This window comes from Rhodococcus sp. IEGM 1330 (assembly GCF_033142445.1).
Classification (GTDB): domain Bacteria; phylum Actinomycetota; class Actinomycetes; order Mycobacteriales; family Mycobacteriaceae; genus Rhodococcoides.
Window position 1 is genome coordinate 57672 of the sequence record NZ_JAWLSB010000005.1, and the last position, 168661, is coordinate 226332.

Genomic DNA, 168661 nt, shown 5'->3' on the forward strand with positions numbered 1-168661 from the left:
CGATCTGGTCACCGTCGACGGTGATGCAGTGACCGACGCCGTGATCGAGGCCGCAGCGGGGCACTGGGCGGTGTGGCTGTCGAAGGAAGACCAGTTCACCCTCACCGCGACAGGCGCAGTGATCGAGGAGGACAGCATCGACTGGGACACCGAGGGCGACCCGGAAGCGACACCCGACGAGGGGTTGCACCACCACAAGGACATCACTGCCGCCGAGGTGTGGGTGCCGGAGTACTTCACCGCCGACCCCGACGGCGCCGGTGTGAAGCCGGGGCCGATCCTCGCAGCCGCGCTGGCCGAACCCGCCGCCGATGTCGACCCCGCCGACGCCGAGGCAGTCGCTCGGGCGGCCGAGCAGAAGCGTCTCGCCGCCGAGGCAGCAGCGAAGGAAGCAGAGCGGGCAGCCCGTCGACGGACCAAGGCGCTCAACGTCGCATCGCCCGCAGCGACTGTGGTCCGCAAGGAGTTCGTGTCGAAGTTCCTCACTCGCAAGACCCTGCCGAAGGGTGCCGCGAAGTGGATCACGGACACCCTGGTCGACGAGCCGGGACTGCTCACCCAGAACAAGGCGTCGCAGTACCTCGCGGAGCTGCTCGGAGTGACCGTGGCCGAGCCGACGACCACCCTCTACGGCGACTGGAAAGAGCGGGCCGCACGTGATGCGCTGGCACCGGTGATCGACAAGGCGAGCGACTCACGTGCGCAGGTGATCGCGCTCGCGCAGATCCTCGCCGCCTACGAAGCGCGGATGAGCGGGACCGGTAAGGACTGGTGGAAGCGAGTGGGAGGCTCCAACCAGGACAACTACCTGGGACTGTTGGCCGAGCAGGGCTACGAGCTGACTCCGGTCGAGCAGGTCGCAGCCGGGGCGATGACACCGGAACAGGCGTACGACGCGCTCAGGGAGGAGAGCGTCACCGACTAGGACCGGCATCGGTGGCGGGTACCTCTACGGTGCCCGCCACCGGTGGCCTCGTCCCCGGCCCGGGTCGAGGGGGCCTGCGGCGGCCCCTCAAGCTCCCCCGCTCGGCGCACCACCACCGGCGCCCGCTCACCTCGACGCAGGCGGCTCACGGCAAATCAGTGTGCGGCGTTGTACGCCTCTTCGATGTCGACCGGGATCCGGCCACGTTCGCTGATCTTATGGCCCTGGTCGAACGCCCACTGCCGGATCGCGCGCGTCTGCTCCGGATCACGCTTGACCGATCCGCCGCCCGCTGTCGCGGTCGACGCGGCAGCGGGGGAGGGTTTACGCTTGCGGCCACCGACCCGCGTCGCATGCCCGACGTAGTAGTCGAGCTTCTTGTGAAACTCGTTCGCGTTCTTCGCTTTCAGGTCGATCACGTACTCGACGCCGTTGATCGCGAACTCGATCGTCTCGCCGGACTCGTCGTCGATGACCGACCCGTCGATATCGTCCACCAATTGGGTTGTCACTCGTTTGGCCACAGCCGCAAAAACCTTTCATCGACACATTCGCAATGCGCAACCGCATTCGTCTTCTCGAGGATAACCAGCGTCGATATCCGCATTCTTCATCGACACGGTAATTCGAGCCGCAATCGGGCCGAATCCGATTTCCCGGAAACGGACATACAGGCTGTGAGAAAGTAATGCCGCCGGGCCACAGGTGAGCTATTGAAGCAACCACAGGCGGTGCAGTGCAACAGTATTCGGTCGCGCGAACGCGTCCGCACGTCCCCTTCGGGGCCGCCCCATAGGGGTCACCATTTTGGTCGTACGAGTCGCCCGAGTCTGACATGCCGGGGACCCCGACCAGTCAACCCACGCTCCGCATGCTCCGCTCTTCGGGGTTGACAGGCCACCCTCGTCATGTCGATCGGGGACGTCTCATCCGAACCTTTGGAAGGTGTCCCTGACATGAACAACTGCGAACTGCTCAACGATCACCAGATCATCACCGGCCTCATCGGCGCAGCCGCGAATGCCCCCGCTGGGGATCCGCGCGCGGCCCGGTGGGCCACCGAAGCGCTCGCGCTCGCCAGGGCAGTAGGGCTGCCCATCCTCATCGAGGAGGCCGAGGGAGTGCTCGGACGGATCGCGCACGACACCACTTGCGGGTGGTCGGCTTGGTGGAACTCAAATCGAATGAGCGCATAGTAGCAACAGTAACGCGCAACTATAAAACGCGCAAGAGTTCCAGGTCGTGATGGATCGAGGAAGATAGGACTGTCTGGAAAGGTCGACAGGGAGTTGGGACAGTGCCGCGAAGCGGAGTTCGTGGGTTTCGCGCTGACCGGTTACGTGAGCTACGGGTACGTGCGGGGTTCAGTGCTGACGACCTTGCGGCGAAAGTGGGTGCAACGAGGCAGGCGGTATCGACCTGGGAGACGGGGCGCTCGACGCCACCGCCCGCGACGCTTGGTCGAATTGCGAAAGCCCTGCGCATATCTGTCGCGGCCTTGGTTCCGATTCCTGAGGCGCAGCTCAAGTTGTCCGACCTCAGAGTTCATGCAGCGTTGTCGCAAGGTGACGCTGCTCAGCAAATCGGGGTGTCGACTACCGTTCTCGCTGACATTGAACGTGGAAGAAAGCCCGAGACAGAGGAACGTGTCGAGTTGCTTGCCCGCGTGTACGGTGTGACTACTCAAACTGTGGCCGCTGCGTGGCGGAGGACCCGGGATGCCCGCTCGACACGCGCGCAGGCATTGTAAAAAACGCAACTTATAAACGTACCCTCGGTTCAGCCCGATCGGTCGCAGTCAGTCCACTCCGGTCCTTGTAGGTCCGTGCGAATCTGCGAACAGTTTCATTCTCCCTCAAGCTCGGTCAGTGTCACGAGCGCGGCTGTGGTGTGCTGATCGAGTGACACTAGAACGCCGTCCAAGTGCATCGGTTTCCACCCGCCGTCGAGCGCTTTGAATCGGAGAACTCCGCTAGTTCGTTCGCGTGCCAGTGCGTTGGACATCTGCTTCGCAGTTGGTAGGTCGTCGGGATGAATTGCCGGTACCGGTTGATTGGGAAGGTGCTCCCAGCAGATGTTCGGCGCAGGTTCAGAGTTGTACCAACGCAACAAGTTCAGCGTTCTAAGGTTCACGAGTGCGCGAAATTCGCCTTCTCTCGTAGACGCTTCCAGAACGCGGTGCTCGAGGATTGTGGGTGGGGGAGCAGTACTGATCTCGCCGGCGGCGCCGATGTCATGAGTTATCCCGCGAAGGATGACTTCCGCACCTGCAGTACTGTTCTCGCGAATCATTCGGCAAGAGAAGTGTGCTGCACGAAGTTCCCCGTCGTCTCTGCGTACGGTCCAGACTGCCTGGTGAATCGTTCCTGGTGCAGAGTGCACGATCTTGGCCATTGCCTCACTCTCGTCGCGATTCGTTACGAGTCGAGTGAAGGCACCTGCGAGGGCGCGCTGAGTTTCGCGCTCGGCTTGCGGCACGCTATAGAGGTCCAGTAGGTCGTCGCTACCACTTGCAGTACTCCTGGTGAGGTTGAATTGCCACGCCCCGGCGGCGTCCCGCAGAGGTGGAGTCTCGTCGTGGCGTCCGAGCCACAGCCACACGCCGTGGATGCGGCCGGCGAAAGTCCGAAGCGGTTCTGCAAGTACGCGTCGGTGGCCATCGCGAGACTGTCCGTCGAGGGCGGACTCGCCAGAGAGCACCTGGGCTGTCGCAGCCAGAGCATCGTCGCGGCTCGACGCGCTACGAAAGAGTTTCTGGAGTGGGACGAAATTTTTCGGCGATGACCCAAGCCCGATAATCGACGGTTCTGCTTCACCGAAAGTCTCTATAAGGATCCAATTGTTCGACATCGTTGACCGACCCCCGCAGGTCTCGTTAGTGGATTGTCTGTGGCGGCGGCGGGTCAGTGCCTTCGCAGCACCTGCATTGCAGGAAGGATCTGAGTGTAATGAGGGCCGAGCATTCGTGCGGTCATGTGTACGAGGCGGGCGTCCTGCCCGATTGTGACTTGCGACTTGCCCTTCCACGCTCCCGCGATGATCTTTCGAGCAGCATCTTCGGGTGCGGTTCGGGCTATACGGCTGTCGAAGAGCTCGGCAGTGCGGCCCTGGTCGACGCTTGGTGCCGACCGTGCTGTCCTGGCGATCGACGTCTTCAGCCCGCCGGGGATGACACACGTCGCGCGCGCGGTTCGTGATGACAGCCGCAACTCCTGGTTCAACGCCTCGGTGAAGCCTCGAACGGCAAATTTGGAAGAGTTGTATGCCGAGTAGCCCGGTGCGGACACAACCCCGAATGCAGATGAGACGTTTACAATTCGACCTCTGCGCGACTTCAGGATGTCTGGCAGAAATGCGCGAGAGCTATTCACCACACTCTCGAAGTTGGTTGCCATTACGAGATCGAAGTCCTTTGGGGGAGTGTCCACGACATCGCCGCTGTAGAGAACGCCTGCGACGTTGAAGACCGCATCAAGGTCACCGAGTTCATTACGAGAAGATGCGGCCCACGAGTTGATCTCGGCGCGGTTGGCAACGTCGACATGGGTCGCTCGTGCGATCTCGGTCGTCGCAACACATCGGGACTGTGTGTCCATCAGTGCGTCGTAGTTGTTGTCCGCGAGAGCAAGTGACCAGTTCTGGTTTGCGAGCTGCAAGGCGATTTCGCGGCCCACTCCCGAACCTGCGCCTGTAACCGCTGCTTTCCATTCCCCTGACATGTGACCGCGCCTCCCGCATCTCGCTACCCTCGGTAACTAGGCACCGTAACGAACTGCGGGCGGCCGCGCTAGCAACCAGATGGTCTGTACTCCAGATTGTATCCAGTCGCCGGATGCGATTTGTCCGGAGGCGCTCAAACGTGCGGTGAACCATATGCGTGAATGCGACTCGGGACCGTAAGTGTTGGCAACGCACTCTGCACGACGGTCGGTGTCGAGCAACGTCTGAAAGCAAATCCGGTGTTGCCGCGGTAAATTGGACACTCGGCACTATCGTTGCCGAACCGCCAGCTCAGCACATTTTGATGCTGCAGCCGTGTCGATGATCTGCGCTGCCCGTTTGGTGGCGGTCGAACCGAAGATCCCGCCCGCCGTCGCACAGTGGATCGCGAGCGCAGGGGAATCCTTCCGCTCCGAAGGAACCCACAAGACGTACGCATCCGCATGGAAGTGGTTTTGTAGGTGTGGAGCCTAGGTATCAGACACTGAACGGTGGTGTACGTGGCTACGAACAATCTTCGATGCCGTCAGAGCGGGCTATCGCCCCACTTCGCTCGCCTTCCGATGCAAGTGGTGCGGTCCGTCGAGGTCTAGGTGTACCTGAGCGCCGAGCTCGCGCAGCTTACGGACTTGGGGTGCTCCATCGTGTGGCGACAGGCTCCAACGTGTCAAGCTTCGGTCCTCAGTCGTTCGCCGCCTACATCAGTCCTGCGTGTGGCCAGGCACGATGTGCGCGTCCAGCACTGAGCGCGAGCTGGAACCCTCCCGCGAAAGTCAAAGTCTAATAATTTTTGAGGTTCGCTGGGTGTTGCCGGTTTCGCTGACTGAGCCTGCACAGGCTATGTCCTCTGCGGTTCGCGGGACTAACGTCAAAGTTCAACAAACTTTGAACTTGAGTGTACATTTATGTCAGAGTCAAACTCGAAGGAAATTTGACTTTCGTTGTACTATCGACGCCACGCCATGTCGAAACGTCAAAGTCCAGTGCGTTTTGGCTTTCGTTGGAACTTGAATGAGAGGCCATGAAGACACCTGCACCTCCACCAGCGTTCGCTGACCTGTTCTCAACGCTGCGCGGAGACATGGACCGGTTCATGACAGTCATGATGTCGGGGGAGGATCTCGATGACCGCGACTACCTGGATTGGGACAAGCTCCGCTACAAGACCCCGCCGGACGGCATGACCCACGAAGAATGGTGGTTTGCCCTCAAAATGAGGCGCAGGTCGATGCTTCGTCCAGTGCCCCTCAAGCGAATCGATGACTTGTCCTTGAGCTATGCACTGCCCGACGAACTGCTGCGGGCACTCGACGAGGTCTCCCAACGTGCCAGCGGTCAGATCGCACTACCCGACGAGGTGATGAATAAGACAACCCGTGACAGGTATGTCATTCAGTCGCTGGTTGAGGAAGCGATCAGTTCCAGTCAGTTGGAGGGTGCCTCGACCTCCCGAAAAGAAGCAAAACGGATGCTCGCTTACGGGGAGCCTCCAAAAAACCGGAGCCAGCAGATGATTCTTAACAACTATTGGGCAATGCAGCGCGTGCGGGAGATTCAGCATGAGCCGTTCACCCCAGAGCGGATATGCGAAATTCACCGCATAGTGACTGACAAGACTCTGGACAACCCCGAAAGCGCTGGAAGAATCCAAAACAATCCTGATCCGAATGATCGGGTCAAGATATTCGATGAAGAAGAGAACGTATTACATCGACCACCGCCGGTGGAGGAATTGCCAGCTAGAATTCAGGCACTATGCGATTTTGCCAATGGCGATTCCAAGACGGATCCTTACATCCCGCCGGTTGTGAGGGCTCTAGTAATCCACTTCATGATGGGATATGACCACTACTTCGAGGACGGAAACGGCCGGACCGCCAGGGCGTTGTTCTATTGGAGCATGCTCAAGCAGGGTTACTGGTTGACCGAACATCTAGCGATTTCAAGGATTCTCAAGCAGGCGCCATCGAAATACGCCAGGTCCTTCCTCTACACCGAGCAGGATGAGGGGGACTTAACGTACTTTCTGATCTACCACTTGCAAGTGATACAACGTGCGCTGGGGGAGCTTGACGAGTACTTGAATCGAAAAACGTTAGAATTGCAGCGAGCTCGCACATTGCTGGCTCGCGGCCCTGGCGGGTTCAATCACAGGCAAGCAGCCCTGCTTCAATCGGCAACCAGAGATCCGTCGAATTATTATACGGCGGAGTCGCACATGAACTACCATTCGGTGTCTAAGCAAACAGCAAGGAATGACTTGTATGACCTGGAGCAGCGGGGATTGCTGCATCGAACCAAGATTAGTCGGCAATTTGCCTGGGTTCCAGAAGAGGAATTGCTGAAGATACTTGAAGCCGAGTCGGTTTAAATGGTAGATAGGGGTGTGCATCTTCGAGGCCATGATGGAAGTCGAGGAGGTGGAACCCCAAACTTGCTCGCATCCCTTGCGTCTTGGCTCAGACTCGCACTGGTGCATGAAGTTTCATCTGGCGTCGGCGGGAGCAAGTCCGCACCGAATCTGGCCTCGTTGTGACGAACTCGGGCGGCACGGCCGCAGCATTTGGATTCAGCTACCAATACCTCGCGACCGCGACGTTCGTCCTGAACTGGCTCAACAGTGACGCTTGTATCGACGTCACCACAGCCGTCCTGGAAGTGGAGCCGCCGACCGGAGGCACCGACCCAGACGGCCCGGACGATGACATCGTGGACTTCGCACTTCATGTTGGGGGCGTCGAGCGGTTCCGTGTGCAGGTCAAAGCGTCCAAAGATCCGAGCGCTCGGACTTTGGCTCCCGCCGAGGCGCAGCGAGTGTTCGATCGTCTCAACGCGATCAGGCATGACGGGGAATCCGTGCTGCTGACCAATCGTCACCTCGGTCCCACAATGACTTCGGCATGCTCTGCACCGACAAAGAACGAACTCGGACTCCTCTTTTTCTGGCCTGGTGGTGCAGCCAGCAGTGGCCCCCGTGGCAGGCAGATCACGGTGTCGCACAACCGGGAGCTTGAGGCGTACTTCGAGAAATTGATCAGGAAAGTACGGCAGGACAAGGACCTGAGCCAGGGCGTTGTGTCGAGTCGAATGGTCGGTACGGTCCTCAGACACCTAATTTTCGACGCCGCAGCCGGGAACCGCGATCGGCAGATCTCCGGAAGAGAAATTCTCGACACGCTCACAATCCCCGACGCACGCATCGCGCACGCCGCAGGAGCCTTCGATTGGGGCAACGCGGAGTCTCAAGTACCGAACGTTCGCTCGTCGGTGCCTCGCCTCGACCTACTCGACAAAGTGGGAGCAGCCTTGGAGGTCGCCGATCGAACGCCTCCACTGGCGGTCCTTACCGGGCACACTGGCGTCGGCAAATCAACAATCGCCAGCGACTATTGCCACCTCAATCACAACCGGTACGAGACTGTTCTATGGCTCGACGCCCGCGACGAAGGGTTGTTACGAGCGCAGATCCGTGACTGGGCCGAAAGACTCACAGGACGTAGAGTAGACCCCTCGGCAAATCCCGCGGGCTTGATGGCGGCCGCACTTGCGTCGCATCGCGGCCCGTGGTTGCTCGTGTTCGACGGCGCGCTCGGACGGGGCCACATCGAGTCATTCATCCCCACAATTGGGCACGGATCAATCTTGGTCACAACGACGAACAGCACCGGATGGTGGCCAACTGCACGCATCTACGAGGTGACCTCATTCACGAGCGTTCAAGCCATTGAATGCTTCGCCGCCTACGCCGATATCCCGCCCCGGGAGATACCCGCAGTGGCAGGCGCCATCAATACGATCGTTGAGCGGCTTGGCAAGATACCTCTGGCCGTGAGTATGGCTGGGTTGTACTTCCGGAACGCTCAGAGCGATCTCGCAGAGCTCGTACCGAGCTATTTCCGCACGTTGGAGGCCCTCGACGACACTATTGCGATTCCGCCGGGCTTCGACCGTACCGCGTTCGCCGCCGTGTCGACGGCAGTGGAGCGCATCGGCGCTGGGACCGGCTCCCGTTACGTACGGAATGCTCGAATATTGGTCATGACGGCCTCGTTCGTTGCGCCGGAAATGATTCCGTTGAACCTGCTGATACCGGCCACCTCGGATCCCGTTCGAATCGACATGGCGGATCTGCCTCAACCCGCACGTGCTGACCCAGCGGTGTCCCGCGCGATCGTCACACTCCTCCGGACCCAAACGATTGCACACCGGACCGTCGGCGACGCCTCGTCAGGAGGAAACGATCTGAGTTCGGATTGCATTCAGATACACCCTTTGATTCACGAGATCGTCCGCACCAAGTACATAGCCGACGCGCCCGAGGGTGCGCTTATGAATGCAACGACCGCGTTGCTCGGCCACCTTATTCCCTGGCTTGGCGTGATGAGAACGTCGAGTTCGTTTCTGGCGCTCGAGCAGCTGCGAGTACACGCTGAGGCAGTCCTCTCGTACATCGAAGAGCTTGAACCTCTGAGCTACGTGGCAGCGCAACAGCGGAAGGTCTACCTCACGGCAAAGGCCGGAGTCATGGGGGAGGTAGCAGCCTGCTACGCCAACACCGCCCGGATGAGAAAGTCCAGCGAGCTACTACAGAAGCTGGTCGTCCTCTACCTCGGCGAGTTCCCGGGCGAGGAATGGGCGCAAGTCTTCGCTATGAAACACGCGGCGGACATGCTCAGCGATCTGTCATCTGCTTCCGTAGAGCCGCACAACCTGCACCAAGTTGCAGAAAAGACTTTGCCGATGATGCTGCATCTGGAGCAGCGGGGTACCGACAGCACGAAGGAGATGGTGTACTCGAACGTCCATCTAGCTCTTCAGTCCGTGACTCGCGAGCACCAATATCGGTCGTACACGGGGTTGGATCGGCTAGCGTCCGGATTTGGTGAGATCGCCGATCGGGACCCGAAGAAGGAGTCGCGGCCCGAGTGGTTGATGCGTCGGAACAATGGATTCATGGCTGCAGGAAACTACCAGGCAGTCTTGGATTCGCTGGACAGTCTACGTTCGGCCATCGGACTGGTGAATGACATGGTGACCTTGGACGCTCTGGAAGTGACCGCACTAATCAAGACTGGCCGACTGGACCGAGCATTCGAAAAGCTTGAGGTCTTCTTGGCCTTCGAGTTGGTTGCGAATCATGTCGCGCTGAGTTATCGAGACGGCCTCGGGAAAATTGCCGGCGCGTTGCGGCATGTCGAGAGCCCGGATGATCAGGAGCGGGCCGAGGAATACCTGATGCGAACGGTGGGTCGTTTCACGGCGGTCGAGCGAGAAATTCAAGCAGCCCAATCAGACCAATAACGCGCGATGCGCACATGCAAAAATCGGGTCTGGCGTGGTGGGTCAGGATGTGGGATTGCGAGCCTTGCGCTCAGATTTCGCTTACTCCTCAGGTCGGTGGTTCAACTCTTTCACTGGCGTACACCTCGATTGACGATAGTCCTCGTCGGTAGTCGGCTGTCGCGGACCGATGTCCTCAAGGATCTCGAGTCCTTTGCCCGTTGACGGGCCTTTCGCATCGACAGGCTCACACATCTCGGTTTTCGGCATGACGCAATGCTTCGATCAGCAGGAGCCTGCAGAACAGCCAACCGGTAATGAAACCTGCAGTTAACCCGGCGATTATGAGCGCGCCGACGAAAGCGGATGAACCCGATTGAGTGAACCCTCCCGGATTTGAGTATTGGCCCTGCGTACTGGCCGCAGAACCGGCCGAACCAGCCGGGGTCATGTTCGGATTCAAGTCCGCTGAAATCTGCTTCGTCAGGCTGCTGAAACCTTCTGCAATCGAGCGAAATTGGGTCAGGCCAATACCGATGATGATCGTAGTCAGCCAGTCGCTAACCTTTTCCAGATTTGTGTTTGCGAGGATCCGGGCGCGAATGCTGTCCGAGCGCTGTAAGTTCTGCGCATCCGACTGCTCGACACGCGGTATCCCGAAGATGAAACCTACGAGGCCTCCTGTGAGTTGAGCTGCGCAGTAAATAATGCTCATTACCGAGAATGCTGATCCCGCTGAGGAGTACAACGCGCAGAATACCAACCCAACCGAGAGGGAGAACGCGGTCCATGCGAGCAGTGCTGCGCTCATCGCCCCCACTGTCCCCGTGTACGGCGGGAGCACAGTCGACCAGAACCCTTTCCAGATACCGAGTGGCTTCGGACGACTCGACGGCCTAAAGGGCAGCGACGGTTCAGCCTTTTGGGCTTCGACCAGTGGACGGTCAGCGGGCTTCCGTCGAGGGCGTGGTGAGGGCGGACGGTGTAGGCCGGACCCAGGGAAGAACACCTGAGAATTCGTTTTCCTCATTTGGAGACCCTCCAGGGTGGAAATATGGCCCGATTCCCTAGCTCAATCAGAAAATGGTAGGACTCGGTGAGCATCCTCGAAGCCGAACGGGAAAATTGCGTTGCCGAACAGTTTTCAAGGGGGTAGCAAGAGTATTCTTTAGTGTATTTAGATAACTAATAGGATTCGGTATTCTACTAGCCCAGTCTCGTTGGGCGGATCCCTCCCTGGTCTCGATTGGCGACAGGCGGGTCAACTACCGAGGTGGGAGTGCGGAGAGATTTCGAGAGAAGGTCGGAAACACGGCAGGTCACTGTGACGGGTACTCCACCTGCAGCAAGGGCGAGGACCAAGCGGTATGGGTGAGGTCCTTAGCTTGCCGCGCGTGTATCGATGGAACACGGCTTGGTCAGGACGGTCTTGGGATGTTGATGAGCAGCGAGTCGTCGCTTCGCTCAAACGATGACTCCCCGGCCGTTGAGGTAACGAGGCACACATGACCATTGAGCGGAAAGACCCCGCCGCGCCGGTGTTTACGGCGGAAGTTCTTCCACTTCTTCCAAACGGAGGGGTCGGAAGTCATCACGGCGTCGACGGCCGTGACCCACCCAGGCTGCCGACATGCCATCGTTAAGGCAGCGGTGACGTCACCCGACACACCCGTTTCGGGTTTCTCTGCCGCCCACCCAGCTTCCTGACGGGTGTAGAACTCGTTCAACGCCTCGCATGAGTGCCCGATCAGAATGCTGGTGTTTTCGTCCGCTGAGTCCAGAATGCTGAGGCGAGACAGAAGGTAGGCACCGAGGGTGTCGGCTTCAGCCAAAGTACGGGCCCGCGCCGAGTGCATCTCGGCACGTCTGCGTGCATAGTGATGAAATGCCGACGGGTCCGTAAGGATGTCCGTTGTCATCAGCAGGTCCGTGAGGGACACCACCCATGTCGGCCGATTGACCCTGCCTGCGACTGTTAGGCCGCCAGAAGCAAACGGGTCGATCCGCTCGAAGGTCACAATGATCGCGGTGCCGCCGGCGACGTCAGGGAGCAACTCGACCGCCCGCCCGTTCTCCGTGGGTGCGAACGTGCGGCCGCGTTGATCGAGGATGTAGCTGAGAGCGCGATCGGTTTGGTCGAGCGCCTTGCTCAGGATGGTCTTGATTTTCGTGTCGACCCGGCTCGGGGCGCCCCGTCGCCCCGGTTCCGTCAGTGCGATCGCCTTCGCCTCGACGACCAGCGGCCACTCGGTGCAGACGAGGGAATCGATTTCACCGTGCGTACCAGCGGCTAGGTTGTAATGCTGCGTCGAGTACACGTTCGCCTGACCGAAAACCGTCCGAAGCGCGGAGGTAACAAGGCGTTCGTGCGCGTCCTGACGGTGCTTGAAGTATTTCTTTGGGTCATAGTTTTTGCGTGTTGTTTCCGCGGCGAGGCGGCGATGAATACCGGCTGATAACGCCCACGGGTCCGGAACGAGGTAGGTGAGATTGCCTAGTCTGATGCAGGGGTGCGTGCGTACCCGGTTCAGGTCACTGGGTGCCCGGAAAGCCGGTTGGCAGCCGTATTCGGTGGAGAAGAAATCCAACATCGCGGTGATTTGCTCTGCGTCGATTCCTGTACTCGCGGCGACGTCGGCGGGTTTCCACAGCGTGATTGCGTCGAACGCGTGACGCATCACCTGCTCCCCGTCACGATTGATCCCGCCGGCGTTCAGGGCTTCGGCCATTGCGTTAATCCCCGCCAAGTACATCTCGCCTATCGATCGGGTGTGCAATCGCGTACACCGGATCACATCCGCCGGATCGAAGCCGAGTGCGTTCATGTAATAATCTCGGTGTCTCCCAAATACCTCTGAGTCCACGCGTTCGAGATGAACTGCGTAGCCGGGCATCCGGTCTGTCTGGTACTCCAACTGCATTTGCTGCAGGAGAAGCTCGCGCTCCGTGTCGGAGTCGGCCTTTTCGATGGTTTGTGCAATCAAGCGCAGCTGCTCGGCTTCGAAGATGTCACTGATCAGTTGCGTCACGCGGTGCATGACGTCAGTTGGAGTGCCCGCGTCGCCAGTGTTAGTCATGGACAGTGCGACTCCGACTAGGTACTCGACTTTTGCCGCCCACGTCGACGTCGTGTTGCCGTCGGCGACGCTCTGCGTGCCTGTTGACCTGACCGTCATGGCAGGTACAACCACCGCATTAATGAGCTGGGTGATGTCTCGACCGACCATCAACCCGCGAAGTTCCTCGATCATGGCGGTCGAGTCAGTTGCCTGTTCGGATAACGCTCCTACTAGTTCGTTGAGGATTGCGTCGCGTTCGGGTCCAGGGGGCAGCGACGTTTGCACTGTCTCGGACCCGGAAGAGCTGGCGGTGACCTCGAATAGTGCATCGATGTTGAGGGAGCGGTTCTCTGGGAATCCACCGAGCCTGGCCATAGCATGATCGTAGGTGTTGCATGTGACAAACAGTCTTGTCGCCGCGGTCGTTGTGTATGCGCGTGCCGGTGCAATGTGGCAAGAATCTGAGCCTTACCTCCAGGTCGGCGAGTCTGCATCCGGCTTGGCCGTCCAACTTGGTTCTACTGCGTACCTATGTGGCAACCTGAGTGCGCAGTTCGCGGATCGGATTGTGTTCATCGGTGGGACAGCCCTGGCTCGAACGCATTTGGTCGACGGTCGTCTCAGTGAGGACATCGACCTGATCGCTGTCGGTTCGAGTCTGTGGTGAGGGCGTCGACCAGTCGCCCGGATGGCCGATTTCAACTATTGCACTACGAATGAGCTCGTCGTTGCTGCTGGAGCAAGAACACCCACAGGTCAGATGCTTAGGACGACTTGCGGGTCGCTGATGCCGACCGACAGGTGTCCGGCTCGCAGCTTGAATGGCCATCACTAGGTTCGGTTGACGGGCCTGTGTGTGGGCTTGGCTAGCGGCGTGTCTATTTCTACAGATTGGCAACGACGTCTAGTCCTTGGTCCCGCGCACAGACGCGGACCAGCGACTGCGCCATTCCGCGTTCAATGGCGGCGACCAGCTGCGGTCGCAGTTCGGCGGCGGGGACGATGTGGTGCACCGATCCGACGTTCTGTGCGCGCTGGATGTTGTGGATGGCCTCGAATTCGGCTGCCACTTCACCTAGTTTGGCGTTGCGGGCGTTTGCTCGCACGGTCGCGAGCTCGACGCGCAGGGCCGAGCGGGTGGCGTCGTCTTCGGCTGCGTTCAGTCGTGCTTCGAGTTCCTTGACCTCGGAGTCGGCTGCGGTGCGGGCGTTGACGTCGCGGGTGAACACCACTGCTGCTGCCGGTGCACCGCCGAGTACGGAGGCGAAGGATCCCTCGACGGCGAGGACTTCCATGTTGTCGTTGAGCGCTCCGGAGAACACCACGAACGCGCCGCCGTGGTAGCGCGAGACGACACAGAACACGACCGGTCCGTCGAAGTTGACGATGGCGCGGCCGATCTCGGCTCCGTATTCGAGCTGGATGTTGCGCAGCGATTCCGGTGATCCGTCGAAGCCGGAGAGGTTGGCCAGCACCACGATCGGCCGGCTTCCGCTGGCGGCGTTGATAGCGCGTGCCGTCTTCTTCGACGAGTTCGGGAACAGGGTGCCCGAGGTCCACTGATCGGGGCCGTCGGAGGGGAACCAGCCCTTACGGGGGATGGCCCGTGACTCGATACCGATGACGGACACCGGGATTCCGGCGAGGTGAGCGTCGAACACCACGGAGGTGTCGGCGTCGGCCATGTCGGCCCAACGCTCGAGCACCGAGTGATCCTGGTCCACCACGGCGCGCATCACGGTGCGAATGTCGAACGGCTTCTTGCGATCGGGGTTGGTGACCGAGGAGAAGATGTCGCCGACGGTGGTGAAGTCGCTCGACGGGTGCACGTGCGGGTAGGTACGCACGTCCCGCTCGGTCGGGTCTGCGGTGGCTGCGCGACGCGGGAAGCGTTCTCCCGGAGCGGCATACGCGTGATCGTAGTGCGCGAACAGGATGTCGCACGCGGCCCGCAGGTTCGGTGCCCAGTACTGCGCCTGGCCGTTGGGGCCCATGACGCGGTCGTAGCCGCCGATACCGAAGTTGTCCTCGGCCGAGACACCACCGGAGTAGTCCAGCGACTGCTTTCCGGTGAGCACCATCGCACTGTCGGGGGTCATCACCAGGATGCCCTTGGTGTGGGTGAGCATCGTGGCTTCGGCGTTCCAGTACGGCTGAGCGCCGACGTTGATGCCCGCGACGACGATGTTGATCTCACCGCCGGCCTGGGTGAAGGTGATGATGCGACGCAGGCCGCGCGAGACCCAGTCCATGTTCTCGGTACCCGATTCCATGGAAATCGTTGCACCGGAGGACAATGCGAACCACTCGACGGGCGCACCGAGTTGCTCGGCGAGATCGATCGCCGCGACGATCCGCGAGCACTCGGCCTCGGCGACCGTGCCCAGTGCCTTGGTCGGGTCGCCGAACAGTGCGACGCGAGTGATGCCCTCGGGGTACTTGGCGGTCGGTGTGGTCGCCACGCCGACGATGACGCCCGCAGTGTTGCGGCCGTAGGGACGATCGACGGGCGCGAGAACGCCGTCGGCGTCGAAGTCGTACTCGGTGAACGTGCCACCGTTGCTGCTCAGCAACGGAATGAGCTCGTACGGGTACACGGTGCCGCGGGCTTGGGACCGCTGCACCTTCTGGGTGTACTCGTCGAGTGGACGCATCGGCTCGGTCGGCGGCGGGGTCACCTTGGCCACGATGCCTGCACCGGATCGGTACGACAGACGCAACGCGACCTCTCGCGGTGTTGCGCCGGGTGTTTCGGCCAGGCGAGCGATGAGAGTGATCTCCTCGAGGCCTGCCCCGATCGTCAGCGGCGCGATGTGCCGGGCAATGGTGGCGATGCGGTCGGCAGGCACGTTCAGTACCGGCCAGACGTAGAGCACGACGCGATTGGCGTCGAGGCGCTTCTTGCCACGCCCGGCCTGGGCCCGGCGGATGCCGTCGAGGCAGGCCGCGACGGTCCGTTCGATCTCGGGAACGGCGACGATGTTTCCGGCGTCGTCCAACTGTGTTGTGACACCGCGGATCTCGGCGAGTGCGACGAGTCGCTCGTCGGACGGGTTGGCCTTCGACGTCAGGTGGAACAGGTACGTTCCTGCACTGGCGGGCAGCCGAACTCCATCGAAGTTCTTCAGTCGCCACAGGTCGAGTCGTTGACCGGTCAGCGGGTGCATGTCCCGGATGGTCAGGTCTTCGACAAGATCCCCATCCCGATCCGGTCTCAGGGTGATCTGGCGCGGCGATCCGGAACCGAACACTGTGACGGTGATCCGACGCCATAGTCCCGCATACGCTTTTTGTCCTACGAGTTGCCGAATTTCCGCGCTGAGTTCGTCCCCGCTCAGCGGTGCATCGGGCCACGAAAGATAGACATCGACGACCCGATGTTCCGGTGTGAGCTCCGCGACGGCCTTGATAGATGACAGAGCAGAAGGCAACGTGGATCGGTCGGTGCGTGTTGCAATGACATGTACCTCGATTGCATTGAGCACGAACGCCCCGGTGACGAACCTCCAATTGTCGTGATCGAAAGTGTCGACGTGTTGGAAGTGGTGAATCCCGTAGGTCTGACGGGTAACGGCTTCGAGCAGTGCATCGAGATCCACGTCGTCGTCGAGAAGATCGATGAGAGGTTCATCCACATCGACGATTTGCTTCATGCGGGCGGAGTAGTCGGCGGCGTCGGGGTTCTCGGCGAGGTACTGCAAGCTGCCGCGGACTCCGTCGTAGATCTTCTCTCGTGCGGTGCGGATCTGCGGTTCGTCGAACAGTCGGAAGCGTAGGTTGCGGGCGACGTCGCCGATGACGGGGTAGCGGGCCTGGGTGGCACCGATGAGTCGTTCGAGTACCTCGGCCATGGCCGGGGTGGCGTCGGGTTGTTCCGCGCTGTCGCTGAGCCAGTGTCCGAGCAGGGCGGCGATGACCGGAACCTGGTTCTCCATGCGCTGGAGGGCGAGGAAGACGCGGTAGACGGCTTCTTCGAGCTCGGGTGTGCGACCTTCGTCGATGGCGGCGTCGTAGTGCGCCAGAGCGCGAGTGAGCTTGCCCCGGAACGATTCCGGCAGTCCCTGCACATCTGCGTCGAGCGACTGCATGAACGAGTGGAAGTGCTCGCGAGGGGAGTGGACGCGCTCGTCGTTGCTCTCTTCGTCCATCGTCGGCCGGTTGCGCGAGAGTTCGCAGATATCGGCGAATGTGTTGAGCAACGATAGTTCGGCACTCACCAGCTCCGAGTCGTTCCGCGGCACGTCGGCACGCAGAGTCTCGTAGGTGGACAACAGGTTTCGAGCACGGGCTCCGCTGACATCGAAACCGGTGATGAGGGCTGCGAGTTCGTCGAGGCGGTCCAGGGCGCGGCGCTGCGGCGAGCGCTGCGCGGCGTCGTCGACACCGCGGAACTGCACGCGCGGTGCCTGCTCGGAGACCTTCTGCTCACCGGCCTGATCGACGCGCAGCAGGGCTGCTCCCGCATCGACCTGTCCGTTGACCGAGGCCAGTACCTCACGCACGGTGCCCGCGTACGGGGACCGGACGGCAGTTTCCATCTTCATCGACTCGAGGACGACGAGGGTCTGACCTGCTTCGACCTCGTCACCGACGGCGACCGGTACGGCGACGACGACGGCGGGAGCAGGCGCGCGGACCAGACCGGCCTCGTCCTGGGAGATCTGGTGGCTGATGCCGTCGACCTCGACGAGGAAGTGGGCGGCTCCGGCGACGGTGACGACCTGGTAGCGGTGGTCACCGATGATCAGTCGGCTCTCGTAGGCGCCGAGGCGTTCGACGTCGACCTGCAATTCCCCGATGGCATCTCCGTCGATGCTGTAGCGGTGCGTGCCGGTCTGGCCTACTTCGATCTTGTAGGCCTGGCCCTGGTAGTTCAGTTCGACGGTGCGGCCGATGGCATGGGTGGCGCGCGGGCGACCGCCGCGAGCGGAGTTGAGGAACGCGGTGCGCTCGCGGCCTTCCTCGGCGTCGTAGGCGTCGATGGCCGCGGCGATGATGGCGATGTCGGCAACGGCCGTCGGGCCGACCTGCGAGCCGGCCTCGGTGCGGTCGAGCCAGCCGGTGTCGGCGGAGGCGGAGATGACTTCCTCGCGGTCGAGCAGGCTCAGCAGGAACGACTTGGTGGTGGTGCCGCCGTCGATGACGACGGTGGTCTCACGCAGCGCGTTGCGCAACCTCGCCAGAGCTTCGCTGCGGTCGCGGCCCCAGGCGATGACCTTGGCGACCATCGAGTCGTAGTCGGGTGGGATGACGTCGCCCTGGGCGATGCCGGTGTCGACGCGGATGCCGGTGCCGAGCGGGAACTTGAGCAGTTCGACTGTGCCCGGTGCGGGCGCGAAGCCGTTGTCGGCGTCCTCGGCGTTGAGGCGGGCCTCGACGGCGTGACCGAATTCGGTGGGGCACTCGCCGGGCAGTGCTTGACCGTCGGCGACGAGGATTTGCAGCTTCACGAGGTCGATGCCGGTGGTGTATTCGGTGATGGGGTGCTCGACCTGAAGTCGGGTGTTGACCTCGAGGAACGTGAAGATCTTCTGCTCGGGCTGGTACAGGTACTCGACGGTGCCTGCGCCCTGGTAGCCCGCAGCTTTGACGAGCTCGGCGGAGGCCGTGCGCAGCTGGTCGGCCTGTTCCTGGGTCAGCAGCGGTGAGCTGGACTCTTCGATGACCTTCTGGTTGCGGCGCTGGATCGAGCAGTCGCGCACGCCCGGGGCCCAGACGTTGCCGTGGCTGTCGGCGATGACCTGAACCTCGACGTGGCGGGCATCGGTGACCAGGCGCTCCAGGAACACGACCGGGTCGCCGAACGAGCGCTCGGCCTCGCCCTGGGTGCGCTCGAGGGAGAGTTCGAGTTCGTCCTCGTGGAAGACCTTGCGGATACCGCGGCCACCGCCGCCCGAGCGGGCCTTGATGATCAGCGGGTAGCCGATCGCCGCTGCGTGACGACGGGCGTCCGCGCGGGTCTCGACCGGTCCACCGGACCACGGTGCGACCGGGACGCCGACCTTTTCGGCGAGGATCTTGGCCTGCACCTTGTCGCCGAGCAGACGCATCGCGTCGGCGGACGGGCCGATGAAGGTGATGTTCAGTCGGGCGACGAGGTCCGCGAACGTCGGGTCCTCGGCGACGAAGCCCCACCCGACCCACACCGCGTCGGCACCGGACTCGACCAGCGCGGCCTCGAGAACGCTGTAGTCGAGGTACGCCGAGCCGGTGGCGGGCTTACGCAGCGTGACGGCCTCGTCGGCCTGGCGGACGAACATGGCCCGCTTCTCCGCCTCGGTGTGCAGCGCTACGGTGCGGATGCCGTAATCGTGTTCGGCGTTGAGCTCTCGGACGGCTCGGATCAGCCGTACTGCTGCCTCGCCTCGGTTGACTACTGCAATCCGCTTGAACAACGTATCTCTCCTGTCTGCTAAGTCCATCCACGATTTCGGAGGCACGGCGGGCGCGGAAGCTGTGCTCTCACAACGTCTGCACTCTCGGCGGTCGATATCTTGCTCAGCGCCGGTGGATAGGCCCGTCCAGGTCGGACAGTGCGCGACCGGACGCGGCGTGACGTTCGGCGAGCACCTGCGCCACGATGGAAATAGCTGTCTCCTCGGGTGAGTGAGCTCCTAGATCCAGGCCGACGGGGGAGTGAAGCTGTTTGAGCTGCCGGTCGGTGATCCCGACCTGCCGCAGACGGGCAGTCCGGTCCATGTGAGTGCGACGCGAACCGAGCGCGCCGATGAACCCGATCTCGTCGAGCTTGAGTAGGGCAGCCAACGCCGGAACGTCGAATTTCGAGTCGTGTGTCATGACGCATGTTGCTGTGCGGATATCGATTCTGCCAGCCGCATGTTCACGCTCGATATATCGATGGGGCCAGTCCACGACCACCTCGTCTGCCTCGGGAAACCTTGCTGGAGTGGCAAAGAGCGAACGTGCGTCGACAACAGTCACTCGGTAGCCGAGTTGGCTACCCGTCACACTCATTGCACGCACGTAGTCGTTTGCCCCCACCAGCAGCATGCGCGGCGGCGGTGTGTACGTGTGAACGAAGGTCCGAGGAGCTGCTGCAGACGTCGCACCGAACATGCCCCCGTGCCCTGCGTCGAACCACGGCGTGAGCTCGCTGTCGGCGCGATGGGCTCGATCCGTCATGTCGGCGTCCGTGACCAATTGCCGTTCGGGTGCCGCGGTCACTGTTGTCAGGAGAGTGATGGACTGACCGGCGTTGCGGTAGTCGATCATTCGCGCGATCATTTCTCGGTGCTGATGATCGAGGCGCTCGATGAAGACCTCGACTTGGCCGCCGCACGTGAGCCCGATTTCGATGGAGTCTGCGTCAGCATAGGAAAAGCGTTCGGTCGCTGACATTCCCAGTTTGATCACGGTCAGCGCGGTGTCGATGACAACAGCTTCCACGCATCCTGCCGACAGTGATCCGATTGGCCGACCGTCTGCGGTGACCAGCATGGTCGCCCCTACCTCGCGAGGCCCGGCGCCCGTGGTGGACACCACCCGGGCCATCGCGATCGGGCCTGTTTCGATCAATGCGGCAATGTCTTCGAGAAGTGTGAACACGGCCTGATCCCTGCTCTCTCTATCGGGGGCTTCGCGTGATGTGCGAGCTATCGGCGAACTGGCACCACTTCGCGGTCGGGTGCTTGTTCTCGCTTCTTCGGCGTCTGCTGATGCGCGTAGAGCAAGCGAAGTATCCGCTCTGGTGTCATCGGGAGCGCGGGGACAGACGTCACCCCGAGTGCATTCCGGACGGCATTTGCCAGTGCGGCACCGACTCCGGCGTTACCCCCTTCGCCCACCCCTCGTACCCCGAGGGGGTTACCTGGAGCTGGTGAATCCTCGAATACGTGCACTTCGATGTCCGGCACGCTGAGGGCTCTGGGCAGTTGATAGTCCCCGAGCGAGGTGTCCAGAGGTATCCCTTCCGGGGAATATCGCATCTCCTCGAACAATGCGCCGCCGATTCCTTGGACGGCACCGCCGCGTAGCTGCCCGACAACCGCTTCTGGGCTCACGACCCTGCCTGCCTCGAACGTCAATGCGTAGCGCAGCACGTCGACGACCCCGGTTGCGGGGGCGACCTCTACCAGGGCGAAGTGTGCGCCGTAGGGGTAGGTCATCGTCGCTGCGGAGTAAGTCGAGCGGCCGATCAACCCGGGTTCGATGCCGGTGGCCACGAATGCAGGGGTAGTGCTTGCCATTGACACGGATCCCAGGTCGACGCGTTGTCGGGGGTTGCTGACGGATACGACGTATCCATCAGCGACGACAAGGTCGGAGGTGTCCAGTTTCAGGATCGTCGCGCCCACCGCAATTGCCCGCTCGATCACCTGGTCGCAGGCGTAGGCGACTGCCGAACCACCGACTACGGTGGAGCGGCTGGCGAAAGTGCCTGCGCCGTCGTGAAGGATGTCGGTGTCCGACAGCACTACTGATACTTGGGAGATGTCTGCGCCGAGTCGATCGGCGGCGATCTGAGCCATGGCAGTTTCGATTCCTTGGCCTACCGAGGTGCCGCCCATCGCGACCCGGATGGCACCGGTGGTGTCGATTTCGACCACGGCACTGTCATGGCCCAGACCCGCCTTCTCGAGAATCATGGCCATCCCTGCGCCGACGAGCCGCCCGTCACGTCGGGCGGTCTCGGCATCGAGTTGCCACTGGCGATAGTTGGTCCGCTGCACCGCCGCATCGAGGTGCGCAGCATGGTCCGTGCCATCGAGAAGCATGGGTGCGCCGAATATCCGCATGGGGCGTTCCATGGGGAGCTCGGTATGGTCGAGCAAATTCATCGATCTCAGATCGACCGGGTCGATTTGGAGATGGGCCGCGGCCAGGTCGAGTGCGTGTTCGCGTGCGTAGTTGTTCTGGAATCGGCCGGGCGCGCGGTAGGTCCCGACAGGGGTCTTGTTCGTGAGCACCACGTGAACGGTGCTGCGGAAAGCAGGCACCCGGTATGGGCCGGCGAACATGCCCGATGTCAGAGCAGCTACGACCGCTCCGTGTGTTCGGATCCACGCTCCGGAGTCCAGCCATGCGGTATCGCGGATGGCGAGGATGTGGCCGGAGTCGTCGAAGGCAAGATCGACATCGTGTTCTTGCTCCCGGGCGTGGTTGGCGGCGATGAGGTGCTCGCGGCGATCTTCGACCCAACGGACGTTGGCTCTGAGTGTTTTTGCCGCCCAGGCCACGAGGAGGTCTTCTGGGTAGAGCTCGCCTCTGATTCCGAAACTTCCCCCGACATCGCTTTCGGTCATGTGGATCGAGTGTTCGGTCAGGCCGAGGAACCGAGCGATGATGCGGCGGTTCCAGTACGGCACTTTGCTGGCGCCCCAGATGGTCAGTTTTCGTGACCGCGTGTTCCATGATGCGGTCAGTCCACGGCATTCCAGGGGGATGCCGGATTGCCGGCCGCACGTGACGGTGGTGGAGATGACGTGCGCAGCGTCGCCGAATGCGCCTTCGACGTCCCCGTATTCGGATTCGATGGTGCCTACTCTCGCCGCGGCGTTGTTGAGCGACGGGACATGTTCCCCGTCGGCGCTACGGGCGTCGAGTAGGACTGGGATGGCTTCGTATTCGACGACGATTTCGGCTGCGGCATCTTCGGCGACATATTGGCTATCTGCGATGACGGCGACGACCGGTTCGCCGACGTACCGGACGAATTCTCGCGCTAGTGGGTATTGGAGATAGGGCGTGAAGTCGATGCCGGGGGTCGGTTGCCGGGCCGGGATGGCCAGTTCGGAGTTCAGGTCGCTCCATACGAGTACCGCTGCGACCCCAGGCAATGACCGCGCCGCTGAGCAGTCGATACGGGTGATGCGCCCGTGTGGAATGGGTGAGCGGACGATGCGCATCCACAACAGATCGCGCAGCTGAACGTCAGTGTGAAATCGGCCTTCGCCTCGTAGGAGGCGGTGGTTCTCCAGGCGCGGGACTGCGTCGCCGATTCTGGTCATGCGGACTCGTCGGTGTGGAGAGTTCGTTGGTTGTCGATGTAGTCGCAGAGTGCTGCCACGATCGGCTCGTAACCCGTGCACCTGCAGAGGTTTCCGTTGATGGCGCGGCGGACTACCGCGTCGGAAATCGGGTCTGTTTCGTCACGGTGGCGCGCAGCGAGCCAGGCACCGACCATGAGCATTCCTGGAGTGCAGTAGCCGCATTGCAGAGCGCCTGCGCGTGAGAATGCTTGCTGAAGGTCGGTCAGTACCTGTTCGTCCGGTGAGTTCAGACCCTCGGTAGTGGTGATGTCGACTTTGGACATCTCGGCGGCGAGCGCTGTGCAACTGCGGATGGGCTCTCCGTCTGCAAGGACGGTGCAGCTTCCGCACATTCCCTCGCTGCATCCCTCGGGGATAGCGCGAGCACCGACCTCTGCGAGCGCGTCGATGAGCAGTGTTCGATCCTCGGCTTCGATTTGGTGGGGTGTGTCGTTGACGCTCAGATCTATCAGCATGTTGTCGATCGCCTTTCGTACAGGTCGTGCAAGTGGCGAGGAGCTAATGGCGGCCGGCGTGCGCCAATCGTGTGATCAGCCGTTCGGCTATCGCGTCGTGTGACCATGCGGAGGCCACATGTCGTGGCCCGTACGGATCCCCGGGGTGATGGGATGCGTGAGTCGGGAGTCGACCGCGTATTCCGACGACGGTGTAGAGGATGTCTGTCTCGAAACCCGATACGACGCCCACTACGACGTCCGCTGGAACGTTGGACTGCCGGGCGTATTCGTCGAGGGCGGCCACGCCATCAGGTGGCGTATGTCGCACGGCCGTGATGACTTCCGCGTCACCGACGTTCCTCGTCGTGAAGAACTCGTTCAAATCACGCGTTCGGATTTTTCCGTCGGCGTCGACTGTCTCGCACGAGGTTGTTCCGACTAGCAGAGCGATGAGGAGTTCGGATGTCGACGAAGCAAGTGCGACTGTTCCCCCGACGGTGGCGCGGTGGCGAATCGCGGGGCTGGCGGTCATCGCCAATGCCGACTGTAGGTACCGAGCGTGTGGCCTCTGCGCGACTACCGCTTCGAGGGTGGACAGCGTGCAGAGTGCACCGATGGTGAGCGCTGCGTCTTCCCAATGCGCCGTGTCCATACCCCGAGCGGTTTTGAGATCCACGATGAGCGGTGATGTCACGGCCCGACGGGTCAATTCCGGAATGAGCGTCTGTCCTCCCGACAGAATTCGGGCTCCGGGGTTGTGGCCGAGCATCTGAGCGGCCTCTATTGCGCTGCGCGCCCTGACGTATCGGAAGGGCGCAGGTCTCATGGTGTGTCGACTGTCGGTACGAGCAGTGTCGTGTGTCCCAGTTGGCGCATCAAGTCAGCAAGGTCGAAGTGGGCCGAGCGGCGGACGACTTTGTCGCCGCGAAAATAGTCGATGCCGATGGCGGTGAAGTCTGCTCGTCTGCCGCTCGGGGGTAGTCCCCGAAAGGGCCCGAGTTGGGTTCCCAGGCAACGCAACCGAGTGACGACGACATCGCCTTCTGCGATCTGTTCTTCGATTCGATCGTCCATGTCCGGAAATGCGGTCCGGAAAGCGTTGACCCATTGACGCACACCGTCAGGACCGTGCAGATCGAATTGTGGCCAGTAGAAGTCGGGGGCGAAGATGTCGTCGGCCACCGATAGGTCGTTGTGGGTGATCATGTCGCGGAAGAGCCGGGCGATACTTGCTTTTCGTGCGTCGTTGAGGGTCTCGATGTTCGAGGTGGTCATGGATGCTCCTTCTTTGTCGATGGCTGCTGTGGGGCCGGCGGAAGATCTGTTACGCCGACTGCGAGACGACGTGTGAGATGTCGTGCGTGAATTCGGCGCGGATCGCGGTATTGCCTATGACGGAGGTGAATTCGACGAACCTCCACTCGCCGCCGTCCATCGGAACCTTGTCGACCGTCTCGAATCGAACGGCAGCGGGAAACCTCAGACCGGCATCGTCGGGTGCCGTGTGGGCCGATGGGTCGTCGGCGTTGTCGCACGGTGTGATCACCGTCCGCATCATCCACAAGGTATTGCTGTCGCTGCGCGAGAGCCCGTCGAGTGCGTAGAACAGCACTTGTGCGAGTTGCAGGGTACAGACGAATGCTTCGACGAAGGGGAGCCTGCAGCCGAGGCTGTGTTCGAGACCGTCCACTTCGGGCCAGTCGCCGGACAATTCGATAGTCCCGGTGGCCTCGAGCGCGTCGATGTCGGCGGTGACGTCGCTGATGGTGTGCGATACGCGCCGAAAGCCTTCGTTCCAGTACGAAGAGTCGGTCTGCGGATCGACAGTAAGGGGTTGTCCCAGGTCGTGGCGAATCTGATCGATACGGAGTCCGGAGACGACGAGTGTGACTCGCAGTGACCCCACTTCGCACCGGAAACGGCTGTGCCCGTGGACGGTCTGCAGCTGCAGTGTTCCCGATACAGCGATGTTGTCCAGTGTTTCCTGTGGCTTGTCGCCTCCTACCACCGCAACGCGTACGACGCTCAACTCGGACAGTGGTTGCGGTGAGACCTGGGTGAGCAACGTCGCGCAGGAGCGCATCGCGACGACCATCGCGTCGACAGTGCTGACGTGTGGTGGTTGCACACCGCTCTTCTTGACGGACCAATTGGGAGGCAGTCCAACGTCGATTGTTGCCGCGATTCGGGATGTGAGCGTGTCGATGTCGTGGCTGGTGGTGATCGTGTGAGTGGTGTACGTCGCTCGCTTGTAGCCGTTGGAGAAGAACCGTCCTGATGGATCTCCGAGGTGGTCGGAAATGTCGGACAGTACGAGCTTGTTGGTCGGTTGGGTGATCGAGGTAGTGCTCATACCGCCGCCTTCTGAGCGTTGACGTACGCGGCAGCCAGGTCGGAGACCGATCTGATGTCGGGGATTCGTGCGCTGCCGTCATGGAATGGGTCGGACCCGAATTTTGCTTCGAGCTTGATGAGAAGCCGAGCGATGGCGAGCGAGTTGAGTCCCGTTTCGGGAAGCGACATTTCGGGGTTGATGTCGGTGTCGAGTTCGTCGGTGTCGATCATCGTTTCGATAATCTTCATGACTTCGACTTCTGCAGCACGTTGTGTCAGCATGTGATTCCTCCGTCGATTACGAGGGTTTGTCCTGTGATGAACGTCCCGGGTTCGCTGGTGAGATAGTTGATTGCGCCGACCACATCGTCGGTTGTGCCGAGGCGCCCGAGTGGCGTGCGGTTTCGGATTTGCGTGCGGTGATCGTCGGTGACTACCGCTGTGAGATCGCTGTCGAAATAGCCGGGTACGACGCTGTTGATTCGTATTCCGAACGGACCGAATTCTCTGGCCAGTGGCCGGACGAGTCCGTCGATTCCGGCCTTGGCCGAGGCGTAGGAGGCCACTCCGCGGTATCCGCGGATCGTGTTGATCGAGGAGACATTGACGATCTGGCCGGCGATACCGTTGCCGACCATGGACCGGGCAGCGGCCTGGATGAACACCATGGGGGCGATGTAATTGGTCGCCACCACTGTCTCCAGTGACTCTTGAGGCTCTGAGATGAACAGACCTTGTGTGATCGATCCGATGTTGTTGATCAACAGGTGGGGTTGGGCTGCGGTGATGATGTCGGCCATCTCGGCCCGAGAGGTGGGTGACGCAGCGTCGACGGAGTGCCATTCGATATCGAACCGAGCTCGTAGCTCGTCCAACGCGCTGGTGGGTTTGCGGCTGCACGTCACGACTCGGAATCCACGCTCGGCGAAGTGTTCGACGATCTTCAGCCCGAGGCCGCGAGATCCGCCGGTGACGATCGCGGTGCCTTGTTCGCTCACAACGACCTCAGCTTCTTGAACCGTTCCGATACGTAGCGTCCGTCGATGAACTCGATCAGCATGGGGACTTTGAACGGTTCGAGTGTCGAGTTGCAGTGATGCAGGATGCGTTGTTCGAGCTCGGGGCCGCCGGTTCCTGCCTCGGCTTGTACGGATGCGACGACGACGTGGCCCATGATGGGGCTCGGTCGCCCGCACACGATGACCTCCCGGACATCGTCTACTTCCAGGATCGCGGATTCGACCTCTGCGGGATACACCTTTTCGCCACCGACATTGATGATGTCGCTGTCTCTGCCGAGGATTCGTACATAGTCGCCGTCGACCTCGACTTTGTCCTGGGTGTTGAAATAACCGTGCTCGTCGAAGGGGTTGGGGGCGTTGAGGTATCCGAGCATCGCGGTGTCCGCGCGGACCCAGAGCACATCGTCGCGAATGTCGTACTCGAACCCGTCGGTTCCCAGCTTCATCCACAGCGACCCGTCGTCCTTGGATCGTGTGGGGATGATGCCCAGTTCGGAGAGTCCGTAGGTCTGTTTCAGTGTGATGTCAGGCAGTAGTTCTGTTACGCGTGAGAGTGTGCTGACCGGCATCGGTTCGGTGCCGTATGTGATGAGCTTGAGTGAGGAAAGGTCATACCGTTCTACCGCCCCGGCTACTACGGACATCGTGAGGAAGGTCGGGGTTACTGGCAACGTGTCGACTCTTCGGCTTTGCACAGTGGAGAAGACATCGTCCGGTGTTCGTTCTCCGCTGATCGTGACTACCGATCCGCCCAGCGACAAGGTGTGCAAAATCGTGTTGACTCCGCCGATATGATCGAGTTGCATGAAGGCCAAGGTTCGGCGTACCCGTCTGCGATCACCGTATCGTGCAACGAGTTTCGACAGATCGAGAACAGATGCTTTGCTCCGTCCGGTCGTACCTGAGCTGAAGAGAACCAATCCCGCGTGGTGGGCGGTGCGCAGTTGCTCGTAGAAGGTGTGTGGCGAATCCGTGGACCCCGACAGATGTGTGATGTCGGACGTTCCGAGGTCGTGCAGGGTGCTGAGCTGCGCGACTTCGGTGAAGTTCTGCAGCTTCTCGGCAGGGGTATCGGGGCTGAACGGAACGATCACCGCGCCGAGATCGTAGAGGCTGATGAACGCGCCACACAGGTCGGCCGAGTAGCGCCCTCTCAGTCCGACGACACTGGTGTCGGTTACACCCTCTTTTCGATAGAACTCGCTCCAGCGATCCACTGTGTCGGCAAGATCGTTGTAGGTGAACACTGTGTCATCGATGACAAGTGCGTCTGCATTGCCATTGCTGCGCAACATCTTTGCAAAGTTCACTTGTGATCCTCAAGGATTGGTGAACGGGATGGGCACCGGTTCGTCGAGCCGGGCAATTGTTCACGTGCGTGAACACCGTTGAACGATAACGGGATTGATCCCGTGGCGCGCAATAGTTAGTGACGAACGCCACAATTGTCTGCCGACGGGTGGCGAATTCGTACGGGAGCGTGCAAGCTGAGACTGTTCACAGGCGTGAACAGTCTCAGGTTGCTGATACTCGCGACCTATCCGAATTCAAGGAAAGGTGTTGTCGTGCAGAATATTCGATTGTCGATCTCGGGCACGTACTCCGCAGGTAAAACGTCGACGGCGCTGGCGCTGTCTCATTTGACCGGAATTCCCAAGACACTGGCACTGACGATTCGTGAGATCATGCCGGCCGCGGTGCCCGGTAAAGCCTTGTCGGAGGTGACCCCCGCCGAGTACTTGCAACTGGCGATGCGCCGTCACACCGGCCGGGCCGCCGCCGAGGCTGCACTCTCGGCGACCAGCGGTGGCTTCATATCGGACGGATCGTCTCTGCAGGAGTGGATTTACGGCGCAGCCCGAGTTCACTATGGGATGGATCCCAGTGCCACCACCGGACTCGACCCGGTCGAGGAGTCGGACCTATCAGACGAGATGCGCTTCTTCGGTGCCGTGGTCGAACAGTTCGGAGTGGCAATGCGCCAGCATGTCGCTGTCTCCTTCGATGCCTTCGTGCACCTGGAGAACGAACGCGCAATCGCCGCCGATGGTCATCGGCCGATGAACGAAGGGTTCCGTCGATTCTGCGATGACATGTTGATTTCGACGGTGCAGGATCTGGGGATTGTGGCCCACCGAGTTTCGGGAACCATGCAATCGCGTCTCGAGCAGATCGTGTCCATGTTCGAGTTGCCCACCGTGATGAGTGTGGACGAGGCTATTGCGGCCGCTGGCATCGACTACTCTGCTATCGACAAGCGATTGGAGACCGAGCGGTCGCGCGCGACGGTGCCCGTATTGACTCCTTAGGTGCCCATTCGGCGAGCCTTGCTCGGGGTCTACCCGAACATGTTGGCAAGTTTGATCTCGGCAGCGATCGATTCGGCGCTCGGTGCTACCGGCATCCAGGCGCACTCTCGCTCGAGCAAAGCAGCGCGGGGTTCATGTGCGAGCATGCGGACAAGATCCACTGCGCGTTCGGTGAGGTCGCTGCGATCGGATCGGACCCAGGACACCCATTGCGTTCCGAAGATCGCTGAGGTGATGATGAAAGCAGAGCGTTCGGCGTCGCTATCTGTCGATCCCACAGCTATGAAACGTTCGCCGAGGAAGGTGATCAACTTGGTGAATGGCTGTGGGGCGGAGGCGATGCGTTGCCTGTGATGTGCGTGCAGCGAGACCGCGGCTTTGAAGGTGAAGTCGAATTGAAAGCATCGCAGGAGCCGAATGATGAATGCGTGCAGTTGGTCGTGTGGGTCGTCATAGTCTGATTGGACTTTGGCGTACAGCACGCGCAAGCGATGGTCGTAGATGTAGGACACAGCGCCCGCGACCTCTTCTTTGGTCGCGAAGTGGAAATAGACTGCGCCTTTGGTCATTCCCGATCGCCGAGCTATGTCGTTAAGGGTCACGTCGGAATAGTCTCTGTCCGAGAATTCTTTAGCGGCACCAACTAGCAATCCCGAACGTGTGAGTTCGGATTTGGTGGGCTTGTCTGCCCGGTGCGCGGACTTGTCGTTTCGTGTAACCACTGTCAAAGCTTACGGCGGTCAGCTGGGTGGGCGAGATCTTGATGGGTCGGTCTGTGGTCACTCACCTGCATACACCTCGGCAATCGACGTCAACACTCCGGGAAACCGCGATTCGAGGTCTTCAAGCCGCAGGGTTGTCCACTTTCTCCGGCCCTCCTCTCGTTGGTGGATCACGCCAGATTCGCGCAGGACTCGAAAATGGTGGGTCAAGGTCGACGGAGCAACATCCACCTCGAAGGTGCCACACGGACGCTCGACATCCTCCAGGAGGGTGAGAACGATTCTCATCCTCGTGTCATCGGCCAGTGCGTGCAGCACCTCGAGTAGGTCCAATTCGTCCGCGGGTGGATGGTGCATCGATGTGCGCTGCCGGGTCCGCATGGCTTGGTTGCCTTCCATTCGAATTCGAGTTCAATGACTGTTCGACATTCATAGTACTTGGCTGTACGCTACCAAACAGTTCGATATACGACGAACATAGAAGGAGTCATCGTGGTCACGTCTCACAGTAAATCTCCGTCCGATCCCCCTCCACCTCTGACAGTCCAAGAATCTGCCGCTACTGCGCCTCCCAGTGTTGCGGCCGCAACCGGCAGTCACCCTCTCCGATGGGTGATGCTTCCTGTGGTGCTGGTCGCGATGTTCATGGCGCAGTTCGACTTGTACGTCGTCAATGTTGCGCTACCGGTTCTACAACGAGACTTGAGCGCGTCCGAGGCCAGCCTGGAATTGATCGTGGGGGGCTACGCATTCACGTACGCCGCAGGCCTGATCACAGGCGGGCGAATCGGTGATCATTTCGGTCACCGGCCCGTGTTCCTGACCGGCATGTTGCTGTTCGGAATAGCCTCGCTACTGTGCGGCCTGGCACAGTCCTCGACGCAACTGGTCGTATTCCGCCTTATTCAGGGTGTCACAGCTGCAGTGCTGGTTCCGCAGGTCTTGGCGCTGATCACGCGTACGTTCCCGCCGGCCGAGCGAGGCAAGGCACTTTCGTGGTTCGGGGTGACAATGGGAGTGGGAGCTGTAGCCGGGCAAGTCCTGGGTGGTGTGCTGCTGAACTTCGACATCCTCGGCTTGGACTGGCGTGTCATATTTCTGGTCAATGTTCCGATCGCCTTGGCGACTGTGGCTTTCGGCCTGCGAACCTTGCCGCGGCACGAACGTACAACTGCAGCGTCGTTCGACGTGCTCGGCGCAGTCGGCATAACTGCTGCGCTCTCGCTGATCCTGATTCCGCTTGTTCTCGGCCGCAGCGAAGGCTGGGCTCCGTGGACATGGATATGTCTTGTTCTTTCTGTGCCGGTGCTTCTGCTGACCCTGAACAAGGAGCGGAACATGGAGCGCCGTGGGGGTCGGCCGATCATCCCGTTGTCGCTCTTTACTGAGAAGGCATTCAACCTGGGGCTCGGAACCTCGATTGCTCTGTTTGCAGCGTTCTTCAGTGTGGTGTTCACCCTGACGCTGGTTATGCAGAACGGGCTCGGGCTTTCTCCGTTGATGGCCGGATTGACATTTGCGCCCCTCGGAGTGGCGTTCGCCGTCGCCTCGATTGTGGCGAAGAAGCAGATCGTCAAGCGGGGGCCTTCGGTGATCGCGTTCGGCACGGGAGTCGTGATCCTTGGACTCACCAGCCTCATTGTACTGCTCTATGTCGCAGGCAATGGACTCTCTGCCCCGATGCTAGTTGTTCCGATGATTCTGATCGGATTCGGCAACGGAACTGCAGTGCCCGCACTGATTGGCGCTGTGCTCGCTAAAATCAGCGCACAACACGCCGGTGCCGCAGCCGGAGTGCTCACGACGGCGCAACAGTTCTCCAGCGCCATCGGCATTGCGGCAATCGGAACGGTGTTCTTTTCGGTGCTCGGATCTGCAGACGGTGCAAGTGTAGGCAGTTATGCGACGGCACTCGCAGCGGCCGCGATTTGCAGCGTGGTCCTGGCTGTGCTCGGTTTCATCTTGACCTCACAGCTCGTGAAGACTACTCGTTCGGAGACTTAGCCCCCGACTTGAACGGTCAACGGTCAACGGTCTGTAGCGCTCAGCGCCGCAGACCGTTGACCGTTTTTGGTCTTTCGATGTGTCGCAATACACAAAAATCCACATACCGGCTGGCAGGTTTCAGGGTACAGTCACTACATGGCCATAGCGGGCTCGGGCCGCACCTCGTCGAGATCGACCAGAAAGCTGGGGGGTACGCCGAAATAGTTCGCCAACGCAACAACTAGCTGGACCCGTGGATTGTCGGATATGCCATTGCGGAGCTCTGACAAGTACCCAAGGCTGAGCGTCGCCGAAGACTGAGCGTTGAAACTCTTAAGGAATCGTCTTGCGCTCAGAGGCTTCCCGTTGGCGTCCGTGTGGGTATCGAAGAGTTCGTTCAACCGCTCAGCCAGTGTCGCCTGCATCATCACACCTTTCGAAAAACCCGGGCAGAGGCGCGAGTAAGTGCGCCCAGGCCATCACGCCGCGCGAACGCAGTCGCTACTGCACATGTCAACAACTTTATTTGTCTCAGGGAGTTGAGTCAACGCAGTGGGGGTATGAAGTGCACGACGTCAGATCGGATCGACATATTTGCCGCCTCCTCAGGCGAGCAGAGCAAACCTTGACCGGCCACCATGAAGCAGCCCTCCGCCGCTACAACCTCAGTATGACTCAATATACAGTTCTTTTGACGTTGTCGGACGTGCCTGATATGTCGGGAGCGCAGCTGGCGCGGTCATGTGGGGTGACCCAGCAGAGCATGGCCGGCGTGCTCAATGGCCTGCACCGAAAGCGCTTGATTGCCCGGCAGCAGTCAGACACTCACGGCAGAGTCGTCCTGAGCAACATCACAACCGAAGGGAGCCTTGTTCTCGGCCGCGCCCTGATCGACGTGGAGCGGGTTGAACGGACCCTGGCTGGGAGCTTCACTCCAGAAGAACACGCTGCCTTTTGTGACTTTCTAATCCGAACTTCTGCAGTCTTCACTGGTGATGCACTCGATTGACGAACCAGACGACCCTCATGCGACGGCGCGCCACACGGCGTCCGCGGTGAGGTCCATGGCGCACTCCTTGACGTCGAAAGTGAATCGGCACAGTCCACAGAACTGGTTGAAGATCGGAGAGGGCGGCGAATTTCAGGCCCCCGACAACGACTGCCGGTCACCGGCTCTCGAGTCCGGATTCAGCTGCTTAGACAGCGGCGTTGCGCCCTACATACGTTCGCGCCAAACAAGCATGACACTACGGACGAAGCTCCTATGTGGTCAGCCGCCTCTGGATCGCGTCGACGAGTTTGCGCTGCAGACGGAATGTCCTTGTCGGGATGGGCCGCTGGATTCCCGCCCCAGCGAGGTAATCCTGCAATGACGTCGGTGGTGTACCAGTCACGACGGTGCCGCTCATTGCTGCTCTGCGCCAACCGACGATCGCTTCGGCAATGTCGTGTCCCATCGCGCCGTAATGTTCGGCAATCCCTTCGAGTAGCGCAAGGTCGGAGTAGGTGATGACGGTGGGCGTATACAGGCATCGAGTGCGTGCCAGGTCGCCGAACACCTCCTCGGTTCGCCACACCAGGTCGCTTTCGGTGGTTCCGAGGTTGGGTACACCGCTGACCGGCACCACCACGATCGGGACGAACACAGAGTTGTCGGTTGCCCCGAATGCGTTCCGTCGCCTGATTTGACGGATGGTTTTCGCGATTTGATCGCATTTTTTGACCAACGATTGTTGGGCGTCCACGGCGTAGTCGTCAATGGTGCCCAGGCCCTGTGCAAGAGCGAAGTTCAGCGGGTGGTTCGTTGCATCGAGTGTCATGAATCCTCGCGGGCCCAAGGGGATTACGAAGTCGCACACAGATGGTGGGCTTCCAACGCTCTCGGTCCACGCGGATTGGAGTTCGTTTTCGCGTATCAGTCGTGTCATCGCTGGGCTTTGGTCGACGATCCGCGTCAGAACCTCGGCGACGGCTTCCTCGAACACGTCGTTCATCGCGAGGCTGAATGATTCGGCCGCGGAGCCGGGATCCGGGCGCCCCAAACTGGAGAAGGTCTGCCAGTAGAGCTGGGACCCGAAGAATCTGTCGAGTGCCCATTGGTAGCGGAGAAGAAGTGCGCTCCCGTCGCTCATGAGTACGAAGGGGTGTTCCGTCATGGCGTACCGCTGGTTCGCGACCTCACCCCGTCGGCGGTCGCGAGCAAGTCGGCGTTGGTATCGCTCGAGCGGCTGGGTCATGTTGGCGAACATGAAGTCCACTGCTGCCTGAGGGGCACCTGCGGACAGCAGGCCGGCGCGCGTGAACTCGTACTCACCGTCGGCGGCGTGTTCGATGACGATGTGTCCCAGCGCAAGCACATCAAGTAGTTCGACTCCGTTGGCTGAGTTGAACGTGTCGGCAGGTGTCGCCCCGAGGCGTGGGTCGGTCACACGGTCAGGCCAGACAGTGAACCACGTCCGCTGTGTGTCAGCTTGAAGTATTTCTCTTTTTTGGGGGAGGTTGCTGTGGAATGTGGCGATCTCGTCGAGCATCAGCTCGCGGAGCGTCGTCTGCGTTTGCTCGAGGTCGAGGCTGTAGGCCATCTCTGCGATTCGGTCCACGGCATCGGGGTCCATGGTGCCGTCCTGGCTGTATTCGGTGCGCATGTGTTCGGTGTTCACCGACAGGATCAGGCGTACGAACTCGACCGGTGGCACTGCGCCGGCTGACGGGTTGTCGGTCGAGGATTCGAGTACTTCCCTGAGTAACTGGGTCATGGATCGTGGTGGTATTAGCCGGCCGTTCGTATCCAACCGACCGAGGAGCTGTTGGACCCATGGTTCGTCGATTGCCGCGAGGATAGTTCCTTCGACCCGAGTTTCGGACCACGTCGTTGATGCGGCGATGTCGAGTCGCGACTGGATGATGGCGAGTGAGCGCACAGTTTCCTGGCCGTCATAGTTCGACAGCAGCGTTTGCCTCTCGGTTTCCGTGAGAGCTGTGAGGCCGGCATCGGCCGACACCAGTGGAGTGAGTTGTTTCGCAAGCTCCTCCTCTAGACGCCGCCGTTCGTATGGCGATGCAAGAGCTTCACGGCTGGCTGACGCGTTAGAGCCGTCTGGTGGGGCAGGGCGCTTTTTGGGTGGGCGGTTCTGGCTTCTGCGTCCGTTGCCTTTTGCCACGAGGCCCTCCCTTGTGTACCACTGACCGACTCCGACTGGCCCCCATCCGCATGACTTGCACGGGAGCGTGGGAGAAGGTTAGGCGACTGCACCGACACAGTCGTTCACCATCGGCAGAAGCGGACACGTCACTCAGAACCGGACTGCCTTCGGTGTCACGAGCGTGTCACAAGTTGGTACCTACGACGGTGGATTTGGGTGGTGCTGCCTGGACTATTCAGCCAGCTCAGGACAACTGTGGTGGTTCCATCCGGACGTATCTGGTTGTCTCACAACATACTTGTAAGCGAGCGGTCAACGGTTCAATCCCGTTAGGAGGCTCCACTGCTCCGATCCCGCTGCTGGGGTCGGAGTTTTCTGTGCTTCACCGCCGCATCGAATCGGCTCCCCGGTTTGGAATATCCGACGCCGATCGGAGTCAGGTATCCGAAACGGAGGAGCTGATTCGCGGCCGTGGACGACATTATCGTCCGGCGAGGGGCGCGGATCCGAATCAACGTGAGTGATATCAGTATCGGTTATGTCGGCTTGGAGCCTACGTATCCGACACTCTTGGAGGTGACTGTGACTAAAAGCGATGTTCGACGCCGTCAGGCCGGTCTACCTCCGGAGTTTGCGCGGCTTCCGATGCGGATGGTGCGAGCCGCGACGGCCGCCGATGTCTACGCGCACCCGCGCGCCGAGCTTGCGAGGCTGACGGACTTGGGTCTACTGCATCGAGTGGCGACGGGCTTCTACGTGGCAGTGCCCGACGATCAGGTTGGAACGGACTGGATACCTCTCCTGGAGGGAGCCGCGGCGGGTATCGCGGTTGCTGCCTATGGCCGCGATGACGCTGTGGTGATGGGTGTCAGTGCAGCCCGATTGCACGGTGTGATTCCGCGCGCGTTGGCAACGGCTGTGGTTGCTGTGCCGAAGCGACACGATCCGATTCGGTTGGCGGACCGGCAGGCGCTGGTTCGGTTTGTCGTGCGCGACACGGCACGTCTGGATGCGGAGCGGATCGATACCGAGTTGGGCGCGGTGTTGGTGACGACGGCGGAGCAGACGGTATTGGATTTGGTGAAGCGCCCGGGACTCGGCGATGCCGAGGGTGAGGTGTGGCCGACGGTCGAGCAGCTGTATCGACGTTGTGACCAAGGTGTATCGAGCGAGATCGCTGAGGCTCAGAAGATGCGAACGATGTTGACGCGGCTGCAGGCTCGGTTGAGGGAGAAGTGTTGAACCCCAATGAGTTGGCCTCGGTTGCCGCGCATTTCGGTGTTGCGCGTGCTCAGGTCGAGCGGGATCACCTGATCTCGCACCTGCTCGGCTAGCTGAGTGCGCATTTCGCGGATCGGATTGTGTTCATCGCCGGCACAACCTTGTGTCGAACGTATTTGGTCGATGGTCGGCTCAGTGAGGACGTCGACCTGACCGCTGTCGTTTCGAAGTCTGAGGTGGCCTGCCCCCATGCACATTTCGATTGAACGGATGGCTCCGGTGGTCCTCGATCCACAACTAAGCGCGCAGCATGCGACATTGTTCGACGGCTCCGCCCATCATCCGGTGTACGAGTGATCGGTACCCGTCATTCCGGCTGCTCGGATGCGATCGGGGTTTGCTGATCCGGGCCGGCCTCGAGGTGGTCGACGAGTGCCAATCCTGATTCAGCCCAGTCGATTTCGGACCTGCAGCGTGCGATCATGCCCGCGTAGGTGTGCGCTTTGTAAGCGATGATTCGATCGTGCTCTTCGACCGGCCGGTTCTGCAGCCGGCGCGCGATCATCGAATCGGTGCGCGATTCGATATCGGTCTTGATCGTGCTCAGCTGCGCGACCTGCTCCGTGTAGTAGTCGATGTGGGACCGGAGGATTCGTCGAGCGCACTCGGGATCGGCCCATTCGAAGTATGCGGCCTGCATGTGGAACGCATCGCGCACGGGCATGTGGTCGAGTGGTGTGTTCATCCAGGACCGGAACGCATCGATCCCGTCTTCGGTGATGCGGTACTGAGTCTTGGTGCTCCGCGGGCCCCAGCGAACCTGCTCACCGGCCACGAAACCGTCGGATTCCATTCGTCGTAGCTCCGGGTAGATCTGCGAGTCCGGTGCGTGCCACACGTGTCCGACCGAACCGGAGAAGCGTTTGGCTGCGTCGTAACCGGTGACGGGGCCTGCAGTCAGAAGCGCGAGCAACGCGTACCGCAGACTCATCGGTTCACGTCCTTGCTCGACACTTGTCGAATACTACTGCGGCGGCTATCGTGTGACTCACAACACTAACTCACTATGTCCATAGTTAGTTGGACGCGATTCGCGAACGGGGACTGCACATGACCGATCTGGGCCCGGGCGGGGCTACCGCCAAGAACATGCAATTTCCTCTCGACGCCTGGTACGTCGCGGCGTGGGATCACGAAGTGACCTCGGCTGCGCTGACCGCACGGACCATCGCTGGTAAGTCGATGGTGCTCTATCGCACGGATGAGGGCCGCCCCGTTGCTCTCGCCGATGCGTGCTGGCACCGGCTCGCTCCTCTGTCGATGGGAAAGCGTGTGGGCTCCGACCAGGTGCAGTGTCCTTATCACGGGTTGCGATACAACTCGGCCGGACGCTGCACCAGTATGCCGTCGCAAGATACGATCAACCCGTCGGCGATGGTGGCGTCGTTCCCGGTCGAACAGCGCTACCGTTTTCTCTGGGTGTGGCCGGGTGATCCGACGCTCGCGGACCCGTCGCTCATCGCGGACATGTCGCAGATGGATTCTCCTGACTGGGCAGGTGATGGCCGCACCATCGATGTGCAGGCCAATTGGCTTCTGGTGCTGGATAATTTGATGGATCTCACGCACGAGGAGTTCGTGCATTCGTCGTCCATCGGCCAGGACGAGCTGAGCGAAGCAGGCTTCGACGTCACCCACGACGAGCGGACGGTGACAGTGTCCCGATGGATGCGCGGAATCGACCCGCCGCCGTTCTGGCGCAAGAATATGCGCGACCGATTCCCCGGCTTCGAGGGCAAGGTGGATCGCTGGCAGATCATCCATTACGAAGCGCCGGGCACGATCTGCATCGACGTCGGTGTTGCCGAAGCGGGTACCGGTGCGCCGGAGGGTGACCGTAGCCGCGGAGTCAATGGCTACGTCATGAACACGATGTCCCCGGTGGATGAGCGCAGCGCACTGTACTTCTGGGCGTTCATGCGCAACTACTGTCTGGACAGTCAACTGATCACCACGCAGTTGCGGGAGGGCGTTCACGGGGTCTTCGGTGAGGACGAGGCAATGCTGACGGCTCAGCAAAAGGCCATCGATGCCAACCCGGATCACGAGTTCTACAATCTGAACATCGACGCCGGGGGAATGTGGGTTCGGCGGATCGTACAACGTATGATCGAGACCGAACGGGCACCGAGTCGGGGATTCGACGCTTTCGCCGCCGGAACGGGCCGCTGACATGACCGACAGCGCGGTCTCCTGGGGGCTCGGCACCGTCGCCTCCGTCACGCCTGTCGCAGACGGGGTCGTGGCCGTCGACATCTATATCGACACGCAGACTCGGCATGCGACGCCGGGAGCACACGTGGACGTGCGGGTCGACGACGGCACGGTGCGCTCGTACTCTGTCGTCTCCTCGGGGGAGGGTGGTCGCAGTATCACTGTGGCCGTTCGCTTGTCGCCGACCTCGCGGGGTGGATCTCGGTTCATGCACGCCCTGGTGCCGGGTGACCGACTGGAGATCAGTGCTCCGATCCAGAACTTCCCGCTTCGGGTCGGTGCGCCGCGATACCTTCTACTTGCTGGCGGCATCGGCATCACCGCGATCGCAGCTATGGCGACGACACTGCGCCGCGTGGGTGCCGAGTACCGACTTCTGCACGTGGGTCGAAGCCGCGCCGCGATGCCCTTTGTCTCCGAACTCATTGCGGCACATGGTGATCGACTGAGCTTGCACGTCGACGCCGAGGGAACCGGTTTGAACATCTCGGACCTGGTGGACTCGGTGGAACCGACGACCGAGCTCTATATGTGTGGGCCTGTACGGATGATGGATGCAGTCCGGCGTGCCTGGACCGGCCGTGACCTGCCCCCAGCCGACCTGCGCTACGAAACGTTCGGCAACAGTGGGTGGTTCGACGTCGAACCGTTTCGCGTCGTGGTTCCGCGGCTCGGGATCGAGACCACGGTCGGCGTCGGCGAGTCGATGCTCGACGCCCTCGAACGTGCAGGCGCAGACATGATGTACGACTGCCGCAAAGGTGAGTGTGGTCTCTGTCAGGTCGACATCATCCACGTCGATGGAAAGGTCGACCATCGCGACGTGTTCTTCAGCGAATCGCAGAAACGGACGTGCACCAAGGTGTGTACGTGCGTCTCTCGCGTCGCGAATGCCGGCGACACCGGAATCCTTGCTCTCGACATCCCGTGACGTGCCGTGATGGTTCTACGGTTTCGAGAAGTCGACGGTTGCTCGCCACTGGCTCACCCGTACCTGAATAATGCGGGGCGACTCGGCAGCGATCACCCGTCGCTCTCCGATCGAGGCGAGTCCGAATCGGCGGTGTTGCCGACGATTCCGCTCAATCCCGGGTAAGCGAATCCCTCGGTTTGCTCGAGACGCTGCGAAAGCCCGCTTGCAGCGTGAACCAGTGCGGGAAGGTGTTGAAGCAAGTCTTCTCGCAGGGTGTAGCTGACGATGCCGATGGCAGCCTGTACCGATTCGTTCACCTGTACGGGCACTGCAATAGAGGTTGAGCCCCAATGATATTCCTGGTGGCTCGCCGCGTAACCCCGCTGCCGGATCTGGGTGAGCTGGCGGGAAAGTACACGCCGGTCGGTGATGGTCTCCGGCGAAAAGCGTGGCAGCGGCAGCGCCAGCATGGCCTCGATGAAAAATTCGTCGCTGAAGGCCAGCAGTGCCTTGCCTACACCGGTTGCATGCAAGGGGATTCGGGCGCCGATACGGCTTTCCACCGGCACCGACTCTTCCGATGTCAGCTTTTCGACGTATATCGCGTCGGTTCCGTCGCGTACAGCTAGCTGTACGGTCTCGCGGCACTCGTATTGCAGGTTCAGTAAAAACGGCATGGCAGTCTCGCGAAGGCGCCCGTGGACCGGGGTGAGGAGACCCATCTCCCAAAGCTTGACCCCGAGTCCGTACTTACCCGCGTTGTCTCGGTTCAGATATCGAGCGTCTTCTAGTTCGCCCGCTAGCCGGTACACCGTGGCCACAGGGAGTCCCGCCCTGCGCGCGAGTTGGCTGAGGGTCATGTGCGGATGTTCGACGTCGAATGCAGCCAATACTGCCAGCGCTCTGGCTGTTACGGACTTCGCGCTGCTCTTGTACGGTTCGGCAGTCATCGGTGCTCGCTGTTCGTGCGGGACAGCGCTTGCTCGGATTCAGGTTTCGAATGGCGGCTGTCGGAAGCGGTGTCGAGAATTCCTGCGAGGGTGCGTGCCACGCTCTGCAATTCGCGCACCAGCGCCTCGGTACCGACCTGAGGTCTCGTGCTGCCGGCGGACGGATGAATGTCTACCGACAGGCTCATCGGCGGACGGTCGGCCGCGTGCAGCGGAACAGCGTATTCGACGGTGCCGTCCGATCTGACCATGCGTACCCAGCCTCTCCGATGCGCAATGCCGAGGGCTGCCTCCAGGTCGGTGAGCTGCATGCGAGTAATCGGCAGTGCGTTCCGCACCGAGGGGGCAATCGAAGTCAAGATTGCCTGGCCGGCCGCGCAGGCGTGCAGCGGAAGCGTCAGTCCCGGGCCGCCGGCGGCGGTGCTGCCACCGTGCGCCAACACTTCTTCGACGCACAGTGCGTTCTGGTTGTTGTGAACGAAGACCCGCACAACGCCGCCGGAGTGCGCGGCCAGACTGCGCAGCAGGGGCCGCGTACCCATCCCGATCACATCATGGGTCGGTGCCAGGATGCCGAGCTCCCAAATCTTCGGCCCGATGCTGTACAAACCGTCGCTACTGCGCTCGACTGCGGTTATCGCTTCCAGTCGGTCGAGTAGCCGGAAGGTGGTAGCCACTGGAAGGCCTGTGCGCCGGGAGATTTGAGACAACGTCATGCGGCGATGGTTGATGTCGAAGGACATCAACACGGCGAAGGCACGTTCGGTCACCGACTTTCCGGGTGCGCTCTCTGGTGGCAGCATTTTCGGTCCTCCTGGCTGTGCGGTGCCCCTGGGCTCCCAGTGCACTGTAGATCCTTTTTCGCTCTGTGAAAAGGAACCGAGTCTTTCGCAGGCCACACGACATTAGGTCGCAGAATCTGGAGTTTCTTTTCATTGAATGAAAAAGATACTGGTGGCCTAGGTCACAGTGTGTCCACACTGTGACCTACGTTCCGGGCAGTGAGCCCCTTGCATGGAGGAGAAGTCATGACGACTACCGAGAGTGAGCGGGACTCGATTCCCGCGTCGCAGCAGTCTGCGCCGGACACGCGCCGCTTCCCGGACCCCTACGAGATCGAGACGCCGGAGGGAGCTGAGGGTTGGGAGGACATGTTCGCGTACCACAACCGCTTCTTGGAGCCGCGGCGGGCAGAAGACTCCGTCAAAACGTGGTTCCGCAACTCGCTGCATTTCCCGGAGGTCTCGTACCCCTTCGATCAGTTGACGATCGACGGCGCATTCACCGGCACCGGAGTGACCAATACTCGCGTGTTCGCACTGCCGCCGGCCAAGGGCCTGGATGTGCGGATCATCAACGGCTACACCTACATGTCCACTCTGCCGAGCCCGGATCCCGAGGAGCAAGCCCGCCGGGCCGAGGAATTCGGTCCGCGCGCCGGGTACTACTTCCAGAATTGGGATGTGCTCTACGCCGAGTGGGAGGGCCGCGTCACCGCCGCAATCCGGGGGGTTCATGCGCTCGAGGTTCCAGCGATGTCGGAGTTCGAGCCGATCGAGCGGGTCCTCGAGGACCGTGGTCCGACACAGGGCAATCAGCTGTTGATGGCCTACCACCGTCTGCTCGAGTACGGCGACCAGATCTGGACTCTGCATTCGGAATTTCTCAACCTGGGCTACGCCGCCTACCTACAGTTTCTGACCCTGTGCAAGGAGCACTTCCCTGAGATCGACGACCAAACGATTTCGAGAATGGTCAGCGGTATCGACGTACTGCTGTTTCGTCCGGACGAGGAGTTGCGGTCGCTGGCGCGCAAGGCAGTGGAACTCGGTGTCGCAGACATCGTTCGCGCAGCCACGTCGGAGTCGGATCTGACCGAAGGGCTCGGTGGCACAGACGGCGGACGGGCGTGGCTTGCGGCGCTGGAGGAGAGCAAGGACCCGTGGTTCTACTTCTCGTACGGGTCGGGGATGTATCACTCGCACCGCAGTTGGATCGACGACCTGAGCCTGCCGATTCAGTCGATCGGCGACTATATCGATCGATTGCACAAAGGCGAGGATCTGGTTCGTCCGATCGAAAGGCTTCAGGCCGAGCGTGATTCGGTGGTCGACCACTATCGAGCGTTGCTCGACGAGGAGGATCTGCACGGATTCGACGAGGCGTTGGGGCTGTCGAGGACAGTCTTTCCCTACGTTGAGAATCACAACTTCTACGTCGAACACTGGTTCATGACCAACTTCTGGAACAAGACCCGCGAGTTCAGTCGGCTCCTGGTGAAGTGGGGCTTCTGGGATGACGTGGAGGACGTTTTCTTTCTCCGCCGGGCCGAGGTCGAAGAAGCGATCGCGGATCTGCAGATGGCGTGGGGTGCCGGCGGCAACCCGCAGGGCGGGGCGCATTGGCCGCAGATCATCAAGCGGCGCAGGGAGATATACGCCGCGCTGGATGCCTGGAGCCCGCCTCCTGCACTGGGTCCGGTTCCCGAGCAGGTCAACGAACCGTTGACCATCATGCTGTGGGGCATCACTCCGGAAACTGTCGAGCGCTGGCTCTCCGCCCAGGACGGCGGTGCAAGCACGAACTCGCTCTCCGGTTTCGCAGGTTCGCCGGGCGTCGCCGAGGGCCTGGCTCGCGTAGTGCTCCGCCCGGACCAACTCGACACCGTGAAGGAGGGCGAAATCCTCGTAGCACCTATCACGAGCCCGAGTTGGACTCCGGTGTTCGGCCGGATCAGAGGTGCTGTCAGCGATATCGGCGGCATCATGTGCCACGCCGCGATCGTCTCACGTGAATACGAACTGCCTGCGGTCGTCGGCACCGGGTTCGGCACCTCGAGAATCAAGACCGGCCAGCTTATTCGGGTCGACGGCAACACCGGCACTGTCACCATCCTCGATGATGCACCCGACGCATCCTGACCGTCGACGCACACCATCACACGAGTACTCGGGAAGGAAAAACCGTGGGTAAGTACATCAAGAAATTCGACGAGGTGAAGTCCGTCGACCGTCCTTCGGTTGGAGGTAAGTGCGCCAGTCTCGGCGAGATGGTCCAGGCCGGTCTTCCGGTCCCCGACGGATTCGCCGTCACCGTCGACGCTTACGAGGACTTTCGAGACAACTCGGATCTGCGGGCCGAACTGCGCAACCTGGTGTTCGGCGTCGATCGGGAGAATTCGGCTTCTCTGCAGGACGCTCACGATCGAGCGGTTTCTCTGGTGCTCGGGCGTGAGCTCCCGGCCGCGATCGAGAGCGAGATCCGCGAGGCGTACCTCGCACTGGCAAAGGACGCAGCGGGCCGCCGCGGCATAGACGACGCCGATCGTGTCCCGGTGGCTGTGAGGTCTTCGTCCGTCGACGAGGACGGCGACGCAGCCAGTTTCGCCGGCCAACAGGAGACGTATCTCTGGGTGGTCGGAGAAGACGATGTCGTCGCGAAAGTCCGCGAGTGCTGGGCCAGCCTGTACACACCTCAAGCCATCGCGTATCGCGCCGGAATGTCCGAGACGGACGCCACCGAAGCGTCCAAGATCTCTGTTGCAGTGCAACTGATGGCTGATGCAGACGTCGCCGGGGTGACCTTCACCGTCAGCCCTCGGACCGGGGACCGGTCCGTCATCGCGATCAACGCCAGCTGGGGCCTCGGGCAATCCGTTGTCTCCGGTGAGGTGACACCCGACGAATTCTGGTTGACGAAGATCGGGCCGACGCTGACCAACAGCAGAATCGCCACCAAGGGACACGAATATGTACCGGCTCCCGATGGCTCGGGAGTGCTTTTTCGGGAAGTCGAGGAGGCGCGTCGCGACATTCCCTGTCTGAGTGACGCCGAGGTCCTTCAACTGGCCGAGATCAGCCTGCGGGTCGAGGAACACTACGGCTGTCCGCAGGACATCGAGTGGGCGCTCGAGCGCAGCGCAGACGGCACCGGTGTCGTCATGCTGTTGCAGTCCCGCCCCGAAACCAACTGGAAGAAACGCAAGGAAGAAAAGAGTAAGCGGACGTCCACGGCGACATCCAATCTGCTCGGCTTCGTCAGCGCCGCAGCGAAAGGGCACACACGATGAGCAACGACACCACGCCGAGCTGGCAGGACATTCTCGATCTGGTGATTCAACTCGACGGTGGCAATTACGACACTGCTGCAGTCGAATTCGGAAACGTGTCCGTGCAGCTCTCGCGGACCGGCAACCTTACTACTGCACCCGCACCCGCACCGGCAACTGTGCCGTCCTCAACGGCGACAGCGCCGGCGTCCGATAGCGAGACGCATGAACAGCGGCAGGCGGGAACAATCATCCCGGCACCGATGATCGGCGTGTTCTACCGGTGCCCGTCCCCGGGTGCCCCGCCGTTCGTAGAGGTAGGCGCTCGAGTCGAACCCGACACGACGGTCGGAATCATCGAGGTCATGAAGCTGATGAACCCGGTTGTCGCCGGTGTGTCGGGCACCCTGGTCGAGGTGCTCGCGAAGGACAGTGAGCAGGTCGAGTACGGCCAGCCGATTGCCGTCGTCGATGAAAGCGGCACATCGTGACGAATACGCAACCGGTAGTTTTGGTTGCGAACAGGGGTGAGATCGCGGTACGGGTCGTCACTGCCGCCCGACGCATCGGAGCCAGCCCAGTTCTTGTGGTCAGTGTCGCTGATATCAATTCTCGTGCAGCACAATTGGCCGATCGGGTGATCGTCATAGGTCCCGCCCAGGCAGGCAAGTCCTACCTGCGGCCGGAGTATGTCGCAGAGGCCGCGAAGCATGCAGGTGCCGACGTCGTCCATCCGGGATATGGATTCCTCAGCGAGCAACCCGAACTTGCGGAACTTCTCGAGAGTGAGAACATCGCCTTCGCGGGGCCGCGGCCGGAGACGCTGCGTGCGGTAGGCGACAAGAGTAGTGCGCGCAAAGTGGCCGTTGCCGCGGGCGTACCAGTGGCTGCCGCTGCGGAAATAGACAATGTCGACAACGTGGTCCAACTGGCCGAGTCCATCGGCTACCCCTTGCTGATCAAGGCAGTACATGGCGGAGGCGGCCGTGGTATCCGGCTGGTCGATGGTCCCGAGAGCCTGAAACAATTGGCTCCGCAGGCGGCGTCGGAGGCGCAGGCGGCCTTCGGAAGCGGAGCGCTCTATCTCGAGCGCTTCTACCCGGCGGCCAGGCACGTCGAAGTGCAGGTGTTCGGCGACGGCCAGGGTGGAGCGCAAATTTTCGGCGACCGGGATTGCTCCGTGCAGCGGCGGCACCAAAAGCTGATCGAAGAATGTCCCGCCTGGGGTCTGGCGGACACCACTCGCACGGTCTTGCACGATTCGTCACGAGCCCTCGTCGAAGCACTGAGGTATCGAGGTGCCGGCACGGTCGAGTTCCTCGTCGACATCGAGTCCGGCGACGTCGTCTTTCTGGAGATGAACGCCCGCATCCAGGTCGAGCATCCCGTGACCGAGGAGGCATTCGGCATCGATCTCGTCGCGGCGCAATTGCGCCTGGCCCTCGGACAGGATCCACAGTTGCCGAACGTACCTCCCGTGCCCTCGTCGGCCGTCATCGAGTTACGGATCAACGCCGAGGATCCGAACAACGACTTCCGGCCGAGTCCGGGTGTCATCGAACATGTTTCGTGGCCAGTCGGCCCAGGGGTACGCGTGGATACCCACGTGTTCGACGGGTACGCCTTTCCACCGTTCTACGACAGTTTGATGGCGAAATTGATCGTTCGTGCGCACAACCGTGAGGCCGCAGTTGCTGCTGTTCGTGCAGCGGCTCTAGCAGTGGTCGTGGAGGGCGTCACCACGACGTTGCCCATGCACGACTTCGTGCTCGGCCACCCCGATTTCGTTCACGGCGGCGTCAGCACATCGTGGTTCGGCCCGGTCTGGGAACAGCATCGAGCGGAGCGAAAGGAAGAACGTCCATGACCACCTATGTCAAAGATCTCGGCCCCCGTGCCGATGCTCTGCCGAGCAGAAAGCGGACCATTCGGCTCGTCGATACCAGTCTGCGTGATGGAAATCAAAGTCTCTGGGGTGCAACTGGTTTGACTACCGGAATGGTCGAGGCCGTAGGTCCGATGCTCGACCAGGTCGGTTTCGAGGCGATCGACTTCACCAGTTCCACGAATCTGTCCATGGGTGTCAAGTGGCACAGGGAGGATCCGTGGGAACGGATCTCCCGCATGCGGGCCGTCATGCCCAATACTCCGTTGTCGGCGATCACGACCGGTATGCGCTTCATGTCCTGGGACAAAGCCTCGGAAACGGTCATGCGGATGGCGTTGCGCCTTATGGCACGTCACGGACTCCGTCGTCTGCAGATCGCGGAGCCGATGAACGATGTCGAATCCCTGCTTCGAGTCGCTCGATGGGCGAAAGAAGAAGGGATAGAACAAGTCGTGGCGGCTGTGACGTTCACGGAGAGTCCGGTACACACCGATGAGAGCTACAGCCGAAACATCAGAGCGTACAACGCCAGTCGGTACGTCGATTCCGTCTACGTCAAAGATCCTGGTGGGTTGTTGACTGTCGAACGGACCAGACAACTCATCCCGGACGTCCGAGTAGCTGCCGGTGACAAGACACTCGAACTGCACAGTCACTGCACCACCGGCGCGGCATCTCATCTCTATCTGGTTGCGGCCGAGCTCGGGGTCGACGTACTGCACACCGGCCTCGGCCCGCTGTCCAACGGCACCGCGCAACCAGGCTTGGAAAACCTGGTCGGAAACCTCGATGCACTCGGTATTCCGGTGCAGGCCGATCGCGCTGCAGCGAACGCTGCAGCCGAGGTTCTTTATGCGATTGCGCGTTCCCAGAACTTGGCCGCGGGTGCACCCGTCGAGTACGACCTCAGCCCTCACGTCCATCAGGTTCCGGGAGGAATGATGGGCACACTCAGGCGTCAGCTCGGCGAGCTACGCATGCTCGATCACTTGCCTGCCGTCATCGAAGAAGCCGGCCAGGTACGTGCTGATCTCGGTTATCCCATCATGGTCACCCCGTTCAGCCAATTCGTCGGCAGTCAGGCGCTCATGAATGTTCTTGCCGCCCAGTCGGGACAAGAGCGTTACAGCCGCATCCCCGACGAGGTCATCCGATTCGTATTGGGCCACTTCGGAACTCCTGAGGGCGAGATTGCGCCCGAGGTACTCGAGAAGGTCTCCGACTTACCCCGTGCCCGCGAGCTCGACCAACCAGTTCCTGAACCGACCCTGGAGCAACTGCACGAGGAGTATGCCCGCCGATTCGGGCGGCCGGTCTCCGAGGAGGAGCTGCTGTTACGGAGCGTTCTCCCGCAGGACCAAATCGAGGGCATGCTCGCTGCTGGGCCGGCACCTCGGTGGTCGGCCGGAGGCACCGGCAGGCGCAATGGCCCCGTCACTTCCGTGGCGGAATTCGTAGCGTCCGTGAACGAGCTTCCCCGATGGAAGTACATCGCAGTCGAGCGCGGCACCGAGCGAGTCGAGTTGCGACGCAACACAACAGGAGATTCACAGTGAACCACGACGAACTTGTCGATCGACTCGCCCGGGTTCGGGGCGTGATGTTCGACATCGACGGTTGCCTCGTCCTCTCCAATGGGCCCAGTGGGAAAGGTGGCCGCGTACTGGCCGGAGCGCGTGATGCCATCGATTTCGTTCGGCGCACACACCGCCGTATGGCTGTGTTCACGAACGGCTCCATGCAGACGCCCCACCAGATCGCCGAGTCACTGCGGTCGCTCGGTCTGGATGTGCGAGACGAGGAAGTGATCACCCCCGCGGTAGTGGCCGCCGAAACAATGCTGGTTCTACATCCAGGTAAGCCGCTGCTCGTGTTCGGTGGACATGGTGTGCAACAAGATTTTCTGTCTCGCGGACAAGATCTCGTGGATCTCGATCGCGCCTTGGCAGGAGAACCGACGGATGCCGCAGCAGTAGTCATCGGCTGGGACATCGACTTCGGGCGGGACAAGCTCCAGGTCGCGGCCGAGGCGGTCTATGCAGGTGCCGAAATCTACTGCACGTCCGACGCCCGGTCCTTCGCATCCGCGAATCGACTGAACGTAGGAGTGTCCGGTTTCATCGCAGCGGGACTGAGCCACGTGACCCAACGCCCGTACCGCGTGCTGGGCAAACCTGCCCCCGAAGCATTCGATATCTTGACGCGACGTCTGCAGGTTGCGCCCGCGGAAATGCTGATCATCGGAGACGACCTCACCCTGGAATGTGCGATGGCCCGACGAGAGGGTGCGCTCGGTGCCCTTGTCACGACGGGAACACATTCGGCAGCGGACGCCGAACTGGCTCCGCCAGAGCAGCGACCCGACTTCGTCGTCGAGCATCTCGGGCAGCTGCTGGAGTTGTTCTCCGCGGCCCCAAGCTCTCTCGATCCCATTTCTCCGGATCCCAGCTCGGACAGGCGAGGACACGATGTCAGTTTTCGATAGTTCGACGGTCGAGCGAACAGTGACCTGGCAGCCCAGCATTCGCCAGCAGCAGCAGTCCAGGTTGTGGGACTTCATGACGTGGGTGGGTGAGCACCGCCGAATCCAGCTGTCCGACTATCGGGAGGTCTGGGATTGGTCTGTTCGTGACGTGTCCGATTTCTGGGACTCGGTGCGGCAATATTTCGGCGTTGTCGGCGAGGGATTCGACGGACCTGCGTTGGCGGAGGAGCGAATGCCGGGGGCGCGGTGGTATCCGAACGCCCGGCTCAATTTCGCCGAGAACGTCCTGCGGCACGCCCAGGATCCGGCACTGGCGGACACCACCGCGCTCGTGACGGTGACCGAGGAGAATGCTGTCGCCGGCTTGACCTGGCGACAGCTCGAAGCGCGGGTGACATCGCTCGCGTATCACCTGCGACAGCTCGGGATCGAATCCGGTGACCGGGTTGCGGCAGTCCTGCCGAACGTACCCGAAGCGATCATCGGACTGTTGGCAACCGCGAGCATAGGTGCGATCTGGACCATCAGCTCGCCTGATCTATCCGTGGACGCCACGCTGGACCGGCTGCGACAACTGGAACCGAAAGTCTTGTTGGCGGTGGAGGGATACCGATTCAACGGTAAAGACTTCGACCGTCGTGAGCACCTGTCCGAGGTGCACGCGGGTCTGCCGAGCGTGCAGCACGTGATCGTGGTCGGCGACCCGGTCGCTGCGGCGCTCGACACCGCCCGAGATCTGATCACCTTCGATCGGCTGGTGCACGATTCGGCCGACGCAGACTACTGCCGTGTCGGCTTCGATCACCCGCTGTGGGTACTTTTTTCCTCGGGCACCACCGGTGCACCGAAGGGAATAGTCCACGGACACGGTGGGATCACCCTGGAAGCACTCAAGGGCACCGGTTTGAATCAGGACATGGGCCCAGGCGATCTGTACTACGTTGCTGCCAATACGTCGTGGATGGTCTGGAATACCCTGGTCAACAACCTGATGTCGGGTGCATCGGTCGTCACCTATGCCGGTTCGCCGACGTTCGGTCGTGCGGACCGCCAATTCGAGATCATCGCGCTCACCGGCGCGACCATGTTCGCCGCGGGTGCAGCATATTTGTCCGTGGTGGAGAAGTCCGGTCTTCGGCCGTCCGCGGAGTGGGACCTGTCGACGCTGCGGGCGATCTTGTCCACCGGGTCGCCACTCCCCGATTCGACGTGGCGGTGGGTCCACGACGACGTGAAACACGATGTCCACCTTGGGTCCGATTCAGGGGGCACCGACATCTGCAGTGGCTTCATAGGTTCGAATCCACTAGAACCCGTCCATCTGGGAGAACTGCAAGGCCCGTTGCTGGGGGTTGCCGTCGAGGCGTGGTCGGAGGCGGGTGAACGCGTCATCGGTCGCGTCGGTGACATGATCGTCACTCGCCCCATGCCGTCGATGCCCGTCTTCTTCTGGGGGGATTCGGACGGCTCGAAGTATCGCAACTCGTACTTCGACAAATTCCCGGATGTGTGGACACACGGAGACTGGATCACCGAGACGGTCACCGGTGCCTTCGTGGTACACGGTCGTTCCGATGCGACATTGAACCGTGGGGGAGTTCGCCTCGGAAGCGCCGACATCTACGCCGCACTCCAGTTCGTTCCGGAGGTGTTGGACTCGTTGGTCATCGGAGTCGAACTGCCGGACGGTGAGTACTTCATGCCACTGTTCATCACCCTGGTTCCAGGCGCGACTCTGTCAGAGGATCTGGACGCAAAGATCCGAACGACGATACGCGAACACACCTCGGCCCGGCACGTACCGGACCAGGTGATCGTTGCTCCGCAGATCCCTATTACCCATGCCAACAAGAAGATCGAGGTTCCACTCAAGAAGCTCTTCCTCGGGCACGATCCGGCAACTGCAGTCAACCGGGGCTCGCTTGCCAACCCAGAGGTGATCGACTGGTACATCGAATTCGCCGCCGGATGGGGTGCGGCGAACCCCGGGGTACCAGCCCGCGCACAGGGCAACACACCGTGAAATCGACGATGAAGGTAGACCGATGAGCAACAGATATGAATTCGCAATCGATTTCGACAAGGTCGACGCGATCGACATCCATACCCACGTCGAGATCGACGGCTGCGGGCATCGTGCGCTCGACGACGAACTGATGGCGGCCTCCGAGAAGTACTTCAAGTCGGGGGAGGAACGGACCCCTTCCATCGACGCGGTCGCCGACCATTACCGTGCGCGAAACATGGCGGCGGTCGTGTTCACCGTCGATGCAGGTTCGGCGAGCGGGCATTCCGCCAATTCCGTCGAGGAGATAGCCGAGGGTGCAGCGCGGAACAATGACGTGTTGATCCCATTCGGATCCGTCGATCCCTGGCAGGGCCGGCTTGCAGTCCGGCGAATTCACAGGCTGGTCGACGAATATGGGGTACGGGGATTCAAGTTCCACCCCAGTATGCAGGGATTCGAGCCCAACGATCGCCGCTTCTACCCGCTGTACGAGGCTATTACGGAGGCTCGCGTTCCAGCGCTGTTCCACACCGGTCAAACCGGGATCGGAGCGGGTCTGCCTGGTGGGCACGGCATCAAGCTTCGGTATTCCGATCCCATGCTCCTCGACGATGTGGCAGCAGACTTCCCGGATCTCACGGTCGTAATGGCTCATCCGGCTGTTCCCTGGGTGGATGCGCAGATCTCCATCGCAACCCACAAGGCGAATGTGTATATCGACCTGTCCGGGTGGTCGCCGAAGTACTTCCCCCCGCAGTTGGTCAAGGCCGCCAACAGAATGCTTCGTGACAAAGTGCTGTTCGGATCGGACTTCCCCGTCATTCAGGTCGACAGATGGATGGCGGACTTCGCGAAACTCGACGTCACACCCGAAGCCACACAAGCGATTTTCAAGAACAACGCCATGCGGGTTCTCGGTATCGATCCATAACGAAAACGAACACCTACCTGCTGCTACCTGTGGCTCGGGTCTGCGTGCACAACCCTGTGGCCGCCTTGGTCCTTTGCCCTGTACATCGCCGCGTCTGCGCTTGCCGTCAGGAATGACACAGCAACGTCGATGTCCGTGGGCAGCCGGTCCCACAGTGAGTTCGCGACGCCAAGCGACGCCGTGATCGGTGTGTCGTCGTCTATGTCGTACACCGATGCCACGATGCGGTCGGCGCATGTGCGCGCCTCGTCACGGGTCCCGAAGCCAACGACCGTGAACTCCTCCCCGCCAACGCGGGCCGCGACCGAAGGTGGCTGACAAGCCTGCTCGATTCGACTCGCGGTCCGTTGGAGGACCTGATCGCCGTAGTCGTGGCCGAAACGGTCGTTGACCGTCTTGAATCCGTCGAGATCGATTGCGATCGCCCACAGGGGCGCATCGCTCCGCCTGTCGAGACAGAGATTCTTGACGGCGGCGATCAGACCCCTTCGGTTTCGAAGTCCGGTGAGTGGGTCGAAGTAGGCACCTGCGGCATCCTGGCGAAGGTGGGATACCAGCGCCTGCGAGACTATCGACGAGGTGAACAGGATGATGAATGCTGTCCCGCCGGCCGTCAGCAATGTGGGGACGGGCCATGTTCGGCCTGCGATCCCCAAGACCACAAGCACGACGAGGACGGCGAACGCGAAAGCTTGTTGTGTGGCGAATATTCGGCCGCCGTGGAACGTCGCCGCGTAATTGCCGATTCCGGTGAAGATTGCCGCAGCGAGGATGCTGAACGGGGACGGTGTGATGCACATCAGCACCGACGCAGTTCCAATGTCGCTGCCGACGAGGTACGCCAACGATGCGCGTTTGGTTTCGATTTGGCGTTTGAACGCGACCGCGAAAATGGCGAACGCGACTCCAGCCAAGGTTGCCACGACGGCCCGCTTGGGCGTCCCGACGATCAAGTCGGGGGAGAGTAGGAGGCCGACGGCCGCCAGGGTATGCAGTGCGCCGAACGCACTCATCAGCGTCGCGTATCGCCTGAGGAATGGATGGCTGCGGTGGTACGCGAGCAGCCAGTCGTAGTCGACCGAGCTGTTCCACCACATCTTCAGTTCACCCACAGTAGGCCAGCTTTCTCGTACATCGTGTTCGTTCGCGCTGCCTCCGCCGCCTATGAACATGGTTCTTCATACTGTAAACCCGGTTTCGGACCAACCCGCAGCTGCTGTTGAGTCTGTTGGGCTTCAACCTGGGCATCGAGATGATGCAATTGGCGATTGTCGGAGTCGTACTTCCGTCGCTGGTCGTACTGGCGAATACGCGCGCGCATACGCCGACACGTGTTGTCGGCGCGGCCGTTGCAGGTGTCGCCTCGCTGGGGGGCTCGCTGATCGAATCGGGATGCCGAACATCGTTGCGGTGCAGGCCGATCGATCAGGCGCGACGGGGCCGTGGCTCATCGGAGCTCTTGCTGTCGCGGCCTCTGCGTGCCTGGTGGTTCGTCGACAAACCAGGCATCCGCTGCCCGCTGACGGACGAACCCAAAAGATCAAGGTCTTATGCTGATCGTGACCCGTCGTGCTGCGAGCCTGTAATTAAGATGGAAGCACTCATATTCTGCCGAGAAAACGCAGTTCAATGAGCGGCAATGAACCGCCTGAAAGGGCGATCGACGCTAACTGCGTGTCGGAGTGCCGCTTTGAACAATCGCAGTACCTGGCATTAGGCACCGAGAGATGCCGCCCCATGGTCGGCCTCGTTCGAGCGCGGCGGCAGAATCATAGCCCGCAGCCACCGCAGTGTCATCAACACATTTGTCCTCCGTCGTTCTCGCCTACGCCTCGGATGTCTATGTATCGGGAGGACGGTCGTCGCCGACGGCAGGTCCTGCGAGACATGGTGACTGGACAGGGCATGAACTTCGGTGTCGCACCCTGTCACATGTCGGTACCCACGAGGGGTGGATTCGGGTGGTATGCCCCGGACGATTGATAGAGGTCAGAGCCCCTGCGATGGTTCCACGCGGACGTGTCTGGTTGTTTCGCAACGTACGTGTAAGCGAGCGGTCAACGGTTCGATCCCGGTAGGAGGCTCCGCTGCTCCGACCCCGATGCCTGGGCCGGAGTCTTTCTGTCCACCCTCATCAGCAATCGGCTCCTCGCTTTGGTAGATCCGACGCCGATCCGGAGTCCGGGATTTAGATGTGAGGAGTCGATCCGCTTCGGTCGCTCGCATCGACCCCTACCGCGAAAATCGACGCCTTCTGTCGGGGTGTCGATTTCGACGGGGGCGTGAACCCGGGCGCTTGTCAGCGGGATGAGTTCTGTGTCAAGAGGCTCGGAGCCTCCGTATCCGATACTCGCGGGAGGCGACCATGATCGCGAACGACGTTCAACGCCCTCAGGCCGGCTTACGTCCGGAGTTCGCTCGCCTCCCCCAGCGAGCGCCGTCACTCACCCGATCCACCGGCTACCGGGTGTCGACTGGTTTCGTAGGAACACGCCCGCGCGATTGTGCGGGCCAAGGATCACTGCTTCGTGACGTCCTCTGGGGTCGGGGCTGCGGACACCCGGTGGAACGAGATGGTGAGTACTGGCACGATGCATACCTCCACCACAAGGGCGATGTTGAACGGAAGCGGCGGCCATCCGAAGACAAGGGACTGGACGCCTCTCACCACCGCGCCACCGAGTATTGCCACAAGCACAAGAATGACGACTTGGCGGCGTTCACGCGGGCGGCGAATTGCCCACAGCAAGGTCAATCCCAGTGTGATCCATACGCCATTGAGAAATCGATATTCGCTATCGAAGTAGTCCGATCGTTCAGACGACATGCCTGGGCCGAAGTACAGGCCGACCGCAGCACCCAGGGCTCCGGTTGCTATCGGTATCAGCGCTAGACCAATCAGTCCTACAACGACGAGCCGCCGCCGAAGATCGCCACGTGGGAGCGCCTAGGCTCCCATCTGCTCTGCCATGAACTTGCCCCTCCGATCGACCCTGGCGATCGATTGGTAGAACCACACATGAGGCGTTGTACCGTGCCTCGTCTCATACCGGTTTCGGAGCAGACTGCTACCGCGGGATGCGGCCGGTCAAGTGGGTTCGATAGATGGGTCGACGTCCGCCGCATTGTGGACTTCGAGCCATGCAATCATATCGCGCGCTTCGGATCGTCGTGCTGCGCCGAGGGGTGTTAGTCCGTCGTAGCCGATCCAGTCGATGTCGGCCCCGTGATCGAGCAGTACGGCGGCGGTGGCGACGTGGCCTCCGTGGCAGGCACCCCAGAAACTGCTGGTGATGCTCTCGTGGGTCGGATGCTCGGTTTCCAGATGCTGGTCGACTGCGGCGACGAGTCCGAGGGCGGCCGCGTCGAACAACGTGGTGGTCGCTCCGCGCTGCACCAGCCGACGCGCGGCGCTCCACTGTCCGAATGCGGTGGCGTCCGAGAGTGGTGTGCCTCCGGCTATGACTGCGCCGCGGGCATCGATGTCGGCACCCGCATCGAGAAGTGCGTCGATGGCGTCGACGTCATCGCTGCTCGCCGCCCAATGCAGGGGTGTTTCACGATGTTCCCCTGGGAAGCGGCTATTGGGGTCGGCTCCGGCCGCGATTAGGGCTCCGACGGTTGCTCCGACGTCGGGGAAGTGGCCGGGCCAGTCGGTGGCGACGTGCAACAGTGTCCGACCTTCGCGGCGCGGAATGTGTACCGACGCGAGTTCGGTGTGCTCGGCCAGCAGGCGCTGCAATGCCTCTACATCGCCCGAATGTATTGCGGCTACAGCGGATTCGTGGATCAGATTGTCGACGAGCGCGTCGAGGATCCACTGGTCGGGAGGAATCCCGGTCGTGCCGTCTGCCGTGTCGTAGAGCCGGCACTGCATTCCATACTGGAGCGGGATGTCTCCGGCGTCGTGCGATGAATGCGGGTCGGTGTCGGGTTCGATATCGTGGCCATCGACGCGCACGCTCGGGGAACCGCGAAACTGCCGAGCCTGGGCTTGATCGTTGTTGTCGATGCGGCTGAGCGTCACCGCTGCTGTGATGGCGTTGTCCTCGAGCAGTTGTCGCAGATGCGGCAAGAACAGTTCGTAGTGGGGGCAGCCGTCGAAATACAGGACTTCGATCGACGGTGGCTCGTCCATGATGGAAATATCGGCAATGAGGCCATCTCGGATGGTTACCTGGACCAGCATTTCGGGCGGCACATCAACGCTGCTCGGTGCCGCGATAGTCATCCGAGCTGTGAACACATCGCCGACGCTCGATGAACCGGTGGGCTCGATGTCCGCGACGCGCAGAGCCATCCCGCTCGCAAGGAGTCCGGCGTAATGATCGCCCGCTTGCTCGCGGGTAATGCATTCGTGGCCTGTGCCGCGTCGCTCGCCGCCCCACCGGACATCCTCGGCCAGCAACGCTGTGAAGGCCTCTCGGGTACCGGTCGCCAGCGCTGCGGCAATACTGACGCCCACCTGGTCGGCGCTGTCGGAGCTTTGTTGTGCGCTCATCCGACTCCTGTCCTGACGCCGCGCGTGCCTGATGTTCTGGTGAAGCCGTTCGGAGCAAAGTTGCCCACGGTGCGGCCGGTGTTCACGGCCTGCGACTGGAAGAGCACCGGAACATCTCTCTACCGACTATAAACCTCCGGTACCGGTCCTACGGCGGGACGGACCGCTGTGCGGGAGACGGGCTGTGCCACTTTTACGCAATCGATGAGTAGTCTCCAAGGGCGCGTCGCGGCGCAGACTTCGGTGTTACGAGCGTGTCACACGTCGGTACCTACGAGGGTGGATTCGGGTGGTACCGCCTGGACGATCGATGCTGTTCAGAGCGTCTGTGGTGGTTTCATGTGGATGTATCTGGTTGTCTCGCAACATACTTGTAAGCGAGCGGTCAACGGTTCGATCCCGTTAGGAGGCTCCTCTGCTCCGATCCCGCTGCTGGGGTCGGAGTTTTTCTCTGCCCGTACCGCCGCATCGAATCGGCTCCCCGGTTTGGAATATCCGACGCCGATCGGAGTCAGGTATCCGAAACGGAGGAGCCGATTCGAGGGCGTGGGGCGTGGATCCGTGTTTCGGTTCGGCGTCTGTTCTTCGCTTTCGGACGTTGTTTCTCGGCGCGGTCGCGATCGACTGCCTCGATGTTCGCGTTGATCGCTCGGCGAAGCTTCCTGAGGGTGAATGCGGACAGCGGCAGGCTGATACCGAGTGCGATGAGCAGCACCAACACGACCGGCACATCGAGGCTGGTCAGTGCGTCGACGGCCAGGATCACTCCCGCCGCTACGCAGACGAGCAGAAGCTGTGCGCCGTTGTAGATCAGCATATGAAGGGCGAGCTGCCCCTTCGCGGTCGCGGGTCTGCGGGTCAGTGGCATCAGCTGTCCTGTAGTCGTAGTGGTTCCTTGAAATCTCATCAAATACCAAGTCGCACAGTAATTGTCAGTTGAGTTCCATGTACTGGATCACGAAGCGTAACGGTCACGTATGCGAACGAGTTTCGGTGCCGATTTTCTTGAGGAAGTCGTTGTAGGCGTTCAGTTCGCTGTACCCGTCCTCTTCGGCTCGGCGGTCTGCGGTGGCCGATTCGTCTTTCTCGTCTCTGTTCCACCGAATGCAGAAGATGAGTACGACCAGTAGCGCGACCGGTTCACCGTAGGACCATGCCAGTGCGCCGGCGAGTTGCTGATCGGCTACCGGATCGACTCCCCAACTCGGGGGAGGGGAGGCGAACGTGGCAAGCATCGGGGTGCTGGACATCATCAGGATGACACCGAAGAACACGTGCAGCGGCATCTCGACGAAGAGATCGAACATGCGGCCCAGGTTGCTCTGCCGGATCGGGAGTGGGCCGACGGCGAGCACGGGGATGATGAACAACAGTCCGCTGGCGAAGAAGAAGATCTCCATCGACACGTGCCCGATTTCGGTGCCGGCGAGCGCGTCGAAGATCGACGACAGATACAGGCCGTAGTAACTGAAGAGGAACAGCGGGATGGTCAGACCGGGATGTAGTGCGATGCGCCCGGCGCGGCTCCGCAAACCGGTCAGGGCGGCGATCAGTACCCATCGGCCGACGCCGTGGTGGGAGGTGGCTCGCAGCAATAGTCGTCCAGGGGAGCCGACCACCAGCAGGGGTGGGACGAGCATCGACAACGTCAGATGCTGAAACATGAAAACACTGAACAGGCTGTATCCGTAGCGTTCGATCTGCAGGCCGGTCACCAGAACCAATGCCGCGCAGCCGATGAGGAAGCTGAAGCTGCGCCCGCGTGACCATGCGATACCGCGCCGGTGGATCCTGAGCAGTCCCCAGCAGTACAGCCCGGCCATCACGATGCCGGCTATGGGCAGTATCGGCAGTGGTGGCAGATCCCAGCTCAGTAGGGCCGCCAGTGTCGGGGGAGCCTGGGGAGGATCGACGGCAGCGATGTTCATCGGTGACCTGTCATTGCCTGTTCTTGCCTCGTATCACCAGGGTCAGGGCGATAGCGGCGAGCGCGATAACCGTGATGCCCACGATGGAGAGCAGCAGCATCGTGTTCTGCTTCGGTGGCCGGTCTTCGCTGGCGGACGGATTGTTCGGATCGTAGGCCTGCGCGGTGGTCGTCGCCGGGGAGCTCGGTGAGGTGCTGGATGCGGTGTCGGTCGCTGCGACCTGGACCGAAAATGTGTACGACCCCGTGATGGGGTGCCCGTCTGCTGAGGTGACGCGGTAGCCGACGGTGTACTTGCCGTTGGGCAGGCCCTCCTTGACCATGACGGACACGTCAGGGCCCTCGACCGTGGCCGATCCTTGCGCCCATTGTTCGTCGTCCGGTCCGATGAGGCTGATGGTTGCGAAGGATTCGTTGATGTCTTGGTTGAACACCAGGCCGACACCGTTTTTCGGCGCTAACTCCAGTGAGGCGTCGGCGGGTGGATCCGAGCTGACGAGTTCGCTGTGTGCTGATGCCGGAGCCGCCCCGAACAGCGCTGTACCGCAGATGATTACGGCGACCATCATCCACCGATTCACGGTCGGTTCTCTGTTCGATCGAATTCGATTGTCAGCGCCGTCATGGGACCGCCTTCGTGTCGCACGCGAATTGCAGGATGCGTACGACAGGCTATCGCAAATACTATGAAGCATAGTATTTGGGTCGAGTTCAGGTCAGCAGGACCGCACACGCAGCGGCGGAGACTGCACTGAGTATGAGGATGGCCAGTGCCGCCGGCACGACAAGTGGTAGTACTGCGGCCGCGGCATAGGTGCCTGCTCCGGGTTTGCTCGATATGAGCGCGCCCGTGTCGAGATGATGCAACCGCTCGGTGGTCGATTCGCTGATCAGACCCAACGCCCACAGGGGGCGAGCGGAATTGGCCTGCGAGACTGTCGAAAGCGCCGACCGCACGGTCTCGGCGCTGGTCGCCGCAGCGGCGACCCGATCGGCCGCAACCTCGACCAACACCCGTACCGCGGGCGGCGCCGCAGTGAAGAGTGGGACGAACGGCAACGCTGAAGCCAGGATCTCGCAGATGTTGACGATGCGATGGTGGTGTCCGCGCAAGTGGGCTCGTTCGTGGGCCAGTACTGCGCGTTGCTCGTCGGTACCGAGGTGGGCGAGCAAGCCCTCTGTGGCGACGACGTAGCCGGGGCGTCCGTCGATGCTGTAGGCCAGCGGCATCGGATGATCGAGCCACATGATCGGTTCGGGTCCGGAATCGGTGCGAGCAACGACGGCGATGACGTCGCGGTGGTAGTCACGCACCTTAGACCGCGTCCGGAGCTGGCGGCGTGCCGAGCGCATGACTCGCGCAGTCGCCGACACCGCCAGAACTGCCGACGTCACGGCGACGGCGTCGCCTATCCACGGCTGCGCTGCGTGTTGCAGCGATCCCAGGCATCGAATGGCGAGTTCGAGCAGTCCTTCGGCGGGTGCGTGGCCAGGCCAGAGCAGCACTATGACCGCGGATCCGACGAGGAAGAACACCCCAACGATGCTGCCTATCCAGGCGGTCAGTGCGAGTGTGGGACTCACGCGCCTGGTCATCGACACCAGCAAGGCCGGCATCGCGACGGCCATGATGCCCGCGGCGACGAGCAGCGTCAGTGCGGCGATCACCGATTCACGTCCGGCAGGTTCCCACGTAGAGCGTGGAGTTCGTCGTCGGTCACGGTTTTCGCGAAATGCATCAGGACCGCGGCCGAGTCGGTGCTGGTGTCGAGGATCTCGCGTAGTGCCTGCGACGTGGCTTCCGCTCGTGACTGCACCGGGGAGTACAGGTAGGCGCGTGACTGCTTGACCCGATCCACCCACCCCTTCTCGTGGAGGTGGGTCACGACTGTCAAAATGGTGGTGTAGGCGAGTTGGCGGTCTGCCAACAGTGCGCGAAGGTCGTGGACCGACTGCGGCTGATCGCATTCCCACAGAACGTTCATCACCTCTGCTTCGAGGTCGCCGAGCCTCTTCATCGCACCCGTTCTTCTTTCCTCGTGTGTCAGCTGAGATCTACCCCGCGCGCGGACAGCCATGCCTTCGGGTCGGACTTCGTCCCATCTGCCTGCCATACCTCGTAATGCAGGTGCGGTCCGGTGGACTGACCCCGATTGCCTACCGTAGCAACGAGCTCGCCGGCCTTGACGCGTTGACCGGCCGTCACCAGCGCCTGATCGATATGGCCGTAGACACCGATCGTCCCGTCGTCCTGACGGATGCGTACCCACATCCCGAACCCCTGGGCCGGACCGGACTCGATCACCTCACCGTCGGTCACCGACACGATCGGGGTGCCGATGGTATTGGCGATGTCCAGACCGTAGTGCGTGGTACCCCACCGCGCCCCGTAATTCGAGGTCAGTGTCCCCGACACCGGAACCGCTGAGAGCGGGCGACGCGCCTCGGCGTCGCGAGCGGCCCGCTCGGCTGCCCTGACCCCACCCTCGGCCAGTTGCTCGGTCAGCCTCTGCGCCATCCGGCCGACATCGAGATCGGCCAGCTGCACTATCTGCGGGGGCGCTATCACCGACGGGCTCGGCGGCAACGCGGCTCCAGCGGACTGATCGACGCCGGCTGCGCTGAGCGCAACGGTCTCCTCCGAAGCAGCGTCCGGCGATGAGGCCGCAGCAGAGAGAAATGCACCGACGGCTACCGATGCAGCTATGGCACGTCCACCCGGCTTGGGTACTCGGCGGCGATGACTCCCGCGCCGACTACGCCCCGAGGCGCTCTCGACAAACAGGGCGTCTGCGGGCGAGACGTCCGCTGCAGCAACATCGCGCGGTATCTGCTCGACCTCGATCAGGTTCCGTGGCGTCCGACGTGGGGTGACGTTCTCGGATGCCTCGCGGATGACGGCCGGGACGTACACAGTAGACGCGATCGAGGTCGGGTAGTCGGTCCTTGCCGCGTCTGCAGCGTTCCGCGCAGGATCGATCCTGGATGCGGTCACGAAGCGCGACGGTCCGAACCCGGTCCGCAGATGACGGGGCATCGCCGATGCCGATGCGCGTTCGCCGCCGCGGCCCACCGGTGCTGCGTCGTCGATCGAATCGGGTGTGCGATGTCGAGCCAAGATCACAATCCTTGGTTGCTCACGAGGCCGAGAGACTCGCGAGATAACGAAATGGTGACGGTCAGGCCACAGGTTACTACTATCGAGCATAGTTTTTCCACCCTGGCTCTGGATCTGGCCGATGCCGGTGGCGGAAGCGTCATCGGATGACTGGCGAGCGAGGTGGCGGCGCTCGACTGATCGCTGTCCCCCCAACAACGCCACCTTCGGCCGCACGTATATGACTTATCGGCAACTCGTCATGTCGCGGGTGCGATTGCTGCACTGGCCTTTTGACTGCGGCGACGATCTCGGGCAGCTGCGCCTGCCTGGTCAATTACTATGTCACGTAGTATTTGTTATGCGATCGCGGAAGGGTGGGTGGCGGTGACAGCCGACGAACGCCCGTCATCTGCAGCTCAGGGACGATGGGGCAGAGCATTCGCCGTGCTACGCAACGGGTGGCGGCAGCTGACCTCGATGCGTACAGCGCTGGTGTTGCTGTTCCTGCTCGCCGTCGCAGCGATCCCCGGTGCCCTGTTGCCAGGCCTGAATTGATGTCGTCGGTCAGCGGCCGGCCAGAGCGTCGGCGAGGTCGTGCGGGATCGGTGTCGTCAACCCGGCATCGACGCGTCCGGTGTTGCCCATCGGGTAACGCTTGGACCACGATTCAGTGGCACCCAGCACGAGCCGAATCAGCTGCCCCCATGATTCGTGCCGGTCGCGCTCCTGCAGAGCTACTTTCAACATTTCGAGGTGGTTCCGGGTATGCAGCCAAGGGTAGGGCTGCGGCAGAATATGCGCCCGTTCGAGATGGTGCCACCGCACTTCTGTCGTCGTCGACGCCGCTGCTGCGTTCGCTTCGATCACGTAAAGCCTGCGGGCAGTGCGGTTACCACTCACAGCACTACCGTCTTCCATACCTGAGATCGCTACGTGCGAGCGCGGGGTTGCAGCAGGAATCCTCGAACTCCGGTGCAGGTGCGACCGTGATGTCGAGGCCACTCGAAACCACGGGCGGCGGGATGAACCCGGGCAACGGCGTCGTGCGGGCGGCACGAATTGCGTTGGCGATCACCAGGACTTCTGCCAGCTCGTGGACGAGAACCACGGTGGTGAGGCTCAGAATTCCGGTTGCAGCCAACGGGACGAGGATGCCGATGATGGCGATCGACAGGGCGATGTTCTGGACCATGATGCGGCGGGCATGCCGGGCGTGGGCCAGAACTTGGGGTAGATGTCGCAGATCTTCGCCCATGAGAGCAACATCGGCGGTCTCGATGGCGACATCGGTTCCCATTGCGCCCATGGCGATTCCGATATCTGCGGTCGCCAAGGCGGGGGCGTCGTTGATGCCGTCGCCGACCATGGCTATCTTTCTTCCGGCCGCGATGTCGGCCAGCAGGGAGGCTTTTTCCTCGGGTAGTAGCTCGGCGTGGACGACGGTGATGCCCGCTTGTGCGGCGAGAGTCCGCGCGGTGAGCGGGTTGTCTCCGGTGAGCATTGCGGTGTCGATTCCGAGGGCGGTGAGTTGTCGGATGGCATCGGCGGCCTCGGGGCGGAGTTCGTCGCGGACGGCGATCGCGGCAATCAGAACTCCTGCGCGCTCGACGAGAACGACTGTGGCACCGGCGGTTTGCAGTCGTGCGATGTCGGAGCGGAACATGTCGGTGTCGAACCAGCTCGGTTTTCCCAGCCTGATCGTCTCCCCGTCGAGGGTGCCGGTAAGGCCGTGTCCGGGGATTGCGGCGACGTCGTCGGCTGCCGCGACGGTCGATACGGCGGCGAGGATGGCGCGGGCGAGTGGGTGCTCGCTGCGCGCTTCGAGAGCAGCCGCCGCGGCGAGCGCGTCGACCCGGCTGATGCCCGGGGCGGTGACGACGTCGACAACCTCCGGTGTTCCTGCGGTGAGGGTGCCGGTCTTGTCCAGCGCTACGACACGAATGCGGCCGAGTTCCTCCACGGCTGCACCGCCTTTGATCAATGCCCCGTTGCGACTCGCTGCGCCGATGGCGGCGACGACCGACAAGGGAACGGAGATCGCCAGCGCGCACGGTGATGCCGCGACCAGGACCACCAGTGCTCGTTCGAGCCACAGCATGGGGTCACCGAGCATCGCGCCCACGCCTGCGACGAGGACGGCGAGAATCATGATCGAGGGCACGAGGGGGCGTGCGATCCGGTCGGCGAGCCGCTGGCCGGACCCTTTGCGGTCCTGGGCCTGCTCGACGATATGGACGATACGAGCAAGAGAACTGTCGGACGCCGACGCGGTCACGGAGATCTCGATGGCCCCGCCGCCGTTGATGGCACCGGCATGGACCTCGTCGCCGACACCGGCTTCGATCGGCACGGATTCGCCGGTGATCGCGGACAGGTCCAGGTTGGTCGATCCGCGGGTGATGGTTCCGTCCGTGGCGGCCCGCTTTCCGGGCCGCAGCACCATGGTGTCTCCGATGACGATGTCGTCGGGAGAGATGATCGATTCGGTGCCGTCTCGGATGACCGACACCGTCGGCGGCACCAACGACAGGAGGGCACGAAGTCCGCGTCGAGTCTTGGTGACCGCGTATTCCTCGAGCCCTTCGGCGATGGAGAACAAGATGCCGAGCATCGCGGCCTCGGGGATCTGCCCCAACGCGATGGCTCCGACGAGGGCGATCGTCATCAGCGTTCCGACACCGATGCGGCCGTGCCGAAGGTTTCGCAGTGTCGCAGGAACGAAGGTGGCCGCGGCGAGGGCGGCGGCTACCAGTCCACCTACGGTCGCTACCGTCTCGGCACCCGATCGGCCGATTGCCCACGACACGGCGAGAAGGATCGCGGCTGCAGCAGCGAGTTGCAGTTCGCGGACCTGCCACAACCTCTGGGGTGTGTCGTCGACGGCACGACCGTCTGCGGACGGTGGTGTGGAGGTGGGTCCGCAGCACGCGTCAGCCACGGTCGACCCCGATCGGCTCGATGAACGAGGCGGAGGACAGGGGTTCGGTCAGTGCCGAGAGCAGTCGCGAGCCGCGATCGGTGAGCGAGTACATGACCAACTTCCCTGCTCGGGTCGATTCCACGGTGTCGGCTGCTTTGAGTTTGCGGAGGTGGTGCGAGACCAGTTTCTGGCTCTGCCCCACGATCCACGCGATATCGCAGCCGCACATCTGTCCGCCGGCGTTCAAGGCGAGGGCGATGGTCAATCGCGTGGGGTCGCCGAGCGCGCGCGCAGCGTCGGCGAGTCGTTCGACGTCGCTCGAGTCCGGAAGCGAGGCGCGGACACTTTCAGCGTGGGGGAGATCCATGCACAGCAGATCGCACGAGTCGAGAGGTTCGAAAGCCATGAGAAACAATCTAACAACCATGCGATCGAAACGAAAGGCATGAAGTCGACATTCATACGATTGTTAGTATGAATGTCGAACCGGCCGATCCCAGCGAGCCCACAGTCAGTTGACGCAACCCGAGAAGGACTTGAATGAGCCGCGCGTTGAAAATTTCCCTGTCGCTGGTGGCCGTGTTCGCCGCCGTGTTGGCCATCTTTCTGGTCGTGGACAGATCCGGGTCCCCGGATGCCGCGGCCACAGAGCAAGCCGCCACCGACCCGGCCTCGATCGCGGTTCGCGAGAACAGTCACCGGTTGAACTCGGTGCCCGACGGACGGGTCACGTTCGTGGAGTTCCTCGACTTCGAGTGCGAGGCATGCCGATCCGCCTACCCGGCGATCGAACAGTTACGTGACGAGTACGGCGACCGGGTCACGTTCGTCGTTCGCTATTTCCCTATCGCCTCGCACTTCAACGCCGAACGTGCCGCGCGCGCAGTCGAAGCCGCAGCCCAGCAAGGCCAGTTCGAGGCAATGTATCAGCGCATGTACGAAACCCAGGCGCAGTGGGGCGAACAGCAAACTCCGCAGGACGAGCTTTTTCGCAGCTTCGCCGTCGAACAAGGGCTCGACATGAGCGCATTCGATGCCGCCTACACCGACCCTGCGACGCTCGAGCGTATCGAGGCCGATGTTGCGGACGGGATGGCGCTCGGCGTGCAGGGCACACCGACCTTCTTCCTCAACGGCACCAAGCTCGAGCCCACCACGTACGGAGACCTCACCGATGCCCTCGACGCTGCCCTCGGCTGACCCTGAGACCGCCGATCTGGGTGGGGGTGGACCCTTCGATCGGAGCCTGCCCTGGCTGCTGCTCTTCGGCGGGTTGACCGGACTGCTCGCCGCGTTCGTCCTCACGGTGGAGAAGTTCGCTCTCGCAAGCGATCCTGCCTACGCGCCCACGTGCAGCATCAACCCTGTCCTCAACTGCGGATCGGTGATGGACACCCCGCAGGCGTCCGCGTTCGGATTCCCCAATTCCCTGCTCGGCATCGGCGGCTTCGCGGTCGTGGCAGTGATCGGCGCTGCTCTACTCGCAGGTGCGGTGTTCGCCCGATGGTTCTGGGTCGCAATGCAAGTCGGTGTCACGGTGGCAGTTGTCTTCGTGCACTGGTTGATCGTGCAGTCCCTGTACGAGATCGACGCGTTGTGTCCGTACTGCATGGCGGTGTGGGCGGTGACCGTACCGATCTTCTGGTACGTCACCCTGCGAAACCTCGACCGTGCCGGGTCGAAACCCGTTCTCAGACAATGGATCGAGTTGTCTGTACGCAACCATTCTGTTCCGCTGACCGTGTGGTTCCTCGCGGTGATCGCCCTGATCGCGCAGCGCTTCTGGTCGTACTGGTCCACACTGCTCTGAGCCGAAAGCAGACGCGTGCACCTCGGACGCGGGTCAAGGGTTCGATCCCGCTGCTGGGGTCGGAGTTTTTCTGTGCCCGCACCGCCGCTGCGGATCAGCTCCTCGCATTCGCACATCCGACGCCGATCGGAGTCGGGTATCCGAAACGGAGGAGCCGATTCGAGGCGTGAACCATATCGACGACCGCAGCGAAACTTTCGCCACGAACCCTCAGGCGCAACGCGTCCAGCCGCGACTGTTTTTTCGGATGAACCACTCGTGATGTCTTTACACTGCGACTGTTTCGGCCATCGGGGCCGGCGGCAGCGGAGGCTGGGTGCGCTGCCACGCTGATCCGTATCGCGTGTACTGCGCCGGAGCTTCGATCGGTTCCCGAAGTTCATCGGCAGCAGTGCGGACCCAGAACGGATCCTTGAGCATCTCTCGCCCGATGAGTACGACGTCAGCGCGTCCATTACGCACGATGTCTTCCGCTTGCTGTCCGGATTCGATGCGCCCGACTGCGCCGGTGCGGATGCCGACCTCCCGCCGGATGCGCTCAGCTGCTGGAACCTGGAATCCGGGAAACGAGGACACCTTGACCGGCGCTGAGCCGCCCGACGATACGTCGATGAGATCTACGCCCTGCTCTTTCATCCACCTACCGAAAACGACGTAGTCGTCGGGGGTGTTTCCTTCGTCGACATAGTCGGTCGAGGAGATGCGGACGAACAGGGGGCCGCTCCATTCGCCGCGCACCGCGTCGAGAACTTCGCGGACGATGCGGTAGCGGCCCACATGATCGCCTCCGTACTCGTCGGTGCGCTTGTTGGAGATCGGGGAGAGGAATTCGTTGAGCAGGAAGCCGTGGGCGGCGTGAACTTCGATGACGTCGAATCCCGCCTCGATCGCGCGCTTGGTGGCGGCGCGGAACGCTTCCACGATATCCGCGATGCCCTCCACGGTCAGTTCCTCGGGGACGCGGGAGTCCGGGCCCCACGCGATCGCAGAGGGAGCGACGGCAGTGCGCTCGGGTATCCCCAATTGCCTTCCGGCGTGGCCGATTTGCACACCCATTCGTCCGCCGACCAGGTGTACAGCGTCGACGATGCGTCGGAGGTTCGGGATCTGAGAGTCGTCCCATATTCCGAGGTCGCCTGGGCCGATCGGGCCGTTCGGTGCTACCGCAGCGGTCTCGGTCATGACCAGACCCGCGCCGCCGAGTGCGCGGGCTCCGTAGTGCATGACGTGGAAGTCGGTAGCGACTCCCTCGGCCGTGGCCGAATGCATGCACATCGGTGACATGGCGACACGATTCCGAAAGGTCACTCCGCGGATTTCGTACGGCTCGAGCAGTGTTGCGGACAAGGAAACTCCTGAATTGCTGGCTGACCGCCAGCGGAAAGATGATGAATCGAGGGTGTGTCGCACGTGGCCGATGGCGACAGCATCATGGTCGTTTCTCGCCGACAGCCTCGGCATCGGGACCACCAGGGCCGGTAGCTCCGATGTCGACGGCGGTAACGGTGTCAGTTCGTGGGCGTGGAGTGCGTGTGGAACGTTTTCGCCACGATCTGCCACTCACCGTTTGCCTCGAGCAGGTGAAAGAAGTCGCTGAACCGAAATCCGTCGAGATTGTCGGAGTCGACGCGCGCACTCGCGACAGTGCCGACGATGTCGACGGTCACGATTGCCGAGTTCGGGGTCGAAGGCTCGAAATCGTTATCGATTCCATCGAACAGCGCCTGGATGGGTGCGCGCGTCACTCCGGACTCACCCACAGTGAACATCGCGGCGTCGGGATGGAAAGCAGGCTGCATGATCGAGCTGTCTGCCTTGGCGCAGCTCTCGAGATACTTCGACAGCGTCTTTACAACGGCTGTGTATTCCTCGACGTAGGTCTTGTCGGTCATATTTGCTCCTCGGCTTCGTTCAGGGATCTGTAGCGCGCGCTACAGATGCTAATGTAGTGGGCGCTACAGAATTCGTCAAACGGGAGGCTGCCATGCTCGACGGGACACCGAAAGGCGCTGCGAAAGGACGTACCCGGGGCTTCGACAAGCAGCTCGCCCTCGAATCAGCGATGGACATGTTTTGGCAACACGGCTACGAGGGGACGTCCGTCAGTGAGTTGTGCGCGGGTATCGGGATCAAGCCCCCCAGTCTCTACGCGGCGTTCGGCAGCAAAGCGCAACTCTTTCTCGAGGTCCTGGAGTACTACGAGCGCACCTACTGGGATCCGGTCTGGGATGCCTTCGAGCGTGAGTCACACGTGATGAGTGCATTCACTCAACTTTTCGCGGACACGGTGAGCGTGATCACCGCGCCAGGCCCGCATCTCGGGTGTCTCGTCACGCTCTCGGCCGCCAGCTTGGTGGATCGCGACAGTGATGTAGCGCGCGCGCTCGTCGCCATCGGCGACGACGGACTGCGCCGCTTCGAAGCCAAGCTCGATTTCGGTATCCGAGACGGTCAGATCTCCCCGAAGGCCGACACACTCGCGCTCGCACACTCCGCGAGCATGATCGTCGACGGTCTTGCAATGCGTGCGCATGACCGGATGCCACCTGAGATGTTGCGACGGCTTGCGGCGGTGGGGACCGACATGATCCCCGTGTCGGACTGATGAACCCACTCCCCGCTCAATCCCGCCGCAACCTCCACGCATCGCAGACGCGTCATCGCCATCGGACTTCCCATCTCGACGAGCTGGCGTCCAGGCTCGGCCCGATCGTCGCCCTGCCTCCGGTCTCGCTGACTGCCGGCGCGGTCAGGGCTTGGTCGGCCACCATGAAGCGGGCTGGTTGGCATGGCTACTTTCGTAAATCTGTCACAGCTCACTGTGCACCTCGAACCTCGGTGTAACGACTCAGGCGGGGTCGACCGAAGCGATGGAACGGAAGTTTTGTCGAACGTGCTCGGTCCGATGGACCGGTTGTAGACCGAATTGGGCCGTGGCCCGAATATGCTCGTCTCATGGGGGATGACACATCGAATGGGACCGTTGAAATCGACTACCGCCGAATAGGTACTGGGGCACCGATGCTCCTGATCCACGGAATCGGGCACAGGCGTCAGATGTGGGATCCGGTGGTCGCGCGCCTGAACGGGGACTTCGACACGGTGTCGGTCGATCTTCCGGGCTTCGGTAACAGTCCGCCCCTGCCGAAGGGAGATACCCCGACCCCGCACCGCCTCGCTGACCATCTCGAGAAAATTCTCGACGAATTAGGTTGGCCCACTGCTCATCTCGTCGGAAATTCGCTCGGTGCCTGGGTCTCGTTGGAGCTCGCCCGGCGTGGTCGTGCGAGCTCGGTGTGCGCGCTCATGCCTGCAGGCTTGTGGCGCTCGACCGGAGGTGTGGGTCACCAGCGACGAAAAGCACTCTTCGCGATGTGGACCAACGGAACACGGTTACCGATGGCAGGTCTGCTGATCCGCAATGCGGCGCTGCGTACCCCGGTGTTGTTCGGATTGTTCGGCCGTCCGTGGCGCATTCCCGCAGCCGACGCCGTCGGTGATGCGGAGAATTTGCGCACCTGTGATTTCGCTCGGACCATGTCTGCTCTCGACGGCACCCGATTCGAGGGCGGCGCAGAGACAGCGGTCCCTGTCACGGTGTTGTTCGGTGGTCGGGATCCGCTGATCCGCGTCCGGGAAACCGACCTGGGGCTGCTTCCCGACTCGACGAGAGTCCTGTTCGAGCGGCATCTGGGCCACGTTCCTACCTGGGACGATCCGGACTTGGTGTCGAGGATCGTCAGGGAATCGACGTTGTAGTCGTTGCGCACACAGCCACATGGCATCGGTTGGATCTGACCGCACGACAGCATGATCGGTGTCGGCAAGAGGCTTGGTGATCACGTATTCGACCCTGAACGAGGGTGACTGTGACTGCGAACCATGTTCGAGTCTTCGGACCGGCTGACCTCCGGAAATTGCTCGCCTTCCAATGACGATGGTCAGTGGGCCGCGGCGTCGTGGGCCTATGCGAAGGCAGCCACGTTCGACGGTGTTTTCGGTTCTTGTAAGTCTTGGGAGGGATTGTCGTTCAGCGGTAGAGGGGTTCGAGGAATTCGTGGACGTCGGGTGCGACGTTGGAGAACGTCATGGGAACGTCCTTGCCCAACAGGCCCTGCAACAGCAGTACCGGGCGGTCGAACCCGGTAACCGGTGAACCCTGGTACGTGCGAAGCAGGTCGACGATGCCCCGGGTATCGCGGCGAGAGGTTCGACGAACATGTCGCCGAGCGCTCGACACTGCACGCGGCAGCGGAGTTGGCAAGGAATGCGTCGACGACGAGTCGACGAGGACAGCGAATGCCTAGTTGGGCGATCTGAGTTGATCGGAATACCTGCAGCACTGCACAATCGTCGTCCGCGCAGTGGTGGACGCCGCGGTAGGAAGTCGAGTTACGACTGACGTACACCAGCAACCGCATCTCGACGAGACGAGTTGTCAGATAGTCGAAGTGGCAAGAGTGCGCACGAAGAACTCCACCTGATCGTGAACGAACCTCTCGAACCACGGATCGACATACGGGGCAAAGTGCTCGCAGTCGTACTCACGAACCTCCACCCGGGCAATACGTTCCGCGCACCTGCGGCTGGCGGCAACCGGGGTGACCACATCTTGCGACCCGATTTGCATCAGCACCGGGCACGTGATGTCGCGCGCGCGACGATTCGGCGAGAACCCGGGCATCGCCAACGCGGCACGAGCGCCGACGGTGTTGTCGTCAGTGGGACCCTCGGACGCGGCGAGTATGCGTTCGAACCCCGCCGGCGCATCCGGTGACGTCAAAAACGCGGTATCGCCAGGCTCCCCACACACCGGCACATACACCGGAGCCGTCCCCCGCACACCGGCAACCACATCGGCCACCGCGACACGTGAAAGCCGCGCGCTCGCCCGAAAACCCACGGACCGCGCAGCAGCCAACCCACTCACATGCGGAACCTGCGCGACCACTGCAGCAAGCTCCCGATCCCGCGCAGCCAACTCCAGAACGTGCCCCCCGGACAACGACGTCCCCCACGCCCCCACGCGAGCCGGGTCGACGTAGTCGAGTGATCGCACGAAGCCCACTGCAGCATCCCAATCGGCGCGTTGCCCACGGATCGACAGCATGTGTCTGGGCGTCCCACCGCTGGCTCCGAAACTGCGGAAGTCGAACGCCACGGCTACCAGACCCGCCGCCGCGAATCGCTCGGCGAACGCGTGTAATCGAATCCCCTTGTGTCCACCGAAACCGTTGGCGAGAACCACAACCGGCATCCGCTCGTCCGATGCCACTGTGGGTCGATACACCCACGCCGAACACTGCTCGCGGAATGAAGTGAAGGTGGCCTCCAAGCGACTGAACGAGTTCATGTCGGTAATCAGACCCCACCGCCCTCATTCTGTCAACGCCCGTGAACAGATGGCATCACATGCCGAGTCCCGATCACTCACAGCACGCAGTCGCGACCCCCTCGCACAGCGCAACCATGTGATCGACCAATCGGTCGTTCGGCACTTCGAGCTCGCCGTCGTGGTGGGCAACTATCAACTCGATGACCGCCCCCGCCAACGCTCGCGTCACGATCCGAATGTCGATGTGCGGCAACGGCGGCGGTAGGCAGAACTCGATGATTGCCGCGATCTCTCGAACTGAACTACGTTGGCGCGCCGCCACCTCCGGGTCGGCCACGGCTGCCTCGACGAGCTTGATACGTGCAACCCGAGAATCGGATGTGAAGGCATGAAGCAATGCCGAGGCGCCGGCACGCAGCCGTGAAGACGGCGACGGGTCAGCCTCCATGATCGAATGCTGCACGACGCGCACCATGTCCTGGTGGATGCGATCGTAGACGGCACCGAACAGTCCGGCGCTACCGTCGAAGCTTTCGGCGAGGTAACGCGCTGCTACTCCACTGTGATCGGACAGCCTGCGCACGGTCGTCTTGCGGTAGCCGAGGGTGCCGAACAATTCCAAACCGGACGCCAGAAACAGCTCGCGGCGTTGCTCTCGTCGAGCGTCCGGAGACAGGCCGCTGTACGAGCGACCAGGTGCACGCGATGTCATAGCCTCAGTATCGAACTTGCACCGGTGATCACGCGACTCGACCAGTCTCCAACTTTCGAGGTGAACTCAACTTGTACATGCCGAGTGGACACCACGGCTGATTCGCAGGGAGGTGCAGCGCAAAACGCCGCCTACGTTTTCGCGCGTCGGTGGGTATCACCGGGCTGACGATCTCCCAGAACTCGTCACTGAACAGTCCACGCGCGTCATCGAAACATCGCCGCTCACACCAGCTCACATCCGGGAGACACTCTGCAGTCGGGGGAGCCCGCAGCCGCGCCACGATGGCAACACCTCTTGTTATTGCCGGCGGTTACAGACACATTTCGATCAGAGTATGTCGAAAAGCATAGAACAGGATCGAAATGACATCGCACATCGACTCGTCGAAGACCTCACGACAGGTCAGCCGACAGTGGTTGGTGCTCTCCATCGTCTGGTCTGCGGCGCGGAATTGTTGGTCGTGCTCGACAACACCATTGTGAACGTCGTCGACCACCCGCGAGATCGGGGGGACTTCGGGTGTGGCTGTGCTGGGTTCGATCATGCCGTGGTCGACGCCGTTCCGGACACCCTCATGAATCCGGACCAGAAGAACTTCGCTGGGGAAACAGTGATCAGCGTGATCGAAATCGTCACATCACCTACCCTGGCGCTGACCGATGAGCCGGCGCAGGAACTCGTGATACCGCCACGCAGGTCGGTGCATGCGTGGCGCACCTTGTTATGATTGGGGGCATAGTGATCCCGACCCGAGAGGTGTGCGATGCCGAGACGGTCGACCGCACGCAATGACATGCTGCACAGCGCCATCGCTTTGTTCAGGCAGAGAGGCGTCGAAGCTACATCGGTCGCCGACGTTCTGGAGCACGCGGGCGCTCCGCGAGGCTCCGTCTACCACCACTTTCCGCAGGGTCGGCCACAGCTGGTGGAAGAGGCAACCCGATCCGCCGGTGCGTTCATGGGTTCGATGATCTCCGCAGGATTGACAACCCTCGGTCCGATTCGGACGGTCGAGGCAATCATCTCCGGATTTCGTGACCAATTGTTGGCAACCGATTTCGCATCAGGGTGTCCGGTTGCCTCCGTCGCGATCGAAGGCCCCCAAAGTCCAGCAGCGCTGGCTGCGGCGGGGGAGTCCTTCACCTCGTGGGAGGACACGATTGCGGCGTCACTGTGGCAGCACGGTATTGCTCAGGATCGAGCCCGCGGGTTGGCGACGATGGCACTCTCGGCCGTCGAGGGGGCATTGCTGATGTGCAAGGCCCAGCGGAGCACCAGGGCGCTGGACCGCGTCGAGAAAGAACTGATGTTCCTTCTCGACGCAGTCATCGATTCGTCAGGGTAGCCGGGCTGCAGAGCTGGCCGTCACCTGACGAACTGCATCCGCGACAGGCGTTGTGCCGTCGGTGAGTTCGACGATGGTTCGGGTGAGCAACGGTTCTGCCAACGCTGCCGCGATGAAGGAAGCGACGTTGTCGCGGCGTACGTCACCGTGCTCGATGGCCAGCCCGGCGGTGACGGTGCCGTCGCCTGGCTCGTCGAGAAGTACGCCCGGCCGGACGATCAGCCAGTCCAGGTCCGTATGGGTCAGGTACACGTCGGCTGTCTTCTTGGTGCGCATGTAATGCTCGAAGCCCTCGGAGGGCTGCTCACTGCGACCGGATTCGGGGAACGCCGACACAAGGACGAACCGCTGCACGCCTGCGGTCCGCGCTGCGTCGGCTGCCTTCTCCAGTCCCTGTCCGTCGATCAGAGTCGTCTTGTCCATGCCGGTGCCGTGTGCACCCGCGCTGAAGACGATGGCGTCGTGGCCAGCGAAAGCTGTGGCGAGCGTGGCGACGTCGTTGTCGATGAGGTCACCGAAAACAGCTGTTGCGCCGGTCGATTCGACCTGTTCACGGTGATCCGGGTTGCGGATCATCCCGGAGACGGTGTCACCGCGTGCGGTGAGGATGGTGCCGAGCCTCGAGCCGATGCCGCCGGCAGCTCCGATGATGAAAGTCTTCATGGGGTGTCTCCTCGCTCAGAGTGCGTAGTCGTACTGTTCGATGTATCTGGGGGACGCTCCGAGTGCATCGGCCGCGTTGTTGGCCCAGGACGGATCCCGTAGCATCGCTCTCCCGATGAACACGGTATCGGCCGATCCGTCCTCGACGAGGGCTTCTGCCTCGTGCGCTCGCGAGATCCGTCCGACTGCGGCTACCGGCATGCCGGTGGCAGACCGTAGCTTTCGCGCATACCGAGTCTGGTAATCGACGTCGCGCGGGATCGGGACGACATCGTTGCCTCCGGAGGACGCGTCGACGAGGTCGACGCCGTGCTCGCGGGCGCGTTCGGCGAGCTCGATGGTCTGTTCGATCGTCCACGACGGTCGGTTGTCGTCGGGGTTCTCGTCTATCCAATCCGTGGTGGAGACGCGCAGCAGTACCGGCAGATCGTCGTCCCACTGTGCGCGGACCGCGTCTATCGCTTCGAGGACGATGCGCATACGGTTTTCCAACCTGCCGCCGTACTCGTCGGTGCGCTGATTGGTCAGCGGCGACAGAAACGAATGCAACAGGTAGCCGTGAGCGGCGTGCACCTCGGCCACCTCGAATCCGGCGTCGCGGGCGCGACGCGCAGCCTGACCGAAAGCATCGATCACACCGGCGATGTCCTCGATGGCCAATTCGGTGGGGACGGGGTGATCGGGAAATGCGAGAGCGCTCGGACCGACGGCTTGCCACCCGAAGGCGTCGACGTCCACCGGCAGTCCACCGACCCATGGACGATCCACTGATGCTTTGCGGCCGGCATGTGCGAGTTGAATGCCGGGAACAGAACCACCTGCTTCTATTGCGTCGACGATTCTCGCGAAGTCTGCGACGTGATCGTCGGACCAGATGCCGAGGTCGTAGGGCGAGATTCGTCCTTCAGGGACAACGCCCGTGGCCTCGACCATGACCATGCCGGCACCGCCTGCAGCCCGTGATCCGTAGTGCGCGATGTGAAAGTCCGTCGGACGACCGGCGCGATCGCCGGCGGCATCTGCACTGTAGGTGCACATCGGTGACATCCACACTCGGTTGGGAATGGTCAGTCCCCGTAGGGCTATCGGGTCGAACAGTGTCACTGCTGTAGTCCTTTTCTTCGATGCAGGTGCTTAGTACGATCAAAGCCGTACTACGTCTGCGACCGTACCATGTAATATCGGTCGGGACGAGAACAGGAGAGTGCATGCGCGAGCTGCAGCATCCGGCACCGGGTGACATCGACATCGATGCGGTCTTGACCGCGTTGGTGGATCCCATTCGACGACGCATCGTCTGTCAGTTGGCCGACGGTCATGACGACCAGGCGTGCATCGCATTCGACCTTCCGGTGAGCAAGTCGACATCGACACACCATTTCCGTGTTCTGCGCGAGGCCGGCGTCATCGAGCAGCGCTATCAGGGGACCGCAATTCTGAACTCGCTGCGGATCGATGCGTTGGACGAGCGTTTCCCGGGCCTCGTATCGGCCATCATTTCGGCTGAGCGCGCCAGGGACTCCGCACCGGCCGATCGGAATCCCGCAGTCTGACTGCGAGCGCTTCTCGGGCCTTGTGCATGCGCACAGGTTTCCGCGTTCAGACGTGTTGTGGCAGCTATCGCGACGGCGAACCTTCTCGACCACCATGAGTGGGAGATTGCGTCGGCGAAGGGATGAACACTGTGATCATGACGATCCGCTGGCTCGTTCGCATGCGATCCACGAGGCGAAAAGCCACAGTAGGGGAGGCGTTGGAGACGCGGTTTCGGGTACTTCTCGTCGATCTCGACATCCTGATGCACATGACGAACGGTCGATACCTGTCCGTTCTCGACGCTGCCCGGATTTCGTACTACGCGAGAACGGGGCTGTGGAAGCAGTTCCGTGCTCGCGGGTGGAGCCCGGTGGTGACCGCACAAACCATCACGTATCACCGGTCTCTCACCTTCCCGCAGTCGTACCGGGTGCGGACACGCCTGTTGGGCACCGATGCCAAAAATCTGTACTTCGAGCAGATCTTCCACATCGGCGAGGTCGATTACGCGACCGCGTTCGTGTCTGTTCGCTTGACGAGCAAGGGCCACGGCTCGGTGAATCCCGAGGAAATCCTGGGTCTCGACGCCGCGTTCGCCTTGCCCACAGATTTGCCGTCTTCGGTCACCTCATGGTCCGAATTTTCCCGAAATCCATACTCACAGAACGCGAGAGAATCATGGTGAAGACTGTGCCCGACGCGAATCCCGATCACCACACCCTGGCAATCATCGGCTCAGGGTTTGCCGGTCTCGGTGCGGCTATCCGGCTGGAGAAGTTGCATGGTGGCAGCGTCGTCATCTTCGAGCGGGCGTCGTCCCTGGGTGGTGTGTGGCGCGACAACGACTATCCCGGCGCGGCCTGTGACGTGCAGAGCCTGTTGTACTCGTTCTCGTTCGCACCCAGTCACAGGTGGCGACATACTTATGCGCGACAGACGGAAATTCGCGGGTATCTGGAAGACCTGGCGCGAGAACACGGATTGATTCCCCGTCTCCGAACCGACTGCGCCGTCCAATCGTTGACGTGGGACCCGGGTAATTCACGGTGGCTGCTCGAGACTGCGCGAGGTCGGTCGACCGCAGATCACGTGGTGCTCGCCACCGGTTCACTCGCAGACCCCTCGTTCCCCGCTATCGACGGACTCGACACCTTCGCCGGCCCCGTCTTCCACTCCTCGCAGTGGGACCATGACGTCGACCTCTCGGGGAAGCGCGTGGCCGTCGTGGGCACCGGCGCATCGGCCATCCAGTTCGTGCCGAAGATCCAGCCGATGGTCAAGTCGCTGAAACTGTTTCAGCGCACGGCACCGTGGGTGATGCCTCGCAACGATCGGCCGATTCCGGAGGCCACTCGAAAACGACTGCGAACGGTTCCCGGATATCAGCGTGCATCCAGAGCGGTTATCTACGCCAAACGTGAGATCAAACTGCTGGCTTTCCAGCATCCGGCTTTGATGCGTATCGGAGAAAAGGAAGGGCGAGCACATCTGGCGCATGCCGTGAGCGACCCCGCGCTGAGGGAGAAGTTGACGCCCGATTATCGGATGGGCTGCAAGCGAATTCTCCTGTCCGACGAGTACTACCCGGCGTTGGCCCAGCCGAACGTCTCCGTCGAGAACGGGGGAGTAGCAAGGGTGACACGCACGGGAGTCGTGGACGCCGAGGGCGGAGTGCACGATGTCGATGCGATCATCTTCGGTACCGGGTTCGATACGAGCCGCCTTCCGTTGACCGACAAAGTGTTCGACCACAATGGGCAGTCGATGGCCGAGAGCTGGGGCGACAGCCCACGGGCATATCTCGGCACCTCCGTCGCGGGCTTTCCGAACCTCTACCTGATGCACGGGCCGAATATCGCGCTGGGGCACACCTCGGTCATCATGATGTTCGAGTCGCAGATTCAGTACATCGGGCGGGCGATGAAGCGCGCAATCCACACCGGTGGCTCCATCGAGCCGACGCCGCAGGCTCAAGCGAAGTACTCGTCCGACATCGATGCACTGACCGATGGAACGGTGTGGACCAGCGGTGGTTGTAAGAGTTGGTATCTCGATCCTTCCGGTCGCAACAGCAACCTGTGGCCCGGCAGTGTCCTCGGATATCGCTCTCGCGCAATCCGATTCGATCCGACAGAGCACCTCGTGCGTACCTCTGGGGGACCACGATGACATCCGAGGCAATCGTTCTCCTGCACGGTCTCGGCGCTTCGGCCGCCGCCTGGGATCGGGTGGTGCCGCTCCTACCCGGCAATGTTCTCGCGCTCGACCTGGCGGGAAGCGAAACCATCGAGCACGATGCGCTTGTTGTCGCTCGTGAGATACGCGTGGCAGGTTTCGAGTCCGTGACCGTCGTAGGCCATTCACGAGGCGGCCTGGTCGCGACGGCACTGGCCGAGCAGTACCCCGCGCTCGTACGCCGACTGGTACTCGTCGCGACGACACCGACCATGTCGAGTCGTCTGACGGCGCGGGGGCTGTCGGAAAGGATCCTCAAGACACCGCTACTCGGCGACGCAGTGTGGGCGATGCTCCCCGCGAAGAAGCTGCGCACAGGGCTCGGCTCTGCGTTCGCGCCGGGCGGTCCCGTGCCGGAGTTCGCGGTAAAGGACCTGGTGAACACCGGTATTCGACGGTTCCGCACCTCGACCTCCTCGATCGACCACTACCTCGAAGAGCGGTCGCTCTCGAAACGGCTTGCTGCACTTGGCTGCTCGATCTCCGTGGCGTACGGACTCGATGATCGACGAGTGGACTCCACCGAAATGGCACTCTCTGCGAGTGATCCGAGAATCGACGCCTACCCACTGGAGCACGAAGGCCATGGTGCACCGTGGAGTTCGGCGGGTGCCATCGCCGCCGTCATCAACGAGCAGGTCGCACCGTCGGAAGCTCGCCGCCCGGTGCCTGCGCACAGCCCGCGCCTACGTCCGGTGAGGTGGACACCGCCTCGGTCCACCGACCGCGCGCGAGAGAAAGAAAGCGTAGTTCCCATGGGCCCGATCAGACGCGTCGAGCTGCCGGGCCGAGGTCCGGAGGACGTTCGGTTGGATTCGCAGGGACGAATTCTCACCGGACTCCATGACGGGAGGGTGCTTCGGGTGACCCTTGTCAACGAGACCACGTCCACTGTGGAGACTCTCGCCGATACGGGTGGCAGGCCCCTGGGCATCGCCGTTGTCGACGATACGACCATTCTCGTGTGCGACAGCGAGCGCGGCGTTCTGCGCGTCGATCTAGACAGCGGTGGCGTCGAGGTGGTGCTGGACCGCCTCGGCGACGTTCCGATCACGTTCGCGTCCAACGTCGTTCAGGCTGCATCGGGCAACATCTATTTCACCGTGTCCACGCGCAGATTCGGCTTCGACGACTTCCTGGCAGACTTGCTCGAGCATTCCGGCACCGGCCATCTGGTGAAATTGACACCTGACGGCACGGCGCGGATCGTCGTCGACGGCATTCAGTTCGCGAACGGCCTGACGGTGTCAGACAACGAAGAGTTCGCAACAGTGGTCTCGTCGGGAGACTTCGATATCACTCGGTATTCTCTCGTCGATGGCGCACCGTCGCCACGAATTCTGATCGACAACCTGCCCGCGTTTCCCGACAACGTCTCGATCGACGGCGACCTGACGTGGGTGTCTATGGCGACGCCCCGGAGCGCACTGCACGATCGGGTGGCCCGCATGCCGGGAATCCTCCGCCGGATCTCGTACTCCTTGCCGGAGGAGCTGCGGCAAGGGGAACGGACTACGTGGGTCATCGCGATAGACGGCGACGGGTCGATCGTCCATGACCTGCAGTCGCCAACGCCCGATTATGCGATGGTCACCAGCGTTGTGCGCCGCGGATCGCAACTGATCCTGGGCAGCATTTCGGAATCGGCCCTTGCCGTCGTAGACCTGCCCACCAACCCACCGGAGGTTGCTTCATGACCGCTCAGTCGCTTTCCGGACAAGTCCTCGTCATCACCGGCGCAGCAGGTGGGCTCGGCTCGGCTACCGCGATCGAGTGTTCTGCCCGCGGCGGCGTCGTCGTTCTCGTGGATGTGGACGCCGCTGGTCTGGCCCGGGTGGCCGCCACTATGCCGGGGGAGTGCGACACGCACGAGTTGGACGTTCGCGACGCCGAGGCCTGCGACCGAGTGGTCGAGGAAATTCTCACCACCCGTCGCCGGATCGATATCGTCTGGGCGAACGCCGGGGTGTCCGATTACGGCCCGATCGACCTGCTCCCCGAAGGAACGTGGCAGCGCATCATCGACATCAATCTCATCGGCGCGCACAATATCGTTCGAGCGGCATTGCCCGCCGTCATGGAGTCCGAAGGATACGTTGCCTTCACCTGTTCGTGGGCATCGTTCGCCCACCAACCCGGACATTCGGCGTACGCAGCGGCCAAGGCAGGTCTCGAGGCCTTCGCCAATTCGCTTCGACTCGAACTGAGCGGAACCGGCGTACGGGTCGGGTCCTTCCATCCGGGGTGGATCGACACGACGCTGGTCACGAAGAAACTGGACCAACCGGCGTTCGCTGCGCTGCTACGGGCTCTTCCAGGGCCGTTCGGTGCTGTCACGCACACGGACAAGATCGTCCCACACTTCGTGCGCGCACTCGAAAACCGTTCCTCTAGAATGGTCTACCCGCGTGCTGGCAGGATTCTCCTGGTCCTACGATCCGTGCTGACCACGGCACCCTTCACCGCCCGCAGTCGAGCCATCGCACCCGAAATTCGCCGACTGTCCAAGCGGGATATGACACGATCGTAGGGACGGAGGGCGATTCGATGACCGAAGACGGTGACACCACCCGGGAGCGGGAGATCGCGGCCCGGATCTCGTCGCTGATCGACGATGCCGATGTCGAGTTGGATTCAGTGGCATCGAGGTTGACGGATCTGTACCGACAGCGGATCCCGGTGTACGACTCCGTCGCGCACGAGGAAGTGCAGCGCAACACCAGGGCCGTACTCGACATCGTTCTGTGGCGCGTGCGCAGTGACTCGCCCTCGGTCGACGAAAGTGACGTCACCGACCTGCTCCGGCGCTGGTCCGATCAGACGATCCCACTCGAATTGGTTGCGCACAGTATCCAACTGGGAGCACGGGAGCTGTTCAAGATAATTCGGCACAAGGCCGTCGAGCAGAACTTGACCACAGCCGCGGTCGATGACATGCAAGACGTGATGTGGGAATGGGCGACGTCCTATTCCGCCGCAGTGAACACCGTGATGCAGGAGCGGGCCGTCACCGGTGCGATTCGACGCGCTGATCTCATTCGACAATTGGTGGAGGGATCGTACCGACCCGCGTCGCTGAACAGCGATGCGAGCGAACACGGAATCGATCTCACCCACGAGTATCGCGTCGCCTGCGTGGTCTGGGACGAAACGTCCAAGTCTTCCGATGCGCGGGCGATGTTGCGAATGCGCTGCAGTGCAGGCCTTCTCGAGGTTGTCGACGCGATCATCGACCGTCATCTGGTGGCACTGTTGCCCAATGTTCCGGATCGCCTCGAGTGCTCCGTCGCCATCGGACTCGGCGATGCCAGGACGGCCTCCGAGGCGCGATCTTCTTACGAGCAAGCGCAACGTGCACTCTCGCTTGCCGTGACGTTCGGGAGAACGGGCGTGGTGGATCTTGCGGCTCTCGGTCCGCTTCCCCTTCTTTCTTTCGCGGATGACGTGGCGGAGCAGATGGCTTCCGTGCACCTCGACCCGCTACTCGTACGCGGCGTAGCAGGACGGGAGATCATGGACACCGTCGCAACGTATCTCGACCACGACCGCCGCGTCGACGACACCGCCGCCTCGCTCTTCGTTCACCGCAACACCGTCCGCAACCGCGTCGCCCGGTTCGGTGACCTCACTGGACTGGACATCGACTCGACTGCGGATCTGGTGCTGGCCTGGTGGCTACTGACGCGGGACCGAGCGCAGCGCGCGGCTCTGCAGGACCCCGCTTTCTAGAGCGGGTACCGTCTTCTTCACCCGCGGACGCAGAATCGCGTCCCACAGACGACCGGTGAAGACCCCACGCACGGTGTCCACACCGCGAAGCGCGCCGGGTACGTACACCTTTCGGCGACGCCCGACAATCGTGTTCACGAATGCGTCCGCGCAATCACCTAGTTCTGTCACCACGTTGAACGGCCACGGCAGTTCCTCGATGCCGGCGCGCACAGCAGCAATGCTGTGCTGCGACTCGAACATCGGTGTGCGTACGAATGCAGGATGGGCGACGCCGACGCCGACGCCCTTGTGGGCGACCTCGAGACGTAGCCCGCCGCCGAACGCCTCGACACCCGTTTTGGATGCGGCATAAGCGGATTGGCCCGGAATGTTCTTCAGCGCCGCGGCGGACGAGACCAACAGGTAGTAGCCTCGCTGTGCGGTCACCGCAGGCAGGGTTGCGTGGACGGTCCGAATGACCCCGATGAGGTTGATCTCCACGATCTTGACCAACGATTCGACATCGCTGATGGCGACGGTACCGGCTTCGGCGATGCCGGCGTTGGCGACGACGACGTCGAGGCATCCGTACTCGTCCAAGACCTCTGCCACAGCCGATTCCAGAGATGCGGTGTCCGTGACATCGGCGATGACGGAGATGTGTCTTCCGTGTCGTGTCGTGTCCAAAGATCCCAGGACCGATGCGGAAATTTCGGAGCGGTCGACAAGGACGACATGTGCGCCGAGCGATGCGAGTCGACGGCCCGTTTCGAGGCCGATGCCGGACGCCCCTCCGGTGATGAGAGCGACCTTGCCTGCTACAGACTTCATGATTTTCGGACCTTTCGAGGAATCGGTCATGCGTGGTGAGTCGATTGTCGGGGTTGAGAAGGGGTGACGGAAGGTGCGGCGGTCCACTCGCGGAACCGAGATGATGTGCGCGTGCACAGACTTCGAGCTCGGAGGCATCCGCGGCGAACAGCGCCGCCGATTCGGATGCGCGTCTCACAGGTCTATGTATTATGGCGAACACCATATAAACGGGGGATTCAATGAGGGACAGCATTTCGTGACGTACATCGTGGCCGAGCCTTGTGTCGACATTTAGACAAGGCGTGCATCGAAGAGTGCCCTGTGGATTGCATGTATCAGGGCGACCGGATGTTGTACATACACCCGGACGAATGTGTGGATTGTGGCGCGTGTGAGCCGGTTTGCCCGGTGGAAGCGATCATCTTCGAGGAGGACGTACCTCCCAGGTGGGCTGGCTACGTATCCACGAATGCAGACTTATTCGACGATCTCGGTTCTCCGGGTGGCTCTGTGACGCACATCGTTCCGCAAACGGCAGGTCAATCTTTGTCAACATAGAATCTGGGTGCATTCATGATCGACGCCAATCAGTCCGCAGCCACGTGGAAGAAGAACGCGTGCATTCTCTGCGAGTGCAATTGCGGCATCGAAGTCAAGGTCGATGACGGACGACTGCTCAAGATCCGAGGGGACAAGGATCATCCCGGCTCCCAGGGGTACACCTGCGAAAAGCCGCTGCGGCTCGACAGCTATCAGAATGGTTCCCATCGTCTCGACACTCCGCTGCGTCGGCGTGCGGACGGTACGTACGAGGAGATCGACTGGGAGACGGCGCTGGACGAGATCGCAGCTCGTCTACGCTCGGTGCGCGCACAGTACGGCGGCGAGAGCATCTTCTTTTACGGAGGTGGTGGCCAGGGCAATCACCTCGGCGGCTCCTACGGTCGATCACTCTTCCACGCGGTCGGCGCGCGGTACACCTCGAATGCGCTGGCTCAGGAGAAGACGGGAGAGGGATTCGTCGACACCGAGCTCTACGGCAGTCACACCTCGGGTGACTTCGAGAACGCGGAAGTGTCGGTCTTCGTCGGCAAGAATCCGTGGCAGTCGCACGGAATGGCGCGGGCTAGGCCCACGCTCAAGGAGATTGCTCGTGACCCCGCTCGTTCGATGATCGTCATCGATCCGCGCAAGAGTGAGACTGCCCAGATGGCCGATTACCACCTGCAGGTCAAGCCCGGTACGGATGCCTGGTGCCTGGCTGCGCTCGACGCAACTCTCGTTCAGGAAGACCTGATCGCATCGCAGTGGTTGAAGGCGAATGCCGTGGGGGTAGAAGAGGTTCTGACACTGCTGCGCGAGGTCGACATTGCTGACTACGCGCGGCGCTGCGGTGTGGCCGAAGAGACCATACGCGACGCGGCCCGACGCATCGGACGAGCCGGGAGCGTCTCGACCTACGAGGACCTCGGTATTCAACAGTCGCCGAATGCCACCGTCTGCGCCTACTTGCAGAAATTGATGTGGGTACTCACCGGAAACTTCGCGAAACCTGGTGGAATGCATATGCATTCCTGGATGTTCCCGATCGCTGGAACGTGGTTCCCCGTTCCGCCGGATACGACACCACGTTTCGATGCTGCGCGGCGCGTCATCGGGTTGCGGACGATGCGAAGCGGTGCCGGTGTGATGCGTCGGATCGCGGCACGGCTCAGTGGGAACAGTGTCGGCAGCACGCTTCTGGAACGTGGCGCTCAGACGTCGTTGAAAATGTTCTTCCTCTCGTCCGGGGCGGCAGTTGCGCAACCGATCGCAAATATTCTCGGTAACCCTGCGCAATCCGGTTACACGCCCGTCACCGGAGCCCGCATCGTGTCCGGTCTCATCCCGGCGAATTCGATTGCCGACGAGATCTTGACCGATCACCCGGATCGGCTTCGAGCAATGTGGATCGACTCGTCGAACCCTCTTCACTCACTGGCTGATTCGGATCGGTTTCGCCGTGCCATGAGGAGTCTCGACCTCACGGTCGTGGTGGACGTCGCGCTCACGGAAACTGCTCGGGAGGCCGACTATGTGCTTCCGGCGTCGAGCCAGTTCGAGAAATACGAGGCATCGATGTTCACACTTCATTTTCCGCACAACACGTTTCAGCTTCGTAACCCCTTGATGCCCGCAAAGCCGGGCACGCGATCCGAACCGTTCATCTACGCCGAGCTGATCGACCGCCTCGGTTCCGTGGACAGCACGACTCTCTCGCAATTGCGTTCGGCCGCCGTCGTCGGTCGCGGCGCCTTCAGCCTGATCCTCTTCTCGACGATCGAGCAGCGTCCCGAACTCGCCGGCCTGCTGCCCTACATTCTGTACCGCACCCTGGGATCCACCTTCGCAGAGGGCGAGGAAGCGAAGGCCATGATCTGGGGAATGGCTCAGTTGGCGTGTATAGCGAACCCCGATGCTGCGCGGCGGGCCGGGTACACCGCGGAGGGTGCTGCCCAAGGCGAGCAGTTGTTCGATGCCATCGTGAGCAACGCGCAGGGAGTCACTTTCACCGTCGATCGCTACGAGGACGCGTGGAAATACATCCGTCACGCGGATGGGAAAATTCACGTGAGTATTCCCGAGTTGCTGGACGAGATTCGGCTCTTGGACAAAGAAGAGCCGTGCTATACGAGCGATGCGTACCCGTTCATTCTGTCGGCCGGAGAGCGACGCGCCTTCACCGCCAATGTCATAATCCGTAATCCTGAGTGGCGACGACGAGACAAGCAAGGATCGTTGCGTATGTGTCCTACCGATGCATCCGCGATGGGTGTGGTGACCGGTGATTCAGTGCGCTTGACGACCGAGACCGGCACCGCAACGACGGTCGTCGAGGTCAGCGAGATGATGCAGCCAGGTCACGTGTCATTGCCCAACGGTATGGGAGTGTCCTACCCGACGGAGAACGGCGACGAGGTAGTCGGAGTAGCCCTCAACTCCCTGACTTCGGTGACCCGTCGCGACAAGTTCTTCGGTAATCCGTGGCACAAGAATGTGCCCGTGCGGATCGAGCCCGTCAGAGCTGTCGACATCGTGGATACCTCGGAGAGCACAGACACTCGGATGGCGCGGAGGCTGCGCGGGGTGGACTGACCGCCCCGAGAAATTTCACGATCAGGGCTGACCACAACGGACGGGGTCGCGCTCGTCTCAGCGGGCGAGTGCGACCGTCCGCAGAAATGTCAGTGGATTCGGGCCGTTGTTGACGTACTGGTAGACGCGGTCACTGCGGAGGCGGCCGGACTCGCCGGCCGCGATGACGACCTCCATCGAGTCTGCTCGTACGGTCAGCTCACCGGTGAGCACGTGGAACAGTTCGATCGATCCGGGAGAGTCGGGGCGGCCGCCGTACTGATCGCCCGATACCAACGACCAGAGCCACATATCGGCGACTCGGATACCAGGGGTGGACACCAGTAGATGTGCGGTGCTGCCCAGTTGTGAGGTCCACACCAGTACGTGTGCGGATGCGGAGATCCGTTCGATCGCGATGTCGCCGGGTACCGAGTCTCCGACGAGCTCGGTGAAGTCGGTTCCGAGGCTTCGGGCTATGCGCGTTACCGCTACCAGACTCGGATTGGCCTGCCCGTGCTCGATCTGAGTCAGGAGTCGACGACTCACATCCGACAGGTCGGCAAGCTGCTGCACGGTCAAAGACCGACGAGATCGGAGCCCGCGGATGCGTGCTCCGATCTGCTGCAGGAACTCTCGGGTGAGTTCGCCGTCACCGGCGCCCTCGTCTTCGGGTGTGGAGCCAGTAGGTGTCACGATCTCATACGGCAAAAAGTTGGTCGATATTCTGAAAAGCTTTGAACTCGAGTGCATTTCCGGAAGGATCGAGGAAGAACATGGTCCATTGCTCGCCCGGTTCGCCGGCGAAGCGCACATAGGGTTCGATGACGAATTCGGTGCCGGCGGCCTCGAGGCGTCCGGCGAGTTCTTTGAATTCGTCCACCTCCAGCACCAAACCGAAGTGCGGTACCGGAACCTCGTGCCCATCGACCGGGTTGGTCCCAGCGACGGGCTGACGTGCCTCGGAGGACCCGTCACCCACCTGGTGGGTGACGACCTGGTGTCCGCGGACATTCCAGTCCGTCCACTTCTCGGCCGAGCGTCCACGAGAGAATCCGAGCACGTCGCCGTAGAACTCTCGGGCGGCGTCGATGTTGTGAACCGGAATCGCCAGGTGGAAGGGTGGAATGGTGGAGGCAGTGGGCATGTGCGCAGCGTAATGCTCATCAAATGAGCAGTCAAGTGCCCATGCATGACTGTGCAGGGTGCGGACTGGACATATCGAGACCCGGTTCGACCTCGGGGTCGAACCGGGTCCAGACTGCGCGAACCTCAGACGCCAGGTTGGACCCAACGCCCACTCGCAACGGATTCGGCCATGGCATCGAGTACGTGGGCGCTGCGGACGGCGTCTCGTAGTGTTGCGCCGCAGGGCTTTCCATCCCCGATGGATTTGAAGAAGCGCATGGCCTCGATGACTTTGAGGTCGTCGTAACCCATGGAGGATGCCGAACCGGGTTGGAATGCGCCGTATTCTCCGTGCGAAGGTCCGACGTAGACGGTCGATGCAGGTTGATCCTGGTATCGGTCACCCGTGCTGAGGGAGAGTTCGCCCAGCCGGCGGAAGTCCCACGACACAGCACCTTTCGTGCCGTGAATCTCGAATCCGTAAGCGTTCTGATCGCCGACGGCCACGCGACTGGCCTCCAGAACGACGCGCGCTCCGCTGTGCAGGCGGAGTTGGCTGCTGACGAAGTCCTCGTTCTCGACGGCCCCGCGTTCACCTCCGGCAGCGAGAGCGTGACCGGTGGCGGACCCGCTCGGCTTCGTTCGCTCGGGGACGAAGATGGCAGTGTCTGCTACCAGCGAGTCGATTTCGCCCAGGAGGTAGTAGACCAGATCGGCTCCGTGCGAGGCGAGATCGCCGAGTACGCCGTTACCTCCGCGGGCCCGCTCGAACCGCCAGCTCAATGCCCCGTCGGGGTGTGCCGCGTAGTCGCTGAAGAATCGGAATCTGGCATGGGTGATCGTTCCGAGTTCACCGGATTCGACGAGGGCCTTGGCTTCCTCGACCGCAGGCGCATTGCGGTAATTGAATCCGACGGCCGTCTGCACGCCCGCTTTGTCCGCCGCGAGTGCGACAGCGCGCGCATCGTCGGCGGTCAGGCCGACGGGCTTTTCGATCCAGATGTGTTTTCCCGCTTCGACCATCGCGGTCCCGATGGAGCGATGCAGGAAGTTGGGCGCGGTGATCGAGACGGCTTCGATGGTCGGGTCGGACTGGATCTCGTGCCAATCGGTGGTCGCCGCCGCGAAGCCGAACTGATCGGCAGCGTCGTCGGCTCGGCCTTCGAGCTCGTCCGCGACCATCGCCAATTCGGGGCGCAGGCCAAGGTCTGGATAGTGTTGGTTCAGGCGCGAATACGCCTGGGTATGCACCCGTCCCATCCACCCGAAACCAGCTACTCCGACACGAACAGACCGGGTGGATCGCACAACGAATCTCCTTTTCGAAAGATGTGCGGGCCGGTCCGATCGGACCGGCCCGATACAGCATGTGGGTAACGGACCCGAATTACCGCCGAAGTTCGTGGGTGAGGGTGTCGAGCTCGTCGCCGCCCGCCATTTCCTTCGTGAGGTCGTCGAGTGAGATGTCCTCGTAGCTGCAATCGAGTTTCTGACGTCCACGGTTGAGCAGGACGAAGTGATCGCCGACCATGTACGCGTGGTGGGGATTGTGGGTGATGAAGACGACGCCGAAGCCCTGTTCCTTGGCCGCGGAGATGTAGCGCAGCACCATTCCCGATTGCTTGACGCCGAGGGCTGCGGTCGGCTCGTCGAGGATCAGAACACGCGCACCGAAGAAGATGGCGCGGGCGATGGCAACACACTGACGCTGACCACCGGAGAGGGACCCGATGGGCGCATCGACGTCGGGTAGATCGATGCCCATCTTGTGCAGTTCCTCGATGGTCGTCGCGCGCATGGCGTTGGTGTCGAGCGATTTGAACACAGTGCCTTTGCTGAGCTCCTGACCGAGAAAGAAGTTGCGCCACACGGGCATCAGGCCGACAACCGCAAGGTCTTGGTAGACCGTCGCTATGCCCTGGTTCAACGCGTCCTTGGGGGAGTCGAAAGTGGTGGCCTTGCCGTCGACGAGCAGTTCTCCTTCGCTCTGTTGATGCAGGCCGGCCATGATCTTGATCAAGGTGGACTTGCCGGCTCCGTTGTCACCGAGGACTCCGGTGACTTCACCGGCACCCACGCGCAGGTTGATGCCCTGCAGAGCGATGATGTTGCCGTAGCTCTTTCCCACGTCCTTCAGTTCGATGAGGGGCGTTTTCCCTCCGCCTGCGGGTTCGGATTCGATGGGGGTGTCGGCGTGAATGGTCATGATTTACCTCTTCGCAGCGTAGGTGCGGAACGAGTTGTTGGCGATGACGGCGAACAGCAGCATCGCGCCGAGGAAGAACTTGAACCAGTCGGGGTTCCAGCCGGCGTAGACGATGCCTTGGTTGGCCATTCCGAAGATGAACGCACCGATGAATGCGCCTATGGCAGTTCCGAACCCGCCGGTGAGCAGGCACCCACCGATCACGGCGGCGATGATGTACAGGAACTCGTTGCCGACGCCTTGGCCGGACTGAACGGTGTTGAACGCGAACAGCAGGTGCATACCGACGAACCAGGCGCAGAAGCCGACGAACATGAACAGACCGATCTTGACCTTCGTCACCGGTACACCGATCGCGCGGGCCGAATCTTGATTGCCGCCGACCGCGAAGATCCAGTTGCCGATGCGCGTTTTCATCAATACCCACGTCGCGGCGAGAGTGAAGGCGATCCACCACACCACGGTGATGCGGATCGAAATCCCGAACAGCGAGAACGAGGAGGAGAACACTGCTTTGGCGGAATCGAACCCGTCCATGTCCGAGATCGACTGCGTTGCAACCTGTCCGGTCACCAACTTGGTGACGGCGAGGTTGATGCCGGTCAGCATCAGGAAGCTTGCCAGGGTGATCAGGAACGACGGAATCTTGGTCTTCATCACCAAGTACCCGTTGAGGAAACCGACTCCCAGCGCCAGCACCAACGCCAGCGCGGATCCGATCCAGACGTTGAGGTGCAGGTTGTAGGCGATCATCGATGCCATGATCGACGAGAAGGTGACCGCGACGCCGGTCGACAGGTCGAACTCGCCGCCGATCATCAACAACGACACCCCGATGGCCATGATGCCGATCGTCGAGGACGCGTAGAGCACAGTGGCGAGCGCTTCGGGGGAGCGGAACGGAGGGGCGACGATGCAGAAGAAGACAAAGATGATGATTGCGCCGAACAGGGCACCGATTTCCGGTCGAATCAGCAACCGCTGCAACGGCTTTTGCTTCTTCACTCGCTCATCGACGACGACAGTGTGTTTGGACAGATCCAGATCGGCCTGCGTGGACATGGTGTTCCTTCCCTACTGGTACGACGCCCACCGGCAGCGAAAGTCGCGTGCCGGTGAGCGTCGGGCTCAGCGAGTACCGTTCTTGGCGTACTCGGCGATGGCGTCGATATTGGACGAGTCGATGAACGCGGGCCCGGTCAGTACCGGGGTGCCGCCGCCTACGGTGTTGCCGTTGTTGATGTAAAGCCACAGCGCGTCCACTGCGAGGTAACCCTGCAGGTACGGCTGCTGATCGATCGCCCAGGCGACATCGCCGGACTTGATCGCGTCGACGAGAGCGGAGTTGGTGTCGAAGGTGACAACGGTGGCGTTGCTACCGGCGTTGGCCTTGGACTGGACCGCAGTCAAAGCGATCGGGGCTCCGAGCGCAACGATGTGATCGATCGAGGGATCCTGCTGCAACTTGGCGGTGATGGTTGCCTCGACCGAGGGCATGTCCTTGCTGTTGACGTTGAGGATCTCGGTGCTGCCACCGGTGAACCCGCTCTCGACGCCGGCACACCGTGATTCGAGCGCAACCTGCCCTTGTTCCTGGATGATGCAGAGTGTCTTCTTGGCGCCGTCCGCAGTCAGGCGAGCACCTGCGGCCTGACCAGCAATGGTCTCGTCCTGCCCGAAGTACTGCCCGACGCCCATGTCCTTCCAGGAGTCGAACCCGGAGTTGAACGCCGCCACGGGGATCCCGGCGGCTTCAGCGGCCTCTACCGAGGGAGCCATCGCGTCGGGCTTGGCCAGGGTGACCGCGATGCCGTCGACCTTGGAGTCGATCGCGCTCTGTACGAGGTTGGCCTGGTTGGGCGCTTCGGGGTCGGACGAGTACCGCAGCTCGATGTTGTCCTTGGCGGCTGCAGCTTCGGCACCCTTGCGGATCAGGTCCCAGAAGGTGTCGCCGGGTACCTCGTGGGTGATCATCGCGATCGTTGCCTTCGGGGTATCGGCCGTTCCTGCGTTGCTTCCGGAGTCGGATTCCTCGGGCGCACCGCCGGAGGACGAACACGCTGCGACCGATGCCGCCAACGCGACCCCCATCGCCATTGCGATGGTTCTGCGCCCCAGGTTCTTTGGGGGCCTATCCGCTACCGAACCCAGACGAGACGTCATTTTCCAAACATCCTCTCGATGACCAGACGACCCGCTGATGTCGGGTCGGGCGTACTGCCTTAGGAGATGTAATACCCGTCACACCGGAAAGTCAATAGTTTGTCCGGACATTAGGACTACAAAAGGTACAGACTCGGAGCGGTCAGGATGGAAACTCGATACCCAGCAGGCGTCGTAGCTCGTCGAGGGTATCGAGCGTCGAGGCAGTGTCAGCCATTGTGTGACAGGGGCTTTCGAGCTCACCGCTGGTGATTCGACGGGCAGCCTCCGCGGCCTCGTAGGCAAGTCCCGCGGGGTAGCCGCTGATGTCGTCGACGAACCGAGCGGATCTTCCGTCGCGCAAGGACACGGTGAAGTTTCCCGGTCGGTAGAAGACACCTTCCGTTGCGAGCATTCCTGAACTTCCGCACACTGCGGCGAGGTTCGGTGTGTCGGCCAGGATGGTGGTGTTGAGAACGGCGTGAGCACCTGTCGGTGAAGTGAGAATCGCGGAAATCTGACCGTTCAGCTCCGAGTTCGCCTGCTGTCCCACCGCTGTGACACCGGCCGGCCGACCCAGCGCTTTCTGGGCGAAGTAGACGACGTAGGTCCCCAGATCGAGGAGCGGTCCACCGGCGAGTGCGGGGTCGTAGATTCGATGGTCGGAGTCGAAGTGCTCGCCGTGGTCGGCTAGGACGGTTCTGATCTCACCGAGCATTCCCTGCTTAAAGATCTGGTCGATCACGTCGAACTTCGGCAGGAATGCGGACCACATCGCCTCCATTGCGAACAGTCCCCTGGATCGGGCGAGCTCGGCTATAGCGCGAGCCTGGTGGGCGTCGAGGGCGAGGGGCTTCTCCACCACGACGTGTTTACCTGCTTCGAGTGCGAGCGCCGCGTGCTCGAAGTGGAGGGTGTGCGGAGTGGCGACGTACACGACATCGACCTCGGAACTTGCAACGAGGTCGTCGTAGTTGCCGTAGACGGTCGGGATTCCCCAGTCCGCGGCAAAGGCCGAGCCCCGTTGTGCGTTTCTCGAGGCCACGGCCGAAATCTTCTGAGAGGTGTGGTGACGCAGTGCCTCTGCGAATCGAGCAGCGATCCAGCCCGGGCCCAGGATGCCCCATCGCAGTGCGGGTGCATCGATGGGCGGAGCGATGCGTGAGGGTGGAAGTAGCAATTCTGTGGTCGAAGTCATGACGGACACCCTAGTATCGCGTGTTGTACATATGTCCGGACATTCGGATGTTTTTATCAAGATGGACAGCGAGGTCCCATGAGCGTGCGCGTAGGAGTAATCGGTGCCGGAGTGATGGGTGCCGACCACATTCGGAATTTGCATTCGGTCGTGTCGGGTGCGACGGTCACGGCCGTAGCGGACGTCGATGCGACCCGCGCGGCCGGGTTGGCCGACGAGGTCGGTGCGGATGGCCTCACCGACCCGTACGGCTTGATCTCGCGGGCCGACGTCGACGCTGTCGTCGTCGCCTCCCACGACTCGACCCACGCCGATCTGGTGCTCGCCTGCATTGCGGCGCACAAGCCTGTCCTCTGCGAGAAGCCGCTCGCAGTGACCGTCGACGAATGCTCACGAGTGGTCCGAGCGCACGAGGCTGCGATATCGGGCGGGATTCCCCTGCTCACAGTGGGATTCATGCGCCGCTTCGACCCGGGATACGTCGAGTTGAAGCACACGGTGTCCTCTCGCGCACTGGGAGATCCGTTGATCGTGCATTGCTCGAGTCGAACGGTCACCTCAGGGCCGGGCGGTGACTCGGAGGCCAGTATCACCGGCTCTGCCATCCACGAACTCGATACGGTGCCGTGGTTGCTCGACTCCCCGGTGGTCGAGGTCAGCTGGCACGCCACTCGTGCGAGCACGCGGATCGGCCATCGCCGCGATCCACAGTTCATGTTGCTGCGCACCGAAGACGGCGTCCTGACGACCGTGGAAATGTTCCTCAACGCCGGCTACGGGTACGACATCCGCTGCGAGGTGATCGGCGAAGAGGGCGCAAGCCGTCTGGCGGAGCCGATTCGGACCGTGACCGATCATGCTCTGCGGCACAGCTATTCGTATGCGAAGGACTGGGTCCCTCGCTTCGCCGACGCCTATCGACTCCAGCTGTGCGAGTGGATCGATTCGATCGCCGAAGGGCGTACGTCCACGCTGGCGTCAGCGCGCGACGGCCTACAGGCGAGCGTGGTGGCGCAGGCGTTGATCACCTCGATGCACCGTGGCGGCGGCACAGTCGCGGTCGACAGGACTCTCTGACCGAGCGGTATGTCGTGGCTCGGCCGTTCAGCGATCGACCAGGGTGGTGTCGAAGTAGTACCGGGAAGCGCGGTACACGTGCGCTCCGAACTCGACGACGCGTCCCGAATCGTCGAACGCGGTGCGGTGCATGGTCAGTAGCGGTGCCTTGTACTTTTCGTCGAGCAGGGCTGCCTCCTCGCGATCGGCCGATCGGGCACCGATGCGTTGACGGGCGAGCCTGATGTGTACTCCTCGCGTACGCAGCGAGGAGTACAGGCCCTGTAATTCGAGCTCGTCCGGCTCCGGCGCGATCTCACTCGGCAGATAATTGACCATGACAGCGAGTGGCTCACCGTTGGTGCTGCGGAGCCTGCGGATGGTGACGACGTCTGTCGTGTCGGGGATGTTCAATTCCTGCGCGACGTCGTGGGTGGGCGGACCGACCTGATAGTCGAGGAGACGCGTTGTCGGATTCTGCCCGGCGCGGGCAAGGTCGTCGAACAGGCTGGTGAGCTCGACCGGGCGATGGACCGGACTCTGAACCACCTGTGTTCCGACGCCACGTTTGCGTACGAGCAGACCCTTGTCGACGAGTTCTTGGATCGCACGGCGGGTGGTGGGACGCGACAGGCTCAGTCGTTTGGCCAGCGCGAGTTCGTTCTCGAATCGTTCCCCCGGCGCGAGGACGCCCTGCAATATCGCGGATTCGATTGCTTGTGCAAGTTGAAAGTAGAGGGGAACCGGGCTCGACCGGTTGAGTTCGACGGAAAGTTGCGCCGCCTCGGTTCCAGGCGCCGCTGTGTTCGACGTGGTCACTGGTCTCTCCCGTCGGTCGGTAGGCGCGGTGAGGCGCCGGTTTGTACGAAGTCTAAGCGATGGATAACATCACTTGACCGGAAGTAAGAATGTCAGGACAAACTATTGACATTTGTATGTGAGCTCACGCACAGTGGACGCACCGAAGAACGTGTGGAAGCCCCTTACCGAAAACGAACACCTCACACCAATGGAGTCGATCGTGACCACCTCAGCCGACGCGAACACCGCGGCCTTCGACGTCCTCGCCATCGGGCGAAGCGGTGTCGATATCTATCCTCTGCAGACCGGCGTCGGTCTCGAGGAGGTCGACACCTTCGGAAAGTTCCTGGGCGGTAGCGCCGCGAACGTCACCGTCGCCGCCGCGCGTCTTGGCTGCCGCTCGGCGTTGATCTCCGGCGTCGGCAACGACCCCTTCGGTCTATACGTGGCTGCGGAGCTGGCCCGGTTGGGCGTCGACAACCGATTCGTCGTCACCGACAATCAGTTCGCGACTCCGGTCACGTTCTGCGAGATCTTCCCGCCCGACGACTTTCCGCTGTACTTCTACCGACAGCCGTCGGCACCCGACCTTCAGATCCGCCCGGAGAACATCGATGTCGACGCGGTCCGGAGCGCCCGACTGTACTGGTCGACAGTCACAGGCTTGTCCGAAGAGCCAAGCCGCAGCGCTCATTTCGCTGCATGGGAGGCTCGGGATCGAGCCCCGTTGACCGTGCTGGACCTCGACTACCGGCCGATGTTCTGGGATTCGCCCGCAGCCGCAACGGAACAGGTGCGCCGGGCCCTCGAACATGTCACCGTTGCCGTTGGAAACAAGGAGGAATGTCAGGTTGCCGTCGGCGAAACCGACCCGCACAAGGCGGCCGACGCCCTCCTCGACCTCGGAGTCTCGCTTGCCATAGTCAAGATGGGCCCGAAAGGTGTTCTCGGCAAGACCAAGACGCAGACCGTCACGGTCCCGCCGAACTTCGTCGACGTGGTCAACGGCCTCGGGGCGGGAGACAGCTTCGGCGGTTCCCTATGCCACGGCTTGCTCGCCGGTTGGCCCCTCGAGAAGATCCTGCGCTACGGCAACGCCGCCGGGGCGATCGTGGCGTCGCGCCTCGAATGTTCGACGGCCATGCCCACCGCCACCGAAGTTGCTCTACTCGCCGAACGAACCGCTACGGAGGCTGTCAATGTCTGAGACCACCTTGAGCCCCGCACCCGCGGCCGCCAGCTATGCCCAGGTCACCGAAATTCGCGCCACCGACCCGCAGGCCATCGAACGTGCGTGGGCCACGCGAGTCACCCGCCCGACCATCCGCGGCAACGGCCGTCTGATGATCGTTGCTGCCGACCATCCGGCACGCGGAGCACTGTCGGTGGGCTCGGACATGACCGCGATGAACAGCCGCACCGAACTGCTGGACCGGTTGCGCACCGCGCTCGCCAACCCCGGCGTGGACGGCGTCCTCGGTTCCTCCGACATCCTGGACGATCTCGTGCTGCTCGGTGCGCTCGAGGACAAGGTGGTCTTCTCCTCGATGAATCGCGGTGGACTGGCCGGCGCGTCGTTCGAGTTGGACGATCGAATGACCGGTGCCACAGCCGCTTCCACGGCCAAAGCGCGGATGAACGGTGCGAAGATGCTCACTCGGATCGCACTCGACGATCCGGGCACTCTGGCCACGATGACCGCGTGCGCGCAGGCAATCGACGAATTGGCCGCGGCGAACCTCATCGCCATGGTGGAGCCGTTCCTCTCGCGCCGGGTCGAAGGTCGCGTCAAGAACGATCTGAGTACGGACGCGGTCATCAAATCGATTCACATCACGCAAGGCCTCGGATCCAGCTCGGCTCACACGTGGATGAAGCTTCCCGTGGTGCCCGAGATGGAACGCGTCATGGATGCCACGACGTTCCCGACGCTGCTTCTCGGTGGCGACCCGCAGACTGCGCCGGAGGAGACGTATGCCAGTTGGGCGCGCGCGCTGGAGATTCCGGCGGTTCGGGGCTTGATCGTCGGCCGCACGTTGCTCTATCCGCCGGACGGAAACGTCGAAGCCGCAGTCGGTACCGCCGTGGACATGGTGAGGTGAAACATGAACTCCGAGTACTACATCGCTGCCGGTGCAGGTAGCGCAGACGGTTTCGACGTCGTCGTCACACCCGACAGTGCGGGGTGGACCGAATCGAGCCTGTGGACGTTCACGCTCTCCGCAGGTCAGTCGGTGGACCTGAATTCGGGTCCGGACGAGATCATGGTGCTCCCGTTGGCGGGATCGGCATCGGTGACCAGTGCCGGCACCACGTTCGAGCTCGCCGGCAGGGCCTCGGTGTTCGACGGCCCGTCCGACTTCGCCTACGTCGGGAGAGATTCGGCGTACTCGGTGGCCAGCGCAGCCGGTGGCCGATTCGCCCTGTGCGGCGCACGGGCGAAGAACGAGCTCCCGTTCCGCTACGTGCCCGCTTCGGATATTTCGGTCGAACTGCGCGGCGCGGGCAACTGCAGTCGGCAGGTCCACAATTTCGGCACCGCGGACACGTTCGAGGCCGACTCGCTCATCGCCTGCGAGGTCATCACCCCCGGCGGCAACTGGTCCTCCTACCCGGGCCACAAGCACGACGAGAACACCGCGAACGAATCGGCGCTCGAGGAGATCTACTACTTCGAGATCGCCGACGGGCCCCAGGGCGCCGCAGGTTTCGGCTACCACCGGGTCTACGGCACACCGCAGCGACCGATCGAGGTGCTCGAAGAAGTGCGAACCGGAGATGTGGTCCTCGTGCCACACGGCTACCACGGCCCGTCCGTTGCCGCCCCCGGCTATCACATGTACTACCTGAACGTCATGGCCGGACCGGGTGCCGAGCGCGCCTGGAACATCGTCGACGATCCCGAACACACGTGGATTCGCGGCAGCTGGACCGATCAGCCGGTCGACCCCCGCCTTCCCCTCCATACCGCACCGACAGGAGCATGACTGTGGTGTCCACAGCGCCGATCTCGGCGAACAAGTCCGAGAACACCGAAGGCACAGTCCGTCTCACCGTGTCGCAGGCCGTCGTGAAGTTCTTGGCGAACCAGTTCGTCGAGCGGGACGGCGTTCGCACCAAGTTCTTCGCGGGAGCCTTCGGCATCTTCGGTCACGGAAACGTCGCGGGCCTCGGCCAGGCATTGCTCCAGGCCGAGATCGACGCCGTCGAAGCCGGCACCGAACCGGAGTTGCCGTACGTGCTCGGACGCAACGAACAAGCCATGGTGCACAGCGCCGTTGCCTATGCACGACAGAAAGACCGTCTGCAGGCCTGGGCAGTCACGGCCAGCGTCGGTCCCGGCGCGACCAACATGCTGACCGGCGCGGCTCTGGCCACCATCAACCGCCTTCCCGTATTGCTGCTCCCAGCAGACACTTTCGCGACTCGGGCCAGCGCTCCGGTGCTGCAGGAGCTCGAGCTCCCGTCGAGCGGCGACGTCACGGTCAACGATGCATTCAAGCCCCTGTCGCGTTACTTCGACCGGGTGTGGCGCCCCGAGCAGCTGCCGAGCGCTCTGCTCGGTGCGATGCGCGTGCTCACCGACCCGGTCGAGACGGGTGCCGCGACGGTCGCCATCCCGCAGGACGTTCAGGCCGAGGCCTTCGATTGGCCGGAGTCACTGTTCGCCGCCCGGACGTGGCACGTCGCCCGTCCGTTGCCCGAGAAATCCGTTGTCGCTCGCGCAGCACAGGTGATCCGCAGCGCGACGAAGCCGATGATCGTCGCCGGCGGCGGAGTCATCTATTCCGGTGCAACCTCCTCGCTCGCAGCGTTCTGTGAGAAGACCGGTATCCCGGTCGGCCAAAGCCAGGCCGGAAAGGGTTCGCTCTCCTACGACCACCCGCAATCCGTCGGCGCTCTCGGATCGACCGGGACGACCGCTGCGAACGCCCTTGCCACCGAGGCCGACGTGATCATCGGAATAGGAACGCGCTACAGCGATTTCACCTCCGCATCGCGCACCGCGTTCAACAACCCGGATGTGCGTTTCGTCAACATCAACGTGGCCTCGATCGACTCGGTCAAGCAGGGCGGGATTTCCGTCGTCTCCGACGCCCGAGAAGCTCTCGATGCCCTGGCCGTCGAGCTTGCGGATTACCAGGTTCCAGCCGAATACCGCTCTCGTACGGCGGAACTGGCAGCCCAGTGGGACGCGACGGTCTCTGCGGTGTACGAGATCGAAGACCCCTCCGCGCCGCTCAACCAGAACCAGGTCATCGGCCTGGCGAATACCCTGTCGGATCCTCGGGACGTCGTCGTCTGCGCGGCGGGCTCGATGCCGGGAGATCTGCACAAGCTCTGGCGTACGCGCGACTCGAAGGGGTACCACGTCGAATACGGCTTCTCGTGCATGGGCTACGAGGTCGCAGGCGGTATCGGTGCCAAGATGGCCGAGCCCGACCGTGACGTGTTCATCATGGTCGGCGACGGCTCGTACCTCATGATGGCGACCGAACTGGTCACCGCCGTGCAGGAAGGCGTCAAGGTCATCATGATTCTGGTGCAGAACCACGGGTTCGCGTCCATCGGATCACTGTCGGAGTCGTTGGGATCCCAGCGATTCGGCACCGACTACCGGTATCGGAGTGACGACGGCCGGCTGGACGGGGGGATATTGCCTGTCGATCTCGCCGCGAACGCTGCAAGCCTCGGTGTCGACGTGATCCGAGTGAACAACGGGAACGAGTTCACCGATGCCGTCAAGGCGGCCAAGGCAAGTGACACCTCCACCGTCATCCACGTCGAGACCGATCCGCTCATCCCGGCACCGGACTCCGAATCCTGGTGGGACGTGCCGGTGAGTGCGACCTCGACGCTCGAGTCGACCCAGACCGCGTACGAAACATACGAGAAGTGGAAGAAGATCCAGCGGCCGTTCCTGCGTCCGTCTGGCAACTAGACATTCCCGAAACACCTGAAAATTCTCGAAAGGTAAGCATTATGAGCGTAATTCGCGTGGGATCTGCACCCGACTCCTGGGGTGTCTGGTTTCCCGAGGATCCGAAGCAGACCCCGTACGGCCGATTCCTCGACGAGGTTTCCGCATCGGGCTACGAGTGGATCGAGTTGGGGCCGTTCGGGTACCTGCCGACGGATCCCCAGCTGCTCTCCGACGAGCTCGCGGCCCACAACCTGAAGCTCTCGGCCGGAACGGTGTTCGAGCACCTGCATCAGGACAACGCCTGGGATGCAGTGTGGACGCAGATCGAGGACGTCGCAAAACTGACCGCGGCTGTCGGCGGTAAGCACGTTGTCGTCATTCCGGAGATGTGGCGCGACCCCAGTACCGGTGCAGTGCTCGAGGACCGCACATTGACGGTCGAGCAGTGGCGCAAGAAGACCGAGGGCATGAACGAACTCGGCAAGCGCATGTTCGAGCAGTACGGGGTCAAGGCGCAGTACCACCCGCACGCCGACAGTCACGTCGACACCGAGGAGAACGTGTACCGCTTCCTCGACGGCACGTCGAGTGAATTCGTCAATCTGTGCCTGGACACCGGCCACATCAGCTATTGCGGCGGCGACAACATCGCCATCATCGAACGTGCACCGGAACGTATCGGCTACCTGCACCTCAAGCAGGTCGACGAAGCGGTGCGTGCGAAGGTCGCAGCCGAGGATCTACCGTTCGGCGAGGCCTGCAAGCTGGGTGCAATGACGGAGCCGCCCTTGGGAATTCCCGATATGCCCCCGCTGCTGTCGACCATCGAGCGCCTCGCCGATGCGGGCAAGCTCACTGCAGACATCTTCGCGATCGTCGAGCAGGACATGTACCCATGCGAGCCGGACTATCCGCTGCCGATCGCACAGCGCACTCGTAAGTACCTGGGCTCCTGCGGGATCCCGTCCGTCCAGTTCAGCTGATACCCGCAAGGAGACTTTTGTCATGACCAACGAACTGCGCATCGCCGTCCTCGGTGTCGGCATGATGGGCGCCGATCACGTCGCGCGTATCACCAGCACTATCGCCGGTGCCCGCGTCGCCGTGATCAACGACTATTTCACCGAAAAGGCCGAGGAGCTCGCCGCCTCCATCCCTGGCGCTCGGGTGGTCGTCGACCCGATCGATGCAATCGCCGACCCCGAGGTCGACGCTGTACTGCTCGCCACCCCCGGCCCGACGCACGAGAAGCAACTCCTTGCGTGTCTGGAGCACGGGAAGCCCGTCATGTGCGAGAAGCCGCTGACCACCGATGTGGAGACTTCTCTTGCCGTCGTGAAGGCGGAGGCCGAACTGGGCAAGAAGCTCATCCAGGTGGGGTTCATGCGCCGCTTCGACAACGAGTACGCCGAACTGAAGGCACTGATCGATTCCGGTGATATCGGTCGTCCGTTGGTTGTGCATTGCGCACATCGCAATCCGGCTGTGCCGCCGCACTTCGACAGCGCGATGATCGTCAAGGACTCTCTCGTGCACGAGGTGGACGTCACCCGATTCCTGCTCGACGAGGAAATCACCTCGGTCCAGATCATCACTCCGTCCGCGAATCCTAATGCGCCTGTGGGCCTGAAGGATCCGCAGATCGCCATCTTCACCACAGAATCCGGGCGTCACGTCGACGCCGAGGTGTTCGTCACGACAGGCGTCGCGTACGAGGTCAGGACCGAGGTCGTGGCCGAACGTGGCAGTGCCATGATCGGTCTCGATGTGGGATTGGTGCGCAAGTCCGCGCCCGGAACCTGGGGTGGCACGATCACGCCGTCCTTCAAAGAGCGTTTCGGGCAGGCATACGACGCCGAAATCCAGCGGTGGGTCGATGCGGTTCGTGTCGGTGCGCAAACGGGCAATTACGTCGACGGCCCCGGTGCGTGGGACGGCTACGCCGCCGCGGCGGTCTGCGAGGCCGGTGTGAAGTCGCTCGAATCAGGTGTGCCTGTCACGGTCGACATGGTGCAGCGCTCGTCCATCCCGGGCGCGTGAGCCGGGTGAAGATCGCGCTGGATCCGACTCCGTTTCACCACAGCCATTCGCTGTTGGAGCTGCCGCGAGTAGTGGCCGAACTCGGGTACGAGTGGCTGCAGCTGACTCCACACGTGGACATGATCCCGTTCTTCAACCACCCCAAAGCGGATGACGCGCTCGTCGCGCGGTTCAGGAAGGCGTGTTCGGACGCCGGGGTTGGAATCGCCTCTGTCCTACCGGTTCTGCGCTGGTCGGGTCCGGACGAGGATGCGCGGGAAGCAGCTGTGCGGTACTGGAAGCGGGCCGTTCAGATCGCCGTCGATCTCGGTGTGAGCACGATGAACACAGAGTTCAGTGGTCGACCGGAGAAGGCCGAGGAGTCCGAGCGCGCGTTCTATCGTTCCATGGAAGAGCTTGTGCCGATCTTCGAGCGCGAGGGAATCGATGTCCTGATCGACCCGCATCCCGACGATTTCGTAGAGGATGGTCTTGCCGCGATCCGCACCATCCGCGGCGTCAACTCCAGGAACCTCGGCATGGTCATCGTGGCGTGCCACCAGTTCCATATGGGCGGTGATCTGGACGCGATCATGGAGGCCGCCGGCGACATGGTGCGGTTGGTGCACGTGGCGGACACCATGGATCACCACCGCTCCCACGGACTTCGGTACATCAGCAATCCGCCGGGCAACGCGGTACGTGTCCACCAACATCTGAAGATCGGTGACGGCGACGTCGACTGGGATCAGTTCTTCGGCGGTCTCGGCAAGCTCGGTTTCTACGACCGCGACACCGTCATGGTGTCGAGCGTGTTCGCAGAGAACGAGAACGCGCACGAGGTCTCGCGCTATCAGCTCGACACCATGAAGAAATACATTTCGAGCAACTCCTGAGCCTTCATGACTCCAAGTAGGGAAAAACAGTGACTGACAACGTTATTGCACATTGGGTTGACGGCAAGCCCTTCGGCGGCACCTCCGACCGCACCGCGCCGGTGACCAATCCGGCCACCGGTCAGGTCACCGGACAGGTGGCACTCGCGACCCTGGAGGATGCCCGCGCCGTGATCGACGCCGCTGCGACGGCGTTCCCGGCGTGGCGCGATACCTCGCTGGCAAAGCGCACGGCGGTGATGTTCAAGTTTCGTGAGCTGCTCAACGCGAAGAAGGGCGAGCTCGCCGAGATCATCACGGCCGAGCACGGCAAGGTGCTCTCCGACGCGCTCGGTGAGATCAGCCGAGGTCAGGAAGTCGTCGAATTCGCCTGCGGCATACCGCACCTGCTGAAGGGCGGCTTCACCGAGAACGCGTCGACCAAGGTCGATGTCTATTCCATCCGTCAGCCGGTCGGACCTGTCGGCATCATCTCTCCGTTCAACTTCCCGGCCATGGTTCCCATGTGGTTCTTCCCCGTCGCCATCGCCGCAGGCAATACCGTCGTGCTCAAGCCCAGCGAGAAGGATCCCACCGCATCGCTGTGGATGGCCAAACTGTGGGAAGAGGCAGGACTACCGCCCGGCGTGTTCAACGTTCTGCAGGGTGACAAGCTGGCGGTGGACGAGCTGCTCGAGAACAAGTCCATCAAAGCCATCAGTTTCGTCGGTTCGACCCCGATCGCGCAGTACGTCTACTCCACCGGCACCTCGCACGGTAAGCGAGTTCAGGCTCTCGGCGGAGCGAAGAACCACGCCATCGTCCTGCCCGACGCCGATCTGGACCTCGCTGCCGATGCGATGGTCAACGCCGGGTTCGGTTCTGCCGGTGAGCGATGCATGGCCATCTCCGCACTCGTTGCCGTCGGGAACATCGCCGACGAACTCGTCGCGAAGATCGTCGAACGCACCACACCGCTGGTCACGGGAGACGGAACCACGGGTGCCGACATGGGACCGCTGGTGACCAAGGCGCACCGCGACAAGGTCGCCTCGTACGTCGACGCCGGTGAAGCTGCCGGTGCCACCATCGTGGTCGACGGCCGCACGGTCCAGGCCGACGGCGGGGCGAGCGAAGCGACGGGAGTGCGACCGGCCGACGGGTTCTGGTTGGGGCCGACGCTGATCGACAACGTCACCACCGACATGAGCATCTACACCGACGAGATATTCGGGCCGGTCCTCTCGGTGGTCCGCGTCGACACCTACGACGAGGCACTCGAGCTGATCAACTCGAACCAGTACGGCAACGGCACCGCGATATTCACCAATGACGGTGGTGCGGCGCGGCGGTTCCAGAACGAGGTCGAGGTCGGCATGATCGGCATCAATGTTCCGATCCCGGTTCCGATGGCGTACTTCAGTTTCGGTGGTTGGAAGAACAGCCTCTTCGGTGACACTCATGCCCATGGCATGGACGGTGTCCACTTCTACACCCGCGGCAAGGCCGTCACCAGTCGGTGGCTCGATCCGAGCCACGGCGGCATCAACCTCGGCTTCCCAGAGAACGACTGAGCCCGAAGAACTGTCGAACGGAAGGCTCCGAAACCCCCGCCCCAGCTCCGTGCTCAGGCGGGGGTTTCGCGCTGCATGGGCAGCATGCGCGCTGATTCTTCCGTGGGATCACGCCAGGGTCAGTGCAGCATTCCCAGTATTCGCGCTTGGGCGTCGTCGACAGTAGCGGCAACGACGTCATAGTGGGTTGCATCGGGCACGGGCAGATAGGTCACGTCGCGCACGCCACGTGCCAGCAGTTCAGCAGCCAAGGCGGTCGTTGCTGTCGGTGGTACGACCGTGTCGGCCAGTCCTTGTTCGATCACTACCGGCCGGGTGTAACCGGTGGTCGGCACCGATAGGTACTCGCGTACAGCCGAGGCCATCGCAGAATCCGACAGCGACCGGGAAAGAAGCTGTTGCGGAGAAATACCGGTCACTTTCTCCCTCAGCGCGCCGATACAGCTGTCTTCTGCCTGCGCAACGTATGTGCGTCCCAGATCGCTGAGGTAGCCGTCTACGTCAATATCGGGCCGAGAGTCCCGGAGTCCGTAAAGGATGTAGATCAGGGTGGCCGTGACGTTGTCGAGTTGCGCGATCCGGGGTGTGGTCGGAGACAGTAGTGGCAGAAGGACCTCGAGGTTCGACGACGGTGCGAACGACACCACGCCGCGAAAGTCCGACGGTGCTCCGTAGATGCCGGCACGAGCTCCGGTGGTGAGTGCGGCCGCGCCGCCTTGAGAATGCCCGGCGGCGACCCATGTTCGCGACAATTCGGGGAGTCTGTCGGCTGCTGCGTCGACGACGTCGGTGACGGCATTCGCCGCCGAGACACTGTTCAGATAGTGGTGGATATCCGATGTTCCGAGTCCGATGTAGTCCGTCGAGACTATTGCCGTACCGCGACGGAGCAGGTTGGTGATCAGGGGCTTCGACAGTTCGACGGCCAGCGGATCCTCGGCAGCCCCGTCTTCCAGCGCCGTGCTCATGGCGCATGAATCGCCCACGCCGACGGTGCCTTTGGCCCACGACACAATCGGCCACCCGTCTGGTGGCGGCGTGCCGGAGGGGAGATACACCTGTCCGCGGGCACGCGCGGGCCGCCCATGTTCGTCGGTGGTCCAGTAGGACAGTGCATAGCCCGCAGCGGCGCCGTCGATGAGCCGCGAGATCGGTTCGATGGATGTCGACGGTGCGGCACCGGCGACGGGGGCGAACACTCCCGCCCCACCGAGCAAGGCAGCAGTTGTACACAAAATTACTGTGGATCGAATCGTCATGTCTTCCTTCGGGATCGACCGTAGAGGTTCGAATCCTCCGACCCCCGCGCGGAAATATACCGTGCTTGCGGCGACGGCATCGCAGGATCTGGCGCAATGAAGAGACCCTGCGTGGCAGGGTCTGCCGCACAGGGTCTCTTTCGCTGATTCGTCACGGTGCCGGACCGGATCGATTCTGCCGGATGCGCCGCCGGGGGTCAGTTGGGTTGGACGCTGAGGACCGGGACGGGTGACATCATCAAAAGTCGCTGAGTGATGCTGCCCAGCAGCGCTTTCCCGACGCGACTGCGCTTCTTGATTCCGATGACGAGCCGAGTCACTTCGGGGTGCGCGTCGATCTCGTCGAGTACTGCTGTTGCCGGGTCTCGATCTGCGCGGCCGGCACGGTCGATGACCCGCACCGAGACATTTTCGTTCAACCCGCTGACGTCGAGTCCGGCGAGGGTCAAGTTCACCACGATGAGGTCGGTGTGCACGGCGCTTGCCTCGTCGGCCGCCACGCGCAGGGCGTGGCGGCCCTCTTCGTTGTCGGATACTGCGACCAGTATGGCCATGTCGTGACGTCCTTTCGATGCTTACCGGTCACGAGTATTCGCGACGGAATCGGGCCTCTAGCTCTTCGAGTGATTGGCCGCGTGTCTCGGGTACCTGAGTGACGATGAAGATCAGCGCCAGGATTCCGAGCCCGACGAAGATGAAGAAGGTCGGTGCAATACCGAGCGCTTCGACAACCGGCGGAAATGCAAGCGCCACGACGGCATTGGCCATCCACAACATGAAGACGCAGACCCCGATGGCGAAGCTGCGGATCTTGAGGGGGAATATTTCGGCGAGCATGAGCCACACCAGGGGGCCGATGGTGCCCTGCATGCAGAAGACGAACAGGACGACGAAGACGAGGATGAAGTACGCCTTGGCTGTCCCGTCGGGCAGCAGTAGTGCAGATAGCCCCACCAGGAGGTGGAAGAAGGTGGTGAGCCCGAAGCCTGCGATGAGCATCGTTCGGCGGTTGACCTTGTTCATGATGAGCAAGCCGACGGTGATGCCGAGAACGCTGAACAAACCGTTGAGGGTATTGGCAATGATTGCGGCGCTGTCGGAGAAGCCTGCGTCGCTCAGGAGCTGCGTTCCGTAGTACATGACCGAGTTGATTCCGGTGAATTGCTGGAAGACACCGAGGCCGACACCGATGAATATGAGTCGTCGAATCCAGCGGACGGACAGGTCCGCGGCACCTCCCGTCTGGGAGAGCCTTTCTTCCTCGGCCAGAGCGTGTACTTCGGCCATCTCGGCCGCCGCACGTTCATCGGTACGCACCTGCTTCAGAACCGCCAAGGCTTCGTCGTCGCGACCCTGCAACACGAGCCAGCGGGGACTCTCCGGCATGCGCAGCATACCGACGAACAGGGCGATCGCGGGAAACAGAGCCACGAATAGCATGTAGCGCCATACCGATTCGTGATCGCCCCAGATATTGAAGATGATGGCGTTGATGATGAAGGCGGCGAACTGACCGCTGACGATCATGACCTCGTTGCGGGTGACCAGAGATCCGCGCCGCTCCGCAGGAGCGACCTCGGACAGGTAGACCGGGACGGTCGCTGAAGCGCCGCCGACCGCAAGACCGAGGATGAAGCGAAATACTGCGAGCACCTCCCACGACGGTGCGAGCACACACCCGATCGTGCCCAGAGCGAAGACGCCGGACAGAAGCAGGATGTTGTGTCGTCGTCCGTACTTGTCGGACAGACGCCCTCCCACCAGTGCGCCGATCGCGGCACCGAAGATGAGAATGCTGACAACGAGACCCTCGGTGAACGAGGTGAGCCCGAGATCTTCCTTCATCGGTTCGAGGGCGCCGTTGATCACCCCGGTGTCGTAGCCGAAGAGCAAGCCGCCGAACGTTGCCACAACGGCGATGACGCCGAGCCGGCGTGAGTGCGCGCCTGGAACGTCCGGCGGAAGTGAACTCCGCGATGTCGATTCAGTTGACGCCATGAAATCTCATCCTCCAATAACCCTGAGCCGCACCTGTCGAAGGAACACGATCTATGTGTATATGTCTTAACATACTTACAGCTAAATGAGAAGTGGGTCACACCTGCGGCGAGCGATGCGAGCCCCGAACGTACGGCCGCCGAGACTCTCCAGAGGTACGGTTCGGTCAGCGTTGTCCGGTTGCGGGAGGTGGGAATCAGTGGCTGCGAGAAAGCAGGACGATCGCCGGTCGGACGACGTAGGTCTGCAACCCAAGGCGCGAGCCCGCAAGCCCACGATGGACGACATTGCGGTCCGTGCGGGGGTTTCGCGGACGCTGGTTTCGTTCGTACTCGGCGGCAAAGCCGGTGCGGGGGAGAAAACGCGAGAGCGTGTTCTTCGAATCGCCGAGGAGCTCGGGTACAAACCCGACACTACCGCGCAGCTGTTGGCGCGCGGACGCAGCCGAACGATTGGAGTTCTGGTCGACGTCGAGCAGCCGTTCCAGGCTCAACTCGTGAAGCGAATCTATCCGATCGCCAAAGCAGCCGGCTACGAGGTTCTACTGTCCGCCAGCGCGCCGGGACGAGACGAAGTAGCTGCCGTCGAATCGTTGATCGGTCACCGATGCGAAGGGCTGATCCTTCTCGGCCCTAGCTCGGAACAATCGTACTTCGAGGAGTTGGAAGAGCGAGCCGTCGTGGTGGTCGTCGCAAAGCCTCTGTCTCCGAGTAACTTCGACAGTGTTCGCAGCGCTGATGGCAGCGGCGTCCGGCAATCCGTCGACCATCTGATCGAACTCGGTCACCGCGATGTGTGGCACATCGATGGGGGATCCGGTCCGGGAGCAGCGATCAGAAGCGCCGCTTATTGCAGCGCGATGAACCGGCACGACCTGGGCGATCGAATTCGCGTGATCAAGGGAGCTCACGACGAAGCGTCGGGCATTGCGGCCGGACAGCTCATGCTCGATGAAGGCACGTTGCCGACAGCGGTTCTTGCGGGCAACGATCGCTGCGCATTGGGCCTCATGGACGCGCTCGACCGGGCTGGAGTCGATGTGCCCGGCGATGTGTCCGTCGTAGGGTACGACGACAGCGACATTGCGCGCCTTTCTCGGATCGATCTGACGACCGTCCGGCAGAACGTGGACGAATTGGCCGAGAACGCTGTTGCGTTTGCGGTGACGCGGCTCGAAAACGCCTCCGCCCCAGCGTCCGAGATGATCGTCGAACCGCACCTCATCGTGCGAGGAAGCACCGGCCCTGTGCGGTCCGGGCCCCGAGTGAGGGCATTGGCGCGACGAGGTCTGCATCCGGCCTCTTGACTTCGCCGTGTGATGTAGCCCATAGTTGATGCTACTAACGCGCTTAAGTAGTCCGGCTGCCGAGCGCACTCGAACCAGGAGATCAGATGTCGAATTTCGTAGAGGCCGGCGGTACTGCAGTGAAGTCCGCTGCCGCAGCAATTGCGTTTGCCTTGATGCTGCTCGTCTTGATGGTTGGTTTCGTCGCCTCCGGAATCATCGGTGTCGCCGGGTCGATCAAAGATTGAGAACGTTGTTGTGACTGCAGTAGGCAATCAGTTGCGCTCCGAATATCGGAGGTCTCCACTGCTCCGAGTCCGCAGCGGCGGATCGGCTCCTCGCTTTCATGAATCTATCCGCGAGACTCCGTTCCGGGGCTCGTGGTCACGTCCACGCCAGCCGAGAGCGGTTGTCCCAGTAACTGTCTGGGGACTCTGCAACGTCGAGATCGCTCGCAGCGATCAGATCGCGGTCGATCGCGAGAGCGGCGATGTTCTGCTGGAGTTGAGCCACTGTGGCCGCGCCGGAAAGCACGACATCGGCCCACGGTTGCGCGAGTGCGATCGCCAGTGCGAGTGCGTCACGCCCGACCCCGGCCGAATCCGCGAGTCGGGCGAGCGCTGAATCCTCCGCCACGAGTCGGCCATTGGCCATCGCCTCTTTGACGACGACGAACCAGCCGGCCTCGTGTGCACGTGCCAGGGCGGGGCCCGAGGACGGCTCGAGGGGGTTCCACGTCGACTGGACCGAGCTGAACACCCCGATGTCCAGCGCTGCACGCACCACATCGGCTTGATGCGGCCCACTGGTACTGATACCGATTCGGGTACCACTCTCGGCTATGGCGTACAGGTCGTCGAGCAGTGCGGTGTCGCTGAGCGCTGGACTGTCCGGGGTGACGCTGTGGATGAGGTAGTGGTCTGGCGCACCGCCGAGGTCGCGCAGAGTCTGCGGCCACTGTTCGGCGAAGCGTGCAACCGAGTGCTCTTTGACCTCGTGTACTGCGGCACCCCGCTGAAAATCGGCGACGTAGGCGTATCCCCATTTGGAGCCGACCACCAGCTCTTCTCGTCGATTCGGGTTCCGAGTCGACCAGGTGCCGAGGAAGTGCTCGGCAAAACCGTAGGAGCGCGCGACATCGAAGTGCCGAACTCCGCTGTCCCATGCGGCGTCGAGTACTGCGTGGCACAGCTGTTCCAGGGCTGCCGGGTCGAAACGCCCATCCACAGCGTCCGAGTGCCCGACCGTCAGGTACTCGGGGCGTCCGAGGGCGGCAAGGCCGAGACCGAGTTGGGTCATGTCGTCAGTACTTTCGTCGTGTTCATGTCGGAAACAGCCACCATATCCGCGATCGGACAGCCCGCCCGTGATCCATACCAAATGTTGCGAGACAAAAGTTTTCGCCTGAGACTGAGAAGATGTTGGGCCACGACGCGCGGTCTCGAGCAGGCCCAGCTTGCAGATCGACTACGAAGGAGAGCACTGTTGACCGATTTCGCAGGTAAGCCACTGATAGGTGAGATTCGGCTTGCACGGGTACGCGCTGGATTGAGTTGGGCCGCTTTGGCCGAGGCCATCGACATGCCGGTGGCGTGGACGGTGTCGGCACTGTATGGCCAGCACCCACTCAACGTCGCTCACGCCGACGTGCTCGCAGACAAGCTCGGGATGCCCGAGGGCTCGTTGTTCGAGTTGACCTTGGCTCCTTATCGCGGATCACTCGACATCTCCTCGGACCCCACGGTCTATCGATTCCACGAGGCGCTGGAGGTGTACGGGCCCGCGCTCAAAGAACTGATTGCCGAGGAGTTCGGCGACGGCATCATGAGTGCCATCAACTTCACGATGAACATCGAACGCCGCCCGCACGAGGACGGAGATCGTGTCGTGGTGACCTTCGATGGGAAGTTCCTCGACTATCGATGGACCGAGTAGACCGGATCGGTGAGAGTCCGATTCCCGGTCAGCCCGAAGCGTTCGTTGCCTTGTCACCGACCAGTGCGCGTCGCATCCAGCCGTACACCCGCTCGTCGTTGAGCAAGGTGAAGTGATGCGCGTTGTTGATCGCCAGTCCGTCGTCCGGACGAAGTCCGATGTTGCGGAGCTTGTTTCGGCCACCGGCGCTGTCGGTACGGACCAGGCCGTCGCCCACGAAGATCCCGACCGGGTGTCGCGGGTTTCCGGTGACGACCGCGGACGCGTGATGATGCCGCACCCCCTCCGGAACCGAGATGTCCGCGGCAATTCCGACGTCGAATCCGTCGGCGTAGCTGGCATGTCCCTCTGCTTCGGTGATCGATCCGTGGATCAGGTCGCGGACTCCGGCGCTTCGACGCGCCAATAGGTTTGCGAACGGCCGGGTCTCGGGCGCGAGTGCCAGTGCTGCTGTGGCGACGTGAACGCCGTGTGCGAGCGGTGCACCGAGATGTGGTGTTCCCAGAGTGAATACGTCCGTCAACAGGTCCACCCATCGGCGGCCGCTCTCGGCAGCGTGGTGTGCTGCGCTGCGCGACACCAGGCCGCCCATGGAATGGCCGACCAAAGTGATTCGGTGAACCCTGACAGGCCACGCCTGCACGAGCTGTTCCAGCAGGTCCGACAGGTCGGCACCGTTGGTGGCGATGCGACGTCCGGTGTTGTAGCGCAAGAAGATCGAGGTGGTGTCGGCTTCGGAATCCAGCCGCTCCCCGTACGTGGGCCGCCCGCCGAGCCGCCACGCGGATTCGGTTTCGACGAGCCCGTGCATGAACAGCACGAGGTGCGCTCCCGCATCGGGAAACGCCGCGGCCAGAGCGCGGTACTTCGGGACTACCGGGCGTCCGTCGACGCGTATCGACATCGGGTAGGCGAGGACTCGGGCGGTCTTCTCCATGTCGTCGCCGATGAGACCGTGCAGGACCGCGATGGTCTGAGCGCCGCGAGTGGTGTGCGAGGGCGACGGCCGGGGATCGTCCTCGATCACGGCGTCGCCTCCGGTCAGCGCACCGACTGCCTTGGCTGCGCCGCTGCAGGCGGCCACGATACTGGCGTAGGTGCCCGCGGCGATCGCGTCGTGCATCAGCTGTGTCGGTAGAACGGCGGGACCGACGCCGAGCCTCACCGCAGCGAACGTCCGTCGTGCGATTGCCGAGCGAACGGCGCGAACACCGCCCGCGGCCGACGCCAATTCCCGAAAGGCGAGCTCGCCGAGTTCGCCCAGCTCCTGTGTGCGCTGAGTTTTCATCCCCACGGAACCAGTGTACGTATGTCCACTGAAACCGTCGGTCAGTCTCGCCGGCCGACCACCGGGTTCAGCTCGGAGGCCGCGAGGCCGCCTGGGTCGACGCCGGGAAGGAATTCGCGCCACGTGCCGCTGATCAGCGTCGGCGATTCCACAACACGAGCCCCGTCGGCGAAGTAAGTGGTGGCCAGCGCTCGGCGAGGCTGCGTCGTCCGGTTCGGCCCAGCGGTGTGAAAGCACAGCGCGGAATGGAACGACACGTCTCCCACTGCAAATGGCTCCGACTGCACCGCGACGTCACGCTCGACGAAGCGCTGCGCGACGGCCTCGTCGTACGACGTGCCGACCTTGTCGAACTCCAAGTCCGCAACCTCGTTCAGCACTGTGCGGCCGCGGGCGAACGACAGCGGACCCATCGGGCCGGGGATAGCCGACATCGGCATCCACGCGGTGACCGCCTGGACGGTCTGCAGCGGGAAGTGCTCCGCGTCGTGGTGCCAGGGCGTGCGTCCGCAGCCGGGCTCCTTGGACAGCGCGTTGTCGTGGTAGAGCCGAACGGCCGGTTCGTCGAGAAGCGCTGCGGCCAGACCGCCGATCCGGGGCGACAGTGCCACTGTGCGCATCAGGTCGTCATGGAGCCACATCTGCTCCAGCGCCGTGAAGCGGCCGGCGACGTCGCCGCCGTGCTCGGCCCGCAGCAGATCCTCCAGACGCTCGGCGAGGCGTCGTACCACTGCAGCCGACAGAACGGCGGGCAGCTTCACGAAGGCTTCCCGAGCGAAGGACTCGACCGCGGCCGGGTCGAGGTCGTACGGCTCGGCAAGCTCACGCTCGACCTGCTCGTCGGATGCCGCCCCGATGTCGGGTAGGCCGGGCCCGTCGACCAACTCGGTGGGTGCCTGGTCGTTGGCAGCGAGCGTGACGTACCAGTCCCACCAGTCCTGATCGTCACCGGCCCAGTCCTGGTCGATACCGCCATCGCGGTTCTGCTCGGGGAGCCGCTCGTTGGTTGCGTTGTTCAGAGCCACAGCAGGGCCGCCTCGTGAGAGAAGGTGTAGGAACCCGACGCGTCGCGACACGAGGCGAGGTAGTCGCCCAGCACCGGTGCCGCCTCCATCTCCTCCAGCGATACCGAGTCGTCGAAGGCACAGCGCTGCAGAAACCCCTCGGCGACAACGCGATCGGACGTACCGGTGGTGTACGTGACGCGCTGGTCGCGCACGTCCGCACCGGCTCTTATCAGCGCGTCGCGCACCTGCTCGGCCGTTGTGTACGGGGTCGCTTCGCGCACGCCGGCGCGGAAGGCGTCGTAGAACGCGAGGTAGTGGGAGGCCGCTGTGGCCTGAGCGACCAGACCCAGACCACCGGGGGCCAACGCGGCCACGAACCGCTCGGCCGCGGCGTCCAGCTCGGCAGGCGGAAGAGCGTAGAGCGCGTGGGTGGCCCACACGACGTCGTAGCCGGTGTGATCGTCGGGCAGGTCCTGCAGGGTCATCACCAAGTCCTCCCGAGGCGCGAACGGCGCGCCGAGCGCACCACGTGCCTCGGCCACCGAGAACGCAGACGGGTCGAGCAGGTCGTAGGCCAGCTCGGGCACGGCGGACAAGTCCGTGTAGCGGCGTAGTGCGGTGGGGAACTTGCCGCTGCCGCAGGCCACGTCGAGCAGCGACCAGCCGTCGTGCGCGTGCTCGGCGAGCAGGGCGGGCCAGTCGGCTGCCAGTGCCAGTTGGTGGTAGTCCTCGGTGGCCAGGGCGTAGAACGCCTCCATGCCCGTTCGGCCGGCCTCGCTCCAGTGTTCGAGACTGCGCTCGGCTGTGTCTCCGTTGCTCACAACACTCCTTTCGGGAAGCCAACAGCAACACCCTCATGGATGATGTCGTGGTTCACTCGATACTGATGTCCAACATAGCTCCAGTTCCGTCGAGCGACGCTGCAGCCGAGCTCCTCGACGGGTTACGCGCCCTGCGGCGTGGCACCGGGCCCCTGCCCGGTCTCGCGCCCGACTCCTACGCCCGAGGCCACGCCGCTTTCGAGCGACTGTCCGACCAGCGCAGTCTGATCGCCGAGCACTTCGCCGGCAGGCTGGCGAAGATGGGGGACGGACCGATCTCGGTGCTGTCGGTGGGGTGCGGTGACGGGTCGCTTGACGTCCGGATCGCCTCGGGTCTGGTGCAGCGGCTGTCCGGCAGGCCGGTGCGGTACGTCGGCATCGACCCCTGGCCCGGGAGCGTGGAGCTCTTCACCGCCAAGATGGCCGCGCTGATGGCCGACGAGCTCAGCGTCGAGGCGCACGTCGCGTCCTTCGACGACGCCCCGGTGAACGAGACCTTCGACGTCGTGCTGTTCGTGCACTCGATGTATTACGTCGCCGACGTGGGGGCAACCCTGCGAAGCGCTCTCGATCTGCTGCGGCCCGGTGGCGAGCTGTGGGTGGCCATCGCACCGTCGGCGGCGCTCAACGCCCTGGTCGAAGTCCTTGCCCCGCCTTTGGAGGGCCACCGGCAGTGGTTCAGCGCAGATGTCGAGAAAGCCTTTGTCGATACTGGGATCACCCTCGGAGACGAGGCCACTCTGGACGCGCTGGTCGACCTCGCCTCCGCCAGCGACGAGGTACTCGACTTCGCGGTGCAGGCCCGGCTGACTCCCGAGTTGTACGGCCCCGTGCGGGCCTATCTCGACGCGGTCTCGGTGCCGGGCACCGACGGCAGACTTCGGGTGCCGCATCCGGTCGACGTGTTCGCCGCGACCCGTCGTCGACCGGTCGAGCGAAGAGCGGGCCCGACGACGGTCGTGTAGTGGTTGGGCTGTCCGGATGCTCGGTGTCGTCCGCACCCTCGTCGTGTACGAGCAGGAGATACGCACCATATCCGCAGCCAATGAAGAGACGGCCCACCGTTGCTGCTGGACAATGACCGCATGACCCGACGACTCACCCTCAGCGGCGACGCACTCCTGAAGATGATGGACGTCGCGCATCAGCTGGGTGGTGGTCGAGACCTCGACGACATCTTGCACATCGTTGCTCGTACTGTGATCGAGGTGATCGGTTTCGACGCCGTCGCGGTCAACGTCCGCCGCGACGACGGCGATCTGGAGGTGAGGGCTGTTATCGGCCCACCCGAGGTAGAACAAATACGCGGGGGGCGCATGTCGGAACTGCAGTGGCGCGAGTTGCTCGGGTCCTGCGAACGATGGGGTGGACTGTTCTTCTCACGGGTCCTGGAACTCTCTCCCGACGTCCCGAGTGCCGACCCGTGGCGCGAGCGATTGTCCGGCCCCGACCAGCGTGGTGTTTCGTCGTCGACAGTCGACGCGTGTGAGCCCTGGCAGACGGAGTTCGCTCTGCTGGCACCGATATGGTCCGAGGGTCGAATCGATGGAACGCTACAAGGCGTGATCAGCCTCGACCTGCCTCGGAGCGGCCGTACTCCCGACGCCGAGCAGCGGATGCTGCTCCACCTCTTCGCGATTCAAGTCGGAATCGCCCTCGACCGGGTGTCCGAGGCAACCCATGCCTCCGACCGTGTCAGCCTCTACCGCTCGGCATTCGCGGAGTCGCCGCTCGCAACGGTGCTGTTGGACGCGCAGTTTCGCTTGACCGACGTCAACGACGCCTTCCTTCAGTTGGCCGACGCGGTACCCGGGGAGTTGGATCAGCGGCACCTGGACGATCTCCTCGACATCGGTTCGGCGGAGTGGGCAGCGCGACTGGGCCGACTCGAACCGGGGAAGGCGGTATCGGTGTCGAGCGAGCTCCGCCTGCACCATCCTCGCGGTATCCAATGGGACCGCTGGGTGGAAGTGACGGTCCGTCGGGTGGACAGCATGAACGACGAACCCCGGTACGTATGCACTCTCACCGATCGCACCGCCGCCCGTAACGAGATCATGGCGATCCGTCACCGAGCCGACCACGACGCGCTCACGGGTCTCAGTGCCCGACCCGTCTGGCTGTCGGATCTCGAGAATCGACTGACTCGGCGTACCGCCACGAGACCGGACGTTTTCGAGGTCGTGGGAGTCTTGTTCTGCGACCTCGATTCTTTCAAGCGGGTCAACGACATCGCGGGACATCACGCCGGTGACGAGACCCTCGTGACAATCGCTGGACTGCTGATGCAGGTGACCGAGCCCGATGATTCGGTATGTCGTTGGGGCGGTGACGAATTCGCGATAGTGACCACTCGTGAGTCGGTTGCCGCACTCACCGACCTGGCCGCCGCGATCACCTCTGCCATCGACGACATGGCAGCATCGGCTGATCCGGCGGACCCGGTTGCCGGAGTATCGATCTCGATCGGAATCGCGGCCACGCACGATACGACACGCGTCGAATCGGCCACGATGTTCACCGAACTCGCAGACAGAGCTCTCTACCGTGCCAAGAGCGACCCGCACAACCGGATACGGATCACCGAGATCTGAGATCGGCGTCTCGAGTGCTGACGACGTTCATGTCCTGTCCCCTTGCCGCGTTCGACGGCGAATCAACTCCCCGGATTCGGACAACTGCCGCCGATCGGTGTCGGACATCCCAGAGTGAGGAGCCGGGCCGATGATGCAGGCCCGCGACCGATGCGGTGTTCGGAGGGCTCAGATACGCACCGCATGCCCGGTGGTCGACGAACTGCTCAATATCGGTCGGTGCAGCGAACCCGATGTGACGCTGTGCAAGGACGTGGCGCTGGACCGGCTACTCGGTCCTGATCGTCGATCTGACAAATGAATATTCGATCTGCTTCAATTTTTGATGTCCGATACTCGCGAGACACTTGCGGCGCAAGCCGATTTCCGAGAAGTACGTGTCGCTGAACCGAAAGTCTGACTCATCCAGTGGACGGAGGAGCTCGCCCTCCTCGATAGTGGTCCTATGGACACGTTGAATCCCGATGTACCGGATGACGTCTTCGCGGACGTGCTGAAGCAGATCTCCCACTTCGTGCGATCGCGTGTCGTGCCGCGTGAACTCGAGATCATGAACACCGATTCGATTCCCGACGATCTGCGGAAAAAGTCCGCCGAGATGGGACTGTTCGGCTACGCGATCCCGCAGGAGTGGGGCGGGCTCGGTCTCAATCTGATCCAGGACGTCGAGTTCGCGATGGAACTCGGCTACACCTCGTTGTCGCTGCGATCGATGTTCGGCACCAACAACGGGATCGCCGGGCAGGTGCTGGTCGGTTTCGGTACCGAGGAGCAGAAGGCGAAATGGTTGCCGGGCATGGCAACCGGCGACATCGTCGCCTCGTTTGCGCTGACCGAGGACGGGGCCGGATCCAATCCGGCGGGCCTGAGAACCACTGCGACGGTCGACGGCACCGGGTGGGTCATCAACGGCAGCAAGCGATACATCACCAACGCGCCGATTGCGAACATGTTCGTCGTCTTCGCCAAACTGGACCCGAAACCGCAGAGCGGCAACGGCATCGCGGTATTCCTGGTTCCTGCCGACACCGCCGGGATCGAGGTGGGCGTGAAGGACGCGAAGATGGGCCAACAGGGGTCCGGCACCGCTGATGTGACGTTCACCGACGTGCGGATCGAGGCCGACGCCTTGGTCGGCGGCAATGGCGATATCGGGTACAAGGCGGCGATGACGTCTCTGGCGCGGGGACGGGTGCACATTGCCGCGCTGGCCGTCGGTCAGGCGCAGCGCGCGCTGGACGAGTCGGTGTCCTATGCCGCGGCGTCCACGCAGGGCGGAGAACCGATCGGGAATTTCCAGTTGGTGCAGGCGATGATTGCCGATCAGCAGGTCGGTGTGATGGCGGGGCGGGCGATGGTGCGTGAGGCTGCGCGGGCGTGGGTGCAGGAGACCGATCGGCGTATCGCGCCGTCTGCTGTGAAGCTGTTCTGCACCGAGATGGTCGGCAAGGTCGCCGATCTGGCGGTACAGATCCACGGCGGTGCCGGGTACATGCGGGATGTCCCGGTCGAACGAATCTATCGCGATGTGCGGCTGCTTCGGTTGTACGAGGGCACCAGCGAAATTCAGCGACTGATCGTCGGAGGCGGCTTGATCCGCGCCGAACAGAAGCGGACCTCGTGAGCATCGCCGCCAGTCAAGCGGATCGCGGAGCGCACGAGTTGGGCTGCGACGCAGTGGAATCCACGTCGCAGCTCATCACGTCACTCGGCGTACGCGGGTGCCACGTCGAGGGACCAGGTCACGCCGAATCGGTCGGTGAGCATCCCGAAGCCTGGGCTCCACGATGACGCGGCGAAGGGTTCGATGATCTTTCCCCCGGTGCAGAGAGCGTCCCAGTAGCCCTGTACCTCGTCGATGGTTCGGCCGCGGACCGAGACGAAGAAGGGCTGATCGGTGACGGTGGTGCCGTTCTCGCGGTAGGTGTGGCCGGCGACATCGGTCGAATCGGCGGTCTGGCCGGGAATGTCGTAGGCCATGATGCGAAAGCCGTCCTGGTTCTCCACCTGACCGAAAACGACGTTGTCGGCCCCAGGAAGGTCTCTGGGCATCCCGAAATCGCCGTAGGTCGAGATTGCCGTCTGTCCACCGAATACCGATGCATAGAACTCCAGGGCCGCTCGGGCGTCACCGCGAAAGTTCAAGTGGGTGGTGGTGAGGATGCTCATCGTGTACTCCTACTGCTGTCGACGTGCGGGGTCGTTCCCCGGTGATTCGACTGTCGCAGCCATATAGGTCAGTTTTTGTCCTCTACTCCGCCTACCATCGAAAAGATGATGGCGACCACGTCCCGATTACTGACCCTGTTGTCGTTGCTGCAGACCACTCGGGACTGGCCGGGCAGCGTGCTCGCCGAGCGCTTGGGGGTCAGCCCACGCACGGTTCGACGCGACGTCGATCGCCTCCGCGAGTTGGGGTACAACATCGCGGCGTCGATGGGCCCCGAGGGCGGCTACCGCCTCGACGCAGGAAACCAGTTGCCGCCGTTGCTCTTCGATGACGACCAGGTGGTAGCGCTCACTGTGGCGCTGCGATCGGTCGGCGCGGCATTGGAAGAACCGGCAGTGCGTGCCCTGTCCACGGTCCGGCAGGTGCTGCCCTCCCGGCTGAGGCATCGCGTGGATGCACTCGAATTCACGTCGATCTCTCACCCACCGGGCGGTACCGATCCGGCGCCGGTGTCGACGGACGTGCTCGTTGCGTTGTCTGCCGCGGTCCGGTCTCGCGTAGTCCTCAGATTCGAGTACGGGAGCGACGCTGAGGCGCGACCTCCCCGCACAGTGGAACCGCACCACCTCGTCACCTCGCTCGGACGGTGGTACCTGGTCGCGTGGAGTCGCGATCGCGATGCTTGGCGTGTCTTCCGTGCCGATCGCATCACCCTACGAACGCCCAACGGCCCACTGTTCGAGCCGCGACCGATCCCGGGCGGCGATGCAGCGGCATTCGTGTCGGCCCGGTTCAAGGGTTCCGATTCAGCAAACCGATGGCCGTGCGTCGGTAACGTGATTCTGCACCGATCGGCCCGCGAGGTTCTGCCGTTCGCGGGCGGGGGTGTGGTCGAGGATCTGGGCCCACACCGCTGTGGTCTGACGGACGGGTCGTGGTCCTGGATAGCTCTCGCAGGATCTCTCAACCGCTACGACACCGACGTCGATGTGGTCGGACCTGCAGAGTTGAGAGACGCTTTTGCTTTACTTGCACAACGAAACTCGGCTTCGGCAGGCGTGCTGAGGTAGTGGTCGACGTTATGATTCAGGTACCGCAGAAGGTCTGAAAGCCGGCACTGAAGTTCTCGGGCGCAGGCAGGGCATAGTCCGACCGGTCCTCGCGTCGGTCGTACGGCGACGTGACGACGTCGAGCAGGCGTTCGAAGGGTACGAGATCGCCGTTCGTCGCAGCCTGGAGCGCAGCGTCGACCAGGTGGTTACGGGGAATGTACGCCGGGTTCACCCGGTCCATGGCGTCGGCGATCGACGAGAAATCTTGTCCCCGTGCCGAAACCGCAGTCCGCCAACGGTTCAGCCACGTCGAGGACGCGTCCGGCAGAACGAGGGAATCGAACGGTGACGAGTGCCCGCGCAGGTTGTCGGCGAGGGCGCGGAAGGCCAGGGTCCAGTCGGCGCGGTGGTCCGTGAGCAACCGGTGCAGGTCGTCGACGAGCACCGCGTCCACGGCGTCGTCTCCCAATCCGAGTTTGGCGGCCATGGCGGCAGAGTAGTGCTGCCGGTAGCGATCCCCGTACGTGTCCAGGACCCCAGTGAGAGCTGTGATCGCGAGATCAGGAGTCGAATTGACCAATGGCAGTAGTGTTTCGCCGAATCTGGCCAGATTCCAGCCGAGCACTGCGGGTTGGTTGCCGTAGGCGTAGCGTCCGCCGTGGTCGATGGAGCTGAACACCGTGGCGGGATCGTAGGCGTCCAGAAAGGCGCACGGCCCGTAGTCGATGGTCTCGCCGGAGATGGTCGTGTTGTCCGTGTTCATGACACCGTGCACGAATCCGACCGACATCCATTGTGCGACAAGGGACGCCTGAGCATCGACGACGGCCTCGAAGAATGCGAGGTAGCGATCCTCGGGTGCACGCTCGGCCAATTCAGGGTAGTGGCGGGCGATCGCGTAGTCCGCGAGGGTCTGCGCGAGTCCTTCCCGCCGGGCAGCGAACTCGAAGGTGCCCACCCGCAGATGGCTCGACGCGACTCTGGCAAGCACTGCCCCGGGTTGCGGACCTCCTTCTCGCACCACCTGTTCCCCGGTCGTGACGACGGCGAGAGAACGCGTGGTGGGAATGTGCAGCGCATGCATCGCCTCGCTGATCAGGTACTCGCGCAGCATGGCTGCCACCACCGCGCGTCCGTCACCACCACGTGAGAACGGCGTTGCCCCGGACCCTTTGAGATGCAGATCGACTCGACGGCCCCGATCATCGCGAAGCTCGCCGAGCAGCAGTGCTCGGCCGTCGCCCAGCAGTGGCTGGAAGCTGCCGAACTGATGACCCGCGTAGGCCATCGCCACCGTGTCGGTCTCGGCCGGAGGAATGGATCCGGACAGCACGCCTGCCCCCTCGGCGGTGGCCAAGGATGCCGGGTCGAGCGCGAGTGACCGGGCCAGGCCGTCGTTGAGAATCAGCACGCGAGGGTCTGGTGCGTAGGCACCCTGCCACGGCATCGTGACGCCGGGAACCTGGTCGGCCAAGGTCGACTCGAACCCGAATGCGGGCAGGCTCGTGGTCGAAACGCCCGGTCCGAAAGATTCGCTCATGGTTCAGGGGTACCACGAATGGCGGCACCCAATCCCCTGGGGCACTGCAGACCGATGCCGATCAGGGGCGCGAGACTGCCCTGACGCTGGAGTCCTGCTTGCCCTCGAAAGTCTCGCTCCCGCCTGACTTGGCGGATGCCATGCGTTCCAGTTTCAACGAGCACCGTGCCCCCTGACAGAATGAACCCGTCGCCACGGGACTCGGGGTCGGCTCGGTGCACGAGCGTCGAGTCGTGGTGACGTCACCCTCGTACCCGAAGGCCCACATCCACATGCACCTGCTTCGACGATGGTGGTCGTTTCCCGCCGATTTCGCCTGGTCGGCCGCCTACCATCGGACGAGTCCGTTGCTGAGCCACGTCCACGTCGCAGTGGGCATCTGGTGCGGGTTCTTCGCGGCTCTGTGCGTCGCCGCTGCTCATACTCCTGCAGGCTTCGACTCCGGTTCTGCCGAGAAGGCCGGCTATGCGATCGCCGTGGCGAACACGCTGGTCGGAGTCGCGTGGGTCCGCGGACCGTTTCCTACCGAGAAGGTGTCTCGGTTGTTCGTCGTCCATATCGAGGTGGCGATCGCAGCCGTGTTGTTCCTGTTGGCCGATCCGTTCGTCGCGCTCCCTGGGGCAGCAGCCCTCGGGATCATCGGCAGCTACATCGCGGCCTTTCACAGTCCGAAGATGTTCGTGGCTCATCAGACCTGGTCCGTTGCAGTGACCGGAGCCCTGTTGTTCAGAGCTGTCATGGAGCCGTCGGCCGATGTGGTGCTGGCATACGCGTACCTGATTCTCCTGACCTTGATCTTGTTCTCTGCGCCGGTACTGACCCAGTCGCTTCTGTTGTTGTTGCGCAGCGACGCGGCCACTGCCTTCTACGATCCGCTGACCGGGCTGAGGAACAGGCGAGGGCTGGACGCAGCGATCACTCAGCGGGGCGACGACCCGGACGTGCACGGCAGCACAGCGGCTGTGCTCGTCGTGGATCTGGATGGGTTCAAGCTGGTGAACGACCGGTTCGGGCACGCACACGGTGACGTCGTACTTCGACTGACAGCCGAGGCGATCGACGCGGCATTCCCGCCGCCCGCCATCACCGCGCGTACCGGCGGCGAAGAATTCGCGATCCTCACCTACGTCGACACAGTCGCGGCGATCGAACAGGTCACCGATCTACAGACACGACTGGCAGCAGACTCGGAGGTGGGCGTCACAGTCAGCGTCGGCGGCGCTCACCTCGAGGCCACGTCCGTTGATCGTGACTTCCGCGGAGCCTGGAGCCGAGCGGACGTTGCCATGTACGCCGCGAAGCGCGCGGGCGGAAACTCGGTGTCGTTCGACGTGTGAACGTTGGAGGAGTCAGTTCTTCGGAAGTCCATGACATGCTCGATGAATGCCCATTCCCGGATGGCAGGACCAACCGAAAGATCGTGAGTACAACCCGAAGCTGCGCGATCTGGAGATTCCGATTCCGCGATGGTGGCCGGGTCGGATGAACATCGAGATCGTCGGCGGCGACCTCGAGACCGCCGCGGAATTCTTGCCGACTCACAGGTGAACAGACGAGAACGACTTGCGTAATGAACCTCGACACCCGGTTGGCGACCTCGATGCCCGATGCGTCGCCGCGCAGCAGATCCGCTGCGGCCCATGGTCGGAAGGTTCCGAGTCGTTCGCGATAACCGTGAATTCGCGGGTTTCGGATGTCGGTTCAGGACTTCTGGACCGGAAGGTGCCAAACAGCTTTTGTTGGGGCACAATGCTCCTCGAACGGCACAACTCGACGACGGGGACGAGATATGCGAATCTTTCTGCGAACCACCGGTACTGCCGCAGCGGCGGCCCTTCTGCTTCTCGTGTCGCCCGCCTCAGCGCTGGCTGCCGAACCCGGGGACGTCACTTACTCGTTCACTGCTGTCGGTTCGAGTGTCGAGAACACGGTCACGAACAACTCGGGCAGCATTGTCAACTGCACGACCTCGCTCGCGCCGGCACCCGACGGAGTCCTTCCCCCGGTAGGTGAAGTGATCGGAAACGGCCAGTCCCTGTACACAGCCGGGGAGGTGCAGGCAGGTGCCACCACTCAGGTGGTCTCAGATGTGCCTGCAGGCACGTACGTCGTCTTGGCCTCATGTGGTCTGACCGAGGGTGACTCGACGACGGCGTGGATCTCGGACTATCCCGGTCTCGAGGAGTTCTTGGCGCAGATCCCCTGGACGTCGTACACGGTGGAACAGGCCTCCACCATCGTCACCGTTCGGTAGGTACCGGGCAGATCCCCAACATACGTCGCGGACGGCACTGCAGCACAGAAGGATTCGACATGGCCGCAACCTTGGAACAAGCCTCCTATGTCTTTCGTGAGTGGCACAAGCGCATCGAAGAACGCGACGCGCCCGCTCTGTCAGAGCTCTACGCGGCAGATGCAGTTCTCGAAAGCCCCCTTGTGCCAGTGCTGTTCGATCTGAGATCCGGAATAGTCGAGGGAAGAATTGCACTCGACAGCTTCCTGCAGGAAACCACGCGAAAACGATTCGACGAGAACGCATCGCTGCCGCACAGCGCGGACATCTTCACATTCGACGGGCACCGCCTGGTCTGGGAACACCCACGCCAAACGACGAACGGCGACAAACTCGATCTCGTCGAGATCGTGGAACTGGACGGCCCTCTCATCTCGCGGCACCGAATCTACTGGGATTGGCACGGCATTGCGCACATCGACCCGTCCGACCGGTCGCGAGTCCTTCAGCGGGATCGGGTCTAGGAACGTCCACAAGCCCTCATCGCGACACATCGACGACTACCGCGCCGCATCCATCTGTCAGTTCTGGGGTGAGGTGAACGGGCGACAGTGTTGTCAGTGGGTGACGGCCTTCTGTCGGCAGGCCACCCGGGCCGCAATGGCCGAAGCGAGATCAGCGATCTCCTCAGCGAGAGCATCGCGACTCCTGGCATCGGTTTCATGCAGGAAAGTTGTCGATCCCACTGTCGCACCGCAGTATTCGACAATACCCCGCTCGATTTGCGTTCGGAAAGCGGCATCGATGCCGTGACGCTCGAAGCTGTCGGCGTCGTCGCCGGCAAGGGAAACCAGGTGGACGGTGAGTCGATCCAGCTTCTTGACGAAGCCGCTGTCGGGAGTGATGTCGTATGCCCATCCGCTGACGAAGACGCGATCGATCCACCCTTTGAGCAATGCAGGCATGGACCACCAGTACATCGGGAAGACCAGAATCAGGTGATCGGCGCGGTCGATTCGTTCCTGTTCGGAAAGCACGTCTGCGGGTGTGGTTCCGTTGCCCCGGAACAGATTCAGGTCGGCACCGGCAAATCGTGGATCGAAGTTCTCCGCCGCGAGATCGGCCGTCTCGACGCTGCCGCCTGCGGTGCGGATCGCCTCCGTTACGGATCGAGCGACGTGGTGGGTCAGTGAGTCGGGATCGGAATGGGAGACTACGACGAGTGCGGTCATGGCTGGTTCCTTCGGTTCGGCGAAGCGGCTATGTACCAACAGTAGGTTACTATTCGTATATAGCGCAAGGAGGTTCCCGATGGCCCGGACACGACTGTCTCGCTCAGACCGATACGACCAGTTGGTGGAGGTCTCCTGGGCTCTCGTGCGAGCGGAAGGCGCCGACGCTCTGACGCTCGGCCGACTCGCCGAACATGCCGGCGTCGCAAAACCCGTGGTGTACAGCCACTTCGCTTCGCGTGCAGAACTCCTGGCCGCACTGTTCACAGAATTCGACGACCGACAAACGGTCATGCTAGAGGAATCTCTCCATGCCGCGCCCACCTCGTTGAACGGACGCGCACACGCCATCGCCAACTCGTACGTGGGCTGCGCGTTGGCGCAGGGGCGTGAGCTGACGGGTGTGCTGGCGGCATTGGAGGGCTCGCCCGAACTCGAACAGGTCAAGCGAACGGCCGAACGGGCGTACTCCGATCGATGCCGGTCGATACTCGAGCCGTCCAGCGGCTCCGGCGGGATCTCGGCATCGTCGATCACCGCGATCTTCGGTGCAGCGGAAGCGCTCTCGCAGGCGGCGGTATCCGGAGTGCTGGGACCCGAGGAGGCGACCGAAGAATTGACCGAGCTGATCATCGCTGTCGTCGGTAGGGACTGATCGGTAGTCGACCGGCGGGTACACCGTCAGCCGGAGGTTCGCGGCTTCATGATGGGGAATCGGTTGCGCAACGCATCGAGCTGGCGATACAACTCGTAGAGGGCTTTCTTCTGTGCCTGCGATTCTTCGCTGTGCCACACATGGCTGCGGGAATCGCCGACCCGCAACGCCTTGCGCGCGAGCTGCTCGGACTCTTCGACGCGCCTCGACGCGGACGCGATCTCGACGTTCAGCATGTCGGCGAACACCCGCGCCTGAGCTGCGTCCGAATTCTCTGCCATAAGCGTCCAATCTCGATCTCGCGGCTCGACCGTTGATGGTTCGAGTACCGATGATCAGGATAACCAACCGTAAAAAGACCGCCTGACAGGCTTGTGAGTCCGAAGATGTTGTCCTGGCACCTGGACTACTACGCGGTGTAGTCGGCAGTAAGCTCCCGTCCATGTCGATGACCACGGATGGATTCGCGCTCCTGCGCGGTGCCTCCGTGGGCGCGCTGTCGGCGCTGGTCACCGCCGCAGCGCACGCATTCGGTGGTGGGATGCCTCCATCCGGCGCGGCGATGGTGCTGTTGGCCGTCGTATCCGCGGCGATCGGCTACGCGACTGCCGCGGCACCGACACCGGTGGCACCGCGCGCACAGCTGCTGATGATCCTGACCGCCGCACAGTCGGTCGGCCACCTACTGCTCACGGTTGTCGACGGTCATCATCACGGTCCGCTGATCACCCAGCAGATGTTCGCGGCCCACGCGGTTGCCATCCTGGTCGGCGCTCTGGCCATCCGCGGAGCCGAGCACGGCATCCGGCGCGCGGTCACCTCGCTCCGCGAGGCACTGCCGATGCTGGTAGCGCTCGTCGTCGACGACAATCGCATCGCCCCACCGCTCCCGGTGTATCGGATCCCGGGATCACCACGACTTCTCGATCTTTCGGGCTGCGGAAACCGCGGACCGCCTGTTCGAACTGCCTGAGCACAGCCCGAACGTCTCACCCGCACTGCTCTGCGGGTGCCGAGTCGTGGGTTGTGTCCGCATTCGATCCCGCACATCGCACGATCCGCGCTGCTTCGAGCACGCTCGATCGACTGCGCGATGCCCTTTCGCGCATATTCGCGCGCCAATCCGTGCCTTTCGTGAAACGAGTAACTCTTGTCCACACCGGAATTGGAACGCGTCGCCGACGCTTCCCCTCCCACCCGTCCGAACAGTCCGCGCAGCTGGCGTCCGCTGATCCTGCGGCTGCACTTCTATGCCGGCATCCTGGTTGCGCCGTTCATCCTGATCGCCACCATCAGCGGCGGCCTCTACGCCGTCGCACCGACCATCGAGCAACTCGTCTACCGCGACTATCTCCACGTGGATGCGACCGGCCCGGCCGTCCCCGTCGCACAACAGATTCGGGTAGCGCAGGCCGAACGACCCGATCTGACCGTCGCCGCCGTCCGCCCCGCAGCCGAAGCCGGCGACACCACTCGAGTGCTGTTCACCGACCCGAGCCTCGGCGAATCCGAGCGGCTGGCCGTCTTCGTCGACCCCGCCACCGCGACGTCCGTGGGCGAGCTGGCGGTCTACGGGTCGTCCAGTGCCCTGCCGTTGCGTACCTGGATATCCGAGCTGCACCGGCACTTGCATCTGGGGGAGCCCGGACGCATCTACAGCGAACTCGCCGCATCGTGGCTGTGGGTGATCGCGCTCGGCGGGCTCTACCTGTGGGTCGAGCGCTACCGTCGCAACCGCGACAAAGCCAGGCTGTTGACCTTCGATCGGAAATCCAAGGGCCGCAACCGGTCTCTCAATTGGCATGGTGTGGCGGGCATCTGGATCGCTGTCGGTCTGGTCTTCCTCTCCGCCACCGGATTGACGTGGTCCACCTACGCGGGGGAGAACGTCACCGAGCTGCGTTCGGCATTGAGCTGGACCACTCCCGCCGTCAGCAAGACCATCGGATCTTCCGACGCGGCATCGACCGATCATTCCGGTCACGGTGGGCATTCGATGGACATGTCGGATGACGCGTCGATGACCGACGACAACGTCGGACGCATCGACTCGGTGCTGGAGACCGCCCGAGCGAACGGCATCGGCGGTGCCGTGGAAGCGTCCATTCCAGCGTCGTCCGACACGGCGTTCGTCGTTGCCGAAACGCGTCAACCCTGGGTGATGTCGAACAACTCCATCTCGATCGACGGCAGTACCGGCGCAGTGGTCGATACCGTGTTCTTCTCCGACTGGCCCCTCGCAGCAAAGCTGTCGGCTTGGGGTATTCAGCTGCACATGGGCACGCTGTTCGGCGTAGCCAATCAGCTGGCGCTGCTCGCTCTCGCGGGCGCGTTGGTATCGATCATCGTTCGTGGCTACATGATGTGGTGGAAACGCCGCCCCACCAGGGCAACCGGCCTCACGTCAGGGCGGCCGCCTCGGCGCGGCGGCATTCGCAGAATCTCACCGATCTCCGTCGCCGTACTGGCGGTCGTCGCCGTCGCTGTCGGCTGGTTCGTTCCGCTCCTCGGGCTGAGCCTGGTGACGTTTCTCGGAGTCGACGCGGTGCTCGGTCGGGCTCGGAACGACGTGATTCGGATTGCGTTTCTTTCGAGCGGGATACCCGGAGATCATGCCCGAGGGTGACTCCGTGTTCGTATTGGCGGCGAGATTGCGTCGAGCATTGGACGGCGCATCGTTGCGGGCCGGAAGGCTGCAGGTGCCCGCACACGCAGTGGAGAATCTGGCCGGGCGAACCGTCGTCGCGCATCGGACGCACGGCAAACATCTGCTCACCGATTTCGACGACGACACGACGCTGGACACGCATCTGCGGATGAGCGGATCGTGGACGGTGGTGCGGGCCGGTCGGTCGATTCCGCAGCGCGTCCGACCCGACGTGCGGGTCCGGCTTGCCGCGGTCGACGGGCCCACCGCCTACGGAATTCTGCTGCCGGTCGTCGACTACGGATACACGCGGGACATGAATGCGCTGATCGCGCATCTCGGACCGGACCCGCTGCATCCGATTTTCGACGCCGAGCGCGCAATTGCCAACATCGCCGCCCAGGGAAGTCGGCCGATCATCGCGACGTTGCTGGACCAGAGGGTGGTCGCCGGTCCGGGAAATCTGTGGGCCAACGAGCTCTGCTTTCTGCGCGGGCTGTGGCCGTGGACACCGTCGAATGGTGTCGACGCGCAACGATTGGTCGCGTTGCTCGCGCGAGCGATGCGTCATTCGGCCACAGTTCCGGGTGCGATGCAGGTGACCACCGGAGATACTCGCCGGGGCCGTGCGCACTGGGTCGCCGGTCGGGCCGGAAAGCCGTGTCTGCGGTGTGGAACGTCGATTCGGGTGGTCGCAGAAGTGGACGGTGACCCGGACAGGCGTCGAACATGGTGGTGTCCGAGCTGTCAACCAGAGCACTAGCGACGGACGGTCGATCGCTGTTGTCTCAACGACATAACCGCCCGCGGATATCGCGTGTTGCCTGCCGATACCACTGACAGCCATTCCTCGCGAGCAGCGAATCGAAACCCCGTCGGGTCGTCAGAAGGTCGAGTTCGTCGGGTGATCGGTCTCCACCAGATCACGAGCCACACGGTGCAGAGGGAGATTCTGTTGCTGTGACAGCTTGGCCAACAGGTCGAACGCTTGGACCGCGTCGAGGTCGTAGCGCTCCATGATCATGCCCTTGGCCTGGCCGATGATGTCTCGACTGGCCAGACCGGTCCGGAACTGCTCGTTGTCGCGGGCGCTGAGCATCGCGATGGCGGCATGCGCTGCGAGGGCTTCACCGATCTCGACCGCGTCGGTGTCGAAGGCCCCCTGCACGTCGCTGTAGAAAATCAACGCACCGAGGTCATCGGCATTGCTGTACAGCTGAAACGCCGCCAAGGACTTGAATCCCTCTTTCACGGCCAGGACCGCGAACTCCGGCCATCTCGGTTCCGCTGTGAGGTCGTGCGATACCACGACGTCGAAGTGGCGAACCTCGGTGGGAATCGGGCCCTCGTCGAGCTCGTACTGAAGCCGACACAGCTTCTCCGCAAGGGGGTCGGTGGACGCTACGACGGTGCGCACGCCTTTGCGCACCGTGGTGACACATCCCACGGTTGCGCCCGGGATGAGCCGGATCGCTGTGCGCAGAATTTCGCTCACCGTCTCCGGCATCGACCGACGGGTGTCGCGCAGGGAGCGCGCGAATTCGGCGAGCGACGATGCGGGGGAAGATCCGGGAAGCTGTACACCGGTCGACGGTTGCGACATTCAGAGAGTCCTCTCGCACAAGACCTCTGCCGCCTTTCGCCGGAGAGATCCACGAACACGCCTTCTGCTGGACGCCCGTATCGGCCGACAATGTCGACTCAGTGCACTTTATACGTTGTCATCTGGAGGTTGTACCTAGAACCGAAGTGCATCGGCAGCGGCACCGGAGAACACAGAGAGGGCCGTCGACCCGGAGATCGACGGCCCTCGCGAGAGCGACCTACTTGAAGGTGTCCTTGATGTTCTCGCCGACCTTCTTCACGCCTGCCGAACCCTGGTCCTTCTTGCCCTCGGCCTCGAGGTCCTTGTTGTTCGTGGCGTCGCCCACAACTTCCTTGGCCTTGCCGATGGCGTCTTCTGCTGCGTTCTTGGCCTTGTCGATGAAGCTCATGTGAGTTCCCTTTCTCGTTTCGTGCGGTCTCAGCAGTTGGTCGAAGCTCGAACCGGAAAGCGCACATCGAATCGTTGAGATCTGGGTCACACCCAATACGTGCTCGGGCGACGTTTCCAGCAGCGGCGTGGCGGATACATTCGATCGATGATGGTCGGCAAAGTGGACAGCTTTCAGCGCAGGCACCCGTCGGCGGGTTTCCCGCTCGCGGTCCTGTACAAGTTTCTCGACGACCGAGGTGGATATCTCGCGGCTCTCATCGCGTACTACTCGTTCCTCTCGTTGTTTCCGTTGCTGCTGCTCTTCACCACCGTGCTGGGAATCGTGCTGGCCGGCGACCCGGAACTGCAGACCCGCATCATCGATTCGGCAATGAGCCAGATCCCGGTCATCGGTGATCAACTCGGTCAGCCGGATCGACTCAGCGGCGGGACAACCGCCATCGTCATCGGCGTGGTGGGGTCGCTGTACGGCGGACTCGGAGTGTCACTGGCCGCGCAGTACGCGATGAACACCGCATGGTCCGTCCCGCGAAACGAACAACCGGATCCGATCAAGGGTCGGCTGCGTGGGCTGGTGCTGCTCAGTACGGTCGGCACCGCCATCATCGGCCTGACCGTTCTCAACGGCGTCGCGTCCTCGGGCGTGTTCGGCTTTGCCGGCGGTGCACTGGCACTCGTCGGAGCGGTCGTCGTCAACGCAGTGGTCTTCATCGCTGCGTTCCGAATCGGGACCGCTCGCACCCTGACTGTGCGCGAGGTTCTGCCCGGTGCTGCGATCGCCGCGGTGATCTGGCAGGCGCTGCAATCGTTCGGCGGCATCTACATTCGCTATGTCGTCGGCAGTGCCAGCGCCAGCAACGGGATCTTCGCGATCGTCCTCGGCCTGCTCGGTTTTCTCTACGTCTCATCGGTGCTGATCGTGCTGTGTATCGAAATCAACGCCGTACGCGTCGACCACCTGCATCCCCGGGCGCTGTTGACGCCGTTCACCGACAACGTCGAACTCACCGAGGGTGACAAGAACTCCTACACCGGCCAGGCAGAAGCGCAGCGCAACAAGGGATTTCAGGACATCACCGTCACATACGACGAGCCGGATTCGGTGACGGAGGAGGACTCGTCGAGTAAGTGAGCTGAACTGGGGGTCGGCCGGTTCGCTGGTTGATCGGGGTGTGGTGAGAACCAGCAGCAGCAAGCGGGCGATCGCGTAACCCCCGTCACGAACCGGTCAACCGGTCGGTGGAAAAAGAATCCTGGTTTGTTTCGGCGAAAGCGCATGCGCAAGCGCTTGTATGCGCCTTAGGCTCCTGCAATCGAGCGACGCGACCGCGTGGCTAGGGGACAAGGGAGTCCACATGTTCAATCACCGTCGGAAGTCCGCGCTGACGATCGGGACCGTGCTCATGGCCGGTTCGCTCGTCTTCGGCCTGACCGCCTGCAGCAGCTCGGACTCGGACAGCGTCAAGGTCGGGCTCATCACCAAGACGGATTCCAATCCGTACTTCGTGAAGCTGCGCGAGGCAGCGCAGGCGCAGGCGGATTCCAGCGGAGCCGAGTTGGTGGCTCTGGCCGGCGCATTCGACGGTGACAACGAGGGACAGGTCGCGGCGATCGAGAACCTGGTGGGGCAGGGCGTGAAGGGAATTCTGATCACCCCGAACTCGTCCACCGGAGTCCTGGACGCGATCAAGAAGGCACGTGACGCCGGCGTCGTCGTCATCGCCCTCGACACCGCAACCGACCCGGAGGACGCGGTCGACGCCACGTTCGCCACCGACAACAAGGCTGCCGGAGTGAGCCAGGGTGCCTGGGTCAAGGGCACGCTCGGAACCACCGCACCCGAGGTCATCATGCTCGACGGCACCGCGGGCGGCACGGTCGACACCTTCCGTCACGACGGCTTCCTCGAAGGCATGGGCCTGACCGACAGTTCGCCGGAGATCGTCGGTCAGGAGAACACCAACGGCGATCAGACCAAGGCACAGACCGCCATGGAGAACCTGCTGCAGCGCGCGCCGGGCGTGAACGCGCTCTACACGATCAACGAGCCCGCAGCAGCGGGTGCGTACCAGGCGATTCAGTCCGCAGGCCGCGCCGATCAGATCACCATCGGCTCGATCGACGGCAGCTGCACCGGCATCGCGAACGTCAAGTCCGGCGTCATCGGCGCGACGGTGTTGCAGTTCCCGGCGAAGATGGCCGAGCAGGGCGTCGATGCAGTGGTGAAGTTCGCCGAGGACGGCACCAAGCCCAGCGGGTTCAACGACACCGGCTCGCAGTTGGTCACCGACAAGCCCGTCGACGGAATCGATTCGCAGGACACCGCATGGGGCGAAGAGAATTGCTGGGGCTGATCTCGGGTTCGAAGGTCGACCGTCGAATACGAGGGCTGATCCATGAGTACTGATACCGCCGCCGAGCCCAAGGCTCCGAGCCGATTCAACGTGGGAACCATCCTGCGGGAACCACTGCTCGGGCCGATGGCCGCGCTCCTCATCGCCGTCATCGTCTTCAGCTCGATCTCGAGCTCGTTTCTCAACCCGCAGAACGTTTCTCTGATCCTGCAGCAGTCGGTGGTCGTCGGCATCCTGGCCGTCGGCCAGACGCTGATCATCCTCACCTCCGGTATCGATCTGTCGATCGGCGCGGTGGCGGTGATGGGTTCCATCGTGATGGCGCAGTCGGCCGGCGCGAACGGTCCGGTGGTCGCGTTGGGTTCGACGCTGGCCGTCTGCGTTGCGTTCGGTGCGATCAACGGCGGATTGGTGACGGTTCTGCGACTGCCACCGTTCATCGTCACACTCGGCACGTTCACCGCGATCCAGGCGGCCACCAGGTTGCTGGCCGGCTCCGAGACCTACCAGGTGCCGAGCGGACCGCTGACGCTGTTGGGTACCTCGTTCAAGATCGGCAGCTTCTCCACGACCTACGGCGTGGTGGTGATGCTGCTGGTGTACGTCGTGATGTGGTACGCGCTGTCCCAAACCTCCTGGGGCAGGCACATTTACGCGGTCGGTGGTAGCCCGCAGGCCTCGGATCGCTCCGGCATCAAGTCCGGTCGCGTGCTGTTCTCGGTGTACATCGTCACGGGAGTCATCGCGGCGATCGCGGCGTGGGCAGCGCTCGGACGGATCCCCAATGCCGATCCGAACGCGTATCAGAATGCCAACCTCGAATCGATCACCGCGGTGGTCATCGGTGGAACCAGTCTGTTCGGTGGACGCGGCACCGTCATCGGCACTTTGGTCGGAACACTGATCGTCGGTGTTCTGCGCAATGGACTCACCCAGGCAGGCGTCGACAGTCTGTACCAGAACATCGCGACCGGCATTCTCGTCATCGTCGCGGTGGCCGTCGATCAATTCGCACGTAGGAGGTCACAGTGAGTGCCACTCTCGCTCTGGAAGCGCGTGGTCTCGTCAAGACCTACGGCAGCGTGACGGCCATCAACGGTGCAGATTTCGAGTTGCGGGCCGGTGAGGTGCTGGCGGTGATCGGCGACAACGGTGCCGGAAAGTCCAGTCTCATCAAAGCTTTGGCCGGTGCCGTCATTCCGGATTCGGGTGAGATCCTGATGAACGGCTCGCCGGTGTCGTTCAAGAACACGCGCGACGCACGGGCGGCCGGCATCGAGACGGTCTATCAGGACCTGGCCGTCATTCCGGCGCTCGACATCGCCTCGAACGTGTATCTCGGCCGTGAGATCAAGCGTAAAGGCATCAGTGGCAGCCTGTTTCGCCGCCTCGACATGCCGCGTATGCGCGAGGAATCCTCGAAGCACCTGCAGGACCTCAAGATCGGCATCAAGTCGGTCAACCAGGCGGTCGAGACGCTCTCCGGTGGTCAACGTCAGGGCGTGGCCGTAGCGCGGGCAGCGGCGTTCGGGCGAGGTGTGATCATCATGGACGAGCCGACGGCCGCACTGGGTGTGCGGGAGTCGGGCATGGTGATCGATCTGATTCGCACGATCCGCGACCGAGGCATTCCGGTGGTGCTCATCAGCCACGACATGCCGCACGTGTTCGAGGTCGCCGACCGGATTCACATCCACCGTCTCGGCAAGCGGGCGGGCGTCGTGGATCCGAAGAACCGCACCATGTCCGAGGTGGTCGCGCTCATGACCGGCGCGGAGGAGCCGACCGACGATGAACGTGCCGGGCTCTGAATCGACAAGTCCGGTCGGTGTTTTCGTCGGTCTGGCGACACTCGACGTCATCCATCGAGTGTCGGCAGCGCCGGCACCCAACCAGAAGATCACCTCGAGCGCGCAGTTCGTCGCGGCGGGAGGTCCTGCTGCCAACGCGGCAGTGACGTTCGCCGCGCTGGGCGGGGCGGCTGTGCTCGTCACCGCGCTCGGAGACGATCCGGTGGCAGCGCTGGTCAAGGCCGACCTGGAGGCCTTCGGAGTGCGGGTGATCGACGCGGCCGAGGGCTCCAGCAGGTCCGTGCCCGTCTCGGCGGTGACGGTGATCGAATCGACCGGCGACCGATCGGTCGTCTCGGCCGACGCCGTCAACTCCGACGCCTCGCCGCCGGAGGATCTCGAGGCCGTCGTTGCCGGTGCCGACGTCGTTCTGGTCGACGGGCACCACCCCCTGATCGCCTGCGCCGCCGCGGAACATGCGGCGGCGCGGGTTACCACATTGGTCGTCGACGCCGGTCGCTGGAAGCCGGTGATGAGCGAGCTGATCCCGCACGCCACGGACGTGGTGTGCTCGGCGGACTTTCGCGCTCCCGGCACCTCGGACACGACTACGACTGCCGCGGCACTCGTTGCATCCGGTGTGCGTACCGTCGTCACCACCCACGGCGGCGAGCCCGTCGAATGGTGGTCCGAGGGATCGTCGGGATCGGTCGACGTGAAGCCGGTCGCAGTTGTCGATACTCTGGGTGCCGGGGATGCGTTCCACGGCGCGTATGCCTACTACTCCACGCAGCCAGGCTCCCTTGCTGAGCGCATCGACAGGTCGGCTCACGTTGCCGCACTGCGCTGCTCGATGATCGGCCCCAGAGCGTGGCTACACGAACTTTCCAACCGCGGACTCGAAAGCGACAACGGTGAGCATTGACCAGGACGTACAGGAAGCCAGTCTCTCCGAACTCGTGGAGCTGGCTCGAAAGCTGGCCGTGTCCGGTGAGCGGCGCATACTCGGCCTGACCGGTGCGCCGGGTGCCGGAAAGTCCACTGTGGCACAGCAACTCGTAGATGCGCTCGGGCCGGAACTCGCGGTACTGGTTCCGATGGACGGATTCCACCTCGCCAACGAGGTGTTGATCGAGCTGGGCCGGCTCGATCGCAAGGGTGCCCACGACACGTTCGACGACGGTGGTTACGCGCGGTTGATCGCGGCCGTTCACGATCAGCAGCCCGGTGGTCCCCTCGTGTATGCGCCGAGATTTCGCCGAGAGATCGAGGAGTCGATCGGTTCCTCGATCCCGGTCCCGTCGACTGTCCCGCTCGTCATCACCGAGGGCAACTACCTGCTGATGGAGTCCGACGCGTGGCCGGCGGCGCGGGCGATGATCGACGAAGTCTGGTTTCTGGCTCCACACACGAGGGTTCGGCACGAGCGGCTGGTGGCCAGGCACGAGGCCTACGGAAAGTCGCACGAGGACGCGGAGTTCTGGGCCCTGGGATCGGACGAACGCAACGCGGAATTGATCGGGTCGACTGCGCGCCGCGCCGATCGAATCCTGCGGCTGACATGACGATTCCACAGAGCCACGAGACACGACAGCGCTGGGCCGACTGATATGCCCACGATGGACGATGTCGCCCGTCTGGCAGGGGTATCGGTATCGACTGTCTCACACGTGCTCAACGGAACCCGCAACGTCAATCCCGCCACCCGGCAACGCGTCGACGCGGCGATTCTCGAGATCGGCTATCGGCGCAACGTCGTCGCTCGATCGCTCGCGGCAGGTCGGACTCACACCGTGGGACTGTCCATTGCCGCGCTGACCAACCCGTACTTCGGCAGCCTGGTCCATGCCGTCGAGGAGCGGTTGTCCGAGGCCGGTTACGTCTTGATCCTCGGTGATTCGCACGACGAGCCGCGGTCCGAGCGCAGGGTGACGGACTCATTGCTGGACCGTCAGGTCGACGGCATGATTCTCGCGCCTGCAGCGGGCTCGGAATTCTCCACGATTCCCGAGATCGTGCGTAGCGGAACGCCTCTGGTGCTGATCGACCGGATGCTCGACGTCCCGTGTGATCAGGTGGGCCCGGAGAACGACGTGTCGGCGTACGAACTCACGACCCACCTGCTCGACGCCGGACATCGACGCATCGCGATCGTCCGCGGCATCGAAGGGATCTCTTCTACGACAGAGCGATTCGACGGCTATACCCGTGCACTGGCAGATCGAGGAATCGAACTCGATCCTCGATTGGTTCTCGACGGTCGGTCCAGCGTCGAGGTGGCCGAATCTCGGGTGCGTGGGCTGATGTCGGGTCCGGATCGGCCGACGGCTCTGGTGTCGATGAACAATTCGATGACCATCGGATCGCTGAAAGCCGTTCGTGGCCTGGGCTTGTCGATTCCCGTCGACCTCGCCTTCGTCTGCTACGACGACTTCGAGTGGTCGGATCTGTTCGAGCCCCGGCTCACAGCGGCGGCTCAGGACGTGCAGACGATCGGCCGAACCGCAGCCGACCTGGTTCTTCGGCGGATCGAGGGGCACGAGGACGCGCCCCGCTCGATCCGCGTACCGACCACCTTCACCCACCGAAATTCCTGCGGCTGCAGTGCACCTCGAGCCGACATGCCGCCCGCACCCGAAAGATAGGACAGCTCATGCCGATTGCCAGTCCGGACCAGTACGCCGCCATGCTGGATCGCGCCAAGGAGGGCGGGTTCGCCTACCCGTCGATCAACGTCACCGGCTCGCAGACACTCAACGCAGTTCTGCAGGGATTCGCCGAAGCCGAGAGTGACGGGATCATCCAGGTATCGGTCGGTACCGCGCTCTATCTGTCCGGTAATGCGGTGCAGAACCGCTTCGCCGGCTCGAAGGCGCTCGCGCAGTATGCCCACGAAGTGGCTCAACACTATTCGATCTCGGTGGCACTGCACACCGATCACTGCCCCGCCGAGAATCTGGACGACTGGGTGCGGCCCCTGCTCGCCGACGCGATCGAACGACGCGGCCGCGGATCGGCACCGCTGTACCAATCGCACATGTGGGACGGGTCGGCTGTGCCGCTGGACGAAAATCTGCGGATCGCGCGCGAGTTGCTCGATCTGTCAGTGCAGGCCGACACCATTCTGGAGATCGAAGTGGGAGTGATCGGCGGCGAGGAGGACGGGGTGTCGCACGAGATCAACGAACAGCTGTACTCGACGGTCGACGACGCGCGCGCCACGATCGCTGCGCTCGGTGCGGGGGAGCGCGGTCGCTACATGACGGCCTTGACTTTCGGCAACGTCCACGGCGTCTACAACCCCGACTCGGTGCATCTACGACCCGAGATCCTCGACGAGATCCAGTCCGTCCTCGGAGCCGAGACCGGTAAGGACAAGCCGTTCGATCTGGTGTTCCACGGCGGATCGGGATCGAGTGCCGCCGACATCGCCTCCGCCGTCGCGAGCGGGGTGATCAAGATGAACATCGATACCGACACCCAATACGCCTTCACCCGGTCCATCGCAGGGCACATGTTGAGCAAGTACGACCAGGTTCTCAAGGTCGACGGCGAGTACGGCAACAAGAAGGCCTACGACCCCCGATCGTGGGGCAAGCCGGCCGAGACGGCGATGGCAGCGAGAGTGGTCGAGGCGACACAGATGCTGGGCTCGGCAGGGCGCACGATGCGCTGAGAACCTATTTCGTCGAGTGTGTCGACATCTGCGTGCCGGTTCCGTCCCAGGGGCGAATGCGGCAAGAATGGCCGCATCGAACGTCAGGAGACACCATGGCCAAGTACCTCATGCTCAAGCACTACCGCGGCGCTCCGGAGCCGATCGACAACGTCCCGATGGACCGGTGGACCCCGGCGGAGGTGCGCGACCACATCCAGTTCATGCAGGATTTCGCCGCCGAGCTCGAAGCCACCGGCGAGTTCGTCGACGCCCAGGCCCTGGCCCCCGAGGGGACCTGGGTCAGCTCCGGCGGTGAGGGCAAGCCACCGGTCACCGACGGTCCGTTCGCCGAGACCAAGGATCTCATCGCAGGCTGGATGATCATCGACGTCGAGAGCTACGAGCGGGCGCTCGAGCTCGCCGGACAGCTGTCGGCCGCGCCGGGAGCAGGCGGCAAACCGATTCACGAATGGCTCGAGTTGCGTCCGTTCATGGAGGCTCCTCCCACCATCGCCGACTGACGATCGCCATGAACCCCCACGTGCTGCGGGCACTGACACCCGCGGTGATCGGCGTCCTCGTCCACCGCGGAGCAGACTTCGCGTCGGCCGAGGACGCCGCGGCGGAGGCGCTGCTCGAGGCGACCTTCACGTGGGTCGCCGAAGCGCCGACCGATCCGAAGGGTTGGCTGGTGACCGTCGCGTGGCGAAAGTTTCTGGACGCGCAACGCTCCGAAAAGGCGCGACGAGCCCGTGAGGTTCGAGTCGCTGCCCAACCTGATCCCGGCAGTGTGGGCGGCGTCGACGACACGTTGCAGTTGTTCTTCCTGTGCGCGCATCCCTCGCTCGGTCCGGCGGCAGCGGTGGCACTGACGCTGCGTGCCGTCGGGGGATTGACGACGCGGCAGATCGCGCAGGCGTATCTGGTGCCGGAGAAGACCATGGCGCAACGCATCAGCCGAGCCAAACGCACGGTGCGCGACGTGCGTTTGGACGCCCCCGGTGATGTGGGGACGGTGCGACGGGTGCTGTATCTCGTCTTCAACGAGGGGTACACCGGGGACATCGATCTGGCGGCCGAGGCGATTCGGTTGACCCGGCAGTTGGCCAGGCTGTCCGACGGCGAGGAAACGGCCGGACTGTTGGCGCTGATGCTGCTGCACCACGCACGGCGTTCGGCCAGGACGGGGCCCGACGGTCACGTCATCCCTCTCGCTGAACAAGACCGATCTCGTTGGGACACAACGCTGATAGCGGAGGGAGTGCGGATTCTGCAGGCCGCGCTCGCCCAGGATCGGTTGGGTGAGTTCCAGGCGCAGGCGGCCATTGCCGCCCTGCACGCCGATGCGAGCTGTGTGGAGGAGACCGACTGGCCGCAGATCGTCGAGTGGTACGACGAGTTGCTCGCTCTCACGGACAGTTCCGTGGTGCGACTCAATCGAGCGGTGGCGATCGGGGAGGCCGACGGTCCGACGGCGGGGCTTGCGGCGCTGGGCGAGGTCGATTCGGCCGTCCCGCGGCACACAGCGGCGGCCGCGTACCTGTACGAGAAGGCCGGTGATCTGCAGCGTGCCGCCGAGTTGTACGCGCAGGCGGCGGAGCAGGCGTCGTCGATTCCCGAGCGGCACCATCTGACGCTGCAGGCCGCGCGGATCCGGGCCATCTGAGCCATCCCGGCAGCAGGCGAACGGACCGATCGGTTTCGTAATCTGATCGTTAGCGGTAGAAAACGGAATTCGTGCAATCCTCGTATGGTGCTGATGTTGCCTGTGGGACAGAAGAAAAAGAGGCGAACTCGATCCGCTGCGGTCGTGACGGCCGCCGCAGTGGCGTCGATGCTGATGACCGGAACGTCTGTGCAGGCGCTGCCGGGCAACTCCGGATCGGCCGACGCGGCGGTGGGAGCCGTCGGGATACATCAGGTGTCTGCCACTCGCGCTGTGCTGAACGTGTTCTCCCCGTCCATGAATCGCGTGATTTCCAACGAGGTGTTGCACTCACCGCAGGGCGGGCCTGCGCCGAGCCTGATCTTGCTCAACGGCGCACTCGGCAACGAGGACGGTGTCGGCTGGCTCAACAACTCCGGCGTCGAGGAGTTCTTCCTGGACAAGAACGTCACGGTCGTCGCACCGATCGGTGGCCGCTTCAGCTTCTACACGGACTGGCAGACTCCGGATCCGGTGCTGGGCAAGAACATGTGGCAGACCTACCTCACCCGCGAGCTACCCGCAGCCGTCGACGCCGCCTATGGATCCAACGGTCGACGCGGCGTGGCAGGACTGTCGATGAGCGGTGGTCCTGCACTCGATCTGGCGATTCAGGCCCCGGACGTGTTCGACGCGGCCGCGTCGTTCAGTGGTTGCCCGGCACCCTCCAACCCGCTTGCCACCGCCGGTATTTCGGCGATGATCGCCGGCGGACTGAACAATCCGTTCAACATGTGGGGGCTGCCGGGAAGCCAGGGGTGGCGCGACCACGACCCCTCGCTCAACGTCGAGCGCTTGCGCGGAACCGCCGTGTACGTCAGTTCGTCGCGTGGACTCCCCGGGCCTGTGGACCGCATTCCCGAGGGCGCGATCCCGCCGTTCGGAGGAATGGCGGTCGAAGCGATGGTCAACCACTGCACATCGATTTTCGTCGACGCTCTGCGCCGAGCCGATGTGCCGGCAACGGTCTCCATGCGCGAGGAGGGCGCACACACGTGGCCGTTGTTCGAGGATCAGTTGCGCGAAGCCTGGTTCATCACGCTGGCACCGGCTCTCGGAACCAGCTGATTGCCCCGAGACTTTCGCGGGTACGCGTCGATGGATACCACCGACGAAGGGAAGATCCGGACATGGCGAAAGACGACTTGCACAAGGGCGACAAGGTCGAATGGCAGACCCACGGAACGACGACCGAAGGAACGGTGGTGGAGAAGATCACCTCCGAGACCGAAGCGGCAGGTCGAACGGTGAAGGCCTCGAAGGACGAACCGCAATACCGAGTCGAGAGCGACAAGTCCGGCAAAGACGCGGTGCACAAACCCGACGCGCTGGACAAGAAGGACTGACGGCAGACGGAAACTGCGATGCGCCCCGAGTCATGGACTCGGGGCGCATCGTGAATCTCATGCCTGGGGGACCGATCGTTCTGCGCCCCAACTCCGTTCGATGTAACCCCGGATTCGGTCGATGTCCTCGTCCGGAATCCTCTCCGGCTCGCCGTGCTCGAGCGGGTCGGTGTGGAAGATGTAGAGCCGCGATGCGAACTGATCGAACGGCAGCGAACCCTCGCCTGCGCGTTCGCCGTTGCCCGCCGTTCCCACCACGACGCCGTCGCCCCAGTCCTGCCCGCTGTCGTTGTTGGGATTGAAGAAGTACACCCGCATGACGCCGTCGGGATCGGTGGTCACCCGCAGGATCGTGATGGCGTGCCATCCCACATACCGTGCCGCACTGTCGGTTACGGCCACACCGGCTGGTTGCGGGTGAATCAACGGTTGGTGCCCGTTGTACTCCGGGTGGTACGCCGCGTAGAACTGCCGCAGAAATGCGTCCAGATCGACAAGATTGCCGGTCGCGACGTCGACGTCGATGTGGAATTCGCGCGCCGACCACCACCCGTGGAACTCCGGGTTGACCCAGCGATGCGGATCTCCGGGACGATCGGCGCACCGCCTGACCATCTCTGCGTAGATGCGGTCCAGGTGGGGAACCAGAAGTAGCGACGCGGGGTCGAGGTCCACCGGATCGGAAGTGGCGACGCCACTGACGCTTTCGGTCGACGAGATCGACTGCCCCTCGAAGTGCATGACGATTTCCTCGTCACGCGCCGCCCACACCACCATCTGCAAGAGGTAGTCGGGATCGTTGTACGCCCACATCGACAGCGCGCGTGCCGACTGGCACGTCGGGTTGTCGCCCTGGCCCACACCGAGCGGTTGGCCGAGCATCGCGAGCAATCCACCCAGTAGGCGCGACTCCGGTGCCGGAACCGGGCCGAACGTGGTGATCAGTCGTTCCCGCACCGCAGGGGCGAGCTTCAACGAAATCTGCCGCCACAGTGACGGCACGATCGGCGGCTGATGCAGAATCCCGCGATCGAGCAGCAGCGCCAAACCGTAGAGACACTGCGCGGTTTCGGGGTACACCGTCTCCTCGATGAGGCGATGGACCAGTTCGGGGTACCGGGTGAGGCAGGTACGACCGGTGTCGGACAGACCCAGTGCCTCGGGAAGAACGTACGAATAGTGATCGACGAGGTACTGCGTCAGCGTCGCGTGGTACGGCGAGACCAGTCCGGTGTCGTGCATCGCTCGCGCGAATCCGCGGGCCTCGAACTGCAGCGCCTCGACGTCCATCGCCTCGAGCCGCGACCGGTACACGTCCACACCCGGATCTTCCCGGCACGCGTCGGTGGTGCCGAACAGGGCCGTGATCAACCGATCCAAGCCCTGCCCGGAGTTGCCGAGGTCGACGGTCGGGTCGTCGCGATAGATCGCGATGCGGGTGACCATGTCCTTGATGGTGTCCACCTGAATCGGGCGCTGCCGCAGGATCCGCCAGATTTCCTCGACCAACTCGTCGAGCACACTGTCGTAGCCGATCTGGCCGGCCACGTACCCGAAAAGATCACGGATCAGGTGCGCGGTCCGACCCAGGCGAACTCGCTCCGACTCGGACGGGGGTGTGAACAGAACGTCGAGATTGACCGCGAGAACCTGAGAAAGGAACCGACGGGCATCCTCGGCGGTGACCGCAGCATGCTCGTACTCGCCCGCAACGATCGCGACCATCCGCAGTTCGCTGGTCGCCTCGAGCACGAAGGTGTCGTCGTTGCCGCTGCGCAGGCTGGGCCCCACGAACCCTGGAACGAGAATGTCCGGGTGCGCCCAGTCGGTGCCCGCGAACAGCCCCGCATTCTCGAGCATCTCGGCGCGTTCGCGAATTGCACCGCAACCGCCGGGCTGCAACAAGACTCGGTGCAAGCCATCCAGAACTCGTCGCACCTTGGTGTTCTTGCTGAACTCGGGTGCATCGGCCAAGGCCTCGGCGGCGTGGTCGAGTTGAGCGAGCCGCGACGCCAAGGCCTTGTCCACCGGTGCGGGCTCGTCGACACCCGCCGGTTCGTTCATCGTCTGGACTGTGGGCTCGTGGTCGTTGCCGAGTTGCTGCTTCACACGTAGAAGTCCAGTTCTTCCTGATGCTTCAGCAAGTCACGCATGACGTAGGAATCCTCGCCGAAGAAGTACAGCAGTCCCCAGTGGGTGCCGAACGCTGTTCTCTTGGTGACGGTTTCCTCGACCGGTGCCGACAGGTCGTTGGTCTCGTAGTAGTCGTGTCCGGTCGTCTCCTCCGGGATCTGGAGATGGCTGACGACACGGCGTCGCGGGTAGACGCCGAAACATCCGGCGACACCGGTAGCGTCGACAACTTCCTTCGGGAAGAAGGCGTCGATCTCCTCCTCGGTGGTCTTCGGGTCGAACGCCAACGCCAGGCCCTGGTAGGCATTGAATCCGTAGGCCCGCTCGAGGAGCTCGAACACCTTGAAACCCGGTGGGCGATAAGCCACTTCACCGAAGTACATCTCGCCGTCGCTGGTGACGAAGTACTCGGGGTGAATGAATCCGAACTCGATGTCGAAGGTCTTGATCAGCTTCTCGATCTGCACCGTGATCTGCTCGCGGTACTTCTCCAGTTCCGGTGTCGCAGGAACGAACACCGAGTATCCGAGCGTGACGTACTCGGAGATGTTGAGGAACTTGATCTTGCCGTTGTGGATCCACGCCTCGACGGCGAACTCCCACCCGTCCAGGTGCGATTCCATCAACACCGGGAATTCCTCGTCCGGGATGGAGTCGACCTCGTCGGGTGTGCGAATGACGCGATGGCCCAGGCATCCTGCCTTGTCGAACGCCTTGAGGTGAATGGGGTCGTTCGGATCGCCGTCGAGCTTGAGCAGGGTCTGATTGACCCGGCGAAGGAATCGAATGACGTCCTCGCGGTCGTGCGCTTCCTCGAAGATGCCGACGCGAATGCCGCCCAACTGGGCTCGACGCTTCATCAACGCCTTGTCGCGCAGCAACATGGCTTGACCGAACAGGCGAGGGTTGCCCAGCAACACGGAGTTGATGGCACCGGCCCACTCGACAGTCTCCTCGTAGAGCGGTATCGCGACGTCGACACCCTTTGCCTGCAGTGTCTCTGCGATTTCCAGTGAGCGATCGTTGAGTCGCTCGAAGTTCCACGGGAGGTACGGAATGTCGTGCTCGGTGCAATACGCCTCGGCCCACTCGGGGGCGACGACGACGTAGCGTCGATCGAACTTGTCCAGCGCCTCCACTGCGGCCAAGCTCCAGCCCAGCAGGGCCACGAAACCTTTGTTCGGGTCTTTCTCCAGCCTGTCTGGCTGAGCCATGAAGTTCCTTCCCCTAGATGATTCATCGGTCGAGGTCCTTCGCTCCACCGTACAGAGGGAGGCAGGCGCAATCTCGACGGGTGTTGACCTGGCAATCCGACTAAGCCGTGACCAAATCTGTATCCACACCGCCCATAGGTGGTTCGAGCCTGATCTACGGTCGTCCGGTGAATGCACGACAGTCCGAATGGCAGGTGCCCGCACTGTGGTGGCGCCGCGGCGGCGGCGCATTCCTTTGTCGACGGACGGAATTCGGGTGACGATGCGACCCCGTTGGGTGCGGCCGTGACCCTCACGGTTGTCACCGATCAGCCCGAGCACAAGAAGCGGGTTCCTTTCGTGGAGTCGGTCATCGGTCGATTCGGCGCAGGGTTTGCTGCAGAGATGCGCACCGACGCGCGGCGATGGGACTCGATGCTCTCACGTCGATCGGGACCGACGCTGCGCTCGGCCACCTGTGGTCGATCTCGCAGTCGCTGCGCTTTCCCGCCCTCCGTGCCAGGGCCGACAACCTCATTCACCGGATCGCGGGCGAGCTGAATCTGACTCACCTCGAACTGGCTGATCGTGTGGTGCCGAACTTGGGGCTCGACGAGGCCGGAACGACGATATTCGATTACGGGGACCGAGCGTTTGTCGTCACGTTCGATCACGTATTGAGAATTGTCGTCGAAGGCAGTGATGGCAAACCCCGCGACCGAGTACCGCGGCCTGGTCGCAGCGATTCCGACGGCGCGCGCGAGGAATACCGTCGGTACACCGATTTGAGGAAGGACACCGACGGTGTGCGTACTGAACTCATTTCTCGTTTCGAGAAGGCAATGGTGAACCAGCGACGCTGGACACTGTCGCAGGTTCGGGCACATCTGATCGGGCACCCGCTGAGCTGGCACCTGTGTAGTCGTCCGGTGTGGTCGACCACGGACGGACGCTACTTCCGATTCTCCGAACTGGGTGGCCCTATCGGCTCCGACGGTCGAGATATCGATGTCCGGGACGGCGATCTCGTCGTAGTGGCACACCCGGCAGTGATGGGAGACGCACTCGGCAGCTGGGAATTCATGCCGGAGCAGCCCTTCGCGCAGGTCCGACGCGCGGTCTTCCGTGCCGATGTCGCCTCCGAGATGGCCGCGCTCGAGGGCCGCAAGACGACTACCGAGCAGCTGCTCGCGCTGAGTAAACGAGGATGGAAGCGCGAGGATCCGCAGGACAAGGGTGCACAAGTCGCACTGAACAAGCCTATCGACGAGCGAACGACGGCGGTGATCATGGCGTTCCCCGGCTTCGACGTGTCGAGTCCGAAGTTGTGGGCCGAGCAGAAGATCGTCCATGTCTTTCACACTGGAATCGAGTTGACGCCGATAGCGGCATCCGAGCTGCTGCGTGACTTGTCGACTATCGATACCGAGTTCATCCGGGGCGACGAACCCGACCTTCAGGGTGAGCCGTGACCTTTCGTACGATCGAGATCGATCAGCGCCCGCAAAGGGCATCGGGGACGATCGGGGAGAATCAGTACATTCGCCGCTACACGGAAAAGAGGAGCGCGACATGACGGTCGACAAAACCGGTGCCGAGGTCGAGATCGCACAGCAATCGGATCGTTTCACCATTTCCGTCGAAGGCACTCGCGCAGGTTTCACCGAATTCGTCGACGACGAGCAGGGCAGGCGCATCTTCTTTCACACCGAGGTCGACGCGGCCTACGGTGGGCGCGGTCTGGCCACGGTGCTGGTGCAGCGGGCGCTCGATTCCACCCGGGATCAGGACAAGCGGATCGTCCCGATCTGTGAGCTGGTGGCCGCCTTCCTGGGCAAGCACTCGGAATTCGACGACATCATCGAGCAGCCAACCGACGAGATCAGGCAGTGGCTGGCCGATCGTCTGGGCTGACGGCGGGAATACCGTCGAACACCGTCGGGTTGAGGTCGGTATAGTAGTTGCAGAGTCAACTACATTGCCGAAAGGGACGCCCATGCCTGCAGTGACGGTCGACAACATCCTCGCGTTGCCCCGAATCCCCATGCCCGACGCCACCGCCGTCCCTCGGCCGGTCCGGTCCGTCACGACGGCACCGACGGGATACGAGGGCGAGGGCTTTCCGGTCCGCAGAGCGTTCGCCGGATTGGACATGTCGTCCCTCGACCCGTTCATCCACATGGATCAGATGGGCGAGGTGAATTACGCGCCCGGTGAGCCGAAGGGGACGCCGTGGCATCCGCACCGCGGGTTCGAGACGGTGACCTACATGATCGACGGAATCATGGAGCACAAGGACTCTCACGGCGGCGGCGGAATCATCAGCGGTGGCGACACCCAGTGGATGACGGCGGGCGGTGGCATTCTGCACATCGAAGCCCCGCCCGAGCATCTGGTGATGTCCGGCGGGCTGTTCCACGGTGTTCAGCTCTGGGTCAATCTGCCGCGTGAGAACAAGATGGCGCACCCGCGTTATCAGGACATCACCGGCAGCAAGGTGGCGTTGGCGTCGAGCCCCGACGGTGGTGCATTGGTCCGCGTCATTGCGGGCGAGATCGCAGGAATGCAGGGACCGGGTTCGACCTACACCCCGATAGCGCTCTCGCACAGCACGATCGCACCGGGCGCGGCGCTGACGCTGCCGTGGAATCGTGACTTCAACGCACTCGTCTACGTTCTCGCGGGCGAGGGCACGGTGGGCGCGGAGAAGCGTCCGATCAGGATGGGGCAGACGGCACTGTTCGGCCGTGGCGACACGATCGAGATGTCCGGGTCTGCGGTGGGGGAGTCGCTCGAGGTCTTCGTTCTGGGCGGTAAACCGATTCGGGAACCCGTCGCGATGGCAGGCCCGTTCGTCATGAACACCAAGTCCGAAGTGCTGCAGGCGTTCGAGGACTACCAGGCCGGTCGGCTCGGCGTACCCGTCGAATGATCTCGCCGGCCGTGCAACGATCTTCTGCATGAGTGACGCAGAGCCCCGTATTCGTAGAACACGGCTGTATCGCCGATTGGTCACCCGCGCGGACGGCCCGCTCGAGCCCGCGCGGGCGGCGAGGAGGCTTTCTGCCTACGTCTACGGAAACATACTGGTCCTCGCGGCGGTCGCAGCGTCGACGCCCAGCTCGATCGAGCAAGGAACGGCTGCTGTTCTGGTTCTGGCCACTGCGGTGACGACTTTTCTGGCGCATGTGTTCGCGGATTTCGTCGCAAGCAGTCAGATTCCCGAATCACACGGTGATGCGACCGACGAGCAACGCACCTTCAAGGCCGTCGAGGAACTTCGCGACGCCGTGCCCATCCTGAGCTCCGGCACCGTCCCCGCGCTGATGCTTGCCCTCGGCTGGTTGTCGGTGCTCCCGGGGCAGTGGTCGGAACTGTTGGCCGGCGGCGTGATCGTAGTACGTATCGCGACGATTCAGCTGGTCACAGAGCGAATTCGCGGCAACCCGTTGACCTTTCGCGCAATTCTGGGCGGGCTGGCCACCGCTGCGATTGCCGCGCTCATCGTGCTGGCGAAGGTTTTTCTGGGTCACTGACCGCGGAACTCCTCGTACAGCTCCGGCAGGAAGCCGGCGAGGTGGTTCATCTCCTGCCCGCAGTGCAGCATCAGATCGCGGGCGAGATCGATCCCGAGCACGAAGTCCGTCGGGTCCACCGACGCCCCGCGGCGGACGGCGCGCGCGGCCTGCTGCACGTCCGGTATGTGCAGCCCGCGCAGGTTCAGATAGAAACGGCTGCGCATTTCGGCACCGCCGTCGACCGGCCGGACCTGATGTGCCAGCCAGCCCAGGTCGACCGGTGCGATGGAGCTGCCCACTCGGCCGAAGACGATCGTCTGATCTGCGGGGACATCGAATCCGTGCGCAATCGGATCGCGAAAAGCGATGCCCAGCTGCTGCAGCTTCGGCCCGACGTACTCGTCCACGAATGTCGTGTTGCCGACGTACTTGGCCTTGTCGGGAACGTCGAGTGCCGTTCGATCCTCGGCGAGGGCTGCGTAGAGGTGGGCATCGGGATGCCACAGCTTGTAGCGCGCGGCCTCGGTGGAATGCCACCCGAACCACCAGTCCCACATCGCTGCGGTCACGCGCGGCATCACCGTGCGAACGGCCACGAACGTCACTCCGTCTGCTCGTCGACCGTATCCGGTTTCGATCGTGGAGTAGCCGGTGGGCGCGAGATCGGTTGTGATCGAATCGAATCCGGGAACCGAATCGGGCGCGAGGGCAGGGCCCGCATAGGTGTCCGTGACGACGGCCGGTGCGGGCGTCGTTCGCTGTGCCATGTATCGGGCGTACGGCAGCTCTCGATCGGCGTCGCGATAGCCCTGATAGCGCTCGTCGCCCGAACCGGTCGCCGGGGCAGCTACCGCCTTGGCTGCCGGGCCCACGACCGCGACGGTGGCCGCGGCGGCTGCTCCGATCAAGATCCGGCGTCGCGTCGGTCCCCGGCTCATGCTCCCACCATACTCAACATATGTTGAGACTAGGTCGCGGAATCGGCGTATGTCAACGGCCTGGCATTAGACTGCGCGGTATGAGTCCGGCACACCCCAAGGACGATGAGTCGAGAGTGCGTCGGCGCGACGAGATCGCCACCGCCGCGATCGAGGTGCTCGCCACCCAAGGGCTTCGCGGCTTGACACACCGGGCGGTGGACGCCGCAGCAGGTCTCGGCCCTGGGTCGGTCAACTACCACGCGCCCACCCGGAGTCGGCTGCTTCACCTGGCTCTCGGCCAACTGTTCGTCCGCGACTTCGAGGTGGCCGGAGCGACGTTCGGTAGTCTCGTCGACGTCAAACCGCTCAACGTCGATGTCGTGGTGTCCCGCATCATCGATTTCATCGACGCCATGACGTCCGGGGATGCCGTCAAACGGGTGATCGCTCGCCACATCATGCTCGGCGAGGCGCAGCACGACGACGAAATCCGCGAGTTGTTCGACAGTCAGCGAGCAGCATTCGTGACCTACACCCAGTGGATCGTCGCCTCGCTGGACTCCGAGGATCCACCGTCCGACGCCGAAACCCTCGTGGTGATGATCGAAGGTCTGGTGCAGCGGCAAGTGCTGATCGGATCACGACTGTCCCCGAGCTTCATCGAGCATATGTTGCGCACGATCGTCGTGGCCTCGCCGCTGGTCGAGGACTGACCGGGGGCGGTTCATTCACCCCAGCAGCGTGCGACGCTCAGTGTGGGTGAAGGTGAAGATCGTCGCGCCGAAGCTGATCAGGGCGGTGAGGAGCAGTACCTGCGGGCCGGTGATGACGACGCCGATGAAGGCACCTATCGCACCTCCCAGTGCGAAGGATCCGAGAAGGGCTACGTAGCAGAGCCAGTCGTAGCGCGTTCCGCCGCCGAACATGTGCCGCTCGATCCCCTGGCCGAGTTTGACCATGGTGCCGGTGACATAGCTCAGGGGAATGTAAGTCTCTTCCTTCTTCGTGAACGCGGTGTTCAGTGCTCCGAGTGCGAAGGCCACCAACAGAATCGGGTAGAAGTTCACGCTGGCCGACGACCATCCGGAGATGGCGATGTCGATAGCTCCCGCTCCGGCGAGCGCGATCGTGGTCAGGACCGTTGCTCCGTGGGGATGGTTCGACCAGTAGCGTCGCCGGCAGATCGACGAGATCACCACGCCGGCCAGAAAAGAGCCCATGAGCGAGAGAGCCGCGATCGGTGAGGCACCCGGGGTGACCTCCTTGCCCTCGGGGTGCCCGAAGTGTCCGACGACAGCGCGTTCGGTGTTGCCGGTCATGAAGGTCACGAAGTAGCCGGCGGAATGCAAGAACGCCACTGCACCCACCATCCCTGCCAGTCCGGACAATATCCAGGACAGACGAGCTTCGGCACCGACGGCTGTCTCGCGGCTGATCGTCAATGGGGAAGTCATGACTCGATTCTCCGGACTACGGGCGAACCGGCAAATCTTTGAGTTGTCGGTCACATAACCGACGGCGATCCAGCATTCGCCACCATTCCGCGATGCATCACCCTGTTTCCCACGACTCCGCTGTGATCGGCTCGATGCATCACACATCGGTTGTCCCACATCACAACATCGTCCGAGGCCCACGCATGTCGCCGCACATTGGTCTCGCGAGTGGAGTGCTCGAACAGGTGTCGCACAGTCTCGTGTGCCTCGTCGGTGGACATTCCGCTGATTGCGACGCACCGCGCGGGAGCCGACAGCGCCAGCGCGGTGCGCCCGGACACGGGATGTACTGCGAACAAGGGATGTTCGGCAGAAGAATCGGTGTCGGACGCCACCCCGGTCACTCGGTGCGTCACCGAGCGGCCGGCCAGGTGCGCTTTTCGGTCTGCGGACAGGTTCTCGTACGCCGCGTACTGGTCAGTGAACAGAGTGCTCCCGCCGGCCTCGGGTACCTCTACCGCTCGCAATGCGGTGTACGCGGGCGGATTCGGCACGTACGTGGTGTCCACGTGGAACGTCGATTTCGGCGGCGTGGTTCGGCCGACGTTGCTGATGACGTTCAGGTCGGGAAAGCCCGGCACAGGTGTCTCGCCCTCGGTGAACATCATGTCGCCGAACCGCCGGAGAAATGCCAGGAAGCCTGCGTCGTCCAGGGGCTGTTTCCGCAGAATCAGCACGCCGTGTTCGGCCAACAGCGTTCGCAGTTCTTCGGTCGCGGTGGAGTTCAGGTCCAGCCCGTCGATCTCGATTCCCAGCGTCACGAGGACATCTCCTTCACCGACAGTTCGTCCAGTGATCGTGCGAACAGTTCGTCGACGGCGATGCCCGCCGCCGAGGCCATCACCGCGAGCACGCTCGATGGCGAGTACGAGCAGTACAGACCGGCCTCGAGGAACCACGGCTGCCCGTCGGGGTCGATCCGGAAGTCGAAGAGACCGTAGTGTCGGCAGCCGAGGGACCGATAGCACGATCGTGCTGCGGCCCAGACCTTCTCGGTGATCGGATCCGATACGTCCACCATCCACGCCTTGGTCTGCTCCTTCGCGACCAGATACAGATCCCCGTCCGAGGTGCGATTCAACTTGTCGGCGCTGGTACGAATCGACTCGACGGCATACTCCTCGAGTGGAAGGCAGATCAGCTCACCGGCCCGTGCGATGATGCCGCAGCGGACCTCGCGGCCGAGTGGGATGTACGACTCGACCAGTGCCGCAGACGAGTACGTCAAAGCCTCGCTCACTGCGGTTGCCAGACGGTCGGATTCGTGAACGAGTGTGACGCCCATCGAGTTGTCCGAGTCCACGGGCTTGACGACCACGGGAAGATCGACGTCGATGTCGTCGCCGCAGCGCACCACGACACCGGCGGGGACGGCGACCCCGGCCGCTGCGACGACGGCTCGGGCGCGAGCCTTGTCCGCCGTCATCGCCATCACGTCCGGACCGTTTCCCACGTACGGCACGCCCAACAGATCGAACAGGCTGCGGTATGTCGTCATGCCGGGCAGGCAGAACATCTGCGGCACCATGACGTCGAAGTGCCACGACGACATGACCTCCACTGCCTGTGTCAACGACATCTGCTGCGCCGCAGCCACACTGGCAGCGTCGATGCGGCCGGGGAAGCTCCAGAGCCCGCCGGGGGAGACGAACGCCACCTCGAACCGGTAGTCGGGATCCCCACCGAGCGCGTCGAGGAATCCGCCCGCGTACACCCGCGACAGATCGCAATGGAACTCGTCCACCGATGATCCGACCAATACCAGGACCGACAGGGCCATCAGTCGCCTCCGTTCTCCACGAGCTTGCCGATGTTGAAGTCGATGCGAGACCAGCCGCGTCGCGCCAGCAGATTGCGCACCAGCAGCGACGGAATCTGGAGGTGGTGCACCAGCAGGTACGGCAAGGGATCCCAGCCTGTCAGGATGGCGTCCTTGCCGCGGAAGATACTGCACAGGCGTGTCTTTCGGTTGCCCTCGGTGAGCAGACGCCACACCTCGTGGTAGATCCAGTAGGTCGGGCGAGCCGAGGAGAGCGGCACTGTCTCGGGGTGGCCGTCCTCGAGGTACGCGGCAGCCAGGTCGGGATGGTCGTAGAACATCGTGATGGCCGAATGGGTGCGGGGGTTGCATTCGATGGCATAGATGTGGCCGTCGGCTGCATCCTCGATGAAGTCGAACGACAGCTGGCCGGTGACGTCAAGCGAAGAGACGAAAGTTTCCACCCAGCGCAGGATTTCGGGTTTGTCGACCATCTCGTAGTTGACCTGGAACGCCGACGATTCGCAGCAGCCGTACACCTGCAACCGTCCTGCGCGGACGGTGCCGTGGGTGCAATACTCCTGCCCGGCGACGAACTGCTGCAGGATCCACGGATCGTCCTCGGAGATCTCGAGAGCGCGCGCGAATCGCACGTTTTCGGCAGGCGTGTCGCGGGTCAACCGCGTCAGGTCCATTCGGCCGACCGGGTTGTAGGAGATGCGTTTGAGGATGTACTCGCGGCCCGGCGGGAAGTCGAACTCCTCGATCTGCCTCACGTCGGTGATGCGCCGCCAATCGGGAACGCGCAGGCCGAGCGCTGCAGCGCGTTCGGAGAATCGGGACTTGTCGTCGAGCATGCGAACCGTGTCACCGTCGCCGTGAACCACCTCGCAGTGTGGATCGAGGAGTGCCCGTGCGTCGGCATCGTGAATGCTCGCAGCGGGACTTGCGACGGGGACGAAGACGTCGACGCCTTCGCGGAGCACCACATCCAGAAGTGCTCGGGCGTAGCCGGATTCGGTCGGCTCGGGTATGCAGTGAAATCGGTCGACTGCCCGGGAGAACCGATGGCCGGTGAAACGGTACTTGGCCGATTCCACGAGGACGACGCGATGCCCGGCGAGATGGAACGACCGCGCGAGCTGCAGGGCCTTGGTCATCTTTCCGCCGCTGATCAGGACCGTCTTGGGTGAACCGGTTCGGCGAGTGGCGGGCCGGCCGCCGCGTACGGCGGCCACCCCCGCCGCCACGAGATCGACGGGAAGGGTGGCCGCGAGGCCGACAAGCGCGGCAACCGTACGAATCATGTTCGACGGATCAGCGTCACGCCGTCGCGCAGAGGAAGCAGTACCTGCTCCACGCGGGGGTCGTTCGCCACGTAGTCGTTGAATTCGGCCACGGCCCGGCCGTTCTCGGTGGGCTGTTCGCTGTACGGCTCGCCCTGCAACAGAGTGTTGTCGACGGCGATCACGGCGTCGTCGGCCAGCAGCTCGCTACCGAGCAGATGCTCCACGTACGCGCGGTATCCGGTCTTGTCGGCGTCGATGAAGACCAGATCGAACTTTCCGTCCAGCCTGCGGAGGGTGTCCAGTGCCGGCCCCACCTCCACCGTGATGGACGAGCCCGCAGGTGATTCCGCGAAGCAGGACTGCGCGAACTCGGCCACGTACGGATCCACCTCGCACGCGACCACTTCGCCGCCTGCGGGCAGAGCCTCGGCCATTGCCAGAGCCGAGTAGCCGGTGAACATACCGATCTCGAGTACCCGCTTCGCCCCGGTCATGTGCACGAGAAACGCAAGGAAGCGTCCCTCCACGTGGCCGGAGAGCATCTCCATCTCCAGGGGCCCCGAGCCGGAGACGACGTCACGTGATCTCCAGTCCTCGGTGCGGGTCCGCGACGCCAGTGTCGCCAGCGCTACGGATTGGGAGGTGGTGCAGGTGTCGAGATAGGGGTCGAGTCCCGCAGCGAGATCGCGGGCTCGATGAACACGGGTGGTCAGCTCGTCGGTGACCCCGGCACCGGCGTCGAGCAGATCGGCTATCTCGCTCAGCTCACGCGCCAGAATGGTCGTCGGGGTCACCGGTCGCGGGGCCTTCGTCACGGCGTCGGCGCGGTGAACATGTCGAGGCCCTCGCCCGCTCGGGGGAAGTCCAGGCAGATCTTCTTGTGCAGCGTCAGGACGTCGGCCAGCTCGGCTGCGTCGAGGTCGTTGAGGAAGCGGCACGTACCGATGGGATCGGGCACCGCGGCCCGCAGGATGCCGTCGCGGGTCTTGAGGATCGATGCCGTTGCCTCGGAGAGTAATTCGGGTGTCAGGTACGGGCTGTCCAGTGCCAGACCGATGCTGGACATCACGCCCAGTACGCGGTCGCGGTCGGCCGTGGACAGATGTCCGCGTTGCTCGGCGACGGTCGTCGAAAGCGCCATGTCGATGTTGATCGCGTGGCCGTGGAAGAACGGTGCAGGCGGGGTCAGCTCGAGGGTCGGGCTCCACGTGTGGCCGAAGGCGATCACGCGATCGAGATCGATCTCGTGCAGATTGGGGGCCTCGAGTTCGAGCATCGTCGCGATCGCCGAGTAGGTCAGTCTGTCTGCGACCGAACGTAATTCCGCTGTTCCGTCGAGATGGCCGAATCGGGTTCGCAGCAGTTCGGGACCGTACTGTTCGAGCATCTCGAAGATTTCCAGATTGCCGACGACGGAGATCTTGATCAGCTCGGCCATGCCGTTGCGCACCTGATCCGCGGGCAGCGTGCCGAGGAACGAGAAGTCCAGCAGCACCTTCTGCGACGCGTGGTAGGCACCGAGGCGGTTCTTGTGCTTTCCGTAGTTGACGGCCACCTTGATGGACACACTCGCGTCGATCAGGCCGATCAGCGTGGTCGGAATGCGAATGTACGGGGTGTTGCGGCGATAGCTGGCGCATGCGAAACCTGCTACGTCCGTGGTCAGGCCGCCGCCCACCACAAGCACCGGCTCGGTGCGGACCAGACCGAAGGCATCGAACTCTCCCACGATGCGCTCGAACGTCTCCAGCGACTTCGCGGTCTCCGCAATGTGAACCGGAACCACCGTCAGTGCGATCTCGTGGTGATCGAAATACGCGCTGATCCGGTCGCCGTAGATTTCGTGCACCGATTCGTCGACGACCATCAGCGCGCGACCGTACGGCCGGTAGCTGTCGGCCAATTCGGTGTTCTCGATTGCGAACACTCCGTCGACATAGATCAGGTCGTACTCGATGCGCTCGTATCCCTCGACGCGAAACGACCTGTCCCCGGCAACGACCTGGGCCTGAAGATTGCTCACTGGTTACTCCTGGAGGATTGGATGGAAGGTCAGACTGAGAGCAGAGCTCGGACGCGCTCGGGATCGAGTGCGTCGACGGTCTCGGTGGCCGAGCCGAATTCGGTGCCTGCGGTGTTTTCGTTGGGGAATGCCACACAGGTGATGCCCGCGGCGACGGCGGCCTCGACACCGCCTGCGTTGTCTTCGATTGCCACACTGTCGGACGCGTTCTCTCCCAGCGTCTTCAAGGCGTATTCGTATGAGGCGGGATCGGGCTTTCCGGGCTCGACCGAGGTCGCATCGACGATGATGTCGAACGAGTCGGCCGTCAGCTCGGGACTCAGAGCGGCCAGCAGCGCGTCGATGTTCTCGCGTGAGGTCGTCGTCACGAAGCCGACTTTGAGGCCGTTCGCTTTCGCGGAGTCGATCGTGTCGGCCACACCGGGACGCGTCTTCACGTCCGATTCGCCGATCAAACGTTGAAAGATCTCCGACTTGGTGGCATGGACCGCAGCGGCGTCGACGTCGGTGCCTGTATCCGACGCATACTCACTGATCCGGTCGGCACCACCGTTCGATCCGAGCATGTCCCGATAGTCGTCGCGGGACCAGTTCCAGTTCAGATCGTGAGCCGCGAAAGCCTCGTTGAACGAGCGGCGCTGCAGCTCGGACGTGTCGACGAGTGTGCTGATCGAGCCGAACAGAATTGCGGGCATGGTTGCCTTTCGGAGCGAGAGACGTTGTACCAGGAAATGTCTCGTGCCTGCGATGGGGTGAGTTGGTTCGGGGGGTATGCCCCATCGGCACCGAACGGGAAACCTTCGAAAATTTCTACGGTGTGGGGGCCTGTCGATCACGGTGGACGGGTGCGGCCAGAACCGTCGGTGTGGAGCGTCCACGCAGGGTCACCGAATCGCCGGTTTCCCAGTGCTTTCTCTCGTCCTCGGACGCGTGATCGAGCACGATCGACGAGGTGAGCACATCGGTGTTCGGGTCTTCCTTTGCCAGATCGGTGAGTCGGGCCGCCTGATTGACGGTGTCGCCGATGACGGTGTATTCGAAGCGGGATTCGGCTCCGATGTTTCCTGCGATGACCGGCCCGTAAGTCACGCCGATGCCGATCTCGACACCGCTGTCGGTGGCCAGGGCGGTGGCCAGAGTGCGCGCGGTCCGCAGTGCCGCGGTGGCCGGGTCCGGGTGATCGACCGGAGCGCCGAAGATCAACAGCGCGGCATCACCCTCGAACTTGTTGACGAAGCCGCCGTGTCGTTCGCCGTGCTCCACCACTACCGCGAAGAATCGATTGAGCAGATCGACCACTGTCTCCGCGGACTCTCGCTCGGCCATCGCCGTCGAACCCACGAGATCGATGAACAGCACCGCCACCGTCCGGTTCTCACCACCGAGGCGTGGTGCGCTCGCGAGCGCTCGCTGCGCCACATCCTGACCTACGTGGCGTCCGAACAGCGAGCGGAGGCGCTCGCGCTCGTCGAGGCCGACCACCATCTTGTTGAACCCGTTCTGCAGTCGGCCGATCTCGGAGGCGTCGTAGACGTCGACGCGGGTGCCGGTCGCACCGCCCTCGACGCGTTGCATGGCCGTGCTGACTTGCTGCAGCGGATCGGACACCGATCGGCCGACCAGGAACATCCCGCCGAACCCGACAACGAGGGCGATCGCGGACAACGAGACCATCGCGGGGGACAGGTCGACGTCCGGGGGGATGACGGTGTCGATCAGCCTCCCGAGTCCGATGAGCCCCAGACCCAGGATGGGAATGGCAGTGCTCAGTACCCAGATGAGGACGACCCGCAATTTCACACCGAGAGCGACCGTATCGGTGACCTCACTGACCTCCATCACTGCTGCCGTGATCGGCCGAAGAGTTCGTTCGGCAACCAGATAACCCAGTGAGCAGGTCGCCAAGCCGCCGAAGCTGACGGCGATGGCCACGATGATCGACAGAGCGGCACCTGCCGACGCATTGACCGCCACGAACACTGCGACGCCGAGAGCCCACAGCAGAACGTGGACGCCGAGTTGGCGAAGGGGCAGTCGGACGATGGCGATCGCGGTCTCGTCCGAAGGGGTGCCGCCGGTGTGCAGCCACCGCACCAACGGTGCGGCCACCCGAAGTCCGAGCGCGATGCCGATACCGATTGCGACCGGCAAGTACACGAAGAACGCCAGGTAGTTGCGGTCGGACAGGATCTCCTCCGAGCCGACCGGCAGCGGCAGGATGAAGCGGACCAACACGAACACGATGACCGCCCCGATGGCGTTGGCCGACACCATTCCCGCCGCGTAGAGGCGCATCGGGGTGCGGGCAAAGGCGGACCGCAGAGCTGCGATCACCGGTGGTTCTTCGTTCTCTGCACGCTCGAACTCTAGGTGCCGGGCGAAAAGAATCTGCGCGATTCTGCCCGAGCGACTATCTGTGTCGCCAAGTACCTGGTAATCTTCGTAACAGTAATCCGCACCACTTCGACGTTGGAAGGAAATACGGCGATGACCAGCACGCTCTCCAGGAACGACGTACTCGAGCCCGAGGACGTTTCCGCTCGTTTGCTCGATTCCGCTGCCCAGCTGTCGTACGACCCGTCCGAGGAGGTCGACTGGGAGGCCGATCTCGACCCCTCCCTTTACGGACTGAACCCGGAGTGGAGCACGCTCTACGGCACGAAGCTGTGGGACGAGATGACCGAGGAGCAGCGCATCACGCTCACTCGTCACGAGGTCTGCTCGATCATGAGCACCGGAATCTGGTTCGAGATGATCCTGCAGCAGATGGTTCTGCGCGATCAGTACTGCAAGGACTCGTCGAACTCGGACTTCCAGTTCGCTCTCACCGAGATCGCCGACGAGTGCCGTCACTCGATCATGTTCGCCCGCGCCTGCCAGAAGATGGGCATCAAGGCATACCTGCCGCGTCGATCGAGCATCGAACTCGGCCGTGGCTTCAAGGCTCTCGCGTCCGCCGAGGTCGCCTACGGCGGCATCCTCGTCGCCGAAGAGGTGCTCGACGTCATGCAGCGCGACTGGATGCGCGGCGAGAACGTGCTGCCACTCGTGCGTACCACCAGCAAGATCCACGTCGTGGAAGAGTCGCGGCACATGACGTTCGCGCGCGCTCAGATGCGTGAGGAGATCGCCGAGAAGAGCCCGGCTCGCCGTAAGGCCAGCGCGCTCGTCGTCGCGATCGCCGCCCGCATGATCGTGTCCAACATGGTCAACAAGGAGGTCTACGCAGCAGCGGGCCTCGACGTCGACCGCGCCGTGAAGGAAGCGAAGAACAACGCCCATCACCACACGATGATGCGCACCTCGAGCGAGCACTTGATGGCATTTCTTCTCGACTGCGGTTTGGTCACCAAGCCGGCCGAGATGATCTACCGTCGTCTGCACATGCTCTGACCACTCTTTTCGAGGCCGTGAAGGACATCTGAGAACCCATGCCGTTCGCGATCACGCAGAACTGTTGTAACGACGCATCCTGCCTGTCGGTGTGCCCGGTCAACTGCATTCATCCGACACCCGACGAGCCGGACTTCGGTAAGACGGAACTGCTCTACATCGATCCGCGCTCGTGCATCGACTGTGGGGCATGCGCCGACGCGTGCCCGGTGGACGCGATCACTCGCGTCTCACGATTGACGCCGGATCAGCAGATCTACGCCGACATCAACGCCGACTACTACAAGGACAAGCCCGCCGTGGCGCAGTGGGGCGCGCCTCGGTTCCCGGTGGCGACGGTCAACGGCCTGCCGCCGATCGACATCGCCATCGTCGGGACCGGACCGGCCGCCTGCTACACCGCCCAGGCGCTGCTGCGCGTGCCCGGCACCAATGTCACGTTCTACGATCGTCTGCCCACCGCTGGCGGTCTCGCCCGCTACGGCGTCGCTCCCGATCATCTCGGTACCCGACGCATCAGCGAGCACTTCCGTGGGATCTTCGTGCATCCACGGGTGACGATGAAGCTCGGTGTCGAGGTCGGCAAGGATGTGGACCACGTGGAACTGGCCCGAAAGTTCGATTCGGTCGTCTACGCCGTCGGTGCCGACAAGGACCGAGCCCTCGAGATTCCCGGTATCGACCTCGACGGATCCGTCAGCGCGCGCACCCTGGTGGGCTGGTACACCGGCCACCCGGACGTTCCCGCCGACGCGATCGATCTCACCGGCGTCGACCGCGTCACCATCATCGGAAACGGCAACGTCGCACTCGACGCGGCTCGCATTCTCACGGCCGATCCGGACCTGTTGGACGGAACCGAGATAGCCCCTCACGCGCTGGCCGAGTTGCGCCGCAATCGAGTGAACGAGGTTGTCGTCCTCGCCCGTCGTGGCCCGGAGTTCGCGGCGTTCACCAGGTCCGAATGCAAGGCGTTGGTCGATCGCGCAGGCGTCGACGTCGTCGTGGCCGGGCCGGACGGAATCGTCGACGCGATCGATCGACTGCCGCTGTCCGCTCCTGCATCCGCGTTGGCCGGTGCGCCGCGCGTCGAACTGGGTTCCGGTGCAGAAGGCCGCCGTATCGTTTTCGCGTTCGGGCGGGCACCGTCCGCCCTCCACGGCAGCGGCTCGGTGGAGTCCATCGAGGTGGGGGTGGGCGAACATGCGTTCACACTGCCGACCGAACTGGTGCTGCTCGCGATCGGATATCGCGGAACTCCGTCGCCGGGCATCCCGTTCGACGACATCACCGGCACCATCCGCAACGACGGTGGGCGCATCACCTCCGCCGACGGCACTCCGGTTCCGGGCTGCTACGTCGTCGGATGGGCCAAGCGTGGTGCCACAGGCGGCATCGGCGACAACAAGATCGACGCCGAGGAAACGGCGGAGGCTTTGCTCGCGGACGTCCCCACTCGAGGCTCGGCGCGTCCACTCGGATGGTACGGAAAAGTGAGCGCGGCGTTGGGTGACAGAGTTTCGCGAGCACGGTGACCGGTCGGTATTTTCCGGTTCTGTTCACCTTGTGTAGCAGTCTTATTCGAGTCTGAGCAATTCCGACGCGCAGCACGCCGGACGGGGTTACCGTTGAGTATGGCTGAACGGGGGGCCAAGCCCCAGGTTTCTTTTGTAAGACGGACGATGCTGCGCGCAGTCCGATCATTGTTCAATCCGCTCCGGCCAGACGACTACTTGTCGATGATCAATCCGCTGTGGACCACCCAGGAACTTCGGGGCAAGGTCGAGCGGGTGACTCCGGAGGGATCGGAGGCCGTCTCGGTCTACATTAGGCCCGGGTTCGAGTGGGCCGGTCATACACCCGGGCAATATGTGCGACTCGGTGTGCTGATCGACGGCCGCTACCACTGGCGGGCGTATTCACTCACCTCCGATCCGGATCCGGTGGACGGGTTGGTCAGTGTCAGTCCCAAGCTGGTGCCCTCGGGAACGGTCTCGCCCTATCTGGTGGGGTCCATCCGGACGGGTGACATCGTCCGGCTCAGCGAGGTGGAGGGCGAGTTCACAATTCCCAGCCCGATTCCGGACAAAATGGTCTTCATCAGCGCCGGCAGTGGCATCACACCCATCATCAGCATGTTGCGCGCGCTCGACCATCACGATCAGGTGCGCGACGTCGTCGTGGTGCACTCGGTGCACAACCGCGAGCAACTGATGTTCGCCAGCACGCTCGACGAGCTCGACGCCAAGCATGCCGGGTTGACGGTGAAATTGCGGATCACCAGCGACGAAGGCCGGATGAAGGCATCCGAATTGGACGAGTTGGTCCCTGATTGGCGTGATCGCGAAGCGTTCTGCTCCGGCCCGGGCGAACATCTGGACGATCTGCGTTCGTACTGGAAAGACCAGGGCGACTACGGCAAGTTTCATCACGAGAGTTTTCAGCCCGTCATCGGCGGCGGAGACGATACAGGTGAAGGCGGCGTCGTCAAGTTCCTGAACAGCAAGAAGGACGTCGAATGCGACGGTGGCACAACGATTCTCGCAGCAGGTGAGGATGCCGGACTGGACCTGACGTTCGGTTGTCGCATCGGCATCTGTCATACCTGTGTCGGTACCCTGAAGAAGGGGCGTTTACGTGACCTACGTAACGGGGATATCTCCGAACCTACGGGGCAAGCAGTGAGAATCTGTGTCAACACCGCTGAGGGCGACATCGAAATCGAACTCTGATCAACAGGATCGAACAGGGGAATTCTATGACGATCGACGAAACGACCAGGCACGCGACCGACACTGGGGAGCCGGTGAATCCACTGGCACACCTCAGCGACGAGACCATCGCCGAACTCGCGAAGGAGTTCGACGCCATTCACGACGAGGTTTACGCCAGCCTCGGTGACAAGGACCGCAAGTACATCACTTCGGTGATCGCCGCTCAGCGCCAACTGCTGGTCGCGGGACGAGTGCTGTTGCTCGGATCCACCAGTAAGCCCGCCTGGCTGGCCGGCACCGCCTGCCTCGGAATCGCAAAGATTCTCGAGAACATGGAGATCGGCCACAACGTCATGCACGGGCAGTGGGACTGGATGAACGATCCGGAGATCCACTCGTCGGTGTGGGATTGGGATACGGCCTCCACCGCGCAATCGTGGAAGCACTCGCACAATTACGTGCACCACACGTACACCAATATTCGCGGTGTCGACAAGGATCTCGGCTACGAGATCATGCGCATCGACCCACGTCAGAAGTGGAGCCCCGTCTACCTGGCCCAGCCGGTGTACAACCTGCTGCTGATGGCCTTCTTCGAGTGGGGCGTGGCCCTGCACGATCTCGACATCGAGGCTATCCGTCGCGGCGAGAAGCCAATCAAGGATCTCGTCGAGGATCTCAAGGGCATCGGCGTCAAAGCACGTAAGCAGTTCGTCAAGGACTACGTCGGATGGCCCCTGATCAGTGCGGGTGCGTTCGCGTTGGCACAGCTGGCGTCGGGCGGTCGTTTGCCGGAGAGCAAGAGGTCTCGTCTGGCGTCCAAGCTGCGTGGGTCGGCTCGGTTCGGCAAGAACCGTAAGACCGCAGCGTTGATGGACTCACGCCTCAGTGGTGTCGAGAGCACGTTCCTCTCGACGGTGGCCGCCAACTTCACCGCCAACATCATTCGCAACGTCTGGTCGAACGCAATCATCTTCTGCGGTCACTTCCCGGATCAGGCATACACGTTCAGCCAGAAAGAGGTGGAGAACGAGACCCGTGGCGGTTGGTACGTGCGTCAGCTGGTCGGTGCCGCCAACATCGACGGCGGACCGTTGTTCCACCTGATGAGCGGCAACCTGAGCTACCAGGTGGAACACCACCTGTACCCGGATATGCCCAGCACTCGGTACTCGGACGTCGCGCCGAAGATCAAGGACATCTGCGAGCGTTACGAATTGCCTTACAACACCGGACCGTTCTTTCAGCAGTGGGGCATGGTCCAGCGGACCATCGCACGGCTGGCGTTCCCGGGCGGCAAGATTCGGCCGAAGCCGGGCCCCTACCGTCCCGAGGAGAGCTGGCGTCGCAAGTTCGCCGAGGGTGCCACCAAGGACAGCGAGGCCGCGAAGACGCGTGGTCGCGTGCCTGCGGGTCATCCCTCGGCCGGTCCGGAGCACAACTCCGGTGGCGTCGACGTCGAGCCGCCGCCCCGCGGCAACGACTGAAGTCGCGCCGTCTCTGAACCGCCGATGAACCGCGGCCACCCGAGCAATGGGTGGCCGCGGTTTTTCGTTGTCACGGTTCTGTCGTTGCGGTGGATCAGGTCATATCGACGTCCTTGGTCTCGATCAGTCGCTTGGTGCAGACCAGACTGAGTACCGACAGCAGGGCCAGCATGACGCCTATGGAGATGCTGCCGAACGCAGCCGTGAGCGGTGCGGCGAGCATCGGCGGAATCGCTCCACCGAGAACTCCGGCGAGGTTGTAGCCCAAACCTGCTCCGGTATAACGGAACCGAGTCTGGAAGAGCTCGGGGAGTAGAGCGCCGGTAGGACCGTACGCAACGCCGAAGATCGCGAGCGTCACGCACATACCGACGACGAATGCCACGGGTGAGCCGGTGTCGAGCACAGGGAACAAGGCGATCGACCACGGCACCGCAACCATGCACGCTCCCATGATCACTCGCCGTCGGCCGACGCGATCGGAGTACGTCGCCGAGAGTGCGATCGCGACTCCGAAGATCACTGCAGCACCTATCCCGGTGACCAACACGAACGGGCGGTCGAACCCGAGGGTCTTGGTGCCGTAGCTCGTCAGGTACGCGGTCCCCATGTAGAAGAAGGCGAACAGCGACGCCAATGCGCCTGCAGCGGTGATGATTTCGCGCTTCTGGATGCGCCACGCGTCGAAGATCGGCAGCTTGGTCGGTGCCGAGTTCGCCGGAGCTTGCTCCTCGGCGAGCTTGTTGGCACGAAAGACCGGGGTCTCCTCGATGGCCAACCGCATGTAGAGGCCGATGAGTACCAGGACGGCGCTGAGCAGGAACGGGATTCGCCAACCGTAATTGAGGAACGTCTCGTTGGTGTCGCCGAGCAGCAGCCCGGTCGCGAGGAATGTCGCACTGGAGAAGATGAAGGCGGCCGACGGTCCCAGCTGGGGGAACATCGCGTAGAACCCGCGTTTGCCGGGCGGTGCGTACTCGGCCGTGAGCAGTGTCGCGCCGGCCCATTCACCGCCGACCGCGAACCCTTGCCCGAACCTGAGCAGCACCAGGATGATCGGAGCGGCCACACCGATCGTCTCGGCACCGGGCAGCAGACCGATGGCGAACGTGGACACCCCCATCAGCAGCAGCGTCGAGATCAGGGTTTTCTTCCGACCGATGCGGTCACCGAAGTGTCCGAACAGCACTGCGCCGACGGGCCTGGCGATGAACGCGACCGCGAACGTCGCGAACGAGGCCACGGTGCCTGCGGTGGAGCCGAGGGCAGGGAAGAAGATCGTCGGGAAGACCAGCGCGGCTGCGGTGCCGTAGATGAAGAAGTCGTAGAACTCGATCGTCGTGCCGATGCCGCTGGCGACAGCGACCCGGCGGACACTGGTCTTGGTCTGCACCGCAGGTGGCGTCGATGCGGACACACCCGGGTCGTCGGGTGAGACAGTGGTCATGGTTCCTCCGTTTTGTCGGGTATCGGGTAAATGCGCGATACCGAGTGCGACGAACGGTAGTGATCCGGATCACGCAACGAATACCCCCGAATGGGGGGACCGGTCGAGGGCTACTCCCAATGGGCGGTCTCGACGGCCGCTCGGTGGGTTTGTTCGAGAAAGGCCCGAAGCACGGCGTCGGGATCTTCGGCGGTGCGCACCGACCGATAGGGCAGGACGTATTCGCCGAGATCGCGATCGAAGTACGCCGGGGCAGTGACGGCCGGATGGCTGTCGTACCCCTCCGGATCGGGATACGCGTAGGCGTAGAACACGCCCTCCGCGGCACCGCCCGGCCAGAAGCCCGCGCTGGAGACCTCGTCGCTGTAGGCCTCGTGCATCACCCAGTCCGGACAGTTCGGAATTCCGCCGGGGTGCTGTGGTGCGGGGCGACCCGAGAATCGAGTGACCGCGAGATCGAAAGCGCCCCAGAAGAAGTGCACCGGACTCGACTTTCCTCGGAAGTCGGCTCGGAAGGCCGAGAACACCCGATGTGCGCTGACGAGCGATCGCCAGAACTTCTCGATCGCCGCCGCGTCGTAGGAGGCATGCGAGACGTCCTCCGCGAACGGCGTCGCGTGCGTCAACTCGACGGGCACGCCCACGATCGGAGCGTCCACGCCCAGTTGCGACAGCAGGTCGACGTACTCGGCGTAGAAGTCGGCCACGGTACGCGGTTCGAGATTCATGCTCCGTCGCTCACCGTCGGTGGTGGCGAGGATCAGCCGGTGCGAAAGGAAATCGAAGCGAATCTCGAGCCCCCGATCGCCGATCGGCATCAGCGACGTCGTCAGGCCCGACGCATCGACGTACAGCGAGACGCCCCACCAGTGATTGATCGAGGGCGACAACGCCATTCGCGTCTTTCCGACGATCTGCGTCCATAGGTGCACGGTGTCGCGAGTGTCCACCCAGCCGTCCACCTCGAGCTGAGGCCATGCGTCGTACGTAGTTGTCATGTGTCGATGATGCACGTTCGGCGGTGGTGGCGGCCATATTCGGTGGGTGCTCGGCCTCAGGCGCACCTCAGGGTTCGCCGGTACCGTCTGCGCCAGGGGCGGGGCGCCTGTGTCTGCGGTCGGTGAAGCGGAGGTGATCGTATGTCCATAGACCACAATCGAGACGTGTTCGACAGCGCGCGAGTAGCCGCTGCATACGTGGAGTACGCGGGTCCCACCGATGGGTTTCTCGACCGTGGGGAGGCAGCGGCGCTGGTCGCGGCTGCCGGGGTTGCTCGCGGGACGCCGGTACTGGATGTGGGCGTCGGCAGTGGCCGAACCACGGCGCTGCTGCGGCTGCTCAGCGACCGCTACGTCGCCATCGATTACGCACCGAACATGATCGAGGGCTTTCGGCGGAATTTCCCCGACCTGCCGGCGCATGTCGCCGATGCGCGCGATCTCGCGAACTTCACCGACGGTGAGTTCGGCTTGGTGGTGTTCAGCAACAACGGAATCGACACCGTGACACACGACGAGCGGGTTCGGGTACTCGCAGAATTTCACCGAGTTCTCGGCGAGTCCGGAGTTCTGGTCTTCTCCACTCTCAACCGCAACGGACCGTCGTTCGGGGAGACGCCGTTTCAGTTGAGCCGACCGACCCAACGGTTCACGTTCTCACCCGAGCGTGCCGTGACGGCCGTCGGCAGGAGACTGCTCGATCCCGCCGGAGTCGTTCGTAGCGTTGCCAATTGGTGGTCTGCGCGCACTCGAGTCATCGATCGCGGAACGTGGGCGGTCGCTCCGCTCGCTGCGCACGATTTCGCTCCGTTCATGCACTTCACCACTGTGGTGGACGTGCGACGTCTGGTGACCGATGCCGGGTTCACCATCTCCGAGATCTTTGCCGACGACGGTTCGATCGTGGCACCCGACGCCCTGGCGAGCTCGGCGGACAACTTCACCGTCGTCGCGCGTAAGTAGGGCGTCAGCTCAGTCGCTCGAGCGCCTCGGTCATCTTCTCCACTGTCTCCGGTGCGACTTTCGCCTCGAATCCCGCTTTCAGAAACGGGCCGGCTACCTTGGCGGCACCGTTGAATTCGACTTTCGCGTGGTAGTCGATTCGGGTCGAGCGCGGGCCTTCGGCGGTCAACGTGATGTCGTCGACGCTGGTGGCCGTCTTGTTCTCTCCTTCGAGCACGATGTGATTCGGCTCGTCGGTGACCAATGTGTAGGTCAGTTCGGTCGTGATTCCGAACAACTTCGAAATATTGTGCCACTGCGAGCCGACGGCAACCGGACCGTCGGAAATCTGTGTGCAACTCTGCGTCCCGGGATCCCACGCTGTCGCGTTGGTGAAGTCTCGGAGAAAGGCCGCGGCCTTCTCGATCTCGACTGCGGCGGTGAATGTTCTGGTGACGTCGACCATGAATCTCTCTCTTTCTGTGCGGATCAGTCTTCGAGGCGGACGCCGAGATGCTCGGCGAGGCGGCGCATGGTGTCGACTATCTGGTCCTCGGTCACCCGAGGAAAGCCTGCCATCTTCCGAAACTCCGGGTCCGTGACGCGAGACCAGTCGTAGACCTGAGTCAGCGCGGTGCGATCCTCCGAGACCGCGTCGAGCTCCCAGGACCACCGCGTACCGCGAGGCTCCATGCCCTGACGACGGGGAATCCAACCGATACGCCGGTCCTGATCGAACACGAAGACCGTGTTCTCCATGACGTACTCGCCGAGCTCCGGCTGGTACATGTCCATCGCGAAGGTGTCGCCCACCGCGCGCAGCGGCGTCGGGTCGATCGCGCCGCGCAGCATCTCGGAGCCGTCGACCGCGGCCTGAACCTCGGGATTCGTCAGGGCGGTGAACACCGAGGCCGGGGGTGCGTCGATCACGCGCCGGACGGTCAACTCGTCGGTCATGGAACACGCCTTTCAGATATTCATGCTGGCTACGGAGTTACCCCCGTCTGCGTGGAAAGAAACTCCGATCGCCGTTTTTGCCTCGCAGTGGACACAACGACGAAACACGACCGCCACGTCGCATTCGTACAGTCGCCGGGTCGGACTCCGCAAAATCCAGCTGTGGAGCAGCACCTTGTCAAGGGGTAGCCATGAGTGGAAATACCGTACGCCTGCAGGCGATCAAAGACGTCGAGGCGTATGTGCCGCCTGCGGTCAGCTTCGTCGGAGACGAGAAGCCGGGCGAAATCTTCGGTGAGAACGTCTTCAGCAAGGTCGTGATGCAGAAGCGTCTGCCCAAATCGGTCTTCAAGTCGGTGATGGCGACGATCGACAAGGGTAAGAAGCTCGACCCCATGGTCGCCGACGCTGTCGCGTCGGCGATGAAGGACTGGGCTCTCGAGAAAGGCGCTACGCACTACGCACACGTCTTCTACCCCCTCACCGGATTGACGGCGGAGAAGCACGACAGCTTCTTCGACCCGGTCGGTGACGGCAGCGCACTCGCAGAATTCGCAGGCAAGACGTTGATCCAGGGCGAGCCCGACGCCTCGAGCTTCCCCAACGGCGGCCTGCGCAACACCTTCGAGGCGCGCGGATACACCGGCTGGGACGTCACCAGCCCGGCGTACGTGCTCGAGAACCCGAACGGAAACACCCTGTGCATCCCGACGGTGTTCGTCTCGATGACCGGTGAAGCCCTCGACCACAAAACGCCGTTGCTGCGCTCGCAGCAGGCGATGGGTGTGCACGCCGAGCGCATCCTGACGCTGTTCGGCCACGAGAACATCGAGAACATCGTTTCGTTCTGCGGCCCCGAGCAGGAGTACTTCCTGGTCGACCGGCACTTCTTCCTCGCCCGACCGGATCTGCTCAATTCCGGTCGCACCCTGTTCGGCTCGAAGCCGCCCAAGGGGCAGGAATTCGACGACCACTACTTCGGTGCCATCCCCGAGCGTGTGCTCGGCTTCATGATGGACACCGAACGCGAGCTGTTCAAGCTCGGTATCCCGGCCAAGACCAGGCACAACGAGGTTGCACCCGGACAGTTCGAGATCGCCCCGATGTTCGAGCGCGGAAACATCGCGGCCGATCACCAGCAACTGCTGATGACGACGTTCAAGACCATCGCCAAGAAGCACGGCATGGAGTGCCTGTTCCATGAGAAGCCCTTCGAGGGCGTCAACGGCTCCGGCAAGCACGTCAACTTCTCGCTCGGAAACTCCGACCTGGGATCGCTGCTGGTTCCCGGCGACAACCCACACGACAATGCGCAGTTCCTCGTCTTCTGTGCCGCCGTCATCCGCGCGGTGCACAAGTACGGCGGTCTGCTGCGCGCCTCGGTGGCGTCGGCGACCAACGATCACCGCCTCGGCGCGAACGAGGCTCCGCCCGCGATCATCTCGATCTTCCTCGGCGATCAGCTCGCCGACGTGTTCGATCAGATCGCCAAGGGCGCGGCCACCTCGTCGAAGGGCAAGGGCACCATGATGATCGGTGCCGACACTCTGCCCGTGCTGCCGACCGATCCCGGCGACCGCAACCGAACCAGCCCGTTCGCCTTCACCGGCAACAGGTTCGAGTTCCGCGCCCCCGGTTCGATGCAGACCGTCAACGGCCCGATGGTCACGATCAACACGATCATGGCCGAGGCCCTCGACTACATGGCGACCAACCTCGAAGTGGCCGTCGCCGACGGCACCGATTTCGACACGGCCGTGCAGAACCTGTTGACGGAGATCATCACCGAACACGGCGCGGTGGTGTTCAACGGCGACGGCTACTCCGACAACTGGCAGGTCGAGGCCGAGTCACGCGGCCTACCGAACCTGCGTACGACGCTCGACGCGTTGCCGGAGCTGATCTCGGACTCGGCTATGGAGCTGTTCGAGAAGTACAAGGTCTTCAACCACCGAGAGATGCACTCGCGCTACGAGATCGGGCTCGAGCAGTACGCGCTGACCGTGTTCGTCGAAGCGCGTCTGACGCTCGAGATGGGGCAGACCTCCATCCTGCCCGCTGCGGTGCGCTACCAGACCGAGTTGGCGCAGAACGTCAGCGCACTCAAGGCTGCGGGCGTGGACGCGGACATGACGGCACTGCAGGCGGTGTCGGAGCCGCTCGCAGATCTGCGAGCAGCGTTGGCGACGTTGAAGGCCGCTCTCGAAGCCGACCCCGGCGGCGAGGCCCTCGCCGAGGCGACACACGCCAAGGACGAACTGCTGCCTGCGATGGCCGCCGTTCGATCTGCAGCCGACACCCTGGAAGCGATGGTGGCCGACGATCTCTGGCCGCTGCCGACGTACCAGGAGATGCTCTACATCCTCTGAGTGCGCTCCGCGCAGGAGTGAAGCCTGCGGAATGACCAGATAAGCAGTGGTGGGGGGGGGGGGGGGCGGGGGCGGCGGGCGCGGCCCCTCCGAGGGGGGGGGGGTGGGTTGGGTGGGGGGCGGGGGGATGAGGGGGTGTGGGAGG

The 168661-nt window shown here is 62.8% G+C and carries 157 protein-coding genes and 4 pseudogenes (1 of these 161 running past the window's edge); 82 read left to right on the plus strand and 79 right to left on the minus strand.

What is annotated here, in order from left to right:
* Positions 1 to 925, plus strand: partial view of a ParB/RepB/Spo0J family partition protein gene (locus R4P57_RS13255; protein ID WP_317803297.1) — the 3' portion only. The gene continues 785 nt to the left of window position 1, outside the view; the window shows 925 of its 1710 coding nt (coding positions 786-1710); its start codon lies beyond the left edge, outside the window; the stop codon is at positions 923 to 925.
* 155 nt (positions 926 to 1080) lie between these two features.
* On the opposite strand, the gene R4P57_RS13260 is transcribed toward R4P57_RS13255, so the two are convergent.
* Positions 1081 to 1449, minus strand: a complete 369-nt coding sequence (locus tag R4P57_RS13260) for an Lsr2 family protein (RefSeq protein ID WP_317803298.1) — start codon at positions 1447 to 1449, stop codon at positions 1081 to 1083.
* 432 nt (positions 1450 to 1881) lie between these two features.
* On the opposite strand from R4P57_RS13260, the gene R4P57_RS13265 reads away from it, so the two are divergent.
* Positions 1882 to 2121 carry a hypothetical protein gene (locus R4P57_RS13265; RefSeq protein WP_317803299.1) on the plus strand — a complete coding sequence of 80 codons (240 nt, stop codon included), beginning with the start codon at positions 1882 to 1884 and terminating at the stop codon, positions 2119 to 2121.
* A 101-nt stretch (positions 2122 to 2222) separates the two neighbouring features.
* Positions 2223 to 2675 carry a helix-turn-helix transcriptional regulator gene (locus R4P57_RS13270; protein WP_094662018.1) on the plus strand — a complete coding sequence of 151 codons (453 nt, stop codon included), beginning with the start codon at positions 2223 to 2225 and terminating at the stop codon, positions 2673 to 2675.
* 95 nt (positions 2676 to 2770) lie between these two features.
* On the opposite strand, the gene R4P57_RS13275 is transcribed toward R4P57_RS13270, so the two are convergent.
* The 3 genes and pseudogenes from R4P57_RS13275 to R4P57_RS13285 form a co-directional block, all read right to left on the minus strand.
* Complete coding sequence (locus R4P57_RS13275) at positions 2771 to 3319, minus strand: hypothetical protein (protein WP_317803664.1); 549 nt, start codon at positions 3317 to 3319, stop codon at positions 2771 to 2773.
* A gap of 228 nt (positions 3320 to 3547) precedes the next feature.
* A pseudogene (locus R4P57_RS13280) lies at positions 3548 to 3775 on the minus strand (GAF domain-containing protein); the annotation flags it as partial.
* Between the two features lie 53 nt (positions 3776 to 3828).
* Entirely contained in the window at positions 3829 to 4644 is an 816-nt protein-coding gene (locus R4P57_RS13285; protein ID WP_317803300.1) for an SDR family oxidoreductase, read from the minus strand.
* A gap of 1022 nt (positions 4645 to 5666) precedes the next feature.
* Here R4P57_RS13285 and R4P57_RS13290 point away from each other — a divergent pair.
* Entirely contained in the window at positions 5667 to 7016 is a 1350-nt protein-coding gene (locus R4P57_RS13290; RefSeq protein WP_317803301.1) for a Fic family protein, read from the plus strand.
* A 161-nt stretch (positions 7017 to 7177) separates the two neighbouring features.
* Positions 7178 to 9946 (plus strand): hypothetical protein, encoded by a 2769-nt coding sequence (locus R4P57_RS13295; protein WP_317803302.1) that lies wholly within the window; start codon positions 7178 to 7180, stop codon positions 9944 to 9946.
* Positions 9947 to 10172: 226 nt separating this feature from the next.
* On the opposite strand, the gene R4P57_RS13300 is transcribed toward R4P57_RS13295, so the two are convergent.
* Positions 10173 to 10736, minus strand: coding sequence for a hypothetical protein (locus R4P57_RS13300; protein ID WP_317803303.1), 564 nt, complete (start codon positions 10734 to 10736; stop codon positions 10173 to 10175).
* Positions 10737 to 11343: 607 nt separating this feature from the next.
* The gene (locus tag R4P57_RS13305) at positions 11344 to 13359 is read right to left on the minus strand and encodes a hypothetical protein (RefSeq protein WP_317803304.1); all 2016 of its coding nucleotides are present in this window, start codon (positions 13357 to 13359) and stop codon (positions 11344 to 11346) included.
* A gap of 166 nt (positions 13360 to 13525) precedes the next feature.
* On the opposite strand from R4P57_RS13305, the pseudogene R4P57_RS26820 reads away from it, so the two are divergent.
* Positions 13526 to 13639: pseudogene (locus tag R4P57_RS26820) on the plus strand (nucleotidyl transferase AbiEii/AbiGii toxin family protein); the annotation flags it as partial.
* Between the two features lie 229 nt (positions 13640 to 13868).
* Here the strand turns inward: R4P57_RS26820 and R4P57_RS13315 are convergent.
* The 10 genes from R4P57_RS13315 to R4P57_RS13360 all read right to left on the minus strand — a co-directional run bounded on the left by R4P57_RS13315 (position 13869) and on the right by R4P57_RS13360 (position 28097).
* A complete protein-coding gene (locus R4P57_RS13315) occupies positions 13869 to 19379 on the minus strand; it encodes a carboxyl transferase domain-containing protein (protein WP_317803305.1) in 5511 nt (1836 codons plus the stop codon).
* A gap of 103 nt (positions 19380 to 19482) precedes the next feature.
* On the minus strand, positions 19483 to 20550 hold the full coding sequence (locus R4P57_RS13320) for an XdhC/CoxI family protein (protein ID WP_317803306.1): 1068 nt from the start codon (positions 20548 to 20550) through the stop codon (positions 19483 to 19485).
* 47 nt (positions 20551 to 20597) lie between these two features.
* Positions 20598 to 22952: a xanthine dehydrogenase family protein molybdopterin-binding subunit gene (locus tag R4P57_RS13325; protein ID WP_317803307.1), complete on the minus strand. Its 2355-nt coding sequence runs from the start codon at positions 22950 to 22952 to the stop codon at positions 20598 to 20600.
* The gene (locus R4P57_RS13330) at positions 22949 to 23449 is read right to left on the minus strand and encodes a (2Fe-2S)-binding protein (RefSeq protein ID WP_317803308.1); all 501 of its coding nucleotides are present in this window, start codon (positions 23447 to 23449) and stop codon (positions 22949 to 22951) included. Before R4P57_RS13330 ends, R4P57_RS13325 begins: the two co-directional genes overlap by 4 nt.
* Positions 23450 to 23492: 43 nt before the next feature.
* Positions 23493 to 24257 carry an FAD binding domain-containing protein gene (locus tag R4P57_RS13335; protein ID WP_317803309.1) on the minus strand — a complete coding sequence of 255 codons (765 nt, stop codon included), beginning with the start codon at positions 24255 to 24257 and terminating at the stop codon, positions 23493 to 23495.
* Entirely contained in the window at positions 24254 to 24706 is a 453-nt protein-coding gene (locus R4P57_RS13340) for an ester cyclase (RefSeq protein WP_317803310.1), read from the minus strand. The genes R4P57_RS13335 and R4P57_RS13340 overlap by 4 nt, the downstream gene beginning before the upstream one ends.
* Before the next feature lie 49 nt (positions 24707 to 24755).
* Positions 24756 to 25784 (minus strand): AvrD family protein, encoded by a 1029-nt coding sequence (locus R4P57_RS13345; RefSeq protein WP_317803311.1) that lies wholly within the window; start codon positions 25782 to 25784, stop codon positions 24756 to 24758.
* Complete coding sequence (locus R4P57_RS13350; RefSeq protein WP_317803312.1) at positions 25781 to 26014, minus strand: phosphopantetheine-binding protein; 234 nt, start codon at positions 26012 to 26014, stop codon at positions 25781 to 25783. The genes R4P57_RS13345 and R4P57_RS13350 overlap by 4 nt, the downstream gene beginning before the upstream one ends.
* Positions 26015 to 26040: 26 nt before the next feature.
* Complete coding sequence (locus R4P57_RS13355; RefSeq protein ID WP_317803313.1) at positions 26041 to 26763, minus strand: SDR family NAD(P)-dependent oxidoreductase; 723 nt, start codon at positions 26761 to 26763, stop codon at positions 26041 to 26043.
* The gene (locus R4P57_RS13360) at positions 26760 to 28097 is read right to left on the minus strand and encodes a class I adenylate-forming enzyme family protein (RefSeq protein ID WP_317803314.1); all 1338 of its coding nucleotides are present in this window, start codon (positions 28095 to 28097) and stop codon (positions 26760 to 26762) included. Before R4P57_RS13360 ends, R4P57_RS13355 begins: the two co-directional genes overlap by 4 nt.
* 255 nt (positions 28098 to 28352) lie before the next feature.
* Here R4P57_RS13360 and R4P57_RS13365 point away from each other — a divergent pair, with 255 nt between their 5' ends.
* A complete protein-coding gene (locus R4P57_RS13365) occupies positions 28353 to 29096 on the plus strand; it encodes an AAA family ATPase (RefSeq protein WP_317803315.1) in 744 nt (247 codons plus the stop codon).
* Between the two features lie 29 nt (positions 29097 to 29125).
* Here R4P57_RS13365 and R4P57_RS13370 read toward each other — a convergent pair whose 3' ends face one another.
* Complete coding sequence (locus R4P57_RS13370; RefSeq protein WP_317803316.1) at positions 29126 to 29818, minus strand: TetR/AcrR family transcriptional regulator; 693 nt, start codon at positions 29816 to 29818, stop codon at positions 29126 to 29128.
* Positions 29819 to 29875: 57 nt separating this feature from the next.
* Positions 29876 to 30217 carry a helix-turn-helix domain-containing protein gene (locus R4P57_RS13375; protein WP_317803317.1) on the minus strand — a complete coding sequence of 114 codons (342 nt, stop codon included), beginning with the start codon at positions 30215 to 30217 and terminating at the stop codon, positions 29876 to 29878.
* Between the two features lie 216 nt (positions 30218 to 30433).
* Here R4P57_RS13375 and R4P57_RS13380 point away from each other — a divergent pair, with 216 nt between their 5' ends.
* Positions 30434 to 31822: an MFS transporter gene (locus R4P57_RS13380; protein ID WP_317803646.1), complete on the plus strand. Its 1389-nt coding sequence runs from the start codon at positions 30434 to 30436 to the stop codon at positions 31820 to 31822.
* Positions 31823 to 31956: 134 nt separating this feature from the next.
* Here the strand turns inward: R4P57_RS13380 and R4P57_RS13385 are convergent, their stop codons facing one another.
* Positions 31957 to 32229 (minus strand): hypothetical protein, encoded by a 273-nt coding sequence (locus tag R4P57_RS13385; RefSeq protein ID WP_317803318.1) that lies wholly within the window; start codon positions 32227 to 32229, stop codon positions 31957 to 31959.
* A 245-nt stretch (positions 32230 to 32474) separates the two neighbouring features.
* Between R4P57_RS13385 and R4P57_RS13390 the strand changes: the two genes are divergently transcribed.
* A complete protein-coding gene (locus tag R4P57_RS13390) occupies positions 32475 to 32813 on the plus strand; it encodes a MarR family winged helix-turn-helix transcriptional regulator (protein WP_317803319.1) in 339 nt (112 codons plus the stop codon).
* 253 nt (positions 32814 to 33066) lie between these two features.
* On the opposite strand, the gene R4P57_RS13395 is transcribed toward R4P57_RS13390, so the two are convergent.
* The gene (locus R4P57_RS13395) at positions 33067 to 34560 is read right to left on the minus strand and encodes a hypothetical protein (protein ID WP_317803320.1); all 1494 of its coding nucleotides are present in this window, start codon (positions 34558 to 34560) and stop codon (positions 33067 to 33069) included.
* 963 nt (positions 34561 to 35523) lie between these two features.
* Here R4P57_RS13395 and R4P57_RS13400 point away from each other — a divergent pair.
* The gene (locus tag R4P57_RS13400; protein WP_411742358.1) at positions 35524 to 36189 is read left to right on the plus strand and encodes a type IV toxin-antitoxin system AbiEi family antitoxin domain-containing protein; all 666 of its coding nucleotides are present in this window, start codon (positions 35524 to 35526) and stop codon (positions 36187 to 36189) included.
* Between the two features lie 346 nt (positions 36190 to 36535).
* Here R4P57_RS13400 and R4P57_RS13405 read toward each other — a convergent pair whose 3' ends face one another.
* A complete protein-coding gene (locus R4P57_RS13405; RefSeq protein ID WP_317803321.1) occupies positions 36536 to 37159 on the minus strand; it encodes a PadR family transcriptional regulator in 624 nt (207 codons plus the stop codon).
* Positions 37160 to 37278: 119 nt separating this feature from the next.
* Between R4P57_RS13405 and R4P57_RS13410 the strand changes: the two genes are divergently transcribed.
* A complete protein-coding gene (locus R4P57_RS13410; RefSeq protein WP_317803322.1) occupies positions 37279 to 38400 on the plus strand; it encodes an aromatic ring-hydroxylating dioxygenase subunit alpha in 1122 nt (373 codons plus the stop codon).
* A gap of 1 nt (position 38401) precedes the next feature.
* Positions 38402 to 39373 carry a PDR/VanB family oxidoreductase gene (locus tag R4P57_RS13415; RefSeq protein WP_317803323.1) on the plus strand — a complete coding sequence of 324 codons (972 nt, stop codon included), beginning with the start codon at positions 38402 to 38404 and terminating at the stop codon, positions 39371 to 39373.
* Positions 39374 to 39465: 92 nt separating this feature from the next.
* Here the strand turns inward: R4P57_RS13415 and R4P57_RS13420 are convergent, their stop codons facing one another.
* The gene (locus R4P57_RS13420) at positions 39466 to 40305 is read right to left on the minus strand and encodes an IclR family transcriptional regulator (RefSeq protein WP_317803324.1); all 840 of its coding nucleotides are present in this window, start codon (positions 40303 to 40305) and stop codon (positions 39466 to 39468) included.
* Positions 40302 to 41108 carry an IclR family transcriptional regulator gene (locus tag R4P57_RS13425; protein WP_317803325.1) on the minus strand — a complete coding sequence of 269 codons (807 nt, stop codon included), beginning with the start codon at positions 41106 to 41108 and terminating at the stop codon, positions 40302 to 40304. The genes R4P57_RS13420 and R4P57_RS13425 overlap by 4 nt, the downstream gene beginning before the upstream one ends.
* A 225-nt stretch (positions 41109 to 41333) precedes the next feature.
* Here R4P57_RS13425 and R4P57_RS13430 point away from each other — a divergent pair, with 225 nt between their 5' ends.
* From R4P57_RS13430 to couO, 8 genes are read left to right on the plus strand one after another with little or no spacing between them, the layout of a single operon-like run.
* Positions 41334 to 43226 (plus strand): PEP-utilizing enzyme, encoded by a 1893-nt coding sequence (locus tag R4P57_RS13430; protein WP_317803326.1) that lies wholly within the window; start codon positions 41334 to 41336, stop codon positions 43224 to 43226.
* Positions 43227 to 43270: 44 nt separating this feature from the next.
* Positions 43271 to 44374 (plus strand): PEP/pyruvate-binding domain-containing protein, encoded by a 1104-nt coding sequence (locus R4P57_RS13435; RefSeq protein WP_317803327.1) that lies wholly within the window; start codon positions 43271 to 43273, stop codon positions 44372 to 44374.
* The gene (locus tag R4P57_RS13440) at positions 44371 to 44844 is read left to right on the plus strand and encodes an acetyl-CoA carboxylase biotin carboxyl carrier protein (RefSeq protein ID WP_317803328.1); all 474 of its coding nucleotides are present in this window, start codon (positions 44371 to 44373) and stop codon (positions 44842 to 44844) included. The genes R4P57_RS13435 and R4P57_RS13440 overlap by 4 nt, the downstream gene beginning before the upstream one ends.
* Complete coding sequence (locus R4P57_RS13445; RefSeq protein ID WP_317803329.1) at positions 44841 to 46220, plus strand: acetyl/propionyl/methylcrotonyl-CoA carboxylase subunit alpha; 1380 nt, start codon at positions 44841 to 44843, stop codon at positions 46218 to 46220. The genes R4P57_RS13440 and R4P57_RS13445 overlap by 4 nt, the downstream gene beginning before the upstream one ends.
* A complete protein-coding gene (locus R4P57_RS13450; RefSeq protein WP_317803330.1) occupies positions 46217 to 47797 on the plus strand; it encodes a hypothetical protein in 1581 nt (526 codons plus the stop codon). Before R4P57_RS13445 ends, R4P57_RS13450 begins: the two co-directional genes overlap by 4 nt.
* Positions 47794 to 48726 carry an HAD-IIA family hydrolase gene (locus R4P57_RS13455; RefSeq protein ID WP_317803331.1) on the plus strand — a complete coding sequence of 311 codons (933 nt, stop codon included), beginning with the start codon at positions 47794 to 47796 and terminating at the stop codon, positions 48724 to 48726. Before R4P57_RS13450 ends, R4P57_RS13455 begins: the two co-directional genes overlap by 4 nt.
* Positions 48710 to 50749, plus strand: a complete 2040-nt coding sequence (locus R4P57_RS13460) for an acetoacetate--CoA ligase (protein WP_317803332.1) — start codon at positions 48710 to 48712, stop codon at positions 50747 to 50749. The genes R4P57_RS13455 and R4P57_RS13460 overlap by 17 nt, the downstream gene beginning before the upstream one ends.
* 22 nt (positions 50750 to 50771) lie before the next feature.
* Positions 50772 to 51665 (plus strand): 4-hydroxyphenyl-beta-ketoacyl-CoA hydrolase, encoded by an 894-nt coding sequence (gene couO, locus R4P57_RS13465; RefSeq protein ID WP_317803333.1) that lies wholly within the window; start codon positions 50772 to 50774, stop codon positions 51663 to 51665.
* A gap of 23 nt (positions 51666 to 51688) precedes the next feature.
* On the opposite strand, the gene R4P57_RS13470 is transcribed toward couO, so the two are convergent.
* From R4P57_RS13470 to R4P57_RS13505, 9 genes are all read right to left on the minus strand, one after another.
* The gene (locus R4P57_RS13470; protein ID WP_317803334.1) at positions 51689 to 52777 is read right to left on the minus strand and encodes a GGDEF domain-containing protein; all 1089 of its coding nucleotides are present in this window, start codon (positions 52775 to 52777) and stop codon (positions 51689 to 51691) included.
* Between the two features lie 1406 nt (positions 52778 to 54183).
* Positions 54184 to 54567, minus strand: a complete 384-nt coding sequence (locus R4P57_RS26825) for a DUF4345 domain-containing protein (RefSeq protein WP_411742366.1) — start codon at positions 54565 to 54567, stop codon at positions 54184 to 54186.
* A gap of 186 nt (positions 54568 to 54753) precedes the next feature.
* Positions 54754 to 56166, minus strand: coding sequence for an ankyrin repeat domain-containing protein (locus tag R4P57_RS13475; protein WP_317803335.1), 1413 nt, complete (start codon positions 56164 to 56166; stop codon positions 54754 to 54756).
* A gap of 511 nt (positions 56167 to 56677) precedes the next feature.
* Entirely contained in the window at positions 56678 to 57034 is a 357-nt protein-coding gene (locus R4P57_RS13480; protein ID WP_317803336.1) for a DUF4229 domain-containing protein, read from the minus strand.
* Positions 57035 to 57137: 103 nt separating this feature from the next.
* Complete coding sequence (locus tag R4P57_RS13485) at positions 57138 to 58094, minus strand: cytochrome c oxidase assembly protein (RefSeq protein ID WP_317803337.1); 957 nt, start codon at positions 58092 to 58094, stop codon at positions 57138 to 57140.
* A 10-nt stretch (positions 58095 to 58104) separates the two neighbouring features.
* Complete coding sequence (locus R4P57_RS13490; RefSeq protein ID WP_317803338.1) at positions 58105 to 58662, minus strand: copper resistance protein CopC; 558 nt, start codon at positions 58660 to 58662, stop codon at positions 58105 to 58107.
* 142 nt (positions 58663 to 58804) lie between these two features.
* A complete protein-coding gene (locus tag R4P57_RS13495) occupies positions 58805 to 59761 on the minus strand; it encodes a M56 family metallopeptidase (protein WP_317803339.1) in 957 nt (318 codons plus the stop codon).
* A complete protein-coding gene (locus R4P57_RS13500; RefSeq protein ID WP_317803340.1) occupies positions 59758 to 60111 on the minus strand; it encodes a BlaI/MecI/CopY family transcriptional regulator in 354 nt (117 codons plus the stop codon). Before R4P57_RS13500 ends, R4P57_RS13495 begins: the two co-directional genes overlap by 4 nt.
* 26 nt (positions 60112 to 60137) lie before the next feature.
* Positions 60138 to 60800 carry a M23 family metallopeptidase gene (locus tag R4P57_RS13505; protein ID WP_317803648.1) on the minus strand — a complete coding sequence of 221 codons (663 nt, stop codon included), beginning with the start codon at positions 60798 to 60800 and terminating at the stop codon, positions 60138 to 60140.
* Positions 60801 to 61532: 732 nt separating this feature from the next.
* Between R4P57_RS13505 and R4P57_RS13510 the strand changes: the two are divergent.
* A pseudogene (locus R4P57_RS13510) lies at positions 61533 to 61736 on the plus strand (hypothetical protein); the annotation flags it as partial.
* A gap of 21 nt (positions 61737 to 61757) precedes the next feature.
* Here R4P57_RS13510 and R4P57_RS13515 read toward each other — a convergent pair.
* From R4P57_RS13515 to R4P57_RS13525, 3 genes are read right to left on the minus strand one after another with little or no spacing between them, the layout of a single operon-like run.
* Positions 61758 to 62093, minus strand: a complete 336-nt coding sequence (locus tag R4P57_RS13515) for a DUF3703 domain-containing protein (RefSeq protein ID WP_317803341.1) — start codon at positions 62091 to 62093, stop codon at positions 61758 to 61760.
* 4 nt (positions 62094 to 62097) lie between these two features.
* Positions 62098 to 64131, minus strand: coding sequence for a cation-translocating P-type ATPase (locus R4P57_RS13520; RefSeq protein ID WP_317803342.1), 2034 nt, complete (start codon positions 64129 to 64131; stop codon positions 62098 to 62100).
* The gene (locus tag R4P57_RS13525; RefSeq protein ID WP_317803343.1) at positions 64124 to 64519 is read right to left on the minus strand and encodes a metalloregulator ArsR/SmtB family transcription factor; all 396 of its coding nucleotides are present in this window, start codon (positions 64517 to 64519) and stop codon (positions 64124 to 64126) included. The genes R4P57_RS13520 and R4P57_RS13525 overlap by 8 nt, the downstream gene beginning before the upstream one ends.
* Positions 64520 to 64653: 134 nt before the next feature.
* On the opposite strand from R4P57_RS13525, the gene R4P57_RS13530 reads away from it, so the two are divergent.
* Positions 64654 to 65313 (plus strand): DsbA family protein, encoded by a 660-nt coding sequence (locus R4P57_RS13530; protein ID WP_317803344.1) that lies wholly within the window; start codon positions 64654 to 64656, stop codon positions 65311 to 65313.
* Entirely contained in the window at positions 65288 to 65923 is a 636-nt protein-coding gene (locus R4P57_RS13535; protein ID WP_317803345.1) for a vitamin K epoxide reductase family protein, read from the plus strand. The genes R4P57_RS13530 and R4P57_RS13535 overlap by 26 nt, the downstream gene beginning before the upstream one ends.
* 267 nt (positions 65924 to 66190) lie before the next feature.
* On the opposite strand, the gene namA is transcribed toward R4P57_RS13535, so the two are convergent.
* Together namA and R4P57_RS13545 are read right to left on the minus strand one after the other, a co-directional pair.
* Entirely contained in the window at positions 66191 to 67270 is a 1080-nt protein-coding gene (gene namA / locus R4P57_RS13540; RefSeq protein WP_317803346.1) for an NADPH dehydrogenase NamA, read from the minus strand.
* Between the two features lie 161 nt (positions 67271 to 67431).
* On the minus strand, positions 67432 to 67815 hold the full coding sequence (locus R4P57_RS13545) for a nuclear transport factor 2 family protein (protein WP_317803347.1): 384 nt from the start codon (positions 67813 to 67815) through the stop codon (positions 67432 to 67434).
* A gap of 56 nt (positions 67816 to 67871) precedes the next feature.
* On the opposite strand from R4P57_RS13545, the gene R4P57_RS13550 reads away from it, so the two are divergent.
* The gene (locus R4P57_RS13550) at positions 67872 to 68528 is read left to right on the plus strand and encodes a TetR/AcrR family transcriptional regulator (protein ID WP_317803348.1); all 657 of its coding nucleotides are present in this window, start codon (positions 67872 to 67874) and stop codon (positions 68526 to 68528) included.
* Positions 68529 to 68944: 416 nt separating this feature from the next.
* A complete protein-coding gene (locus R4P57_RS13555) occupies positions 68945 to 69682 on the plus strand; it encodes an alpha/beta fold hydrolase (protein ID WP_317803349.1) in 738 nt (245 codons plus the stop codon).
* Positions 69683 to 69953: 271 nt separating this feature from the next.
* Here the strand turns inward: R4P57_RS13555 and R4P57_RS13560 are convergent, their stop codons facing one another.
* The 3 genes from R4P57_RS13560 to R4P57_RS13570 form a co-directional block, all read right to left on the minus strand.
* Positions 69954 to 70187, minus strand: a complete 234-nt coding sequence (locus R4P57_RS13560; RefSeq protein WP_317803350.1) for a hypothetical protein — start codon at positions 70185 to 70187, stop codon at positions 69954 to 69956.
* A gap of 174 nt (positions 70188 to 70361) precedes the next feature.
* The gene (locus R4P57_RS13565) at positions 70362 to 71276 is read right to left on the minus strand and encodes an alpha/beta hydrolase (RefSeq protein WP_317803351.1); all 915 of its coding nucleotides are present in this window, start codon (positions 71274 to 71276) and stop codon (positions 70362 to 70364) included.
* A gap of 73 nt (positions 71277 to 71349) precedes the next feature.
* Positions 71350 to 71970: a TetR/AcrR family transcriptional regulator gene (locus tag R4P57_RS13570; RefSeq protein ID WP_317803352.1), complete on the minus strand. Its 621-nt coding sequence runs from the start codon at positions 71968 to 71970 to the stop codon at positions 71350 to 71352.
* A 112-nt stretch (positions 71971 to 72082) separates the two neighbouring features.
* Between R4P57_RS13570 and R4P57_RS13575 the strand changes: the two genes are divergently transcribed.
* Both R4P57_RS13575 and R4P57_RS13580 read left to right on the plus strand, forming a co-directional pair.
* The gene (locus R4P57_RS13575) at positions 72083 to 72700 is read left to right on the plus strand and encodes a hypothetical protein (protein WP_317803353.1); all 618 of its coding nucleotides are present in this window, start codon (positions 72083 to 72085) and stop codon (positions 72698 to 72700) included.
* 36 nt (positions 72701 to 72736) lie between these two features.
* Positions 72737 to 73318 (plus strand): TetR/AcrR family transcriptional regulator, encoded by a 582-nt coding sequence (locus R4P57_RS13580; RefSeq protein ID WP_317803354.1) that lies wholly within the window; start codon positions 72737 to 72739, stop codon positions 73316 to 73318.
* On the opposite strand, the gene R4P57_RS13585 is transcribed toward R4P57_RS13580, so the two are convergent.
* A complete protein-coding gene (locus tag R4P57_RS13585) occupies positions 73310 to 73981 on the minus strand; it encodes an SDR family oxidoreductase (protein WP_317803355.1) in 672 nt (223 codons plus the stop codon). The genes R4P57_RS13580 and R4P57_RS13585 overlap by 9 nt on opposite strands.
* Positions 73982 to 73996: 15 nt before the next feature.
* Complete coding sequence (locus R4P57_RS13590) at positions 73997 to 75079, minus strand: NADH:flavin oxidoreductase/NADH oxidase (RefSeq protein WP_317803649.1); 1083 nt, start codon at positions 75077 to 75079, stop codon at positions 73997 to 73999.
* A 110-nt stretch (positions 75080 to 75189) separates the two neighbouring features.
* On the opposite strand from R4P57_RS13590, the gene R4P57_RS13595 reads away from it, so the two are divergent.
* The 6 genes from R4P57_RS13595 (at position 75190) to R4P57_RS13620 (ending at position 81481) form a co-directional block, all read left to right on the plus strand.
* On the plus strand, positions 75190 to 75534 hold the full coding sequence (locus tag R4P57_RS13595; RefSeq protein ID WP_317803356.1) for a helix-turn-helix transcriptional regulator: 345 nt from the start codon (positions 75190 to 75192) through the stop codon (positions 75532 to 75534).
* Positions 75535 to 75671: 137 nt separating this feature from the next.
* Positions 75672 to 76202: a thioesterase family protein gene (locus R4P57_RS13600; protein WP_317803357.1), complete on the plus strand. Its 531-nt coding sequence runs from the start codon at positions 75672 to 75674 to the stop codon at positions 76200 to 76202.
* Positions 76196 to 77686 carry an NAD(P)/FAD-dependent oxidoreductase gene (locus R4P57_RS13605; RefSeq protein ID WP_317803358.1) on the plus strand — a complete coding sequence of 497 codons (1491 nt, stop codon included), beginning with the start codon at positions 76196 to 76198 and terminating at the stop codon, positions 77684 to 77686. The genes R4P57_RS13600 and R4P57_RS13605 overlap by 7 nt, the downstream gene beginning before the upstream one ends.
* Positions 77683 to 79449, plus strand: a complete 1767-nt coding sequence (locus R4P57_RS13610) for an alpha/beta fold hydrolase (RefSeq protein ID WP_317803359.1) — start codon at positions 77683 to 77685, stop codon at positions 79447 to 79449. Before R4P57_RS13605 ends, R4P57_RS13610 begins: the two co-directional genes overlap by 4 nt.
* Positions 79446 to 80282 (plus strand): SDR family NAD(P)-dependent oxidoreductase, encoded by an 837-nt coding sequence (locus R4P57_RS13615; RefSeq protein ID WP_317803360.1) that lies wholly within the window; start codon positions 79446 to 79448, stop codon positions 80280 to 80282. The genes R4P57_RS13610 and R4P57_RS13615 overlap by 4 nt, the downstream gene beginning before the upstream one ends.
* Before the next feature lie 17 nt (positions 80283 to 80299).
* Positions 80300 to 81481 carry a helix-turn-helix domain-containing protein gene (locus R4P57_RS13620; protein WP_317803361.1) on the plus strand — a complete coding sequence of 394 codons (1182 nt, stop codon included), beginning with the start codon at positions 80300 to 80302 and terminating at the stop codon, positions 81479 to 81481.
* Here the strand turns inward: R4P57_RS13620 and R4P57_RS13625 are convergent.
* The gene (locus tag R4P57_RS13625) at positions 81428 to 82294 is read right to left on the minus strand and encodes a short-chain dehydrogenase/reductase (RefSeq protein ID WP_317803362.1); all 867 of its coding nucleotides are present in this window, start codon (positions 82292 to 82294) and stop codon (positions 81428 to 81430) included. The genes R4P57_RS13620 and R4P57_RS13625 overlap by 54 nt on opposite strands.
* Before the next feature lie 238 nt (positions 82295 to 82532).
* Here R4P57_RS13625 and fdxA point away from each other — a divergent pair.
* Positions 82533 to 82786 (plus strand): annotated as a pseudogene (fdxA, locus tag R4P57_RS13630) (ferredoxin); the annotation flags it as partial.
* Between the two features lie 63 nt (positions 82787 to 82849).
* Complete coding sequence (locus tag R4P57_RS13635) at positions 82850 to 85411, plus strand: molybdopterin-dependent oxidoreductase (RefSeq protein ID WP_317803363.1); 2562 nt, start codon at positions 82850 to 82852, stop codon at positions 85409 to 85411.
* A 57-nt stretch (positions 85412 to 85468) separates the two neighbouring features.
* Here R4P57_RS13635 and R4P57_RS13640 read toward each other — a convergent pair whose 3' ends face one another.
* The 7 genes from R4P57_RS13640 to R4P57_RS13670 all read right to left on the minus strand — a co-directional run bounded on the left by R4P57_RS13640 (position 85469) and on the right by R4P57_RS13670 (position 92064).
* Positions 85469 to 86086, minus strand: coding sequence for a helix-turn-helix domain-containing protein (locus R4P57_RS13640; protein WP_317803364.1), 618 nt, complete (start codon positions 86084 to 86086; stop codon positions 85469 to 85471).
* A gap of 4 nt (positions 86087 to 86090) precedes the next feature.
* Positions 86091 to 86537: a VOC family protein gene (locus R4P57_RS13645; protein ID WP_317803365.1), complete on the minus strand. Its 447-nt coding sequence runs from the start codon at positions 86535 to 86537 to the stop codon at positions 86091 to 86093.
* Between the two features lie 125 nt (positions 86538 to 86662).
* Positions 86663 to 87826: a Gfo/Idh/MocA family oxidoreductase gene (locus R4P57_RS13650; protein WP_317803366.1), complete on the minus strand. Its 1164-nt coding sequence runs from the start codon at positions 87824 to 87826 to the stop codon at positions 86663 to 86665.
* Positions 87827 to 87905: 79 nt separating this feature from the next.
* The gene (locus R4P57_RS13655; protein WP_317803367.1) at positions 87906 to 88724 is read right to left on the minus strand and encodes an ATP-binding cassette domain-containing protein; all 819 of its coding nucleotides are present in this window, start codon (positions 88722 to 88724) and stop codon (positions 87906 to 87908) included.
* Between the two features lie 3 nt (positions 88725 to 88727).
* The gene (locus R4P57_RS13660; RefSeq protein ID WP_317803368.1) at positions 88728 to 89786 is read right to left on the minus strand and encodes an ABC transporter permease; all 1059 of its coding nucleotides are present in this window, start codon (positions 89784 to 89786) and stop codon (positions 88728 to 88730) included.
* A gap of 66 nt (positions 89787 to 89852) precedes the next feature.
* Positions 89853 to 90821 (minus strand): substrate-binding domain-containing protein, encoded by a 969-nt coding sequence (locus R4P57_RS13665; RefSeq protein ID WP_411742367.1) that lies wholly within the window; start codon positions 90819 to 90821, stop codon positions 89853 to 89855.
* 208 nt (positions 90822 to 91029) lie between these two features.
* Positions 91030 to 92064, minus strand: a complete 1035-nt coding sequence (locus R4P57_RS13670) for a Gfo/Idh/MocA family oxidoreductase (RefSeq protein ID WP_317803370.1) — start codon at positions 92062 to 92064, stop codon at positions 91030 to 91032.
* 78 nt (positions 92065 to 92142) lie between these two features.
* On the opposite strand from R4P57_RS13670, the gene R4P57_RS13675 reads away from it, so the two are divergent.
* Complete coding sequence (locus tag R4P57_RS13675; RefSeq protein WP_317803371.1) at positions 92143 to 93141, plus strand: Gfo/Idh/MocA family oxidoreductase; 999 nt, start codon at positions 92143 to 92145, stop codon at positions 93139 to 93141.
* A gap of 27 nt (positions 93142 to 93168) precedes the next feature.
* Here the strand turns inward: R4P57_RS13675 and R4P57_RS13680 are convergent, their stop codons facing one another.
* A complete protein-coding gene (locus R4P57_RS13680) occupies positions 93169 to 93939 on the minus strand; it encodes a GntR family transcriptional regulator (protein WP_317803372.1) in 771 nt (256 codons plus the stop codon).
* Positions 93940 to 94129: 190 nt separating this feature from the next.
* On the opposite strand from R4P57_RS13680, the gene iolC reads away from it, so the two are divergent.
* Genes iolC through R4P57_RS13720 form a run of 8 tightly spaced genes read left to right on the plus strand, consistent with a single transcriptional unit; the run spans position 94130 to position 103313 of the window.
* Positions 94130 to 95128 carry a 5-dehydro-2-deoxygluconokinase gene (gene iolC, locus R4P57_RS13685; protein WP_317803373.1) on the plus strand — a complete coding sequence of 333 codons (999 nt, stop codon included), beginning with the start codon at positions 94130 to 94132 and terminating at the stop codon, positions 95126 to 95128.
* On the plus strand, positions 95121 to 96023 hold the full coding sequence (locus tag R4P57_RS13690) for an aldolase (RefSeq protein ID WP_317803374.1): 903 nt from the start codon (positions 95121 to 95123) through the stop codon (positions 96021 to 96023). Before iolC ends, R4P57_RS13690 begins: the two co-directional genes overlap by 8 nt.
* Before the next feature lie 3 nt (positions 96024 to 96026).
* Positions 96027 to 96908 (plus strand): 5-deoxy-glucuronate isomerase, encoded by an 882-nt coding sequence (iolB, locus tag R4P57_RS13695; protein ID WP_317803375.1) that lies wholly within the window; start codon positions 96027 to 96029, stop codon positions 96906 to 96908.
* Positions 96905 to 98863, plus strand: a complete 1959-nt coding sequence (gene iolD, locus R4P57_RS13700; protein ID WP_317803376.1) for a 3D-(3,5/4)-trihydroxycyclohexane-1,2-dione acylhydrolase (decyclizing) — start codon at positions 96905 to 96907, stop codon at positions 98861 to 98863. The genes iolB and iolD overlap by 4 nt, the downstream gene beginning before the upstream one ends.
* Positions 98864 to 98904: 41 nt before the next feature.
* The gene (locus tag R4P57_RS13705) at positions 98905 to 99828 is read left to right on the plus strand and encodes a sugar phosphate isomerase/epimerase (protein ID WP_317803377.1); all 924 of its coding nucleotides are present in this window, start codon (positions 98905 to 98907) and stop codon (positions 99826 to 99828) included.
* 22 nt (positions 99829 to 99850) lie between these two features.
* Positions 99851 to 100885: a Gfo/Idh/MocA family oxidoreductase gene (locus tag R4P57_RS13710; protein ID WP_317803378.1), complete on the plus strand. Its 1035-nt coding sequence runs from the start codon at positions 99851 to 99853 to the stop codon at positions 100883 to 100885.
* A 5-nt stretch (positions 100886 to 100890) separates the two neighbouring features.
* On the plus strand, positions 100891 to 101760 hold the full coding sequence (locus tag R4P57_RS13715) for a sugar phosphate isomerase/epimerase (protein WP_317803650.1): 870 nt from the start codon (positions 100891 to 100893) through the stop codon (positions 101758 to 101760).
* A gap of 29 nt (positions 101761 to 101789) precedes the next feature.
* Positions 101790 to 103313: a CoA-acylating methylmalonate-semialdehyde dehydrogenase gene (locus tag R4P57_RS13720; protein WP_317803379.1), complete on the plus strand. Its 1524-nt coding sequence runs from the start codon at positions 101790 to 101792 to the stop codon at positions 103311 to 103313.
* Between the two features lie 119 nt (positions 103314 to 103432).
* On the opposite strand, the gene R4P57_RS13725 is transcribed toward R4P57_RS13720, so the two are convergent.
* From R4P57_RS13725 to R4P57_RS13735, 3 genes are all read right to left on the minus strand, one after another.
* Positions 103433 to 104572: an alpha/beta hydrolase family protein gene (locus tag R4P57_RS13725; protein ID WP_317803380.1), complete on the minus strand. Its 1140-nt coding sequence runs from the start codon at positions 104570 to 104572 to the stop codon at positions 103433 to 103435.
* Positions 104573 to 104769: 197 nt separating this feature from the next.
* On the minus strand, positions 104770 to 105126 hold the full coding sequence (locus R4P57_RS13730; RefSeq protein ID WP_317803381.1) for a universal stress protein: 357 nt from the start codon (positions 105124 to 105126) through the stop codon (positions 104770 to 104772).
* 28 nt (positions 105127 to 105154) lie between these two features.
* Complete coding sequence (locus R4P57_RS13735; protein WP_317803382.1) at positions 105155 to 106570, minus strand: sugar porter family MFS transporter; 1416 nt, start codon at positions 106568 to 106570, stop codon at positions 105155 to 105157.
* 277 nt (positions 106571 to 106847) lie between these two features.
* On the opposite strand from R4P57_RS13735, the gene R4P57_RS13740 reads away from it, so the two are divergent.
* Both R4P57_RS13740 and R4P57_RS13745 read left to right on the plus strand, forming a co-directional pair.
* Complete coding sequence (locus tag R4P57_RS13740; protein WP_317803651.1) at positions 106848 to 107876, plus strand: LacI family DNA-binding transcriptional regulator; 1029 nt, start codon at positions 106848 to 106850, stop codon at positions 107874 to 107876.
* 86 nt (positions 107877 to 107962) lie between these two features.
* A complete protein-coding gene (locus tag R4P57_RS13745; RefSeq protein WP_283274629.1) occupies positions 107963 to 108103 on the plus strand; it encodes a hypothetical protein in 141 nt (46 codons plus the stop codon).
* A gap of 136 nt (positions 108104 to 108239) precedes the next feature.
* Here R4P57_RS13745 and R4P57_RS13750 read toward each other — a convergent pair whose 3' ends face one another.
* Positions 108240 to 109154 (minus strand): aldo/keto reductase, encoded by a 915-nt coding sequence (locus R4P57_RS13750; protein WP_317803383.1) that lies wholly within the window; start codon positions 109152 to 109154, stop codon positions 108240 to 108242.
* A 183-nt stretch (positions 109155 to 109337) separates the two neighbouring features.
* On the opposite strand from R4P57_RS13750, the gene cynS reads away from it, so the two are divergent.
* The gene (gene cynS, locus R4P57_RS13755) at positions 109338 to 109790 is read left to right on the plus strand and encodes a cyanase (RefSeq protein WP_411742368.1); all 453 of its coding nucleotides are present in this window, start codon (positions 109338 to 109340) and stop codon (positions 109788 to 109790) included.
* 28 nt (positions 109791 to 109818) lie between these two features.
* Here cynS and R4P57_RS13760 read toward each other — a convergent pair whose 3' ends face one another.
* From R4P57_RS13760 to R4P57_RS13770, 3 genes are read right to left on the minus strand one after another with little or no spacing between them, the layout of a single operon-like run.
* On the minus strand, positions 109819 to 111078 hold the full coding sequence (locus R4P57_RS13760; protein ID WP_317803652.1) for an alpha/beta hydrolase: 1260 nt from the start codon (positions 111076 to 111078) through the stop codon (positions 109819 to 109821).
* Positions 111079 to 111119: 41 nt separating this feature from the next.
* The gene (locus R4P57_RS13765) at positions 111120 to 112103 is read right to left on the minus strand and encodes a phytanoyl-CoA dioxygenase family protein (RefSeq protein WP_317803385.1); all 984 of its coding nucleotides are present in this window, start codon (positions 112101 to 112103) and stop codon (positions 111120 to 111122) included.
* Positions 112094 to 112906, minus strand: a complete 813-nt coding sequence (locus R4P57_RS13770) for a class I SAM-dependent methyltransferase (protein ID WP_317803386.1) — start codon at positions 112904 to 112906, stop codon at positions 112094 to 112096. The genes R4P57_RS13765 and R4P57_RS13770 overlap by 10 nt, the downstream gene beginning before the upstream one ends.
* Positions 112907 to 112953: 47 nt before the next feature.
* Between R4P57_RS13770 and R4P57_RS13775 the strand changes: the two genes are divergently transcribed.
* From R4P57_RS13775 to R4P57_RS13785, 3 genes are all read left to right on the plus strand, one after another.
* On the plus strand, positions 112954 to 113871 hold the full coding sequence (locus tag R4P57_RS13775; RefSeq protein WP_317803387.1) for a class I SAM-dependent methyltransferase: 918 nt from the start codon (positions 112954 to 112956) through the stop codon (positions 113869 to 113871).
* A 120-nt stretch (positions 113872 to 113991) separates the two neighbouring features.
* The gene (locus tag R4P57_RS13780; RefSeq protein ID WP_317803388.1) at positions 113992 to 115500 is read left to right on the plus strand and encodes a diguanylate cyclase domain-containing protein; all 1509 of its coding nucleotides are present in this window, start codon (positions 113992 to 113994) and stop codon (positions 115498 to 115500) included.
* Between the two features lie 445 nt (positions 115501 to 115945).
* Positions 115946 to 117124: an acyl-CoA dehydrogenase family protein gene (locus tag R4P57_RS13785; RefSeq protein WP_317803389.1), complete on the plus strand. Its 1179-nt coding sequence runs from the start codon at positions 115946 to 115948 to the stop codon at positions 117122 to 117124.
* An 80-nt stretch (positions 117125 to 117204) separates the two neighbouring features.
* Here R4P57_RS13785 and R4P57_RS13790 read toward each other — a convergent pair whose 3' ends face one another.
* Complete coding sequence (locus R4P57_RS13790) at positions 117205 to 117669, minus strand: VOC family protein (RefSeq protein ID WP_317803390.1); 465 nt, start codon at positions 117667 to 117669, stop codon at positions 117205 to 117207.
* A 105-nt stretch (positions 117670 to 117774) separates the two neighbouring features.
* Here R4P57_RS13790 and R4P57_RS13795 point away from each other — a divergent pair, with 105 nt between their 5' ends.
* Positions 117775 to 118740 (plus strand): helix-turn-helix transcriptional regulator, encoded by a 966-nt coding sequence (locus tag R4P57_RS13795; RefSeq protein WP_317803391.1) that lies wholly within the window; start codon positions 117775 to 117777, stop codon positions 118738 to 118740.
* Positions 118741 to 118756: 16 nt separating this feature from the next.
* Here R4P57_RS13795 and R4P57_RS13800 read toward each other — a convergent pair whose 3' ends face one another.
* Positions 118757 to 120262 carry a protein adenylyltransferase SelO gene (locus tag R4P57_RS13800; protein WP_317803392.1) on the minus strand — a complete coding sequence of 502 codons (1506 nt, stop codon included), beginning with the start codon at positions 120260 to 120262 and terminating at the stop codon, positions 118757 to 118759.
* A gap of 233 nt (positions 120263 to 120495) precedes the next feature.
* Here R4P57_RS13800 and R4P57_RS13805 point away from each other — a divergent pair, with 233 nt between their 5' ends.
* The 4 genes from R4P57_RS13805 (at position 120496) to R4P57_RS13820 (ending at position 123019) form a co-directional block, all read left to right on the plus strand.
* A complete protein-coding gene (locus tag R4P57_RS13805) occupies positions 120496 to 121599 on the plus strand; it encodes a GGDEF domain-containing protein (RefSeq protein ID WP_317803393.1) in 1104 nt (367 codons plus the stop codon).
* 46 nt (positions 121600 to 121645) lie between these two features.
* Positions 121646 to 121810: a hypothetical protein gene (locus R4P57_RS13810; RefSeq protein ID WP_317803394.1), complete on the plus strand. Its 165-nt coding sequence runs from the start codon at positions 121646 to 121648 to the stop codon at positions 121808 to 121810.
* A gap of 241 nt (positions 121811 to 122051) precedes the next feature.
* On the plus strand, positions 122052 to 122516 hold the full coding sequence (locus tag R4P57_RS13815) for a hypothetical protein (RefSeq protein ID WP_317803395.1): 465 nt from the start codon (positions 122052 to 122054) through the stop codon (positions 122514 to 122516).
* A gap of 59 nt (positions 122517 to 122575) precedes the next feature.
* On the plus strand, positions 122576 to 123019 hold the full coding sequence (locus R4P57_RS13820) for a hypothetical protein (protein ID WP_317803396.1): 444 nt from the start codon (positions 122576 to 122578) through the stop codon (positions 123017 to 123019).
* Between the two features lie 93 nt (positions 123020 to 123112).
* Here R4P57_RS13820 and R4P57_RS13825 read toward each other — a convergent pair whose 3' ends face one another.
* Positions 123113 to 123727, minus strand: coding sequence for an NAD(P)H-dependent oxidoreductase (locus R4P57_RS13825; protein ID WP_317803397.1), 615 nt, complete (start codon positions 123725 to 123727; stop codon positions 123113 to 123115).
* A 79-nt stretch (positions 123728 to 123806) separates the two neighbouring features.
* Between R4P57_RS13825 and R4P57_RS13830 the strand changes: the two genes are divergently transcribed.
* Positions 123807 to 124382, plus strand: coding sequence for a TetR/AcrR family transcriptional regulator (locus R4P57_RS13830; protein ID WP_317803398.1), 576 nt, complete (start codon positions 123807 to 123809; stop codon positions 124380 to 124382).
* A gap of 26 nt (positions 124383 to 124408) precedes the next feature.
* Here R4P57_RS13830 and R4P57_RS13835 read toward each other — a convergent pair whose 3' ends face one another.
* Positions 124409 to 124663: a hypothetical protein gene (locus tag R4P57_RS13835; RefSeq protein WP_317803399.1), complete on the minus strand. Its 255-nt coding sequence runs from the start codon at positions 124661 to 124663 to the stop codon at positions 124409 to 124411.
* A 161-nt stretch (positions 124664 to 124824) separates the two neighbouring features.
* Here R4P57_RS13835 and R4P57_RS13840 point away from each other — a divergent pair, with 161 nt between their 5' ends.
* The 3 genes from R4P57_RS13840 (at position 124825) to R4P57_RS13850 (ending at position 127792) form a co-directional block, all read left to right on the plus strand.
* Positions 124825 to 125355 carry a hypothetical protein gene (locus tag R4P57_RS13840; RefSeq protein WP_317803400.1) on the plus strand — a complete coding sequence of 177 codons (531 nt, stop codon included), beginning with the start codon at positions 124825 to 124827 and terminating at the stop codon, positions 125353 to 125355.
* 177 nt (positions 125356 to 125532) lie between these two features.
* Positions 125533 to 127008, plus strand: coding sequence for a PepSY domain-containing protein (locus R4P57_RS13845; RefSeq protein WP_317803401.1), 1476 nt, complete (start codon positions 125533 to 125535; stop codon positions 127006 to 127008).
* A complete protein-coding gene (locus R4P57_RS13850; RefSeq protein ID WP_317803402.1) occupies positions 126995 to 127792 on the plus strand; it encodes a DNA-formamidopyrimidine glycosylase family protein in 798 nt (265 codons plus the stop codon). The genes R4P57_RS13845 and R4P57_RS13850 overlap by 14 nt, the downstream gene beginning before the upstream one ends.
* Before the next feature lie 120 nt (positions 127793 to 127912).
* On the opposite strand, the gene R4P57_RS13855 is transcribed toward R4P57_RS13850, so the two are convergent.
* Together R4P57_RS13855 and R4P57_RS13860 are read right to left on the minus strand one after the other, a co-directional pair.
* Complete coding sequence (locus tag R4P57_RS13855) at positions 127913 to 128632, minus strand: GAF and ANTAR domain-containing protein (RefSeq protein ID WP_317803403.1); 720 nt, start codon at positions 128630 to 128632, stop codon at positions 127913 to 127915.
* Between the two features lie 220 nt (positions 128633 to 128852).
* The gene (locus R4P57_RS13860) at positions 128853 to 129023 is read right to left on the minus strand and encodes a CsbD family protein (protein WP_027495724.1); all 171 of its coding nucleotides are present in this window, start codon (positions 129021 to 129023) and stop codon (positions 128853 to 128855) included.
* A gap of 150 nt (positions 129024 to 129173) precedes the next feature.
* On the opposite strand from R4P57_RS13860, the gene R4P57_RS13865 reads away from it, so the two are divergent.
* The 12 genes from R4P57_RS13865 (at position 129174) to R4P57_RS13920 (ending at position 139878) form a co-directional block, all read left to right on the plus strand.
* Entirely contained in the window at positions 129174 to 130157 is a 984-nt protein-coding gene (locus R4P57_RS13865) for a YihY/virulence factor BrkB family protein (protein ID WP_317803653.1), read from the plus strand.
* A gap of 223 nt (positions 130158 to 130380) precedes the next feature.
* Positions 130381 to 131379: a substrate-binding domain-containing protein gene (locus R4P57_RS13870; protein WP_317803404.1), complete on the plus strand. Its 999-nt coding sequence runs from the start codon at positions 130381 to 130383 to the stop codon at positions 131377 to 131379.
* 42 nt (positions 131380 to 131421) lie between these two features.
* Entirely contained in the window at positions 131422 to 132411 is a 990-nt protein-coding gene (locus tag R4P57_RS13875; protein ID WP_317803405.1) for an ABC transporter permease, read from the plus strand.
* Positions 132408 to 133190, plus strand: a complete 783-nt coding sequence (locus tag R4P57_RS13880) for an ATP-binding cassette domain-containing protein (RefSeq protein WP_037194425.1) — start codon at positions 132408 to 132410, stop codon at positions 133188 to 133190. Before R4P57_RS13875 ends, R4P57_RS13880 begins: the two co-directional genes overlap by 4 nt.
* A complete protein-coding gene (locus R4P57_RS13885) occupies positions 133171 to 134094 on the plus strand; it encodes a PfkB family carbohydrate kinase (protein ID WP_317803406.1) in 924 nt (307 codons plus the stop codon). Before R4P57_RS13880 ends, R4P57_RS13885 begins: the two co-directional genes overlap by 20 nt.
* A complete protein-coding gene (locus R4P57_RS13890) occupies positions 134084 to 134734 on the plus strand; it encodes a nucleoside/nucleotide kinase family protein (RefSeq protein WP_317803407.1) in 651 nt (216 codons plus the stop codon). Before R4P57_RS13885 ends, R4P57_RS13890 begins: the two co-directional genes overlap by 11 nt.
* A 54-nt stretch (positions 134735 to 134788) precedes the next feature.
* Positions 134789 to 135814, plus strand: coding sequence for a LacI family DNA-binding transcriptional regulator (locus R4P57_RS13895; protein WP_317803408.1), 1026 nt, complete (start codon positions 134789 to 134791; stop codon positions 135812 to 135814).
* Positions 135815 to 135822: 8 nt separating this feature from the next.
* Complete coding sequence (fbaA, locus tag R4P57_RS13900) at positions 135823 to 136845, plus strand: class II fructose-bisphosphate aldolase (protein ID WP_317803409.1); 1023 nt, start codon at positions 135823 to 135825, stop codon at positions 136843 to 136845.
* A gap of 95 nt (positions 136846 to 136940) precedes the next feature.
* Positions 136941 to 137348 carry a YciI family protein gene (locus R4P57_RS13905; RefSeq protein ID WP_317803410.1) on the plus strand — a complete coding sequence of 136 codons (408 nt, stop codon included), beginning with the start codon at positions 136941 to 136943 and terminating at the stop codon, positions 137346 to 137348.
* 8 nt (positions 137349 to 137356) lie between these two features.
* Positions 137357 to 138493, plus strand: coding sequence for an RNA polymerase sigma factor (locus R4P57_RS13910; protein ID WP_317803411.1), 1137 nt, complete (start codon positions 137357 to 137359; stop codon positions 138491 to 138493).
* Between the two features lie 144 nt (positions 138494 to 138637).
* Entirely contained in the window at positions 138638 to 139600 is a 963-nt protein-coding gene (locus R4P57_RS13915) for an alpha/beta hydrolase family protein (protein WP_317803412.1), read from the plus strand.
* A gap of 62 nt (positions 139601 to 139662) precedes the next feature.
* On the plus strand, positions 139663 to 139878 hold the full coding sequence (locus R4P57_RS13920; protein ID WP_317803413.1) for a DUF2945 domain-containing protein: 216 nt from the start codon (positions 139663 to 139665) through the stop codon (positions 139876 to 139878).
* Positions 139879 to 139935: 57 nt separating this feature from the next.
* On the opposite strand, the gene R4P57_RS13925 is transcribed toward R4P57_RS13920, so the two are convergent.
* Together R4P57_RS13925 and R4P57_RS13930 are read right to left on the minus strand one after the other, a co-directional pair.
* Positions 139936 to 141942, minus strand: a complete 2007-nt coding sequence (locus R4P57_RS13925; RefSeq protein ID WP_317803414.1) for a hypothetical protein — start codon at positions 141940 to 141942, stop codon at positions 139936 to 139938.
* A gap of 41 nt (positions 141943 to 141983) precedes the next feature.
* Complete coding sequence (locus R4P57_RS13930; protein ID WP_317803415.1) at positions 141984 to 143225, minus strand: carboxylate--amine ligase; 1242 nt, start codon at positions 143223 to 143225, stop codon at positions 141984 to 141986.
* 404 nt (positions 143226 to 143629) lie between these two features.
* Here R4P57_RS13930 and R4P57_RS13935 point away from each other — a divergent pair, with 404 nt between their 5' ends.
* The 4 genes from R4P57_RS13935 to R4P57_RS13950 all read left to right on the plus strand — a co-directional run bounded on the left by R4P57_RS13935 (position 143630) and on the right by R4P57_RS13950 (position 146740).
* The gene (locus tag R4P57_RS13935; protein WP_317803416.1) at positions 143630 to 144676 is read left to right on the plus strand and encodes a DUF4132 domain-containing protein; all 1047 of its coding nucleotides are present in this window, start codon (positions 143630 to 143632) and stop codon (positions 144674 to 144676) included.
* Positions 144677 to 144776: 100 nt separating this feature from the next.
* Complete coding sequence (locus tag R4P57_RS13940) at positions 144777 to 145118, plus strand: GNAT family N-acetyltransferase (RefSeq protein WP_317803417.1); 342 nt, start codon at positions 144777 to 144779, stop codon at positions 145116 to 145118.
* Positions 145119 to 145200: 82 nt separating this feature from the next.
* Entirely contained in the window at positions 145201 to 146136 is a 936-nt protein-coding gene (locus R4P57_RS13945) for a pirin family protein (RefSeq protein ID WP_317803418.1), read from the plus strand.
* 28 nt (positions 146137 to 146164) lie between these two features.
* Entirely contained in the window at positions 146165 to 146740 is a 576-nt protein-coding gene (locus R4P57_RS13950) for a hypothetical protein (RefSeq protein ID WP_317803419.1), read from the plus strand.
* Here R4P57_RS13950 and R4P57_RS13955 read toward each other — a convergent pair.
* Positions 146734 to 147660, minus strand: coding sequence for a DAPG hydrolase family protein (locus R4P57_RS13955; RefSeq protein WP_317803420.1), 927 nt, complete (start codon positions 147658 to 147660; stop codon positions 146734 to 146736). The genes R4P57_RS13950 and R4P57_RS13955 overlap by 7 nt on opposite strands.
* An 80-nt stretch (positions 147661 to 147740) precedes the next feature.
* On the opposite strand from R4P57_RS13955, the gene R4P57_RS13960 reads away from it, so the two are divergent.
* A complete protein-coding gene (locus tag R4P57_RS13960; protein WP_317803421.1) occupies positions 147741 to 148355 on the plus strand; it encodes a hypothetical protein in 615 nt (204 codons plus the stop codon).
* Positions 148356 to 148370: 15 nt separating this feature from the next.
* On the opposite strand, the gene R4P57_RS13965 is transcribed toward R4P57_RS13960, so the two are convergent.
* The 8 genes from R4P57_RS13965 to R4P57_RS14000 form a co-directional block, all read right to left on the minus strand.
* On the minus strand, positions 148371 to 149096 hold the full coding sequence (locus R4P57_RS13965) for a YoaK family protein (protein ID WP_317803422.1): 726 nt from the start codon (positions 149094 to 149096) through the stop codon (positions 148371 to 148373).
* Between the two features lie 50 nt (positions 149097 to 149146).
* Positions 149147 to 149899: a TauD/TfdA family dioxygenase gene (locus R4P57_RS13970; protein WP_317803423.1), complete on the minus strand. Its 753-nt coding sequence runs from the start codon at positions 149897 to 149899 to the stop codon at positions 149147 to 149149.
* On the minus strand, positions 149896 to 150918 hold the full coding sequence (locus R4P57_RS13975; protein WP_317803424.1) for a D-alanine--D-alanine ligase: 1023 nt from the start codon (positions 150916 to 150918) through the stop codon (positions 149896 to 149898). The genes R4P57_RS13970 and R4P57_RS13975 overlap by 4 nt, the downstream gene beginning before the upstream one ends.
* Complete coding sequence (locus tag R4P57_RS13980; protein ID WP_317803425.1) at positions 150918 to 152204, minus strand: ATP-grasp enzyme; 1287 nt, start codon at positions 152202 to 152204, stop codon at positions 150918 to 150920. Before R4P57_RS13980 ends, R4P57_RS13975 begins: the two co-directional genes overlap by 1 nt.
* Positions 152201 to 152980 carry an O-methyltransferase gene (locus tag R4P57_RS13985; protein WP_317803426.1) on the minus strand — a complete coding sequence of 260 codons (780 nt, stop codon included), beginning with the start codon at positions 152978 to 152980 and terminating at the stop codon, positions 152201 to 152203. The genes R4P57_RS13980 and R4P57_RS13985 overlap by 4 nt, the downstream gene beginning before the upstream one ends.
* A gap of 17 nt (positions 152981 to 152997) precedes the next feature.
* Positions 152998 to 154209, minus strand: coding sequence for a sedoheptulose 7-phosphate cyclase (locus R4P57_RS13990; RefSeq protein WP_317803427.1), 1212 nt, complete (start codon positions 154207 to 154209; stop codon positions 152998 to 153000).
* A 29-nt stretch (positions 154210 to 154238) separates the two neighbouring features.
* A complete protein-coding gene (locus R4P57_RS13995) occupies positions 154239 to 154904 on the minus strand; it encodes an HAD-IA family hydrolase (RefSeq protein WP_317803428.1) in 666 nt (221 codons plus the stop codon).
* 115 nt (positions 154905 to 155019) lie between these two features.
* Positions 155020 to 156543: an adenylate/guanylate cyclase domain-containing protein gene (locus tag R4P57_RS14000; RefSeq protein WP_317803429.1), complete on the minus strand. Its 1524-nt coding sequence runs from the start codon at positions 156541 to 156543 to the stop codon at positions 155020 to 155022.
* Positions 156544 to 156696: 153 nt separating this feature from the next.
* Between R4P57_RS14000 and R4P57_RS14005 the strand changes: the two genes are divergently transcribed.
* The 4 genes from R4P57_RS14005 (at position 156697) to R4P57_RS14020 (ending at position 161803) form a co-directional block, all read left to right on the plus strand.
* Positions 156697 to 157602: an AurF N-oxygenase family protein gene (locus tag R4P57_RS14005; RefSeq protein WP_082323821.1), complete on the plus strand. Its 906-nt coding sequence runs from the start codon at positions 156697 to 156699 to the stop codon at positions 157600 to 157602.
* 38 nt (positions 157603 to 157640) lie between these two features.
* Complete coding sequence (locus R4P57_RS14010) at positions 157641 to 159137, plus strand: FAD-dependent oxidoreductase (protein ID WP_317803431.1); 1497 nt, start codon at positions 157641 to 157643, stop codon at positions 159135 to 159137.
* 99 nt (positions 159138 to 159236) lie between these two features.
* Entirely contained in the window at positions 159237 to 160334 is a 1098-nt protein-coding gene (locus R4P57_RS14015; RefSeq protein ID WP_317803432.1) for a ferredoxin reductase, read from the plus strand.
* A gap of 26 nt (positions 160335 to 160360) precedes the next feature.
* The gene (locus tag R4P57_RS14020; protein WP_317803433.1) at positions 160361 to 161803 is read left to right on the plus strand and encodes a fatty acid desaturase family protein; all 1443 of its coding nucleotides are present in this window, start codon (positions 160361 to 160363) and stop codon (positions 161801 to 161803) included.
* A gap of 94 nt (positions 161804 to 161897) precedes the next feature.
* Here R4P57_RS14020 and R4P57_RS14025 read toward each other — a convergent pair whose 3' ends face one another.
* Together R4P57_RS14025 and R4P57_RS14030 are read right to left on the minus strand one after the other, a co-directional pair.
* On the minus strand, positions 161898 to 163250 hold the full coding sequence (locus tag R4P57_RS14025) for an MFS transporter (protein ID WP_317803434.1): 1353 nt from the start codon (positions 163248 to 163250) through the stop codon (positions 161898 to 161900).
* 110 nt (positions 163251 to 163360) lie between these two features.
* Complete coding sequence (locus R4P57_RS14030; protein WP_317803435.1) at positions 163361 to 164248, minus strand: DUF5996 family protein; 888 nt, start codon at positions 164246 to 164248, stop codon at positions 163361 to 163363.
* A gap of 141 nt (positions 164249 to 164389) precedes the next feature.
* On the opposite strand from R4P57_RS14030, the gene R4P57_RS14035 reads away from it, so the two are divergent.
* Positions 164390 to 165211: a class I SAM-dependent methyltransferase gene (locus R4P57_RS14035; RefSeq protein WP_317803436.1), complete on the plus strand. Its 822-nt coding sequence runs from the start codon at positions 164390 to 164392 to the stop codon at positions 165209 to 165211.
* Positions 165212 to 165215: 4 nt separating this feature from the next.
* On the opposite strand, the gene R4P57_RS14040 is transcribed toward R4P57_RS14035, so the two are convergent.
* A complete protein-coding gene (locus R4P57_RS14040; protein ID WP_317803437.1) occupies positions 165216 to 165656 on the minus strand; it encodes an SRPBCC family protein in 441 nt (146 codons plus the stop codon).
* Positions 165657 to 165679: 23 nt separating this feature from the next.
* A complete protein-coding gene (locus R4P57_RS14045; RefSeq protein ID WP_317803438.1) occupies positions 165680 to 166147 on the minus strand; it encodes an SRPBCC domain-containing protein in 468 nt (155 codons plus the stop codon).
* 191 nt (positions 166148 to 166338) lie between these two features.
* Here R4P57_RS14045 and R4P57_RS14050 point away from each other — a divergent pair, with 191 nt between their 5' ends.
* Complete coding sequence (locus R4P57_RS14050) at positions 166339 to 168516, plus strand: glutamine synthetase III (RefSeq protein ID WP_317803439.1); 2178 nt, start codon at positions 166339 to 166341, stop codon at positions 168514 to 168516.
* Positions 168517 to 168661: the final 145 nt, after the last annotated feature.

Excerpts from the sequence above, each read along its gene's own strand:
- R4P57_RS13265 (WP_317803299.1), top strand. The coding sequence starts at position 1,882 with ATGAACAACTGCGAACTGCTCAACGATCACCAGATCATCACCGGCCTC.
- R4P57_RS13275 (WP_317803664.1), bottom strand. The coding sequence starts at position 3,319 with ATGGCCAAGATCGTGCACTCTGCACCAGGAACGATTCACCAGGCAGTC.
- R4P57_RS13285 (WP_317803300.1), bottom strand. The coding sequence starts at position 4,644 with ATGTCAGGGGAATGGAAAGCAGCGGTTACAGGCGCAGGTTCGGGAGTG.
- R4P57_RS13290 (WP_317803301.1), top strand. The coding sequence starts at position 5,667 with ATGAAGACACCTGCACCTCCACCAGCGTTCGCTGACCTGTTCTCAACG.
- R4P57_RS13300 (WP_317803303.1), bottom strand. The coding sequence starts at position 10,736 with ATGAGCGCAGCACTGCTCGCATGGACCGCGTTCTCCCTCTCGGTTGGG.
- R4P57_RS13305 (WP_317803304.1), bottom strand. The coding sequence starts at position 13,359 with ATGGCCAGGCTCGGTGGATTCCCAGAGAACCGCTCCCTCAACATCGAT.
- R4P57_RS13325 (WP_317803307.1), bottom strand. The coding sequence starts at position 22,952 with ATGACCAGAATCGGCGACGCAGTCCCGCGCCTGGAGAACCACCGCCTC.
- R4P57_RS13330 (WP_317803308.1), bottom strand. The coding sequence starts at position 23,449 with ATGCTGATAGATCTGAGCGTCAACGACACACCCCACCAAATCGAAGCC.
- R4P57_RS13335 (WP_317803309.1), bottom strand. The coding sequence starts at position 24,257 with ATGAGACCTGCGCCCTTCCGATACGTCAGGGCGCGCAGCGCAATAGAG.
- R4P57_RS13340 (WP_317803310.1), bottom strand. The coding sequence starts at position 24,706 with ATGACCACCTCGAACATCGAGACCCTCAACGACGCACGAAAAGCAAGT.
- R4P57_RS13345 (WP_317803311.1), bottom strand. The coding sequence starts at position 25,784 with ATGAGCACTACCTCGATCACCCAACCGACCAACAAGCTCGTACTGTCC.
- R4P57_RS13350 (WP_317803312.1), bottom strand. The coding sequence starts at position 26,014 with ATGAAGATTATCGAAACGATGATCGACACCGACGAACTCGACACCGAC.
- R4P57_RS13375 (WP_317803317.1), bottom strand. The coding sequence starts at position 30,217 with ATGGAAGGCAACCAAGCCATGCGGACCCGGCAGCGCACATCGATGCAC.
- R4P57_RS13380 (WP_317803646.1), top strand. The coding sequence starts at position 30,434 with ATGCTTCCTGTGGTGCTGGTCGCGATGTTCATGGCGCAGTTCGACTTG.
- R4P57_RS13385 (WP_317803318.1), bottom strand. The coding sequence starts at position 32,229 with ATGCAGGCGACACTGGCTGAGCGGTTGAACGAACTCTTCGATACCCAC.
- R4P57_RS13390 (WP_317803319.1), top strand. The coding sequence starts at position 32,475 with ATGACTCAATATACAGTTCTTTTGACGTTGTCGGACGTGCCTGATATG.
- R4P57_RS13395 (WP_317803320.1), bottom strand. The coding sequence starts at position 34,560 with ATGACCCAGTTACTCAGGGAAGTACTCGAATCCTCGACCGACAACCCG.
- R4P57_RS13405 (WP_317803321.1), bottom strand. The coding sequence starts at position 37,159 with ATGAGTCTGCGGTACGCGTTGCTCGCGCTTCTGACTGCAGGCCCCGTC.
- R4P57_RS13410 (WP_317803322.1), top strand. The coding sequence starts at position 37,279 with ATGACCGATCTGGGCCCGGGCGGGGCTACCGCCAAGAACATGCAATTT.
- R4P57_RS13415 (WP_317803323.1), top strand. The coding sequence starts at position 38,402 with ATGACCGACAGCGCGGTCTCCTGGGGGCTCGGCACCGTCGCCTCCGTC.
- R4P57_RS13420 (WP_317803324.1), bottom strand. The coding sequence starts at position 40,305 with ATGACTGCCGAACCGTACAAGAGCAGCGCGAAGTCCGTAACAGCCAGA.
- R4P57_RS13425 (WP_317803325.1), bottom strand. The coding sequence starts at position 41,108 with ATGCTGCCACCAGAGAGCGCACCCGGAAAGTCGGTGACCGAACGTGCC.
- R4P57_RS13430 (WP_317803326.1), top strand. The coding sequence starts at position 41,334 with ATGACGACTACCGAGAGTGAGCGGGACTCGATTCCCGCGTCGCAGCAG.
- R4P57_RS13440 (WP_317803328.1), top strand. The coding sequence starts at position 44,371 with ATGAGCAACGACACCACGCCGAGCTGGCAGGACATTCTCGATCTGGTG.
- R4P57_RS13450 (WP_317803330.1), top strand. The coding sequence starts at position 46,217 with ATGACCACCTATGTCAAAGATCTCGGCCCCCGTGCCGATGCTCTGCCG.
- R4P57_RS13460 (WP_317803332.1), top strand. The coding sequence starts at position 48,710 with ATGTCAGTTTTCGATAGTTCGACGGTCGAGCGAACAGTGACCTGGCAG.
- couO (WP_317803333.1), top strand. The coding sequence starts at position 50,772 with ATGAGCAACAGATATGAATTCGCAATCGATTTCGACAAGGTCGACGCG.
- R4P57_RS13475 (WP_317803335.1), bottom strand. The coding sequence starts at position 56,166 with ATGAGCGCACAACAAAGCTCCGACAGCGCCGACCAGGTGGGCGTCAGT.
- R4P57_RS13480 (WP_317803336.1), bottom strand. The coding sequence starts at position 57,034 with ATGCCACTGACCCGCAGACCCGCGACCGCGAAGGGGCAGCTCGCCCTT.
- R4P57_RS13485 (WP_317803337.1), bottom strand. The coding sequence starts at position 58,094 with ATGAACATCGCTGCCGTCGATCCTCCCCAGGCTCCCCCGACACTGGCG.
- R4P57_RS13490 (WP_317803338.1), bottom strand. The coding sequence starts at position 58,662 with ATGATGGTCGCCGTAATCATCTGCGGTACAGCGCTGTTCGGGGCGGCT.
- R4P57_RS13500 (WP_317803340.1), bottom strand. The coding sequence starts at position 60,111 with ATGAAGAGGCTCGGCGACCTCGAAGCAGAGGTGATGAACGTTCTGTGG.
- R4P57_RS13525 (WP_317803343.1), bottom strand. The coding sequence starts at position 64,519 with ATGGCTTTCGAACCTCTCGACTCGTGCGATCTGCTGTGCATGGATCTC.
- R4P57_RS13530 (WP_317803344.1), top strand. The coding sequence starts at position 64,654 with ATGAGCCGCGCGTTGAAAATTTCCCTGTCGCTGGTGGCCGTGTTCGCC.
- R4P57_RS13535 (WP_317803345.1), top strand. The coding sequence starts at position 65,288 with ATGCCCTCGACGCTGCCCTCGGCTGACCCTGAGACCGCCGATCTGGGT.
- R4P57_RS13545 (WP_317803347.1), bottom strand. The coding sequence starts at position 67,815 with ATGACCGACAAGACCTACGTCGAGGAATACACAGCCGTTGTAAAGACG.
- R4P57_RS13555 (WP_317803349.1), top strand. The coding sequence starts at position 68,945 with ATGCTCCTGATCCACGGAATCGGGCACAGGCGTCAGATGTGGGATCCG.
- R4P57_RS13565 (WP_317803351.1), bottom strand. The coding sequence starts at position 71,276 with ATGAACTCGTTCAGTCGCTTGGAGGCCACCTTCACTTCATTCCGCGAG.
- R4P57_RS13570 (WP_317803352.1), bottom strand. The coding sequence starts at position 71,970 with ATGACATCGCGTGCACCTGGTCGCTCGTACAGCGGCCTGTCTCCGGAC.
- R4P57_RS13580 (WP_317803354.1), top strand. The coding sequence starts at position 72,737 with ATGCCGAGACGGTCGACCGCACGCAATGACATGCTGCACAGCGCCATC.
- R4P57_RS13585 (WP_317803355.1), bottom strand. The coding sequence starts at position 73,981 with ATGAAGACTTTCATCATCGGAGCTGCCGGCGGCATCGGCTCGAGGCTC.
- R4P57_RS13595 (WP_317803356.1), top strand. The coding sequence starts at position 75,190 with ATGCGCGAGCTGCAGCATCCGGCACCGGGTGACATCGACATCGATGCG.
- R4P57_RS13600 (WP_317803357.1), top strand. The coding sequence starts at position 75,672 with ATGACGATCCGCTGGCTCGTTCGCATGCGATCCACGAGGCGAAAAGCC.
- R4P57_RS13605 (WP_317803358.1), top strand. The coding sequence starts at position 76,196 with ATGGTGAAGACTGTGCCCGACGCGAATCCCGATCACCACACCCTGGCA.
- R4P57_RS13610 (WP_317803359.1), top strand. The coding sequence starts at position 77,683 with ATGACATCCGAGGCAATCGTTCTCCTGCACGGTCTCGGCGCTTCGGCC.
- R4P57_RS13615 (WP_317803360.1), top strand. The coding sequence starts at position 79,446 with ATGACCGCTCAGTCGCTTTCCGGACAAGTCCTCGTCATCACCGGCGCA.
- R4P57_RS13620 (WP_317803361.1), top strand. The coding sequence starts at position 80,300 with ATGACCGAAGACGGTGACACCACCCGGGAGCGGGAGATCGCGGCCCGG.
- R4P57_RS13625 (WP_317803362.1), bottom strand. The coding sequence starts at position 82,294 with ATGAAGTCTGTAGCAGGCAAGGTCGCTCTCATCACCGGAGGGGCGTCC.
- R4P57_RS13635 (WP_317803363.1), top strand. The coding sequence starts at position 82,850 with ATGATCGACGCCAATCAGTCCGCAGCCACGTGGAAGAAGAACGCGTGC.
- R4P57_RS13645 (WP_317803365.1), bottom strand. The coding sequence starts at position 86,537 with ATGCCCACTGCCTCCACCATTCCACCCTTCCACCTGGCGATTCCGGTT.
- R4P57_RS13655 (WP_317803367.1), bottom strand. The coding sequence starts at position 88,724 with ATGACCATTCACGCCGACACCCCCATCGAATCCGAACCCGCAGGCGGA.
- R4P57_RS13660 (WP_317803368.1), bottom strand. The coding sequence starts at position 89,786 with ATGTCCACGCAGGCCGATCTGGATCTGTCCAAACACACTGTCGTCGTC.
- R4P57_RS13665 (WP_411742367.1), bottom strand. The coding sequence starts at position 90,821 with ATGGCGATGGGGGTCGCGTTGGCGGCATCGGTCGCAGCGTGTTCGTCC.
- R4P57_RS13670 (WP_317803370.1), bottom strand. The coding sequence starts at position 92,064 with ATGACTTCGACCACAGAATTGCTACTTCCACCCTCACGCATCGCTCCG.
- R4P57_RS13675 (WP_317803371.1), top strand. The coding sequence starts at position 92,143 with ATGAGCGTGCGCGTAGGAGTAATCGGTGCCGGAGTGATGGGTGCCGAC.
- iolC (WP_317803373.1), top strand. The coding sequence starts at position 94,130 with ATGGAGTCGATCGTGACCACCTCAGCCGACGCGAACACCGCGGCCTTC.
- R4P57_RS13690 (WP_317803374.1), top strand. The coding sequence starts at position 95,121 with ATGTCTGAGACCACCTTGAGCCCCGCACCCGCGGCCGCCAGCTATGCC.
- iolB (WP_317803375.1), top strand. The coding sequence starts at position 96,027 with ATGAACTCCGAGTACTACATCGCTGCCGGTGCAGGTAGCGCAGACGGT.
- iolD (WP_317803376.1), top strand. The coding sequence starts at position 96,905 with ATGACTGTGGTGTCCACAGCGCCGATCTCGGCGAACAAGTCCGAGAAC.
- R4P57_RS13705 (WP_317803377.1), top strand. The coding sequence starts at position 98,905 with ATGAGCGTAATTCGCGTGGGATCTGCACCCGACTCCTGGGGTGTCTGG.
- R4P57_RS13710 (WP_317803378.1), top strand. The coding sequence starts at position 99,851 with ATGACCAACGAACTGCGCATCGCCGTCCTCGGTGTCGGCATGATGGGC.
- R4P57_RS13725 (WP_317803380.1), bottom strand. The coding sequence starts at position 104,572 with ATGACGATTCGATCCACAGTAATTTTGTGTACAACTGCTGCCTTGCTC.
- R4P57_RS13730 (WP_317803381.1), bottom strand. The coding sequence starts at position 105,126 with ATGGCCATACTGGTCGCAGTATCCGACAACGAAGAGGGCCGCCACGCC.
- R4P57_RS13735 (WP_317803382.1), bottom strand. The coding sequence starts at position 106,570 with ATGGCGTCAACTGAATCGACATCGCGGAGTTCACTTCCGCCGGACGTT.
- R4P57_RS13740 (WP_317803651.1), top strand. The coding sequence starts at position 106,848 with ATGGACGACATTGCGGTCCGTGCGGGGGTTTCGCGGACGCTGGTTTCG.
- R4P57_RS13745 (WP_283274629.1), top strand. The coding sequence starts at position 107,963 with ATGTCGAATTTCGTAGAGGCCGGCGGTACTGCAGTGAAGTCCGCTGCC.
- R4P57_RS13750 (WP_317803383.1), bottom strand. The coding sequence starts at position 109,154 with ATGACCCAACTCGGTCTCGGCCTTGCCGCCCTCGGACGCCCCGAGTAC.
- R4P57_RS13760 (WP_317803652.1), bottom strand. The coding sequence starts at position 111,078 with ATGAAAACTCAGCGCACACAGGAGCTGGGCGAACTCGGCGAGCTCGCC.
- R4P57_RS13780 (WP_317803388.1), top strand. The coding sequence starts at position 113,992 with ATGACCCGACGACTCACCCTCAGCGGCGACGCACTCCTGAAGATGATG.
- R4P57_RS13785 (WP_317803389.1), top strand. The coding sequence starts at position 115,946 with ATGGACACGTTGAATCCCGATGTACCGGATGACGTCTTCGCGGACGTG.
- R4P57_RS13790 (WP_317803390.1), bottom strand. The coding sequence starts at position 117,669 with ATGAGCATCCTCACCACCACCCACTTGAACTTTCGCGGTGACGCCCGA.
- R4P57_RS13795 (WP_317803391.1), top strand. The coding sequence starts at position 117,775 with ATGATGGCGACCACGTCCCGATTACTGACCCTGTTGTCGTTGCTGCAG.
- R4P57_RS13800 (WP_317803392.1), bottom strand. The coding sequence starts at position 120,262 with ATGAGCGAATCTTTCGGACCGGGCGTTTCGACCACGAGCCTGCCCGCA.
- R4P57_RS13810 (WP_317803394.1), top strand. The coding sequence starts at position 121,646 with ATGCCCATTCCCGGATGGCAGGACCAACCGAAAGATCGTGAGTACAAC.
- R4P57_RS13815 (WP_317803395.1), top strand. The coding sequence starts at position 122,052 with ATGCGAATCTTTCTGCGAACCACCGGTACTGCCGCAGCGGCGGCCCTT.
- R4P57_RS13820 (WP_317803396.1), top strand. The coding sequence starts at position 122,576 with ATGGCCGCAACCTTGGAACAAGCCTCCTATGTCTTTCGTGAGTGGCAC.
- R4P57_RS13825 (WP_317803397.1), bottom strand. The coding sequence starts at position 123,727 with ATGACCGCACTCGTCGTAGTCTCCCATTCCGATCCCGACTCACTGACC.
- R4P57_RS13830 (WP_317803398.1), top strand. The coding sequence starts at position 123,807 with ATGGCCCGGACACGACTGTCTCGCTCAGACCGATACGACCAGTTGGTG.
- R4P57_RS13835 (WP_317803399.1), bottom strand. The coding sequence starts at position 124,663 with ATGGCAGAGAATTCGGACGCAGCTCAGGCGCGGGTGTTCGCCGACATG.
- R4P57_RS13840 (WP_317803400.1), top strand. The coding sequence starts at position 124,825 with ATGTCGATGACCACGGATGGATTCGCGCTCCTGCGCGGTGCCTCCGTG.
- R4P57_RS13850 (WP_317803402.1), top strand. The coding sequence starts at position 126,995 with ATGCCCGAGGGTGACTCCGTGTTCGTATTGGCGGCGAGATTGCGTCGA.
- R4P57_RS13855 (WP_317803403.1), bottom strand. The coding sequence starts at position 128,632 with ATGTCGCAACCGTCGACCGGTGTACAGCTTCCCGGATCTTCCCCCGCA.
- R4P57_RS13860 (WP_027495724.1), bottom strand. The coding sequence starts at position 129,023 with ATGAGCTTCATCGACAAGGCCAAGAACGCAGCAGAAGACGCCATCGGC.
- R4P57_RS13865 (WP_317803653.1), top strand. The coding sequence starts at position 129,174 with ATGGTCGGCAAAGTGGACAGCTTTCAGCGCAGGCACCCGTCGGCGGGT.
- R4P57_RS13870 (WP_317803404.1), top strand. The coding sequence starts at position 130,381 with ATGTTCAATCACCGTCGGAAGTCCGCGCTGACGATCGGGACCGTGCTC.
- R4P57_RS13875 (WP_317803405.1), top strand. The coding sequence starts at position 131,422 with ATGAGTACTGATACCGCCGCCGAGCCCAAGGCTCCGAGCCGATTCAAC.
- R4P57_RS13885 (WP_317803406.1), top strand. The coding sequence starts at position 133,171 with ATGAACGTGCCGGGCTCTGAATCGACAAGTCCGGTCGGTGTTTTCGTC.
- R4P57_RS13895 (WP_317803408.1), top strand. The coding sequence starts at position 134,789 with ATGGACGATGTCGCCCGTCTGGCAGGGGTATCGGTATCGACTGTCTCA.
- fbaA (WP_317803409.1), top strand. The coding sequence starts at position 135,823 with ATGCCGATTGCCAGTCCGGACCAGTACGCCGCCATGCTGGATCGCGCC.
- R4P57_RS13905 (WP_317803410.1), top strand. The coding sequence starts at position 136,941 with ATGGCCAAGTACCTCATGCTCAAGCACTACCGCGGCGCTCCGGAGCCG.
- R4P57_RS13910 (WP_317803411.1), top strand. The coding sequence starts at position 137,357 with ATGAACCCCCACGTGCTGCGGGCACTGACACCCGCGGTGATCGGCGTC.
- R4P57_RS13920 (WP_317803413.1), top strand. The coding sequence starts at position 139,663 with ATGGCGAAAGACGACTTGCACAAGGGCGACAAGGTCGAATGGCAGACC.
- R4P57_RS13925 (WP_317803414.1), bottom strand. The coding sequence starts at position 141,942 with ATGAACGAACCGGCGGGTGTCGACGAGCCCGCACCGGTGGACAAGGCC.
- R4P57_RS13930 (WP_317803415.1), bottom strand. The coding sequence starts at position 143,225 with ATGGCTCAGCCAGACAGGCTGGAGAAAGACCCGAACAAAGGTTTCGTG.
- R4P57_RS13935 (WP_317803416.1), top strand. The coding sequence starts at position 143,630 with ATGGGACTCGATGCTCTCACGTCGATCGGGACCGACGCTGCGCTCGGC.
- R4P57_RS13940 (WP_317803417.1), top strand. The coding sequence starts at position 144,777 with ATGACGGTCGACAAAACCGGTGCCGAGGTCGAGATCGCACAGCAATCG.
- R4P57_RS13945 (WP_317803418.1), top strand. The coding sequence starts at position 145,201 with ATGCCTGCAGTGACGGTCGACAACATCCTCGCGTTGCCCCGAATCCCC.
- R4P57_RS13950 (WP_317803419.1), top strand. The coding sequence starts at position 146,165 with ATGAGTGACGCAGAGCCCCGTATTCGTAGAACACGGCTGTATCGCCGA.
- R4P57_RS13955 (WP_317803420.1), bottom strand. The coding sequence starts at position 147,660 with ATGAGCCGGGGACCGACGCGACGCCGGATCTTGATCGGAGCAGCCGCC.
- R4P57_RS13960 (WP_317803421.1), top strand. The coding sequence starts at position 147,741 with ATGAGTCCGGCACACCCCAAGGACGATGAGTCGAGAGTGCGTCGGCGC.
- R4P57_RS13965 (WP_317803422.1), bottom strand. The coding sequence starts at position 149,096 with ATGACTTCCCCATTGACGATCAGCCGCGAGACAGCCGTCGGTGCCGAA.
- R4P57_RS13975 (WP_317803424.1), bottom strand. The coding sequence starts at position 150,918 with ATGGCCCTGTCGGTCCTGGTATTGGTCGGATCATCGGTGGACGAGTTC.
- R4P57_RS13980 (WP_317803425.1), bottom strand. The coding sequence starts at position 152,204 with ATGATTCGTACGGTTGCCGCGCTTGTCGGCCTCGCGGCCACCCTTCCC.
- R4P57_RS13995 (WP_317803428.1), bottom strand. The coding sequence starts at position 154,904 with ATGCCCGCAATTCTGTTCGGCTCGATCAGCACACTCGTCGACACGTCC.
- R4P57_RS14005 (WP_082323821.1), top strand. The coding sequence starts at position 156,697 with ATGACCAGCACGCTCTCCAGGAACGACGTACTCGAGCCCGAGGACGTT.
- R4P57_RS14010 (WP_317803431.1), top strand. The coding sequence starts at position 157,641 with ATGCCGTTCGCGATCACGCAGAACTGTTGTAACGACGCATCCTGCCTG.
- R4P57_RS14015 (WP_317803432.1), top strand. The coding sequence starts at position 159,237 with ATGGCTGAACGGGGGGCCAAGCCCCAGGTTTCTTTTGTAAGACGGACG.
- R4P57_RS14020 (WP_317803433.1), top strand. The coding sequence starts at position 160,361 with ATGACGATCGACGAAACGACCAGGCACGCGACCGACACTGGGGAGCCG.
- R4P57_RS14025 (WP_317803434.1), bottom strand. The coding sequence starts at position 163,250 with ATGACCACTGTCTCACCCGACGACCCGGGTGTGTCCGCATCGACGCCA.
- R4P57_RS14030 (WP_317803435.1), bottom strand. The coding sequence starts at position 164,248 with ATGACAACTACGTACGACGCATGGCCTCAGCTCGAGGTGGACGGCTGG.
- R4P57_RS14035 (WP_317803436.1), top strand. The coding sequence starts at position 164,390 with ATGTCCATAGACCACAATCGAGACGTGTTCGACAGCGCGCGAGTAGCC.
- R4P57_RS14040 (WP_317803437.1), bottom strand. The coding sequence starts at position 165,656 with ATGGTCGACGTCACCAGAACATTCACCGCCGCAGTCGAGATCGAGAAG.
- R4P57_RS14045 (WP_317803438.1), bottom strand. The coding sequence starts at position 166,147 with ATGACCGACGAGTTGACCGTCCGGCGCGTGATCGACGCACCCCCGGCC.
- R4P57_RS14050 (WP_317803439.1), top strand. The coding sequence starts at position 166,339 with ATGAGTGGAAATACCGTACGCCTGCAGGCGATCAAAGACGTCGAGGCG.